At 62.9% G+C, this 230,686-nt stretch carries 203 protein-coding genes and 1 tRNA gene (2 of these 204 only partly in view); 124 read left to right on the forward strand and 80 right to left on the reverse strand.

The window, feature by feature from the left end:
• Positions 1 to 880: the 5' portion of a substrate-binding domain-containing protein gene (locus tag FDP28_RS00595; RefSeq protein WP_144658678.1), read on the reverse strand. 275 nt of this gene lie to the left of the window's left edge; only the first 880 of its 1,155 coding nucleotides appear in the window; the start codon lies at positions 878 to 880; its stop codon lies beyond the left edge, outside the window.
• A 92-nt stretch (positions 881 to 972) separates the two neighbouring features.
• Positions 973 to 3,657 carry a polysaccharide lyase 8 family protein gene (locus tag FDP28_RS00600; protein ID WP_144658679.1) on the reverse strand — a complete coding sequence of 895 codons (2,685 nt, stop codon included), beginning with the start codon at positions 3,655 to 3,657 and terminating at the stop codon, positions 973 to 975.
• Positions 3,658 to 3,953: 296 nt separating this feature from the next.
• Here FDP28_RS00600 and FDP28_RS00605 point away from each other — a divergent pair, with 296 nt between their 5' ends.
• The 4 genes from FDP28_RS00605 to FDP28_RS00620 all read left to right on the forward strand — a co-directional run bounded on the left by FDP28_RS00605 (position 3,954) and on the right by FDP28_RS00620 (position 6,909).
• Positions 3,954 to 4,577, forward strand: coding sequence for a DedA family protein (locus tag FDP28_RS00605; protein ID WP_144658680.1), 624 nt, complete (start codon positions 3,954 to 3,956; stop codon positions 4,575 to 4,577).
• 2 nt (positions 4,578 to 4,579) lie between these two features.
• Entirely contained in the window at positions 4,580 to 5,350 is a 771-nt protein-coding gene (locus FDP28_RS00610; RefSeq protein ID WP_144658681.1) for a phosphatase PAP2 family protein, read from the forward strand.
• A 91-nt stretch (positions 5,351 to 5,441) separates the two neighbouring features.
• Entirely contained in the window at positions 5,442 to 5,867 is a 426-nt protein-coding gene (locus FDP28_RS00615) for a hypothetical protein (protein WP_144658682.1), read from the forward strand.
• Position 5,868: 1 nt separating this feature from the next.
• A complete protein-coding gene (locus FDP28_RS00620) occupies positions 5,869 to 6,909 on the forward strand; it encodes an AAA family ATPase (protein WP_144658683.1) in 1,041 nt (346 codons plus the stop codon).
• Positions 6,910 to 6,915: 6 nt separating this feature from the next.
• Here the strand turns inward: FDP28_RS00620 and FDP28_RS00625 are convergent, their stop codons facing one another.
• The 4 genes from FDP28_RS00625 to pdxA form a co-directional block, all read right to left on the reverse strand.
• Positions 6,916 to 7,539: a nucleoside/nucleotide kinase family protein gene (locus tag FDP28_RS00625; protein WP_260842298.1), complete on the reverse strand. Its 624-nt coding sequence runs from the start codon at positions 7,537 to 7,539 to the stop codon at positions 6,916 to 6,918.
• A 13-nt stretch (positions 7,540 to 7,552) separates the two neighbouring features.
• On the reverse strand, positions 7,553 to 8,299 hold the full coding sequence (locus FDP28_RS00630; protein ID WP_144658685.1) for a dienelactone hydrolase family protein: 747 nt from the start codon (positions 8,297 to 8,299) through the stop codon (positions 7,553 to 7,555).
• 29 nt (positions 8,300 to 8,328) lie between these two features.
• Positions 8,329 to 9,120 (reverse strand): DeoR/GlpR family DNA-binding transcription regulator, encoded by a 792-nt coding sequence (locus tag FDP28_RS00635; RefSeq protein WP_144658686.1) that lies wholly within the window; start codon positions 9,118 to 9,120, stop codon positions 8,329 to 8,331.
• A gap of 62 nt (positions 9,121 to 9,182) precedes the next feature.
• Positions 9,183 to 11,540 carry a 4-hydroxythreonine-4-phosphate dehydrogenase PdxA gene (gene pdxA / locus FDP28_RS00640; protein ID WP_144658687.1) on the reverse strand — a complete coding sequence of 786 codons (2,358 nt, stop codon included), beginning with the start codon at positions 11,538 to 11,540 and terminating at the stop codon, positions 9,183 to 9,185.
• 281 nt (positions 11,541 to 11,821) lie between these two features.
• On the opposite strand from pdxA, the gene ppsA reads away from it, so the two are divergent.
• From ppsA to FDP28_RS00665, 5 genes are all read left to right on the forward strand, one after another.
• On the forward strand, positions 11,822 to 14,221 hold the full coding sequence (ppsA, locus tag FDP28_RS00645; RefSeq protein ID WP_144658688.1) for a phosphoenolpyruvate synthase: 2,400 nt from the start codon (positions 11,822 to 11,824) through the stop codon (positions 14,219 to 14,221).
• The gene (locus tag FDP28_RS00650) at positions 14,222 to 15,064 is read left to right on the forward strand and encodes a pyruvate, water dikinase regulatory protein (protein ID WP_144658689.1); all 843 of its coding nucleotides are present in this window, start codon (positions 14,222 to 14,224) and stop codon (positions 15,062 to 15,064) included.
• Positions 15,065 to 15,197: 133 nt separating this feature from the next.
• A complete protein-coding gene (locus FDP28_RS00655; RefSeq protein ID WP_144658690.1) occupies positions 15,198 to 15,623 on the forward strand; it encodes a ChaB family protein in 426 nt (141 codons plus the stop codon).
• Positions 15,624 to 15,683: 60 nt separating this feature from the next.
• The gene (locus FDP28_RS00660) at positions 15,684 to 18,074 is read left to right on the forward strand and encodes a molybdopterin oxidoreductase family protein (protein ID WP_144658691.1); all 2,391 of its coding nucleotides are present in this window, start codon (positions 15,684 to 15,686) and stop codon (positions 18,072 to 18,074) included.
• On the forward strand, positions 18,071 to 18,532 hold the full coding sequence (locus FDP28_RS00665) for a hypothetical protein (protein ID WP_144658692.1): 462 nt from the start codon (positions 18,071 to 18,073) through the stop codon (positions 18,530 to 18,532). Before FDP28_RS00660 ends, FDP28_RS00665 begins: the two co-directional genes overlap by 4 nt.
• A 198-nt stretch (positions 18,533 to 18,730) precedes the next feature.
• Here FDP28_RS00665 and FDP28_RS00670 read toward each other — a convergent pair whose 3' ends face one another.
• The gene (locus FDP28_RS00670; protein ID WP_144658693.1) at positions 18,731 to 20,179 is read right to left on the reverse strand and encodes an SLC13 family permease; all 1,449 of its coding nucleotides are present in this window, start codon (positions 20,177 to 20,179) and stop codon (positions 18,731 to 18,733) included.
• Between the two features lie 12 nt (positions 20,180 to 20,191).
• Positions 20,192 to 21,310: a PrpF domain-containing protein gene (locus tag FDP28_RS00675; RefSeq protein WP_144658694.1), complete on the reverse strand. Its 1,119-nt coding sequence runs from the start codon at positions 21,308 to 21,310 to the stop codon at positions 20,192 to 20,194.
• A 233-nt stretch (positions 21,311 to 21,543) separates the two neighbouring features.
• Here FDP28_RS00675 and FDP28_RS00680 point away from each other — a divergent pair, with 233 nt between their 5' ends.
• Entirely contained in the window at positions 21,544 to 22,482 is a 939-nt protein-coding gene (locus tag FDP28_RS00680) for a LysR family transcriptional regulator (RefSeq protein WP_144659092.1), read from the forward strand.
• 36 nt (positions 22,483 to 22,518) lie between these two features.
• Here FDP28_RS00680 and FDP28_RS00685 read toward each other — a convergent pair whose 3' ends face one another.
• Positions 22,519 to 23,331: an MBL fold metallo-hydrolase gene (locus FDP28_RS00685; protein WP_144658695.1), complete on the reverse strand. Its 813-nt coding sequence runs from the start codon at positions 23,329 to 23,331 to the stop codon at positions 22,519 to 22,521.
• Positions 23,332 to 23,531: 200 nt separating this feature from the next.
• On the opposite strand from FDP28_RS00685, the gene FDP28_RS00690 reads away from it, so the two are divergent.
• The 4 genes from FDP28_RS00690 to FDP28_RS00705 are packed head-to-tail and all read left to right on the forward strand — an operon-like array spanning position 23,532 to position 28,411.
• Positions 23,532 to 24,554 carry a 3-oxoacyl-ACP synthase III gene (locus FDP28_RS00690; protein WP_144658696.1) on the forward strand — a complete coding sequence of 341 codons (1,023 nt, stop codon included), beginning with the start codon at positions 23,532 to 23,534 and terminating at the stop codon, positions 24,552 to 24,554.
• Positions 24,548 to 27,214, forward strand: coding sequence for an alpha/beta fold hydrolase (locus FDP28_RS00695; RefSeq protein ID WP_144658697.1), 2,667 nt, complete (start codon positions 24,548 to 24,550; stop codon positions 27,212 to 27,214). Before FDP28_RS00690 ends, FDP28_RS00695 begins: the two co-directional genes overlap by 7 nt.
• The gene (locus FDP28_RS00700; RefSeq protein WP_144658698.1) at positions 27,211 to 28,206 is read left to right on the forward strand and encodes an NAD-dependent epimerase/dehydratase family protein; all 996 of its coding nucleotides are present in this window, start codon (positions 27,211 to 27,213) and stop codon (positions 28,204 to 28,206) included. The genes FDP28_RS00695 and FDP28_RS00700 overlap by 4 nt, the downstream gene beginning before the upstream one ends.
• 1 nt (position 28,207) lies before the next feature.
• Complete coding sequence (locus tag FDP28_RS00705; RefSeq protein ID WP_144658699.1) at positions 28,208 to 28,411, forward strand: hypervirulence associated TUDOR domain-containing protein; 204 nt, start codon at positions 28,208 to 28,210, stop codon at positions 28,409 to 28,411.
• Here the strand turns inward: FDP28_RS00705 and FDP28_RS00710 are convergent.
• Together FDP28_RS00710 and ligD (FDP28_RS00715) are read right to left on the reverse strand one after the other, a co-directional pair.
• Positions 28,398 to 29,576, reverse strand: a complete 1,179-nt coding sequence (locus FDP28_RS00710) for a cation:proton antiporter (protein WP_144658700.1) — start codon at positions 29,574 to 29,576, stop codon at positions 28,398 to 28,400. The genes FDP28_RS00705 and FDP28_RS00710 overlap by 14 nt on opposite strands.
• A 46-nt stretch (positions 29,577 to 29,622) precedes the next feature.
• Positions 29,623 to 30,861, reverse strand: coding sequence for a non-homologous end-joining DNA ligase (ligD, locus tag FDP28_RS00715; protein ID WP_144658701.1), 1,239 nt, complete (start codon positions 30,859 to 30,861; stop codon positions 29,623 to 29,625).
• A 97-nt stretch (positions 30,862 to 30,958) separates the two neighbouring features.
• Between ligD (FDP28_RS00715) and FDP28_RS00720 the strand changes: the two genes are divergently transcribed.
• Positions 30,959 to 32,707: a pyruvate dehydrogenase gene (locus FDP28_RS00720; RefSeq protein ID WP_144658702.1), complete on the forward strand. Its 1,749-nt coding sequence runs from the start codon at positions 30,959 to 30,961 to the stop codon at positions 32,705 to 32,707.
• Position 32,708: 1 nt separating this feature from the next.
• On the opposite strand, the gene uvrA (FDP28_RS00725) is transcribed toward FDP28_RS00720, so the two are convergent.
• The gene (gene uvrA, locus FDP28_RS00725; protein WP_186313460.1) at positions 32,709 to 35,231 is read right to left on the reverse strand and encodes an excinuclease ABC subunit UvrA; all 2,523 of its coding nucleotides are present in this window, start codon (positions 35,229 to 35,231) and stop codon (positions 32,709 to 32,711) included.
• A gap of 159 nt (positions 35,232 to 35,390) precedes the next feature.
• On the opposite strand from uvrA (FDP28_RS00725), the gene FDP28_RS00730 reads away from it, so the two are divergent.
• Entirely contained in the window at positions 35,391 to 36,749 is a 1,359-nt protein-coding gene (locus FDP28_RS00730; RefSeq protein WP_144658704.1) for a hypothetical protein, read from the forward strand.
• Positions 36,750 to 36,799: 50 nt separating this feature from the next.
• On the opposite strand, the gene arfB is transcribed toward FDP28_RS00730, so the two are convergent.
• A complete protein-coding gene (arfB, locus tag FDP28_RS00735; RefSeq protein WP_144658705.1) occupies positions 36,800 to 37,219 on the reverse strand; it encodes an alternative ribosome rescue aminoacyl-tRNA hydrolase ArfB in 420 nt (139 codons plus the stop codon).
• 84 nt (positions 37,220 to 37,303) lie between these two features.
• On the opposite strand from arfB, the gene FDP28_RS00740 reads away from it, so the two are divergent.
• Positions 37,304 to 37,699 (forward strand): hypothetical protein, encoded by a 396-nt coding sequence (locus FDP28_RS00740; protein ID WP_144658706.1) that lies wholly within the window; start codon positions 37,304 to 37,306, stop codon positions 37,697 to 37,699.
• A 76-nt stretch (positions 37,700 to 37,775) separates the two neighbouring features.
• On the forward strand, positions 37,776 to 38,390 hold the full coding sequence (locus FDP28_RS00745) for a dihydrofolate reductase family protein (protein ID WP_144658707.1): 615 nt from the start codon (positions 37,776 to 37,778) through the stop codon (positions 38,388 to 38,390).
• On the opposite strand, the gene FDP28_RS00750 is transcribed toward FDP28_RS00745, so the two are convergent.
• On the reverse strand, positions 38,387 to 38,827 hold the full coding sequence (locus FDP28_RS00750) for an ATP-grasp domain-containing protein (RefSeq protein ID WP_260842275.1): 441 nt from the start codon (positions 38,825 to 38,827) through the stop codon (positions 38,387 to 38,389). The two genes, FDP28_RS00745 and FDP28_RS00750, sit on opposite strands and share 4 nt — an antisense overlap.
• A 202-nt stretch (positions 38,828 to 39,029) precedes the next feature.
• Here FDP28_RS00750 and FDP28_RS00755 point away from each other — a divergent pair, with 202 nt between their 5' ends.
• Both FDP28_RS00755 and FDP28_RS00760 read left to right on the forward strand, forming a co-directional pair.
• Positions 39,030 to 39,512: a pyridoxamine 5'-phosphate oxidase family protein gene (locus FDP28_RS00755; RefSeq protein ID WP_144658709.1), complete on the forward strand. Its 483-nt coding sequence runs from the start codon at positions 39,030 to 39,032 to the stop codon at positions 39,510 to 39,512.
• Positions 39,513 to 39,518: 6 nt separating this feature from the next.
• The gene (locus tag FDP28_RS00760; protein ID WP_144658710.1) at positions 39,519 to 39,872 is read left to right on the forward strand and encodes a TraR/DksA family transcriptional regulator; all 354 of its coding nucleotides are present in this window, start codon (positions 39,519 to 39,521) and stop codon (positions 39,870 to 39,872) included.
• A 7-nt stretch (positions 39,873 to 39,879) separates the two neighbouring features.
• Here the strand turns inward: FDP28_RS00760 and FDP28_RS00765 are convergent, their stop codons facing one another.
• The 7 genes from FDP28_RS00765 to FDP28_RS00795 all read right to left on the reverse strand — a co-directional run bounded on the left by FDP28_RS00765 (position 39,880) and on the right by FDP28_RS00795 (position 50,526).
• The gene (locus tag FDP28_RS00765) at positions 39,880 to 41,139 is read right to left on the reverse strand and encodes an MFS transporter (protein ID WP_186313482.1); all 1,260 of its coding nucleotides are present in this window, start codon (positions 41,137 to 41,139) and stop codon (positions 39,880 to 39,882) included.
• Positions 41,140 to 41,226: 87 nt separating this feature from the next.
• Complete coding sequence (locus FDP28_RS00770; RefSeq protein ID WP_260842276.1) at positions 41,227 to 42,423, reverse strand: VWA domain-containing protein; 1,197 nt, start codon at positions 42,421 to 42,423, stop codon at positions 41,227 to 41,229.
• On the reverse strand, positions 42,420 to 44,666 hold the full coding sequence (locus FDP28_RS00775; protein WP_144658713.1) for a DUF5682 family protein: 2,247 nt from the start codon (positions 44,664 to 44,666) through the stop codon (positions 42,420 to 42,422). The genes FDP28_RS00770 and FDP28_RS00775 overlap by 4 nt, the downstream gene beginning before the upstream one ends.
• Entirely contained in the window at positions 44,663 to 45,775 is a 1,113-nt protein-coding gene (locus FDP28_RS00780) for an ATP-binding protein (RefSeq protein ID WP_144658714.1), read from the reverse strand. The genes FDP28_RS00775 and FDP28_RS00780 overlap by 4 nt, the downstream gene beginning before the upstream one ends.
• The gene (locus tag FDP28_RS00785; RefSeq protein WP_144658715.1) at positions 45,772 to 47,211 is read right to left on the reverse strand and encodes a DUF5691 domain-containing protein; all 1,440 of its coding nucleotides are present in this window, start codon (positions 47,209 to 47,211) and stop codon (positions 45,772 to 45,774) included. Before FDP28_RS00785 ends, FDP28_RS00780 begins: the two co-directional genes overlap by 4 nt.
• Positions 47,208 to 48,506 carry an SWIM zinc finger family protein gene (locus FDP28_RS00790; RefSeq protein ID WP_144658716.1) on the reverse strand — a complete coding sequence of 433 codons (1,299 nt, stop codon included), beginning with the start codon at positions 48,504 to 48,506 and terminating at the stop codon, positions 47,208 to 47,210. The genes FDP28_RS00785 and FDP28_RS00790 overlap by 4 nt, the downstream gene beginning before the upstream one ends.
• Positions 48,507 to 48,591: 85 nt before the next feature.
• On the reverse strand, positions 48,592 to 50,526 hold the full coding sequence (locus FDP28_RS00795) for an FAD-binding monooxygenase (protein ID WP_144658717.1): 1,935 nt from the start codon (positions 50,524 to 50,526) through the stop codon (positions 48,592 to 48,594).
• 183 nt (positions 50,527 to 50,709) lie between these two features.
• On the opposite strand from FDP28_RS00795, the gene FDP28_RS00800 reads away from it, so the two are divergent.
• The 6 genes from FDP28_RS00800 (at position 50,710) to hrpB (ending at position 58,075) form a co-directional block, all read left to right on the forward strand.
• Positions 50,710 to 51,645: a 5'-3' exonuclease gene (locus tag FDP28_RS00800; RefSeq protein WP_186313461.1), complete on the forward strand. Its 936-nt coding sequence runs from the start codon at positions 50,710 to 50,712 to the stop codon at positions 51,643 to 51,645.
• A gap of 152 nt (positions 51,646 to 51,797) precedes the next feature.
• Positions 51,798 to 52,355: a hypothetical protein gene (locus tag FDP28_RS00805; protein WP_144658719.1), complete on the forward strand. Its 558-nt coding sequence runs from the start codon at positions 51,798 to 51,800 to the stop codon at positions 52,353 to 52,355.
• Between the two features lie 174 nt (positions 52,356 to 52,529).
• Positions 52,530 to 52,949 (forward strand): YciI family protein, encoded by a 420-nt coding sequence (locus FDP28_RS00810; protein WP_144658720.1) that lies wholly within the window; start codon positions 52,530 to 52,532, stop codon positions 52,947 to 52,949.
• A 36-nt stretch (positions 52,950 to 52,985) separates the two neighbouring features.
• Positions 52,986 to 54,317, forward strand: coding sequence for an RNA polymerase sigma factor (locus FDP28_RS00815; protein ID WP_144658721.1), 1,332 nt, complete (start codon positions 52,986 to 52,988; stop codon positions 54,315 to 54,317).
• 19 nt (positions 54,318 to 54,336) lie between these two features.
• A complete protein-coding gene (locus FDP28_RS00820; RefSeq protein WP_144658722.1) occupies positions 54,337 to 55,380 on the forward strand; it encodes an NAD(P)-dependent alcohol dehydrogenase in 1,044 nt (347 codons plus the stop codon).
• Complete coding sequence (gene hrpB / locus FDP28_RS00825; RefSeq protein ID WP_144658723.1) at positions 55,310 to 58,075, forward strand: ATP-dependent helicase HrpB; 2,766 nt, start codon at positions 55,310 to 55,312, stop codon at positions 58,073 to 58,075. Before FDP28_RS00820 ends, hrpB begins: the two co-directional genes overlap by 71 nt.
• A gap of 4 nt (positions 58,076 to 58,079) precedes the next feature.
• On the opposite strand, the gene FDP28_RS00830 is transcribed toward hrpB, so the two are convergent.
• Positions 58,080 to 59,714: an amidohydrolase gene (locus tag FDP28_RS00830; protein WP_144658724.1), complete on the reverse strand. Its 1,635-nt coding sequence runs from the start codon at positions 59,712 to 59,714 to the stop codon at positions 58,080 to 58,082.
• On the reverse strand, positions 59,704 to 61,161 hold the full coding sequence (locus FDP28_RS00835) for an APC family permease (protein WP_144658725.1): 1,458 nt from the start codon (positions 61,159 to 61,161) through the stop codon (positions 59,704 to 59,706). The genes FDP28_RS00830 and FDP28_RS00835 overlap by 11 nt, the downstream gene beginning before the upstream one ends.
• A gap of 157 nt (positions 61,162 to 61,318) precedes the next feature.
• Here FDP28_RS00835 and FDP28_RS00840 point away from each other — a divergent pair, with 157 nt between their 5' ends.
• From FDP28_RS00840 to FDP28_RS00850, 3 genes are all read left to right on the forward strand, one after another.
• Positions 61,319 to 61,936: a TetR/AcrR family transcriptional regulator C-terminal domain-containing protein gene (locus tag FDP28_RS00840; RefSeq protein ID WP_144658726.1), complete on the forward strand. Its 618-nt coding sequence runs from the start codon at positions 61,319 to 61,321 to the stop codon at positions 61,934 to 61,936.
• Positions 61,933 to 62,667 (forward strand): M50 family metallopeptidase, encoded by a 735-nt coding sequence (locus FDP28_RS00845; protein WP_144658727.1) that lies wholly within the window; start codon positions 61,933 to 61,935, stop codon positions 62,665 to 62,667. The genes FDP28_RS00840 and FDP28_RS00845 overlap by 4 nt, the downstream gene beginning before the upstream one ends.
• A gap of 120 nt (positions 62,668 to 62,787) precedes the next feature.
• Complete coding sequence (locus FDP28_RS00850; RefSeq protein WP_144658728.1) at positions 62,788 to 64,887, forward strand: elongation factor G-like protein EF-G2; 2,100 nt, start codon at positions 62,788 to 62,790, stop codon at positions 64,885 to 64,887.
• Between the two features lie 2 nt (positions 64,888 to 64,889).
• Here the strand turns inward: FDP28_RS00850 and FDP28_RS00855 are convergent, their stop codons facing one another.
• A complete protein-coding gene (locus FDP28_RS00855; protein WP_144658729.1) occupies positions 64,890 to 65,555 on the reverse strand; it encodes an alpha/beta hydrolase family protein in 666 nt (221 codons plus the stop codon).
• 109 nt (positions 65,556 to 65,664) lie between these two features.
• On the opposite strand from FDP28_RS00855, the gene ligD (FDP28_RS00860) reads away from it, so the two are divergent.
• Positions 65,665 to 66,690, forward strand: coding sequence for a non-homologous end-joining DNA ligase (ligD, locus tag FDP28_RS00860; RefSeq protein WP_144658730.1), 1,026 nt, complete (start codon positions 65,665 to 65,667; stop codon positions 66,688 to 66,690).
• A 24-nt stretch (positions 66,691 to 66,714) separates the two neighbouring features.
• On the opposite strand, the gene FDP28_RS00865 is transcribed toward ligD (FDP28_RS00860), so the two are convergent.
• The 5 genes from FDP28_RS00865 to FDP28_RS00885 all read right to left on the reverse strand — a co-directional run bounded on the left by FDP28_RS00865 (position 66,715) and on the right by FDP28_RS00885 (position 71,404).
• The gene (locus tag FDP28_RS00865; protein WP_144658731.1) at positions 66,715 to 67,335 is read right to left on the reverse strand and encodes an L-threonylcarbamoyladenylate synthase; all 621 of its coding nucleotides are present in this window, start codon (positions 67,333 to 67,335) and stop codon (positions 66,715 to 66,717) included.
• Positions 67,336 to 67,355: 20 nt separating this feature from the next.
• The gene (locus FDP28_RS00870; RefSeq protein ID WP_260842277.1) at positions 67,356 to 68,222 is read right to left on the reverse strand and encodes an ABC transporter permease; all 867 of its coding nucleotides are present in this window, start codon (positions 68,220 to 68,222) and stop codon (positions 67,356 to 67,358) included.
• A complete protein-coding gene (locus FDP28_RS00875) occupies positions 68,212 to 69,237 on the reverse strand; it encodes an ABC transporter ATP-binding protein (protein WP_144658732.1) in 1,026 nt (341 codons plus the stop codon). Before FDP28_RS00875 ends, FDP28_RS00870 begins: the two co-directional genes overlap by 11 nt.
• Positions 69,238 to 69,284: 47 nt before the next feature.
• Positions 69,285 to 70,391, reverse strand: a complete 1,107-nt coding sequence (locus FDP28_RS00880) for a LolA family protein (protein WP_144658733.1) — start codon at positions 70,389 to 70,391, stop codon at positions 69,285 to 69,287.
• Between the two features lie 74 nt (positions 70,392 to 70,465).
• Positions 70,466 to 71,404, reverse strand: a complete 939-nt coding sequence (locus FDP28_RS00885; RefSeq protein ID WP_144658734.1) for an N-acetylglucosamine kinase — start codon at positions 71,402 to 71,404, stop codon at positions 70,466 to 70,468.
• A 128-nt stretch (positions 71,405 to 71,532) separates the two neighbouring features.
• Between FDP28_RS00885 and FDP28_RS00890 the strand changes: the two genes are divergently transcribed.
• On the forward strand, positions 71,533 to 72,255 hold the full coding sequence (locus tag FDP28_RS00890) for a GntR family transcriptional regulator (RefSeq protein ID WP_144658735.1): 723 nt from the start codon (positions 71,533 to 71,535) through the stop codon (positions 72,253 to 72,255).
• Between the two features lie 8 nt (positions 72,256 to 72,263).
• Here the strand turns inward: FDP28_RS00890 and FDP28_RS00895 are convergent, their stop codons facing one another.
• Genes FDP28_RS00895 through kynA form a run of 3 tightly spaced genes read right to left on the reverse strand, consistent with a single transcriptional unit; the run spans position 72,264 to position 75,271 of the window.
• Entirely contained in the window at positions 72,264 to 73,124 is an 861-nt protein-coding gene (locus FDP28_RS00895) for a PaaX family transcriptional regulator (protein WP_144658736.1), read from the reverse strand.
• Between the two features lie 7 nt (positions 73,125 to 73,131).
• Positions 73,132 to 74,370 (reverse strand): kynureninase, encoded by a 1,239-nt coding sequence (locus tag FDP28_RS00900; protein WP_144658737.1) that lies wholly within the window; start codon positions 74,368 to 74,370, stop codon positions 73,132 to 73,134.
• A 31-nt stretch (positions 74,371 to 74,401) separates the two neighbouring features.
• The gene (gene kynA, locus FDP28_RS00905; protein WP_144658738.1) at positions 74,402 to 75,271 is read right to left on the reverse strand and encodes a tryptophan 2,3-dioxygenase; all 870 of its coding nucleotides are present in this window, start codon (positions 75,269 to 75,271) and stop codon (positions 74,402 to 74,404) included.
• 124 nt (positions 75,272 to 75,395) lie between these two features.
• On the opposite strand from kynA, the gene FDP28_RS00910 reads away from it, so the two are divergent.
• The 6 genes from FDP28_RS00910 (at position 75,396) to FDP28_RS00935 (ending at position 80,027) form a co-directional block, all read left to right on the forward strand.
• A complete protein-coding gene (locus tag FDP28_RS00910; protein WP_144658739.1) occupies positions 75,396 to 75,905 on the forward strand; it encodes an HAD domain-containing protein in 510 nt (169 codons plus the stop codon).
• A gap of 178 nt (positions 75,906 to 76,083) precedes the next feature.
• Positions 76,084 to 77,289 (forward strand): inorganic phosphate transporter, encoded by a 1,206-nt coding sequence (locus tag FDP28_RS00915; RefSeq protein WP_144658740.1) that lies wholly within the window; start codon positions 76,084 to 76,086, stop codon positions 77,287 to 77,289.
• On the forward strand, positions 77,286 to 77,507 hold the full coding sequence (locus FDP28_RS00920) for a hypothetical protein (RefSeq protein ID WP_144658741.1): 222 nt from the start codon (positions 77,286 to 77,288) through the stop codon (positions 77,505 to 77,507). The genes FDP28_RS00915 and FDP28_RS00920 overlap by 4 nt, the downstream gene beginning before the upstream one ends.
• A gap of 96 nt (positions 77,508 to 77,603) precedes the next feature.
• Positions 77,604 to 78,581: a hypothetical protein gene (locus tag FDP28_RS00925; RefSeq protein WP_144658742.1), complete on the forward strand. Its 978-nt coding sequence runs from the start codon at positions 77,604 to 77,606 to the stop codon at positions 78,579 to 78,581.
• Positions 78,578 to 79,462 carry a hypothetical protein gene (locus FDP28_RS00930; RefSeq protein WP_260842278.1) on the forward strand — a complete coding sequence of 295 codons (885 nt, stop codon included), beginning with the start codon at positions 78,578 to 78,580 and terminating at the stop codon, positions 79,460 to 79,462. Before FDP28_RS00925 ends, FDP28_RS00930 begins: the two co-directional genes overlap by 4 nt.
• 13 nt (positions 79,463 to 79,475) lie before the next feature.
• On the forward strand, positions 79,476 to 80,027 hold the full coding sequence (locus FDP28_RS00935; RefSeq protein WP_144658743.1) for a dihydrofolate reductase family protein: 552 nt from the start codon (positions 79,476 to 79,478) through the stop codon (positions 80,025 to 80,027).
• 28 nt (positions 80,028 to 80,055) lie between these two features.
• Here the strand turns inward: FDP28_RS00935 and FDP28_RS00940 are convergent, their stop codons facing one another.
• Complete coding sequence (locus FDP28_RS00940; RefSeq protein ID WP_144658744.1) at positions 80,056 to 80,520, reverse strand: hotdog fold thioesterase; 465 nt, start codon at positions 80,518 to 80,520, stop codon at positions 80,056 to 80,058.
• 160 nt (positions 80,521 to 80,680) lie between these two features.
• Here FDP28_RS00940 and polA point away from each other — a divergent pair, with 160 nt between their 5' ends.
• The 4 genes from polA to rpsA all read left to right on the forward strand — a co-directional run bounded on the left by polA (position 80,681) and on the right by rpsA (position 87,407).
• Positions 80,681 to 83,323, forward strand: a complete 2,643-nt coding sequence (gene polA / locus FDP28_RS00945) for a DNA polymerase I (protein WP_260842299.1) — start codon at positions 80,681 to 80,683, stop codon at positions 83,321 to 83,323.
• 85 nt (positions 83,324 to 83,408) lie between these two features.
• The gene (locus FDP28_RS00950) at positions 83,409 to 84,722 is read left to right on the forward strand and encodes a GNAT family N-acetyltransferase (RefSeq protein WP_144658746.1); all 1,314 of its coding nucleotides are present in this window, start codon (positions 83,409 to 83,411) and stop codon (positions 84,720 to 84,722) included.
• Positions 84,723 to 84,790: 68 nt separating this feature from the next.
• Entirely contained in the window at positions 84,791 to 85,741 is a 951-nt protein-coding gene (locus tag FDP28_RS00955) for a polysaccharide deacetylase family protein (protein ID WP_144658747.1), read from the forward strand.
• Between the two features lie 190 nt (positions 85,742 to 85,931).
• Positions 85,932 to 87,407, forward strand: coding sequence for a 30S ribosomal protein S1 (gene rpsA, locus FDP28_RS00960; RefSeq protein WP_144658748.1), 1,476 nt, complete (start codon positions 85,932 to 85,934; stop codon positions 87,405 to 87,407).
• 109 nt (positions 87,408 to 87,516) lie between these two features.
• Here the strand turns inward: rpsA and FDP28_RS00965 are convergent, their stop codons facing one another.
• Entirely contained in the window at positions 87,517 to 88,206 is a 690-nt protein-coding gene (locus FDP28_RS00965; RefSeq protein ID WP_144658749.1) for an IMPACT family protein, read from the reverse strand.
• Between the two features lie 22 nt (positions 88,207 to 88,228).
• Between FDP28_RS00965 and coaE the strand changes: the two genes are divergently transcribed.
• From coaE to FDP28_RS00985, 4 genes are all read left to right on the forward strand, one after another.
• Positions 88,229 to 89,464: a dephospho-CoA kinase gene (gene coaE, locus FDP28_RS00970; protein WP_144658750.1), complete on the forward strand. Its 1,236-nt coding sequence runs from the start codon at positions 88,229 to 88,231 to the stop codon at positions 89,462 to 89,464.
• Positions 89,465 to 89,493: 29 nt separating this feature from the next.
• Positions 89,494 to 91,593: an excinuclease ABC subunit UvrB gene (gene uvrB / locus FDP28_RS00975; protein WP_144658751.1), complete on the forward strand. Its 2,100-nt coding sequence runs from the start codon at positions 89,494 to 89,496 to the stop codon at positions 91,591 to 91,593.
• Positions 91,594 to 91,760: 167 nt separating this feature from the next.
• Entirely contained in the window at positions 91,761 to 92,789 is a 1,029-nt protein-coding gene (locus FDP28_RS00980; RefSeq protein ID WP_144658752.1) for a TerC family protein, read from the forward strand.
• A 27-nt stretch (positions 92,790 to 92,816) separates the two neighbouring features.
• Entirely contained in the window at positions 92,817 to 94,145 is a 1,329-nt protein-coding gene (locus FDP28_RS00985) for an MFS transporter (RefSeq protein ID WP_144658753.1), read from the forward strand.
• Positions 94,146 to 94,161: 16 nt separating this feature from the next.
• On the opposite strand, the gene FDP28_RS00990 is transcribed toward FDP28_RS00985, so the two are convergent.
• Genes FDP28_RS00990 through FDP28_RS01005 form a run of 4 tightly spaced genes read right to left on the reverse strand, consistent with a single transcriptional unit; the run spans position 94,162 to position 99,953 of the window.
• On the reverse strand, positions 94,162 to 95,499 hold the full coding sequence (locus FDP28_RS00990; protein WP_144658754.1) for an alpha/beta fold hydrolase: 1,338 nt from the start codon (positions 95,497 to 95,499) through the stop codon (positions 94,162 to 94,164).
• Entirely contained in the window at positions 95,492 to 96,004 is a 513-nt protein-coding gene (locus FDP28_RS00995; protein WP_144658755.1) for a GNAT family N-acetyltransferase, read from the reverse strand. The genes FDP28_RS00990 and FDP28_RS00995 overlap by 8 nt, the downstream gene beginning before the upstream one ends.
• A gap of 32 nt (positions 96,005 to 96,036) precedes the next feature.
• On the reverse strand, positions 96,037 to 97,407 hold the full coding sequence (locus tag FDP28_RS01000) for a CoA transferase (RefSeq protein WP_144658756.1): 1,371 nt from the start codon (positions 97,405 to 97,407) through the stop codon (positions 96,037 to 96,039).
• A gap of 11 nt (positions 97,408 to 97,418) precedes the next feature.
• Complete coding sequence (locus FDP28_RS01005; RefSeq protein ID WP_144658757.1) at positions 97,419 to 99,953, reverse strand: DEAD/DEAH box helicase; 2,535 nt, start codon at positions 99,951 to 99,953, stop codon at positions 97,419 to 97,421.
• A gap of 70 nt (positions 99,954 to 100,023) precedes the next feature.
• Between FDP28_RS01005 and FDP28_RS01010 the strand changes: the two genes are divergently transcribed.
• The 15 genes from FDP28_RS01010 to FDP28_RS01080 all read left to right on the forward strand — a co-directional run bounded on the left by FDP28_RS01010 (position 100,024) and on the right by FDP28_RS01080 (position 115,947).
• Complete coding sequence (locus tag FDP28_RS01010; RefSeq protein WP_144658758.1) at positions 100,024 to 100,803, forward strand: trans-aconitate 2-methyltransferase; 780 nt, start codon at positions 100,024 to 100,026, stop codon at positions 100,801 to 100,803.
• 148 nt (positions 100,804 to 100,951) lie between these two features.
• Entirely contained in the window at positions 100,952 to 101,332 is a 381-nt protein-coding gene (locus FDP28_RS01015) for a GntR family transcriptional regulator (RefSeq protein WP_144658759.1), read from the forward strand.
• A gap of 65 nt (positions 101,333 to 101,397) precedes the next feature.
• A complete protein-coding gene (gene uvrA, locus FDP28_RS01020) occupies positions 101,398 to 104,325 on the forward strand; it encodes an excinuclease ABC subunit UvrA (protein ID WP_144658760.1) in 2,928 nt (975 codons plus the stop codon).
• 62 nt (positions 104,326 to 104,387) lie between these two features.
• On the forward strand, positions 104,388 to 105,104 hold the full coding sequence (locus FDP28_RS01025) for an HAD hydrolase-like protein (protein WP_144658761.1): 717 nt from the start codon (positions 104,388 to 104,390) through the stop codon (positions 105,102 to 105,104).
• On the forward strand, positions 105,091 to 105,759 hold the full coding sequence (locus FDP28_RS01030; protein WP_144658762.1) for a lysophospholipid acyltransferase family protein: 669 nt from the start codon (positions 105,091 to 105,093) through the stop codon (positions 105,757 to 105,759). Before FDP28_RS01025 ends, FDP28_RS01030 begins: the two co-directional genes overlap by 14 nt.
• A 59-nt stretch (positions 105,760 to 105,818) precedes the next feature.
• Positions 105,819 to 107,834 (forward strand): excinuclease ABC subunit UvrC, encoded by a 2,016-nt coding sequence (gene uvrC / locus FDP28_RS01035; protein WP_144658763.1) that lies wholly within the window; start codon positions 105,819 to 105,821, stop codon positions 107,832 to 107,834.
• A gap of 116 nt (positions 107,835 to 107,950) precedes the next feature.
• The gene (gene rapZ / locus FDP28_RS01040) at positions 107,951 to 108,874 is read left to right on the forward strand and encodes an RNase adapter RapZ (protein ID WP_144658764.1); all 924 of its coding nucleotides are present in this window, start codon (positions 107,951 to 107,953) and stop codon (positions 108,872 to 108,874) included.
• Complete coding sequence (locus tag FDP28_RS01045; protein ID WP_144658765.1) at positions 108,874 to 109,890, forward strand: gluconeogenesis factor YvcK family protein; 1,017 nt, start codon at positions 108,874 to 108,876, stop codon at positions 109,888 to 109,890. Before rapZ ends, FDP28_RS01045 begins: the two co-directional genes overlap by 1 nt.
• A 9-nt stretch (positions 109,891 to 109,899) precedes the next feature.
• Positions 109,900 to 110,880, forward strand: a complete 981-nt coding sequence (gene whiA, locus FDP28_RS01050; protein ID WP_018777554.1) for a DNA-binding protein WhiA — start codon at positions 109,900 to 109,902, stop codon at positions 110,878 to 110,880.
• A 174-nt stretch (positions 110,881 to 111,054) separates the two neighbouring features.
• Positions 111,055 to 111,678 (forward strand): superoxide dismutase, encoded by a 624-nt coding sequence (locus tag FDP28_RS01055; RefSeq protein WP_144658766.1) that lies wholly within the window; start codon positions 111,055 to 111,057, stop codon positions 111,676 to 111,678.
• Positions 111,679 to 111,949: 271 nt separating this feature from the next.
• Positions 111,950 to 112,960, forward strand: a complete 1,011-nt coding sequence (gap, locus tag FDP28_RS01060) for a type I glyceraldehyde-3-phosphate dehydrogenase (protein WP_144658767.1) — start codon at positions 111,950 to 111,952, stop codon at positions 112,958 to 112,960.
• A gap of 9 nt (positions 112,961 to 112,969) precedes the next feature.
• A complete protein-coding gene (locus tag FDP28_RS01065) occupies positions 112,970 to 114,196 on the forward strand; it encodes a phosphoglycerate kinase (RefSeq protein ID WP_144658768.1) in 1,227 nt (408 codons plus the stop codon).
• Positions 114,197 to 114,273: 77 nt separating this feature from the next.
• Entirely contained in the window at positions 114,274 to 115,089 is an 816-nt protein-coding gene (gene tpiA / locus FDP28_RS01070) for a triose-phosphate isomerase (protein ID WP_144658769.1), read from the forward strand.
• Between the two features lie 36 nt (positions 115,090 to 115,125).
• Positions 115,126 to 115,383 carry a preprotein translocase subunit SecG gene (gene secG / locus FDP28_RS01075; RefSeq protein WP_144658770.1) on the forward strand — a complete coding sequence of 86 codons (258 nt, stop codon included), beginning with the start codon at positions 115,126 to 115,128 and terminating at the stop codon, positions 115,381 to 115,383.
• Between the two features lie 168 nt (positions 115,384 to 115,551).
• Entirely contained in the window at positions 115,552 to 115,947 is a 396-nt protein-coding gene (locus FDP28_RS01080) for an RNA polymerase-binding protein RbpA (protein WP_144658771.1), read from the forward strand.
• On the opposite strand, the gene pgl is transcribed toward FDP28_RS01080, so the two are convergent.
• Genes pgl through tkt form a run of 6 tightly spaced genes read right to left on the reverse strand, consistent with a single transcriptional unit; the run spans position 115,900 to position 124,132 of the window.
• Positions 115,900 to 116,718, reverse strand: coding sequence for a 6-phosphogluconolactonase (pgl, locus tag FDP28_RS01085; RefSeq protein ID WP_144658772.1), 819 nt, complete (start codon positions 116,716 to 116,718; stop codon positions 115,900 to 115,902). The two genes, FDP28_RS01080 and pgl, sit on opposite strands and share 48 nt — an antisense overlap.
• Complete coding sequence (locus FDP28_RS01090) at positions 116,708 to 117,649, reverse strand: glucose-6-phosphate dehydrogenase assembly protein OpcA (RefSeq protein ID WP_144658773.1); 942 nt, start codon at positions 117,647 to 117,649, stop codon at positions 116,708 to 116,710. Before FDP28_RS01090 ends, pgl begins: the two co-directional genes overlap by 11 nt.
• Entirely contained in the window at positions 117,646 to 119,202 is a 1,557-nt protein-coding gene (zwf, locus tag FDP28_RS01095) for a glucose-6-phosphate dehydrogenase (RefSeq protein WP_144658774.1), read from the reverse strand. Before zwf ends, FDP28_RS01090 begins: the two co-directional genes overlap by 4 nt.
• Before the next feature lie 15 nt (positions 119,203 to 119,217).
• On the reverse strand, positions 119,218 to 120,849 hold the full coding sequence (locus FDP28_RS01100; RefSeq protein ID WP_144658775.1) for a glucose-6-phosphate isomerase: 1,632 nt from the start codon (positions 120,847 to 120,849) through the stop codon (positions 119,218 to 119,220).
• Between the two features lie 6 nt (positions 120,850 to 120,855).
• A complete protein-coding gene (tal, locus tag FDP28_RS01105) occupies positions 120,856 to 121,974 on the reverse strand; it encodes a transaldolase (protein ID WP_144658776.1) in 1,119 nt (372 codons plus the stop codon).
• A 31-nt stretch (positions 121,975 to 122,005) separates the two neighbouring features.
• A complete protein-coding gene (gene tkt / locus FDP28_RS01110; RefSeq protein ID WP_260842279.1) occupies positions 122,006 to 124,132 on the reverse strand; it encodes a transketolase in 2,127 nt (708 codons plus the stop codon).
• A gap of 428 nt (positions 124,133 to 124,560) precedes the next feature.
• On the opposite strand from tkt, the gene FDP28_RS01115 reads away from it, so the two are divergent.
• Positions 124,561 to 125,523, forward strand: coding sequence for a heme o synthase (locus FDP28_RS01115; protein WP_144658777.1), 963 nt, complete (start codon positions 124,561 to 124,563; stop codon positions 125,521 to 125,523).
• 437 nt (positions 125,524 to 125,960) lie between these two features.
• Here the strand turns inward: FDP28_RS01115 and FDP28_RS01120 are convergent, their stop codons facing one another.
• Genes FDP28_RS01120 through FDP28_RS01130 form a run of 3 tightly spaced genes read right to left on the reverse strand, consistent with a single transcriptional unit; the run spans position 125,961 to position 128,666 of the window.
• Complete coding sequence (locus FDP28_RS01120; protein WP_144658778.1) at positions 125,961 to 126,905, reverse strand: COX15/CtaA family protein; 945 nt, start codon at positions 126,903 to 126,905, stop codon at positions 125,961 to 125,963.
• Positions 126,906 to 126,939: 34 nt separating this feature from the next.
• Positions 126,940 to 127,704: an ABC transporter permease gene (locus tag FDP28_RS01125; protein ID WP_144658779.1), complete on the reverse strand. Its 765-nt coding sequence runs from the start codon at positions 127,702 to 127,704 to the stop codon at positions 126,940 to 126,942.
• Positions 127,701 to 128,666 carry an ABC transporter ATP-binding protein gene (locus FDP28_RS01130; RefSeq protein WP_144658780.1) on the reverse strand — a complete coding sequence of 322 codons (966 nt, stop codon included), beginning with the start codon at positions 128,664 to 128,666 and terminating at the stop codon, positions 127,701 to 127,703. Before FDP28_RS01130 ends, FDP28_RS01125 begins: the two co-directional genes overlap by 4 nt.
• A gap of 110 nt (positions 128,667 to 128,776) precedes the next feature.
• On the opposite strand from FDP28_RS01130, the gene FDP28_RS01135 reads away from it, so the two are divergent.
• The 6 genes from FDP28_RS01135 to FDP28_RS01160 are packed head-to-tail and all read left to right on the forward strand — an operon-like array spanning position 128,777 to position 133,946.
• A complete protein-coding gene (locus FDP28_RS01135; protein ID WP_144658781.1) occupies positions 128,777 to 129,595 on the forward strand; it encodes a helix-turn-helix transcriptional regulator in 819 nt (272 codons plus the stop codon).
• Positions 129,595 to 131,070 (forward strand): Fe-S cluster assembly protein SufB, encoded by a 1,476-nt coding sequence (gene sufB / locus FDP28_RS01140; RefSeq protein ID WP_144658782.1) that lies wholly within the window; start codon positions 129,595 to 129,597, stop codon positions 131,068 to 131,070. Before FDP28_RS01135 ends, sufB begins: the two co-directional genes overlap by 1 nt.
• 2 nt (positions 131,071 to 131,072) lie before the next feature.
• On the forward strand, positions 131,073 to 132,377 hold the full coding sequence (sufD, locus tag FDP28_RS01145) for a Fe-S cluster assembly protein SufD (RefSeq protein ID WP_144658783.1): 1,305 nt from the start codon (positions 131,073 to 131,075) through the stop codon (positions 132,375 to 132,377).
• Positions 132,378 to 132,414: 37 nt separating this feature from the next.
• The gene (locus tag FDP28_RS01150) at positions 132,415 to 132,771 is read left to right on the forward strand and encodes a non-heme iron oxygenase ferredoxin subunit (protein WP_144658784.1); all 357 of its coding nucleotides are present in this window, start codon (positions 132,415 to 132,417) and stop codon (positions 132,769 to 132,771) included.
• A 43-nt stretch (positions 132,772 to 132,814) separates the two neighbouring features.
• A complete protein-coding gene (gene sufC / locus FDP28_RS01155; RefSeq protein WP_144658785.1) occupies positions 132,815 to 133,600 on the forward strand; it encodes a Fe-S cluster assembly ATPase SufC in 786 nt (261 codons plus the stop codon).
• 13 nt (positions 133,601 to 133,613) lie between these two features.
• Positions 133,614 to 133,946 carry a metal-sulfur cluster assembly factor gene (locus tag FDP28_RS01160; RefSeq protein ID WP_144658786.1) on the forward strand — a complete coding sequence of 111 codons (333 nt, stop codon included), beginning with the start codon at positions 133,614 to 133,616 and terminating at the stop codon, positions 133,944 to 133,946.
• Between the two features lie 96 nt (positions 133,947 to 134,042).
• Here the strand turns inward: FDP28_RS01160 and ypfJ are convergent, their stop codons facing one another.
• The gene (gene ypfJ, locus FDP28_RS01165) at positions 134,043 to 134,948 is read right to left on the reverse strand and encodes a KPN_02809 family neutral zinc metallopeptidase (protein WP_144658787.1); all 906 of its coding nucleotides are present in this window, start codon (positions 134,946 to 134,948) and stop codon (positions 134,043 to 134,045) included.
• A gap of 61 nt (positions 134,949 to 135,009) precedes the next feature.
• Here ypfJ and FDP28_RS01170 point away from each other — a divergent pair, with 61 nt between their 5' ends.
• Together FDP28_RS01170 and FDP28_RS01175 are read left to right on the forward strand one after the other, a co-directional pair.
• Positions 135,010 to 136,401: a class I adenylate-forming enzyme family protein gene (locus tag FDP28_RS01170; RefSeq protein WP_144658788.1), complete on the forward strand. Its 1,392-nt coding sequence runs from the start codon at positions 135,010 to 135,012 to the stop codon at positions 136,399 to 136,401.
• Complete coding sequence (locus FDP28_RS01175) at positions 136,373 to 137,587, forward strand: thiolase family protein (RefSeq protein ID WP_144658789.1); 1,215 nt, start codon at positions 136,373 to 136,375, stop codon at positions 137,585 to 137,587. Before FDP28_RS01170 ends, FDP28_RS01175 begins: the two co-directional genes overlap by 29 nt.
• A gap of 4 nt (positions 137,588 to 137,591) precedes the next feature.
• Here FDP28_RS01175 and FDP28_RS01180 read toward each other — a convergent pair whose 3' ends face one another.
• Genes FDP28_RS01180 through FDP28_RS01190 form a run of 3 tightly spaced genes read right to left on the reverse strand, consistent with a single transcriptional unit; the run spans position 137,592 to position 139,605 of the window.
• Positions 137,592 to 138,221, reverse strand: a complete 630-nt coding sequence (locus FDP28_RS01180) for an energy-coupling factor transporter transmembrane component T family protein (RefSeq protein WP_144658790.1) — start codon at positions 138,219 to 138,221, stop codon at positions 137,592 to 137,594.
• Complete coding sequence (locus tag FDP28_RS01185) at positions 138,218 to 138,955, reverse strand: energy-coupling factor ABC transporter ATP-binding protein (protein ID WP_144658791.1); 738 nt, start codon at positions 138,953 to 138,955, stop codon at positions 138,218 to 138,220. The genes FDP28_RS01180 and FDP28_RS01185 overlap by 4 nt, the downstream gene beginning before the upstream one ends.
• Entirely contained in the window at positions 138,952 to 139,605 is a 654-nt protein-coding gene (locus FDP28_RS01190) for a biotin transporter BioY (protein ID WP_144658792.1), read from the reverse strand. Before FDP28_RS01190 ends, FDP28_RS01185 begins: the two co-directional genes overlap by 4 nt.
• 276 nt (positions 139,606 to 139,881) lie before the next feature.
• Here FDP28_RS01190 and FDP28_RS01195 point away from each other — a divergent pair, with 276 nt between their 5' ends.
• Positions 139,882 to 141,480 carry an ABC-F family ATP-binding cassette domain-containing protein gene (locus FDP28_RS01195; RefSeq protein ID WP_144658793.1) on the forward strand — a complete coding sequence of 533 codons (1,599 nt, stop codon included), beginning with the start codon at positions 139,882 to 139,884 and terminating at the stop codon, positions 141,478 to 141,480.
• Positions 141,481 to 141,493: 13 nt separating this feature from the next.
• Here the strand turns inward: FDP28_RS01195 and FDP28_RS01200 are convergent, their stop codons facing one another.
• Genes FDP28_RS01200 through FDP28_RS01215 form a run of 4 tightly spaced genes read right to left on the reverse strand, consistent with a single transcriptional unit; the run spans position 141,494 to position 143,602 of the window.
• On the reverse strand, positions 141,494 to 141,979 hold the full coding sequence (locus FDP28_RS01200; protein WP_144658794.1) for a YbaK/EbsC family protein: 486 nt from the start codon (positions 141,977 to 141,979) through the stop codon (positions 141,494 to 141,496).
• On the reverse strand, positions 141,963 to 142,829 hold the full coding sequence (locus FDP28_RS01205) for an SURF1 family cytochrome oxidase biogenesis protein (protein ID WP_144658795.1): 867 nt from the start codon (positions 142,827 to 142,829) through the stop codon (positions 141,963 to 141,965). Before FDP28_RS01205 ends, FDP28_RS01200 begins: the two co-directional genes overlap by 17 nt.
• Positions 142,830 to 143,102 (reverse strand): hypothetical protein, encoded by a 273-nt coding sequence (locus tag FDP28_RS01210; protein WP_144658796.1) that lies wholly within the window; start codon positions 143,100 to 143,102, stop codon positions 142,830 to 142,832.
• On the reverse strand, positions 143,099 to 143,602 hold the full coding sequence (locus FDP28_RS01215; RefSeq protein WP_144658797.1) for a DUF3099 domain-containing protein: 504 nt from the start codon (positions 143,600 to 143,602) through the stop codon (positions 143,099 to 143,101). Before FDP28_RS01215 ends, FDP28_RS01210 begins: the two co-directional genes overlap by 4 nt.
• Positions 143,603 to 143,756: 154 nt before the next feature.
• Between FDP28_RS01215 and FDP28_RS01220 the strand changes: the two genes are divergently transcribed.
• The 3 genes from FDP28_RS01220 to FDP28_RS01230 all read left to right on the forward strand — a co-directional run bounded on the left by FDP28_RS01220 (position 143,757) and on the right by FDP28_RS01230 (position 147,056).
• The gene (locus FDP28_RS01220; RefSeq protein WP_144658798.1) at positions 143,757 to 144,482 is read left to right on the forward strand and encodes a beta-ketoacyl-ACP reductase; all 726 of its coding nucleotides are present in this window, start codon (positions 143,757 to 143,759) and stop codon (positions 144,480 to 144,482) included.
• Between the two features lie 116 nt (positions 144,483 to 144,598).
• Positions 144,599 to 145,351 (forward strand): SDR family oxidoreductase, encoded by a 753-nt coding sequence (locus tag FDP28_RS01225; RefSeq protein ID WP_144658799.1) that lies wholly within the window; start codon positions 144,599 to 144,601, stop codon positions 145,349 to 145,351.
• A 220-nt stretch (positions 145,352 to 145,571) separates the two neighbouring features.
• Positions 145,572 to 147,056, forward strand: coding sequence for an ATP-binding cassette domain-containing protein (locus FDP28_RS01230; RefSeq protein WP_260842300.1), 1,485 nt, complete (start codon positions 145,572 to 145,574; stop codon positions 147,054 to 147,056).
• A gap of 70 nt (positions 147,057 to 147,126) precedes the next feature.
• Here the strand turns inward: FDP28_RS01230 and FDP28_RS01235 are convergent, their stop codons facing one another.
• Positions 147,127 to 147,495: a hypothetical protein gene (locus FDP28_RS01235; protein WP_144658801.1), complete on the reverse strand. Its 369-nt coding sequence runs from the start codon at positions 147,493 to 147,495 to the stop codon at positions 147,127 to 147,129.
• Positions 147,496 to 147,900: 405 nt separating this feature from the next.
• Positions 147,901 to 148,794, reverse strand: a complete 894-nt coding sequence (gene serB, locus FDP28_RS01240) for a phosphoserine phosphatase SerB (protein WP_144658802.1) — start codon at positions 148,792 to 148,794, stop codon at positions 147,901 to 147,903.
• 111 nt (positions 148,795 to 148,905) lie between these two features.
• Between serB and FDP28_RS01245 the strand changes: the two genes are divergently transcribed.
• The 5 genes from FDP28_RS01245 (at position 148,906) to FDP28_RS01265 (ending at position 152,897) form a co-directional block, all read left to right on the forward strand.
• Positions 148,906 to 149,691, forward strand: a complete 786-nt coding sequence (locus FDP28_RS01245) for an ABC transporter ATP-binding protein (protein WP_144658803.1) — start codon at positions 148,906 to 148,908, stop codon at positions 149,689 to 149,691.
• 17 nt (positions 149,692 to 149,708) lie between these two features.
• Positions 149,709 to 150,494, forward strand: a complete 786-nt coding sequence (locus FDP28_RS01250) for a sulfite exporter TauE/SafE family protein (protein ID WP_144658804.1) — start codon at positions 149,709 to 149,711, stop codon at positions 150,492 to 150,494.
• 7 nt (positions 150,495 to 150,501) lie between these two features.
• Entirely contained in the window at positions 150,502 to 151,311 is an 810-nt protein-coding gene (locus FDP28_RS01255; protein ID WP_144658805.1) for a TrmH family RNA methyltransferase, read from the forward strand.
• Between the two features lie 141 nt (positions 151,312 to 151,452).
• Positions 151,453 to 151,710 (forward strand): type B 50S ribosomal protein L31, encoded by a 258-nt coding sequence (locus FDP28_RS01260; protein ID WP_066275740.1) that lies wholly within the window; start codon positions 151,453 to 151,455, stop codon positions 151,708 to 151,710.
• 86 nt (positions 151,711 to 151,796) lie between these two features.
• Positions 151,797 to 152,897: a lipoate--protein ligase family protein gene (locus FDP28_RS01265; RefSeq protein WP_186313463.1), complete on the forward strand. Its 1,101-nt coding sequence runs from the start codon at positions 151,797 to 151,799 to the stop codon at positions 152,895 to 152,897.
• Here FDP28_RS01265 and pepN read toward each other — a convergent pair.
• The gene (gene pepN, locus FDP28_RS01270; RefSeq protein WP_144658807.1) at positions 152,894 to 155,500 is read right to left on the reverse strand and encodes an aminopeptidase N; all 2,607 of its coding nucleotides are present in this window, start codon (positions 155,498 to 155,500) and stop codon (positions 152,894 to 152,896) included. The genes FDP28_RS01265 and pepN overlap by 4 nt on opposite strands.
• 4 nt (positions 155,501 to 155,504) lie before the next feature.
• Positions 155,505 to 156,551, reverse strand: coding sequence for a YeiH family protein (locus FDP28_RS01275; RefSeq protein WP_144658808.1), 1,047 nt, complete (start codon positions 156,549 to 156,551; stop codon positions 155,505 to 155,507).
• 111 nt (positions 156,552 to 156,662) lie between these two features.
• Between FDP28_RS01275 and FDP28_RS01280 the strand changes: the two genes are divergently transcribed.
• From FDP28_RS01280 to FDP28_RS01290, 3 genes are read left to right on the forward strand one after another with little or no spacing between them, the layout of a single operon-like run.
• On the forward strand, positions 156,663 to 158,219 hold the full coding sequence (locus FDP28_RS01280) for a circularly permuted type 2 ATP-grasp protein (protein WP_144658809.1): 1,557 nt from the start codon (positions 156,663 to 156,665) through the stop codon (positions 158,217 to 158,219).
• Positions 158,220 to 158,277: 58 nt separating this feature from the next.
• Positions 158,278 to 159,204, forward strand: coding sequence for an alpha-E domain-containing protein (locus FDP28_RS01285; RefSeq protein WP_144658810.1), 927 nt, complete (start codon positions 158,278 to 158,280; stop codon positions 159,202 to 159,204).
• Complete coding sequence (locus FDP28_RS01290; RefSeq protein ID WP_144658811.1) at positions 159,201 to 160,052, forward strand: transglutaminase family protein; 852 nt, start codon at positions 159,201 to 159,203, stop codon at positions 160,050 to 160,052. Before FDP28_RS01285 ends, FDP28_RS01290 begins: the two co-directional genes overlap by 4 nt.
• A gap of 73 nt (positions 160,053 to 160,125) precedes the next feature.
• Here the strand turns inward: FDP28_RS01290 and FDP28_RS01295 are convergent, their stop codons facing one another.
• A complete protein-coding gene (locus FDP28_RS01295) occupies positions 160,126 to 161,577 on the reverse strand; it encodes an SDR family NAD(P)-dependent oxidoreductase (protein WP_144658812.1) in 1,452 nt (483 codons plus the stop codon).
• 68 nt (positions 161,578 to 161,645) lie between these two features.
• Complete coding sequence (glgC, locus tag FDP28_RS01300; protein ID WP_186313464.1) at positions 161,646 to 163,058, reverse strand: glucose-1-phosphate adenylyltransferase; 1,413 nt, start codon at positions 163,056 to 163,058, stop codon at positions 161,646 to 161,648.
• A gap of 93 nt (positions 163,059 to 163,151) precedes the next feature.
• Here glgC and glgA point away from each other — a divergent pair, with 93 nt between their 5' ends.
• Positions 163,152 to 164,348: a glycogen synthase gene (gene glgA, locus FDP28_RS01305; RefSeq protein ID WP_144658814.1), complete on the forward strand. Its 1,197-nt coding sequence runs from the start codon at positions 163,152 to 163,154 to the stop codon at positions 164,346 to 164,348.
• 126 nt (positions 164,349 to 164,474) lie between these two features.
• On the opposite strand, the gene FDP28_RS01310 is transcribed toward glgA, so the two are convergent.
• A complete protein-coding gene (locus tag FDP28_RS01310) occupies positions 164,475 to 166,574 on the reverse strand; it encodes an acyl-CoA dehydrogenase family protein (protein ID WP_144659096.1) in 2,100 nt (699 codons plus the stop codon).
• Positions 166,575 to 166,621: 47 nt separating this feature from the next.
• On the reverse strand, positions 166,622 to 167,386 hold the full coding sequence (locus FDP28_RS01315; RefSeq protein WP_186313466.1) for a TetR/AcrR family transcriptional regulator: 765 nt from the start codon (positions 167,384 to 167,386) through the stop codon (positions 166,622 to 166,624).
• On the opposite strand from FDP28_RS01315, the gene FDP28_RS01320 reads away from it, so the two are divergent.
• Genes FDP28_RS01320 through FDP28_RS01330 form a run of 3 tightly spaced genes read left to right on the forward strand, consistent with a single transcriptional unit; the run spans position 167,385 to position 171,007 of the window.
• The gene (locus FDP28_RS01320) at positions 167,385 to 168,737 is read left to right on the forward strand and encodes an acetyl-CoA C-acetyltransferase (protein ID WP_144658815.1); all 1,353 of its coding nucleotides are present in this window, start codon (positions 167,385 to 167,387) and stop codon (positions 168,735 to 168,737) included. The genes FDP28_RS01315 and FDP28_RS01320 overlap by 2 nt on opposite strands.
• 9 nt (positions 168,738 to 168,746) lie before the next feature.
• Positions 168,747 to 170,087 (forward strand): 3-oxoacyl-ACP reductase, encoded by a 1,341-nt coding sequence (locus FDP28_RS01325; protein ID WP_144658816.1) that lies wholly within the window; start codon positions 168,747 to 168,749, stop codon positions 170,085 to 170,087.
• Positions 170,084 to 171,007: a MaoC/PaaZ C-terminal domain-containing protein gene (locus FDP28_RS01330; RefSeq protein ID WP_144658817.1), complete on the forward strand. Its 924-nt coding sequence runs from the start codon at positions 170,084 to 170,086 to the stop codon at positions 171,005 to 171,007. Before FDP28_RS01325 ends, FDP28_RS01330 begins: the two co-directional genes overlap by 4 nt.
• Positions 171,008 to 171,124: 117 nt before the next feature.
• Here the strand turns inward: FDP28_RS01330 and FDP28_RS01335 are convergent.
• Positions 171,125 to 171,207 (reverse strand) — tRNA-Leu (locus FDP28_RS01335).
• A gap of 263 nt (positions 171,208 to 171,470) precedes the next feature.
• On the opposite strand from FDP28_RS01335, the gene FDP28_RS01340 reads away from it, so the two are divergent.
• The gene (locus tag FDP28_RS01340; RefSeq protein WP_144658818.1) at positions 171,471 to 172,775 is read left to right on the forward strand and encodes a M20/M25/M40 family metallo-hydrolase; all 1,305 of its coding nucleotides are present in this window, start codon (positions 171,471 to 171,473) and stop codon (positions 172,773 to 172,775) included.
• A 27-nt stretch (positions 172,776 to 172,802) separates the two neighbouring features.
• Positions 172,803 to 173,963, forward strand: coding sequence for an acyl-CoA dehydrogenase family protein (locus FDP28_RS01345; protein WP_144658819.1), 1,161 nt, complete (start codon positions 172,803 to 172,805; stop codon positions 173,961 to 173,963).
• A gap of 10 nt (positions 173,964 to 173,973) precedes the next feature.
• On the opposite strand, the gene FDP28_RS01350 is transcribed toward FDP28_RS01345, so the two are convergent.
• Positions 173,974 to 174,207 (reverse strand): DUF5703 family protein, encoded by a 234-nt coding sequence (locus FDP28_RS01350; RefSeq protein WP_144658820.1) that lies wholly within the window; start codon positions 174,205 to 174,207, stop codon positions 173,974 to 173,976.
• A 39-nt stretch (positions 174,208 to 174,246) separates the two neighbouring features.
• On the opposite strand from FDP28_RS01350, the gene FDP28_RS01355 reads away from it, so the two are divergent.
• The 13 genes from FDP28_RS01355 (at position 174,247) to FDP28_RS01415 (ending at position 188,140) form a co-directional block, all read left to right on the forward strand.
• On the forward strand, positions 174,247 to 174,492 hold the full coding sequence (locus FDP28_RS01355) for a hypothetical protein (RefSeq protein ID WP_144658821.1): 246 nt from the start codon (positions 174,247 to 174,249) through the stop codon (positions 174,490 to 174,492).
• 286 nt (positions 174,493 to 174,778) lie between these two features.
• Positions 174,779 to 176,452: a sugar transferase gene (locus FDP28_RS01360; protein ID WP_144658822.1), complete on the forward strand. Its 1,674-nt coding sequence runs from the start codon at positions 174,779 to 174,781 to the stop codon at positions 176,450 to 176,452.
• A 61-nt stretch (positions 176,453 to 176,513) separates the two neighbouring features.
• Positions 176,514 to 177,623: a Gfo/Idh/MocA family protein gene (locus tag FDP28_RS01365; protein ID WP_144658823.1), complete on the forward strand. Its 1,110-nt coding sequence runs from the start codon at positions 176,514 to 176,516 to the stop codon at positions 177,621 to 177,623.
• Positions 177,620 to 178,639 (forward strand): NAD-dependent epimerase/dehydratase family protein, encoded by a 1,020-nt coding sequence (locus FDP28_RS01370; protein WP_144658824.1) that lies wholly within the window; start codon positions 177,620 to 177,622, stop codon positions 178,637 to 178,639. The genes FDP28_RS01365 and FDP28_RS01370 overlap by 4 nt, the downstream gene beginning before the upstream one ends.
• Positions 178,636 to 179,802, forward strand: coding sequence for a DegT/DnrJ/EryC1/StrS family aminotransferase (locus FDP28_RS01375; protein ID WP_144658825.1), 1,167 nt, complete (start codon positions 178,636 to 178,638; stop codon positions 179,800 to 179,802). Before FDP28_RS01370 ends, FDP28_RS01375 begins: the two co-directional genes overlap by 4 nt.
• A complete protein-coding gene (locus FDP28_RS01380) occupies positions 179,799 to 180,461 on the forward strand; it encodes an acetyltransferase (protein WP_144658826.1) in 663 nt (220 codons plus the stop codon). Before FDP28_RS01375 ends, FDP28_RS01380 begins: the two co-directional genes overlap by 4 nt.
• The gene (locus FDP28_RS01385; protein ID WP_144658827.1) at positions 180,458 to 181,924 is read left to right on the forward strand and encodes an oligosaccharide flippase family protein; all 1,467 of its coding nucleotides are present in this window, start codon (positions 180,458 to 180,460) and stop codon (positions 181,922 to 181,924) included. The genes FDP28_RS01380 and FDP28_RS01385 overlap by 4 nt, the downstream gene beginning before the upstream one ends.
• On the forward strand, positions 181,921 to 183,195 hold the full coding sequence (locus FDP28_RS01390) for a glycosyltransferase (protein ID WP_144658828.1): 1,275 nt from the start codon (positions 181,921 to 181,923) through the stop codon (positions 183,193 to 183,195). Before FDP28_RS01385 ends, FDP28_RS01390 begins: the two co-directional genes overlap by 4 nt.
• Positions 183,195 to 184,382 (forward strand): glycosyltransferase, encoded by a 1,188-nt coding sequence (locus tag FDP28_RS01395; protein ID WP_144658829.1) that lies wholly within the window; start codon positions 183,195 to 183,197, stop codon positions 184,380 to 184,382. Before FDP28_RS01390 ends, FDP28_RS01395 begins: the two co-directional genes overlap by 1 nt.
• Positions 184,372 to 185,274, forward strand: coding sequence for a glycosyltransferase (locus tag FDP28_RS01400; RefSeq protein ID WP_144658830.1), 903 nt, complete (start codon positions 184,372 to 184,374; stop codon positions 185,272 to 185,274). The genes FDP28_RS01395 and FDP28_RS01400 overlap by 11 nt, the downstream gene beginning before the upstream one ends.
• A gap of 52 nt (positions 185,275 to 185,326) precedes the next feature.
• A complete protein-coding gene (locus FDP28_RS01405; RefSeq protein ID WP_144658831.1) occupies positions 185,327 to 186,109 on the forward strand; it encodes a YveK family protein in 783 nt (260 codons plus the stop codon).
• Between the two features lie 2 nt (positions 186,110 to 186,111).
• Positions 186,112 to 186,804 carry a hypothetical protein gene (locus FDP28_RS01410; RefSeq protein ID WP_144658832.1) on the forward strand — a complete coding sequence of 231 codons (693 nt, stop codon included), beginning with the start codon at positions 186,112 to 186,114 and terminating at the stop codon, positions 186,802 to 186,804.
• Positions 186,791 to 188,140, forward strand: a complete 1,350-nt coding sequence (locus tag FDP28_RS01415; protein ID WP_144658833.1) for an O-antigen ligase family protein — start codon at positions 186,791 to 186,793, stop codon at positions 188,138 to 188,140. The genes FDP28_RS01410 and FDP28_RS01415 overlap by 14 nt, the downstream gene beginning before the upstream one ends.
• Positions 188,141 to 188,183: 43 nt before the next feature.
• Here FDP28_RS01415 and FDP28_RS01420 read toward each other — a convergent pair whose 3' ends face one another.
• The 5 genes from FDP28_RS01420 to rfbB all read right to left on the reverse strand — a co-directional run bounded on the left by FDP28_RS01420 (position 188,184) and on the right by rfbB (position 195,025).
• On the reverse strand, positions 188,184 to 188,960 hold the full coding sequence (locus FDP28_RS01420; protein WP_397320615.1) for a glycosyltransferase: 777 nt from the start codon (positions 188,958 to 188,960) through the stop codon (positions 188,184 to 188,186).
• A 56-nt stretch (positions 188,961 to 189,016) separates the two neighbouring features.
• A complete protein-coding gene (locus FDP28_RS01425) occupies positions 189,017 to 191,050 on the reverse strand; it encodes a WecB/TagA/CpsF family glycosyltransferase (protein ID WP_260842281.1) in 2,034 nt (677 codons plus the stop codon).
• A gap of 130 nt (positions 191,051 to 191,180) precedes the next feature.
• A complete protein-coding gene (locus FDP28_RS01430) occupies positions 191,181 to 192,425 on the reverse strand; it encodes a hypothetical protein (RefSeq protein WP_260842282.1) in 1,245 nt (414 codons plus the stop codon).
• A 200-nt stretch (positions 192,426 to 192,625) separates the two neighbouring features.
• Positions 192,626 to 194,023, reverse strand: coding sequence for a sugar nucleotide-binding protein (locus FDP28_RS01435; protein ID WP_144658836.1), 1,398 nt, complete (start codon positions 194,021 to 194,023; stop codon positions 192,626 to 192,628).
• A 3-nt stretch (positions 194,024 to 194,026) separates the two neighbouring features.
• A complete protein-coding gene (gene rfbB / locus FDP28_RS01440; protein ID WP_144658837.1) occupies positions 194,027 to 195,025 on the reverse strand; it encodes a dTDP-glucose 4,6-dehydratase in 999 nt (332 codons plus the stop codon).
• Between the two features lie 53 nt (positions 195,026 to 195,078).
• Between rfbB and rfbA the strand changes: the two genes are divergently transcribed.
• Complete coding sequence (gene rfbA / locus FDP28_RS01445) at positions 195,079 to 195,945, forward strand: glucose-1-phosphate thymidylyltransferase RfbA (protein ID WP_144658838.1); 867 nt, start codon at positions 195,079 to 195,081, stop codon at positions 195,943 to 195,945.
• Positions 195,946 to 195,948: 3 nt separating this feature from the next.
• On the opposite strand, the gene FDP28_RS01450 is transcribed toward rfbA, so the two are convergent.
• Positions 195,949 to 196,881 (reverse strand): aldo/keto reductase, encoded by a 933-nt coding sequence (locus FDP28_RS01450; protein ID WP_144658839.1) that lies wholly within the window; start codon positions 196,879 to 196,881, stop codon positions 195,949 to 195,951.
• A gap of 52 nt (positions 196,882 to 196,933) precedes the next feature.
• On the opposite strand from FDP28_RS01450, the gene FDP28_RS01455 reads away from it, so the two are divergent.
• Together FDP28_RS01455 and mshC are read left to right on the forward strand one after the other, a co-directional pair.
• The gene (locus tag FDP28_RS01455; RefSeq protein WP_144658840.1) at positions 196,934 to 197,767 is read left to right on the forward strand and encodes an undecaprenyl-diphosphate phosphatase; all 834 of its coding nucleotides are present in this window, start codon (positions 196,934 to 196,936) and stop codon (positions 197,765 to 197,767) included.
• 15 nt (positions 197,768 to 197,782) lie between these two features.
• Positions 197,783 to 199,060 carry a cysteine--1-D-myo-inosityl 2-amino-2-deoxy-alpha-D-glucopyranoside ligase gene (gene mshC, locus FDP28_RS01460; protein ID WP_144658841.1) on the forward strand — a complete coding sequence of 426 codons (1,278 nt, stop codon included), beginning with the start codon at positions 197,783 to 197,785 and terminating at the stop codon, positions 199,058 to 199,060.
• 70 nt (positions 199,061 to 199,130) lie between these two features.
• On the opposite strand, the gene FDP28_RS01465 is transcribed toward mshC, so the two are convergent.
• Positions 199,131 to 200,036: a PAC2 family protein gene (locus FDP28_RS01465; RefSeq protein ID WP_144658842.1), complete on the reverse strand. Its 906-nt coding sequence runs from the start codon at positions 200,034 to 200,036 to the stop codon at positions 199,131 to 199,133.
• Between the two features lie 30 nt (positions 200,037 to 200,066).
• Here FDP28_RS01465 and FDP28_RS01470 point away from each other — a divergent pair, with 30 nt between their 5' ends.
• The 18 genes from FDP28_RS01470 (at position 200,067) to FDP28_RS01555 (ending at position 220,852) form a co-directional block, all read left to right on the forward strand.
• Positions 200,067 to 200,879, forward strand: coding sequence for an HAD family hydrolase (locus FDP28_RS01470; protein WP_144658843.1), 813 nt, complete (start codon positions 200,067 to 200,069; stop codon positions 200,877 to 200,879).
• Positions 200,880 to 202,043 carry a site-2 protease family protein gene (locus FDP28_RS01475; RefSeq protein ID WP_144658844.1) on the forward strand — a complete coding sequence of 388 codons (1,164 nt, stop codon included), beginning with the start codon at positions 200,880 to 200,882 and terminating at the stop codon, positions 202,041 to 202,043.
• A gap of 113 nt (positions 202,044 to 202,156) precedes the next feature.
• The gene (locus tag FDP28_RS01480) at positions 202,157 to 203,221 is read left to right on the forward strand and encodes a tRNA (adenine-N1)-methyltransferase (protein WP_144658845.1); all 1,065 of its coding nucleotides are present in this window, start codon (positions 202,157 to 202,159) and stop codon (positions 203,219 to 203,221) included.
• A gap of 96 nt (positions 203,222 to 203,317) precedes the next feature.
• A complete protein-coding gene (arc, locus tag FDP28_RS01485) occupies positions 203,318 to 205,126 on the forward strand; it encodes a proteasome ATPase (RefSeq protein ID WP_144658846.1) in 1,809 nt (602 codons plus the stop codon).
• Positions 205,127 to 205,176: 50 nt separating this feature from the next.
• Entirely contained in the window at positions 205,177 to 206,796 is a 1,620-nt protein-coding gene (gene dop / locus FDP28_RS01490) for a depupylase/deamidase Dop (protein WP_144659098.1), read from the forward strand.
• A 120-nt stretch (positions 206,797 to 206,916) separates the two neighbouring features.
• Entirely contained in the window at positions 206,917 to 207,120 is a 204-nt protein-coding gene (locus tag FDP28_RS01495) for a ubiquitin-like protein Pup (protein ID WP_018777646.1), read from the forward strand.
• 79 nt (positions 207,121 to 207,199) lie between these two features.
• Entirely contained in the window at positions 207,200 to 208,009 is an 810-nt protein-coding gene (prcB, locus tag FDP28_RS01500) for a proteasome subunit beta (protein WP_144658847.1), read from the forward strand.
• 1 nt (position 208,010) lies between these two features.
• The gene (gene prcA / locus FDP28_RS01505) at positions 208,011 to 208,718 is read left to right on the forward strand and encodes a proteasome subunit alpha (RefSeq protein ID WP_144658848.1); all 708 of its coding nucleotides are present in this window, start codon (positions 208,011 to 208,013) and stop codon (positions 208,716 to 208,718) included.
• Between the two features lies 1 nt (position 208,719).
• Positions 208,720 to 210,084 (forward strand): Pup--protein ligase, encoded by a 1,365-nt coding sequence (gene pafA, locus FDP28_RS01510; RefSeq protein ID WP_144658849.1) that lies wholly within the window; start codon positions 208,720 to 208,722, stop codon positions 210,082 to 210,084.
• A gap of 128 nt (positions 210,085 to 210,212) precedes the next feature.
• The gene (locus FDP28_RS01515) at positions 210,213 to 211,136 is read left to right on the forward strand and encodes an FKBP-type peptidyl-prolyl cis-trans isomerase (RefSeq protein WP_144658850.1); all 924 of its coding nucleotides are present in this window, start codon (positions 210,213 to 210,215) and stop codon (positions 211,134 to 211,136) included.
• A gap of 75 nt (positions 211,137 to 211,211) precedes the next feature.
• Complete coding sequence (locus FDP28_RS01520) at positions 211,212 to 211,607, forward strand: FKBP-type peptidyl-prolyl cis-trans isomerase (protein WP_144658851.1); 396 nt, start codon at positions 211,212 to 211,214, stop codon at positions 211,605 to 211,607.
• A gap of 96 nt (positions 211,608 to 211,703) precedes the next feature.
• Complete coding sequence (locus FDP28_RS01525; RefSeq protein ID WP_186313467.1) at positions 211,704 to 213,722, forward strand: helix-turn-helix transcriptional regulator; 2,019 nt, start codon at positions 211,704 to 211,706, stop codon at positions 213,720 to 213,722.
• A 9-nt stretch (positions 213,723 to 213,731) separates the two neighbouring features.
• Positions 213,732 to 214,082 carry a hypothetical protein gene (locus FDP28_RS01530; protein ID WP_144658853.1) on the forward strand — a complete coding sequence of 117 codons (351 nt, stop codon included), beginning with the start codon at positions 213,732 to 213,734 and terminating at the stop codon, positions 214,080 to 214,082.
• Positions 214,083 to 214,118: 36 nt separating this feature from the next.
• Positions 214,119 to 214,403, forward strand: coding sequence for a Sec-independent protein translocase subunit TatA (gene tatA, locus FDP28_RS01535; RefSeq protein ID WP_144658854.1), 285 nt, complete (start codon positions 214,119 to 214,121; stop codon positions 214,401 to 214,403).
• A 6-nt stretch (positions 214,404 to 214,409) separates the two neighbouring features.
• Positions 214,410 to 215,246: a twin-arginine translocase subunit TatC gene (gene tatC, locus FDP28_RS01540; RefSeq protein WP_144658855.1), complete on the forward strand. Its 837-nt coding sequence runs from the start codon at positions 214,410 to 214,412 to the stop codon at positions 215,244 to 215,246.
• Positions 215,247 to 215,270: 24 nt separating this feature from the next.
• Entirely contained in the window at positions 215,271 to 218,237 is a 2,967-nt protein-coding gene (locus FDP28_RS01545; RefSeq protein WP_144658856.1) for a DEAD/DEAH box helicase, read from the forward strand.
• 57 nt (positions 218,238 to 218,294) lie between these two features.
• Entirely contained in the window at positions 218,295 to 219,953 is a 1,659-nt protein-coding gene (locus FDP28_RS01550) for an amidohydrolase (protein ID WP_144658857.1), read from the forward strand.
• Between the two features lie 155 nt (positions 219,954 to 220,108).
• On the forward strand, positions 220,109 to 220,852 hold the full coding sequence (locus FDP28_RS01555; protein ID WP_144658858.1) for a polyprenol monophosphomannose synthase: 744 nt from the start codon (positions 220,109 to 220,111) through the stop codon (positions 220,850 to 220,852).
• A gap of 71 nt (positions 220,853 to 220,923) precedes the next feature.
• Here FDP28_RS01555 and FDP28_RS01560 read toward each other — a convergent pair whose 3' ends face one another.
• The 4 genes from FDP28_RS01560 to FDP28_RS01575 form a co-directional block, all read right to left on the reverse strand.
• The gene (locus tag FDP28_RS01560) at positions 220,924 to 221,271 is read right to left on the reverse strand and encodes an RNA polymerase-binding protein RbpA (protein WP_011774875.1); all 348 of its coding nucleotides are present in this window, start codon (positions 221,269 to 221,271) and stop codon (positions 220,924 to 220,926) included.
• 258 nt (positions 221,272 to 221,529) lie between these two features.
• Positions 221,530 to 222,504, reverse strand: a complete 975-nt coding sequence (locus FDP28_RS01565) for an SPFH domain-containing protein (protein WP_144658859.1) — start codon at positions 222,502 to 222,504, stop codon at positions 221,530 to 221,532.
• A 98-nt stretch (positions 222,505 to 222,602) separates the two neighbouring features.
• On the reverse strand, positions 222,603 to 223,064 hold the full coding sequence (locus FDP28_RS01570; protein ID WP_144658860.1) for an NfeD family protein: 462 nt from the start codon (positions 223,062 to 223,064) through the stop codon (positions 222,603 to 222,605).
• A gap of 79 nt (positions 223,065 to 223,143) precedes the next feature.
• Positions 223,144 to 223,986 (reverse strand): methyltransferase domain-containing protein, encoded by an 843-nt coding sequence (locus FDP28_RS01575; RefSeq protein WP_144658861.1) that lies wholly within the window; start codon positions 223,984 to 223,986, stop codon positions 223,144 to 223,146.
• 68 nt (positions 223,987 to 224,054) lie between these two features.
• Between FDP28_RS01575 and FDP28_RS01580 the strand changes: the two genes are divergently transcribed.
• Positions 224,055 to 226,070, forward strand: coding sequence for a S9 family peptidase (locus FDP28_RS01580; RefSeq protein ID WP_144658862.1), 2,016 nt, complete (start codon positions 224,055 to 224,057; stop codon positions 226,068 to 226,070).
• 22 nt (positions 226,071 to 226,092) lie between these two features.
• Here the strand turns inward: FDP28_RS01580 and FDP28_RS01585 are convergent, their stop codons facing one another.
• Positions 226,093 to 226,767, reverse strand: a complete 675-nt coding sequence (locus FDP28_RS01585; RefSeq protein WP_144658863.1) for a peptide deformylase — start codon at positions 226,765 to 226,767, stop codon at positions 226,093 to 226,095.
• A 51-nt stretch (positions 226,768 to 226,818) separates the two neighbouring features.
• On the opposite strand from FDP28_RS01585, the gene FDP28_RS01590 reads away from it, so the two are divergent.
• Positions 226,819 to 227,226 carry a nuclear transport factor 2 family protein gene (locus FDP28_RS01590; RefSeq protein WP_144658864.1) on the forward strand — a complete coding sequence of 136 codons (408 nt, stop codon included), beginning with the start codon at positions 226,819 to 226,821 and terminating at the stop codon, positions 227,224 to 227,226.
• On the opposite strand, the gene FDP28_RS01595 is transcribed toward FDP28_RS01590, so the two are convergent.
• From FDP28_RS01595 to FDP28_RS01605, 3 genes are read right to left on the reverse strand one after another with little or no spacing between them, the layout of a single operon-like run.
• A complete protein-coding gene (locus FDP28_RS01595; protein ID WP_144658865.1) occupies positions 227,227 to 228,357 on the reverse strand; it encodes an FAD-dependent oxidoreductase in 1,131 nt (376 codons plus the stop codon).
• Positions 228,350 to 229,075 (reverse strand): class I SAM-dependent methyltransferase, encoded by a 726-nt coding sequence (locus FDP28_RS01600; protein WP_144658866.1) that lies wholly within the window; start codon positions 229,073 to 229,075, stop codon positions 228,350 to 228,352. Before FDP28_RS01600 ends, FDP28_RS01595 begins: the two co-directional genes overlap by 8 nt.
• Positions 229,072 to 230,208 (reverse strand): type III polyketide synthase, encoded by a 1,137-nt coding sequence (locus FDP28_RS01605; RefSeq protein ID WP_144658867.1) that lies wholly within the window; start codon positions 230,206 to 230,208, stop codon positions 229,072 to 229,074. The genes FDP28_RS01600 and FDP28_RS01605 overlap by 4 nt, the downstream gene beginning before the upstream one ends.
• Positions 230,209 to 230,339: 131 nt before the next feature.
• Between FDP28_RS01605 and FDP28_RS01610 the strand changes: the two genes are divergently transcribed.
• Positions 230,340 to 230,686, forward strand: partial view of an ATP-binding cassette domain-containing protein gene (locus FDP28_RS01610; protein ID WP_144658868.1) — the beginning only. Its footprint extends 2,047 nt past the window's final position; only the first 347 of its 2,394 coding nucleotides appear in the window; it begins with the start codon at positions 230,340 to 230,342; the stop codon falls past the right edge of the window.

The raw sequence follows: 230,686 nt of genomic DNA on the forward strand, positions 1-230,686 counted from the left end.
GCTCTTGACACACGCTGGCGAACTGCAGGGCGTCCTCGTCCGTGTGCACGATAGCGGCGGTAACTTTCTCCCGTATGCACCGATCGAGGATGTCGGCAACCAGCTCATGGTGGGCCTGGGGATCGTTCCGGGCGCGGGACATGGTGCGGACCATGGTGTTTGCGGGATTGGCGCGCAGTCCGGCTTTTTCCATCGCCTGAGCAAATCCCTCGATCAACGGCGGCGCTGTAGGGCTGTTCTCCCTCAGGCACAGAGCGATCCGTTGGTGTCCCAGCTCCTGGAGATGGGCGACGGCGATGCGGGCGCCCTGGGCATGGTCGCTGCGTACGCACTCGAAATCGCCGCGATCGAGTGCGTCTTCGATGGATCGCTCCACGACGACGATCGGAACGGCCGCTGCTGCCAGCAGATCGAGCGTTTCTGTGTCCGAGAGCGATGCCTCGCTTGGCGTCACCAGTATCCCGTCGACGCCGAGATCGTACATTCTCTGAAGCTGCCGTTGTTCTTCGGTGCTCGAGTAGTTCGAGACGCCAAGAATCAAACGAACGCCCGCTTCCCTTGCTGCGGTCTCAGCACCACGGATGACGCCGCTGAAGTAGTAGGAAGCCGAGGGGACGATCATTCCGATGGTAGCGACCGCCCCGCGTTGCGGGCCCCGGCCGGCAGGCACCTGCAGCGGCTGCTGCGGACCGGCGGCGTCGGAAACCGCGATCGCGCCGCCATGCACCCGTTCCACCAGTCCCCGTTTCTCCAGGATGGCAAGGTCGCGGCGGACCGTCATGCCTGAGGTCCCGATCTGGGCTGCGAACTCGGAGGCGTTGAGCGAACCTTTGAGCGCCAGTTCCCTGAGTATGAGGTGTTTGCGGTTTTCCGACAGCATCCGGACCGGCCTCTCGAGGTGTGCACTAGATCGTGTTCATTATGTTCCTTTGTGTTCAAGTGTAAGCATTGGTTCCCAGGACCGTCTGGAACTCAGGACAACCGTGCGAGCAGGCGCGAACCCAGATCTTCCAGTTCCGTGTACGTTGCGGTGTCAATTACAGCCTTGAGGCCCTCCAAAGTTGTCAGGAACGATGCCCCGCTGCTGGTCCGTGTTGGAGTGATGATCCGCGCAAGGACCTCATCCAACTGCTTGTACGGCTCCTTGCCCAGCAAGCCTGCCTTGTTCATGTCCTTGAGTCGTTCCGACACCAGCTCTGGTGTGAGGACATAACGCAGCCTGACCGATTTGCTGCTTCCCAGAGTTCCGTTCACGTCCGCCGTGATCCGTGTCCTGCCGTTCTGGCGGGACACCTCAACGCCCGCGTCTGCGGATACAACCGCACTTGGCCGGATGTCCAGTTCCAGGACGATGGAGGAGGACAACTGGGTGGGGTCGCTGAGGGTCAGCACCAGTTGGTCGGCCAATTCCTCCACGGCAACGGCACAGGGTTGGGAAGCCGTCACGAAGGATGCGGCTCCGGCTTCGAAGAAAGCCGCAGCCCATCGCCCGGCAGACTCATACCGGGCTGCGTGCACCACCCCGGTACGGGCGATGACACGAACCGGAGATTGTTCAGCTACGTGGGCTGTTGCACTTGCGCTTGCTCCCGGCAGGACGATGTAGGCGTACGAATCGGTTCCGGATGCGGTGTGGTCCAGCCAAAGGGTGGAGAAAGTGTTGCTTGCGGCAGGGGATGAACGGTTGGGGCTGATGTCGGCCAGCTTTCCGGTACGGCTCTGGCGCAGTGCGCGGACGTCGGTAGGGGTTGGAAAAACATAGCCGGCAACACCCTCCAGATGCGCCCAACGGGCGCCCGGTACTGCGTCGGTTGTTCCTTCGACGCCGGCCACGGCGCGCCCGTCAACGGTGACGCCGGCCGATGCCACCGACGTCGAACGCCTGTTCTCCAGAACTGTTTCGACGGTTCGACCCGCCGCGGCACTGATGCCGTCGCCGAGGCACAGAACCTGCTCGCCGAAGAAGAACCAGGACTTACGGCACCTCAGGGATGAGGGCTGTTCCGCCTTCAAACGGAGCGCCGCCGCTCCCCAGGTGCCGGCAGTCACTCCACCTGCCCAATAGTCGGGGTTGTGGTATTCGGCCCGCCAGGGGACGTTGGCATAGGTCCTTTCCACCCGGTCCACGGTCGTGCCGGGAATCCGGTAGGGGTCCACGGTGTACCAGTACCCGTTGTCGAACTGGGCGAGGTCATTCGTGTACAAGTACAAGGCCCCGTCGGCGGTGTACCAACCGGCGAGGTTTTCGTTGTTGCCCGTCTCGTAGTTCGAGATCCGCAGCGAGTGCATGGCCACAGCTGCCGCATAGCTTTCCGTGCGGTGAAGTACGCGGTCCATGGCGCCGAAAACCTGCGTCTTCACCAGCGGGCCCCTGGTCGAAACGGAAGTGTCGGCCAGCAGCGTCCTTGCGCCGACCAGCGAGGCCAGGGAAAACGCAGAAGTGGGATCGTGGGCCGTATCCGCAGTGAGCTCCTGCTTCAGCATGGAAGCCAAACGTTGTCGTTCGGCCCCGGAGGCGCTGGCAAGAAGGGGCAGGCAGGCGGCAAGGATGCCATGGCCGCTGTCGTGGTTGCCGCTGGCCGAGAAGGCAACATTGCGTCCCCGGACTGTGTCCATGACCAGGCCGTTCCAGAGGAATGGTTCGAAAGCCTCGTGGATCCAGGTGTAAACAATCGAGGTGTCGATGGGTGTCCCCAGCGCTGCCGTGCGGGTAATGGTGGCCACCAGCGAACTGAGGAAGCTGGAACCGTAGCCGCCGACGTACGGGAATTGACCGTGTTGTATGAAAGAACCGTCAGGATAGAAGCCATCGTGACTGAAGAAGGCTGCCTCGTCGGGACCACCGTTGATGGCGCCCACGTTACCGCCATTCAGCAGACCCACCGTCCCCCCGACAGGTTGGGCATAGGACAAGATGGATGCCAGGCTGGCCAATGCGGCTTTCACGGTGTCCAGTTCCCCAGCCAGGACTCCGCGCCCGCTGAAGCCATCGGCTATGAGCGCCAGGTTGGCGGCAGCGGCTTTGGTGCCCGTGGTCGGCATCTCCGGCACCTGCTTTTCCTGGGCGGCGACGCACGCGGTGATCTGCGCGGGCGCGAGCTGCTCAAACATGAGGACAGCGGTGTCGTTCAACGCTTGGGGAGTGGCAATCATCCACTCATACCAGTTGTCATAGGGCGCAGAGTTGGCAGTGTAGGCGTGGGAGGTGAACCAGTCGAGGCCATCGATAATGGCAGCACGCAGTCCGCTGCTGCGGTAAGCCGGGGACCCCTCGGCGGCCCACCCGATGGCCATGTCGCGGAGTCGGCGGGCGTGGGAAGTGACATTGGCGGATTTGGCGCCCAACGGCAGATCTGCCCACAAGGAAGTCCGTGGCGTCCCGGTGATCATCGATGACTGCCATTTCGTGGCCGTTGAGGCGACAGAGGTCAGCCGCGATGCTATCGGAGGATCTGACGGGTTGTATCCAGAGCCGACGATCCCTGCTTTCCACGCTTGCCTGGCCACGGCGAACGGATCGTCGTTGGCGGCGGCCTTGGACGGTGCGGCCTGAAGACTCGTGAGCAAAGCGGCTGCAGCCGATCCCGCGAGGAGCAAGGACCTCCGGCTGAAGGATTTGTCGGTTAGTGCCGGGCCTGTTGAGGGAGTTGCATCCATGGTTCACCTTTGATTCCGGACGCAGCGAAGTGCGGCGGGGGAGTTGTAGGGGGTGTGATCCGGACGGCTTGGGGCAGCCCCGGGATCAGGTTGGTTCCATGAAAGGCCACGGGAGTCAGCGGGTCAAGCAAATGATGTTGAGCTGAACAGTAATGAACAATCGGGGTGACTTTGATTTATGCCTGCTTGGCGTGAAGTCCGATCTTTGATGTTTTCTTTCGATCCCTGGCACACACTGGAGACAGGCCCGGTGAGGAAGCCGGGGTGCTCGGTAAACGTGGAAGGTGGTGGGGCCTGTGGGTGGATTCATTGATGGCATTCTGAGCGTCAGCCCGGCGCTCGCTTACACCTTGGTTGCGCTGCTCGTGTTCGCTGAAGACGCCTTCTTCCTCGGTTTCGTCATCCCGGGAGAAACGGCGGCAGTTCTTGGCGGTGTGATTGCCAGTCGCGGGGAGGTGCAGCTCGGGTGGATGATGGCTCTGGTGGTGCTGGCCGCGATCATCGGCGACACCGTCGGCTACGAGGTCGGAAGGCATGCAGGGACCCGCCTGCTGGAAAGCCGTGCCCTCAAACGTCATCGGGAGAAACTCGGCAAGGCGCAGGAGTTCCTGCGGCGGCGCGGGGGAGCCGCTGTTTTCCTTGGCCGTTTCGTCGCTTTCTTCAGAGCCGTGATGCCGGCTTTGGCCGGCACGTCCCATATGCACTATCCCCGCTTCCTCGCTTTCAATGCGGCCGGGGGACTCGTCTGGGGCGCCGGCTTTGTACTGCTCGGCTACCTGGCCGGGAATTCCTACGAAGTCGTCGCCAAGGTCGTGGGCAGGGACATCACCGCAGTCGCCGTTGCCCTGGCGTTGGTAGCAGTGGTGATCTGGCGGGTCCGGTCCGCCCGCAGGAAGCGACGCGATGCACTGGGGAGCTGAACATGCCAGGAAAAACTGAGCGGACAAAGGGTTGGGGGCGCGTATTCCATGAGAAGTTCGTTGTGGAGGAGCGCTTCATGGAACCCCGAGCCAGGAAGGCTCTTTATGTGACCTCGGCCGTCTTGGCCGCAGCTGGCTTGGCTGCTTTCCTCTTTACGCTCGCGGGAGTCCTGCAGCATGGTGGCCTGGCCCTGGACGATGCCGTGGCTGAGCGTGCGCTGTTGGGGATGCGCACCGAACAGCTGACGCTGGTCATGATCGTGGTTGCTGTCATCTTCGGGCCGATAGCGCTGCCCATCATCGTCCTGGTTTTCACGCTCCTGTGGGGCCTGCTTGCCAAGCACGCTTGGCGTCCGATGCTGCTGGCCGCTGCGATGCTGACGGGTGTGGCCCTGGCGCAGATCATCGGACGGTCGGTCGAACGGCAGCGCCCGCCGGTCAGCCAAATGCTCTTCGGCGTGGACACGACTTTCTCTTTTCCCTCCGGGCATGTCCTCGGCGCCTCGGACTTCCTGCTCGTGACGACCTTCCTGGTGTTTTCCCGCTACCGCAACCCGAGGGCCGCCGTCGTCAGCTTTGCTGTCGCCATAGCCGGTGTATTGCTCGCCGCCGTCAACCGCATTTACCTCGGTTACCACTGGTTTACTGACGCTGTCGCGTCGGTGTCCCTGTCCCTGGTGGTGCTGGGGGCGGTGATTGCCGTGGACACCTGGCGCACCGCCCGGATCTTTGGCGAAGAGGTAACGAATAATGACTACGGTATTGCTAAGTAGCCTTAGTAGTGGTGTCCTTATATCGGGATGAAACCTTCGTTCCGCTGACCGGACGCTGACCGGCCAGCCCCGCCGACTCCTCGGAGATGCCATGCAAGGAATTGGTGGCCCAAGCCTTCCGCGACTGACGCAGGACATGCGCCCCCTCGGGTGCCTGCACTGCGGAACCAATGAGAACGTCGCCATCGAATCCATCGAGTCACTGCCGCCGCATCCGGGCGAGCTGCAGGTCCAGGTAGGTTACGTGTGCCGGAAGTGCCAAGGCAATTACCTGCACGCGGCCCGGTTCCGTGATGTCGCAGCGGTTCTGAACAGGACGCGTTCCTTGGATGGTCTGCTCCGTTTCGCCGGCGAATACTTCCACTGCGGAGAGCCGATGTCACTGATGGGCTCGAACATCAAGAGCATCTACGCGCCTCTGTCCACCGATGAGCCCAATGAAGACGCCTCGGTGGTCAACGTAGGAACCAAGGTACTTCGGTGCCAGTGCGGCTTTCAGTTGGAGCTGCCGAGCTAACATGGCTGCCAGCCGTAACCCACTTGATGACCTGCGCGAGACAATTGGTCATCTGGCCAACCAGCTCAAGCTGCCAGGTTCCGAGCGGGTGGACGACCTTGTAGGTGACCTGGTAGGTCCCCGCCCGGGTCCGGCCCGCCCACTGTCCGAGGTGCAAGCTGAACTGGACGCGCTCGTCGGACTCGAAACCGTCAAGGAACAGGTGCGCGCCCTGGTTGCTCTGCTGCAGGTTCAGGCACGGCGTAAGTCGCACGGCCTGCCTGAAGTGGCCACGTCCCAGCATTTGGTGTTCCTCGGGAATCCCGGTACTGGTAAAACGACGGTAGCCCGGCTACTGGCAGAGATGTACCGTGCCGTTGGTTTGCTGCAGAAGGGTCACTTGGTGGAGGTGGACCGCTCCGGTTTGGTGGGCCAATATGTGGGGGCCACCGCCATCAAAACCGATCGGGTGATTCGGCGTGCGTTGGACGGGGTTCTCTTTATCGATGAGGCCTACGCCCTTGCCCCGGAAGAGGGCCGGATGGACTTTGGCCCTGAGGCGATCGAGGTGCTGCTCAAGCGGATGGAGGATCACCGGCACCGCTTGGTGGTGATCGTGGCAGGTTATCCGCGCCTCATGGAAGCCTTTTTGCTCTCCAACCCCGGTCTGCGCTCCCGGTTTGCCCGTGAGATCACGTTCCCGGACTATTCCGTGGACGAACTCGACACGATCTTCCACCAGATGCTCTCCCAGCACGAGTACCTGTTGGAGCCGGATGCGGACCAGATGCTCCGCCGGATCCTTACCGGCCTGCATGCAGGAGAAGACTCGGGCAACGCGCGTTTCGCACGCACATTGTTCGAGCAGGCACTCAACCGTCAGGCGCTGCGGTTGTCCCGTGACGAAAAGCAAAGCCTGGACATGCTTGACCGTGAAGCGGTGATGACCCTCACTGCGGAGGACATCGCGGAGGCCGCACTGGCCTTGGGCGAGGAGCCGGAGCCGGAACCTGACCCGACGCCGGAACCGGACCAGCCGCGCTGGTGGCGCTGGCTGGCCTGACCCCGTTTACGGACAGGTGATGATCAGGTCAGCGGAGGCCTTCGTTGCCTCGACGTAGCGTGCGTTGGCTTCGTCAGGACCCTGCGCCCAGGCCTCGGCCGCGGCAGGATCCATCCCGGAATCCACATGCCGTTGGATGAGCCGCGAAATGCGGGTTTCCGCTGCTAGTTCTACGAACCAGGCCTCGTCCAGGTAACTGCGGACCCGACCCCACGGTCCTTCGTCTGCGAGCAGGTAGTTGCCTTCCGTGATGACAATCCCTGTCGACCGTGGCACCGCTATGGACGCCGCAATGGGTTCCTCGAGTCCGCGGCGATACGTCGGCGCGTAAATGACATCTTCCTCGTTGAGCCGAAGTCTTGCCAGGAGCGAGAGGTAACCGCCGACGTCGAACGTATCGATGGCGCCTTTCCGTGCCCTGAGTTCAGTACCTTCGATAAGGGTGTTTGCCAAGTGGAAGCCGTCCATGGGCACGATGGCGCATTCGTGCCCAAGATGCCGTCTGAGGCCTTCGGCAATGGTCGACTTTCCGGCGCCCGGGGGACCGGCAAGCCCAACGATCAAGCGGTTCCCCGATGTGGCCCTGCGGTGCAGGTCCTCCGCCAGTCGTGCGGTATCGCCAGCGTGCACAGGCTGCAATGACTTAGCCCTTGAGGGTATCGTCGAGCAGGACCCGCAGTTCTTCGAAGTGCCGCTCTGTGGCCTGGGGATGGTAGGCGGACGTGTCGGCCATCGAGTAGCCATGCGGCGCCCCTGCGTAAATTTCATTGGAAGCCTCGAGCCCGGCATCGTCCAAAGCGGCACCGGGCCGCGCGACTGCCTCGGGAGCCATGCTGGGATCATGGTCGGCGTGTCCAAAGACGAATCGGGCACGGGCATCGGACAGGCCCAGGTGGGGACTGTCCGCAGCGTCGGTCGCGAGGCCGCCTCCATGGAAGCCGCCGCACGCTGCCACCTGAGGGTGCGAAGTGGCGGTGCGGACGGCCAAACGGGCGCCCATGCAATAGCCAGTGGTCCCGATGGGCCCGGGCGCCACACCATCCATCCCGGTGATTGCGGTGACCCATGCTTTGATATCGGGCAGCGCCTTGTCCGATGTCAGGCGACCTACCCGTGGAAAGGCGTCCCTGCCCGCGGCTTCCCTGCCTTCGGTGGTGGTCATGTCGCCCGCCGGGGCGAGCTCGGCTATGGCGCCTTCCCGGTAGAAGACGTTTGGGACCAGCACCACGTACCCCCAATCCGCAATGCGTTGGGCCATCTCTTCAATGCGGGGACGCACACCGAAGGCGTCCATGTAGAAGACAACTCCCGGGAATGTGCCCTTCGCTGTGGACGGGCGGACAAGCAGGCCCTCGGCGATGCCGTCAGCGGCAGGTATTTCGATGAGCATCTGCTTACAGTACCGAAAGTATCCGAGACTCAGGCGCCAACTACGGCATCGTTGGACACAGCTACCACTTGTACTTTCACACCTGCGCTGACGAACTTACCGAGCTCCTTCGGGTCGGCGCCGTCGTCGGTCACCAGCGTCCACGGTGCGGCGAGCCGGGCCCAGGCATGGAAAGGACGGAGCCCAAGCTTGGACGAATCGGCCAATACGTAGACACTGCTGCCCCGCCGTGCCATGAGTTCCTTGAGCCGGGTCTGGGAATGGTCTGCCTCGCAGATTCCGTCCTCGGCGGTGACGGCATCAGCGCCAAGGAAGACTCTGTCAAAGCTCATTCGTTCCAAGGCCACTTCCGCCAAGGGGCCAACGAAGCTTTGGCTGAGAGTGCGGAGCCGGCCACCCAGGCAGTCCACCTCGATGCCTTCGGAATCGGCCAGTTCCTGCAAGGTGTTGATGCCCGGAGTCGTTACGGACAACGGGCCGAACCCCCGCAGTTCGTGAGCCAGCGCGCCCACTGTAGAGCCGGCGTCGAGAAGGATGTTCTCACCAGCGCGGACTTCAGCCGCCGCCCAGCGTGCAATGGCGTGCTTCTGCTCAAACGCTTCGCCGGTGCGCTGCCGTAGTGAGGCTTCGGGATGCGCCCCGAGCGCCATGGCCCCACCGTAGGTTCGTGCAAGGCGACCCTGCGAGTTCAGCAACGCCAGGTCCCGGCGGATGGTTGAGGCGGTGACGTCGAACCGGGCCGATAGTTCTTCCACCGACGCCAGGCCGGTGGTTACGGCAAGGTGGTAGATCTCCTCGCGCCTTGCACTTGCCGAGAGCATTCTTAGGTCTCCTTACCGTGACGGTGCTACCCATGCTAACCGCCTCAACGGGCCCCGGGCGGTTACACGGCCATGCTGGGGCGGGTTGCCATCTCGGCGGCCTGATGCAGTGCTTCGACCATGCTGCGGGAATCCGCAATTGCCTTTCCGGCTATGTCAAAAGCGGTACCGTGGTCCACTGAGGTACGGATGACAGGCAGGCCCACCGTGATGTTGACGCCGGCCTCGATTCCGAGAACTTTGACGGGCCCGTGACCCTGGTCGTGATACATCGCCACCACGAGGTCGTAGTCTCCACGTCCGGCCAGGAAAAAAAGTGTGTCGGCGGGCAAGGGTCCGACAGCATTGATTCCGTCAGCCTGCGCGGCCTTGACACCGGGCTCGATCTTTTCAGCTTCCTCGCCCTGGCCGAAGAGACCATTCTCCCCGGCGTGGGGATTGATGGCGCAAACCCCGATTTTGGGTTCGGGCACTCCGGCCCGGACCAGGGCTTCGTGTCCGCGGCGTATGGTGCGCTCCACCAGTCCGGGCTCGATCTTGCGAATGGCATCGGCCAGTCCGATGTGGGTAGTGACGTGGATGACGCGGATCTTGGGCGTGGAGAGCATCATGGACACTTCCTCTGTGCCCGTCAGCTGGGCCAGCAACTCCGTATGGCCGGGGAAGATGTGCCCTGCGGCGTGCAGCGCCTCCTTGTTCAGCGGTGCGGTGCAGATGGCCTGGACGCGTCCGGCCATCGCGAATTCGCTGGCTACCCTGATGTATTCATATGCGGCGTGTCCGGCGACCGCTGAGAGCTGTCCCCAGGGAAGGTCCTCCGGCAGCAACGCCAAATCGATCACGTTCACCCTGCCAGGTGTGAAGACGGCGTCCTCGACGTTCTCGATCGCCTGGATGTCGGCGTCGACTCCCAGGATGTCGGCTGCCTGCCGGAGCCGCAGCGCGTCGCCGATGACCACCGGGCGGCACTCGGCGTTGCTTTGCCGATCAAGCGCGGCAGCCACCACCACCTCGGGTCCTACGCCGGCGCCGTCGCCCATGGTGACGGCGACGACAGGGAGGGAATTCTGTTCGGAGGGGGCAATTGTGGGTGATGTCATGGTGGCTCCAGGTTGGTTGTAAGCAGTTGGGTCAGAGGATGCAGCGGGCAAACCCAAGGGCTGGCCGCGGCGATGCTGTATTTGGTGGTGAAGCTGGCTGAGTGCGTAGCGGTCACCGAAGCTGCCGGGCTTGGTTCCCACCAGCGTTCCTTGGTCTGTACGGCTGAGGACTGCTCCGTGTTGAACTGCGGCGAGTGGAACCATGGACTGGATTCCCACTGCCTCCAGGACTTCCCGGGCGGTCTCACCGCCGGTGAGGATGAAGTCAGTGCGGATTCCGTTGGCCGCTTCGGCTGTGAAGCGGGCAAGGGACTTGACGATGACGGCGGCCTTGCCAGGGTTCACGCCCGTTTGCTGAAGGCTTACGGCGACGTTGGTTGAGGTGGCAAGGGCCGCCTTGGCCGCCTCAAGCTCTGTCCGGTGCGGGCCCTTGTGATCGGGATCAAGCCTGATCACCCTGTATCCCTCGGCCTCGAGCTCGGTCAGCTGTGCTTGGGCCGTACCGGAAGCGGAACCGACGACGGCGAGGACGGGTAAGGGGGCTTGGTGCGGTTCTCCTCTTTCTGAGTCAGGCGCCGGAGTGAACTGCGCGTTTCGCGCAGGCGTGGTGACCAAGCGTTGGGCCAGCACCTCAGCTGCACCGCCGGTTCCAGCCAGGACTATGCGTCGACCGCGGTCCCTGAATTCCGTGCGAATCAGGGCGTCGACTACGAGTTCAAGATCTGCAGCGGTTTCACCATCACACAGGACGACTGCGGGGCTGTCGGTGTCCAGGGCCTCTGACAAGGCGGCATGCAGGTCCGCATTCCGCACTTGGCGGAGATTCATAGGCTTTACGGACTCCGGAGCCTCAGGGCGGATAAGCTCCGCGATGGTGGACGGCGGTGAGACATGCTCTGCCTGCCACAGGTCGGTATGGTCCAGAGGTACACTGCCCACAAAAGCTTGTCCCTGCCTCACGGTGCGCTGAAGCTGGGGGAGTGCACCAGCGATGACGACGCTGTAACCGAGCTGGTTCAAAGCCCTGAGTTCAGCGCTGATATTGCCGCGCCAGATCGAATCGATCTTCTTGAAAAGGATCCCCGCCTCTGCTGCAGCATGGCTTGAGAAGGCTGCAGCAGCTGCCTTGCCTGCCGCTGACGGCGACAGTCCGCGGGAGTGGGTGTCGGTGACCACGACATCGGTGGCGTGTCGCGGTGAGGCGGTTTCGGCGTCGGACGTTCCCAAAAGAACCTGCACGATGTGCCCGTGCTGGACAAAGCAGGAGCCGACTTCGGCAGCGCCGGAGAAATCGTCAGCTTGGACAAATACGGAAGCCACGTCGCTCCTCTCGTGTCATTGCTCGGCCTGCGTCCCAACATCTTGTCGGACGCTTTCCAACATCATGACACGATTGCGCGAAACGCGCTCAAAGACGTGCGCACATGATGCACATTTCTTCTGCGAGCATATTCTCCGACCTTGCCAGCCCCAGACCGCGCGGCGTGTCCATCTGTTGAACGGGTCACATTTGTTTGCATCCTGGCTCTGTGCCCTTGATCCTTGCAAGACCTAGTTTTTTTCAGCGCTTGTCAGAGCGTGCCCAATGGAGGACACAATTTATGACTAACGTTCTTTGGTTTTCGGAGCTTGGCCTGTCCGACCTTGACCAGGTCGGAGGCAAAAACGCTTCACTCGGTGAGATGGTGCGAAATCTCGCCTCGGCGGGGGTGAAGGTTCCAGGTGGTTTTGCGACGACGGCGGACGCCTACCGGCGCTTCCTGGCCGAGTCGGGCCTTGACGCCCGGATTGAAAGTATCTTGGAGGGCTTGGACAGCGGCGATGTGGCCGCCTTGGCCAAGGTTGGCGGGGAAATCCGGTCCCTGATCCGCGAGACACCCTTCCCTGCCGGTTTCGAAGAGGAAATCCGCTCGGCGTACCGGCGCCTCACCGAGGAACACGGCGCAGACGTGTCCTGGGCGGTTCGGTCCAGCGCAACGGCCGAAGACCTTCCCGATGCTTCCTTTGCCGGACAGCAAGAGACCTTCCTGAACATCCGGGGGATTGACAACATCCTGCTCGCGATCAAGGACGTCTTCGCCTCGTTGTACAACGACCGGGCCATCGCCTACCGCGTCCACCACGGTTTCACGCACTCCGAGGTCGCGCTTTCGGCGGGTGTGCAGCGCATGGTGCGCTCTGACGTCGGCGCTTCGGGGGTGATGTTCACCATGGACACCGAGACCGGTTTTACGGACGCGGTGTTCATCACGTCCTCCTATGGCCTTGGCGAAGCCGTGGTCCAGGGTGCTGTGAACCCCGACGAGTTCTACGTCTACAAGCCTGCGCTGGCAGCCGGGCGCCCGGCGGTGCTCAAGCGTGGTCTGGGCGGGAAGGCCGTGCAGATGGTGTACACGGAGACCGAAGAAGTCGGCAAGACTGTTGACTTCATCCCGGTGCCGCAGGAGTCGCGGAGCCGCTTCAGCCTCAGTGACGCCGAGGTGGAGCAGCTTGCGCGTCACGCCGTTGCCATCGAGCGCCACTACGGACGGCCCATGGACATTGAATGGGGCAAGGACGGAGTGGATGGGGAACTGTACATCCTCCAGGCACGCCCGGAAACCGTGGAATCCCGCAAAGCCGCGGGCGTAACCTCCCGGTACACGCTCACCGAGCGTTCAACGGTGTTGGTGGAAGGCCGTGCGATCGGTCAGCGCATCGGCGCCGGCCAGGTCCGGGTCCTGTCCTCGATCGAGCAGATGGCCTCGTTCCAGGAAGGCGATGTCCTGGTGGCCAACATGACCGACCCCGACTGGGAACCGATCATGAAGAAGGCCGCCGCGATCGTCACAGACCGCGGCGGACGGACCTGCCATGCGGCGATCATCGCCCGCGAACTGGGCATCCCCGCCGTCGTGGGAACCGGCTACGCGTCCCAGATCCTCAAGGACGGCATCCCGGTGACCGTCTCCTGCGCCGAGGGCGAAGCGGGACTGGTGTACGAAGGGCTGCTGGAGTACTCCCTTCAGGAGACAAGCCTCGACACCATGCCTGAAGCTCCCGTGAAGATCATGATGAACGTCGGGACCCCGGAGCAGGCGTTCAGTTTCGCCAAGCTCCCCAACCACGGCGTGGGCCTGGCCCGCCTCGAATTCATCATCAACCGGCAGATCGGTGTCCACCCCAACGCCTTGTTGGCTGTCGCCGGTGAGATTGAGCGCCCGGCAACTCTGGATGATTACACGGTCCGGCAAATCCAGGAGAAAACCGCTGCTTACGATGGCCCGCGCGACTACTACGTGAGGCGTTTGGCCGAGGGTATTTCGACCATCGCGGCAGCGTTCGCCCCTGAACCGGTGATCATCCGGCTTTCGGACTTCAAGTCCAACGAGTACGCGAACCTGATCGGCGGCCCGGCCTTCGAGCCTGAGGAAGAGAACCCGATGATCGGGTACCGCGGAGCGTCCCGGTACCTCTCCGAGTCCTTCCGGCAGGCGTTCGAACTTGAGTGCGAGGCCCTGAAGTACGTCCGCAACGAGATGGGCCTGACCAACATCAAGCTCATGGTCCCGTTCGTGCGCACCCTGGAGGAAGCAAGCGGCGTCATTGACCTGCTCGCAGCCAACGGGCTGCGTCGCGGCGAGAACGGCCTGGAGATCGTGATGATGTGCGAACTGCCGGCCAACGCCCTCCTGGCTGATGAATTCCTGGAGTACTTTGACGGGTTCTCCATTGGATCCAACGACCTCACTCAGCTCACCTTGGGCCTTGACCGCGACTCCGCCCTGGTTGCTGATGGTTTTGACGAGCGGAACCCGGCGGTGACCAAGCTTCTGGAGTTGGCCATCACCGCGTGCCGGGCCAAGGGCCGGTACGTGGGAATCTGCGGCCAGGGGCCCAGCGACCACCCGGACTTCGCCGAGTGGCTGTTGGCACAGGGCATCAGCTCGATTTCGCTGAACCCGGACGCCGTCACGGAGACCTGGTTGCGACTGGCCCGCACCACCAGCACTCCGGTCTAAATGACGGATCACGCAACCGTGGGGGCGGGCTCGGCGCCCGCCCCCACGGTGTTCTTTCTTTCCGACAGCACCGGGATTACTGCTGAAACCCTTGGCAACACCCTGCTGACCCAGTTTCCCGGGCAGCGGCTGGAGCGCCGGACGATCCCGTTCATCACCACCATTGAGCAAGCGCGCGAGGTGGTGGCGGTGATCGACAAAGTGGCGGCGTCAGGTCCCGTGCCGATCATCTTCTCTACGGCTGTCGGGCAGGACATCCGTGCCGTGCTCTCCCAAAGCCGCGGGCAGTTCTTCGATTTGTTCGGTACCCACATCGGGCAACTCGAACAAACCCTTGGCTCTGCGGCCAACGGTAAGCCCGGCCAGGCCCACGGAGTGGGGGATGCAGTCCGCTACCAGTCGCGCATGGCCGCCGTCGAATACGCCATCGAACACGACGACGGCCAGTCCCTGCGCGCACTGGAGCGCGCCGAGCTGATCCTCATCGCCCCCTCCCGCTGCGGCAAGACGCCCACCACCATGTACCTTGCCCTGCAGCATGGCATCCTGGCCGCCAACTTCCCCCTGGTCGAAGAGGATTTCGAGGTCCTGGCGCTCCCGAAGCCCTTGTTGCCTTTCGCCGACAAGTGCTTTGGCCTGACGTCGCAACCTGTCAGGTTGAGCCAGATCCGCCAAGAACGCCGGCCAGGCAGCAGCTATGCGTCGTTGAACCAATGCACCTTCGAACTCCGAAACGCCGAGGATATGTATCGGGCCAACAACATCCCGTACGTGAACTCTGCGTCCATGTCCGTTGAGGAAATCTCGGCCACAGTTCTCCAGCGGATGCAACTGCACCACTGACCAGGGGTTTGTCTTGTCCTGCCCCTCAAGGCTCCGGCAGCGTCACTTCCTGATGCACCTTGTTCCTATGTAGTAAGCATGCTTAGCTAATTGAAACGGCCCGGTTTGCTGGGGCCCGACAATTGGAGGCGTCATGCCTAAGACCGGGAAGAATGATCACGCCCGCAAAGACGAACTGCCGTCGACATTGCAGCGTTCCGAACAGAAGGCCCAGGACACATTCGCCAAGACCTACGACTCGGCCATGGAATCCTACGACAACGATTCCAGCCGCGCGGCGCGCACTGCGTTTGCTTCGCTGAAGCACAGCTACGAGAAAGTCGGGGACCACTGGGAGCCCAAGGAGGAGCGCGGTCCTTCCGATGCGCGCGCCGAAGAAGGTGCGGACTCAACCTCGCCGACAGCCGGGGGAGTGGACGCCAATGCTTCCAAGGAACATCTCTACGGGAAAGCCCAGCAGCTTGGCATCAAAGGCCGCTCGAAAATGAACAAGGACGAGCTCGTAGAGGCGCTGCAAAAGGCCAATGACGCAGCCACCCGGAGGGCACGGAAAGGCTGATTCCTCCGCGACCCGGGGTTGAGCAGTGCATGCACTTTGGATTCGAGGAGGCGCACGAGGATGAATCGCATCACCGACATCTGGGGACCACGGACGCCGTTTCAGGCAGGGCAGGAATGGCCGGTCCGCGTGGATCTCGCCCTCAAAGAGGGACTCCCTGAAGGCGAGGTGGACCGCTGGGTCCAATCCGCCTGTGTTCTCTGCAGCAACGGCTGCGGTTGCGACATCGCTGTCAAAGATGGCGTCATGGTTGGTGTCCGCGGCCGCTCCCAAGACCGGATCAACAAAGGCCGACTCGGGCCGAAGGGCCTCTTTGCCAGCTGGCAGGGTGTAGCCAATCGGGATCGCCTGACCCGGCCCATGATCCGAGAGGGTGGGCGATTGGTGGAGACCGACTGGGACACGGCAATGGGCCGCATCGTCAACCGGAGCAAGGAGCTCCTGGACACGAAAGGTCCGTTGAGCCATGGCTTCTATACCAGCGGGCAGCTCTTCTTGGAGGAGTACTACGCACTGGCAGTGATCGGGAAAGCGGGGATTGGAACTCCGCACATGGATGGCAATACCCGGCTGTGTACGGCTACCGCGGCGACTGCGCTCAAAGAGACCTTCGGGGCCGATGGCCAGCCCGGAGCCTATGAGGACATCGACAGCTGCGATGCCATCTTCCTCTACGGCCACAACATGCCCGAGACCCAGACCGTCCTGTGGTCCCGTGTCCTGGACAGGCTGACGGGACCGACGCCACCCAAACTCGTGTGCATCGACCCCCGGAACACCGAAGCAGCGCGTTATGCGGATGTGCACCTGGCGCTCCGCCCGGGAACAAACCTCGCCCTGATGCATGCATTGGTCCGCGAGGTCATTCACCAAGGCTGGTTCGACGACCAGTACGTCAATGAGCACACTCTTGGCTTCGAAGAACTGAAGCAGACCGTTGAACCATGGACCCCGGCGGCTGCTGCCGAGGTCTGTGGTGTCAGTGCGGACGACATCATGATGGCCGCCCGGATCTTCGGAACGACGCCGAACGTGCTTTCGACCGTCTTGCAGGGTTTCTATCAGTCATCGCAGGCCACGGCCTCGGCATGCCAGGTGAATAATCTGCACCTTTTGCGGGGCATGCTGGGCAGGCCAGGCGCGGGCCTGCTTCAGATGAACGGGCAGCCCACCGCCCAAAACAACAGGGAATGCGGGGCCGACGGCGACCTGCCGGGCTTCCGTAACTGGAGCAACAAGGATCACGTCGAGGAATTGGCCAAGCTGTGGAATGTGGACCCGGGTGTTATCCCGCATTGGGCACCGCCCACCCACGCGATGCAGATTTTCCGCTACGCCGAGCAGGGTTCCATCAACTTTCTCTGGGTATCGGCTACGAACCCTGCAGTATCGCTGCCTGAACTGGCGAGGATTCGGCGGATCCTGGCCAAGCCGGAGCTCTTCCTCGTGGTTCAGGATCTCTACCTGACCGAAACGGCGGCGCTGGCCGACGTCGTCCTTCCTGCTGCCGCCTGGGGGGAAAAGGTGGGGACCTTCACCAACGCATCGCGCGTGGTTCACCTTTCGGAAAAGGCCGTGGAGCCGCCGGGCGGCGCCCGCGCGGACTTGGATATTTTCCTCGATTACTCCCACCGGATGGGCTTCTCCACTATTGACGGTGGGCCCCTGCTCGAATGGAAAGGGCCCGAAGAGGCTTTTGAAGCGTGGAAGGAATGCTCGCGTGGACGGCCATGCGATTACACCGGCCTCAGCTACGGCAAGCTACGCGGCGGCAGCGGAATTCCCTGGCCCTGCACAGAGGATCACCCGGAGGGAACCACCCGGCTCTACAGTGACGGTGTCTTTCCCAGCCGTCCTGACTACTGCGAGAACTATGGCCACGACCTCTTGACCGGGGCTGAGGTGGGGTCCGAGGCCTATCGGGCGATGGCACCCAACGGGCGTGCCTTGCTTAAGGCAACCGCTTACCACCCCCCTCATGAGGAACCCGACGATGAGTATCCTTTGCGGTACAGCACGGGCCGCACGGCCTACCACTTCCATACCCGTACCAAGACGGCGCGCTCCCGGGAGCTTAATGCTGCGGCTCCCCGAATGTGGGTCGAATTGTCCGCCGAAGATGCCTCGGGTCTGGGGATCAGCGAAGGCGACCTGGTGCGGGTGTCATCGCGGAGGGGGCGTATCGAGGCTCCGGCGCGGATCAGCGGCGTCCGGCCCGGTACCGTGTTCGCACCCTTCCACTACGGCTACTGGGACACGCCGCGCAGCGGTGAGACCCTTGAGTCCCATGCAACCGCAGCCAATGAGCTGACACTCACCGAATGGGATCCTGTGTCCAAGCAACCCGTCTTCAAGAATGCCGCTGTGAAGGTTGAGAAGATCGGCGACGGTACGGGACCGGCACCCGCGCCGAACACCACGGCCTCCCGGCCGGAGGGGAGGCGGCCATGAATCTGGATGTCTATCTGGGACTCTTGGCCCACAGCGAGAAAACCCTTGCCGAGTCTCTGAGGCAGGTTTCCGCCGGCCACGGTGCGGAACCGGATGTTCACTTCATCTGCCAAAGCCTGGCCACGCAGTCGGATCACCACGGGGAACTCCTGGATCCGGTTATCCAGCGTTACGGTGGGTCCGGCAACGAACGGGAGCCGGAGCGGCTGCACGCCCAAGGGCTTTCGACGACGCGAAGCGGTCCCGTAGGACTGTTGCGCGACCTTCAGGACGTGTTTGTTCTGGCCAGTCTTGTGGACATCACCTGGACCGTCGTGGAGCAAGCCGGCCAGGCGCTCCGGGACGAGGAGCTGCTGTCTGTCGTCGAACAGTCCCGGGTAGAGACCCAAGGACAGTTGCGGTGGTTGAGGACCCGCATCAAGCAGGCCTCGCCCCAGGCCTTGCTGGTGGCCGAATAGCCTGTCTTGCGTATTTCCGTCGACACCCGTCCGGACATCACGTGGGCAGGGCCACCATGTGGTGACCCTGCCCAAGCTGCGCTGGCATCCCTTCCTGCGCCCGGCTTTCGGGCTACCTGTTGCGATGGTGTGCAGAATGCGATTCCCAAGCGCCCGCCGGAAAGACTGCTCCCGGCGACTTTTCGAAGCGCTGCGCCCTTACATGATTCCGGTGGGGACCAGCAGCGCCCACGCCAGGGCCGGCGCCACCAGGACAACACCGCCCGCGTATGCCATGAGCTGCTTGTACACGCGCTGGCGGTCCTCGTCGCGGGCGTTGGCCACTACCAGGGCTCCATCGGTGGAGAAGGGCGATACGTCCACTACGGTTGCCGCGATGGCCAGCGCCGCTACGGTACCTGAGGCACTGAGGGAACTGGTCGCCAGAAGGGGGCCGGCCAACGGAATGAAAGCGGTGAGGAGGGCGGTGGAGGACGCGAAGGCCGAGCCGACACCGATCACGTAGCAGAGGACCAGTGCGATCAGCAGCGGCGCACCAAGTGCCAATGCCATCTCCGCGAGGGTGTCAATCACGCCGACGTGCTGGAGCAAGGAAACGTAGGTGATCATGCCGGCAACCAGCAGGACAGTGGACCAGTAGATGCCGCCAATGAAGGTCTTGTGCTCCTTGATGTTGACCAGGGCCAACAACAGTCCTGCCGACAGGGCCACGAAGCCAATCGGCATGCGGAAGCCGAGGGTGCAGACGAGGATCGCCAGGATGAGTGCCAAGGTGAGGATCTGCTGGCCGCTGGGACGTCCGATTCGGGCTGTGTCGAGTCCGGCGTACTCGTTGGAGTGCTTGTCGCGCAGCTTGCCCATGAGGGCGAATAGGACGATCGTCAGGGCCGACAGAATGAAGTTGAGGGCGAAGCTGGCCAGGAACAACGCGCCCTGGTCGATGGGAAAGTCGTTCTTGTGTGCGATGTCGTGGACGAGGACGCCCGCCACGGACAGGGGCGAGAAGCCGCCGGCGTGGGCTCCGTTGATGACGAAGGCGCCCATGAGGACGGGGTGGATGCGCGACTCGTAGGCAAGGCCCAGTGCAGCCGGTGCCAGCAGCGCAACAGCGGCAGGGCTGAAGGTCCCCAGCGAGGTGAGGGCGGCGGCCATGAGGAAAAAGACCCACGGCAGGAGCATGGTCTTGCCCCTGACCATCCTGACGCAGCTTTGGACGATGATGTCGATGGAACCGTTTCGCTGCGCCATGCTGAAGAAGTAGGTGACGCCGATGATCGTCAGGACGATGCTGGCGGGGAATTCTTCGAGAATCTGCTTGTCGGTCATGCCGAGGACGAAGTAGCCGACGCCGAAGGAGGCCACCAGCCCCATCACACCGATGTTGAGCGGCCACTTGGTGGCGACGACGAACATCACCACCAGGATGACCAGCGGGATGATCTGCGTGGCGGTCATGGTCGGCTCCGATTCCGGGGTGGCCGCCGGGTTGAAGATGGCACCCCCGAACAGGATGGCGACCAGGCCCAGGATGACGGAAGCGGCAACCGTTACCAGCAGGATACGGCGGCGTGTGGTGGGACGCTTGGAACGCTCGTCCCGAATGTCGCGCTCTGCCTCGGGCGCTGGTTGGTAAATAGTCTTAGCCATGGTGTTCTCTCCTCATCGAGTGGCTGTTTCCAGTGAGGCTTCGACGACGTTGCCGAGAGTCTCCGGTAGGTGGATGATGCTGGTGGCGATGGTGCGGGCCGTGCGGTCAACGCCTACAAGGACCGAACCGAGGTGTTCCTCGCTCCATGTTTCGATGACACCGGCGGGTGTCTTCAGTTTCAGCGCCGCGCCGGCGGCTCCGCCCGTGATGGCGTTGATCACGGTGCCCGGCGTCCGCGCCGCAAGCGTCAGGGCGATGCTTCCAGTGATGGCCAGGGCCGGGTGCGGCTTGCCCATGGAAAGCATCATGACGTTGACGTCGGAGCCGGGGTTCGCGCCGTGGGGCGGACCGACGATGGCCAACTTCGGCACGGCCCGTGCCGCCTGTCCGGGAGTCGGGGCCATCCCCATCCGGACTGCTCCCTGGCGTCGGATGGCGTCCAGGGTGTCCAGGTGCTGTTCCACACCTTCCTTCCACGAGTCGTAGTGTGCTGTGTCCAATCCAAGATCTTCGGCGCGGACAATAACCACTGGAGCCCCGGCATCCACCATGGATACTGTCCAGGACTTTCCCCCGGCCAACACGGTGTCGCTTGGAGCGCCCGTTGGCAGCAGCTGTCCGGTCGTTTTGCCGGCAGGATCCTTGAAGCCGAGGCCCACTTTGAATCCGGGAAAGGCGACGCCCGGCATCTGCGCGTCCGGGACGATCGGCAGGGCACCGGAGGGCGTTGCAACCTGTTGGATGATGAGCTGGTCGGTATTGGTATTGCGGGTGACAATACGCGTGGTATCACCTTGTGGGGTGACCCACCCCTTTTCGATGGCGTAGAGACCTACTACGGCTGAGCAGTTTCCGCAGTTGCTGCCCCAGTCGACGGTTGCTTCCTCGATGCCGACTTGGGCAAAGGTGAACTCCACGTCAACGGAGGGATCCGATGGGCGGCGGAGGATCATCGCTTTGCTGGTGGTTGAGGTCGCCCCTCCCACACCGTCGATTTGCCGGGAATCGGGACTTCCGAAGAGACGTGGCAGCAGTTGGTCCAGGTCAATGCTGGTTTCGTTGAGGTTTTCGGTTTCGAAGACCCAGCACTTGCTGGTTCCTCCGCGCATCCATTCCGCTTCAATCTTCATCAGTCCTGCACTCCTTCTGCCGTTCCCGGCGGGCTCTTCATTCAGCATGAGCCGGATCACACATGAAGACAATGTGCGATAATTGAGGGAGGGTGTAGCAATGCTTCATTCACTGACGCGGGAGGGATGGATGACGCCCTTTCCAGCTGTTGAAGGGGCTAAGTGAGCTAATGGATGATTGATATCCCGGTATCCCTGTATAGAATTAACCAAATTTGCAGAAGGGTACAGAATTGCTTAACGATGAAGCCCAAAATTTATACGACATCCGCAGGCTTGCTCTCTTGGTCGAGGTGGTGGAGCAAGGTTCGATCACCGCAGCAGCTGACACCATGATGTACACCCCTTCCGCCGTGTCCCAGCAGTTACGCAAACTCGAGCAGGAGGTAGGCCAGCCGCTGCTGAACAGACGCTCGCGGGGAGTAGTGCCCACGGAGGCTGGCCAGGTACTGGCGGGCCACGCGCGTAAGATCCTCGGACAGATCCGTGCAGCCCAATCGGATATAGACCAAATCGCGGGCCTCCGGCGGGGCTCGCTGACCATCGGCACCTTTCCCACCTTGGCGGGCTCTTTTCTCCCGGTTGTAATCCGGGCCTTCAAAAAGCGCTACCCCGCCATCGGACTGTCCGTTCGAAGTGCCCGGTTCGATGAGTTGGTGTCGGACCTGGAGTCGGGAGTTACTGGCCTATGCCTCCTGTGGGACTACCCGTGGAATCGCTTCGAAGACGAGTCGATCAGGACCACTGAGGTTTTCCAGGAGAGTACCGTCATCCTGGTGGCGAAGGGACATCCTCTGGCAGATCGCGACGAAGTGTCCATGAACGAACTGCGCAAGGAGTCGTGGATCGTCCGCGCGGAAGCCCACCCCGTAGTGGAGGTTCTCCAGCGCTCTGCGCACGACGCCGGTTTTGAACCGACCATCGGATTCCTGGCCAATGACTACCAGGAAGCGCAGGCCATGGTGAGTGTTGGCATGGGCGTGGCCATGGTGCCAAAGACAGCCGTGGCGTTGCAACACCCCGATGTCAGGGTCCTGGGCCTTGGCTCCGCGGCCCCGCTTCGCCGCGTGCTGCTGGCCCAACGCCAAGACAAGGTCTATGCACCGGCCGAGGTGGCTTTTCACACCACCCTTCTGGAAATCGCGCGCGAACGCGGAGGCGATTACCTCTGACTTCGGATGGCGGGCCGGCCAAACCGCAGGCCCGCCTCAGGTCAGATGGTCGAAATCACCACGCGCCCACGCAGCGTGCCGGGCCGCCGACAGGCGCAGAATCTCCCGGGCGTCAGTACTGATGACGTTATTGAAGTTGCCATAGATCCGGTCGAAGGTGAGTTGTCCCAGTTGCGCGGCGATCCGCAACGCTACATCACCGGAGAGCGGAAGATGGTTCGGGTAGCTGCGCATGAACGCTATGGAGCGACGGTCCGGATTGGGAAAGACGCTGTCGCCGGTGAGCAGGACACCTCGCCCCTGTGCTCCCGCTGCCCAGTGGGCCACGGCGCTGCCCGGGAAATGGCCCCCGGTTTGGTGCAGGACCAGTCCTTCCGCAAGCTGCAAGCTCTGCGACCAGTAGGTAATCATGGGATCCTCGCGCCCAAGCCAGCCGCGGTCGGCGTCGGCAACGAACACGGGGACGCCCCCAAGCCGACGCGACCACTCCACTTGGACTCCGAACATGTGTGGATGGCTCGAAGCGATGGCCAGCACAGGACCATGCTCCAACACGGAGCGCACGAGGTTGTCATCGACGTAGCCGATTGGATCCCAAAGCAATGAACCTTGAGGCGTCACCACCAGCTGCGTGGTCTGTCCGATCCCTACCTTCGGGGCGGTGCTGATGCCGAAGAGCCCCGGCTCGTTCTCCTTCAATGGAGCCTGTTGGCCTGCCTGCTCCAGCGCCTCCAATGTGAGCCAGGCTTGCCCTTCCAAGGGAACGTATTGTCGTTCATCAGTGCAGATGGGACACGAAGCGGGTACGGGATCCTCGCGTTCGACGGCGCAGGTTGCACAGATCAGCATTCGTTGTTCCTCCCAGGCATTTTGCCCAGACTATGACAAAAGAAATTCTCCCGGAAGCGAAATCGGGGCGTTCCTTCCCCTGGCGGGGCGGGCCAAATATGCGTGACGGGGATTTCCCCTGCATAGTTAATGTCTTGGGCTTGCATTGATGGGTACAGTCACCGCAAGAATGCAGCACGGAAATGAACAGGGGCTCGACTTTGGCAGGGAATGCAACCTTCCGGCACAGCAACACCGCACTGCTCTCGGTGAGCAGCGTCGAAGCTCCGAGAATTGTGAGTTCGACAGACTTTGACCACAGGCTCGCATCCACCTTGAAGCGTCTGAAGTTTCCGCCCCGTTTGCTGGAGCGGGTAGCCGGCATCACCCACCGCAGATGGTGGGCAGCGGGAACATCCTTCGATGACGCCGCTGTTGACGCGGGGGCCAAGGCCATGGCGGAAGCTGGCGTGGAAGCTTCCGAAATCGGTCTGCTGATCAATACCTCCGTGACCAGGCGAAACCTGGAACCTTCAGTGGCGGTCAAAATCCACCATGAACTCGGCCTGCCATCGTCGGCCCTGAATTTCGATCTGGCCAACGCCTGCCTGGGCTTCGTCAACGGCATGATCCTGGCGGCCAACATGATTGACTCCGGCCAAATCAAGTATGCGGTGATTGTGAACGGCGAAGATGCCCAAAGCACCCAGGAAGCTACGTTGGAAAGACTGCAGCGGCCCGACACCACACGGGAAGATTTCAACCGGGAATTCGCCACGCTGACGTTGGGATCGGGCGCTGCCGCGGCCGTCCTGGGGCCCGCGGACGAGCACCCTGGCGGCCACAGGCTCGTCGGGGGCGTGATGCGGGCAGGTACCGAGCACCACCAATTGTGCGTAGGCGGTATCGACGGCATGACGACAGACACCAAAGGCCTGCTGGATGGCGGCCTTCAGCTGGTGGTGGATGCCTGGCATGAGGCCCAGCCGGAGTGGGACTGGGCAGCGATGGACCGTTATGTCACCCACCAAGTCAGCAACGCCTATACGCAAGCAATCATCAATGCCATCGACCTGGACCCGGACAAGGTGCCCATCACCTTCCCGCACTGGGGGAACGTTGGCCCTGCTTCGCTGCCCATGACCCTCGCTGCCGAGGCCCAATCGTTGACTTCCGGAGACCGGGTCTTGTGCATGGGAGTCGGTTCGGGCCTGAACGCAGGGATGGTGGAGATCGTTTGGTAGCCACAAGCTGGCCTGGCGTCGACCCTGAATGGTCGCGGATAGTTCGAGTCAGGTCGACGTCGGCAGTTGACGCGCCCGGCACAACGCACCGCTGGCACATCCTGGATAACGGCCCCCAACTGGCCCGGCGTGGCCTGACTCCTGCCGGCACTCTGCTGTGTGTCCATGGGAATCCCACGTGGTCCTATCTTTGGAGGACACTGCTGGCTGCGGGATCCGATGCCGCCCATCCATGGCGCGTCGTCGCCGTTGACCAACTGGACATGGGCTTTTCGGAGCGAACAGGCACTTTCCGTCGCCTGCACGATCGGGTCAACGACCTTGGCGATCTCAGCGATGCCTTGGGCCTGGACGGCCCGGTCACCACGGTAGGCCATGACTGGGGAGGAGTCATCAGCCTCGGCTGGGCTCTGGCTCATCGGGACAATCTAGCAGGCGTGGTCCTCACCAACACGGCCGTCCACCAGCCCTCGGGTACGAGTATCCCTCCGGCGTTGCAGCTCGCCCTGCACCCTGCGGTGCACAGCTGGGGCACCACCACTACAGATGCCTTTCTCAGGGTGACCCATTCCTTGGCCCATCCGCCGCTGCACACCGATGTCCGCAAAGCCTATATGGCTCCCTATCGAGGCGCGCACCGCCGCTTGGGTGTGGGGAACTTCGTGGCCGATATTCCGGTGGATGAAACCCACCCCAGCTTCACTGCCCTCCACGATATCGCGGAGGGTCTGCGCGGACTTGACGTGCCGACCCTAATGCTGTGGGGCCCCAAGGATCCCATCTTTTCCGACAGGTACCTCAAGGACCTGATGGAGCGGCTTCCGCAGGCGGACGTCCATCGCTTCGAAGGCGCCGGTCACTTGGTGGCAGAGGACAGGGACATCGCCACGCCACTCTTCCAGTGGCTCGCTGGCCGCGGTGTAGCCGTCGGCGGCCGTGGGCCTGACAGTCGCCCGCCCGAGCAAACCCGGGATGAGGCCTTCCGCCCGTTCTGGGATTCCGTGGAGAGGCTGGCCAGCGGAACTGACGGCACGGAGACGGCTGTCGCCGAAATGGGCAGCGACGGCAAGATCAGCCGCTCGCTGAGCTGGCGGCAGCTGCATCAGAACATCCTGGATCTCCAGGAAGGACTCCACGGGGCCGGCGTGGGCAGCGGAACGCGAGTGAGCCTGATGGTTCCCCCCGGCGTGGACCTCACCGTGACGCTCTACGCCTGCTTGCGGTTGGGCGCCATCGTGGTGGTAGCCGACGCCGGGCTGGGAGCCAAAGGACTCAGCCGGGCAGTCAAGGGCGCAACCCCCGATGTCATCATTGGCATCGACAAGGCCTTGGTCGCGGCCTCACTGTTCGGCTGGCCGGGGCGTCGGTTCAGCGTGCGCGACCTTCCTGCGGGCCGCCGTCGAATGCTTGGAGCCGAAACCTCGCTCGATGCCTTGGCGAGGCAAGGCGCAGCAGCTGCGCACCGATCACAAGCGGACTACGTCGAACCTGACGCGCCCGCGGCAGTTCTCTTCACCTCTGGCTCTACCGGCCCCGCGAAAGGTGTCCTCTACACGCACCGGCAACTGACCGCGATGCGCGATACCGTCGGTGGAACCTTCGGCATCCAAGCCGGTTCCAAGCTGGTGGCAGGCTTTGCTCCGTTCGCTCTGCTGGGGCCGGCGCTCGGTGCGGTCTCCGTCACCCCTGATATGGACGTTACAGCGCCAGGCACTTTGACTGCAGGGGCCCTGGCGGACGCAGTGGCAGCTATCGATGCGACGGTGGTTTTCGCCGCGCCTGCTGCGTTGCGGAATGTGGTGGCTACCGGTGACGCCCTGACTGGACCGGGTCGCGAGGCCTTGGGCAAAGTAGGACTGCTGTTGTCCGCCGGCGCGCCGGTGCCGGAGCCACTGCTGTCCCGTGTCCAGAAACTGTTGCCCCACGCGTCGTTGAGGACCCCTTATGGCATGACCGAAGCGCTCCCGGTCACCGACATCAGCCTTCAGCAGATCCAGGCCGCTGCAACTGACGCGGCAACCGGCAACTGTCTCGGTGCGGGTAACGGTGTTTGCGTGGGGACGCCCGTGCAGGGGGCACGCCTGGCGGTCATCCCCTTGGATGGGCACGGCAAGGCCTCCGGTTCGTCTCCGGTAACCGAAGCCGCCGTCACAGGGGAAATCCTGGTGGGTGCACCGCACGTCAAGCAGGCCTACGACAGGCTGTGGCTGACCCAACAGGAAAGCGTCAATCCATCGGGATGGCACCGTACCGGCGACGTCGGCCATTTCGACGCCGAGGGTCGGCTGTGGGTGGAAGGCCGCCTTGTCCATGTCGTCACCGCGCCTAACGCCGTGGTGACGCCGGTAGGTGCGGAACAAGCCATCGAACAACTGGAAAGCGTCCGTCTTGCGGCCATTGTCGGGGTGGGGCCCAGTGGCACCCAAGCCGTTGCCGCCGTCGTCGAGACCGTACCGCCCGCCCCCAAAGCTGGTCCGGCGGCGCCACAGCTTGCCGCCAGTGTCCGGCGCGCTGCGTTGGAGGCCGGCGTCGAGGTGTCGGCCGTGCTGCAGGTGCCGGCGCAGCCGACGGATATCCGACACAACGCCAAGATCGACAGGACCCGCCTGGCCCGTTGGGCCAACCGTGTACTGGCCGGCGGCCGCCCGGGGAAGCCATGAGGGTCCTCGTTACGGGAGCCAGCGGGCTTCTGGGGGGTGAGGTGGCGCGCGTCCTGGTGCGCCAGGGCCACGAGGTCACCACCTTTCAGCGGAGACGCTCGGGAGTTGACGGAGCTAGGGACGTTTGCGGTTCGGTGACCGACGACGCCGATGTGCTCCGGGCGGTGGACGGGATGGAAGCAATCGTCCATCTGGCAGCGAAGGTTTCCTTTGCGGGCCGTGCTTCGGACTTTCACAATGTCAATGTCGAGGGGACACGGCGCCTGCTCGAGGCAGCCCGCACAGCGGGAGTGCGGGACACGGTGTTCGTCTCCTCTCCGTCGGTTGCGAACTCCGGTCAGGCCATTGCCGGCCTTGGGGCAGAACCTGCAGACCCGTTGCGGGCGCACGGCCACTATTCGCGAACCAAGGCTGAAGCGGAACTATTGGCCCTGGCCTTCGATGCCCCGGAGTTCAGGGTCGCCGCGGTACGGCCACACATTGTCTGGGGCCCCGGCGATACCCAATTGGTGGAAAGGGTCCTGGCGCGGGCCGCACAGCACCGCCTGCCGCTAATCGACGCCGGGGCGGCACTGATCGACACCACCTATGTGGACAATGCTGCATCGGCAATAGTTGCAGCCCTTCATCGGATGGACCATGTTCGGGGTAAAGCGCTGGTGGTGACCAATGGCGAGCCACGCCCCATTGGCGAGCTGCTGGCTGACATTTGTGCGGCCGGGGGAGTTCAAGCGCCCACCTGGGCGGTGCCGGGCGTCGTTGCGAGGTCCGTCGGCTCCGTGGTGGAAAAAGTTTGGACATGGTCGCGGCGCAGCGACGAGCCCCCAATGACGAGGTTCCTCGCCGAACAGCTCTCCACTGCGCACTGGTTTGATCAACGCCAGACCCGGCGGCTTCTTGACTGGTCGCCGGTGGTGACCCTTGATGAAGGATTGGCCCGGCTGGCAGAGTACAACAAAGGCAGAAGAAGCGACCTGACACCGAAGGACTGACATGGCATTGAAACCTGGAGCCCATGTGGAGTGGAACACCCCGCAGGGCAAAACCCACGGCAAGGTCGTCGAGAAGAAAACCAGCGACTTCGAACTCGACGGCAATACCCACCGTGCCAGCGAGGACGAGCCGCAATACGTGGTGGAATCCGGGAAAACGGGAGCCCGTGCCGCACATAAGGAGTCGGCGCTCACCGAGAAGTAGCAGCCCCCTGCAGTTGGCGAAGAGCGAGCAGGGGGAACAGCAGGACTGAGAGCATTCCCGCACCGACAAGCGCGGATGCAATGCCGCTGGAAATCAGGTCCTGGTCCCGACCGATGCCCGTCACGGCCACGATCACCGGCAGTCCTGTTGCCCCAAAGAGCACAATGGCGCGCTTGCCGGAGACTGGGGAGCCGGCCGGAGCTGCGAGCAGCGACGGCAAGCCGCGGACAACCAGGAGCAGGACGAGGAACAAGGGAACCATGGCCAGGGCCAGTGGGCTTGAGGTCAAAGCGGCGAGTTCGAAATCTATGCCCGTGTCGATGAAGAACACCGGAACCAGGAAGCCGAAGGCGATGGCGTCGATTTTCCTGTCGATGACGATCCGGTCCGCTTCAGGTGCCCTGGCAATCGCTACTTTCCACAAGACGCCGGCGGCGAACGCACCCAGCAGCATGTCCAGTCCCAGAAGCATGCTCAGGACGACGAGCGAGCTGAGGATCAACATAATGGACCGGACCGCGAACTGGCCGCTGGTGTGGAGGGTCCGGGTCACCTGCTGATGAAACAGGATGTGCCGGGAACGTGATGCGAGCAAAATCGCCACAACCGTCAGCAAAACGAAGCCGAGAAGGACCCCCGACGCCGTGCCCAGTTGCTTGCCACTGAAAAACAGGGAGATGGCAATGAGCGGGCCGAATTCGCCCACCGCGCCCAAAGCGGCCACCCCAATGCCGATGGGGCTCTTGGCCTGGCCCGCGTCCCGGAGGATGGGCAACAGTGTTCCCAGGGCAGTGGAGGACAGCGCGACGCCGATGATCACCGCTGCTTCCACTGCAGACACCAGCGCGAATCCGGCTGCTATTCCGGCGGCCAGCGAGATGACCCAGCCAATAGAGGCCCGGATGATGGGCCGGCCACGGATGGCCCCGAAATCGATTTCGTTGCCCGCGACGAAGAACAGCATGGCAAGCCCAAAATCCGCCAGAGTATCGGTGAACTGCGTGGACTGGACCCACCCCAGGACGCTGGGACCGAGCAGCATCCCAAGGACGATCTCGAACACCACGATGGGGATCTTCGCTATCGGCTCCACAACGCGGGCAGCAAGGGGAGCCGCAACGGCCATGGCGGCAATGAGGACCAGCGACACGGACAAGCTTTCCATCACCGAAACCTCCGCCTACCGGCTTGCTGCCGGGGAGAACCGCCCGTCAGGGACGCCCGGGCCATTCCCTGCCGGCCCAAGGATCGTAGTCCGCAATCAGCGCCTCCTGCTGTGGACGCCCCTGCTCGGGGACATGCTGGAGGTTGACCCTGACGCGGTACCAGAGGGAACTCGATCCGCGCATCCCATCGATCAGAATGTCGGCCGGGTGCAGTTTCGAAACGACATCAGGATGCTGGCTCTTCCATTCCTCCAACGCAGCCAGTGCCTCTGGCTTGGTCTTGGTACGCGCCACTTCAATGAGCGGCATTGAGGATGTCCGCCGACCCGAGCCATCTCCTGGCCGTGGGGCCTTCTCAGCGGGGCCAAGTTCGGTGGCCAAAGCGAGCAACCCCTCCAGCGAGCCGGCCTCGTCGTCGATCCCGGAATGGGGATCACCACCGGAAGCGAACCGCTCAGGAACCGTCAGAACCGTGAACTGCTCAGGCCGGGCGGAGCGTACCTCGTCCCACGTGAGCGGCATGGAGACCCGGGCATCGGGTCGCGACCGTACGGAGTAGGCGGAAGCTACTGTCCGGTCCTTGGCGTTCTGGTTGAAGTCCACGAAGACACTCTCACCCCGTTCTTCCTTCCACCATCGGGCTGTGGCAAGTCCGGGTGCCCGGTTCTCCACTTCACGGGCGAGGGTCTCTGCAGCCAGGCGCACGTCACGGTATGACCATCGCGGCGCGATCCGCACCAGGATGTGGAGTCCCCGGGAGCCGCTGGTCTTGGGCCATCCCACAAGACCGACGTCCCCCAGCACTTCCCGCGCGACATAGGCGGTGTCCACGATCTGGGACCAGTCGACGCCGGGCATAGGGTCCAGGTCTACACGGAGTTCGTCGGGATGGTCCAGGTCTTCGGCCCTCACAGGATGCGGGTTGAGGTCAAGGCACCCCAGATTCACAACCCACGCCAAGCCGGCGGCATCCCGGATGACCGTCTCCTCTGCCGAGGTGCCCGATGAATAGTGCAGTGTCGCTGTGTCAATGAATGCGGGGTGGTTCTCCGGAACCCGCTTCTGGAAGAAGGGTTCGGCGTCGATGCCCTTGGGGAAACGCTTGAGCACCATAGGCCTGCCGCCCGCCCCACGCAGGGCGCCGTCGGCTACTGAGAGGTAGTAGTTGACCAGATCGAGCTTGCTGACACCCGGTTCCGGAAATACCACTTTGTCCGGGTTGGAGATCCGGACTTCTTCGCCGCCGACGTCGAGTACTTCCGCCGGTGTCTTGGAGGGGCTCATGCGGTCACGCTAGCAATGAACATCGGATCCAACCAGAGGTTGGCCGACTATATTGGCCATGTCAGCCCACCACCACAACTGAGGGAGCCTGCACGCAATGGCCAAGGAACTTGCCACCCAACTCATCGAACAACTCCAGGCTGCCGGTGTGCAGCGGATTTACGGGATTGTGGGCGACAGCCTCAATCCCATCGTTGACGCCGTCCGCCAGACGGGAGGCTCGAAAAACGGGGGCATTGACTGGATTCACGTCCGCCATGAAGAGGCGGCCGCGTTTGCGGCAGCAGCTGATGCGCAACTGACCGGAAAGCTGGCAGTCTGCGCGGGATCGTGCGGCCCCGGAAATCTGCATCTGATCAACGGACTCTATGACGCCAACCGCACCGGCGCCCCCGTACTGGCCATCGCTTCCCATATTCCCAGCAGGCAGATTGGCAGCGGCTTCTTCCAGGAAACCCATCCGGACCGGCTTTTCAACGAGTGCTCCGTCTATTCGGAACTTGTCAGTACCGCCGAACAGGCACCCCGGGTCATGCACAACGCCATCCAAAATGCCATTGGCCTCGGTGGGGTCGCGGTGGTTACCCTTCCCGGCGATATCGCCGGTCTCGAGGCTGCCGCCCCGACGCCTTTGCCGGCGACGTTCCGTCCAGCGAGCCTGGTGCCGGACACTGCAAGCGTCCGCGAACTGGCAGATGCCATCAACGACGCCGGTAAGGTCGCCATTTTTGCCGGTGCCGGCGTGGAGGGCGCCCATGACGAGTTGATGTCGCTGGCAGGCCTGATCAACGCTCCGATCGGCCACTCGTTGCGGGGCAAGGACTTTGTCCAGTACGACAACCCCTTCGACATCGGCATGACGGGCCTGCTCGGCTACGGGGCAGCGGCTGAGGGTATCGAGGACGCGGACCTGCTGATCCTCCTGGGCACCGACTTTCCCTACGACCAATTCCTTCCTGAAACCCGCACCGCCCAAGTTGACCGGGCTGCAGAGCGGCTGGGGCGACGCACCGACGTCGACATTGCCGTCCATGGCGACGTGCTGCCTACGCTTACTGCCCTGCTGCCGCTGGTGAAGCCCAAGAAGAGCCGTCGTTTCCTTGACCAGATGCTGAAGAAGCATGACCGCCTCATGAACAAAGCGGTGGGTGCCTACACCCGCAAGGTGGAGAAGAAGCAGCCCATCCACCCCGAATACGCGGCCTCGTTGCTGGACCAGCTTGCCGCCGAGGATGCGATCTTCACCGCGGACACCGGAATGTGCAACGTCTGGACGGCACGCTACATCAATCCTTTGGGAACCCGGCGCCTGATTGGGTCCTTCCTCCACGGGTCCATGGCGAATGCCCTCCCGCACGCCATCGGTGCCCAGGTGGCGTATCCAGGGCGCCAAGTGGTGTCCGTGTCCGGCGACGGTGGCCTCTCGATGCTCCTGGGTGAACTCATCACAGTGGCAGCGCACCAGTTGCCGGTCAAGGTAGTGGTGTTCAACAACTCCACCTTGGGCATGGTCAAGCTGGAAATGCTGGTGGACGGACTTCCCGACTTTGGCGTGGACGTGCCTGACGCCAACTATGCGGAGGTCGCGAAGGCGTTGGGCTTCCATGCCATTCGGGTCACCGATCCCGCTGACATCGAGGGTGCCTACCGGGCGGCCTTCGCCCACCCGGGTCCGGCGTTGGTGGAACTCATTACGGACCCCAACGCATTGTCCATCCCGCCGAAGATTTCCGGGTCGCAGGTCATCGGTTTCGCCACGGCCATGTCCAAAGTGGTCCTGAACAGGGGAGCCGGAGAAGCTGTAAGCATGGCACGCAGCAATCTCCGGAACATTCCCCGGCGGTAGGCTACCGCGCCAGGGCGGCGGCAAGGTAAGGAGCGGTCCGGCTGTCGTTGGAATGCGCGACGACGGCCGGCGGCCCAGCCGCCATGACCGTACCGCCGGCGTCGCCGCCTCCGGGGCCCAGATCGATCACCCAGTCCGCTCCCGCGACCACGTCCATGTCGTGTTCGACCACTACAACCGTGTTCCCCGCCTCCACCAGCCTGCGCAGTTGGGCCATCAAAAGCTGCACGTCGGCGGGGTGCAATCCGGTGGTGGGTTCGTCCAACAAATACAGAGTGTGGCCCCGTTGGATCCGTTGCAATTCGGTGGCCAGTTTGATGCGCTGGGCTTCACCACCGGAGAGTTCGGTCGCAGGCTGGCCCAGCCTCAGGTAGCCAAGGCCAACCTCTTGCAGGGTCTGAAGGCTGCGGGAGACAGACGGCAGATCCTTGAGGAACCCCGACGCGGCCTTCACGGTCATCCCCAGGACGTCAGCGATGTTCTTTCCCCGGTACGTGACCTCAAGGGTTTCGGGGTTGAAACGTGAACCGTGGCACTCCGGACAGGGCCCGTAGCTTCCAGGCAGGAACAGCAGTTCCACAGCCACGAAGCCTTCACCCTGGCAGGTCTCACAACGACCTCCGGGAACGTTGAAGGAAAACCGGCCCGCCCCAAATCCGCGGGCCCGGGCACCGTCGGTAGCGGCGAATTCCTTCCGGACTCCATCGAAGAGCCCGGTGTACGTGGCCAGATTGGAACGTGGCGTGCGGCCGATGGGTTTCTGGTCCACCTGTACGAGACGGTCGAGACCGCCGAGTCCGGATACCGGCAGCGCCTGGCCCTCGGTGGAAGGATCCCGATGCAGCCCGGCCTCCACCACACCGGCCAGTACCCGGCTGACCAGGGTCGATTTGCCCGAGCCGGACACTCCCGTCACTGCCGTGAACACGCCCAGCGGGAAATCCACGTCAAGGTTGCGCAGATTGTGCTGGCTGACGCTGCGAATGTTCAGCCAGCCTGTGGGTTCCCGCGGGCCTTCGGTCGTTCCGCGCTTTCGAGCTGCATGGCTCTTGTCCGCGACCAGGAATGGTCTGGTGATTGAGTCCCGCACCGACGCCAAACCTTCCACAGGGCCGCTGTAGAGCACTCTGCCGCCGCCCTCTCCGGCATGCGGTCCAACATCCACGAGCCAGTCGGCGGCACGAACGACATCCATGTTGTGTTCGACCACAAAGACGGAGTTGCCGGAGCGCTTCAAGGTCTCCAACACCGCCAGGAGAGGTTCGGCATCGGCTGGGTGAAGGCCCGCGGAAGGCTCATCCAACACGTAGATCACACCAAAAAGGCCGGAGCGCAGCTGGGTGGCGATCCGGAGGCGCTGCATTTCGCCGGGGGACAGGGTTGGCGTTGGCCGACCCAGCGCGAGGTAGCCCAGTCCGAGATCCAGCAGGACGGTGATCCGGCGCAGGAGATCACGCGTGATGGCGATGGCAACTTCATTGGTTTCGCCGGATGTCTGCGTACGGGAGGCAGTGTTGGCGCTCTTCAACCCGGCGGTTGGACGCAGAAGTGTGGCGAGGTCTGTCATGGGCAGCGCATTGAGCTCGGCGATTGTTTTGCCCTCAAAGGTAACGGCGAGTGCCTCGGGCCTGAGTCCACTGCCACCGCAGACCGGGCATAGTCCCGTTTCCATGAAGCGCAGCACGCGCTCCCGCATGGCGTTGCTCTTGGAATCCGCCAAGGTATGCAGGACGTACCGTTTCGCGCTCCAGAACCGTCCCTTGTATGGCTTGGCCACCCGGTCCCTCTGTGGTGTCACTTCCACCACTGGTTGTTCGTCGGTGAAGAGGATCCAGTCGCGGTCCTTTTTGGAAAGCTTCTTCCAAGGAGTATCGACGTCGTATCCCAGGTGAGTGAGGATGTCACGGAGATTCTTCCCTTGCCATGCGCCGGGCCATGCCGCAATGGCACCCTCGCGGATGCTCAGCGAGGTGTCGGGAACCAGGGATCCCTCTGTCACTGTGTGAGCCACTCCCAAGCCATGGCATTGGGGGCATGCGCCGGCAGCAGTGTTCGGGGAGAAGGCATCGGAATCGAGTTGGCTGGCCCCTTCCGGATATTTGCCCGCGCGGGAATAGAGCATCCGGAGGGAGTTGGAAAGCGTCGTGAGAGTGCCGACGCTGGATCGGGCAGTGGCGGTTCCGCGCCGTTGTTGAAGTGCGACGGCGGGCGGCAGGCCGGCGATTGACTCCACTTTGGGGTTGTGGCCCTGCTGGATGAGGCGCCTGGCGTACGGTGCGACGGACTCGAAGTAGCGACGCTGTGCTTCGGCAAAAATGGTGCCGAACGCCAGGGAGGACTTTCCCGAGCCGGAGACACCTGTGAAAGCGACGATGGCGTCCCGTGGAACGTCCACGTCCACGTTGCGCAGGTTGTTTTCCTCGGCACCGCGCACTTTGACCATGCCGTCGTCGAGGTCTTCGTCGGAGGCCCGCCCCGCGTTGCCGCGCCCGGGGCCGTTGGCGATTATCAGGTCACTGTCCATTTGAACGACTCTATCGGGCGTAGCGCTCATGGTTGTTCCGGCAGGCCTTGCCGTTAACGTCTCGCACGTCACCTAACCTACTAGGGGAAGGCGACTGTGCCTTTCCTGGGTGTCTCGGGCAGTTCGTTCCGTGGGGGAAGACTTGTGATTAGAAGAATAGTGTCAGTTGGGGTACTTGCAGTGACGGTGGCGCTGGCAGCCGTTTCGGTCCCGACGGCAGCCGAAGCGGCTGCGCAGGTCTACAACCCGTGCCAGCGTCTAAGCGCCGGGCAGGTGAAGTATCCGTCGTATGGGGCCAACAGGGTCACGTTTGCGACAGCGGTGGACCGCTCCCAGTCGGCTGTGGTCATCACAGGTTGTGTCAGGTCCGGAAGCGGGTATGCGCAGGAATGGCAGACGACAGGATTTGCCGGGTCCAAGGGGTTTTCGGCCCAGAACATGGCGTGGGAAGACACCTGGAAGTCGCCAACAGGCAGCTTCAGTTTCACCGAAGCCTTGGGAAGGTCCAACCCGGGAACCACGCTGAAGTACTACACCGTGAACCCCTACTCCCGCTGGGGAGGTGAACGCGGCCCCAATTACAACCAATACTTCGAAGGGATTGGCGGCGAATCGGACGAGAACCTCTGGACGTACATGAACCAAGGGTTTTATGAGCAAGCAGCCGTCATTAATTGGAACCGGTACCCGGACATGCCCACTGTGCAAGGTGCCTCCTTCGCCATCTTTTTCCACGCCGGGAACGTTCCCAGCGCCGGGTGCATTTCCACGAACCTTGGCACGGTGGTCCAGCTCCTTAAGACCAACCGGCCTGGCGATCGCATCATCATGGGCGCGGTGGACGACATTTTCACCCCCTACAGCAGCTCGCCTTTTGGAGCGATCACCAACAAATATGCAGCGCTGGGTGGGCCGGCCTATGCCGGTAACCCTGTGAGCAACGAGATGTATGGACTCAAGAACGGCGGTGCGGGCCAAGCCTTCCAGCTTGGCTCCATTTACCATTCTCCTGTGTCCGGGACGTTCTTCAGCACGGGCGTTATCCGGGGGAAGTGGGGATCAACAGGCTACGAGAACGGGATCCTTGGCTACCCGGCTTCCGATGAGATGCCAATGACCCGCGGTGCCCGTGGGCAGGCCTACCAGAACGGGTCCATCTATTGGGGCGGAAGTACAGGTGCCGACGTAAGCATGGGCGCCATCCGCGCTGCCTGGGGTTCGACGGGATACGAGAAAGGCTTCCTGGGTTATCCGACTACTGACGAGATATGGGGCATGGCCAAAGGCGGCATTGGCCAAGCGTACGAGGGCGGGTCGATCTATTTCACGCCCGCGACAGGAGCCCATATCAGCATGGGTGCCATCCGCTCAATGTGGGGCCAACAAGGATTCGAGAAGGGCGCCCTCGGCTACCCTACGACGGATGAGTATCGAACAAACGGCGCTGTAGTTCAAGATTTCCAAGGCGGAAGCATTGCGTGGTTCGGCGCAAGTGGCAAGGTGACGTTCAAAGGCTGAACCCCGACCCAGGCCCAGCGACAGCACGCCGCGCCTGAGGCAAGGGCTTTTTACTCGGCGGCGGGCCGGCGTCGTTGTTGCTTGGTGAGCGAGCGTCGCTCCTTGGCGACGCGGTGACGGCGTGCTGAACCGCGGGTCGGCTTGGACGCACGGCGAACGGTTTCCGGTACAAGCGCGGCGGTTATTAGGCCGGCAAGCTTGGCCAGGGCGAGCTCCCGGTTCCTTAGCTGGGAACGCTCCTCGGAGGCTGTCACTGTCAGGGCACCGGCGACCAGGCGCCGTCCGAGACGTTGCAGCAACAATTGCCGCTGCTCATCGCTCAGTGCGGCTGAATTGACGATATTCCAGCTCAGTTCTGCCCGGGAGTCGGTGGTGTTGACGTGCTGGCCACCGGGTCCAGAGGAGCGCGAGAACCTCCAGCTGAGTTCCGACGCCGGAATCTTCAGCGAAGGTGGGATATCCAAGTCCATGGAACAAGCCTTGCACGTCATGTGCCGCCATCCGGGCAGAGCCCGGGTGTCCAATGTTCGCCTGGCGCCTTTAGGATCAAAGCTATGGCCGGATTCGTGGATATTCTGGGCCCTATCCTGGAAATGATGACCTGGGTGGGGTTCGTCCCCGGCGTCCCCCTCTTGGTGTGGGCGTGGGTCATCGCCCGCCGGAGGTGCCAATGGGTCACTGCCGACGGAGAGCAGTTCGCGGCGGGCGGCTTCCTGGGACTTCGCTGGGTGGACCTGGACCACGAGGAACGAAAGGTCCTGCTCGATATCGCCGCAACGGAGGGCGGCGCCGCGAGCGGCAGCGTTGTGGTCCATTACGATGTTTGCCACCCGTCGCGGTGCTCCCTTGAGCCTCCACGCTACGATCACACGGTGTTGATACTTGGTTGGATTCTCACCGGCCTCGGCATCGTCAGCGCGCTGGGCGGACTGGTGCTCGTAGCGCTGTAGCCCCCTTGAAAGCCAAATATGGCCGGGGCTACCATGTGCGCGCGGGCTGATGCGACGCCCGAGGCGGAGGATTTCAATGAATGGGACGACTGCACCCCTGATGGTGGATCTGATCATTTCGCTGGACGGCTATGCCTCAGCCGAAGGGTGGCCGGGCTGGTGGGGATTGGAGGGTCCGGAATACCTCGCGTGGCTGGCTGAAGAAGCCACGAAGGACGTCACCCTGCTGATGGGGGCAAACACTTACAGGCTCATGTCCGGCATGTCAGGACAGGCGAGTGAGGAAGATTCCGGTTTCTCCAAGGAAGAAGGGGACTCTTTGGCAGGCCTGGCCGCGGTGCCCAAGATTATCTTCTCTTCGACGCTGCAAGAGCCCCTGGCATGGCCCAACTCCGAGTTGATTTCCGGGGATGCCGTCGAAGCCGTCAAGGAGCTGAAACAAACCCGCACCGGGACCCTGAGCACGCTGGGAAGCTTGAGTCTGAGCAGGTCTCTGCTGTCGGCAGGACTGGTGGACCGCTACCGTCTGGTCATCTTCCCGGTCATCACGGGGAAAACCGGCAGCGAAAGGATCTATGACGGCTACCCGGATGTCGCCTTGGACATGGTGGACAGCCGTATCTTCGACAGCCGACTCCAACTGTTGGAGTACATTCCGCGGGTTATCGATGCCCCGTTAGGGCGGCCCTAGCTGGCAGTACGTGGCTTCCAGGTGTCCTGTGTGGTGAAGAATGGCGCCAGCGATTGCGCATAGTGGTCCATTGTTTCCGGGAAGGTCAACAGGCGTCGGCCCTCCAGGGGAGAGGCTCCTTGGTTCTCGAAACCACCTGCCGCCGGAAGGCAAAGAAGCGGCTCTGCGGTTATCCCGCGCGAGGTCAGGACTGCAATTCCCCAGGGGTCCGTTGCATCGGCGACGGTGATCCCGGCGTTGTCGAAGGTGTCACGCAGAACATAGCGCGTGACGGTCCGCCAAGACTGAAGATACTGGGGCAACAGCTGCTCTACGAGGTCGTCGTCGTTTGCACTGTAGGCCTCGGCCAGAGCCGCCGACAGCGCGTCCCATTCTTCGGCATCCCGGACCATCAAGTGGGCGGCCCGGAGGTGGGCAAGGGTTTCATTCAACATCATGGCAGTCCCCAAACTTCCTCGTGCGATGCTTGCCCGACGTGGGCAGGCCCGCCCTCGGCGGGCCACGCATCAGTAGAACGGTTGGCGCGCCCTCATGATTCCCTTCGGCGCAGGTTCGCTTGACCGTCTAGTAAATAAGGAAACTTACTATTAGGCTGTCGGGGTGGGAACGTCCCAGCGTAGAAAGGAAGTGGTGCAGAACATGACTGAAGAGCAGGGCATCAGCAAGGTCACGGACATCATCAACGATTCCAAAATCGGGATGCTGACCACCATCAACGAAGAAGGGGCCTTGGTCAGCCGGCCGCTTGCCGTCCAGGAAGTTAAGGACGACGGCGACATGTGGTTCTTTACGGGACTGGGAACCTCCCAGGTTGCACACATCCGGCAGGATCCCCGCATCAATGTCTCGTTTGGCAAGAACACGGAATGGGTTTCCGTTGCCGGCACAGCCGAAGTGGTGACAGACCGTGCGAAGATCCACGACATGTGGAACCAGGTGGTGGAAGCCTGGTTCCCCGATGGTCCGGATACCCCGGAGGTTTGCCTGATCCACGTGGATTCCGACTCCGCTGAATATTGGACAAGCCCGGGCGGCACGGCAGCCACGGTGCTGCAATGGGTCAAATCCAAAGTCACCAACTCCCGGTTCAGTGTCGGCGAAAGCGGTACCGTGGAATTGTGAGCTTCCATGGTTGACACAGAGCGGTTCCGGGACCTCCTGGAGAAGGAGCGTGACCGGAGGCTGGTGCTGCTCTCGGCGCTTCGAAACGACATCACTTCGGTGAGCCAGGCACGGCTGGACTCCAATGTCGACGACGAGCACGATCCCGAGGGCAGCACCATAGCTTTTGAGCTTTCCCAGGCCTCCGCCCTTCTTGGCCAAAGCAGGGAAGGTCTCGAACAGATCGATGCCGCACTGGTCAGGATCGAAGCGGGCACCTATGGTCATTGCGAAATCTGTGGGATAGACATTCCGGAAGGCCGGCTGGAAGCCAGGCCCTGGACGCCGTACTGTGTGGTCCATGCCTCGGGGCGTCGGTAGCGTGCGTTCAGTTGTTTTGCCCGGCCTCGGCAGTGGTGGCGCGATCGGCCGCTGCGCCGTGTTTGCGGCTCGCCAACAGGAAGGGCACCGCGAGGAGCTCGACGACGCCGGCCATGGCGAGCGACGCCGGATAACCGTAGAGATCCGCGCCACGGCCCAGGAGCGGTTGAATCACCACCCCGCCGCTTGAACCCATCAACGAATCAAAGCTCAGCACAGTGGCCCGCTGCTTGGACGGGATCATGTCATTCACATAGGCCTGCCTGACGGGCGTGACCGCGGACCCCACTACGCCCCACAGTGCCAACAGCAGCAGGGCTATCCAGAAACTATGGGTGAAACCGAGGACAAGCAGGATCACTGACCCACCGACTCCGCCAAGAATCAGTACGGACGTGCGTTTGTGGAAAAGACTCCGGGCGTGCGGTGCCAGCCAACCGCCCAAAATTTGTGAACCGGCAACAATGGCTGCCGCCAGTCCGGCGATCGAATAGGCCTGCGGGTCGCCGAAGAGGTCCAGAAGGTAGGGCTGCAGGGCATAGAAGACATAGATTCCGACGCCGGCGCTGAAGGGGGCGGCCAGCATCACGAACCGCACGGGCGGGTTTTTCAAGCCGCTCTCAATCGAAGCGGTGAGTACCGTGCGGGTCGCCCGCAGTGGATGCGTCGAGCGCTCTGGTGAGAAGCCGACGTCGTGCATGAGTCCGAAGGCGACGGCGAACATGGCCAGCAGCACCAGGACCCGCAGGAGGAAAGGCACGCCCAGGTTGGTGGCTTGGGCTATGACACCGCCGGCCACGGACCCCAGCAGCATGGCGACTCCCTGGACCATTTGTCCGCGGCCAAGAACGGATTCGAGCCCGCCTTCGTAACCGGAGAACCGCAAGGCATCGACGAGCCACGCCTCCACCGCCCCGGAAAAGAACGTGAATCCAAGGCCAAGGAGAACGGAGACCACCGCCCACATCCAGAACGGCGCCGACGTCTGCCACAACAGGTAGTACAGGTACGTCGATGCCGCGAGCGTCACTGTGCCCAGAAGGAAGGAAGCGCGCCGTCCCCAACCATCGGCCACCACGCCAGTAGGGATTTCGAAGAGGACCATGCCTGCGGTGAAGAAGGCGTTGGCGGCAAATGCCTCGAGGTTGCTCAGGCCCGCGTCCAAGAGAAACAAGGTGTTGATGCCCCAGATGAACGACGCCGCAACGGTATTGCCCAGCGTCAACGTCAGGTAGACGCGTTGGATCTTAAGGGCGGCCGGGTTCATGGTGTCGCCGGTCCCGCGGGCGCGTGGAAGGACCACGTGCCCATTCTCGCGCCGATTGCCTGCCGCCGCCAGATCCGTGGCTGCAGTTTATGGTTCGTGGCTTGTCGGGATGTCCTGGGAGGCGGCCCACTCGCCGATATCCCTGCGTTCGATGGCGGCTGCCATCATTTCGGGAAACAGGTCCGGCGTGCAGGCGAAAGCCGGGACTCCGATACCGGCCAGCGCCGCGGCGTGTTGGGAGTCGAATGACGGGTGACCGCTGTCGCTCAAGGCCAGCAGGGCGATCATGGTGGTTCCACCGCCGACAATTGATGCCGCTCGACGCAGCATCTCCTCGGCAATGCCGCCTTCGTAAAGATCACTGATCAGCACGAGAATGGTTTCTGTGGGCTTCGTGATCTGCCCCTGACAGTACGCCAGGGCCCTGTTGATGTCCGTGCCGCCACCCAACTGCACGCCGAAAAGAACATCCACGGGATCGTCGAGATCGTCTGTCAGGTCAACAACCTCGGTATCGAAGACAACCAGCCGTGTGTTCACCGCGGGAAGCGAACTGAGCACCGCGCCGAAAACACTTGAATACACCACCGATTCGGCCATGGAGCCGGATTGGTCGATGCAAAGGATGATCTCCCGCTGGATCTCAGTGCTGCGCCTGGCATGACCGAGCAGCCGTTCCGGCACTACTGTCCGGTATTCGGCTTGGTAATGCTTGAGGTTGGCTGCGATGGTCCTGTTCCAGTCGATGTCCCGGTGCCGTGGCCTGCGGGTCCGGGCCGAGCGGTTCAACGCTCCCGAAACTGCTTGAACGGTCTTGGCGCGGAGCCGGTCCTCCAGTTCCTTGGTGACCTGGCGGACCACTGACCGCGCAGTTTCCTTTGACGCTTCCGGGATGACCTTGCCAAGGCCTACCAAGGTACTGACAAGATTGATGTCCGGTTGCACGGTACGGAGCATTTCCGGTTCCAGGAGCAACTGCCGGAGTCCAAGACGGTCCATGGCGTCAGCCTGCATCACCTGGACTACCGAAGATGGGAAATAGCCACGGATATCCCCGAGCCAGCGGGCTACCCGCGGACTCGAAGATGCCATGCCGCCCCGTCGGCCGGAGCCATCGCCGTAGAGAGCCTCCAAGGCTTGGTCGCGTCGGGCGTCATCGTCCGATAACTGGACCTGTCCGCCGTCGTCCGTTGATATCCCGTCCGCGTCATCACCGCCCAGCACCAACCGCCACCGGCTCAGCCGATCACGGGACTCAACACTGTGGTCCGAAACTTCGTTCACGCTACGGCCTCCCAACCCAGGATTCGCGCCATCGTCTCCAGTGCCGGCCGTGCCGCGGCCAAGTCCATGACGGCATCGCGGACGTTGTTCCCCGAGGAAGTACCGCGGCTTATTTGCTCGCCAATTTCCCGGCGTTCTGGACGGCTGAAAGCTGAAAATGTCCTGCGCAGCAGCGGCAGGACGTCCTCGAAGACGTCGTCACGGACTCCTTCCACCCATTGATCCACCAGCTTCAGGAGCTTCGGGTCGTGGATCAGCAACGTGGCGTCGCCGGACAGCAGCCCGTCCAGCCACGCGGCAGCCTCCGGTGCAGGCGTCGCGACGGACAGACGCCGGCTCAGGCCCGCCGCGACATCCTCCCCGCCCAGCAACCCGGCATCCATCAGCAGGCGGGTGGCGCGACCGGCTACGGAACCGTGGATTTTGTCCGAGTGCGCTACGGCGCCCAAGGCGGCATGCCAATCAACCATCGACAGTTCAGGTACCAGTGTCATGCCGTCCTGGGCCGAATCGATGGCTTTGCGCATTGTGGCAGCGGCGTCGTCGTCGAGCCCGGCGCATGCAGTGGGCAGTCCCACGCAGGCCCGTACCACGGTGGCCTCGAGGATCTTCCGGACATCCCTGATATCGACACCACGCACATTTCCGTATCTGCAGGTGCGGGCCAGGGGAGCGATGGTCTCCAGCAGGGGTGGGACGTCCTGTTGGAGTGCCGTGCGGGCGGCCAAGGCGGTGACGACCCCGGCTATGCCATCGGGGAGATCGGCCAGGAGGCACGCTTCCAGCAAGGCACCCATTGCAGGCAGGCCTTCCGCGGCCTGGGCTTGTTCGGAGACGAAGGCTGCCGCGGCGGTGGCAACGGTGGTGCCGTATCTGCTCGCTTCAACCAGCGAAACGGCCAGCTCGGGCCTCCACTGCAATTTCCACGCCTCTTTGAAAGTACCTGTGGTCCTGCCAGTCTCCGTCGGCACGCCCCACGCCACTCCCACGAGCGCCAGGCGATGCAGCAGCACCGAACGGGCCAGTTGGTTCGGTTTGCGGAGGTCGAGGACCATGACCTCTTCCATTGCGCTTGGCTTCATGCGCAGCTTCCGCTGGTTGGCGGTGAGGTCGGCGAACAGAGGAAGCGTGGGAACGGAGTCAGGAACGCTTCCCAGCTCGGATCCAACGGTGAGGTCCCGATGGACCAGGGCCAAAGGAAGAGCAGAGCCGTCGCAGAGGACTGCCTGCGCGGCGTCGTCCAGTTCGGGGAGTCCTGCGCTCGGTCTGCCACGGACTGCCGCCAATGCTGTGGCCATGCGGCTGGCCTCCACCACCGAGGCGGTGGAGGCATCCAGGTTTTGCTCCCGCAAGGCGTGGGCTACCCGGACGAGCCAGGTGGTGGCGACATCGCCGGCAGGATCCTTGGACATCCAATGGGAGAACAGGTGCTGGTACCACCCTGGTGCTGCAACACCTGCTCCGTATCCGCTGTCCAGGCTGAGCCGGTCCGAGGTCCATGGAACCCATGTGACAGACACCTTGATTTTGGGGAGGCCGGACAGGACCTTGTTGTCTGCTGCGGAGGACGGAAAGTCCGCCGGTATCAGGGCTGGGGCATGGTAGGCGCCGCAGATGACGGCGATCCGTTCATGGCCGTCCCGCATGGCGGCCCGCAGAATACGCCGCATGGCCGCTTCCCGACGGTTGTTTTCGACGACGTCCGGATGGTCTTCCGGGCGCTCATCCCGTGCCCGGATCTCTTTGATCGCCTCGATGAGCGCCTCAAAGCGTTCGGCAGGGTCCGAACTGCGGTGCTCCACAGCGTCTTCCCACCAACGCTCCGCATCGCTGTAGCCGGCAGCGTTTGCCAGAATGCCGATGGCGTCGGGGCGGTACCCCTGCTCAGCCGCGCTGAAGGCTTCGGCTTCGGAAGCGACCCTCAAGGCCAGGGAATTCGCGGCAGGGAGGTCCAGCGCGCGGACAGACGTGCCTGTGGACAGGGCCCAACGGATGGCCACCCATTCCGGCGAAAAAGCTGCCATGGGGTAAAACGAAGCCAACCGGGGCTCGTCCACCGCATAGATGAGCCCGGCAACAGGGGGAATCATGTCGGGGTTGTTGATAAGGGGAATGACTTGGTCGAGTTCCGGCGGCCCTTCCACCAGAACCAGGTCTGGACGCAGCGTTGCCAAAGCTTCGGACACCGAGTGGGCCGAACCTGGTCCGTGGTGCCGGATACCCAGGATGTGGACCTCTGTCATGTCTGGCTGGCGGATTCGAGATCGCGGCAGGCCCGGTAGAGGTCCTTCCACTCGGGCCGGTTGCGGACGACGGTTTCCAGGTACTCCTGCCAGATCACACGGTCTTGGACGGGATCCTTGATGACGGCGCCCACAAGGCTTGCCGCCACGTCGTCAGCCCTGACCGTGCCGTCACCGAAGTGTGCCGCCAGGGAAAGCCCGTTGGTCATCACGGAGATCGCTTCGGCCGTGGACAGCGTGGCTGATGGCGACTTTATGGTGGTCCGTTGGTCCTGTGTAACGCCGGCGCGCAGTTCCCGCATCACAGTGACAACCCGCCGGATCTCTGACAATGCAGCCAGATCCGCGGGCAGTTCCAGTGCCTCGCCCAGGCTGCGGACCCGTGTGGTGACGATTTCCACTTCCTGGTCGATGCTGTCCGGCAGCGGCAACACCACGGTATTGAACCGGCGTCGAAGTGCCGATGAGAGGTCGTTGACGCCTTTGTCCCGGTTATTCGCTGTGGCGATGACGTTGAAACCCTTCCGGGCCTGTACCTCCTCATTCAGTTCCGGGATGGGCAGGGTCTTTTCGCTGAGGATGGTGATCAGGGAGTCCTGTACATCGGAGGGAATGCGCGTCAATTCCTCCACCCGCACCAGGCTTCCCGTCTCCATGGCCCTCATGACCGGTCCCGCTACCATCGCGGCCCTGGATGGACCTTCGGCCAGCAAACGTGCATAGTTCCATCCATACCGCAGTGCTTCTTCCGGTGTTCCAGCGGTGCCCTGAACCACCAGCGTGGAGGAACCGGAGATGGCTGCCGCCAGATGCTCCCCGAGCCAGGTCTTGGCCGTTCCCGGAACGCCGAGCAGCAGGAGTGCCCGGTCGGTTGCCAGGGACGCCACGGCGACTTCCACGAGTCGCTCCGAACCGAGGTACTTCGGGGTGATCTGCGTCCCATTGGCCAGCGTTCCACCCAGGATGTACTTGGTGACAGCCCATGGCGAGAGCTGCCAGCTTGGCGGCCGGGGGCGGTCGTCAACAGCGGACAATGCGCTGAGTTCATCAGCGAACGCGTTCTCCGCGTGGGCGCGAAGAACATCGGTTCCATTTTGTGGATCTGTCATCGGAAGGCCTCCGTCAAGGATTGTCTGAATGATTGGTATTGGACGGCGTCGCGGAGAACCCGACGCCGGCCGGCGTCGTCGTCAGTCCGCTCCAACAAGCGTCGGCACGTCGCGGTGGACTCTGAAGGCAGTGCTGTCGGAAGGACGTCGGACAGCATTGATGCCAAACGGCCGCCCTCCTTGCCGGAGACAACGGTGAGTACAGCCTCTGCCAACGAAGTACCCCATGGCTGGGGGAGGGCGCGCAGTAAAGAGGCCAATGCGACGGGCTCTTCTCCGCCTGCTTGGATATGCCGTTCCAACCAGCGTTCCCGCTCCCCGGCAGGCAGGCAATGCAGCAACCGGGTATCGGTCCTGACAGTGAGCAGGGCCCGGACCCATTCGAGGTCGTTGCGGGCGGCGGCCGCTGAGGTCAGTGCTTCCAGAAGCCGCGGCTCGTCTTTGAGGAAAGCTGCCGTCGCTTCCGGACCGCGGCCAGAAACCGAAGTCCATACATCCAATGGGGCACCCATGATGATGGTCTCCAGCCTTCCCAAACGGTCCGGTTCACCATTGCGTGGATTTGGCGCGATTCCGTCCCGCAACGCTGATGCATCCGGATCCGGTGGAAGGTCGAGGTCGAAGCGCTTGTTGAGCAATCCCTTGAGGTGCAGCAACGACCGGAGCCTGGTAGCCATCCGGTGGGCACGGGCACTGTGTGGCAGCCGGTCCAACAGCTCTGCGGCAACTTCCCGCACGCTTTTGGCTTTGTCGTCCAAGCCCTTCTCCAACAGTGCCTCGTCGTCATCGCGGAGGTCGACGGCAAGGAGTTTCATATGGTTCGCGCGCGTCCGGGCACTGAGCGCATTCCATTGAGTGGACAGTTGCTCGCGGACTGTGGCCACGGGGTCCGCTGGGGTATCCGTCGCGGGGTCCGCAAGGGAGTCAGTATGCGGGGCTTGTCGTGGTTCCGGCCGTGCGGTCCACGATGGGCTGACGTCTTGGAGCCAACGCCCCCGTGTCCCAATGGCAGGCTCCAATACCCTGAACACGGAGGACGTGTTTCCGGCTATCGTGAACAACGCCGGAAGCAGTCGGTGGGGGACCCGACGTCGTGTTTGTGCTGCGAGGCGCAGCCAGTCCACCAGCAGCTGGTTCCTGAGCTCCAGTCCCACCGGGGGCTGATTGAGCAGCAGTTCCAAGAGTCGTGCCGCTTCGCCTGTTGCTTGCGGCTCGTCGTCCGGTGGGGCCGGAACCACCTGAAGCCCGGACGCCAAGGGGGCGGGCGTCCGCGCCGCCCGGCTCGCCATGTCCGCCAACGCGGCCTGGCCAAGAAGGGCCTCTTCCCGTGACAAGCCCTCAGGGGCACCGACACCAAGTTCAGAGGGCAGGGCGGGAGCCTCATGGCGGCCGGTTCCCAACAGTGCAGTTGTTCGAAGCTCGTCAGTCCAGTTCACGGTGTCACCACCGTCTCATTCACGACGACGGTCAACGGACGGATCCGTCCGTCCTCCAGCTCGCCAAAAAGGTCCACTTCTTGGCCCCCCGTAAGAGCCAGGAGCGCATCAAGTGGGGCGTCAACCAACGGAAGGGCATGGCCAGGGGAGTCGTAGATCCAGCCGCTGCCTTCCGGACTGACCTTCACGCCGGCCAACAGCACCGGGTGACGGAGCCGCCAAGGCGACGCTGCCACCGCGGTGGACTCGTTCTCAAGGGCTTGGGCGATGCTGCAGCCATCGCCTAGCGTTGTTGCCACGCCCTGGGGGTTGATGGGGCCCGTGAACATGGCGCGTTGAGGTGCCGAACCAGGGTAGCGGGCCACTGTCGCCTCGAGAAGAGCGCCGGAGAGTTGCGGGGTGGCAAGGCCTTGGCCCTGCGCTGCAAAATCAAGAACGACGACGACAGTTCCCTCGGGTGACCTCAGCCAGGTCCGCTGCTGCTGGAGGCGGCCGTCGTCGCTTCGGTGCGCACCCAGGACGAGCCACGGTCCCGGCAAGGACTCCGACTCCTGGATTTCGGACGATGGGGTGGCCCAGCCGACTGCTGCCCTGAGATCGGCGAACTCATCGGGGGCAAGACTGTCCTTCTTCGCCCATGCCTTGGTCAGGGCCCACCAGCGCCCGAGGGTCGTCAGCAGATGATCAGCCCAATCAGTTCTCCCATGAACATCCGAAGCCATCTGCCGCACTTGTTCGGCCACTCCGGGGAGCTGGGCATCCACCAGGCGTGCCGCCACGCCGTCCCACCACGAATACGGTTGCTTCCGTGCTGCCGCAAGTCCGGTTCTCACGACATCGGTCAGCCAAAGGGCAAAGTCGGCCATCCCGGCATCCATCAGCTCCAGCCGTGCTGCAAGGCGTTGGGCTTGTGCCTCGGGATCCGTAGATTGACCGGTCTGTCGCCGCTCCTTGGCCGATGCCCTGTCGGCCCGTTGCGCTGCCCATTCCTGGGCAAAATCGGCGGTGTCGGTTGCGGACCCGGCTGCCTCGCCGCGGGCCCACAGCAGAAGCAGCGCCAAGGCGTGCTTGCAGGGGAATTTACGGCTCGGGCATGAACACCGGTAGGCAGGGGCAACAACGTCAACGCTCACCTGATAGGGCGTTTTGCCGCTGCCCTGGCATTTGCCCCACACCAAAACATCGCTGCTGCCCGACTCCGACCACGGCCCGGGGTGCGCGAGCTTGCGCGCAGCAGCCAGTGATGATGCGTCAGGAGCGGCACTGATGACTCTCTCTTCGCTCCAACGCCCCATGAGGTTCATTCTGCCTGACGGCTCCGACACTTTAACGCCACATGCCGGGGAACCCTCAACGGGTTCCCCGGCATGTATCAGGCACTCACGCTTGGTTACTCACCAGGCTTGCCTGCGCTGGTGCGGCTTCGGGCCGCGCCGTTGAGTGCAGCCCCGCGAAAAATTCGCCGAGTTCAGCCGTCGCTGTCAGGGGCAGGACGTTGGCGACGTACTGGTCCGGGCGGACCACGACGATGACGCCATCGCGGCTGAGGCCGCGGGCCTCGAAGATGTCGTTGCCGGGGTCGGTGGCGAAGACTTTTTCGAGGTAGGTGAGCTTGAACGGTCCGACGGTGGGTTTGAAGACCGCGGGGACGGCAGTGATGTCCACGCCGGTGTGGTCTTGCTGGTAGATCACCTTGATGTCGAACCATGCGTCACGGTCAAGGCCCGACGGCGTGGCCGCCAGTGGGGAGGCGGGTGCGGTTTCGAGCCACTGGGCCAGGTCCGCGACGGCGCCGGGGGCACCTGCGGGTGCACTGTCGGCGAAGACGTAGATGCGCCAGCGGCCATCGGCTTTGGCGTGATGGCCCAGGTGCATGGGGTTGGTGTCACAGACCCGCTGCACAGGCGCGGATTTGAAGCGTTTGCCCACGGGGAACCCTGTGGCGAGCTCCTGATGTGCAGCTTCGGCGACGACCATGGAGGGTGCGTACTGGGTCATGAACCCGGCGGGGAACTCCGCGGTGCTGGTGTAGAAGGTTTCCAGCTCGGTGGGGTCCTTGAATTCCTCGGGCTTCTTGGCCATGAGGGTGGACCATTCCTTGTCGAAGTCGATCAGGTTTTTCGCCACGACCTGGCGTTCGGCAGAGTAGGTGTCCAGCAGGGCTTCCGGGGAACGGCCTTCAAGGACGTGGCCGAGCTTCCAGCCGATGTTGAATCCGTCCTGCATGGAGACGTTCATGCCCTGCCCCGCCTTCGCGGAGTGGGTGTGGCAGGCATCGCCGGTGATGAACACCCGCGGGGTGCGCGTGCCGCGCTCGTCCGGCAGGACGTCGTCGAACCTGTCCGTGAGCCGGTGCCCGACCTCGTACACGCTGTGCCATGCCACGTTGCGGACATCCAGGGTGTAAGGGTGGAGGATGTCGTTGGCCTTGGCGATGATCTGCTCAATGGTGGTTTTCCGAACCGCGCCGTGGTCATCGGCGGCGACCTCACCCAGGTCAACGTACATCCGGAACAGGTGCCCGCCCTCACGGGGGATCAGCAGGATGCTGCCGCCGGAGCCTGACTGGATGGCGCACTTGGTGCGGATGTCCGGGAAATCGGTCACCGCCAGCACGTCCATCACGCCCCAGGCATGGTTCGCCTGGTCTCCGGCCAAGTGGCAGCCGATGGATTCACGGACCTTGCTGCGGGCGCCATCGGCGCCGACGACGTACTTGGCGCGGATCACGCGCTGCTGCCCTTCAAGGGGTCCGGCCGTGTGAAGGAGGGTCACCTCCACGGGGTATTCGCTCTCGCCGGTGACCTTCAGGCCCACGAACTCATACCCGTAGTCCGGCTTGATCCGGGCCGGGGAGTTCGCCGCGAACTCGGCGAAGTAATCCAGCACGCGGGCCTGGTTCACGATCAAGTGCGGGAACTCGCTGATGCCCGCAGGGTCATCCACTGCCCGGGCGCTGCGCACGATCTTTGAGTGGTCCGCCGGGTCCGGCTTCCAGAAGGCCATCTCCGTGATCCGGTATGCCTCCGCAATAATCCGCTCAGCGAAACCGAAGGCCTGGAACGTCTCCACGCTCCTGGCCTGGATCCCGTCTGCCTGCCCGATGGCCAACCGGCCGGGCCGACGCTCAATGATCCGGGTTGTGATGTCCGGGAACTGGGCCAGCTGCGCGGCCGTCAGCATCCCCGCAGGACCGGTGCCCACGATGAGGACATCGACTACGTCCGGGAGCTCGGCCGGTCGGTTGATCCCAACGCCGGCGGCGGGCTCGACCCGCGGGTCACCTGAAACATAACCGTGGTGGTGGAACTGCACGGGCTTTCCTCACTTCTTTGTGGGCTGGTCGCTATCGAATGTGTTCGATAATAGAACTGACTGTTCTATTATCGCTCGTAACATCGTAATGCGGCTCACACCACGGTTCAAGCCGTCCCGCGGGTGGAGAGCAAAAAGCCTTCGGTTCCAGCGGATTCGTTCCGAAGCGTGTCAGGATCAGGTATGCCTCGACTGATGCTCCTGGATACTGCCTCCCTGTACTTCCGTGCCTTCTACGGTGTGCCCGATTCCATCAAGCGCGCCGATGGGACTCCCGTCAACGCCGTACGTGGCTTGATGGACATGATCGCCCGCCTCGTGACCGACTATGAGGCCACGCACCTTGTGGCCTGCTGGGACAACGACTGGCGCCCGCAGTGGCGTGTCGACCTGATCCCCGGCTACAAGGCGCACCGCGTTGCGGAGATCGTGCCGGACGGTCCCGACGTCGAAGAAGTCCCCGACCCGCTCGAGGCGCAAATCCCCCTGATCCGCAAAGTCCTGGATCTGGCAGGGATAGCCGTGGTGGGCGCGGACGAACATGAAGCTGACGACGTGGTGGGCACCTACGCCAGTCTCGCCACTTTCCCCACCGATGTCGTGACGGGCGATCGTGATCTCTTCCAGCTCGTGGATGACCAGCGTGATGTCAGGGTGATCTACACGGCGCGGGGCATGAAGAATCTCGAAGTGGTCACCGACGTCGTCGTGGTTGGCAAATACAGGGTCCTGCCCCAGCAGTACGCGGACTTCGCCACCCTCCGCGGAGACGCCTCCGATGGGCTTCCCGGGGTGGCCGGTATCGGGGAAAAGACGGCGGCCGCCCTGCTCGGCGAGCACGGCTCGCTGGAAGGGCTGCTCGAGGCGGCAGAAGATCCCGACGGCGGGTTGTCGGCTTCGATCCGCGCCAAACTCTCAGGGGCTGCCGACTACCTGAAGGTGGCACCCGCCGTCGTCAATGTCGTCCGTGACCTGGAGGTGCCGAGCCTCAAGGAGGCAGGGGCTGAATTGGGGCCTATTGAGGGCGACGCGCGCTCCGAACTGGAACGGCTCGCAAGCGAATGGAACCTGGGCGGCTCCGTCGCCAGGCTTCTTGAAGCCTTCGACCGCTTCCGCTGAGGTCAATGCCTTTCTTTGGCCATGATGGATTCACAGCCTCGTCATAGCTTTCGGACAGCCAAGACTGGGGTTGGGCCCTCAACGTGTTAAGAGGACGGTGCACTGGGCCGTCCCGCAGACAACACCCGTAGCAACGGATCGAGGAGAGGTACATGTCGAGAACCAAGAGAATCACCCTGGGCGTCGCAGCCGGAGCGCTGGCCTTGGGCGCCGGACTGGGTGTGACCAGCATGGCTACAGCGGCCACAACGCCAACACCGAGCGCCACATCCTCTGCCGATGCCACCACGCCCTCAGACCACGCCGGAAAGCCGGGCGGTCACGGGCACGGGCGCGACGGCGGAAAGATCGCTCAGGAACTCGCGACCAAGCTCGGCGTCGACGAGACCAAGGTCTCTGACGCCCTGAAGGCATTCCGTGAAGCCAACAAGCCGACCACGCCGCCGACCGAGGGAACCGACGGCACCAAGCCGGACCCATCGGCGCACGAGGCTGCATTGGCCAAGTCGCTCGCATCAGCACTGGGTGTTGACGAAGCCAAGGTCACCACCGCTTTGCAGGAAATCCGCTCCGAGGGTCAGGCGGAACGTGCCGCCGCCCTTAAGACCCGGCTCGACAAGGCCGTAACGGACGGAAAACTCACCCAGGCAGAGGCTGATGCCGTGACCAAGGCCGTTGAAGCCGGCGTTATCGGAGGAGGCGGCCGCTAGCCGACTCCGACCCCTCTGTGGGGGGCAAAAAGGATCCCTTGGAAGCATCCAAGGGATCCTTTTGCGTTGCCGTGAAAAGTTTTTCGAAAACGTAGTCGATTTGTCCTCGCCCTGTTCGACCTATGGGTGAGAAGGTCGAAGGGCGGCTTTCCACGACACAGGAGATTGATCCAGATGGCAAAGTACATGTTGATCATGCGGGCAGATGACGATTCCTACGCCAAGTTCGAGAACATCGACTTCAACGACGTCCTTGAAGCGATGGGCAAATTCAACGACGAACTGATCCGGGCAGGGGTGCTGCTCGCCGCCGAGGGCCTGGACGACGCCAAAGAAACCGTGGTGGTGGACTTCACGGGCGAAACTCCGGTTGTCACGGACGGGCCCTATGGGGAGACGAAGGAACTCTTCGGCGGCTTCTACATCCTCGACGTCGCCTCCAAGCAGGAAGCCGTGGAATGGGCCAAACGGGCACCCATGACGGCCGGCACCAAGACCGAGATCCGTCGCGTCACCAGCATCGATGAGTTCCCGCAGGACAACGAGTGGATTCAGAAGGAACGCGCCTGGCGTGAGCAGACCGGACAACTCTGAAGGTCTGGCCGCTTGGCGTAGGCAACGGCAACGGACGTGAGCAGCAACGAGGCGAGGGCCGCCGTCGAAGCGGTATGGCGCAGTGAATCTGCCCGCGTGGTCGGCGCCCTTGCCCGCTACACCGGTGACTTCGCCCTTGCTGAGGACCTTGCCCAGGAGGCACTCGCGGAAGCGATTGTGTCATGGTCCGTCAATGGCATTCCCCGCGAGCCTGCAGGCTGGCTGATGACGGCCGGTAAGCGCCGAGCCATCGATACGTTCCGGAGGAAGTCGGTCCAGGACGAAAAGTACGCGCTGCTGGCCCACGGTCTTTCCGAGGAGGTACCGGGCACGGACACACTGTTCAACCCTGACGCGATCGATGACGACGTCCTGGCGCTGATGTTCATTTCGTGCCATCCGGTGCTGTCCAAGGAAGCACGCATTGCCCTGACGTTGAAGGTTGTAGGGGGCATGGGCACCGACGAAATAGCCAAGGCCTTCCTGGTTCCTGTTCCCACCATCCAGGCCCGCATCACGCGTGCCAAGAAGACCCTCGCAGCAGCCCACATACCTTTCGCCGTTCCGGAGCGCCATGAAATTCCCCAGCGGCTGGGATCCGTGCTCCACGTGCTCTACCTCATCTTTACTGAGGGGTCATTTGCCTCAGCGGGGGATTCCTGGATGAGGACGGAGCTTGCTGCCGAAGCCCGGCGACTTGTGCGCGTCCTTGTGCGGCTGAGTCCTGAACCCGAAGTCTTCGGCCTGCTGGGCTTGATGGAATTGACGGCCGCCCGGTTCCCCGCCAGGGTCGACGCTGCCGGGAATCCCGTCCTCCTTGAAGACCAGGATCGACGGCGGTGGGACCAGGCCGCGATACGGCGCGGCCGCGCGGCACTTTCGACGGCGGTCGCGGCTGGGCGGGGACTGGGTGCCTATGGCTTGCAGGCCGCCATTGCAGAATGCCATGCGGTGGCAAGGACGGCAGCGGAGACGGATTGGGAGCGGATCGCCATTCTGTATGAAGCATTGGGCTCCCTGGCGCCGTCGCCGGTCGTCGAGCTCAACCGTGCAGTGGCTCTGGCCATGGCTTCCGGGCCAGCTGCCGGCCTGGAGCTCGTGGATTCGCTGGCGGGCAAGGGAGAGCTGGCGGGATCGCATCTTCTGCCAACGGTACGGGGCGAATTGCTTGCCAGGCTGGGTCGTCGCGCGGAGGCCGTGGAGGCATTAAAGGCAGCACTCGACCTTTGTTCGAACACCGCCGAACGGACTGCTCTGGAGCGGAAAATCGCACTTTTGGGAGTGCCAAAGGGGTCCCTGCCAGTACCCCTAACAGCGTTAACTCCTAACGCCCAGCCAGAGAGTGTTAGATGTAAATATCAGATTTAGTCCAACACGCAGGAGAAACATGCCTACCGCTTCCGCTTTTGCTTCACCCTCGGCCACGGGCGACCTGACCCTGACCACCATTGAACGCCGCGAGGTTGGCCCGAACGACGTCCACATCGATATCAAGTTCGCCGGGATTTGCCACTCAGATATCCACACTGTTCGCGGTGACTGGGGTCCCCAGCAGTACCCTCTGGTCCCGGGCCACGAGATTGCAGGCATCGTCACGGAGGTTGGCTCCGAGGTCACCAAGCACAAGGTCGGCGACCGCGTCGGCGTCGGGTGCATGGTGAACTCCTGCAAGGAGTGCAAGAACTGCCTGGCCGGCGAGGAACAGTACTGCCTCAAGGGCAATGTCGGTACGTACGGTGCGGTGGACCGCGATGGCACCATCACGCAGGGCGGCTACTCCAGCGATGTCGTGGTGAACGAAGACTTCGTGGTGACCATCCCGGAAGGGTTGGACCTCGACGTTGCCGCTCCTCTGCTCTGCGCCGGCATCACGACGTTTTCCCCTCTGCACCACTGGGGTGCGGGCCCGGGCAAGAAGGTGGCCATCGTCGGTTTGGGCGGCCTGGGGCACATGGGCGTCAAGATCGCCCACGCCATGGGTGCGGAGGTGACGGTCCTCTCGCAGTCGCTGAAGAAGATGGAGGATGGCCTCAAACTTGGTGCGGACCACTACTACGCGACCAGCGATCCTGCCACCTTTGAACAGCTGGCCGGTACCTTTGACCTGATCATCAACACCGTCAGCGCATCCATCGACATCAGCGCCTACCTTCAGTTGCTGACGCTCGACGGAACGCTGGTCAATGTCGGCGCTCCTGCAGAACCGCTGCCAGTGAACGCCTTCGCCTTGATCGGAGGCCGCCGTCGCTTTGCTGGTTCCATGATCGGCGGTATCCGCGAAACCCAGGAAATGCTCAACTTCTGCGCCGAGCACGGCCTGGGTGCCGAGATCGAGCTCATTCCGGCCAGCAAGATCAACGATGCCTACGAGCGTGTTCTTGCCTCGGACGTCCGCTACCGTTTCGTCATCGACGCCTCAACCATCGGCTAAGGCTCAACAGCCCGAATGGCCGCGCCCTTCACGGGGCGCGGCCTTTTCGTTCCCCGGACCTCGTGCTTTACGGAACAGGGACAATGGTGTGGTGACTTTCAGACTGGACACCATCGGCCGGGGCTTGGTCTTCGCCGACTCCATCGAAGACTTCGCGGCGCAACTGACCAAGCAGGGCGACGGCGGTGCGGTGGTCGTGCAGGCCCCTCCCGGTACGGGCAAGACCACGTTGGTGCCCCCGCTGCTGGTTAATCTCCTCGAACAACGGCATCCCGGCCAGCCACGCGTGCTCGTCACCCAACCGCGCCGGGTGGCTGCCCGTTCTGCCGCGCGCCGCCTCGCGTCCTTGGACGGAACCCGCCTCGGGGACAGGGTCGGGTACACGGTCCGGGGCGAGAACAAGGCCGGTGCCCAGACGATGGTCGAGTTTGTCACTCCGGGGATTCTCCTTCGCCGGCTGCTCAATGACCCAGGCCTGGAGGGCGTCCACGCAGTGATCATCGACGAAGTCCACGAGAGGGGCCTCGAGTCCGATCTTCTCGTGGGTATGCTCGCGGAGGTGCGTGAGCTTCGCGGAGACCTGACGCTTGTTGCCATGTCCGCGACGCTCGACGCCCAGCGGTTCGCCGCTTTGCTGGGTGACACGCTCGACGGCGCGCCGGCCCCCGTCGTCGACTGCCCTTCCGCCCTCCACCCCCTGGATGTCCGGTGGCAGCCCGCCCGCGAACAACGCTTGGACGACCGGGGTGTGTCGCGTTCTTTTTTGGATCACGTCGCCCGGACCGCTGCGGCGGCCCACGAAACGGCCTTGTCTGCCAACCCTGACGTGGATGCCCTGGTCTTCCTACCCGGTGTCCGTGAAGTGTCCGACGTCGCCTCCCGCCTGCGTGCAGTGGTTCCAGGGAACGTTGAGGTTCTTGAGCTGCATGGCCAGGTGGGCCCGGCGGCGCAGGACCGGGCAGTTTCCGGACGCGAGCCTGGAGGGGCACCTCGTATCATCGTCTCCACGTCCCTGGCCGAGTCCTCGCTGACCGTCCCGGGGGTTCGTTTGGTCATCGACTCGGGGTTGTCCCGCGAACCGCGACGCGACGCCGCCCGTGGGATGTCCGGCCTGGTGACTGTATCGTGCTCCCAAGCTTCAGCGGCCCAGCGTGCCGGCCGTGCGGCCCGCCAAGGACCAGGTGTGGTGGTCCGGTGCTATGACCAACGGTCCCTCGCCGCGGCTCCTGCGCACCAGACCCCGGAGATCCTGGCCACCGACCTGACGGGCGCTGCGTTGGCACTTGCTTGTTGGGGTGCGCCCGGAGGCAGCGGTCTTGCCTTGCCGGACGCCCCGCCAGCTGGCGCCATGACGGACGCCATGGAAGTGCTGAGGGAATTGGGTGCCGTCGCGGACGATGGCAGCGCCACCGCCATGGGCAAAGTGTTGGCCCGCGTCCCCGCAGACCCCCGACTGGCCAGGGCCCTGCTGGATGGCTCCGCTGCTGTCGGCAGACGCGCCGCGGCTGAAACGGTGGCGCTGGTCGCCGGCGACCAGCGCGCACCGGGAGCGGATATTACCAAGCTCCTGGCGATCCTGCGTTCCGGAACCGATCCGGCCGCCCGGCGCTTCGCCGAGGACGTGAAGCGGATGGATTCCATCGCCCGGCAGGAGGCAGCCGCCGTCGTGCCTTTTGATGAAGGCCACCGGATCACGGCAGGCGAAGCGCCTGGTTTCGTGGTTGCACTGGCGTACCCGGACCGTATCGCCAAGCGTGTTCCCGGCGACGGCCCGGTCAGTTACCTGCTGACCTCGGGTACGCGGGCGGGACTGCCGGCCGGAAGTCCCCTGTCCGGCCATGAATGGTTGGCAGTTGCTGAAGTGTCTCGTGCCCAGGGCCGCGACACTGCAGGCACGGGAGCGGTGATACGCGCTGCTGCGCCGCTGGCGGCAGAACTGGCCGAAGCCGCGGCTTCCCATCTGTTGACCGGCGAGGTCCACGCAACTTTTGACCACGGCCGGGTGACTGCCCGCAGAGAGCGGAGATTGGGCGCCATCGTGCTGTCCTCCACTCCGGTGCGCGCCGACGCCACCTCCGCACGCAAGGCTGTCGCAGATGCTTTGGCGACCAAAGGACTCTCCACGCTCGGCTGGTCGCCCGCCGCCGATGCGCTGCGCCGGCGCATGGCGTTGCTGCACCGGGAGCTTGGTGCTCCCTGGCCTGATGTCAGGGAGGCTGCTCTGCTGGGCAGGTTGGAGGAGTGGCTGGCGCCGGAGCTGGAGGCAATGGCCAGCGGAACCGCTGCGTCGGCCGTCAGCCTTGCCGAACCGCTGCGCCGTCTGCTTCCCTGGCCGGAAGCCGGCCGCCTGGAAGCGCTTGTGCCCGAACGCCTCGAGGTACCGAGCGGTTCGCTGATACGCCTTGACTATCCGGACGTGGATGACGACGGCGGCCGTCCCGTTGTGGCGGTAAAACTCCAGGAATGTTTCGGCTGGGACAGCACACCACGGCTGGTCGATGGCAGGGTGCCCGTCCTTTTCCACTTGTTGTCCCCGGCCGGACGGCCGCTGGCCGTCACCGACGACCTCACGTCATTTTGGTCGGGGCCTTATTCCCAGGTCCGGGCAGAGATGCGTGGACGCTACCCCAAGCATCCCTGGCCCGAAGACCCATGGACCGCACCTGCCACGGCCAGGACCAAGAACCGGATGTGAGCAGCTACGCCGCCCGGTCCAGAAGGAACTGGATTTCCCCGTCTACGAACGTTGCCAGCACGCTGCTCGCAGCGAACTCATCCGGCGCTGTACTGAGCGGGTCCAGTTCAAAGGCCGTGAAGTCAGCCCTCTTGCCTACAGTGATGGAGCCTGAGACATCCCACAATCCCGCGGCTTTCGCTGCGTGGGAGGTGTAACCCTCCAACGCCTGGAGCGCCGTCAGGGCCTGGGCGGGAGCAATGGGGTCCTGCTCGGGGTGTCCCGAACGGCGACGCAGGCGGGCATCTGCCATGATCGGCAAGGGCTGGAACGGGGCGATCGGCCAATCCGAGCCAATGCCAAGTACCACGCCTTGCTCTCGAAGGTCCCTGCACCTCCACGCGCGGTCAGCGCGGGCTGGACCAAGCCGGGTGGACCAGTTGTCGCTGTGGTCTGCCAGTGAGTAGTGGGTGCAATGGGTCGGTTGCATGCTCGCTACGATTCCCGAATCCTTGAAGCGCGCTACAAGCTCGTCGGGGACGGTTTCGATGTGCTCGATCCTGTGGACGGTCCGGTTCAGGGCATCGGCCGGAACAGTTGCCCGAAGGCTTTCCAGAGCATCGAGTACATGGCTTACCCCGGCGTCGCCGATTGCGTGGGTCGCCGTCGGGATTCCCCGGGCCGCGAAGTAATGGACGGCGGCCGAGTATTCCTCGGGCCGCGGCCAGAACGGCGCGGTGGATTCGCCATAGAGGTCAGGTTCATGGAGCCAGGCGGTTCCGTTGTCCACCGTTCCGTCAACGAAGAGCTTGATGGCCTCAACGGACCAGCGGCGTCCGCCGGTGCCGATGCTCCGTGCGAGCTCCTTCCAATCGTCGTCGTTGGTGCCCGGCATGCACCACGGCGCAGACCGCAATCTCAGGGGCAACTCGCCCTCGGCCTCCAACGCCCGGAACAGTTCTGAGGATTCCTCGCTGTGGTCCATGATGTGGCCTCCGGTGAGTCCTGACCTCGCGAAGTCCCGGAATAGTTCACTCAGCCTGGCTTTGCGCCGCTCGAAGGACTCCTGGGGAATGTGGCGTTGCACCAGTTCCATGGCAGCGGCTTCGAGCAGCAAGCCGGTGGGAACTCCGTCAGCGTCACACACCACTTCCGAAGCCTGCTCGAATTCGTGCCTGCCGTGCACGTCTGCAAGCTCCAACGCCCGGCTGTTGGCGATCGCGGAATGGCCGTCGAACAAGCGGACCAGCGCCGGTTTGCCGCCGCTGACGTCATCGAGCACGTTGCGGTGCATGGGCACCGTTCCGAAAGCGTTCGGGTTCAGACCCCACCCACGCAACCAGTCGTCGTCGTTCCCTGACTGTGTGCGGAGAAGCGAGCGGACGTCATCAAGCGTTGAGGCGCCGGAGAGGTCGACGCCAACGGTGAGGTCCAGGCCGAACACCGGGTGGATGTGGCAATCCACCAAACCCGGGGTCAACGTCGCGCTGCCGAGGTCCACCACGCGGGTTCCCGAACCGCGCCAGCCTTGCGCGTCCTCACGGCTCCCGACGGCGGTGATGGTTCCGTCAGTGACTGCGACGGCTTGGACGGGCTCACGCCGGTGCTGGTCATCGAGTGTGTGGATGGTTTCGGCGAGGACGATGAGGTCAGGAGTCATGGGTTTCAAAGCTTCCAATCCGGGCAAAGTCGTTGGGGCGGGCAATCCTAAGGCGGCGGGCGACCAGCAGGCCCGCAAGGAAAACGGTTGGGGTAACGGTCAGGAGGATCGTGTTGGTAAGGGCGTCTGCAAAGGTGAGGAGTTCGATGTTGATGGCGATCAACGCCATCACCCCGAACAGCAGGACGGCCGAGGCGATGCTGACGGGAACAAGCAAGCGGTTGGTCACGGCGGCGGGATTCCGGCGAAGGTACATGAAGGCGGCTACCGACACCAGCCCCTGCAGGGCCACGATGCCGACGATTCCAGGCGTGTTGACCCAGATCAACAGGTGCTTGTACGGGTCGGCGTTGGCGATGGCACAGATGAGGATGACGACGGCGGCCAGGACGGTCTGGATCTGTCCTGCGCGGTGCGGGGACTTGTACTTCGGGTGGGTCCTGCCCAGGAACGAGGGAAGGATACCGTCCTTGGCGAGCATGTAGACGTAACGGTTGATGGCGTTATGGAAGGCCAGTTGCGAGGCGTACACGCTGGTAACGATCAGCAGGTACATGACCACTTCTGCCCAAGGGCCCACGTACTGGTTGATGGTGGCGAAGAACATTCCGTCGGCAAGTTCGCCGGCGGCAGTTACGACATTTCCGTTGCCGTACGCCTGGATGACTGTCCACACAATGAAGGCGTAGAAAACAGACATGAATCCCACTGCGATGTAGGTGGCCCGGGGGACTGATGTGTCCGGGTTGCGGGCTTCCCGCCGGTAGAGCACCGTTGATTCGAAGCCCATGAACGCTGCGAAGCAGATGGCGAGGATGGCCAGTACGCCCGGCGTGAACGCGTGCTCGGGGGAGAAGGAGTCGAAGCTGATGCCCTCGGCGCCACCACGGGCGAGGATGCCCACGCCCATGATGGCGAGGATTGCCGTTTCAGCGATGAGCAGGACGCCCAGGACCTTGGCTCCGACGTCAATTCCGCGGTACCCAAGGAACCAGACGGCAGCAATGGCAGCCAGTGCTACCACGGGCCAGGGAACGTCCAAGCCAAAAAGAGTCTGGAGCATGGCTTGGGTCTGGACAGCGAAGAGCCCGTACACGCCGATCTGCAGGCAGTTGTACGAGACGATCGCGAGGATTGCCGAGGCAAGACCAACTGTCTTGCCCATGGCCAGCGTGATGTAGGTGTAGAAGCCGCCTGCGGCTTTGACGTGCTTGGTCATCGCCATGAAGGCACTTGCAAAAACCAGCAGCACTGCACCGGCGATGACATAGCCCATGGGGGCGCCGATGCCCCCGATACCAATGGCTACCGGGGCCACGCCGGCCATCACGGTCAAAGGGGCTGCTGCGGAAATCACCAGGAAGGCGATGCCGCCGGTGCCGATGGCGTTCCGTTTCAGCCCATTTCCGGCCTCGGCTGCCGGAGGTCGGGTTTCCAGATCAGACATGGGGATCCTATGGGGGTGTGGGGGAGGTTTTCAGGGGGAGACGGAGGGATAAGCGAAAGGCTTTCGTTTATCGTAGGGCCTTGTGATCGGCGGCACAATACCTTGGCTCCAACTTCTGGCTAGAGTCGTAACATCAACCGTGAATGGAGTACCCCGTATGGCACGCCCGCTGGTCCCGCTGATTTCCGTCGACGCCCTCGTCACTGCCGCCCTGGAACTGGTAGACGAGGCAGGGGACTTCAGCCTGCCCAAACTGGCCAAGCGGATCGGCGTCAGCCAATCGTCCATCTACAACCACGTCAGTGGACGCGAAGAGATCCTTGAGCTCATGCGTGGCCGCATCATCTCCGAGAGCCCCTACACGCTCAATGACGACCAGGACTGGGAAGCTGCCCTCCGGACCATTGTGCGCAGCTACCGGGACGCCTTTGCGCGGCATCCGAGGCTTGCGCCCCTGCTGGTACTCCAGACGGTGCAGGACCATCAGGTCCTCGCCCTTTATGAAAGCCTTGCGGTGGCCCTCCAAGCTGCCGGCTTCCGCGGCCGGGATGTCCTGTCCGCGATCTCCACCATCGACAGTTTCGCGCTGGGCTTCGCCTTGGACCTGGCCGCTCCCGACGTCGTCTGGGCGCCACCCGCTCAGGGATTCCCGGCGCTTAGCAGCGCGTTGGACAATTCGGCGCCTGCCGAAGAACGTGGCGAGGCTGCCTTCGAACTCGGGTTGGAGATTCTCGTCGCCGGCCTGCATTCCCGGCTCCGGACAACAGCGCGGTGAACCTGCTGGAAACATGGTGGGACGCGGTTGTGCGCGGCTTCACCGAGGGCTACACGACGGCGGTCCCGCTGCCCGCCTTGCTGGGCATCCTCGCCTGTGCAGTGGTCCTCAGCATCCCTCGGGCCACTTGGCGCTGGTTCGGCTTGTACGTCACGTTTGTCCACGAACTCGGGCACGCCTATGCAGCCCTGATGACGGGAAGATTCGTTCACGGACTCCGGATCGGACTTGACCACTCCGGACGGCTGGTCAGCAGCGGGCGGAGCGCCTCTGGTGCCGCGTGGTCAGGTTTTTGGGGCTATCCCGCTCCGGCCGTTGTTGGTCTGAGCCTGATTGCCGCAGTCCATGCGGGTCGCTCGGGGGCCGCCATGTCGATTGGTGCACTGGTTCTTCTGCTGTCCTTGGTTTTCCTGCGAAACTTCACCGGGATAGTGGTTGCTGTTGCCAGCGCCGTCATCGCACAGGCACTGCTCCTCTTCGCCACGCCAGCAGCCATCAATTACGTGGTGTTGGCCCTTGGAGTAGCCCTGTCCGTGGTAGGAGTCCGTGACCTCCTCAAACTCGCAGGCGTCCACACGAAGCGTCGCAATCGCTTGGCGGCCTCCGACGCCTACATCCTCGCCCGCACCACTGGAGTCCCCGCATCTGTGTGGCTCTCGGGATTCACCGTTGTCATCGCCCCGTGCGCCGTGGCATCACTGTGGTTGCTGTGGGGGATGCTCAGCGTTTAGCGGGTCCAAGCCCTTGCCCAGTGGTCGCCCCAGGGTGTCCAATCTGGTTAACGATTCGGATGTCCGGGTCCGAAACCCCGAGCTTTCGGACTCCATGCCGGAAGACACCAGGAGGCGCCCATGTCTGCCAAGGGCACGCGCGAAGCGGCAAAAGGATCTGGCCCCGCCAACGAGACCAGGCGCGGGGAGAACGGCGCGGCCTTGATGGCCCAGGACCCCGCCAAGATACGCAATATCGCTCTGGTCGGGCATTCGGGATCCGGCAAATCGATGCTGGTGGAAGCACTGCTCGCCGCCACGGGTGCCATCAGCCGAATGGGATCCATCAGCGAGGGAACCACGGTCAGTGATTCCGATCCCTCCGCCGTCCATCAACAACGGTCGGTGACACTGTCAGTGGCCCCCATCCTCGTGGGCGATACCAAGGTCAATCTGATCGACACCCCGGGTTACACCGACTTCACCGGCGAATTGCGAGCTGGATTGAGGGCCGCCGACGCGGCCCTTTTTGTTGTCTCCGCTGTGGACGGGATCGACGGCACCACAGTGGCCCTTTGGGGCGAGTGCGAAAAGATCCGCCTTCCCCGCGTCGTGGTTGTCAACAAACTGGACCATCCCCGCGCCGAGTTCGGCGCCGCCGTCGAGCGTTGCCAGCAAGCCTTCGGGGCATCGGTACTGCCGCTCTATCTGCCTGCGCCGGGAAACGCCGGACTCGTCGGCGTGCTCCACGGTCCTGCGGACGGGCTCATCCCGGATTCCGACGTTGAAGGGGCGAGGGAGCCCCTGTTGGAGGGCATCATCGCCGAAAGTGAAGATGAAACCCTGATGGACCGGTACCTCGGCGGCGAAGAACTGCCGTTGGCCGACCTCGTGGCGGACCTCGAAAAGGCCGTGGCGCGGGGCAGTTTCTTTCCGGTGATGCCAACAGCTGCCGAGACAGGCCTGGGCCTGGCGGAACTGATGGCCCTGCTGACCGATGCCCTGCCCTCGCCCCTTGAACGGATCCCGCCTGCGGCCATGACCCTTGATGGTTCTTCCTTGAAGCGCCTGGAGTGTGATCCGGCCGGGCGCTTGGCCGGCGAAGTCGTGCGGACCACGGTGGATCCTTTCCTTGGCAGAGTGTGCCTCGTCCGGGTATTCTCCGGAACCCTGCGGGAGGACTCATCAATCCATATCGGCGGCCGCGGGCTGGCTGACCGGGGTCACGAAGACCACGACGCCGATGAACGCATCACGCATCTCTATTCGCCCGTGGGTTCGGGCCTCAAGGCCGTTCCACAATGCATCGCCGGCGACATCTGCGCGATCAGCAAGCTGGCAAGTGCCGAGACAGGCGATACCGTCTCGGACCGCGAGGCTCCGCTCCTGATCGAGACGTGGAACATGCCTGAACCGTTGATGCCCATCGCCGTCGAGGGTGTCTCCCGCAGCGATGAGGACGCCCTGGCCAAGAGCATAGGTAAAGTCGCAGCCGCGGATCCAACGCTCCGGCTCGAACGCAACCCGGACACCCATCAGCTCATCTTGTGGTGCATGGGGGAGGCGCATGCCGAGGTGATCCTGGACCGCTTGCGGAACCAGGGCGTCAAACTGAAGACGGTGGACATCATCACTCCTCTGCGCGAGACGTTTGCCAGCAAGGCCACAGGCCACGGGCGGCACGTCAAGCAATCCGGTGGCCATGGCCAATTCGCTATTTGCGACATTGAGGTGGAGCCGCTGGCGCGGGGCGAAGGCTTCGAGTTCACGGACAGGATCGTCGGCGGTGCCATTCCGGCTACATTTGTCACGTCCGTGGAAAAGGGGGTGCGGGCGCAAATGCTCAAAGGCGTCTCTGCAGGGTTCCCTGTGGTGGACATCAAGGTCACCTTGGTTGGAGGCAAGACCCACAGCGTGGATTCCTCGGATGCTGCCTTCCAGGCTGCCGGTGCCCTGGCGCTACGGGAGGCCGCAGCTGCCGCGAAGATCCAGCTCCTTGAACCGGTGTCATCAGTGGTCATCAGTGTTCCGGAGGAATACGTAGGGGCCGTCATGAGCGACCTCTCCGGCCGAAGGGGCCGGGTAAACGGCACCAACGCCGCTGAAGGCGAAGGAACGGAGATCCTGGCCGAGGTGCCCGACCAGGAGCTGCTTCGCTACGCCGTCGAACTACGGGCCCTCACAGCAGGCACCGGACATTTCAGGAGGTCGTACCTTAGGCACGAGCCCCTGCCGAAGTAGCCTCAGCCGCTGGCCTTCATAAACGCCGCCACCTCAGGTGCCAGGGACGCCCCGGTTTCCGCCGCGCTTCGCTTCACTCCCTTGACGGCGAACGAATGGTCGCCGCCTTCGCACCAGTGGAGAGTCGCCGTCGGACCAATTCCAGCCACTACCTTCTCCAGGATCCCGGGGGTGGCAAAGGTATCCCGGCTGCCCTGCAGGAACAGCATCGGCTCTGTGATTCCATACAGGTGCTCATCACGGAGCTTCTCGGGTTTGCCCGGGGCGTGCAGCGGATAGCCCAGATAAACCAGCCCCTGCGCCGGCATGCCTTCGGCCACAGCCATGGACGCCATGCGGCCACCGAAGGATTTGCCTGACGCCCACAGCGGCCCGCCGTCCGACAGTCCGGCTGCCGCCTCCATCACGGCCCGCCACGTAGCGATGGCAAGCGGCGGCCGGTCCGGGAACCGACGCCCGGCTTCACGGTAGGGAAAGTTGAAGCGAAGGGTGGCTACGCCTTCATCGGCCATGGCTGAAGCAAAACCCTGCAGAAACGGATGTTCCATCCCGGCGCCCGCGCCGTGGGCCACCACCAGCGTGGCCCACGGGTTTTCGGGACGGAGTAACAGGGCAGAAACCGTGGTCTCCCCAACAGCGATGGTCAGTGGTTCTTCGTTAGCGGGCATGTACCCATCATTGCCTACAGGGAGGACAACGCAGGAGCCCTCGGTGAAACACCCCGCGATTTCGGCCGGGATGCTGACGCGCGGGTCAATTCCGGGGTAGCTTGTGCCCATGGCGAGTGAAGCAACCACTGTTACCGTGCCCGGTCCCCACGGACCCCGCGAGGTCCGCATTTCCAGCCCCAGCAGAGTGATGTGGCCGGATGCCGGACTGACCAAGCTCGATCTCGCCAACTACCTGATCGACGTTGGCGAAGCGTTTGTCACGGCCAACGGAAACCGCCCTGTCAGTCTCCAGAGGTATTCGGGAAACATCGACGGCGACATGTTCTTTTCCAAGAATCCGCCCAAGGGAGCGCCGGACTACGTCCGTGCCGTCACGGTGACCTACCCCAGCGCGCGGGCGCACCCACAGCTTGTCATTGACGAACCGGCGGCCGCGGTGTGGGCTGCGCAAATGAACACGGTGGTGTTCCACCCCTGGGCTTCGCGGGCCAACGATCCCGACAACCCCGACCAACTGCGGATCGACCTGGATCCCCAGCCTGGAACGGACTTCGACGACGCCATTCCTGCCGCACTGGAGCTTCGTTCCGTCCTGGAAGAGGCCGGACTGAACTCGTTCATCAAGACCTCCGGCAACCGGGGGCTCCACGTCTATGCCCCGATTAATCCCAAGCACGAGTTCCTCGAGGTCCGCCACGCCGTGATCGCGGCAGGGAGGGAACTTGAGCGCCGTATGCCGGACAAGGTCACCACTGCCTGGTGGAAAGAGGAACGCGGAACGAGGATTTTCGTCGATTTCAACCAGGCCAACAGGGACCGGACCATCGCCGGGGCGTACAGTCCACGGGCTGTGCCCACAGCCCAAGTGTCGTGCCCGTTGTCCTGGGAGGAGTTGGAGAACGCCGATCCCGCCAAGTACACCATCACCACGGTCCCTGACCGTTTGAAAAAGATCGGGGACCCTTGGGCAGCCATGCACGAGCACCCCGGTGACATCGACGTCCTGCTCGCGTGGTGGGAACGTGACGTCAAGAATGGCCAGGGCGAGATGCCGTTCCCGCCGGAGTTCCCCAAGATGCCCGGCGAGCCCATGCGCGTTCAGCCAAGCCGGGCCCGCAAGCCCGAGGAATAGGCCCTAAGGGCCTGTAGATCGTGCCTATTCGAAGCGGGAGGGATCGCCCGTCCCGCGACGCACCACTTCTGCCACTCCACTGGAGAAGTCGACGACCGTCGTGGGTTCGGAACCCGTGTCACCGGCATCAATGACCGCGTCCACTTGATTGTCCAGGCGCTCCTTGATTTCCCAGCCCTGGGTCAGCGGCTCCTCCTCATCCGGAAGCAGGAGGGTGCTGGACAGCAGGGGTTCCCCCAGCTCCGCTAGAAGGGCTTGAACCACCCTGTGGTCCGGGATGCGGACCCCGACCGTCTTCTTCTTGGGGTGCAGCAGCCGCTTGGGTACCTCACGCGTGGCAGGAAGAATGAACGTGTAGCTGCCCGGAGTGACAGCTTTGATGCTCCTGAAGATGTCGTTGTCCAACATGACGAACTGCCCCATCTGGGCGAAGTCCTTGCAGACGAGCGTGAAATGGTGTTTGTCGTCCAGGTGGCGGATGGTCCGGATGCGGTCCAGCGCTTCCCTGTTCCCGATCTGCGCGCCCAGGGCGTAGCACGAGTCGGTGGGGTAGGCGATCAACCCGCCGTCCCGCAGCATATTGACCACCTGGCCGATGGCACGTGGTTGGGGGTCCTCCGGATGCACATCAAAGAATCTGGCCATGGGAAGAGCCTACGACATCGCTACGACAACACGTCTTTGTTGGAGAATTTCGCATAAGCCAGTGCGCCGCAGACCGCCATATATCCGCATTGGAGCAGTGCGTTGTCGGCGAACGAGGTCCAGTCGACCGGCTGCCTGAGCAGGTCGGCGAATCCCAACCAATGGTGGCTGAACAGCCACGGGTGCAGCCACTCCAATTGCGGAAGGTTATCCAGCACCTGGGAGACGACTGACAGGACAATGGTTGCCGCCATGGCCCCGACCGGCACATCCGTGAAGGTGGAGATCAGAAGCCCGATGGCGGAGAGTCCCAACAGGGAGACTGTGATGTAGGCGGCGATCAGAAGCGATCTTACGGCTGATTCGCCCACGCTGATGGTGTCGCCGGACAGGAGCGTCACGGGACCGACGGGAAAAAGTACGACGCCGGCCAAGGCGCCGGACGCTGCCACCGTCGCAGTCGCGGTGCAACAGAAAGCGACGGCACCGGCGTATTTGACCAGGAGAAGCCGGATGCGGCCGGCTGGGGCCAGCAGCAGGTACCTCAAGGTGCCCAGGTTGGCTTCCCCCGCGATCGTATCTCCGGCCACCACCCCGACGGTCAGGGGCAGGAACAACGGCACGCAGACCACCAACGCGGTGACCGCCACGAAAAGCCCGTTCTGGGTGATGCGGTCCAGGAACAGCGGACCCCGGCCCGGTGCTGCGGGCCGGGACGACAACTTCACCGCCACCGCGATCAAGACCGGCACTGCCGCCAACGCGATCAGCATGGCCCATGTGCGGAGCCTGCGGAAAAGCACCGACAGTTCGGAGGCGAGAAGTGCCCACCCGGCCCCTCGGCGGGCAATGCGGGCTGCAGAGGCCCCAATGGTTTCAGCCGGCAACGTCGAACCCCTCTCCGGTCAAGGAGACAAAGCGTTCTTCCAGGCTTGGGTTCTCAACGGCGAAGCCGCGGACCCGGACGTCCTCGGCTACCAGGGCGGCAACGATGGCCTCCGGGACCACGCCGTTGAGCCCCGTGGCTGCTACCGTCCAAGCATCGTGTGTCTGTTCCCGCAGCGGCTGGGCCTCAAGCGGACCACCATGCTCCTTCGCCTCTCCAGTGACCAGGCCCAGGCGTGAGAAAACACCCAAGGCTTTGCCGACGTCGGGCGTTTGCAGGAGGATACGCGGCTCACCGGCCGAGCGCAGTTCCTCGAGCGGACCCTGCGCCACGAGTCGTCCGGCACTCATGATGCCGGCGTGGGTGCACATCTGTTCCACCTCGGCCAGGAGATGGCTGGAAACGAAAACAGTGGTCCCCCCGGCAGCGAGGGAACGAACCAGATTGCGGACTTCCCGCGTGCCTTGGGGATCCAGGCCGTTGGTGGGCTCGTCCAGGACCAGGAGTTCCCGGGGGCGCAGGAGCGCGTTGGCCAAGCCGAGGCGTTGCTTCATGCCCAAGGAGTAGGCACGGACCTTCTTGCCGGTAGCGTGGCCCAGGCCCACTCGATCCAGGGCCTCATGGACCCGTTGCCTCCTGGTTGACCTCGCCGCATGGCGGTCGGCCGAGTCCAAGCGTATAAGGTTTGCCGCGCCGGTCAGAAACGGATAAAAGCCTGGCCCCTCCACCAAGGCGCCAACTTCGGGCAGCACCAAAGCCAGAGACTCAGGCATTGGTTTGCCCAGGACACTGACGGTTCCGCCATTGGATGTGGCCAGGCCAAGCAGTACGCGGATGGTGGTGGTTTTTCCCGAACCGTTCGGTCCGAGGAAGCCAAAGACTGCTCCCCGGGGTACTGCCAGGTCAATTCCGTTAACTGCTGCCCTGTGGCCAAAACGCTTCACGAGGCCGCGTGTTTCAATGGCAAGCCCCGTCCCGGCCCCTGGGTGGCTTTCCTCGACGGCGGCCTTCGTCACAGGGCGGTATCCGTCATCGGGCTGTGTCCGTCACTGGGCTGTGTCCGTCACTGGGTTGGTGCCGGCGGCTGAAGGGCAGCTGACTGTAGCCGCTCCAACGGAACCATGCCCGCGAAGACGCGGCCGTCGTCGAGAATCAGCACACTGACCAAGGACGTCGTCAAGGCGTGGCCACCAGGAACCGCCTGGAGCGCCCGGGAAAGGAGTGGGTCGGCCGTGCGGCCGGCAGGAGCGGTTCCCGCGGGCAGAGAGAGCACGGCGTCCCATCCCTTGCCGGTGGCCGACACGCCATGTTGTTCGTGGGTGGCCAGCGGAGAGGGCAGCGGCGTCGACTTCGCCGGTGCTGCAGGAAGCGCCTTCTCACTGACCGTAGCCCCGGCCGGTGGGGTGAACTCGAACATCGCGGCATCCGGTGCGCTCAAGTCCACCTGTGTGAAAGCCAAGGAGTAGGCAGGCTCGGCCTGTCCATTGGCCCTGACCTCGACGCCCAGCGGCACGCCGGTTTCAGAATCGACGTCGATCGCCACTGAATCCACCAACGTATCTGAACTGCGGGGGTTCAAGAGGAGGCGGTAGGCGCTGCGGCCGGCGACTGTGGAGGAATTGTCCACGCTTACTTCGGTGCCGGCGTCAATGGCTGCGAGGAAATGCGATGCCATGGACGCCGGTGTTGGCACCTCCGGGTGCGGAGCAGCAGGGGGCAAGGATCCGTTGGATGTTCCCGTCGACGGCGAGGGAGCGCGCAGGTGCGTCGCGCTGTTGTCCGCGGAGTTGTAGAACCACGCATCGTTTCCGTTCACCACGAGGTCACGCTCAGCCATCGGGTCCAGGATCTGCAGGCGCGCTTTGGCGGGTGCACTGAGGTAGACGCGGGCTGTGTGCGAACCCGTCAGGAATTCCAGGGTGGACGCGGCACCGGGAGCGACGCCCGGACCTGTTGTGGGAATATCCGGAAGTCCCAGCTCAGCGTTTTGTTCCACCGTGCCGCTGAGTTCGCGGACCTGGGTGTTTGCAACCATCGCGAGGACCTCGTCCGCGGTCTTGGGCGGCAGGGAACTGCTTGCACCCGCTTGCACGGCACCAAACAATACCGCCATGCCCATGGCAAGGCAGATCAAGAACGCGGGCAGCCACCGCTGCCTGGCCCTGGACATTTTTACCCGCCGCCGCGGATGGAAGGCATGGATCCAGACTACTCCCGTTGCCGGCGCGGATCACCTGTGGCCCGTCACTGCCCGATCAGTTGACGTGCGAGCTTGACCGCCCCGAAGACGGGGGACTGGGAGAGGATCCGAACCAACGAGGGATCTTCCAACGACATTTTCCTGGCTACTGCGGCAGCAAGCTGGCTCTGGTTGACCAGGAGCGCGCCAGCCATCACGAGCGGGAGGTCCAAGCCGAGTTCGCCCAGCACTTGCCGGGCCAGGGAGGCCAGGGAATGCGCTGCTTCGGCCTGGATCCGCAAGGCCGCCGGATCGCCGTCATTGGCCATGTCGAGGACGAGCGGGGCCAATCCCGCCCAATGGTCCGGCTCGGGCTTGGCGTAGAAGAAGTCCATGAGCTGCAAAGCGTCGACGCTGGCGGTGGCTGCCATCAGGGATTGGACCAGCGGACCCGGTTCAAGGCCGGCATAGTATTCGCGCAGTGCTTCGCGAACGGCGTCGCGAACCACCGAGTAGCCGCCGCCTTCGTCGCCGAGCAAATAGCCGTACCCACCGCTGCGGGCTTCCCGGCCTTCCCGGTTCCTGCCCCAGGCGACCGAGCCGGTTCCCGCTACCAGGACCACGCCCGCCTCGAGCCCCGCCGCGGCAAGGATGATCCGGGTGTCATGGACGACGTCGATCCTTGCGCCGGGAAAATGTTCGGCGAGAAGCGCCGACAAAACGGCGCGGCTCGCAGGGGTGTCCGCGCCGGCCGCCCCGGCACACACCGCTTGAACACCGCCCCCGACGCGTGCGGCAATCCGCCGCAGCACAGCATCGGCTCCCTGGTGCCCAACGGAGGACAGATTCGCGCGTGCTTCGGTGATCTCCAGGCCGGCCTCGTTGTCGGCCCCGGACTGTCCTGCGCCGCTGGAAAGGACGGCGTGGGTTTTGGATCCACCGATGTGGAGGCCCAGAACGACGGGAGCGGCTGCTGGGCCCCCGTTTTCGCCGGACTGCTGCATGTGACGTCCCTTCGTCCCGGATCGGCTCGCTGGGGTCAGCGTCCGCCTGCAAGTTTGGCCCCTTGCGACTGTGACCCCTTGCAAGATTGGCATAGACCAATCGCCTTGTCTACAGGTAGGTTGTCCCTATGCCTGCTGACATCAAGCGTGCAACGCCCAAATACTATGTCGTTAAGACCGGAATACTGGCCCTCATGGCCGGTCTCCGGCCAGGCACCCTCATCCCGACGGAACGGGCCCTGGCGCAGAGCTTTGCGACCTCCCGAACTACTGTCCGCATGGCCATCAGTGAACTTGTCGCGGAGGGAAAGCTCGGCAGGATCCAGGGCCACGGAACGTTTGTGGCTCCTCCCAAGGTGACCCATGTCAGGCAACTGACGTCGTTTTCCGACGATGCAAGGACCCAGGGCCTCAGCCCGGGCTCCACGCTGTTGGCGCTGGAAGTCGTCAAAGCTGACCAGGATGTCGCAGCCCACCTGGCGTTGGCTGAGGGAGACTCCGTGACCCGGCTCGAACGCATCCGGTTGATCGAGGGGGCGCCGCTGGCCCACGAAGTTGCCTGGCTCCCGGGGAAGCTTCCCCGGTTCAAGGCCAACCTCGCCAAGTCCGGCTCCCTGTATGCCGCGCTCAAGGACGTGTATGGGATACGTATCGCCGAGGTTGAGGATACTGTCGAAACCGCTTTGGCCGGTCCAGGTGATGTTGAGCTGCTGGGCATCGAAATGGGGGCGCCGCTGCTGGTGGTGCATCGGCTGGCCAAGGACGGTGGTGGTGTTCCGGTTGAATGGACGCACAGCACCTTCCGTGGGGATAGGTTCCGCTTCGTTTCAAGGGTGAAAGCGGAAAACTGACCCGCCTTTCATAGGGCCGTGGCGACGCGGATACCTTGGACCGTGTGCCGCACGAATTCGGCGCTGGGCTCCTTGTAGGCGGCGACAATCCTGCCAAACAGCCGGGTGCCTTCAGCGCCTGGCCAGTCATCAGGGAGGAAGGTCGAGGGCAGCCCGGGATCCAGGTAGGGAATGATGCGCCACCGGTCGATGCACTGGACGTAGCCGGCAAAGGCCGGTGCGCCCGGTTCCACTGCCTGTCCGGCATCGGGGACCGCGTGGGCGTGCTCGCGGATGAAGTCCCTGTGGAGTTCGGCTACGGCGTCCAGATCCCACCAAGCCGACGCTGCCTCCTGGAGGCTCCCACCCACCAGCGGCGTACCGGTAACAAAGATCGTCGCCATGTCCCGCAGCTCGAGGTCGGCAAGGATTTCCTCCACTTCCACCCGAAGGGAGTCCGGGCAGATCCACAAGCCGGCGGCGACCGTTCCACAGCCAATCCAGTGGAGCCTGCGCCGCAGTTGGTGTCGCTTCTCCCGCTCCGTCTCCGGGATGGAGAACGAGATCAAACACCAAGGGTCGGAGGGGGACATGCTCCTGGGGTTGTAGATGCGTCGGTCACCGCGGGCCAGCATGGCCGCAGCACCTTGCGTCAGGGTGAAGCCCGGAGTTCCTTCGCGGTTCTCCTGGCTCAGGACGTCTTTCTTCCGCAGCCGGCCCAGGGCTGTCCGCGTCACGGTTGCCGATGTCCCCAGGGCATCCATCAGCGCCACGATGTCCTTGGTGGACATCCAGCCACCAACATCGCGCAAGTACAGCCCGATGACTGTTCGCAGCAAGGACGGCGTACTCCCGGGCCGGGAGTCCATGTCGTCGAGGACGGCACTCACTTCCGGCTCACAGCAGTTCGGTGAGGACGTCCCGGATGGCTGAAACCCCCAGCTCGACCTCGGCGAAGCTCGTGCTCAGCGGTGAAAGCCCGATGCGGAGGCCATGCGGAGGCCTGAAGTCGGGAATGACGCCCTTCTCCCAGAGCCTGGCCGTGACGTCGGCGAAGAGCGGGTGGTCAACAGTGATGTGGGAACCACGCTCGGAGGCCTCACGCGGGCTCACGATCCGGGCACCCAGAGGGACCAGGAGTTCCTCGGAGAGGGCAATGGCGTACTCCGTGAGCTTGACCGACTTGTCCCTGACGGCCTCCATCCCCACGGAGGCGATCAGTTCCACCATGTCCTTCAACGGCTGCATGGCCAGGACGGGCGGCGTGCCTGTGATGAAGCGTCGGATGCCCTGCGCCGGGCGGTACGCATCCGTCATCCCGAACGGATTGTCCGCGCCCATCCAGCCCCAGATGGGCTGCTGCAAATGTTCCTGCCGGGACGCATTGACGTAGGCGAAGGCGGGGGAGCCCGGGCCACCGTTGAGGTACTTGTAGGTGCAGCCGACGGCAAGGTCCACGCCCCAGGCGTCCAGCTCCATGGGCACCGATCCCACCGAATGGCACAGGTCCCACAGCATCAGTGCACCGGCCTCGTGCACCTTGGCCGTGATCCCCTCGGCGTCGGCAAGGAAGCCCGAGCGGTAGGCAACGTGGCTGAGGACCACGACGGCGGTCCGCTCGCCCAGGAGGCCGTCCAGGTCAGCGGCGCGGACGCCGCTGGTGGGGTTGGCCGCGATCCACTTGATCGTGGCCCCGCGTTCCTGTGCAATGCCTTCGATGATGAAACGGTCTGTCGGGAAGTTGTCGCGATCGATGATGATCTCGTCCCGGCCAGGCTGGGCATCCACTGCCGCGCGGATCATTTTGTACAGCATGACGGACGTGGAGTCACCTACGGTGACCTGTCCGGGGGCCGCGCCGAGCGTGACCTCACCGATGCGGTCTCCGACGAGGGTCGGTTCGTCCATCCACTGTTCGTCCCATCCACGGATGAGGCGGCTGCCCCAGGCGTCATGAACGAATGAGGCGAGGTTCTCCGCCGTCGCCTTGAGTGGCCTGCCCAGCGAGTTGCCGTCCAGGTACGAGGTGAGCTGTTCGGCGTCGGGCGCGTAAAAGGCTTCACGCTGGGCGGCGAGGGGATCCGCCGCGTCCAGTTCTGCCGCCGTCGGCCATTGGGTCTGCTGTTCGGTGGTCATCATTTCTCCTGCGGGAATGTGTGGCACGCTGCTAATTGCCGATCTCGGTACGGACGGCGTAGAGCTCGGGGAAGAACGTCAGGTCCAAAGCACGTTTGAGGAAGTCCACGCCGGAGGACCCGCCCGTGCCCACTTTGAATCCGATGGTGCGTTGAACGGTCCGTAGGTGGCGGAAACGCCAGGCCTGGAAGTTGTCCTCGATGTCCACAAGGTCCTCGCAGGCCTCATAGAGCCCCCACGGAGTGTCATCGGACTCGTAGATTTTCTGGAAGACGGGGACCAGGCCCTCGTGGAAGGTCCACGGTTCGCTCGTGTCTCTCTCGAGAATGTCGGCGGGGATGTCATAGCCTGCCCGGGACAACACAGCCAGGAAAGCGTCGTACAGCGTAGGTTCTTCCAGGAGCGTGCTGAGTAAGGCATGGGCTTCCGGTTCACTTTCGAAGACCCGCAGCATCCCCCGGTTCTTGTTGCCCAGCAGGAATTCCACTCCGCGGTACTGATACGACTGGAAACCCGATGAACTGCCCAGGAATCCACGGAACTGGGCATATTCGCGCGGGGTCAGGGTGCCCAGGACCGACCATTGCTCGGTCATGGTGCGTTGGATGGCCTTGACGCGCGCAATGCATTTGAGCGCCTTGCCCAGGTTGTCGGCGTCGAAAAGCCGCCGCGCCTCCAGCAGCTCATGGAGCACCAGTTTGAGCCAGAGTTCACTGGTCTGGTGCTGGATGATGAAGAGCAATTCGTCGTGGTGTTCCGGCTCGCTCAAGGGGTGCTGCGAGGTGAGCAGGCGGTCAAGGTCCAAGTATCCGCCATAGGACATGGCGTGCCGGAAATCGGTGCGGACGGAGTCCTCGATGTCGCGGACATTGCGTGGGGGATGGACTGGGGGCTTTTCCATGCAACGAGAATATCATTTGCATGACGAACGTCAAGGGATTGATTTTTCCGGTAGGAGCGTCCGGTCAGGCAGCGTTCCCGTAGGCTGGCTTCAACCGTTGGGGAAGGGGACGCATGAGGATTCCATGGAGGGCACCGTGACACCGGTATCCATCTATCTGGACGTCGACGGCGTGGTGAACCCCTTTAGTCCGATGGGCGCCACAGACTGGGGCAGCGAATGGAGCACCGCCGACGCCGGCATCCTGGAGGTGGCCTTTGCGCCAGAGGCCGTCGCGGAGCTCAACGCCCTCGCCGAACATCCGGCCGCCCGCTTTGTGTGGCTGACGACATGGGAACATTTGGCCCCGGAGTTTCTGTGCCCGGCCATAGGTCTCAACGGCCGCGATTGGCCTGTGTTGTCCAGCCAGGGCTGGGACCAGGGGCCGGAATGGTGGAAGCTGGTGGCCCTGCAAAAGGATCTGGCAGCCAGCGGGAGCCAGCGCTTCGCCTGGGTCGACGACCAGCTCAGCCAGGAGTCCGACGCACGCTCGTGGGCGGAATACCAACAGGACCGTGTGCTGTGCATCTCACCCGATCCCCGCAAGGGGTTGAGCCGCGCCGAACTTGCGGCTGTCCGCAGCTACCTCGGTTGAATCCCGGACCGCAGTCGTTTGGCCCCTCGGTGTATGGCACGTAGGATTCTTAAGGTTTCAAGCCCGCCAGAGTGAATCCCGCAAGCAGGGTCAGTTGAACACTTGCTGAACTATGCTGTGGATGGCAGGTATGGGGAAGTGGAACTGCTGAACGTCGACTCTGCAGATTGGGCAACAGGTGGATATCACCTTCATGGTCGCGCTGGTAATAGCGTTGGCCCTATTCTTTGACTTCACCAACGGCTTTCACGACACAGCCAATGCGATGGCCACGCCTATCGCTACGGGGGCGATCAAGCCCAAAACGGCCGTTGCCTTGGCCGCGGTCCTCAACCTCGTGGGTGCCTTCCTCTCAACGGAAGTGGCCAAGACCATTTCAGGCGGGCTGATCCGGGAAGGTTCCGACGGAATCCACATAACCCCGGACATTATCTTTGCCGGCCTTATGGGCGCAGTCCTGTGGAACATGATCACTTGGCTCAAGGGCCTGCCGTCGAGTTCCTCGCACGCACTCTTCGGCGGGCTTATCGGCGCCGCGGTAGTGGGCATCGGTTTCCACTCCATCAACTTTGAAACAGTTCTGCAGAAGGTCATCCTTCCCGCAGTCTTTGCACCGCTCATTGCCGGTGGCGTGGCGTACATCTGTACCCGGCTGGCCTATGCGCTTACCTCCAGGCACGATCCTGAAACCGGCGACAAGCTCACCCAGAAGCGCGGCGGTTTCCGGACCGGACAGATCTTCACCTCCAGCCTCGTGGCCTTGGCCCACGGTACCAACGACGCCCAGAAGACCATGGGCATCATTACTTTGGTCCTCATCGCGGGCGGAACGCAGGCCCCGGGCAGCGGACCGCAGTTCTGGGTCATCGCAGCATGTGCCTTCGCCATCGCCATCGGTACCTACGCGGGCGGCTGGCGCATCATACGCACCATGGGATCCGGCCTGACGGAGGTCAAGCCTGCCCAGGGGTTCTCCGCAGAAACAAGCACCGCCTCCGCGATCCTCGCCTCTTCGCACCTCGGCTTTGCTCTCTCCACTACCCAGGTTGCCTCGGGTTCAGTGATCGGCTCCGGGCTTGGCCGAAAGGGTACCTCCGTCCGCTGGGGCACAGCCGGCAAGATCGCGTTGGGCTGGCTCTTTACCCTTCCGGCATCCGCCATCGTTGGTGCGCTGACCGCCCTGCTCGTGGGAGCCGGGACCGTGGGCGTCATCATCGCCGCCGTGGTCGGGACGGCAGCAATCCTGTTCATGTTCGTCGTTTCCCGCAAATCGCACGTCGGACACCACAACGCCGTCGAGGTTGAAGAAGCCGGCCACGCCGTCAGGTTCCGCAAGAAGAAGAAGTCACGAAAGACCACCCCGAGCAAGGACGTGCAGCGATGAAATGGTTGGAACTGCTGCAGGTGGCCGGCGTGACGCTGGTAGCCGCCGTGACGCTCGTCGTGCTCTATTCGTTGGGCGTCCGGCTCACTGCGATAGCCGGTGACATCCAGCACAAGTCACCTGTCCTGGTGCGCTCCCTGGCCTACGTTTGCTTTGGCCTCTGCGGCGTCGCCGTGTTGTTCGGCATCTACCTGATTGTTCCGTACTTCGGAAAGTAGCACTGTCTCTGGCAGCAAGGTCCATTCGGGAGAATAATCAGCTGTGTAGCCATGCGTATGGCTGCGTGGTTGTGGTCCGGCAGATATGGGGCTGTCATGATGTGCCCTTCCCGAAGCAGCGTTTTCGGACTGGCGCTGGTGCTGGTGCTGGCCCTTGCAGCGTGCTTGCCGCCCTCTTCCGAGGGGCTGTCACCGCAGCAGGGTTCCAGTGCCCCGGCGGCCAGCACCCCGGGCCCGAACAGTTCCACCATTGGCGCCCCGACGGCGGTCCAGCCAGCCGGTCCGGCCGGCCCCGGAGCCCCGCAGGAAAACGCGCCGGTTGTTCGATGGATTCCCGTAGGCCCGATCGGGCCCAACGACCCCACAGCCGGCCAGCGCTACCTCCTGCTCCAGCAGTTCCAGTGTGACGCCTTGGCCCGAAGCGTGGAGGGCGCCGGGGACGACGCTGTCTGGCTGGCGGGGGCCGCCGTCTGCCGTGCTGTTCTCAGCGGCAAGGCCGAGGATTGGGAAAGGGCATCGAATGCTGTTTCTGCCACCCCACGGATCCCGGAAAACCAGTGCCTCGAGTTCAGGGTCGCGGCCATGTCGGCCATGATGGTGGCCCAACACCGCAGCAGCGCGAACGGCGTTCTCACGGTGGAACCCGGTGTGGGGGAAGCATGTCCCCGCCAACTGCGCGGTTTGACCGTGGTGGACGAGCAGTTCAGGCCCGTGCCGGGAACACCCCGCGCGTCCGGTCCCAGTACCGGGGGCACGATAGTCCGCCTTGACGGCTACTACGTCCGCATTGGCGAGGTCCTGTTCGACGGTGTGCCCGCAGACGCCGAGTTCGTGGGCGACAGGGAAGATTACGGGACAGTGTATTTGCGCATGCCTCCTGCGAATGGACGCGCCTCCATTCGGATTTCAGTGACGGACACTGTGGACATTGCAGGGGCAGCCACTTTCTTCTATGACAACACCGCATCGCCTTCCGGTACGGCGGGAACCGGTACCCCGGCGACAGGTATACCGGGCCCCTCAAGCCAGCCATCGACGTCGGCTGGTGAATCTTCCTCCACGGCATCACCGTGAGCGACGTCCCCGCGGCCACCGATGGCAGCAGTACCCGCTGGAAGCGGACCCTCGAGGTGCTCTCGGTGGTGGGTCCGCCGCTGACGGTGGTCACGGCCTTGCTGGTCTACTTCGGGTGGGCGCGCACCGATGCCCAAGCCAAGTCCATGGGATTGGACGTCAGCCTGTTTGGCTATACGGTCCAGGACTTCATCTTGAGGAGCATCCAGTCCCTGTTCCAGCCGCTGGCCTGGCTGGCAGTGATCGGCCTGCTCTGGCTCATGCTCGACCGTGCCGTGGCCCACGTCCTTGAATCACCCCGGCACAGGAAGCCGGTGATGGTCTCCGCTACTGTGCTTCTCCTTCTGGGCTTCATCTTTGCCGCCGTCATGTGGATCGTTGTGACGGCCCGCCCTGGACAAAGTGTGCTTTATGCGCCGTTTCTGATCGCGGCCGGACTGGTGGTGGGCTCGTGGGGCCTTGGCGTTCGACGCCGGGCAGCCGGGTTGGCCGTCCAGGGCGGCCAACCCGGTCGGCGGGGAATCGAAGGGTGGCTGGTGTTTGTCCTGGTCACGCTGCTTCTGTTCTGGGGCACGTCCGACTACGCGCAGGCGCTGGGCAGGGGAGCGGCCATCGACTACCAGGAACGTGCCCACCTGCTGCCCACCGCCGTCGTGTACAGCAAAGAGCGGTTGGCCGTCACGGTGCCGAACGTCAAGGAAGAGGCGGCCGGGACGGAAGCAGCTCCGTTGTACCGTTACACCGGTCTTCGCCTGCTGGTAGTCAGCGGTGGACGGATCTTCCTGCTGAATGACGGATGGTCGTTGGAACGGGGACGGGTAGTGGTTCTGCCGGACAACGGCAGCGTCCGCGTGGAGTATGGGAACCCTGCTTCGGACTGACTAGTCTGGGGCCATGTCGACCTTCCAGTACTACGTAGCTTCCACCATCGACGGTTTCATCGCATCACCGGATGACGACCTTGGCTGGCTCATGCAGTTCGAAAGCGTTGACGGCGTGAACGAGGGCATCGAGTCGTTCATGGCCGGCGTTGGCTGCATCGCCATGGGCGGGGACACCTACCGATGGCTCATGGAGCACCAGCCGGACACCTGGCCCTACCCGAACATCCCGTGCTGGGTCTTTACGCACCACGAGTACTCCGCCCCCGCCGGTGCTGACATTGCTTTTGTCCGGGGCGACGTCAGGGAGTTCGCCCCGGACCTGCTCAAGGATGCCGGCCCGAAGAATGTCTGGTTGCTCGGTGGCGGGGAACTCGTGGCACAGTTTGCGGACGCCGGCCTGCTCGAGGAGATCATCGTCACTGTCGTGCCGGTCGTTTTGGGCGCGGGGAAGCCGCTCTTGCCGCTCAAGGGCCCGACGCCGCCCCTTGAGTTGGTCTCGTCCAGGATCCTTGGCGGGGCCGCGGCAGAGTTGCATTACAGGCTGCCGCGACGCCCACGTTGACCGCCGGGTCCACTGCCGGCAGAGCGATTCAGCGGCGGTTGTCCCGGATCATGTTGGTGATGCGGGCAGTAGAGAGCCTGCGGCCCAACTCGTCAGCGATGACAATCTCATGCGTGGCCAACGTGCCGCCGAGGTGGATGGCGGTGCAGGTTCCCGTCACAATGCCCGTTGCCACGGAACGGTGGTGGGTAGCGCCCACTTCGATACCCACAGCGTGGCGCCCCCTGCCCGCGTGCAATGAGGCTGCGAAAGACCCCAGGGTTTCTGCCAGCACAACGTGCGCCCCGCCGTGGAGGATGCCCGCCACCTGCGTGTTGCCCTCAACCGGCATGGTTGCCACCATGCGTTCTGCGCTCATCTCGGTGAAGCGGATTCCCATTTTCACCACGAGCGACCCCACTCCGTGCGCGGAAAGCCAATCGTGGAACTCTTCGGGCACACCGGCCTCGTTCAGTTGGTCCACAAAGCTGTTCGGCGTGAAATTGTCCATCATGCCAACTAGGCTGGCACCTGTGAGTGAAACAACCAAACCGGACCAGATTCCAACGGCCCAGGCTGCTGCAGTTGCCACAGCACCCGCCCCCTCTGCCACAACATCCAGCAGTACCACGGGGGAGGGTCGGCCCAGGTTGCTGGTCCTGGACGGCCACTCCATGGCTTTCCGGGCTTTCTACGCCCTTCCTGCCGAGAATTTCTCGACCGCCCGTGGTCAGCACACCAACGCCGTGCACGGTTTTACGTCCATGCTGATCAACCTGATCAAGGACCAGAAGCCCACCCACGTCGCCGTCGCCTTTGACGTCTCGGACGACACGACCTTCCGGAAGGCGGAGTACAGCGAATACAAGGGCGGCCGCAACGCCACGCCCGCGGAGTTCGCCGGGCAGATCGGCCTCATCGCCCGGGTGATGGAGGCATGGGGCATCAAGACCATCGCCATGCCCGGATACGAAGCTGACGATGTCCTCGCGACCCTTGCTTCGCAGGCCGACGCTGCCGGTTTCGAAGTACTTCTGGTTTCCGGCGACCGGGATGCCTTCCAGCTGATCAACGACAACGTTTTTGTGCTCTACCCCAAGCAAGGTGTCAGCAACATTCCCAAGATGGACGCAGCAGCCATCGAAGAAAAGTACTTCGTCAAGCCCGGCCTGTACTCAGACCTCGCCGCGCTGGTCGGGGAGTCCGCTGACAACCTTCCGGGCGTGCCCGGTGTCGGCCCCAAGACGGCGGCCAAATGGATCAACCTCTACGGAGGCCTTGAAGGAATCCTGGAAAACCTTGATTCCATCGGGGGCAAGGTGGGCGGGGCGCTCAAAGAGAACCTGGAAAACGTCAAGCGCAACCGCCGGCTGAACCAATTGCTCACCGACTTGGACCTTCCGATCACTTTGGAAGACCTCCACGAGCCGCGCCCGGACCGGCAGGCCATCGAGGAACTCTTTGAGGAGCTTGAGTTCCGGACCCTTCGTACGAGGCTGTTCGATCTGTACGGGGATGACACAGCAGGGGCTGCACCCGACACCATCGATGCCCCTGAGTTTGACACGCTCACGGGTTCCCAGGAACTGGAGGCGTTTTTCGCCGCCGGTTCCGGGGTGCGGTCCGCCCTTGCCGTCCAGCTTGTCCCGGGCCGCATCGGCGACGATGCCAGCGCCCTGGCAGTCGTTCGTGCCAACGGGGCAGCCTACATTGAGCTGACCGGCCTGGATGCAGCGGCTGAGGACATACTGGCCCGCTGGCTGCGCGATCCCGAAGAAGCCAAGGTGCTCCACGAGTTCAAATCGGCACTCAAGGCCCTGCACAACCGCGGTCTGGGCCTCGAGGGGGTTGTGGATGACACGTCCATCTCCGGCTACCTGATCCAGCCCGACCGCCGCAGCTACGATCTCGCCGAACTCGCACAAGTACACCTCAAGATCGCCTTGGGCCCTGCGGCCGCCCAGTCCGGACAGCTGGAACTTGACCTGTCCGGTGAAACGGACCAGGCCGCGGCTGCAGCGTTGGTGCAGCATGCCGCCGTCGTGCTGGCCCTCAGCAAACACTTCGAAAAGGAACTGGCGGACCGCAACGCCGATGCCCTCCTGACCACTCTGGAGCTTCCGGTGGCGCGCGTCCTCGCGCAGATGGAACTGACAGGCATCTTCGTCTCCCAGGAGCGGATGGATGAGCAGCTGGCAGATCTGACGAAGGTGATCGAAACTGCCCAGGAGCAGGCTTACGCCGCCATCGGCCATGAGGTCAACCTGGGCTCGCCCAAGCAGCTGCAGACTGTGCTCTTTGAGGAACTGGGACTGCCCAAGACCAAGAAGATCAAGTCCGGTTACACCACCGATGCCGCCTCTCTTAAGGCGTTGCTGGAGAAGACCGGCCACGAATTCCTGGTCCAGCTCATGGCGCACCGGGAGTCCTCCAAGCTGGCCCAGATGGTGGAAACCTTGAAAAAGTCAGTTGCCGACGATGGGCGGATCCACACCACCTACGCGCAGAACATCGCCGCCACGGGCCGTATCTCGTCCAACAACCCAAACCTGCAAAACATCCCCGTCCGCAGCGAAGAAGGCCGACGCGTCCGGGGCATCTTTGTGGTCAGCGAAGGCTATGAGTGCTTGTTGTCCGCTGACTATTCCCAGATCGAAATGCGCATCATGGCGCACCTTTCCGGGGACGAGGCCCTGATCCAGGCGTACCGTGACGGTGAAGACCTGCACCGCTTCGTGGGATCGCGGATCTTCAATGTGGAGCCCGCAGAAGTCACCAGTGCCATGCGTTCCAAGGTGAAGGCGATGTCCTACGGCTTGGCCTATGGGCTCACGTCCTTCGGGCTGTCCAAACAGCTGGAAATCTCCGTGGATGAGGCCCGGACGCTTATGAAGGACTACTTCGACCGCTTCGGTGGCGTACGGGATTACCTGCGGGGCGTCGTGGACCAAGCCAGGACCGATGGCTACACCGCCACCATTGAAGGCCGCCGGCGCTACCTCCCGGACCTGACCAGCACCAACCGCCAGGCCCGCGAAGCAGCCGAGCGGATCGCCTTGAACTCGCCGATCCAGGGCTCCGCCGCGGACCTCATCAAGCGCGCCATGCTGGGCGTTTCAGCCGAGCTCGCCAGCCAGGGACTTCAGTCACGCATGCTGCTGCAGGTCCATGACGAACTCGTCCTGGAAGTGGCTCCTGGAGAGCGGGAGGCGGTGGAGAAGCTGGTCGTCGAGCAGATGGGTTCGGCAGCGGACCTGTCGGTTCCGCTCGATGTCCAGATCGGCGTCGGTTCCAGCTGGTACGAGGCCGGGCACTAGCCTGCGTCACGCAATTCCTTGATCGCTTCGGGGCGCGCCGCCGTGATGGTGGCGCGCCCCCAGGCGTCTGGCTAGGCTCGAAGGCGTGGCTGATTCCAAGGAACACAACACCGCAAAATATTCCGTCCAAAGATTCCCCGTTGTTGCTGATCGCAATGATGCGGCGTATGACCGTTCAACCCGTTGGGTGCAGGCAGTGTCCCACGGGTTCCACCAGCAGCGGCGGGACGACGAGTACCTCGCCAAGACCTTGGCGGCTTACCAAACAGACAAGCGTGAGCTGACCGGGGTCTACGTCACAGGCCAGGTGCCAGAGCATTCGCTCGCTGCCGACGTCCCCGTGGCAACCTACGCCACTATGCGCAAGACGCTGAACATTGGCTTTGGGCGCACGCTCGAGTCCAACCTGATTACGTCCGTGACGGTCCGCGGTACCCACCGACGCAACGGAATCCTGCGGGGAATGATCACCGCGGACTTGGAAGGTGCCAAGGAGGACGGCCTTGCCATGGCGGCACTGACCGCTTCCGAAGGTTCCATTTATGGACGGTTCGGCTTCGGTGTCGCCACCTTTGAACGCAGCATCACGGTGGACATCGGACCGCGCTTCCGGCTCAAGGGGCAGGCTTCGGGGACTGTTGAAGTCGCAGACCCGTCTGTCCTCCTGGACGTGGCGCCGCAGGTCTTTGCCAAGGTCCACCACCTTTCACCCGGATCCGTGGACCGGCAGGAGTATTACAGGCTTGTTGCATCAGGGTCGATCGGCCACGACGGCAAGGCCGATCCCTCAGTCCGCGCGGCACTGCACTACGACCCGTCCGGTACTTTGGACGGCTACGTCTCCTACCGTTTCAAAGGCTGGGACCACAAGCCGTACACCATGGAAATTGTGGATCTCGTGGCGGCAAGCAACGCGGCGTACCTGGACCTCTGGCGCTTCCTGGGAAGCATCGACCTGATCGAGCAAGTGACCTGGCTGGAAGCTCCCGTGGACGATCCTTTGGCGTGGGCGCTCGACGATCCCCGGTGCATCGGGTCCTCTGACGTCCGTGACATGCTGTGGCTCAGGATCCTCGATGCCAAGGCAGCGTTGGAGGCCAGAAGCTTCCCCGTCTCCGACCGCTTGGTAATGCAGGTTACGGACTCCCTGGCTTTGGCGGAGGGCACCTGGGTTCTGGAGTCCGACGGCGGTGCTGCCGCCGTCGTCAATGACGCCACGGGACTGACGCCTGACCTCAGCCTGGACGTGGCCGACCTCGCTTCCATCTACCTGGGCGCGGTATCGCCCGTCACGCTCGCCGCCGCCGGCCGTATCCGCGAGCACACACCAGGATCGGCCTTCCGGGCGCAGCAATTGTTCACAGTGGAACGCCCGGCCCACTGTCTGACACACTTCTAACGGCGGCACGTGTAGTCGGTGCTGCAACACATCAAAATCACATAGCAACAACGTCAGTAAGGACATCCATGGGGGATTCCAAGCGGCGGCCATTGGCCGGCCGGCGATCAGTGCTGCTTGGAATGGCAGGCTTGGCGACAGCTGTTTTGGCCGGATGCGCCGAAGCGGGAAGCGGAAACGTCCCACCGGCACCGGAGCAAGACGTGGCAGCGGAGCACCGGCGGCCTTCAGGACCTGCCACGCCGCCGCCCTCCATCGCCGCCAAGTCCAGCGAGCAGGCCGCAGCCGCACGGGCCCAGCCGACGCCAAGGCCCCTGGTGCTGCCCAGCAAAGGGACAGTCGTGGCGGAGTTCGCGGGCAGGAAACCCCAGGAATGGGGCCTGCATGTCACAGGCGTCGTCAATGACGCTCCTTCCAAGCAGGCCGCGCTGACGTTCGATGCCTGCGGCGGACCGGGTGGTTCGGACTGCGACCACGAACTGCTGCGGACCCTGCGTCGGCTCAACGTTCCAGCGACCCTCTTCGTCAACAGCCGCTGGATCCGTGCCAATCAAGCACTTGCCGCCGAGTTGGCGGCCGATCCGTTGTTCGAACTTGCCAACCACGGCACCTCGCACCTGCCCTTATCCGTGAACGGGAGGTCCGCTTACGGCATCGTCGGAACAGCCAATGTTCCGGCGGCGTATGACGAACTCGCCGGCAACCAGCAATCCATGTTCGACACTTTCGGGAAGACGCCACGGTTCTTCCGACCCGGGACGGCGTTTTACGACGACGTTACGGCAGCCATGACACGCAGGCTCGGAATGTTGCCGGTGAATTTCACGATCAATGGCGACGGCGGAGCAACGTTTCCGGCGGCCACCGTCGCCGCCGAGGTGGGCCGGGTCGGCCCCGGGGATATCGTCATTTCACACTTCAACAAACCGGCGGGTGCGACTGCGGAAGGCTACGCCCGCATCCTCCCACGGCTGCTGGACAAGGGTATTTCCTTTGGCCGTCTCGGGGACATCTTGTAGCCATAGCACTGCTTTTGACCCTTCTTTGCCCTTGCGACTAGAATAAACGGGCGTGTACTACGTGCATGCATCCATTTTGTACTAATCCACAAATCAGGATGACCCGGCTATGTGCCGTGTTCTGCCGTCCGGACCCGGACGGCAGCGGTTTGCCTGACCGACTTACTATCCACAACGGAGCCCCTACTACATGACCATCACCTCCACCGAGAAGCCCGGTACCCCCGTAGTCGCCATTAACGACATCGGTACCGCTGAGGACTTCCTCGCAGCTGTCGACGCCACCATCAAGTACTTCAACGACGGAGACCTCGTCGAAGGTACCGTCGTCAAGGTCGACCGCGACGAAGTTCTGCTCGACATCGGTTACAAGACCGAAGGTGTCATCCCTTCCCGTGAGCTTTCCATCAAGCACGACGTCGACCCCGGCGAAGTTGTTGCTGTTGGCGACCAGGTCGAAGCCCTGGTTCTCACCAAGGAAGACAAAGAAGGCCGTCTGATCCTCTCCAAGAAGCGTGCTCAGTACGAGCGTGCCTGGGGCGACATCGAGAAGGTCAAGGAAGAAGACGGCGTCGTTACCGGTACCGTCATCGAGGTTGTCAAGGGTGGCCTCATCCTGGACATCGGCCTGCGCGGCTTCCTGCCCGCATCCCTCGTCGAGATGCGTCGCGTCCGCGACCTCGCTCCGTACATCGGTCAGCAGATCGAAGCCAAGATCATCGAGCTCGACAAGAACCGCAACAACGTTGTTCTGTCCCGCCGTGCATGGCTCGAGCAGACCCAGTCCGAGGTCCGCTCCACGTTCCTCAACAAGCTGGAAAAGGGCCAGGTCCGCCCCGGTGTTGTTTCCTCCATCGTCAACTTCGGTGCATTCGTGGACCTTGGCGGCGTAGACGGCCTCGTCCACGTTTCCGAGCTCTCCTGGAAGCACATCGACCACCCGTCCGAGGTTGTCGAGGTTGGCCAGGAAGTCACCGTCGAGGTCCTCGAAGTGGATCTGGACCGCGAGCGTGTCTCCCTGTCGCTCAAGGCTACGCAGGAAGACCCGTGGCAGACCTTCGCCCGCACCCACGCCCTCGGTCAGGTTGTTCCGGGTAAGGTCACCAAGCTGGTTCCGTTCGGTGCATTCGTTCGCGTCGAAGACGGCATCGAAGGCCTCGTTCACATCTCCGAGCTGGCTGTCCGCCACGTTGAGCTCGCCGAGCAGGTTGTCTCCGTTGGCGACGAACTGTTCGTCAAGGTCATCGACATCGACCTCGAGCGTCGCCGCATCTCCCTCTCCCTCAAGCAGGCCAACGAGGGCGTTGACGCAGACAGCACCGAGTTCGATCCCGCTCTGTACGGCATGGCCGCTGAGTACGACGAAGAGGGCAACTACAAGTACCCTGAGGGCTTCGACCCCGAGTCGAACGAATGGCTCGAAGGCTACGAAGCACAGCGTGCCGCTTGGGAGCAGCAGTACGCTGACGCCCAGACCCGCTGGGAAGCCCACAAGAAGCAGGTTGCCCAGCACGCTGCCGATGACGCTGCAGCTGCAACGTCCGGTGAAAGCGACTCCGGCGCTACCAGCTACTCCTCGGAGCCTGCTGCTGCTGAGTCGAACGCCGGCACCCTGGCATCCGACGAAGCCCTCGCCGCACTGCGCGAGAAGCTGACCGGCAACTAATTCCGCCTCCCTCACGGGATGTGCTGAATAGCCAACAAAGGACCCCTGCCTTCGGGCAGGGGTCCTTTGTGTTTTTAGCTTTGGGGTCTTTAACTCTTTGGCCTGCTCTTCAGGCAGGAAGGTCAATCCATTCGGTACCTTCAGGCCTGAGGAGCGAGTTCCCTGCCGTCAGTGCCGCCACCCGCGCGTGGGCCTCCGCGACAACCCCCGGTTCATCCGCAACCGCTATCCGAAGGACGGCGTGCCGGGCCTCGTACCGAGTCTCTGCCATAACGTAGCCCGCGTTGCGGAGCTCGTTGTCCAAACGCCCTGCATCCGCGTGGGAAACCTCGATGCCGCACAAACGCAGCCTTTGGCGCTGGACCAGGGGAGCGAGGTCCAGCGCCGCTGAAACCGATTCGGAGTAGGCCCGAACCAGGCCGCCCGCACCCAGCAGGATCCCGCCGAAATAGCGGACGACGACGACGGCGACGTCGCTGAGGTCCGTCACCCCTGGCGTTGATTCGCGTTTGATCAGTGCTTCAAGCATCGGTATGCCCGCAGTCCCGGAAGGTTCACCGTCGTCACTGGATCGTTGGATCATCCGGTCCGGGCCGATCACGAACGCCGAGCAATGGTGCCGCGCGTCATGGAACTCGCGCCTTAGGCCGGCCACAAGATCGCGAGCGGTGTGCTCGTCGCCCGACCGGCGCAGGACGGTGATGAAGCGCGAGCGTCGGATCTCCAGTTCATGCCGGAAATCCGGGCCTGCGGCCAGAGTGGTGTACCTGGTCGCACGGGTCTCATCCTCAATTTCCACCGCTTCAGTCTAGTGTTGAGGGGTGCTGGAAATCGGACTGACGGGCGGCATCGCCTCGGGGAAATCGTTGGTGGCCTCAAGGCTGCAGGAGCTGGGGGCTGTCCTCATCGACGCGGACATCCTCGCCCGGCAAGTGGTGGAACCTGGGACGCCTGGCTTGGAGCAGCTCGTCGAAGCATTCGGCCCTGACGTCCTGGACCAGGATGGCCGGCTCGACAGGCCAAAGCTGGGCTCAATAGTATTTCGGGATCCGGCGCAACGCGAGGTCCTCAACGGCATCGTTCACCCGCTGGTGCGCCGGGAGGCGGCAGCCATCATGGAAAACGCAGGCGCCGGAGATATCGTCGTGCAGGACATCCCCCTCCTGGTGGAGACCGGACAGGGCCACAACTTCCACTTGGTGGTGGTAGTGGACGCGCCCGAACACGTGCGTGTCCAGCGCATGGTGGAGTTCCGGGGAATGGACCCTGAAGACGCCCGTTCCCGCATGGCGGCACAGGCTGGTCAGGCAGAACGGAACGCCGCAGCTGATGTCATTCTTGAGAACGCGGGAAGCCCGGACGAGCTGCTGGCCTCGGTCGATGCGCTGTGGGAGCTCCGCCTGGTGCCTTTCGCGGACAACATCAGGCGCGGTGCCAGGGCAACCCGGACGGTGGGCCCGGTCATGGTGACGCCGGTGGGGGATTGGGCCGCGCAAGCCCAGCGTCTGGCCGGGCGCATCTTGGCGGCTGTTCCTGAAGCTTTGGCTGTGGACCACATCGGGTCGACCTCCGTGCCGGGACTGTCCGCGAAAGACGTTCTGGACCTCCAGCTGGCTGTGCCGGATCTGGCAACCGCGGACCGGATCTCACCCTTGCTGGCTGCGGCGGGCTTTCCGGCGGTTCCCGGGGTCAGGGAAGACACTCCAAAGCCCTCGCACCCTGATCCGGCAATGTGGCAGAAGCGGTTACATGCCAATGCTGATCCAGGCAGGCCCGTTAACCTGCATGTCCGTGCAGCCGGGTCAGCCGGTTGGCACTACGCGTTGCTGTTTCGCGATTGGTTGCGCGCAGATCCTTCAGCCCTGGCGCAGTACGAAGCCCTTAAGCGCCAGTTGGCGGCCGCCCACTCCGGCGACAACGGGACAGCTGCGTACGCCGAGGCCAAGGAACCGTGGTTTACCACGGTTGCCTGGCCCGCAATGGAAGAGTGGGCCAACCGCACGGGCTGGACACCGCCGTCGTACGCATCTTCTGCTGTGCGCAAACGCGGACAGTAACTGTCCTGGGGCGGGGGTAGATTTGATGCATGAGCCTTGCCCAGGAAATCAACCGTGTTGTCGCGCCCTTTGAAGTTGTCAGTGACTATAAGCCTGCAGGTGACCAGCCAACGGCCATCGCGGAGCTGACCGAACGCATCAAGAACGGCGAAAAGGATGTTGTCCTCCTGGGCGCCACCGGTACGGGTAAGAGCGCCACCACGGCCTGGCTCATCGAGCAGGTTCAGCGGCCAACGCTGGTGATGGTCCAAAACAAGACCCTTGCCGCGCAGCTGGCCAACGAATTCCGGGAGCTGCTGCCAAACAATGCGGTTGAGTACTTCGTGTCGTACTACGACTACTACCAGCCGGAAGCCTACGTCGCGCAGACTGACACGTTCATCGAAAAGGACTCCTCCATCAACGAGGAAGTCGAACGCTTGCGCCACTCCGCAACCAACGCCTTGTTGACCCGCCGCGACGTCGTGGTGGTGGCCACGGTCTCCTGCATCTACGGTCTGGGTACGCCGGAAGAGTACATTGCCGGCATGGTCACGCTGCGCAAGGGTGCGGAGATGAACCGCGACCATCTGCTGCGGAAGTTCGTGTCCATGCAGTATGCGCGCAACGATATGGACTTTCACCGGGGGACCTTCCGGGTCCGTGGCGACACCGTAGAAATCATTCCGATGTACGAAGAGCTGGCCATCAGGATCGAGTTCTTCGGCGATGAGATCGAGAACATCCAAACCCTTCATCCCTTGACCGGCGAGGTCATCCGGGACGAGGAAGAGATGTACGTGTTTCCGGCGTCGCACTATGTCGCTGGTCCCGAGCGAATGGCCAGGGCCATCAAGCGGATCGAGGACGAACTCGCCGACCGCTTGAAAGTCCTTGAAGCCCAGAACAAGCTGGTGGAAGCACAGCGCCTGCGGATGCGAACCACCTATGACCTCGAAATGATGCAGCAGATGGGCTTCTGCAACGGCATTGAAAACTACTCGGTGCATATTGACGGCCGCGATCCCGGCACGGCACCGCACTGCCTCCTCGATTACTTCCCGGATGACTTCCTGCTGGTGGTAGACGAATCGCATGTCACCATTCCCCAGATCGGTGCAATGTACGAAGGCGACATGTCCCGCAAGCGCAACCTTGTGGACTTCGGTTTCCGCCTGCCCTCGGCCATGGATAACCGTCCGCTGAAATGGGATGAATTCCTGGAGCGCATCGGCCAGACGGTCTACCTTTCGGCCACGCCCGGCAAGTACGAGCTCGGCAAGGCCGATGGCTACGTCCAGCAGATCATCCGTCCCACCGGACTTATCGACCCGGAGGTCGTGGTTAAACCCACCAAGGGCCAGATCGACGATCTTCTCGGCGAGATCCGGATCCGTACGGAGAAGAACGAGCGTGTCCTTGTGACCACGCTGACCAAGCGGATGGCGGAAGACCTTACCGATTACCTGGTGGGCCATGGCATCAAGGTTGAGTACCTGCACTCAGACGTCGACACGTTGAGGCGCGTGGAGCTCCTCCGTGAGCTCCGGATGGGCGTCTTTGATGTCCTGGTGGGCATCAACCTGTTGAGGGAAGGCTTGGACCTTCCCGAAGTCTCCTTGGTGAGCATCCTCGACGCCGACAAGGAGGGCTTCCTGCGTTCCTCCACCTCCCTGATCCAGACCATCGGCCGTGCCGCCCGTAACGTTTCCGGCCAGGTCCGTATGTACGCCGACAAAATCACCGACTCGATGGCGCACGCCATTGATGAGACGAACCGTCGCCGTGCCATCCAGGTCAAATACAACACTGAACACGGTATCGACCCCCAGCCACTGCGCAAGAAGATCGCCGACATTACAGACCAGTTGGCCAAGGAAGACGCCGATACCCAAGAGCTGCTCAACAACAACAGGCTGGCCAAGGGCGGCAAACGTGGCAAGTCCGCTGCCAAGGGTGCCGCCACTGTCCGTCAGGACGGCCTCGCCGCTGCTCCTGCCGAGGACCTGGTGGGCCTTATCGAACAGCTCACGGAACAAATGCATGGTGCCGCGGCCGAATTGCAATTCGAAGTAGCTGCAAGGATCCGTGACGAAGTCAAGGAGTTGAAGCGCGAATTACGCCAGATGCAAACCGCTGGCCACGCCTAGGGTATGGTTTAAGCCACGTAGGGGAGTATCCCAAGCGCTAGATTCGTCAGCACGCAAGGCATGGTTGCCTCGCCGGGCCTAGCGGGTCACCATGTCAGAGCATCAAACGCTCCGCGGTGGCCGGAGAGACTTACACCGTTTTCCCGTACCCTGCGAAAGGCCCTTTAATGGAGCTCCCTGTCTGGTTCGAGGTCGGCTCGTTCGTCGTCCTCGGAATTATCCTGCTGATCGACCTGCTTTTGGTGGTCAAGCGCCCTCACGAACCCTCAATGAAGGAAGCCGGCCTCTGGGTCGCCTTCTACGTGGCCCTGGCCATGGTGTTCGCCGGAGCCATGTTCTACTTCACGGGTCCCGAGTACGGCAGCCAGTTCATTGCGGGCTGGGTCACTGAGTACAGTCTCAGCATCGACAACCTGTTTGTCTTCATCATCATCATGGCCCGCTTCGCTGTGCCCCGAAAGTACCAGCAGGAAGTGCTGATGGTGGGCATCATCATCGCGTTGGTCCTCCGCGGTATTTTCATCGCCCTCGGTGCCGTGGTCATCGAGCAGTTCAGCTGGGTGTTCTACATCTTCGGGGCCTTCCTGTTGTGGACCGCTTGGAAGCAGGCCAAGGATTCCGGTGAGGATGAAGAAGAGGGTGCCGAGAACCCCTTGATCGGACGCCTCCGCAAGGTTCTTCCGATGTCGGAAAAGTTCGACGGCGGCAAGTTGCGTACCACTGTTGACGGCAAGAAGGTCTTCACCCCCATGCTGATCGTCTTCGTGACCATTGGCCTGACCGACCTCCTGTTCGCCGTCGATTCGATCCCCGCGATCTTCGGCCTCACGCAGAGCGCCTTCATCGTCTTTACGGCCAACATCTTCGCCCTGATGGGCCTCCGCCAGCTGTACTTCCTGCTCGGCGGTCTCATGACCCGTCTTGTGTACTTGAAGCACGCGTTGTCGGTCATTTTGGCGTTCATCGGCGTCAAGCTGGTCCTGCACGCAATGCACGTCAACGAACTTCCCTTCATCAACGGCGGACACCACATCGAATGGGCGCCGGAGATTCCCACCTACGTGTCGCTCGCGGTCATCGTCGGAACGATCGTCGTGGCAGTCGTGGCAAGCCTGCTCAGCCCGGCGGCCCGCCAGGCCAAGCTGGACGCCCGGCTGGAAGAAGACGCACGAAAGAGCATGAGCGAAGCAGAGTAACTTCAGCGGAAGTTGTAGTCTCATCACGTGACTACCTCCTCAACTACGGCGCTGGACCCACACCGGGTCCAGCGCCGTACGGTTTTCCTGCTCAGTGCGTCCCAACTGCTCAGCGGTGTCGGAAACGGCGCCACCTTGTCCATCGGCTCTTTGCTCGCCGTCGACCTCTCCGGATCTGAAGCGTGGGCAGGTTCCATTACGACGGTGCTGACGCTGGCGGCAGCCATTGCTGCCCTTCCCCTGGCACGGCTGGCGGAGGCCCGCGGGCGACGCGTGGGTCTGGTCACTGGCCTTGTTGCGGCAATGATGGGAGCACTTCTCTTCATCGTCGCCGTGATGACCAGGTCATTCCCCGTCCTGGTCCTGGGCGCCGCATTGCTGGGTTTGGGCACAGCAGCGAACCTCCAGGCACGCTTTGCCGCTGTCGACCTCGCGGAGCCGGAACGTCGGGGCAGGTCGCTGTCCACGGTGGTCTGGGCCATAACGATCGGGGCCGTTGCCGGGCCAAACCTCATTCAGCCGGGGGCCGTCGTGGGCCAGGCGCTGGGCCTGCCTCCCATCGCCGGTCCCTTCGTCTTCTCGGCTGCCGGCCTGCTGTTGGCCTCGGTCCTTCTGTTCCTGGGTTTGAGGCCGGACCCTTTGTTGCTTGCCCGAAGGCTGGCCTCCAGTGCAAAGGGCGGTGATGATTCCAATGGTCTGCCTCGCAGGGGAACTGTGGCGTCCGGATTGCGCGCGGTTCGTGCGTCCCGGCAGGCTGTGTTGTCACTTGCTGCGGTGGTCGCCGCCCACGGAGTGATGGTGGCCGTCATGTCGATGACGCCGCTTCACCTTCAGCAGCTGGTGGCAGGATCGCACGCCAGCCACCATGGGGGAAACACCGACGACACGGATGCCCTTGTGGTTATCGGGATTACCATCTCGCTTCACATAGCCGGCATGTTCGCGCTGTCCCCGCTGTGGGGGTGGCTGACGGACAGGGCAGGACGGCTTCAGACGATTGCCATGGGCCACGGCATGCTTTTACTGGCAGTCTTTATCGCGGGCTTGGGGCAGGACCAACCCGCGCTGGTGACTGCGGGGTTGGTCCTGCTGGGGCTGGGTTGGTCGGCGGCAACCATTGCGGGCTCCACACTGCTTGCCGAGAGCGTGAGTCCCGATGCCCGGGTCACAGTCCAAGGAGTTTCGGACACCTTGATGGGTGCCGCGGGAGCGCTCGGCGGCGCAACCTCCGGTCTTCTTCTGGCCTGGATCGGCTACCAGGGACTCAACGTGGCGTCCAGCGTCGTGGTCGCGGCAGTTTTTGTCCTGGCACTCGTTGTGGCCCTCCGCGGGCGTGCCAGCGTCATCAGCAACTGAGGAACACTGGCCTCGGTCAGTGCGCGTTGCGGACCATGCCAAGGAGGCGCTTGAAAATCCCTTCGCCGTCCTCCGCGATACCGTCGTGGTGGAACTCCGAGGTGACCCATGCTTGGAGTCCGCGGACGGCCGCCGCGGTTTCAAGCGAGAGATCGTGGTCCACGTAAATGTCGTCCTGGTATACGGCGGCTGCAACAGGAACAGTGTTTGTGGCCAATACCGCTGTGTCGTACAGAGGCTCCCAGTCTTTGCGGGCTGCGAGAAGCTCTGCAACGTCACGCAGGGGCACGAGGGCCGGATCCTGCTCGAAGTACCAGGGATAGACCATCTCTCCCGTGAGCAGGGGCTGGTCGGCTCCCGGCTCGAATTCCGGGTATTCGTCCAAAACCCGCCATGCTGCCCAGTTGGTGGCTTCGCCTTGGCCGTAGATGGATTCGTGCAGCACGGCGTACAGGGGGTTGCCGGCCCGGCTGACGAGGCTGCGCACCTGCTCAAGGAACGTTTCTGAGAGCCGTTGACCGTCGAGGGTCTCGATGAAGGCATCTTCCAGGAGGTAATGCAGCGAATCCACCCTGGTGTTGCCACCCAGGAACGAACCCACCATTTGGAACCTTTCCGGAGTCAACCTTTCACCGCTGGCGAGGAACTCAGGTGTCTGTTCCAAGTGCCGGACGATCTTTGTGACCTTTTCACGGTCTTCCGGGTACCACTGGAAATACTCGGCATTACGGGCGGCAACGCGTTTGAATGTGGCCTGGTAAACGCGGTCTGCAGGTCCCTCCAGCGGGGCCAGGCCACCGGTGATGAGGACTTCGCGCAAGCCGGCAGGGGCGAAGGACAGATACGTCAATGCACAGAACCCGCCAAAGCTCTGGCCCATGACGCTCCAGGGACCTGAGCCGAGGACACCGCGGATGAATTCGGCATCGGCAACAATGGAATCGGCGCGGAAGTGGGCCAAATACTCCGCCTGGGCTGAGGCATCTCCGCGAAGCTCAAGCGACCGCTGCTCAACAGGCGTCGAAAGACCTGTGCCTCGTTGATCGAGCATCAGGATGCGGAATTCCCTTGCCGCGGCTTTCATCCAGCCGGCCAGGGACGTGATCCGGTTCCCCCTGCCGCCAGGACCACCTTGCAGGAACAACAACCAGGGAAGCTTTGCCGCTTCCTCCGCCGTGTGTGCGGTGGAGGAGTATTCCCGGGCGAAGACTGTGATCGTTTCGCCAATTTCCCCGTTGTTTGCGGGTGAATGCACCAAGGGCACCGTGAAATAGTGCTCGGCCGTGCGCACACCGCGGAATTCGTGGCGCGCCCGGATGGTGTGCTCCGGGGTGGGTGAGTGCGTCTCAGCCACGGGCAAACGACTCCTGAGCCTGGATGGTTGTTGCCCCAAACGATTCCAGGGCCTCTCCGGTGAGGCGGAACGTGGACCATTCCTCCATGGGAAAAGCGCCAAGCTTCTTGTAGAAGTTGATGGAGGGCTCGTTCCAGTTCAGGACGCTCCATTCAACGCGGGCGTAGCCACGCTCGACGGCGGTCGCGGCCAGGTGCTGCAGGAGTGCCTTGCCATGTCCTTCGCCACGGGCGTCGGGCTCGACGTAGAGGTCCTCAAGGTAGATCCCGTGGACACCTTCCCACGTGGAGTAGTTCAGGAACCACAGGGCAAATCCCTGCACGGTTCCGGCTGCGTTTTCCGCGATCGTGGCGTAGACCCGCGGGTTCTCGCCAAAGAGCACTTCAGTGAGCTTCTCCGGTGTGTTCTTGACGGCATCCGGCTCCTTTTCGTAGATCGCAAGATCGTGGATCATACGCAGGATCGTGGGGACGTCTTCAACGGTAGCGTGGCGGATTACACTCATGCATTCGAGCTTACTAGCAGCAGCGAGGTGTCTTAGCGCCACGCAAGGACGGAGGATCCGTAGAGCACGGGAGGCCGCCGATAGTGCAGTTGAGCGCCATCCACCACCAAGGGCGGCTCCACGAAGCGGAGCGGGCCATAAGGGCTCGCGCACTCCCGTTCATCCGGTGGCTGCAGGACGCCAGTTGCATCTGCTCCATCAGCAGCAGGCAAGCTGAAGAGTTCCTCTGCAGTCCGCGCCAACGAGAGCGCGGCGATCCCTCCGGTACCCGTCCCGAGCCTTTGGGCCAAAAGTGCCAGGACGGCGGCGGCCACTCCGTAGCCCGTGGCGTGGTCAAGGGCCTGGACCGGCAGCGCTCCAGGCTTCCACCCGCCGTCGTCCTCTTGACCGTAAACCTCAGCGATACCGCAAGCCGCCTGCACCAGGCTGTCAAAGCCCCGCCGCCGTTGCCAGGGACCCTCTCTTCCCCAGGCGGACAATGTTGCGACCACCAGGTCTGGCTTATCGGCCAACAGGGCCTCAGCTCCGAGACCGAACCGGTCCAGGCTTCCGTTGCGGTAGCCCGACACCACGACATCTGCAGCGCCTGTCAGGCCACGGATGACCTCCAGCTGATCTGGATCGTCCACATCAGCCACGGCGGAACGTTTGTCGAAACCGCCGTCGACAAACGCCTCCTCCAATTCCGGAAGCTGCGGTGGGTCGATCCGCAGGACGTCGGCACCGAGGGCTCCCAGGAGCCTCGTGGCCGTGGGGCCAGCGATGACGCGCGTCAGGTCCAGGACCCTCAGTCCGGCGAGGGGCTGGAACGGCTCCCTGGACGGTCGCCACGTACTGGAGCGGCCCGGGGCGGGCGAACCTGACGAGGGCTCGAAGGTGATCCATGGACCGTTGCTGATTGCTGCATGCATGGGCGACGCGAGCCAGTCCGCGCGGGTCCGGACAGCGGCCGCGACGCCGCGGTTGCCGTTGATGGCATTCTCCGCGGCCACGGACGTCATGGAGAGCAGCGCCTCGTCCACATCCTGCGGTGTGGTGGCGTTCAGCGCTTCCATGAGCCGCGCTGCGTGGTGCGGATAGTTGGCATGCAGGCGGATCCAGCCGTCAGCGGTGCGCCGGAAGCCCGACGCCGGCGCGAACCCTTGGGGTTTGGCCCCGTTGATCCTCAGGCGCCCCAGTGAATCGAAGGAGGCAGCAACAGCCCCGGATGACACTGAATAGCGTCCGACGGAGCCGGTCAGGGCTTCAAGGGCGGTAGCTGCGGCCTGCACCGATCCCAGGGCAAGGCCCTCCACATCCAGGCCACCGTGCCACCACTTTCGCAGTCCTGTGGTCGCGGCCGGGGTTACCGCCCGCAACGCCTCAAGGCTCCGCAGGCTGCTGGCCAGGTCCGGGACGTCCATTGCCCGACCGGTCAGAGCCTGTTGACGTCGGTCACGCGCACCACAGCTGTACCGTTGTCATCGGACGCCGCGAGGTCCACCTCGGCCGAGATGCCCCAGTCATGGTTTCCGGCCGGGTCGTCGAAGATCTGCCGGACCTTCCACAGCCCTGGTTCCTCGGTAATGATGAGCAATCCGGGCCCACGGGCGTCCGGTCCTGTGCCGATGTCGTCATGTTCGTCGAAGTAATCATCCAGCACGTCCTCCCACCGCTCCGCATCCCAGCCGGCCTCGGCATCAAGTTCGCCCAGGGCGGCTGAATCCTCGTCAGCGAACAGTTCCACCCTGCGGAACATCTCGTTCCGGACCATCACCCGGAAGGCCCGGATGTTGGACGTCAGCAGTGGTGGCGGGGGAGGCGGTGCGTCATGGGGGGTGGGCGCCAGCCCGGAGGTCAGTTCCTCCCATTCATCGAGGAGGCTGGAGTCAACCTGGCGCACCAGCTCTCCCAGCCACGCAATCAGGTCTTCAAGATCGTCCCGCAACAAGTCCTGGGGAACGGTCTGCCGGAGTGCGCGGAATCCGTCGGCGAGGTACCGCAGGACGATACCTTCCGAGCGTGCCAGTCCATAGAACTGGACGAACTCGCCAAAATTCATGGCACGCTCATACATGTCCCGGATGATGGATTTGGGGGCAAGCTCGAAGTCCCCAACCCATGGGGCAGCCTTCCGGTAGACCTCGAAGGCCTCGCCAAGAATCCCGGCCAACGGCATGGGGTAGGTCACTTCGTCCAGCATGGCCATGCGCTGTTCGTATTCGATCCCGTCAGCCTTCATGGCGGCGACAGCTTCCCCGCGGGCCTTCTTCTGCTGCGCGGAGAGAATCTGCCGTGGCTTCTCGAGGGTCGACTCAATCACCGACACCACGTCCAAGGCGTAGGAGGGCGACTCCGGATCCAGCAGTTCCAAGGCAGCAAGGGCGAAGGGAGACAACGGCTGGTTGAGGGCGAAGTTGGGTTGCAAATGGACTGTCAGCCGAACCGAGCGTCCTTCAGCTTCCTGCTCTTCCTCCGGAATGCGTTCAACCACCCCGGCCGCCAGCAGCTCCCGGTAGATCCCCAAGGCCTTCTTCATAAGCCTGAGCTGGGAAGGCCGGCTTTCATGGTTTTCGCTGAGCAACCGCCGTGTTGCCTGGAAGGGGTCGCCTGGACGTTCCATGAGGTTCAGCAGCATGGCATGTGTCACCGTGAAACTGGATGTCAACGGCTCGGGAATGGATTCCACAAGTTTCTTGAACGTCGGCTCGCCCCAGGAAACGAATCCTTCAGGCGGCTTCTTCTTCACCACTTGGCGGAGTTTTTTCTGGTCATCGCCGAACTTGGCTGTTGCCTTCGCCATGGCCTTGGTGTTCTCCACCACGTGCTCGGGTGCCTGGACTACAACGGTGCCGGCGGTGTCGTATCCGGCACGTCCGGCGCGGCCGGCAATCTGGTGGAACTCACGGGAGTTAAGCGACCTGGTGCGTACGCCGTCGTATTTGCTCAACGCGGTCAAAAGCACTGTCCTGATCGGAACATTGATGCCCACGCCCAAGGTGTCCGTACCGCAAATGACTTTCAGCAGGCCTGCTTGGGCCAGTTGCTCCACCAACCGCCGGTATTTGGGGAGCATTCCGGCGTGGTGGACGCCAATACCGTGCCGGACGAGCCTGTTCAGTGTCTTTCCGAACCCAGCGGCGAAACGGAATCCTGCGATCAACTCGGCGATGCGGTCCTTTTCGTCCCGGCTGCACATGTTGATGCTCATGAGATTCTGGGCACGCTCGATGGCCTCGGCCTGGCTGAAGTGCACCACGTAGACGGGAACCTGATTGGTGGCGAGCAACTCTTCCAGGCTCTCGTGAACCGGGGTGAGGTGGTAGTAGTAGTGGAGCGGAATGGGCCGCTCCGCCGAGCTCACCGTCGTCGTGGGACGGCCGGTCAGCTCAGTCAGGCCGGTTTCGAAGCGGGTGACATCGCCCAGGGTTGCCGACATCAGGAGGAACTGGGCCTGGGGGAGTTCCAGGAGCGGCACCTGCCACGCCCAGCCGCGCTGCGGATCGGAGTAGAAGTGGAACTCGTCCATGATCACTGAGCCGAGTTCGGCAGTTGAGCCTTCCCGCAAAGCGATGTTGGCGAGAATCTCAGCCGTGCAGCAGATGATCGGGGCATCCTGGTTCACACCCGAGTCACCGGTGATCATGCCTACGTTCTCGGCACCGAAGATCTCGCATAAAGCGAAGAACTTCTCCGACACCAGTGCCTTGATCGGCGCCGTGTAGTAACTGCGTTGCCCGCGGGCCATGGCCTCGAAATGCGCGGCAATGGCCACCAGTGACTTACCGGATCCGGTAGGGGTGGCAAGGATGACGTTGGCGCCGGAGGCGAGCTCCATGATCGCCTCGTCCTGGGCGGGGTACAGCTGCAGCCCGCGGCTCTCTGTCCACTCCACGAAACGTGTGTAGATATCGTCCGGGTCCAAGGGACCTGTGGCGGTGGAACCGGGAAGCTGCTCAAGAAGTTTCATTGGTTTCCAGCTTAGTGCCCGGACGGTTTAGGCTCAGCCCAGCAGCGATGCCCGGCTCGAGGAGGCTTTTGTGAAGTGGGATCCGTCCAAGTACGCGGAGTTCGGCAACCATCGGGACCGGCCGTTCCAGGACCTGATAGGAAGAATCCAGGCAACGGATCCCCACCAGGTGGTGGATCTTGGGTGCGGTCCCGGGAACCTGACAGCAACCTTGGCAGAACGTTGGCCCGAGGCGCGCGTCGTGGGCCTCGATTCATCCGGCGAAATGCTCGCCAAGGCCGCCCCGCTGGCAGAAAAGTTTGGCGGGCTGGAGTTCAGGCAGGGTGATATCGCCGACTGGAGCCCGGACGGCAGAACCGACGTCGTGGTCACCAACGCGGCCCTTCAATGGGTTCCCGGACACCGGAAGATGCTTGGCGGTTGGCTTTCGGCGTTGAAGCCTGGGGCCTGGTTCGCCATGCAGGTTCCGGGGAATTTCAGCTCAGCCTCCCACTCGCTGATGCGCGAATTGGCCGAAAGCCCCCGTTGGAGGCAGCAACTGGCAGGAGTCCTCCGGCACGACGGCGTTGTCGGCACTCCTGCGGACTACTTGGGCATCATGCTCGACGCCGGCTGCTCGGCTGACGCTTGGGAGACCACCTACCTGCAGGTACTGCAAGGCGAGGACCCGGTGCTGGAATGGGTGAGGGGGACAGGACTTCGCCCAGTCCTGGCTGTCTTGACGGCTCCCGAGGCGGCCGCCTTCGAAAAGGAGTACGCGGCGTTGCTTCGCGAGGCGTACCCGCCAACAGGCCACGGAACGGTGTACCCCTTCCGTCGAATTTTCGCGGTTGCGAGGAAAAACGCGTGAGTGGTCAATCATTTGTGCGCGGAACGGGGTTCGTACGCCGGCATGGCTTGTTCGGCGGGGATGGCGCTGGTCTAATTCTCGGCATGGACCAAGGACGTAATCCAGATCGACCACCATTGGTGGCTCCAGCGCCTTCCGGGAGCTCGTTGTGACTCCCGCAGGGGAGTTCCCGGGAAATTGGCGGCCCAATGCCGGAAGCGCTGTGGCGCTTTTTGAGCAGTTAAGGCTCCGGATCATCGAACTCGCTGACTCAGGGTCCCTTGCGGTGGGATCGAAGCTTCCGCCGGTTCGGAACCTGGCAGGGATACTCGACGTGGCCCCGCACACGGTGGCGCGCGCCTACAAGGAACTTGAAGCTGCCGGGGTTGTTGCGACGCACGGCCGCAACGGAACTGTGGTCTGCGCCAGGGACGACCGTTGGGGTGCTCTGGCCGAGGTCGCTGCGCAGTACGCGGCCGCCGCCAAGGCCCAGGGCGCTTCCTTCGCGGAAGCCGTACAGCTTTTTGCCGCTGCGTACGACGCCGATTGATACCGATCGGTAGCATGTGAGGCACGACATGGAAATTCGAAGAAGTTTTCGATTAGCATTGGTGGGTGCCCAAAGCCTTAGCTGAAGATGCAGCCATCGATTCCCTGAACAGCGCTTCCGTCGTTTCTGATAACAAGCCAGCCAAGCCGGATCTCTCACGGCTGGTAGTCAAGGGCGCCCGGGAGCACAATCTGCGCAACGTGGATCTGGACCTCCCGCGCGACGCCATGATCGTCTTTACAGGACTTTCCGGCTCGGGCAAGTCGTCCCTTGCGTTCGACACCATTTTTGCCGAAGGCCAGCGCAGGTACGTCGAGTCATTGTCCGCGTACGCCCGCCAATTCCTGGGCCAGGTGGACAAGCCCGATGTCGACTTCATCGAAGGCCTCTCGCCCGCAGTGTCGATCGACCAGAAGTCCACCAGCAAGAACCCACGATCCACAGTGGGCACCATCACCGAAATCTACGACTACATGCGGTTGCTGTGGGCGCGCGTTGGACGCCCGCATTGCCCAGTTTGTGGCGAGCCCATTACGCGGCAGACGCCCCAGCAGATCGTAGACCAGTTGCTGGAACTTGAAGCCGGTACCCGCTTCCAGGTTCTTGCCCCGGTGGTTCGTGGCCGCAAGGGTGAATTTGTCGACCTCTTCAAGGAGCTGACAGCCAAGGGCTACTCCCGTGCCCGGGTGGACGGCGAGCTTGTCCAGCTGAGCGATCCCCCCAAATTGGGCAAGCAGTTCAAGCACACCATCGAGGTCGTAGTTGACCGCCTGGTGGTAAAGGATGAGATCAGCCAACGCCTCACCGACTCTGTAGAGACCGCCCTTGGACTGGCCGAAGGCCGCGTCCTGGTGGAATTCGTTGATCTCGACGCCGAGGACCCGGCACGAATCAGGGCCTTCTCGGAAAATCTGGCCTGCCCGAACGAACACCCCTTGGCCATCGATGAAATCGAGCCCCGGTCCTTCTCCTTCAACAACCCCTTCGGTGCCTGCTCCGCCTGCAGCGGCATTGGAACCAAGCTTGAGGTTGATGAAGAACTGATCGTCCCCAACCCTGAGCTTTCCTTGGGTGAAGGTGCCATTGCACCGTGGTCACTGGGCACAGCCACCACTGAGTACTGGAACCGTCTGCTGGAAGGTCTCGCGCAGGAACTCGGTTTCTCCATGAAGACGCCATGGGAAAAGCTTCCCAAGGACGTCAGGAACACAGTGCTGCATGGCAAGGACCACAAGGTTGTTGTCCAGTACCGCAACCGATTTGGACGCGAGCGGAAGTACAGCACCGGTTTCGAAGGCGCCATCCAGTACGTTCACCGCAAGCACGGTGAAACGGACTCGGATTGGGCCCGCGACCGGTACGAAGAATACATGCGCCAAATTCCGTGCCCGGAGTGCAACGGTGCCCGCCTGAACCCGGCATCGCTGTCCGTGTTGATCAACGGAAAGTCGATTGCCGAAGTTGCTGCCCTTCCCATGCGGGAATGCGCGGAATTCCTGGGCAGCCTGACCCTGACAAACCGGGAAGCGCAGATCGCCAACCAGGTCTTGAAGGAAATCCAGGCCCGCCTGACGTTCCTTCTTGACGTCGGCCTGGAGTACCTCAACCTCGAACGGCCATCCGGTACGCTCTCCGGTGGCGAGGCACAGCGTATCCGTCTTGCCACCCAGATCGGGTCAGGATTGGTGGGCGTCCTTTACGTCCTGGATGAACCCTCCATCGGGCTGCACCAGCGCGACAACCGCCGGCTTATTGAGACACTGACCCGGCTTCGGGATCTTGGCAACACCCTCATCGTGGTCGAACACGACGAAGACACCATTCATGAGGCCGACTGGGTGGTCGACATCGGACCGGGTGCCGGCGAGCACGGAGGCCAGGTGGTTCACTCCGGCACCTACAAGGAACTCCTCGACAACACGAAGTCCCTGACCGGTGACTACCTCGCCGGCCGTCGGAAGATCGATGTTCCTGCCAAACGCCGCAAGTATGACAAGAAGCGCGAGCTGAAGGTTGTTGGCGCCCGCGAGAACAATCTCAACAACGTCGACGCGACTTTCCCCCTGGGGCTCTTCACGGCTGTGACAGGGGTCAGCGGCTCGGGCAAATCCACTCTCGTCAACGAGATTCTCTACAAGGTCCTTGCCAATAAGCTCAACGGCGCAAAGCAGGTGGCGGGCCGCCACCGCTCAGTAGCGGGCCTTGAGCATCTGGACAAGGTTGTGCACGTCGACCAGAGTCCCATTGGGCGCACACCGCGTTCCAACCCGGCAACCTACACCGGCGTCTTTGACAACATTCGCAAGCTTTTCGCGGAGACCACCGAGGCAAAGGTACGTGGTTACCAGCCAGGCCGGTTCTCGTTCAACGTCAAGGGTGGCCGCTGCGAAGCATGTTCAGGCGACGGCACGCTGAAGATTGAAATGAACTTCCTGCCGGATGTCTACGTTCCATGCGAGGTCTGCCACGGTGCGCGCTACAACCGTGAGACGTTGGAGGTGCACTACAAGGGCAAGACCATCGCGGACGTCCTCAATATGCCCATCGAAGAGGGGGCGGAATTCTTTGCTGCCTTCACTCCGATCGCCCGGCACTTGAACACCCTGGTGGATGTGGGACTTGGCTATGTCCGGCTCGGCCAGCCTGCCACCACGCTTTCCGGTGGCGAGGCACAGCGCGTGAAGCTCGCAGCAGAGCTCCAGAAGCGTTCCAACGGCCGCAGCATCTACGTACTGGACGAGCCCACCACCGGTTTGCACTTCGAAGACATCAGGAAGTTGCTCATGGTCCTTCAGGGCTTGGTGGACAAGGGCAACACCGTCATCACCATCGAGCACAACCTGGATGTCATCAAATCGGCCGACTGGATCGTGGACCTCGGTCCCAACGGCGGTTCCGGCGGCGGACGAATCGTCGCGACCGGAACGCCGGAGCAAGTCGCCAAATCCACCGAGAGCCACACTGCGACTTTCCTCGCGGAAATTCTGGGGTAGAAGTATTCCGGTAGCGGCATGCGAGTTTCAGGCATGCCGCTACTCGTGAGAAACTAACCCTCGTGACTCAAACAAAGGTGCCCGTAATATTCGATCTGGACGGCACCCTTGTCGATCCTGCCGGCGGTATCACCGGAGGCATTTCGGCCGCCCTCCGCGAAATGGGCCTTCCCGTGCCCGAACAAGCCGTCCTGAATTCGATGGTGGGTCCCAAGCTCAGCGATTCCCTTCTGAACCTGGCAGGCGTTCCCGCCGCCGTCGTGGATGAAACCATTGAGCGCTACCGACGCCACTACAAAGAAACCGGTATAGGGCAAAGCAAGCTGTACCCGGGAATCTTCGAACTCCTCGAGTACTTTGCAGAAGCTGGGCGCCCGGTGGCCGTAGCGACGCAGAAACCGCAGTCCATTGCGCGCCTGGTCCTGGAGCACCATCGGATTGCTGATTTCTATGTTTCGATCAGAGGCGCGGCCGATGACGAGTCAATTGGAGCCAATACAGCTCCGGGCAAGGTCGAGATAGTTGGCGCTGCACTCGCCGACCTGCGGTCGCAGCCGGCAGTCATGGTGGGGGACCGGTACCAGGATGTTGCAGGCGCCATGGCCAATGGCTTGGACTGCATAGGTGTCAGCTGGGGCTTCGCGCCAGAGGGTGAACTCGAAGATGCCGGCGCTGTGGCGGTAGTAAAGACTGCCTCGGAACTGCGTACGCGAATTGAAGAACTTGATGCTGTCCGCGCGACGGCCCTTAGCGAGGTACAAAACGATGGCAGTCTTTGATGCGATCCGGTGGACAACCCGTGGACTGATTTCCTCCACCTGCCGGCCAACGGTCATCGGCTTGGAGAACGTCCCCAAAAGCGGCCCTTTTATCGTGGCTCCGAACCATCTTTCCTTTCTTGACAGCGTGATCGTGCAAGCGCTCATGCCTCGGCCTGTTGCGTTTTTTGCCAAGGCCGAGTACTTCACCACCAAGGGCGTCAAAGGCGCCGTGATGAAGTCGTTCTTTGAGGCAGTAGGGTCCATTCCCGTGGAGCGCGGCGAGCAGGCAGCCAGTGTGCAGGCCCTCAAGACACTTCTGGATATTCTTGAATCCGGAAAAGGCATCGGAATTTATCCTGAAGGCACCAGGTCCCGGGATGGAATTCTCTACCGGGGCCGGACGGGGGTCGGCTGGCTGGCATTGACCACGGGAGCGCCTGTTATTCCTGTCGGTCTCATCGGCACGGAGAAACTGCAGCCGGCGGACAAGAACGCCGTGCGGCCCCAGCACTTCACCATGAAGGTCGGCGAGCCTCTGTACTTTGAAAAGACAGGACCGGACCATTCCCTCCCGGCACGCCGGGAAGTCACGGACAAGATCATGGACGCCATTGCCTTGCTCACCGGGCAGGAACGTTCCGGGAGCTACAACCAGAGCAAGTCGGTGGACTAGGGCCTCGTCGCCTGCTGTCCGCGCACGTGGGAGCCGGTGCGGTTCACTAGACTGGATCTGTGGCAGATCCATCAAGTTACCGGCCCCGCACGGGTGAAATTCCCACCACCCCGGGCGTCTATCGTTTCCGTGACCCGCATGGCCGGGTCATCTATGTGGGCAAGGCAAAGAACCTCCGTTCCAGGCTGAACTCCTACTTCGCCAACCCCGCCGGGCTGCTCCCGAAGACCCATGCCATGGTCCATGCAGCCAGCAGCGTTGAGTGGACGGTGGTTGGGAGCGAGCTGGAGTCTTTGCAGCTCGAGTACACGTGGATCAAGGAGTTCAAGCCGCGCTTCAACGTAGTCTTCCGTGACGATAAGACCTATCCGTACCTGGCCGTGACCATGGGCGAGAAATTTCCCCGGGTGCAGGTCATGCGCGGGGAACGCCGGAAAGGCACTCGGTACTTCGGACCGTATACCGCCGGTGCCATCAGGGAAACCATGGACACGCTCCTCAGGGTCTTCCCGGTCCGCAGCTGCAGTGCTGGGGTGTTCAAGCGGGCCCAGGCCAGTGGCCGTCCTTGCCTGCTGGGCTACATCGACAAGTGCTCGGCACCCTGCGTGGGTCGGGTTACTCCCGATGAGCACAGGGTCCTGGCCGAAGACTTCTGTTCCTTCATGGGCGGAGAAGCCAAGCGCTTCATCAGCAGGCTGGAGAAGGACATGGCAGCGGCGGTGGCTGAGCTTGACTACGAGAAAGCTGCGGGGCTGAGGGACGACATCATCGCCCTGCGCAAGGTGTTTGAGCGCAACGCCGTGGTCCTTGCCGAGGACACCGATGCCGACGTCTTCGCCCTGCACGATGACGAACTGGAAGCCTCCGTCCAGGTCTTCCACGTCCGTGGAGGCCGGGTCCGTGGGCAACGTGGCTGGGTTGTTGAGAAGGTCGAGGACGCCACCACTCCGGAACTCATCGAGCACCTGCTGCAACAGGTTTATGGGGAAGACAGCGAGGTACAGGGCAGGATCCCCCGCGAAGTCCTGGTGCCGGAGAACCCCAGCAACCATGACGAACTCACACAATGGCTTGGGGGATTGCGTGGCGCCAAGGTGGACATCCGGGTTCCCCAACGCGGCGACAAGGCAGCGTTGATGTCCACCGTGCGCGAGAATGCCGAGCAAGCCCTCAAGCTTCACAAGACCCGCCGGGCGGGGGATATCACCGTCCGTTCGCTGGCACTCCAGGAGCTCCAGGAGGCCCTGGATATCCCGGTCCCCTTGCTGCGCATCGAATGTTTCGATATTTCCCACGTGCAGGGAACGAACGTGGTTGCCTCCATGGTGGTGGTCGAGGACGGACTCCCGAAAAAAGCCGACTACCGCAAGTTCTCCATTACGGGGGCAGCCGCTGCCGACGACACCGCAGCGATGCATGACGTCCTGACGCGGAGGTTCAGGCACTATCTGACGGACAAAGCTGCCCAGGTACCTGTCGTGTCCGGCGAGATCGTCAACCCCACGCGGTCCGCCTCCAGCGGCGTCACGGAAGCACCGCCGTCGGACGGTACCTCACCGGCACCGAAGGCCAAGTTCGCGTACCCGCCCAACCTCGTGGTGGTCGACGGCGGCCAGCCGCAGGTCAACGCCGCTGCGCGCGCCCTTGCAGACCTCGGGATCGACGACGTCTACGTCGTAGGGTTGGCCAAACGCCTGGAAGAGGTGTGGCTTCCGGACAGCGACTTCCCGGTGATCCTGCCCAGAACCTCCCAGGGTCTGTACCTCCTGCAACGCATCCGTGACGAAGCCCACCGTTTCGCCATCACCTTCCACCGCCAAAAGCGGGGCAAGGCCATGACGGTCTCGGTCCTGGACGGCGTTCCGGGGCTGGGCGAGGCCAAACGCAAAGCACTGGTTGCGCATTTTGGCTCGCTCAAGAAGATCAAGGCTGCCTCAGTGGAGGAACTGACGTCAGCAAAGGGCATCGGTCCCGCGCTGGCCGCCGCCGTGGTACAGCACTTGGGTTCAACAGCCGACGACGGCGAAACTGCGCCTGCCGTGAACATGACCACCGGCGAAATCATCGAATCTTAGCTAGGGTAAGAACTTGGCCGCTGCCGCATTCCGGAGCCGGAGACCACGCGTACTTGGTCGTGTCCGGTGGGGGACGCACGCAGCTATGAACTTTTGCGAGGAAACGGGGACAACTGATGGATGAGGCAACGGCTGGGTCCGGCACGGAGCAGGACGGCCTGACGCCCGTTAAGCCGCCCGAGGCGGAGCTTTTGGTCGTTACGGGCATGTCCGGGGCAGGCCGCAGCACTGCTTCCGATGCCCTTGAGGACCACGGCTGGTACGTCGTGGACAACCTGCCGCCGCAGATGCTGGGGACCTTGGCTGAGATCGTTTCCCATGCCCCCAAGTCCATTCCCAAGCTTGCGGTGGTGGTGGACGTTCGCAGCAAGGACCTGTTCACGGACATCCAGACGGCGTTGGGTGCCCTGAGCGCCAGCGGTATTACGTTCCGGGTGCTCTTCCTTGATGCGAAGGACGACGTCCTGGTCCGCCGTTTCGAGCAGGGCCGCCGGCCGCACCCGCTGCAGGGCGGCGGCCGGATCCTGGATGGCATCGGCATCGAGCGTGAGGTCCTGCGGGAACTGCGCGAGCACGCCGACGTTGTTTTGGACACTTCCGAGTTCAACGTCCACGGCCTTGCCACCGCCATCACCGAGCTCTTCAGTGACACGGGACCGGTGACCCTGCGACTGAACGTCATGAGTTTCGGCTTCAAGTACGGCCTGCCCGTTGACGCCAACTTCGTCGCCGACGCCCGTTTCATTCCCAATCCGCACTGGGTCCCGCAGCTTCGTCCGCATACGGGCCTTGACGAAGACGTCAGCGACTACGTACTGGGGGCCAACGGCGTCCAGGAGTTCGTGGACCGGTACGTCAAGGCGCTGGAACCGGTCCTTGACGGCTACCGCCAGGAGAACAAGCACTACGCCACCTTGGCTGTTGGCTGCACCGGCGGCAAACACCGTTCGGTGGCTGTCGCCGTCGAGCTTTCCAAACGACTTGCCCAGTATCCGCGGGTGACCGTTACCACCGCCCACCGCGACCTGGGACGCGAGTAGTGGGGGTCCTTACGGGCCCGCTGCCCCTCATCCCGCCCAAAGGCGTGCCCGGAAGCCAACAGAAGAAGAGTCCGTCCGTTGTCGCCTTGGGCGGCGGACACGGCCTGGCGGCTTCACTCTCGGCATTGCGGCTGCTCACCTCTGAGCTGACCGCCATTGTCACGGTAGCGGACGACGGCGGATCCTCCGGGCGTCTGCGGGAGGAGTACGGCGTCCTCCCGCCCGGAGATCTGCGCATGGCCCTGAGCGCGCTGTGCGACGACACCGACTGGGGCCGGACCTGGCGCGACGTCATGCAGCACCGCTTCAAGCCGGGATCGGCCAAAGGCGGATCCCTGGACAACCACGCCATGGGCAACCTGTTGATCGTCACGCTCTGGGAGCTGCTGGGGGACACCGTAGCGGGCCTGAAGTGGGCGGGGGCACTGCTGGGCGCGCGTGGCCAGGTGCTGCCGATGTCCAGTATCCCGCTGACCATCGAGGGCAAGGCCCGCAGGGAGCTGCCGGATGGCGGGTACGAGCTTCATACCGTGCGCGGGCAGGCCAAGTGTGCGGTTGCGGGCAAGCTTGAAGAAGTCAAGCTGTATCCCGAGGACGCTCCCGCCTGCACGGAAGCCCTGACCGCAATAGAACTTGCTGACTGGGTCATCCTTGGTCCGGGCTCCTGGTACACCTCCGTGCTGCCGCATTTGCTGCTTCCCGAGCTGCGGCAGGCTCTTGGTGACACGGCAGCCAAGCGCTGCCTGACCATGAACCTGGACGTTGAAACCAAAGAGACCTCCGGCATGACTGCTGCCGATCACCTTGACGTACTGCGGCGCTACGCACCGGAATTCAGCGTGGACGTGGTCCTCGCCGATCCCGCGGCAGTCCAGGACATCAAGGCCTTTGAAAAGGCTGCCGGGATGATCGGGGCTGAAGTGGTGTTGGGTAGAGTAGGGGCGTCGAGGCGCCGCCCAGTCCATGACCCATTGCTGCTGGCAGCGGCTTACCACGATATTTTCGGGAACAGTTAGGAATACGCGATGGCACTTACTGCGTCGGTCAAGGACGAACTGTCCCGGCTGGACATCAAGAAATCTTCGGTCCGCAAAGCGGAGGTTTCTGCAATGCTGCGCTTCGCCGGCGGACTGCACATCATCTCCGGCCGGATCGTCATTGAGGCTGAAGTCGATCTCGCCTCCACGGCACGGCGCTTGCGGGCCGCGATTGCCGAAGTCTACGGCCACCAAAGCGAAATCATCGTCGTTTCAGGTGGCGGCTTGCGGCGCGGAAGCCGCTACGTGGTCCGCGTTGTGCGCGACGGGGAAGCCCTGGCACGCCAGACAGGCCTGTTGGATGGCCGTGGGCGACCGGTTCGCGGTCTACCGTCAGTGGTAGTCAACGGTTCGGCCGCTGACGCCGAAGCAGTGTGGCGGGGCGCCTTCCTCGCCCACGGCTCCCTCACCGAACCGGGGCGTTCCTCCTCCCTCGAGGTAACCTGCCCGGGGCCGGAATCGGCCCTGGCGTTGGTGGGCGCCGCCCGACGTCTTGGCATCCAGGCCAAGGCTCGTGAAGTGCGCGGTGTGGACCGCGTGGTGATCCGGGACGGAGACACCATCGCCGCCCTCCTGACGCGGATGGGCGCCCATGACGCCCTCATGGTGTGGGAGGAACGGCGGATGCGGAAGGAAGTCAGGGCCACCGCCAACAGGCTGGCCAATTTTGACGATGCCAACCTTCGCCGCTCGGCCCAGGCCGCAGTGGCTGCCGGCGCCAGGGTGGACAGAGCCTTGGAGATTCTGGGCGACGACGTTCCGGACCACCTCAAATACGCCGGCGAACTCCGCGTGGCACACAAGCAGGCGAGCCTTGACGAACTCGGCCGGCTTGCCGACCCGCCCATGACCAAAGACGCGATTGCGGGCCGTATCCGGCGGCTCCTGGCCATGGCTGACAAGCGCGCCCTGGACCTCGGAATTCCCGGGACTGAGGCAAATGTGACTCCCGAAATGATGGACGAGTAGTAAGCACCCATAGAATCGGGACAGCAGGGAGGAAATACTGTGAGGCACCCACGGGTTGTTCCCGGGGGAGGCAAGAGCAGCTTCTTCCCCAAGGATTTCCGGTTGGCCCGCCGGCCGGATGAACATAACGAGAGTTACCAAACCGGACGCTAGTCCATTACATTGGAGGATTTCGTGACAGAGTACGTTCTGCCCGAGCTCGGCTACGACTACGCAGCACTCGAGCCGCACATTTCGGCGAAGATCATGGAGCTGCACCACAGCAAGCACCACGCTGCCTACGTTGCAGGCGCCAACAACGCCCTCGCCCAGCTCGCCGAAGCCCGCGACAAGGGTGACTTCGCCAACATCAACCGCCTCTCCAAGGACCTCGCGTTCCACACCGGCGGCCACATCAACCACTCCGTGTTCTGGAACAACATCTCCCCGGATGGCGGCGACAAGCCCGAAGGCGAACTCGCTGCCGCCATCGACGACGCTTTCGGCTCGTTCGATGCTTTCCGTGCACAGTTCACCGCAGCAGCCCTCGGTCTCCAGGGCTCCGGCTGGGCCTTCCTGGCCTACGAGCCCATCGGTGGAAACCTGGTCATCGAGCAGCTCTACGATCAGCAGGGCAACGTAGCAGTCGGCACCACCCCGCTGCTCATGCTCGACATGTGGGAGCACGCCTTCTACCTGGACTACGTCAACGTCAAGGCTGACTACGTCAAGGCGTTCTGGAACATCGCCAACTGGGCCGACGTCGCCAAGCGTTTTGAAGCAGCCCGCACCAACGCAACGGGCCTTATCGTCCTGTAGTTGGTGAGTTCCGGTTCACGCGGATGTAACAAAAGTCACTTTTTGCGTGAATTGGGCCGAAATGCTGAAAAGCCTGCCTCCGCAGTTGCGGGGGCAGGCTTAGTTAAACGTAAGATGGATCACGGAAGGCGGTTAGCCTTCAGCAACGTGGCTGGTCGCCCTCCGATCTGATAATCACCTCTGCCCAACGACGTGCGGGGTCTGTTAGTTGGAAATATCTGATCCGACTCACTAGGCGTGCTTGCAAGAGCACCAAGGAGATTGACACATAGTGACCACCCGTATTGGTATCAACGGCTTCGGCCGCATCGGCCGTAACTACTTCCGCGCAGCACTGGCCCAGGGCGCTGACCTCGAGATCGTTGCGGTCAACGACCTCACCAGCCCTGAGACCCTCGCCCACCTCCTGAAGTACGACTCCGTCGGTGGACGCCTCACCCAGACCGTGGAAGTTGTCGATGGAAACCTGGTAGTCGACGGCAAGTCCATCAAGGTCCTTGCAGAGCGTGATCCCGCCAACCTCCCCTGGGGCGACCTCGGCGTGGACATCGTGATCGAATCCACCGGTTTCTTCACCAAGGCCGCAGCAGCCCAGAAGCACATCGACGCCGGCGCCAAGAAGGTCCTCATCTCCGCTCCTGCCAGCGATGAAGACATCACCATCGTCATGGGTGTCAACCAGGATCTCTACGATCCCGCAGCGCACAACATCATCTCCAACGCCTCCTGCACCACCAACTGCCTCGGCCCGCTGGCCAAGGTAGTCAACGACGCCTTCGGCATCGAGCGTGGCCTCATGACCACGGTCCACGCCTACACGGCTGACCAGAACCTGCAGGACGGCCCGCACGGCGACCTCCGCCGTGCACGTGCCGCAGCCATCAACATGGTTCCCACCTCCACCGGTGCAGCCAAGGCCATCGGCCTCGTCCTTCCGGAGCTCAAGGGCAAGCTCGACGGTTACGCCATCCGCGTTCCCGTCCCCACCGGCTCCGCAACGGACCTTACGGTTACCGTTTCCCGCGAGGTCACGGTTGAGGAAGTCAACGCAGCCGTCAAGGCCGCAGCCGAGTCCGAGCAGTGGGCCGGCATCCTCACGTACACCGACGCACCGATCGTCTCCTCCGACATCGTTGGGGACCCCGCGTCGTCCATCTTTGACTCGGGCCTGACCAAGGTCATCGGCAACCAGGTCAAGGTTGTTTCCTGGTATGACAACGAGTGGGGTTACTCCAACCGCCTCGTAGACCTCACGGAGCTCGTTGCATCCAAGCTGGGCTAGGGTAGACACATGACATCTCACACCCTCAACGAACTCATCGCTGAAGGTGTCCGCGGGCGGTACATTCTGGTCAGAAGTGACCTGAATGTGCCGCTCGACGGCTCTACAGTGACCGACGACGGCCGTATCAAGGCCTCCCTTCCGGTCCTCAAGAAGCTCTCGGACGCCGGTGCCCGTGTGCTCGTAACCGCCCACCTTGGACGCCCCAAGGGCGCACCCGAAGAAAAGTACTCATTGAAGCCCGCTGTCGAGCGCCTCGCGGAACTCGCGGACTTCAAGGTCCAGCTTGCTGCGGATACTGTTGGCGCGTCCGCCAAGGAACACGCTGCTGCTCTGCAGGACGGTGAAGTCCTCGTCCTGGAGAATGTCCGCTTTGACGCCAGGGAGACCAGCAAGGACGACGCCGAGCGCGGCACCTTCGCTGACGAGCTGGTTGCCCTCACGGGCAGCAACGGAGCGTACGTGGACGATGCCTTCGGAGCGGTCCACCGCAAGCATGCGAGCGTCTTCGACGTCGCGAAACGGCTGCCCTCCTACCTTGGTGACCTTGTGCACACTGAGGTTGAGGTCCTGCGGAAGCTCACCACGGACACCCAGCGTCCCTACGTGGTGGTTCTCGGCGGCTCCAAGGTCTCCGACAAATTGGCTGTCATCGACAACCTCCTGGGCAAGGCTGACACCATTCTCGTAGGTGGCGGCATGCTGTTTACCTTCCTTGCAGCTGCAGGGCACAAGGTGGCTGGCAGCCTGCTCGAAGAGGACCAGATTCCGGTCGTCCAGGACTACCTGAAGCGTGCCGCCGACGCAGGCACATCCTTCGTCATTCCCACCGACGTCGTGGTCGCCAGCCGCTTCGCCGCGGATGCCGAGCATGAGGTAGTCAAGGCAGATGCCATCGAGGACAGTGCTTTCGGCGCTTCCGGCATCGGCCTGGACATCGGACCGGAATCAGCATCCGCTTTTGCCGCGCAAATCGAAGGCGCCAAGACGGTCTTCTGGAACGGTCCCATGGGCGTCTTCGAGTTCGAAGCGTTCGCCAATGGCACCCGTGCCATCGCGCAGGCGTTGACCGACACGGTGGCCTTTACTGTGGTCGGCGGTGGCGACTCCGCCGCAGCCGTCCGGACCCTCGGGTTCGACGATTCGCAGTTCGGCCACATCTCCACCGGTGGCGGCGCCAGCCTGGAATACCTTGAAGGCAAGGACCTTCCCGGACTGAGCGTCCTGGACCGCTAAAGCACCAACTCGGCCGGCAGGACGCCACAGCGTCCTGCCGGCCGTTCAACATCCCGACGCATTCCCTTGGAGTACATGTGACTACCTCCGCCAACGGCAACTTTGTCCGCAGGCCGTTCATCGCCGGTAACTGGAAGATGAACATGGACCACGTGCAAGGCATCACCTTGCTGCAGAAGCTCGCTTGGACCTTGTCCGACGCGAACCACGACTACACCCGTGTCGAGGTTGCCGTGTTCCCGCCGTTCACCGACCTCCGTGGTGTCCAGACGCTGGTCCAGGGTGACGAGCTCGACGTCGTTTATGGTGGACAGGATCTGTCCCAGTTCGACTCCGGAGCCTACACCGGTGACATCTCCGGCCAGTTCCTTAACAAGCTCGGCTGCTCCTACGTCCTGGTGGGCCACAGCGAACGCCGCACCCTCCATAACGAATCAGACGAGGTCCTCAACGCCAAGGTGAAGGCCGCCTTCCGTCATGAAGTCACCCCGGTCCTTTGCGTTGGAGAAGGCCTCGACATCCGCCAGGCGGGAACCCACGTGGAGCACACTCTCGCCCAGCTGCGTGCCGGAGTCGAGGGACTGACTGACGAACAAGCCGCTGAACTCGTGGTGGCTTATGAGCCCGTCTGGGCCATCGGTACCGGTGAAGTCGCCGGCCCGGGGGACGCACAGGAAATGTGTGCGGCCATCCGCGCGGAACTGGCAGTTCTGTTCAATGATGCCGTCGCCGCCAAGACGCGCTTGCTTTACGGAGGATCCGTCAAAGCCAACAACGCGGCCGCTATCATGGCTGAAACAGACGTAGATGGACTTCTTGTGGGTGGCGCCAGCCTCGACCCCGCTGAATTTGCTAACATTGTCAGGTTCGAGAGCCACCTCGTCACGGACTAGTCCGGCTCCCGTTTTCCGCTTCTTCGAAAGGCCGTCGTGGACGTTCTTCAAATCATCCTGCAGATTCTGCTGGCCATCACCAGCCTTCTGCTGACGCTGCTCATACTCCTGCACAAGGGACGTGGCGGCGGTTTGTCCGACATGTTCGGTGGCGGAATGAGCTCCGGATTGAGTTCCTCCGGCGTGGCCGAGCGTAACCTGAACCGCTTCACCATCATTCTTGGTATTACGTGGGGCGTTGTCATCATCGGGTTGGGACTCATCATGCGCTTCAGCTCCGGCGGCGACTCCTAGTCTCCGCAGGGCGGGGAGGTTCCCTTACGGGAGCCTCCCCATTTTTATGTTCCGATCGGCACCCAACTACCAGTGCCGCCGTCGGGCCCCCAGCATTAGACTGACCCTGATGGCTGCAAAGCCTCCAGGGCCGTGACGGCCGACCACTGAGTCGTTAGGGGTTCAAAGATGGTTCATGGCACGCCTGGTTATCGGGGCACTCGTGTAGGAGTCGCCCAAGGATCCGAGGCAAGAAATCACAGTGACCACGGCCAGGGCGATCAACTGCCGCGTATTCGCGTTCCCTATTGGTGTTCAAAGGGCCACGAAACGCGGCTTGTTTTTCTTAAGCTTCCCGACGAACAGATTCCGCAGACCTGGGACTGCCCCAAATGCGGGATGCCGGCATCGCGGGATCCCGGTCGCCCTGCTGCTCCCCGGGCCGACGAGGAGCTCTTCAAGTCCCATCTGGACTACGTTAAAGAAAGACGCTCCAGCCAAGACGCCGAAGCTGTCCTGGCCGGAGCGTTGGAGCGGTTACGCGCCCGCGGGATCCTTTCGGACCAGTTGCTGGGGGACACGTGAGGCCGCATTTTCGTCGATGAGCCACAAAGTCCTGGAGCGGCCCACAGGGCCAGCTGCCGGAACCTGAACGGGATTCGCGCCGGCCAAGGCCAGGCCTACGGCACCGGCCTTATCCTCGCCTGCCACCACCATCCAGATTTCCTGGGCTGTGTTGATGGCCGGCAGCGTCAAGGAAATGCGCGACGGCGGCGGCTTGGGCGAGTTTTCAACGCCAACCACATTGCGGCTCTTCTCGCGGATCCCCGCCTGCTCCGGGAAGAGCGAAGCAATGTGCGCATCCGGCCCGACTCCGAGCAACAGAACGTCGAATCGCGGAAGCTTTCCAGGGGTTTCAGGCCTGTCGTCCGACATGTCCGCGGCGTGTTCGGCCTCCGCGGCTGCCCGGAGCTCTTCCTCGTAGGCCTCAGCAGCTTCAGCCGCGGTGGCGAACTGATCAGCTGACCCGGGTTCGTGGACCCGGGCAGGGTCCACCTGCAGGTGGGACAGCAGCGCCTGGTGGGCTTGGCGGGTGTTCCTGTCGTCGCTGTCTGCGGCTACGAACCGTTCGTCACCCCACCAGAAGTTGACCCTGGACCAGTCCACGGCTGGAGCTGCGGCAGAGTCGGCCACGGCTTTGAGTGTGCCGATGCCCACCGTTCCACCTGTGAGGACCACCGTGGCCTCGCCGTGCTTGTCCTGGACATCCACCAGTTTGGTGATGAGCCTGGCCGCAATGGCGGCCATCAACACCTTTGAGTCGGGGTGGATGCTTACTCTTGGGTCAGCGTGCACTGGTTTGGACTCTCCTCTGGCTGGTAAGTGGCAGTCCCATAGTAATCACTTCTCCGAAGACTTCGTCCGGATCGAGCCGGCGGAGTTCCTCGGCGAGGCAATCCTTGAGGCTGCGGCGGGGGAGGGTAATGCGCTGTGCCGGCTGGCCAGGCTGGGTCAGCTCCGCCACGGACAAACCCGGACGGAACAGCTGGACATCACCACTGGCCCTCGTGAGCCTCACCCGGCGGATGCCTGTGCCTGCGGGGTCAGCAACGATCGTAACCGGTGCCTGCAAAGCCATGCTCAACCATGCCGCCAGGAGCAGCGTGCTGGGGGAGTCGGAGGCGCCCTCCACTGCGATGGCGGATACGGGATCGCCATCCATCTGGTCGAAGACAGCGGCGAGCTGCATGCGCCAGTTGGTCAGACGGGTCCACGCGAGGTCGGTATCGCCTGCCTTGTAGGTGGCGCGGATGTTCTCCAGCGCCAGGCGGGGATCGGGTTCGTTGGCGGAGTCCGTGATCCGTCGATGGGCGATGCGTCCGATCGAGGTTTCGCAGGCACTCTCCGGGGCTCCATGCGGCCACCAGGCCACGATCGGGGCATCCGGCAGGAGCAGGGCCGCTACCAACGATTCGCTTTCATGGGCCATATGGCCATGGCCGCGGAGCACGATGACCTCGGAGGCGCCCGCGTCACCACCGACCCGGATTTGCGCGTCAAGGCGGTCCGGTCCCTCAACGCCGGCGTCCGCGAGGACGATGATCCGGCAGGGGTGCTCACGGCTGGCCTCGTTGGCCGCCTCGATGGCTTCTTCTTCCAGCCCGGACTTGGTCACCACCACGAGGGTCAGGACCCGGCCCAAAGCGATCACGCCGCCCTGCTCGCGCAGGGACATGATCTTCTTGGAGATCTTGGAAGTAGTGGTGTTGGGAAGATCTACGATCATGGCCTTCTCCAGGTTCGTCCGTCACGGGCCAGCAAAGCATCGGCCGCGGCCGGACCCCAGCTGCCGGGTGCATACGGTTGCGGTTGTTCATCAAGTCCGGCCCAGTAGTCCTCGAACGGGTCCAGGATCTTCCAGGACAGCTCGACTTCCTGGTGCCGGGGGAACAGCGGCGGCTCGCCCAAAAGCACGTCAAGGATAAGACGCTCATACGCTTCGGGGCTGGACTCCGTGAAGGAGTGACCGTAACCGAAGTCCATGGTCACATCACGGACTTCCATCTGGGTACCGGGGACCTTGGAGCCGAAACGGATCGTGGCACCCTCATCGGGCTGGACACGGATGACCACGGCGTTCTGGCCGAAGTCGTCCTCGCCGTGGTCACGGAAAAGCAGGTTCGGTGCACGCTTGAACACAACGGCAATCTCGGTGACGCGGCGGCCCAATCGCTTCCCGGCACGCAGATAGAACGGAACCCCGTTCCAACGGCGGGTATTGATGTCCACGCGGATGGCAGCATACGTCTCTGTCTTCGAATCCGCCGGGATGCCTTCTTCGTCCAGGTAGCCCAGGACTTCTTCGCCGCCTTGCCAGCCACCGGTGAACTGACCACGTGCCGAGTGCGTGGACAGGTCATCGGGCAGCTTGACCGCTGCCAGGACCTTTTCCTTCTCAGCGCGCAGGTCATCGGCGTTGAACGAGATCGGCTCCTCCATTGCCGTCAAGGCAAGAAGCTGCAACAGGTGGTTCTGGATGACATCGCGAGCCGCACCCACGCCGTCGTAATAGCCCGCCCGACCACCGGTGCCAATGTCCTCGGCCATGGTGATCTGCACATGGTCCACATAGTTGGCGTTCCACAGAGGCTCGAACAACTGGTTCGCGAAGCGAAGCGCCAGGATGTTCTGGACCGTCTCCTTGCCCAGGTAGTGGTCAATCCGGAACACAGCATCCGGCGGGAACACCGACTCCACAATGTCGTTGAGTTGGCGCGCGGACTCGAGGTCATGCCCGAACGGCTTCTCGATCACCACACGCCGCCACTGACCGGGCTGGGCCTGCGCCAGACCATGCTTGGACAGCTGCCGGCAGACCTGCTCGAAGGCCTTCGGCGGGATGGACAAGTAGAAGCCGTGATTGCCGCGCGTGCCACGGGTTTCATCGAGCTCGTCCAGAACGTCGCCCAGACGCTCGAAAGCGTCGTCGTCGTCGAACTCGCCCTGGACGAAACGGATGCCGGAAGCGAGCTGCTCCCAGACCGCTTCATCAAACTTGGTCCTCGCGTGCGCCTTGACGTTTTCCTTGACCTCGGCCGCGAAGTCCGCGTTGTCCCAATCGCGCCGCCCGAAACCGACCAAGGCAAAGCTCGGCGGCAACAAACCACGGTTGGCCAGGTCATAGACCGCAGGCATGAGTTTCTTACGGGCAAGGTCGCCGGTGACTCCGAAGAACACCAACGAGGACGGCCCGGCAATGCGGTTCAGGCGGCGGTCCCGCGGATCCCTCAAAGGATTCCGCAGGGCCCCGTTCTTCCTGCCGTTTTCAGTTTCTGGCATGTTTGTCTGAGTGCCTTAGCTTTCGAGTGTGCTGGCCTTGCCGGCCAACGCAGCGACGACTTCCTGAAGCTGAGCTACGCCTGCAGCGCGCTCGGTGAGGTGAAGGCGCAGCACCGGGCGTCCGTGGCCTTCGAGGACCTGAGCGTCACCGGATGCCTGGGCAGCGATGAGCTCCCCGAAGGTGAACGGACGCTCGGGAATCTCAAGGTCGGTCGACGACGCCGCGGTGATCTGCAGGAACACGCCAATGGCGGGACCACCCTTGTGGAACTGCCCGGTGGAGTGCAGGAACCTCGGACCCCAGCCAAAGGTGACCGGACGCCCGCTGACTGCTGCGAGTTCTTCGCGGATCCCTTCAAGGGGGGCGTGGGAGATACGGTCAAGGTATGCCTGGACGCTGAGGTAGCCGTCGGTGCCAAGCTGTCCCAGCAGAGCCTGGACGGCGTCAGTCACCGAGGCAGCGGAACCGAGCCAGTCGCCGCCACGAACCTCTACGGCACCGTCGGTGAACGCAGCAGGAGTGGGTTCCGGGCGGGCGTCCAGCAAGCCTCTGGCTGCAACCTTGGCAGCTTCGACGTCGGGCTGGTCGAAGGGGTTGATGCCCAGGAGCCGCCCCGCAACTGCGGTAGCGAACTCCCAGAGGAACATCTGCGAAGGCAGGCCACCGGCAACGGCAACTTCATTTTCGCGCAGTTCGACGTCGGAATCCGCGCCAACCAGCCGGACGACCAGGACATCGTCAGCGCCGCCGAGGGCTTCGGGGGAGTCCGGACCTGCGACGACCGGAAGGACGCCGGTGCCGAGCTTGCCCGTCGACTCGGCGATGAGCTGCTCGGCCCAGTCCGCGAAACCAACGATTCCGGAGCCGTCCTCCGCGATGACGATTTTGTTCCGGAGCGGGCTCGTACCGCCGAGGGCGATGCCCAAGGCCAGACCGATGTTGTCCGTAGAATCGTCGTTCAGGATTTCTGCTGCTTCTTCGGCCTCATCAAGGAAGGCCTGAATGTCCACGCCGGCAAGCCCGCTGGGGACAAGGCCGAAGGCGGTCAGGGCCGAAAAGCGGCCGCCAACGTTGGGATCCGCGTTGAAAACGGCGCGGTAGCCGGCCTCGCGGGAGGCCTTGTCCAGCGGCGAACCGGGGTCGGTGACGATGATGATGCGGCTCTTGGCATCGATGCCGGCGTCGTTGAACGCCTTTTCGAATACGCGTCGCTGCGAGTCTGTCTCCACCGTGGAACCGGATTTGGAGGAAACAACGATGGCCGTTTCAGCCAAGCGGTCCGCCAAGGCGGCGCTGACTTGCTCGGGGTCCGTACTGTCCAGCACAGTCAGCTCGACGCCAGCAGTCCCGGCTATGACCTCGGGGGCCAAGGAGGACCCACCCATGCCGCAGAGGACAATGCGTGAGACGCCTTCGGATCGGAGGGCATCACGAAGTTCCAGGATGTCCGCAGCCAACGGTTGGGAAACCGTAGCGGCTTCTACCCAGCCGAGGCGGATTGCCGACTCGGATTCGGCATCGGGACCCCACAAGGTGTGGTCCTTTGCAAAGATGCGGGTAGCGATCCTGTCTTCGACCAGGTTGTCGATGTGCTTGGCGATGGCCTGCTGGGCAGCACCGCTGGCGTCGTAGCTGAGTGTGCTCATGGTGGGTTAGGAAGCCTTCCGTGCGGTGGCCAGGGCGCCTTCGACGTCGGCGAGGAGTTCCTTCCAGGAAGCAACGAACTTCTCAAGGCCTTCGGTCTCAAGGAGCTTCACGACATCGTTGTAGGAGACGCCGAGTGCCTCAAGGGCGTTGAGGGTCTCGTTTGCTTCGTCGTAGGTACCGGTAATGGTGTCACCGGTGACCACGCCGTGGTCGAAGGTGGCGTCAAGGGTCTTCTCCGGCATGGTGTTGACCACGCCGGCGGCAACGAGCTCGGTGACGTAGAGCGTGTCGGGGTAAGCGGGATCCTTGACGCCGGTGGAGGCCCAGAGCGGACGCTGGGGGAGTGCGCCGGCCTCGGCCAGCACTGCCCAGCGCTCGGTGGAGAAGAGCTCTTCGTAGACCTGGTAGGCCAACCGGGCGTTGGCGACGCCCGCCTTGCCCTTGAGAGCCTTGGCCTCTTCGCTTCCAATGGCGTCCAGGCGCTTGTCAATCTCGGTGTCGACGCGGGAGACGAAGAACGAAGCTACCGAGTGGATCTTGGAGAGGTCATGGCCGTTCTCCTTGGCCTGCTCCAGGCCTGACTGGAAGGCGTTGATGACCGCACGGTAGCGCTCCAGGGAGAAGATCAGCGTGACGTTGACGCTGATGCCCTCGGCCAGGGTGGCCGTAATGGCTTCGAGGCCCTCGAGGGTTGCCGGGATCTTGATGTGGACGTTGTCCTTGTTGACCTTCGCGTAGAGGTTCTTGGCCTCGGCGATGGTGCCCTCGGTGTCCCAGGCGAGGCGGGGGTCCACCTCGATGGAAACGCGGCCATCCACGCCGTTGGTGGCTGCTGCGACGGGTGCGAAGAGGTCACAGGCGTCGGCAACGTCAGTGGTGGTGATTTCGAAGATCGTCTCTTCGACACTGGCACCGGCTGCGGCCTTGGCTGCGATGGTTGCGTCGTAGTCCGTGCCGGCCGTAATGGCGGCGTGGAAGATGGACGGGTTGGTGGTAACGCCAACGACGTTCTTCTCGTCGATGAGCTTCTGCAGGGTGCCCGTTTCCAGGCGCGTGCGGGAGAGGTCGTCGAGCCAGATCGAAACGCCGGCGTCGGAGAGTTGCTGCGTGGGAGTTGTAGACATGTGATTTCTCCTGTTGTGAGGTATCAGGCTGTTACGCGGAGGCGTCTGCGAGGGAGTCCTTGGCGGCGGCCGCAACGGCTTCGGCGGTGATGCCGAATTCGTTGAAGAGCCGCTTGTAGTCAGCCGAGGCGCCGAAGTGCTCGAGGGAGATGGAACGGCCGGCGTCGCCGACGAATTCACGCCAGCCCAGTGCCAGGCCGGCTTCCACGGAAACGCGGGCCTTCACTGCTGCGGGCAGGACGGATTCGCGGTAGGCCTCGTCCTGCTTCTTGAACCATTCAACGCACGGCATGGAGACAACGCGTGCAGCGATGCCTTCGGCTTGCAGTGCTTCACGGGCTGCGACAGCGAGCTGGACTTCCGAACCGGTGCCGATCAGGATGACCTGCGCGTCAACGGTTTCGCCATCCTTGGAGGCTTCGGCCAGGACGTAGCCGCCCTTGGCCACACCGGCGGTGGATGCGAACGTGTCGCCGGTGGCGTCGCCTTCACCGCGGGCGTAGGTGGGAATGTTCTGACGGGTCAGCACGATACCGGCGGGGTTCTCGTGGTTCTCCAGCATGGTCTTCCATGCTGCAGCGACCTCGTTGGCGTCGCCCGGGCGGACGACGTCCAGGCCCGGAATGGCGCGCAACGAAGCGAGCTGCTCCACGGGCTGGTGGGTAGGACCGTCTTCACCAAGGCCGATGGAGTCGTGCGTCCAGACGTACAGGGACGGAACGCCCATCAGTGCACCGAGGCGGATGGCGGGGCGCTGGTAGTCGCTGAAGATCAGGAACGTGCCGGAGAACGCACGGGTACGGCCGTGAAGGGAAATTCCATTGACGATCGAGGCTGCTGCGTGCTCACGGATACCGAAGTGCAGGACACGACCGTAGGGGTTGCCCTTCCAGGCATCCGTCGAACGTGAGGCCGGAATGAACGACGGCGAGTCCTCGATGGTGGTGTTGTTCGACTCGGCGAGGTCGGCGGAGCCGCCCCACAGTTCGGGAAGGACGGGGCCGATGGCGTTCAGGACCTTGCCGGAGGCTGCGCGGGTGGAGACGTCCTTGCCTGCCTCGAAGACCGGAAGTGCGGCGTCAAGCTCGGCCGGCAACTTCTTCGCTTCTACGCGCTCCAGCAGGGCTGCTGCCTCCGGGTTGGCGGACTGCCAGGCCTCGAAGGACTCCTGCCACGCCGCGCGCGACTCGGCTCCACGGTCAAGGACCTTGCGGGCGTGGGCCAGAACTTCTTCGTCCACGTCGAAGGACTTCGCGGGGTCGAAGCCGAGCACGGTCTTCAGTGCGGCAACTTCCTCGGCGCCCAGGGCCGAGCCGTGGATCTTGCCGGTGTTCTGCTTCTTCGGGGCCGGGTAGCCGATAATGGTGCGCAGGGAAATGATCGACGGCTTGTTGGTCTCAGCCTTGGCTGCGAGCAGGGCCGAGTACAGTTCCTGGACGTCCTCGACGTAGTCGCCGGTCTTGGTCCAGTCGACGCGCTGCGTGTGCCAGCCGTAAGCCTCGTACCGCTTCAGGACGTCCTCGGTGAACGCGATGTCGGTGTCGTCTTCGATGGAAATGTGGTTCTCGTCGTAGATCACTACGAGGTTGCCCAGTTCCTGGTGCCCGGCCAGCGAGGACGCCTCGGACGTCACGCCTTCCTGGAGGTCGCCGTCGGAGGCGATGACCCAGATGGTGTGGTCGAACGGCGACTCGCCGGCGGGAGCATCGGCGTCGAACAGGCCACGCTGGCGGCGCTGCGAGTAGGCAAAGCCGACGGCGGATGCCAGGCCCTGGCCCAAGGGGCCTGTAGTGATTTCCACACCTGCAGTGTGCTTGTACTCCGGGTGGCCCGGAGTCAGCGAACCCCACGTACGCAGCGCTTCGAGGTCCTTCAGCTCCAGGCCGTAGCCGGAGAGGAACAGCTGGATGTACAGCGTCAGCGAGGTGTGACCGGGGGACAGGATGAACCGGTCGCGGCCAAGCCAGTCCGGGTTCTTGGGATCGTGGCGCATCAGCTTCTGGAACAGCAAGTATGCTGCCGGAGCCAAGCTCATTGCCGTACCGGGGTGGCCGTTGCCGACCTTCTCCACGGCGTCGGCAGCCAACACGCGAACCGTGTCAACAGCCTTCTTGTCCAGATCGGTCCATGACAGTTCTTGCTCTTCCAAATGTGGCACGAAAACCGAGCCCCTCTCTGTGCTGACGGCAGGCGTATGGACACGGCACGCAGGAAGCACAGGATGGCGCCCGCTGCAATGTGTCTACCAGCCGTTCACCATTGAAACGTTGATCTCTCATCCAGACCCACGGATATCCGAGAATACGGTTTCCCGGATGATCAACGTGTGCTGTTCTGCTCAACAGCTTAGCCCCAAACGTGTCGCGGAACTCAGGGAATCCCACTAACTGGACAGAAATTCCCTAATATGAATCACGATTGCCTCCGCCGGCAGTGAAGATTCGGAAACATTGACGTTTTTTGCGGACATCGGGCCACTTCCGTCCACGGTATGATATTTGGAGGCCACCAGCGGTTCATGCGCCCACGTTTGCTTCAACGACCGGGACGAACAACCGCTGTGAGAACCCCAGAGCATAGAACAGAGTGACTGCCGCCGTGAGCACAACTGATACGCCCGTGAACGCTTCCCCGGCCCGGGGGAGCATCGGAACTTCCCGTAAGCTAAAGGCGTATCTGGCACTGACCAAACCCCGCGTGATTGAACTGCTCCTGGTCAGCACTCTCCCCACGATGATTTTCGCCCAGCGCGGTTTCCCCTCCATCGGACTCATCCTGGCGACCCTCGTGGGCGGCGCCTTCGCAGCGGGCAGCGCCGGCGTCTTTAACTGTTACATCGACCGTGACATCGACAAACTGATGCACCGCACGGAAAAGCGCCCCTTGGTGACAGGCGAAGTATCACCTCGCGAAGCCCTGGTGTTCGCTTGGATCCTGGGCGCCGCGTCCATCGCCATCCTGTGGTTCGGCGCCAATCCGCTGTCGGCATGGCTCGGCTTGGGTGCCATTGTGTTCTACGTGGTCATCTACACCATGATCCTCAAGCGCCGCACAGCCCAGAACATCGTCTGGGGCGGCGCCGCCGGCTGCTTCCCCGTCCTCATTGCATGGGCTGCGGTGACCAACACCGTCGAGTGGCCCGCGATCGTCTTGTTCATGGTGATCTTCCTTTGGACGCCCCCGCACTATTGGCCGCTGTCCATGCGCTACGGCGAGGACTACCGCAACGCCAACGTTCCCATGCTCGGAGCCATCGCCGGTGCCAAGGTTGTTTCGGTGCAGGTGGTCCTGTACGCCTGGGCCATGGTCGCCTGCTCACTGCTGATGATTCCCGTCGGCGGGGCCGGTTGGGTCTACACCATCAGCGCCGTAGCTGCCGGTGCTTGGTTCCTCTACGAAAGCCACGCCCTTTACAAGCGCGCACAGGGCGGCGACGTCTCCAACAAGGGCGCCATGAAGGTCTTCCACGGCTCCATCAGCTACCTGACACTGCTCTTCATCGCCTTGGCCGTGGACCCGTTCATCGGCTCGCCGCTCATCGGCGGCTGACCCCGGCGCTCACAAGCGCAGCAATATCCGACGACGTCGGCACTCACCCGGGTGCCGGCGTCGTTCCGTTTCCCCACCCTCGCTCACATCCCTACGGCTTCGGCCCGACGCTCGCTCACATCCCTCCCGCTTGAGCCCGACGCTCGCTCACATCCCTACGGCATCCCGCCCACGCTCGCTCACATAGAACACGAGGCGGGCCCCTGACGCCGTGTGGGCGTAAGAACTCCCCAGCGTAGAGCGAACAATGTATCTGGTAGCCGAATCCGGCATTCCGGCCAACACGGCTGCGGCATGGACGTCTGTGAGGACGTCAGTGGTGGACTCGGCGCCTTAAGAAACGCTGTCAGAACGCAGCGTGGTTCGGTTGGCCACCCTTATGGCGGCCAACCGAACCACGGCAATCAGACAAACTCCGCCTACACGAACGTGCGCGGCTAGCCGACCGGACTGTGCTTGGCCACATCCGCGGCGTTCGTAGCTGCGCTCATCAGGAGTGCAGCACCGAGCATGTGGGCACCCACCAGAAGAGCGGGAATGCCGTTGTAGTACTGGGTGAATCCAATGGCCGCCTGAAGCAACGTGACGCCCAACAAAAGGTAGGCGGCAGTGCGGAACGGGCCGCTGATCCTGCGCCGGACAACCAGGACAACGGCGAACAACGTCCCGGCTGTGATGAGGTACGCAGGAATCGCGTGGATGTGGGAGAAGAGGTCCCAGTCGAGGTCGTTCCTCGGAGCATCGGCGTCACCTGCGTGCGGGCCGGCGCCTGTAACCACGACGCCGAGCATCACCGAGAGCGCTGAGAATACGGCAACCGCCATCATCACGGGACGCGTCACAGCAGGCAGTGCGGGCAGTGTCCGGTTCATGAAATGGCCTGTGCGCCCGTAAGCCCGGTTGACCAGCAGGGTCGCGAAGACCACCAAGGCCATGGAAACCAGGAAGTGGAGTCCAACGACCCAGGGGTTGAGGTTGGAGAGAACTGTGATGCCGCCAATGACGGCCTGCGCCGGGATGCTGGCAAGAAGGCCGAGGGCCAGCAGGAAGAGGTCACGGCGCTGCTTGCGGAGGTTCCACAGGTACACCAGCATCAACGCGGCGACGGCGGCCAGGGCGAACGTCAGAAGGCGGTTGCCGAACTCGATGAAACCGTGGATTCCCATTTCGGGCGTATTCACCAAGGAGTCGCTGGTGCAGCGGGGCCAGGTGGGGCAGCCCAGCCCTGACGCCGTGAGCCGCACAGCCCCTCCGGTCACCACCAGGATGGTCTGCCCGATAAGGGACAACATCGCCAGCCGGCGTACGGCGGCATTGACTTCGGTCGGAAGCTTGGACGTCCATTGCTGGACGGTTTTCGGGAGGCGCGATGCCGTGCTCACAGTTTTCTCGCTTCTTAGTTCTGCTCGGATGTGCTTAGTTCCACTTGAACCAGCGGATGGCTGCTGCGCCGGCCACGACAGTCCACAGCAGGAGGACAAGGACAGCAGGGAGGGATACCGTGCCAAGCAAAAACGCATCGCGCAAGCCTTGGCCGAGGGCGCCCGAAGGCAGGAAATGCACAATGCCCTGCAGCGCGGCCGGGAGGCGGTCCGCCGGTACAACGATTCCGCCCAGCGCGCCAAGCAGGATCCAGAGCAAGTTGGTGATGGCAAGCGTAGCCTCGGGCCGAACGGTGCCTGCTACCAGCAATCCCAAAGCAGTGAAGGCTGCTGCGCCGAGGACCAGCAGGCCCAACCCTGGAAGCCAGGCTTCCGCCCGGGGCTGCCATCCAAGCAATCCGGCCACCGCCCCCACTACCAGGACCTGAAGGCAGAGGACCACCAGCACGGCAAGGATCTTTCCTGCGATAAGCCCGCCCTTGCCAAGCGGCGTGGTGGACAGGAACCGTAGAACTCCATAGCGGCGATCAAACCCTGTGGCAATGCCCTGTCCAGTGAAGGCGGTTGACATCGCACAAAGGGCCAGGATGCCCGGCGTCGCGGTATCAACGCGTGAGGCGCCGAGGCCATCCAGCAGGGGAGTGACGACCAACCCCACCAGTGCCATCAGCGGAAGGACAACGGCCAGAATCAGTTGTTCACCGTTGCGAAGCATGGTGATTGTTTCGTAACGACCCTGCTGCATGATGCGGCGCGGCAAGGATGCCGGCCCTGCATTGGGAGTCAGAAGCCCGCTCATCGCAGATCCCTTCCGGAGATATCGAGGAAGACGTCTTCCAGGCTCCGCGCTTCGAGTCGGAGCGAGGCCGGCATAATGTTCCGTTCCGCCCACCAGGCCGTCAGGCGTGCGAGGTCGGTGGGAGTAATGGCGCCCGTTATGGAGTAGCTTCCGGAACGCGATTCGGTGATGCGGAGCGCGCCGTCAACGACGCCGGTGAAGTCCAGTCCGGCAGGGGCATCAAAATACAGGGTCCGGTCCGACGACGCCGGGTCGGCTGAGTGGTCGTGCCTGAGGAGCTCGGCCACGGTCCCTTCGGCCACGTTATGGCCGCCGTCGATGATGTAGACGTAGTCCGCCAGCCGTTCGGCGTCGTCCATCAGGTGCGTGGTCAGCACAATGCCCATGCCGGCATCGCGCAGTTCGGCGATAAGGTCGAAAACCATTTGCCTTGACTGCGGATCCAGACCGGCGCTGGGCTCATCGAGGAACAGGATCTCGGGGTTTCCCACCAGTGCCGCCGCCAACGCCAGGCGCTGTTTCTGGCCGCCCGACAGCCGCCGTACACCTGTCCTGCTGAATTGGTTGATGCCCAGCCGTTCGACCAAGGAGTCGACATTCATGGGGTTGCTGTACATGCCGGCGACGTGCCGCAGCAGCGGGATGGGACGGGCCGACGGCGGCAGGCCACCGTCCTGGAGCATCACACCTACCCGGGCGCGCAACTGGGCACCTGCGGTATCGGGATCCGATCCGAGGAGGGAGATCTTGCCGCCCGTCCGCTTTTGCAGGCCTTGGGCGCATTCGAGGGTGGTGGTCTTTCCGGCTCCGTTCGCACCAAGAAGGGCGGTGATCTGGCCACGCTCAGCCACCAGGGAAAGTCCACTGACCACCCGAAGCATTTTGCCGTCGAGGGAAGCCAGGGGGCCTACGTCCTTGATGAGTCCATCTATGATGAGGACGGGAGATTCGGGTGATCGCACCAAAGTATTCTACGTGAAGTAGTACGGTCACACTTTGCGGCCAAGCCAAGGTCAGTCTTGCCTTACTGGATGCATGAAACAAATTACGACATGATTGTGTTGTGTATTCCATGAGCAGTCCTATATCCATGCCTCCAAAGCGGCATGCTGCAACGGCAGAGGCCTTGAGTGCCCCGTCGTTGCCGGACGCGGATGACCGCACGAGGGACCGCGTCCTGAGCGCTGTCCTCGAGAATGGTCCGGTCAGCGCTGCCGAGCTGGGGGATCTTCTAGGGTTCACACCTGCCGCTGTCCGCAGGCACCTGGACCACTTGGAGCGCAGTGGCGTGATCGAGGTCAAAAGGGTCGCCAAGGCCGGTTCAGGCGCCGGACGTCCTGCCCGCCGCTACGTGCTCAGCTCCCAGGGGCAGTCCAAGTTGGGCGATGATTACCTGAACATTGCGAGCTCTGCCCTCAAGCGCCTGCAGGAGCTTGCAGGCGAAGACGCAGTCCGGGAATACGCCGAAGAGCGTTTCGCGGAGATGGAACGCCGTTACGCACCTGAGGTCCAGGCGGCCGGCGATGACATCACGGCGCGTGCCATGGCGTTGTCCAAAGCCTTGAGCCGCGACCGCTTCGTAGCCTCCGCCCATTCGATCGAAGCCAAAGCTCCTTTGCCCGCGGCTTTGTCCAGTGTCCAGCTTTGCCAAGGACATTGCCCCATCCAGCAGCTCGCTGCCCAATTTCCGGTGTTCTGCGATACCGAAACCGCAGTGTTTTCCCGGCTGGTCGGCGTCGATGTCCGCCGGCTGTCCACCTTGGCGCAAGGCGGTCACGTCTGCACCACCCACATACCTACCGGGCGACCGGCTGCCACAGTGCTCCCAGGCACTGAAGCGCAGACCGGAAACCTGTCCCAGGAATCAAACAACCAGCAAGAAAGGCCGTGATGACGGGTCAATTAGCTGAAGGAACAGCAGAGAAGGCGGTAGCTGACGGCACTGTGATCTCGGAGATTCTGGAAAAGAATCCCGAGCTGCACGGTATCGGCAACTACGAGTACGGCTGGGCCGACAAGAACGACGTTGGCGCCAATGCCCGTCGTGGCCTCGACGAGGAGGTTGTCCGTGACATCTCCGACAAGAAGAGCGAGCCCGAATGGATGCTCGATCTGCGCCTCAAGGGTCTGAAGTACTTCGACCGCAAGCCCATGCCCACCTGGGGTGCAGACCTCTCGGGCATCGACTTCGACAACATCAAGTACTTCGTGCGCTCCACCGAGAAGCAGGCAGCCACGTGGGAAGACCTTCCCGAGGACATCCGGAACACCTACGAAAAGCTGGGTATCCCGGAAGCTGAGCGCAGCCGCCTGGTATCCGGTGTCGCGGCCCAGTACGAGTCCGAGGTTGTCTACCACCAGATCCGCGAAGACCTGGAGGCCCAGGGTGTAATCTTCCTGGACACCGACACCGCTTTGAAGGAACACCCGGAAATCTTCCAGGAGTACTTCGGCACCGTCATCCCCGTGGGCGATAACAAGTTTGCTTCGCTGAACACGGCCGTTTGGTCCGGTGGCTCGTTCGTGTACGTTCCCAAGGGTGTCCACGTGGATATCCCGCTGCAGGCCTACTTCCGCATCAACACGGAAAACATGGGCCAGTTCGAGCGCACGCTGATCATCGCTGACGAAGACTCCTACGTGCACTACATCGAAGGCTGCACGGCTCCGATCTACACCTCGGACTCGCTGCACTCGGCAGTTGTGGAAATCATCGTGAAGAAGGGCGCCCGCGTCCGCTACACCACCATCCAGAACTGGTCCAACAACGTGTACAACCTGGTCACCAAGCGTGCCATCTGCGAAGAGGGCGCCACCATGGAGTGGGTCGATGGCAACATCGGTTCCAAGGTGACCATGAAGTACCCGGCTGTCTACCTCGTTGGTGAGCACGCCAAGGGCGAGACGCTGTCCATCGCGTTTGCCGGCGAAGGCCAGCACCAGGACACCGGTTCCAAGATGGTGCACATCGCACCGAACACCAAGAGCTCCATCATCTCCAAGTCGGTTGCACGTGGTGGTGGCCGTGCAGCATACCGTGGCCTGGTCCAGGTCCGCGAAGGTGCCAAGCACTCTGCCAACACGGTCCGTTGTGACGCGCTCCTGGTGGACACCATCTCGCGTTCGGACACCTACCCGTACATCGACATCCGCGAGGACGACGTCGTACTGGGCCACGAGGCAACCGTTTCCCGCGTCAGCGAAGAACAGCTCTTCTATCTGATGTCCCGCGGCATGCCGGAGGACGAGGCAATGGCCATGATCGTGCGCGGCTTCATCGAGCCGATCGCCCGTGAACTGCCCATGGAATACGCCCTCGAGCTCAACCGCTTGATTGAACTTCAGATGGAAGGATCCGTCGGTTAACAATGACTGATATCACTACTGAAAAGGCACGCATCGGCGCGCCCTCAGCACAGCCCTTTATCGACGGCTTCACCGAAGAAGGCGAGAACCTCTCGCCCATCAACGCGGACAGCCCGACGGCGGCACAGCCCTCCAGCGGTCCTCTCGCCGGTGCTTCGGCGAAGGGTCACTCGCACGGTGGCGGCGTTGGCGTCCCGGACAGCTCCCGCGCGGGCCGCCTCACCTCATACAACGTTGAGGACTTCAAGTCACTGACCGGCTTGGAAGAGGACTGGCGGTTCACCCCGCTGCGCCGCCTTCGCGGGCTGCACAGCGAAGCCCTGACCGGCGCTGCTCCCGCTGTGTCCGTCAACGCTCCCGAGGGCGTGACGGTTGAGACCGTCGGCCGCGATGACCAGCGCATCGGCCAGGCAGGTATTCCCGAGGACCGCGTCTCCGCGAACGCCTGGGCGAACTTCAAGGAAGCCACCGTCATCACGGTTCCCTCGGAGACGTCCCTTGAGTCGGAGATCACCGTAACCCTTTCGGGCGTCGGTACGGATGCCGCTGCCCAGCACGTTGTGGTTGTGGCTGAGAAGTTCTCCAAGGCCGTCCTGGTCCTGGGCCATGAAGGTTCTGCGGTTGTTTCCGAGAATGTGGAGATCGTCCTTGAGGACGGCGCCGAGCTGACGGTTGTCTCGCTGCAGGAGTGGAATGACGATTCCGTCCACGCTTCATCCCAGCAGGCGAAGATCGGCCGTGACGCCAAGTTCAAGCACATTGTGGTCAGCCTCGGTGGCGACCTCGTCCGCGTCACGCCGACGGCCCGCTTTGCAGCTCCCGGCGGCGAAGTGGAGCTCTTCGGCCTGTACTTCGCCGACGCCGGCCAGCACCTTGAGCACCGCACCTACGTTGACCACGCGCAGCCCAACTGCGTCTCCAACGTGCTCTACAAGGGCGCACTCCAGGGCAAAGGCGCGCACACCGTGTGGGTTGGTGACGTCCTCATCCAGAAGAACGCCGAAGGCACCGACAGCTACGAGAAGAACCAGAACCTGGTGCTGACCGATGGCTGCCGCGCGGACTCCGTTCCCAACCTGGAAATCGAAACGGGCCTTATCGAGGGAGCTGGCCACGCCAGCGCCACGGGCCGCTTCGACGACGAGCACTTGTTCTACCTGATGGCTCGCGGCATCCCGGAAGATGTCGCCCGTCGCTTGGTAGTCCGCGGCTTCCTCAACGAGATCATCCAGAAGATCAAGGTACCGGCCATCGAAGAACGACTGACCGACGCCGTTGAGCGCGAGCTCGCCGAAACCGACAACTAACGTCCACCAACAACCAGGACAGGCCAACAGGACAAGCATGAGTGATCACATCAAGGGCGAATTGGTGTGCAACGCCAATGACATCAAGGTCAAGCAGGCGTTGCGCGTCCTGATCGATGACTACCCGGTAGCCATCGTCAAGGACTCGATGGGCGAAATCCACGCCGTCGGAGACACCTGCTCGCACGCTGACATCTCCTTGTCCGAGGGAGAGGTCGAGGGCTGCGCAATCGAATGCTGGGGGCATGGTTCCCAATTCGATCTGCGCAGTGGCCAGCCGCTCCAGTTGCCTGCCTACGATCCGGTCCCTGTTTTCGCCGTCACCATCGATGGCGAAGACGTGTACGTGGACGTGACCAACGTTGTGAACGGCGCTCCTGTCAACAATTACTGAGCGCCCAGTACCGCCAGACTTACGAACGGAAAGAAAGAAGAGCATGTCTACTCTTGAGATCAAGGACCTGCACGTCAGCATCGAGACGGAGCAGGGCACCAAGGAGATCCTGAAGGGCGTCAGCCTGACCATCAGGACCGGCGAGACCCACGCGATCATGGGCCCCAACGGTTCCGGCAAGTCCACCCTTGCTTCCACCATCGCCGGCCACCCGCGCTACACGGTCACCAGCGGCAGCATCACCCTGGACGGTGAAGACGTCCTGGAGATGAGCGTCGACGAGCGTGCCCGCGCCGGCGTCTTCCTGGCCATGCAGTACCCGGTAGAGGTTCCGGGTGTCACCATGACCAACTTCCTGCGTACGGCCAAGACCGCGATCGACGGCGAAGCACCCGCCCTGCGCACGTGGACCAAGGACGTCAAGGCAGCCATGCAGCAGCTGCGCATCGATGCCGACTTCGCCCAGCGCAACGTCAACGAAGGCTTCTCCGGCGGCGAGAAGAAGCGCGTCGAGATCCTTCAGCTCGAGCTCTTCAAGCCCAAGTTTGCTGTGCTTGACGAGACCGACTCCGGCCTCGACGTCGACGCGCTCAAGATTGTCTCCGAAGGTGTCAACCGCGCACACGCCGAAGGCAACATGGGTACCCTGCTCATCACGCACTACACCCGCATCCTCCGCTACATCAAGCCGGACTTCGTCCACGTCTTCGTCGACGGCAAGGTTGTTGAAGAGGGCGGCCCCGAGCTCGCAGACCGCCTCGAAGAAGAAGGCTACGACCGCTACGCCGCAGGTGCCGGCGTCGCTGTTGCTCCTGCCGCACAGGCCTAGTTAGGATCACCTTATGACCGAAATCAACGCTGCGCGCACCAGCCTCGAGGACGTCGAGGAAGCGCTTAAGGACGTCATCGACCCCGAGCTTGGGGTGAACGTCGTGGACTTGGGCCTTTTGTACGGCCTGAAGTACTCCGACGACGACGGCGCCCTCCTGATCGACATGACCCTCACCACTGCGGCCTGCCCGCTGACGGACGTGTTGGAAGAACAGGTTGGCAAGTCCTTGGACGGCATCGTCGATGACTGGCGCCTGAACTGGGTATGGATGCCGCCATGGGGTCCGGAACGGATCACCGACGACGGCAAGGACCAGATGCGGGCCCTCGGCTTCAACATCTGATCAACGGCTTAGCCTGCTGAAAGGCATAAAGGAAGGGTTCCGGGTATTGCACCCGGAACCCTTCCTTGTTTGTTAAGCAACATCCCGCGGGACAAGCTATGGCGTGGCAACCCCGAAGGTGTCGCACTTGTTGATGTCACCGGTGCTGTAACCCTGTGAGAACCACTTCTGACGCTGCGCACTGGAGCCATGGGTCCATGATTCGGGCGAAACCCGCCCGGTTGCGGCCTGCTGGATCCTGTCGTCGCCCACCGCGGAAGCAGCAGACAACGCGTCCTGCAGATCCTGCTGCGTGATGGGATCCAGGAAGGGCTTGCCGGTTGCGGGGTCGGCCTGCGTGGAGGCGTAGCGCACCCAGAGGCCGGCGTAGCAATCGGCCTGCAGCTCCACTCGCACTCCACCGGACTGGGGACCCTGAGGATCCTGCTGAGCGCGGTCGAGATTGCCAAGAATGTTTTGAATGTGGTGTCCGAATTCATGGGCCACAACGTACTCCTGGGCCAACGGTCCGCCCGAGGATCCGAAGCGCGTTACCAGTTCGTCAAAGAAGCCCGGATCAAAGTACGCCTTGACATCGGCAGGGCAGTAGAAGGGGCCGACAGCCGTTGTGGCCTGGCCGCATCCGGTGCTGGTTACTTGGTCGAAGATGACAGTTCCGGGCTTGGAGTATTTCACGTTGTACTGGGCGAGGTAATCGGGCCAGAAGGCGTTCAGGCTGTTGACCGTGCCGGTGATCCGGCAGTCGAGACGTTTGTCGGCGTCGGCCCCGGTCTTGCATTCCTGCACACCTCCGGAACCACTGCCGCTGTCGATGGCAGGAGGCGCTGTTCCGCCGCCGCCAAGGTCCCCCAGGATATTGGGGTTGATACCGAAGAGGGCCAGGAGCAGAACCACGATGCCTCCGCCGATGCCACCACCGATCTTGGTGCCCCTCCCCATACCACTGCCACGTCTGTCCTCCACTTGGGACGGGTCAAGCTGCGCGCCATCATTGAAACTCATACAGCCAGAATAGACGTCACTTTTGCTGCCGGGCGCCGGACACTGCCGTAAAATTGGCTGGATGCCTTTCCTGGACAAACTCAACCTCTGGGCTGATGAGCGCCCGCACGACACCGCCGTCGTCGTGGGCACCAGCCGGATTACCTGGGCCGGACTTCGAGACGCAGCAACGCAGCTCTTGAGTGCCACCGGAGCCACGACAGTACTTGCCGAGCCCAACTCGGTTCGCTTCGTTGAGCGGTATGCCGCCGCAGTCGCGGGGGAGCGGCGCTGCGCTGTCCTTGACCCTCATTGGCCCGCACCCATGATCGAGGAAGTTGCCTCCCGTATCGTCGACTCCGGGCCTGCTGCGGGGGACAGTCTTGTCGACGGAGATCCTTCGAGCACCTTCCTGGTTGGCCTGACGTCAGGCACCACCTCCGTGCCGAAAGCCTTTACCCGGTCCCGGCGCTCGTGGCAGGTCTCGTTCGAAGCTTCCATTGAGTTCTTCGGACTCTCTCCAGATGACCACACCTTGGCGCCGGGGCCTCTCTCGGCAAGCCTTAATCTTTATGCCTTGTCCGAGTGCCTCTATGCCGGCGCCGCCTTCCACACCCTTGACTCATTCGATGTGGGGGACGCGCACGCCGCCATCAGCCATGACGGCATCACCCGCTTGGTACTGGCACCCACCATGCTCCGCCTGCTGAGCGAAAGGGGCTTGGCCGGAGACGTGGATGCCTCGGGAATCCGCAGCATCATCTGTGCCGGATCGAAGCTGGACGCACGCACCTTGGGGGCCGCCCGTCGATGGGCTCCCCATGCCGCCATCTATGAGTACTACGGCGCGTCGGAGCTAAGTTTCGTGTCCGGGACGCGCCTGTCCGCCGGTGAGCCGCTCGATGCCGGGGGCACAGGTATCGGAAGCCCGTTTCCCGGCGTGGAACTGCGCATCCTTGACGATGCCGGTCACGCCTTGCCTGACGGATCGCACGGCAACATCAGCGTACGCAGCGGCATGGTCAGCAACGGCTACCTTTGGGGCGACGACGGGCAGGCTTTGCGATGCCTCGACGGTTGGTACACCGTAGGGGACCAGGGCTACCTGCAGGATGGAGTGCTCCACATACTTGGCCGCCGATCGGACATGATCGTCACGTCCGGGAAGAACGTGTATCCCCATGAGGTCGAACTGGCCCTGGCCTCTGTTCCGGGCATCGAGGTTGCGGTCGCCGCCGGCGCACTTGACGATGTCCGCGGGCAAAAGGTGATCGCCGGCGTCGTTCCTGCCTATGGTGCTGTGACGGCCACGCAGCTCCGCACGGGTCTTGACGGCCTCTTGGCGCGGGACAAATGGCCGCTGCAGTATTACCTGCTGTCCGAGCTGCCGATGACCGACCGCGGAAAAGTCAGCCGCAAGGTGCTCTTGGACTGGATCAAGAACCATGACCCGCGGGCCCAAATCCTTGGCTAACGCAGCGTCGGTAACCGACCCGTCCCGCCTACCCGTCATCATCGCTGCCCTCCGGACGCCGATTTGCCGGGCCAACGGGCAACTCAAACACCTCGCCGCACCTGAACTGCTGGCGCCTGTGCTGGGGGCGCTGCTGGAAAAAACAAGTTTGGACCCCGCGGACATTGACGACGTCATCATCGGCAATGCTGTGGGCGGAGGCGGCAACCTCGCCAGGTATGCCGCGCTTGAGGCGGGTCTGCCCGTCACCGTACCTGGAATCACCGTCGACCGTCAGTGCGGTTCTGGCCTGGACGCCATCGCCTTGGCATCAAGGCTTGTGGCTGCCGGCGGTGATCCGGTGTTCCTTGCCGGCGGCGTCGAAAGCATCAGTACGGCCCCGGTCCGGGCCAACAGGAACGACGACGGCGGCCTGGACTTCTATTCACGGGCCACCTTTGTGCCGCAACAGTTCGGCGACCCGGACATGGGTGTCGCTGCGGAAAATGTCGCCAGGACCTTTGCCGTCACCCGCGAACAGCAGGATGAGTATGCCCTGCGCAGCCATCGCCGCGCCGTCGAGGCTGCGGCAACGGGCAAGTTCTCCGGCGAGATCGTCCCGCTGGCTGGCACGGGTGCGCCGGTAACTGCCGACGACGGCCCCAAGGCGTCGCTGCGGCCCGCCCTCATGGGCCGGTTCCCGGCGGCGTTCGTTCCCGGGGGAACCGTCACGGCAGCAAACTCCTGCTTCGACGCCGACGCGGCCTCCGCCGTCGTCATCACGTCCCTGGCCCGGGCACGCACCCTGGGTGCGGTGGACGGCTTGGAAGTGCTCGGCAACGATACCGCCGGAGTTAATCCGGAACTGCTTGGGATCGGGGCAGCCTACGCCGCCGAACGGCTGCTCGCCGGCCACGGGATGTCAGCCGAAGCCCTGGACCTGGTGGAGTTCAATGAGGCGTTCGCCTCGCAGACCATCGCGTGCTTGGAACATGTTGGTGTTGATCCTGTAAAGGCCAATCTGGAGGGCGGTGCGTTGGCACTGGGGCATGGTTACGGTGCGTCCGGCGCGGTATTGGTAACCCGCCTATTGGCGCAGGCCCGCGCACGGTACCAGGAGACAGGAACAGCTGCCCTCGCATTGGCGATGATCAGTATCGCCGGTGGCATGGGCACCGCCAGCCTCCTTCGCTACACCCGGTTGTAGTCCCTCACGGCCTTTCCTCTGCCTCTCCCAATCCACGGGCGGCCAAGGCGTCGCCGGTTTGCCTGGCGTATGCCACAGTGGTGATGAACACCGGCAGGACCAAAGCCCGCGGGTTCCTCTCCAGGCCGCGGGCGCGGGCCGAGTCCCGCACGTCGGCAAAAGCACCGGCGATGAACGGAATGCTCCTGAGCATCACCGCGATGGTCAGGGCGAAGCGCTCCGGGTCCGCGCCGAACCGGCGGAACGGGGTGGCAAGGGAAACCACCCCGTCCAACAGTTCCTGCACGGGTGTGGTGACTGTCAGCAAGGATGCAGCCACCACACAGACGAGCACGTTGAGCACGATGCGGGCCGCCGTGGGACCGCCCAGCTGCCACCACTGGAATAGGCCTATGGCCAGCAGTATGGGCGCCACTGTCCAAAGGGTACGCAGCAATCGCTTGATGCCTGCGCCGCTGAGAAGGAACAGCAAGGACATCAGCACAAAGGCGGCAAGGGAGACCGCCCAGTCCACAATCAGGAATGAGGCCGTCCCGCAGGCCACTACCACCAGGAACTTCAGCCAGAGGGGAGCGCGGTGGAGAAGGGAGTTTCCAGGAACATGGTTCGCCAACAGGAAGCCATGGCCCCTCACGGCAGCGTCCCTTTCGTTGGCAGCCCATCGACGGAAGCTGCGCATAACGCACGGTAACGGTCGACGCCTTCGGCCGCTCCGCCGTCGAACACTATGCGGCCCTCTTCCACCACCAAGACCCGGTCCATGTCCAAGGCCAAGTCGAGGTCATGTGTTGACATGATGACCTGCTGCTCCAGTCCGGCTATGGTCCGGCGCAAAAGCTCCCGATTACGCAGATCCAGAAGTGTAGAGGGCTCATCGAGAACCAGAACCCCCGGATCGACTGCCAGTACCGCAGCCAGCGCCAACAGCTGGCGCTCCCCGCCCGAGAGCTCGTAGATACTCTGGTCTGCCACTGGGAGAAGGCCAAAGCGGTCCAGCACCTCTTCGGCGCGGGTGGCCCGTTCTGTGGAGTTCTTGATGGAGCGGCGCAGGGACAGCTCAACGTCTTCCCTGCCCGTCGGCATCACCAGTTGCGACAAAGGATCCGTGAAGACAAAACCAACGTTCGCCCGGACCCGCCGCACGTCTGAGCGCGTGTCGCGACCATGCACCACGACGTTTCCCTCCGAAGGCTCCACCAGGCCGTTCAAGAGCCGCAGAAAAGTGGACTTGCCCGACCCGTTGGCACCAATGACACCAATCCGACGCTCCGTGAGCTCCAGGGAAACATCCTGCAGGAGCGTTTTGGGCATATCGCTGGAATCTACGGCGACCCGCACCGAGACTCCGCGGAAATTGATGGTTCTCATGACCCCTTCTTGACCCGGCGCACCAGGACATCGGGGAAAGCCTTGTGGATGGCCAACGCGATGACCACCGCCAAGACGTTCTTGAGGGTATCTCCCGGAAGGAAGGGCAGATCGGCCAGGAGTGCCTTGCCGAAGTCGAGTTTCGCGTTGACCATCATGCCCACGATGCCCAGGCCGTGGACGATTACGATGCTGCTGGCCATGGCTGCGGCAAAGAGCCACAGTCCCCGGTACTTGACCGTCCTGCGGATCACGACCCCGGCAAGGTAGCCGACGGCCGCTGCCGCCAGCGGGAAAGCGATGATGTATCCCGCCGAGGGCCCGGCGAGGATCCCCAACCCGCTGCGGCCACCGCTGAAGATGGGCAAACCTGCCAGGCCCAAGAGGACATAAAGCCCGACGGCGGCAAAACCGCGACCGGCGCCAAGAACCAGACCGCTCAGCATGACGGTCAGGGTCGCCAAGGTGATTGGCACCCCAAGAGCCCCCACCGGAATGCCTGGAACGATCGACGACGCCGCCACGAGGGCGGCGAAAACGGCGATAAGGCCAAGGTCGGTTGCGTTCCAGCGCTTGCGTGTGGCGGCGGGCCGCTGCACGGTGACGTTCGCGGAAGTGGCGGAGGCGGCGGCCGGGTCGGTCTTGCTCATGACAGGTCCTAACGGATCAAAGTGGTGCGATGACGAGTGGTTGTTTCCCCTGGGATCGAGAATACGGACGGAGAGCGATGCGGATTTTGGAGCCTCCCTACAACGGTGTTCGGTCGAACTTTGGACGTTGGCACAATTTCCGCTGCTTGAGGAGGATGTCTACCCGCGTCCTGGGTGCCGGTAGACTTGGACAGGCTGTTCTCACAGCCGTACCCCGCCGCAGTCACTGGGCCCACCGGCCCCGCAGGCGTTCCCCATTGAAAGGCATCACCCGAATTGATTACCGTCCAGGATCTCGAACTCCGCGCCGGCGCACGCCTGCTCATGGACCAAGTCAACTTCAGGGTGGACAAGGGCGACAAGATCGGCCTTGTCGGTCGCAATGGTGCCGGCAAGACAACCCTCACCCGCGTTCTGGCCGGAGAGGGTTTGCCTGCTGGCGGAAAAGTGACCCGAAGTGGCGAAATTGGCTACCTGCCACAGGATCCGAGGACCCCGGACATGGAGCAGCTCGCCCGGGACCGTATCCTCTCGGCACGGGGCCTGGATGTGGTTGTTGGCAAACTCAAGAAGGCACAGCAGGAAATGGCCAGCGAGGACGCGGCAGTCCAACGCAAAGCCATGAGCCGCTACGATCGCCTCGAAGCCGAATTCCTGGCCGGCGGCGGGTACGCCGCCGAGGCCGAAGCAGCCGCGATCTCCTCCAACCTCGCACTGCCTGAGCGCATCCTCAATCAGCCGCTGAAGACCCTCTCCGGAGGTCAACGCCGTCGTGTCGAGCTTGCCCGTATCCTGTATTCCTCAGCTGAGACCCTGCTGCTCGATGAACCCACCAACCACCTGGACGCGGACTCCATCACCTGGCTTCGCGACTTCCTGAAAGACCACCAGGGCGGCCTCATCGTGATCAGCCACGACGTTGAACTGCTCGAGGCTACCGTCAACAAGGTCTACCACCTGGACGCCAACCGGGCCCAGATCGACTACTACAACATGGGCTGGAAGCGTTACCTCCAGCAGCGCGAAACCGACGAACGCGCCCGCAAGCGTGAACGGGCCAACGCCGAGAAGAAGGCACAGGTCCTGATCGACCAGGCCAACAAGATGCGAGCCAAAGCCACCAAGGCTGTTGCGGCACAAAACATGGCCAAACGCGCCGAGCGGCTGCTTGGCGGACTCGAGGCAGTTCGTGAGAACGATCGCGTGGCGGCCCTGCGCTTCCCGGATCCTTCGCCTTGCGGCAAGACGCCGCTCACCGCCGAGGGCCTGAGCAAATCCTACGGCTCCCTAGAAATCTTCACGGACGTGGACCTTGCCATCGACCGTGGTTCCAAGGTGGTCATCCTGGGACTCAACGGTGCGGGCAAGACCACCCTGCTGCGCATGCTGGCCGGGGTAGACAAACCCGATACCGGTGACATCATCCCAGGTCACGGTCTCAAAGTGGGCTACTACGCCCAGGAGCATGAAACGCTGGACCACGAACGCACCGTGCTGGAAAACATGCGGTCCTCGGCACCGGACATGAAGGACGCCGAAGTGCGGGGCATCCTGGGGTCGTTCCTGTTCTCGGGAGACGACGTCGACAAGCCCGCAGGAGTGCTCTCCGGCGGTGAAAAGACGCGTTTGGCGCTTGCCACCATCGTGGCATCCAGCGCCAACGTGCTGCTCCTGGACGAGCCAACCAACAACCTTGACCCGGCCAGCCGCGCAGAAATTCTTGGCGCGCTCAAGAACTACACCGGCGCCGTCGTCATGGTCAGCCACGACGAGGGTGCTGTGTCAGCGTTGAACCCGGAGCGCGTCGTGCTCCTTCCGGATGGCGTCGAGGACCACTGGAACGAGGATTACCTGGACCTCATCACGCTGGCCTAAGCCCAGCTACGGGTTACCGGACGCGGAGTTCTTCCGCGCCGGTAATCCGGGCCAAATCCCGGTAGGTGATCGAGAACATCGAGTGGTGGTCTCCGGCGCCTGCCCAGAGCACTGGGTGTTCCCGAAGCGAGGCGTCCAGGACAGTCCTTATCGGCGCTGGATGGCCAAGGGGCGCAACTCCGCCCACTTCCTGGCCTGTATGCTGCAAGACGAAATCCGGCGTGGCCCGGCGGATCTTTGCCGTCCCCAACTGGGCCGCCACGAGGGCCGTGTCCACTTTGGCCGCGCCGCTGGCGAGGATGAGCAGCGGCCCGCCGTCGAGTTCGAAGATCAGGCTGTTGGTAATAGCGGCGACGTCGCATCCCAGGACCGTCGCAGCTGCTGCCGCGGTGGGCACTTGCGTCTCAAAAATCCGGACAGTGTCCTTAACGCCTGCCATGGTCAACGCCGACTTGACGTTCAGGACAGGGGCCGGAATGTTCTCAGTAGCCTTGGGCATCAAGGATGGCGTCTTCCTCTTCCTCGGATGTTGGCCGTTTGCCCTTCCGGGGTGCTGGAGCACGCTTGCGCACTACCGCTCCGGCGGCCACGATCTGCTCGTCTTCTTCGTCCTCCGCATCGATGGCAGCGTTGCGCGCCTGCTGACGCGCGGCGTAGCCGAACCCGATAAACATCAACACCCCGAATGCGAACCACTGCAGGGAGTACGACAGGTGGGTTCCCTCTTCGGTGGCCGGTTTGGGGAAGGGGGTGGGCATGGGCTGCACGGCGGGGTCTTCACTGGCGAGCTGCCCATAGGCGCCGGTGGCGATGGGATACGGGAGTTCCGTGGCAAAGCTTGCCAGGTCGATGGAGGCGAGCTGGCCCTCCACCGCTCCGCGGTCCAACTTTGGTTCGGCCGGTTTCAGGCGGGCAATCACGGTGACCTCACCTGCGGGAGGCGCGGGGACGACGTCGGGACGGCCAGGAGTGTTGTTGCCGATCGGCAGCCAGCCGCGATCGATGACTACTGCTTCGCCGGTAGTCAGGCGGAAGGGAACCACGACGTCGTAACCTGGCTGGCCGTTCAACGGACGGTTACGGACTACCCGCTGCCCTTCGGTGTCGTAGGAGCCCCGCAGCTGGACCTGCGTCCATTCCCGCTCGGGATCGAGCGAATCGAACTGGTCCTTGATCTCGGCATAGGGGACCGGTGTTGCCGAATAGTTGGTGACAACCCGGTTGATTTCGGCCAGTGTTTCCGCCCGCCGGTCCATCTGCCAGCGGCCAAGGAACACGCACGCTGTTGCGAAGATCACGGCCAAAACGAAGTACCCCAGCCATTTGCTGGAGAAAAGGAACCGATACATTCAGTGAGCCTCGTTCACTGTTGAACCGTCCGCGAAAGGGACAGTCTCTTTCCAAAGCCCACGGGTCTGCAGATACTCTTCAAGCCATTCCCGGTGGTCCCCGCAGGAAAGCCACACCTTGCGCCGCTCAGGGGTGTGGATGCGCGGATTGTTCCACAGGAGTTGCCACTGGGCATCCTGGCGGCACCCTTTCCGGGAGCACATGGCCGTTCCCGTGGCGCGCGCCGATTCCTGGTCGGCCAAGCCTGCGCCGCCAAGGTTGAAGATATTCATGAAGCCGCCCGTTCGTCGCCGGGTTGCCCGGCCTGTCCTGCATGTTTTTCCGTGTTTGGTTCCGCTCCGCCGTCGGCAGGCGCGTCATCGACCAGCTCGCCCTGAAGCACCGTTGGCGCCCCATTCTCCGGGTCATCCGCGGGCTCATCCGAACGTTCGATTTCGGGAACCGCAACGTAATCGAGGAGGGAGTCGCTGGGGGCCTCGGCTTTGTCGTTGCCGTTGGCAATGACCACGGCGAACCATGGCAGGAAGACAGCGCCTGCGATGGCGATGATTTTGAACCAGCCATCCACCACGAAAATCAGGATGATGCAGACCATGCGGATTCCCATGGCGACGGCGTACTTGATCATCCGCTCGCGCATATCCTCGGAGTGGGCAGCAGCTGCGTCGGTGATGCTGTGGACTTCGGGGTCGCTGGAAACAGCGTCCGGTTCCCCGGGCACCCGCTGCAGGGGACTGTTCTCTCGTGTCACAGCTGAATCATCACGCTCCAAAGGCCTCTTCCAATTCTCTCACCAACGTCCTGACCGCCCAAACCCGCGCAGCTGGCTGGTTACCCGCGCGTCGCTTCAGCCGACGGATAAGATCGGAACAGGAAAATCCCACTTCACAGCGGCCTTCGATGACCGCAGAACCTGGAGCGAAAGTATGTCTGAAGCAGTATCCACCGGTCGCAGCGTCCTGATTACTGGCGGCAACCGCGGCATCGGACTGGCCATTGCCGAGTCCTTCCTTGCCAACGGCGACAAGGTAGCTGTTACCTATCGCAGTGAAACAGAGCTGCCTGAAGGAATCCTGGGGGTCAAGGCAGACGTCACGGACGAGGCTTCGATTGATGCAGCCTTCAAGACAGTTGAAGAGGCACACGGCCCGGTCGAGGTACTCGTGGCCAATGCAGGCATCACCAAAGACACGCTGCTGTTGCGGATGAGCGAGGACGATTTCACCTCAGTACTGGACACCAACCTGACCGGGGCGTTCCGTGTGATCAAGCGCGCTTCCAAGGGAATGATCAGGCTTCGCAAGGGTCGCGTGGTCCTCATCTCTTCCGTCTCCGGCCTTTATGGGGCACCAGGCCAAATCAACTACTCCGCGTCAAAGGCCGGCATGGTGGGCATCGCACGGTCGCTGACGCGTGAGCTGGGCAGCCGGGGAATCACCGCCAATGTGGTGGCGCCCGGGTTCATCAACACCGACATGACCGCCGAACTGCCCGAAGAGACCCAGAAGTCCTACCTCGCCAACGTTCCCGCGGGGCGTTTTGCTGAGGCCTCGGAGGTAGCCGACGTGGTCCGCTGGGTAGCCAGTGACGAAGCCGCCTACATCTCCGGTGCGGTCATTCCTGTCGATGGCGGCCTCGGCATGGGCCACTGACCCACTACCCGGGACCGTAGTAATTGTCCGGGGTCAACAAAGGATTTCGTGGCTGCCGCTGGCATGATGGAATCCGATCCCTCGGAATTTGGATGAACTGAACAAAAGGAGCACGAATGGGAACGCTGGATAACAAGACCGCAATCGTCACTGGGTCTTCCCGCGGAATCGGCGCTGAAGTTGCCAAGATCCTCGCTGGCGAGGGTGCCGCCGTCGTCGTCAATTACCGCCAGAAGGCGCCGCGCGCCAACAAGGTTGTGGCTGAAATCCAGGCCGCCGGCGGCCGCGCCGCAGCTGTCGGCGCCGACCTCACCACTGACGAAGGCGTACACGCCTTGGCCAGCACGGCCATGGAGCAGTTCGGTTCCCTCGATGTCCTGGTGCTCAATGCCTCCGGTGGCATGGAAACCGGCATGGAGGAGGGGTACGCGCTCAAGTTGAACCGCGATGCCCAGATCAACATGCTCAACGCTGCGGTGCCCTTGATGCCTGAAGGTTCGCGCGTGGTCTTTGTGACCAGCCACCAAGCACATTTCGTGGAGACAGTCCCCACGATGCCTGAGTACGAGCCCGTAGCCAAGAGCAAGCGCGCGGGGGAGGACGCCCTGCGTGCACTGCTGCCCAGCCTTGCGGAAAAGGGCATTTCGCTGGTGGTCGTTTCCGGCGACATGATCGAAGGGACCGTGACGGCCACCCTTCTTGACCGATCGAACCCGGGCGCCATCGAGGCGCGCCGCGCCGAAGCCGGCAAGTTGTACTCGGTGGAAGAATTTGCCGCCGAGGTTGCCAAAATGGTGACCGCAGACGTCGAGACGGGCCATACAGAGTATGTCGGTGGCTCTGATTACTTCACGAAGAGCGCTGAGTAGCTTCCACCGCAGTGGCCGAGGGCCCGGGACGTTGTCCCGGGCCTTCGGTGTTTAAACACCAGCCAGCTACTTCAAGATCACGATGTGATAAATACTTGGAATTTTCGCGTCACGAATTGCCCATATGGGTTTTATTCTTTCTTTTTGCAATACGCCAATTGATCTGGTTGACTCGGCACAGAATCCGAAAAGTCACCTAGGAGCTTCCTTGGACCTGCTGTTGCATGCTGATGATATTCACGCTTCGTATGATCATCGACGCATCCTCAAAGGCGTCGATCTCTCGATACATAGGGGCGAGATTCTTGGATTGATAGGCACTAATGGTGCCGGAAAGTCCACCCTGATGGACGTTTTATCGGGGTCCCTCCGTCACGACACCGGGCTGCTCACCTTGGCGGGAGAGAAATACGGACCCGATTCCCGGGACGAAGCACAAGCGTGTGGCGTGGGGATCATTCCCCAGAACTTCCGCCTCGACCCGCAAATGACGGTGGCCAAGGCAATGTACCGGGGTACGTTTCAGGCCGATAAGTCCCATGCGGATCTTCGGGGTCCGGCATTGAAACTCATCAACGACGTCAAGATAGCCCTTGACCCGGACGCGCTGGTTGGCTCGCTCATCCGGGCAGAGCAGGCCCTGGTCGAAGTCCTCAGGATGGTGGCCGAAGAAGCCCAGCTGGTCATCATGGATGAAGTGGCAGCGTCCCTTCCCGATCATGACGTCGCTACCTTGCACCAGGTATTGAGGATGCTCATCGACCAGGGACGGGCGATCATCTATATCACCCACCGCCTGGATGAAGTCCGATCCATTGCACACCGTATTGCCGTACTGCGGGACGGTAAAGTCCACACCATCGTCGAAGCCAGCGAAACCAACCCTGAGGAGCTGGCCTTCCTGCTTCTCCAGCAGAAGCCCGCAGGCAGCAGCCGCCCGACAGAGCTCGCCGGCAGCGACGAGGCCCTGCGGGTTGTGGACCTCAGCGTCGGTGACGCTGTCCGGAACGTCTCGTTCAACGTCGCCAAAGGTGAAATTTTCGGACTGCTCGGGACTCACCAATCGGGCGTCCACCAGGTGCTGGAATCCATCGTCGGAATACGGCAGGGTACCTCGGGGCAGCTTTTTCTGCACGGCCGGCCGGTGCGCATCCAAGGCCCGGAGGATGCACTGCGGCTGAGGATTGGTTACCTTTCCGAGGATGCCGGCAATGTCGGTGAAGACACCAGTATCGCTCAAGGTCTGCGGGTCCACGCTGACGACGAGGACCTCAAGGACGAGATCTCAGGACTCCGGGGCGTCATTGATTTGGTACGACGAATGCGGATCAATACAACGAATATCCATGGCACGCTCACCACCCTGTCCGGGGGAGACCGGCAGAAGGTCTCGCTGGCCAAATGGATGACTTCCGGCTGTGACGTGCTGATCATGAGCCACCCCAGCCGCGGCATCGATGTCGGGGCGAAAGATGTCGTCTACCGGATGCTGGATGAACTGAGGCAAACCGGGGTCGCGATCATTCTGCTGTCCTCGGACCTCACAGAACTGGTCAGTTGGTGTCATCGGATCGGCGTGGTCCGCGATGGTGAACTTGTGACCATCGAGGCCAATGCCAACACCAACGAGGACGTTCTGGTTTATCACATGTTGGGCAGCGCGGCGGTGAAGGGGAACAGTGCGGCCCGCAGGGCAAAGGGCTGACAACCTCGAAGGTTCCGCAAAAAAGGGACGGCCACCTGGTCAGCGGCCGTCCCTGGTCATCCAAGGGGAATCAGATAGTGATTCCCTTTGCAAGGTTGTTGAGCTTGTGACGGGCCAGTGCCAGGTTCGCGTAGGTACGGTCCAGCACCAAGTACACGAACAGCCCCTTGGATCCGCCCGAGTTCAGGACGTTGATCAGGTGGTATTGCCCGTCCAAGGTGATGAGGATGTCCTCTATATTGCTGTCCAGTCCGAGGTCAGCCATAGTGCGCAGCTTTGCACTGACTACATTTGAGTTGCCGGCAGCGGCCACACCGAGATCAAAGCCAGGACTTCCACCTTGCGCGAGGGCCATGCCACTGGAGTAATCGACCACTGCGGCCCCAGTGGCACCTTCAATGGACAGCAGTTGCTTTACAGCTTCATCAAGCGTGCTCATGTTGCTTTCTTCCTGTTCAGTAATGTCTTCGAAGAAAAACCCGGAGTGGCTGGAAAAGAGTTCGGGGAAGGTCGTGAGACCTTCGTCCTTCGAGTAAATACGTGGCTCCGCGGACTTCATGGCCTCGCGGACTCTCCACCATTTCCACGTTCGCTGTGAATGCTTCACTTTCGAACTCTGCACTTCCCTTATGCCTGGTCGCAGGCTACCTCGCCGTACAACCCCAAGAATATGTGCAGATCAGGATTAAACACCATTCCAGTTCCGAAATACCGGAATTGTTGTGGGCAACGGTCCACGCTGATAACAATCAAATAAATTGATTCAATTTTCGCGTCACGAATTCACAATAAGTGTTTCGCAGTGCGCGGCCGGCGTGGACCTCAGCCTAATGAGGCTCTGGAATCAGACGTTGGCTATGTGCCGCACTGCATCGAGGTAGGGCATGTTGATCGCAGCATCAGCCACTGCGCGAACTGCTGGTTTGGCGTTGAACGCCACGCCGATGCCGGCGGCCCCCAGCATGTCGAGGTCATTCGCACCGTCACCGACCGCGATGGTATGCCCCAACTCGATGCCCTCGGCAGCAGCCCATTGGCGCAGGTACTTCTCCTTGGCCGCCCGGTCGATCACAGCCCCCAGGACTTTGCCTGTCAGAGCGCCGTCGATGATTTCAAGCTCATTGGCAATCCAGTAGTCCAAACCGAGCTCCTCGGCAATAGGGCCCAGGATCTGGTTGAATCCGCCGGAAACGACAGCCACTACGTGACCGGCCTTCTTGAATGCGGCCACGAGTTCTGCCGCGCCCAGGCTGAGGCGCACTTCCTCGCGCACCGAATCCACGACGTCGGCCGGCAGGCCCGCCAGTACGGCGACTCGGGCATGCAGGCTCTGCGCAAAATCGAGCTCCCCACGCATGGCAGCTTCGGTGACTGCTGCAACCTCTTCCCGTTTACCTGCATAGGCGGCCAACAACTCGATGACTTCCTGCTGGATGAGTGTTGAGTCCACGTCCATGATGAGAAGCTTCCGCTTCGCCTGCCGGAGCTCTGCAGGGACCAGGGCAGTATCGGTGCCGGTCAATGCTGACCCAGCCACCCGGCGTCGAAGGTCGGACAAAGTCTCCACTGAAGCGAGCGGTACGTGCACAACAGCGGTGTGTACGCCGAAACGCCCGTCGCCGGCGTGTGATTCCGCTGACACTTCCGCTCCTGCGTCGGCCAGTACCTTCCGCACGCTTTCCAGCGATTCAGGGGACAAATTCACGCCATAGCTGACCGCAGCCAAGTTCGAAGTCATGGCCTCAATCCTATCGATCGGGCCCCTTCCCCCCGAATCTGTTTCGCCTGATAAACCAGCGGAAAGTGCCGGTTATCAGTCATGTTCACTTTTGTCCTAGTGTCTACTGCTATGAGTGATGTTCTGGATTTGGCTTCCGTCAGCGTTGTCCGAGGCAAAAAGACCCTGCTGGACAAGGTTGACTGGCAGGTCAACGAAGGAGAACGATGGGTCATCCTGGGCCCGAACGGCGCGGGCAAGACAACCCTTCTCCAGATCGCGGCCGCACGCCTGCACCCCAGCAGCGGCAAGGCCGGCATTCTCGACGAGACGCTGGGGCGGGTCGACGTTTTTGAACTCCGGCCCCGGATCGGCCTCTCCTCGGCCGCATTGGCCACGCAGATCCCTGAGCACGAGAACGTCCTGAACGTAGTGGTCACGGCAGCCTACGGCGTCACCGGCCGTTGGCGGGAAGGGTACGAACGCGACGACGAGCGCCGCGCCTTTGGCCTCCTGAACGACTGGGGGATGGGCCCCCTCCTCAATAGGACTTTCGCCACCCTCTCAGAGGGGGAGCGCAAGCGCGTTCAGATCGCACGTGCCCTCATGACCGACCCCGAGCTGCTGCTGCTGGATGAGCCGGCCGCAGGCCTGGACCTGGGAGGACGTGAGGAATTGGTCCACAAACTGGGCGAACTCGCCAGCGACCCCGACGCGCCGGCCATGGTCCTGGTGACCCACCACCTTGAAGAGGTGCCCCCGGGATTCACCCACGCAATGCTGTTGCGCGAAGGAAGCGTGGTTGCTGCCGGGCCCATCAAGGAAGTCCTGACCGACGAGCACCTGGGCAACACCTTCGGCCTGGCCCTGGACGTTTCCGAAAATGCCGGGCGCTACACCGCCACGGCGCGCCGCTAGGGCGGTCCCTGTACAAAATGGAGATTCTTAGCAGCATCCTGGTCTTTTTTGCCGGCCTGTGGGCCGGCACCATCAATGCGGTAGTCGGCTCCGGCACTTTGGTGACCTTCCCCGTATTGATCGCCTTGGGCGTCGTGCCTGTCGTTGCTTCCATGAGCAACGCCATGGGCCTTGTTGCCGGTACGGCCGCTGGCGCCTGGGGCTACCGCCGCGAACTGGCCGGCCGCGGCAGGCAACTGCTCAAGCTGATGCCGGCGTCGCTGTTGGGCGGCATCACGGGCGCATGGCTGCTGCTCCACCTCCCGGAAAAAGTCTTTGGCTACGTAGCACCTGTCCTGCTGGTCGCCGCGCTGCTCATGGTGCTGTTCCAGCCCAAGCTCCAGGCATGGATCCGCGACAGGGAACAGAACCCCGAGCATGCCATCAAGGACAAGAGCCATGGCATCCTCTTGGTGGTCCTGATCTACCTTGCCGGGGTGTACGGCGGATACTTTGTCGCCGCCCAAGGAATCCTCCTGGTGGGAATCCTCGGCGTGTTCCTCTCAGGCACCATGCAAAATGCCAACGCCATGAAGAACATCCTCACCCTGACGGTGAACATGGTGGCGGCTGTGTCCTATCTCATCTTCGCCTTCGACAGAATCAACTGGTGGGTTGTTCTGCTCATCGCCGTCAGCTCCACCATCGGTGGGCTGGTCGGTTCAAAGGTGGGCCGGAAGCTGTCACCCAAGGTGCTGCGCGGCGTTATCTTCACGCTCGGCATCGTGGCTCTTGGCTTCATGATCGCCAACCTCCTGAAATAGTCTCCCGGTGACCTTCCACTACCTCGAATCCGCTGATGATCCGCGGGTGAGCGACTACACCACGCTCACTGATGTGCACCTGCGAAAGCTTCGCGAACCCCGGGAAGGCATGTACATCGCAGAGTCCTCCAGGGTGCTGCGCCGGGCCTTGGCCGCGGGGCACCAGCCACGCTCGTTCTTTCTGGCCGAGAAGTGGCTGGAGGACCTCGACGATGTCTTCAAGGCCTACCCGGACGTGCCAGTCTTCATTGGCAAGGCCTCATTGCTGGAGGAGATCACAGGCTTTCACCTTCACCGCGGTGCCATGGCCGCAATGCACCGGCCGGCCCCGGTGCCGCTGGAGGAACTCCTGGTCTCAGCACAGCGGGTCGCCGTCCTTGAAGACATCGTGGACCACACCAATGTCGGAGCCATTTTCCGTTCAGCCGCTGCCCTGGGGGTGGATGCCGTCCTGGTCTCGCCGCGCTGCGGCGACCCTTTGTACCGGAGAAGTGTCCGTGTCAGCATGGGCACTGTTTTCCAGGTACCGTGGGCGCGTCTGGAGAGCTGGCCCGGTGACTTGGCGCGGCTGAGGGACCAGGGTTTCACCGTGGCAGCCATGGAACTGACCGATGATGCGGTGGACCTGGACGATCTTGCGGCCAGGCAGCTTCCAAAACTGGCACTGGTGCTGGGAACAGAAGGTGCCGGGATGAGTCCCGAGACGCTGGCCGCCGTCGACGTCGCTGTCAAAATCCCCATGAGGGCAGGCGTCGATTCGCTCAATGTGGCCGCTGCCTCCGCCGTCGCCTTCTGGGAACTTCGTCCGCGGGATTGATCCGGTTCGTAGGCCGTGCCCGTTTCGGCTATGATTGGTTGTTGGCCCGGAAGCTGGAATGTTCGCATTACAGATTACGGTCCACCTCCATTCATACCTGGCAGCTGGCAAAATCCAGTTGCGCGAACAAAAGGTCCCATTATGAAGTCTGATATCCACCCGAAGTACGAAGCTGTTGTCTTCAACGACCTCGCTTCCGGTACGAAGTTCCTGACCAAGTCCACCGTGTCTTCCTCGAAGACCATCGAGTGGGAAGACGGAAACACCTACCCGGTTATCGACGTCGAAATCTCCTCGGAGTCCCACCCGTTCTACACGGGCAAGCAGCGCATCATGGACTCCGCTGGCCGCGTCGAGCGCTTCAACGCCCGCTTCAAGGGCTTCGGCGGCAAGAAGTAACCACTTCACCCCAAGGCTTTCAACGGCCCGCATTGCTGGATTTTCCGGCAATGCGGGCCTTTGCGTTTTCCGGCAAGATGGGAAGCATGACTTCCCTTCCCGGACCCGCAGAAGACAATAACGACGCCGGCGCCCGCCTTCATGGTGAATACAAGGTACCCGGCGGAAAACTCGTGGTGGTGGACCTGGGGGTCCGTGAGGGACGGTTCACTGACGTCTCACTGAGCGGGGACTTCTTCCTGGAGCCGGATGAAGCGCTCCAGGGCATCAACAATGCCCTGACCGGGCTTCCCGAGGCGTCCACGGCAGCCGAAATTGCCGCGGCCGTCACTGCCGGCCTGCCGGAGGGAGCCACGCTGTTCGGCTTCTCCGCGGAAGCAGTAGCCATCACCGTTCGACGTGCACTGTCCAAAGCCACCAGCTGGGCCGACCACCAGTGGGACGTTATTCCGCCGTCAATCCTTCCAACGCAGGTGAACGTCGCACTGGACGAAGTCCTGACAGAGGAGGTGGGTGCGGGACTTCGCAATCCCACCCTGCGGTTCTGGGACTGGGAAGAGCCTTCCGTGGTCATCGGCAGTTTCCAGTCGGTGAAGAATGAAGTGGATCCTGCGGGCGTCGCCCGCCACGGCATCACGGTAGTCCGACGGATCAGTGGCGGGGGGGCCATGTTCATGGAGGCCGGCAACTGCATCACGTACTCCCTGTATGTACCGCAGACGCTTGTGGACGGCATCAGCTTCGCAGACTCCTATGCCTTCCTTGATGCATGGGTCATGGCCGCCTTGGAAAAGCTGGGAATCACGGCCTTCTACGTGCCCCTCAACGACATCGCCACGGACCAGGGAAAGATCGGCGGAGCCGCCCAGAAGCGGCTTGCCAACGGGGGCATGCTCCACCACGTAACCATGAGCTATGACATCGACGCCGACAAAATGGTGGAGGTGCTGCGCATCGGCAAGGAGAAGCTGTCGGACAAGGGCACGCGCAGTGCCAAGAAGCGCGTGGATCCGCTGCGACGCCAAACCGGCATGGCCCGGGCGGCGATCATCGAAGCCATGCAGGCAGTATTTACCGAGCGCTACGGTGCGGTGGAATCCAAGCTCACCGAAGCAGAACTCGGGGAAGCCAGGAAACGCGTGGACTCCAAGTTCGGCACCGATGAGTGGTTGAACCGCGTGCCCTAGTCCGTGGCAGCCTGGGCCGTCAGCGACCGTAAGAGGTGGCTCCGCTGCTCGATGATGATCCGCCGCAAAGCACGTGGCGCGTCGGCATGGGTCCGCAGCCACTCGTCTGTCCTGAGCAGCACCGGATGATCCGCCGGGTCCATGCCCTTTGCGAGATCCTGGGCTGCCGGGAAGAGGCCCCTGACGATCCGGCCGGCAATTTCAATGCTGCGCCCGGCCCATACACCTTCCAGGCACTCGAAGTACGGTTCAACGTACGGTGCCGTCATGTAGGCGGGGGCAATGGAGAAGCCCGCAATCGTAGCGCTCAGGATTTCATTGGATAGGCCACTGCCATTGACGGCCGCATCCCAGGCGGCCGCCTTCACTGCGGGGTCCGGGCGTGCAGCCGAGGCCAGGGCGTGCCCTTCCTTTCCGGAAGCCGTCCTGTCCGTTTCGAGTTCATGATCCAATTCCGCCTGTGTCGCCTGTCCGTGCGCAGCCAAGGCCTGCCAGAGGCTCCACCGGAGTTCAGCATCGACAACCAGACCCTCGACAACAGTGGAGCCGTCCAGGATCTGCCGCAGCAGCTGGAGCTCACTGTCGCCATGACGGGACACGTCCGCGAGGGCCCGCGCCCAGGCCAGCTGGTGGTCCGAGCCAGGTACCGATGCACGCAGCTGGTGGGCTGCGACGGCTAGGAAATCCTCCCTTGCAGCAGCCCGCACCGCCGGGGGTACGAAGCGCTCGATGGCGCTCGAGGCGTTTCCAAGGACATTGAGGAGGACACCAATGCCCGATTCTGCCGGTGCGAACTGTTCGACGGCGTTCACGTACCGTGCCGCAGGTGTTACGGCATCCCGGGCCGAGTCCCAGAGGGCAGTCCAGCACAGGGCCCGGGCCATGGGATCCTGGAGCTTATCAAGAGAGGTTCTGACGGTGTGCTCGGAGGCCGGATCGAGCCGCACTTTGGCGTAGCTCAGATCATCGTCATTGACCAGCAACAGGGCCGGCCTTTTCTTGCCCGCAAGCTCAGCTACCAGGGTGCTGGGTCCGGAGATGTCCACTTCTACGCTTTCCGTCCGGACAAGGGCTCCGGTCTGGTCGGCGTCGTACAGGCCAAGGCGGAGGCGATGTGGCCGGAGTTCCTGATGGCCGGTAATGGGGTCGATGGCATCCTGCCGCAGCAGCACTGCGCCCATCACTCCGTCGTCGTCCGCGATGTCCACGGCGATCGTGGAGATACCGGAGGTCTGCAACCACTGACGGGCCCAATTACCGAGGTCCCGCCCCGAGGCGGCACTGAGCGCCTTCAAGAGATCCTGCAGCGAGGTATTGCCGAATTCGTGCTCCTTGAAATACTCACGGGAGCCGGCAATGAAGGCGTCGAAACCAACGTAGGCCACCAACTGCTTAAGGACTGACGCGCCCTTGGCATAGGTGATCCCGTCAAAGTTCTGCTTTGCCGCTTCCAGGTCCGGGATGTCTGCCACGATCGGGTGTGTCGTGGGGAGTTGGTCCTGGACATAGGCCCACGCCTTGCGCTTGCTGGCGAAGTTCACCCAGGCGGTGTCCCAGTCGGTGGCCCGGTCCACGCCCAGCGTTCCCATGAAGTCGGCGAAGGATTCCTTGAGCCACAGGTCGTCCCACCACGCCATGGTCACGAGGTCCCCGAACCACATATGCGCCATTTCATGCATGAGGGTGTTGGCCCGCGCCTGGTATTGGGCATCAGTCGCACGCGAGGCATACACATACTTCTCGGTGAAGGTCACCAGTCCGGGGTTCTCCATGGCGCCGAGGTTGTATTCAGGCACGAATGCCTGATCGTACTTGCCCCAGGGGTAGGGGTAATCGAAGAGTTCGTTGAAGAAGGCCAAACCGCTCTTGGTGAGCCGGAACAGTTCGTCAGCGTCGAAAGACGCCGCCAAGGAGGCCCGGCAGAAAAGTGCCAGCGGAATCTCAAGGCGGGTGCCGTCGTCGAGCGTTGCACCCCAGTGGTCGGTCGCCTTGTAGTACGGCCCGGCCAACACAGTCGTGATGTAGGTGGACATGCGCTTGGTGGTGGCAAAGTCCCACCGCGCTACGGCCTCCGCGCCCGGGACCGAAGTACGCGCGGTCTCCGGTCCGTTGGAGGCGACTTCCCAGCCGGCAGGGGCGATGACGTGGAAGGTGAATTCGGCTTTGAGGTCCGGTTGTTCGAAGTTGGCAAAGACGCGGCGGCAGTCTGCGGGTTCGTACTGCGTGTACAGGTAGCACTGGCCGTCGGCGGGATCCACGAAACGGTGCATCCCCTCGCCGGAGCGGCTGTAGAGGGCAGTTCCGGCGACGGTAACGGTGTTCTCGGCGTCGAGGTCTTCCAGGATGATCCTGTCCCGGTCCACCACCTTGCCGGTGTCCAGTGCCCGCCCGTTCAACACCACGGAGTCCACGCCGCCATTGATGAAGTCAAGGAATGTGGCAGAGCCTGGCTGGGCTGAAAAAGTGATGGTGCTCGTGCTCGGATATCCGGCGGCTGCGGGATCTGCCGCGTCGCGGACATCAAGGGTGACGTCGTAGCTGTGGGTTGTGATCAGGGCTGAGCGGGTAGCGGCTTCTTCGCGCGACAAATTGTGATTCGACACACAGCTATCTAATCATGATCCACGCCGCCCCCAGCCCCAGGGAAGCGATGATCAGCCAGGACCCCAGCGCCACCAACGCGGCCCGCCCACCAGTATGGATCAGGGTCCTGACCCGCACGGCAGAGCCCAGACCGAACAACGCGGACGCCAGCACAATGTCCTGGGCGACGGCAGCAGCTTCAAGTAGTTCCGGCGTCGCCCACCCGGTGGAGCGGAAGGCCACCATGGCGATGAAACCGACCACGAAAAGCGGCACGATCGGCGGGAACCTGGCATCGACGTCGTCCGCGTCCGACGACCCGTTGGCGCGTTCGCGCACATGCTGGATGCGCTGGTGCAACCCGGCGGCAGCCACAATCGGCGCCAGGAGGACTACCCGGGTCAACTTGACGACGACGGCGATGGCCAGCGCCGCTGTCCCTGCGGTTTGCGCCGTGGCCACCACTTGGCCGACGTCGTGAACGGAAGCACCCGTCCACGCCCCGAATTGGGCCGGATTAAGGTTCAGCGGATGCATCAGCAGCGGCAGCACGCCAATGGCCAGGGTCCCGCAAAGGGTCACAAGGGCCACCGGCAGCACCGTGTCCTGGTGCCTGATCCGGCGCACGGCGGCCATGGCGCCGATGGCCGAAGCGCCGCAGATGGAGAAGCCCGTGGCAATCAGCAAGGAAGCTTCGCCGGGCAGGCGCAGCAACCGCGCCAAGCCATAGGTACCGGCAAAACTGATCAAGACGACGCCGGCGATCAGCAACAGGGACAACCAGCCAAGGCCGAGGACGTCCCACACACTGACCTTGAGGCCCAACAACACAATGCCCGCGCGCATGAGGTGCTTTCCTGCGAAGTCCAGGCCCGGCCGGGCGCGCCCCGCAACCAGCACTGCAGTCCCCGGTATATTTGCTGAGAGCAACCCCAAAGCAACAGCGAGCGTCATGGCCGGGATCGCGGGCAACACTGTGTGGATGGCGAAGGCAAGTCCGGTCGCGGCGACGCTCAGGACCAGCCCTGGCCCCAGCCGTGACAGCTGGGACGCAAGTCTGTTGAAGGGCATGCATCAACCCTGCCGGATGGGGGCACGGAAGGCGAAACCGGGAGCATCCGGAAACCGCGACACAATCAGTGCGTAATGCGCTCGACTCAAAAAGGTGATTGTCTGATTCCCATGTCTGACCTATTCCAGGATTACTCCGAGGCCGCTGCCCGCAGCGGAGCCTACGACGAGATGTTTGCCCCGGGCCACGTTGCCAGAAAATCCTACGGTCAGGTCTCCGGTGCCCTACGCGAGCTTTCCCTCGCCGATGTCACCGCCCGTGCCGACTCGATGGCACGTACCTTCCTGGACCGTGGGGTCACCTTCGACTATGCGGGGGAAGAGCGGCCCTTTCCGTTGGACATCGTCCCCAGGGTCATTCCCGCCGATGAGTGGGACGTGCTCGAACGCGGAGTCGCCCAGCGGGTCAAAGCGCTCGAGGCGTTCCTCAATGACGTCTACGGGCGTATGGCGGTGGTGGCAGATGGCGTGATACCGCGGCAGTTGGTGACCACGAGCGCGCATTTCCATCGCACTGTGCACGGATTCGAACCATCGGGCGGCGTCCGGGTCCATGTCTCCGGCATCGACGTCGTCCGCGACGCCGCCGGGACGTTCCGCGTCCTGGAAGACAACGTCCGCGTTCCATCCGGCGTCAGCTACGTCCTGGAAAACCGCAGGGCAATGGCGAAAGGCTTGCCCGAGGCGTTCGGGCAGCAGCACATCAGGCCGGTGGAGGAGTACCCCCGGCGGCTTCTGTCCGCCCTGCGCAAAACCGCACCCGCCGGCGTCGATGATCCAACAGTGGTGGTCCTGACCCCGGGTGTCTTCAACAGCGCTTACTTCGAGCACACGCTCCTGGCCGGCCTCATGGGTGTTGAACTCGTCGAAGGCCGGGACCTCATCTGCCGCGGCAACCGCGTCTACATGCGGACCACGGCCGGCGAGCAACGCGTGGATGTCATCTACAAGCGCATCGACGACGACTTCCTGGATCCCCTGCAATTCCGCTCGGATTCGATGCTCGGCTGCCCGGGCCTTGTTAACGCTGCCCGGGCCGGGGGAGTGACCATCGCCAACGCGGTGGGCAACGGGGTTGCCGATGACAAGCTTGTGTACAGTTACGTGCCTGACTTGATCCGCTACTACCTTCACGAAGAGCCCATCATCGCCAACGTGGACACCTTCCGGCTTGAGGAAAAGGAAGCCAGGGAGCACGTGCTGGACCGGCTGGAGGAACTGGTGGTCAAACCTGTTGACGGTTCCGGCGGCAAGGGACTGGTCATCGGGCCGGACGCTTCAAAGGAAGAACTGGATGCCTTGCGCAAACGGGTCATTGCCGATCCCCGGGGTTGGATTGCCCAGCCCGTGTTGCAGCTCTCCACGGTTCCTACGCTCTCGGGGGACAAGTTCGGGCCCCGCCACGTTGACCTGCGGCCCTTTGCGGTCAACGACGGCGACGACGTTTGGGTCCTCCCGGGCGGCCTCACCCGGGTGGCGCTCAAGGAGGGTTCCCTGATTGTGAACTCCAGCCAGGGCGGTGGCTCGAAAGACACCTGGGTCCTGGCGAATTCGCCCCAGATGCCGGCCGAGGTCATTCCGCGGCAGTCCGTCACCTTGCGTGAACAGGTTTCCGTGTGGCCCGTTGAAAGCAACTGGCGCGACCGCCAAACGGAGCAGCAGCAGTGAACCCGTTCCAACCACCACTTGAACTTCCACATGCACCACGCGAAGGAGGCACAGCCGCATGCTGAGCCGCATTGCTGAGTCACTCTTTTGGATCGGCCGTTACGTAGAGCGGGCCGATGGCACTGCCCGGATTCTGGACGTGCACCTGGAGCGCCTGAACCACCTCCCCCTCGACGAGCAGCGCAGCGTAGCCAGGGAACTTCTGGCCGTCATGGGCGCCCGGCCCCAGAGCGAAGACTTCGGCCTGCCCGAACTTCTTCATGCTTTGGCCTACGACAAACAGAGCGCTTCCTCCATTGCCGGCTCCCTCGGGGCCGCCCGTGAGAACGCCAGGCGCGCCAGGGAGACGGTGTCCCAGTCGTTGTGGGAAAGCCTGAACACCACCTACTACGGCTTGAACCAGCACCGCAAGGACGTAGTGGGCACGTACCGCTTCTGCAACTGGGTACTGGAACGGACAGCGATGGTGCGTGGCCTTGCGGACACCACTGTCAGCCACGATGAGAGCTGGCTGTTCATGGTCCTGGGACGCTCGTTGGAGCGTGCTGACATGACCGCCCGGATGCTGTCCACCCGTGATGTCCAGTCCGCTGGAATGTCCTGGGTGAACATGCTGCGGTGCGCTGGCGCCTACGAGTCCTTCATCCGTACCCGGCGTGCAGCTTTCGGTGACCAGCACGCTGCCGAATTCCTGCTGCTGGACCGTCTCTTCCCGCGCTCCATCGTGTACGCCCTGCGCGACGCCGATGAGTGCTTGGCCAAGCTCGATCCCTCGGCCCAGCGCGTTGGGTTCATCAACGATGCCCGCCGGATCGTTGGACAGGCCCGGACGTTCCTCGAGTTCCACCGCACCGATGACCTCATGTCCGAACTGCCTGAGCACATGGAACGTGTGCAGAAGGCGGTAACACAGGCATCGGATGCCATTTCCCGTAAGTACTTCAATCAGGCTGATGAACACGCCTGGGTGGGAGAAGTTTCATGACCCGGCTGAGCATCGTCCACAAGACGGCCTACAAGTACAACCGCCGCGTGACGTTGTCCTACAACGAAGCCCGGATGACCCCGCTCACTGATGGGCAGCAGGTAGTGCTGGAGTCCTCGCTGAAAGTCTCGCCCAACCAGGCTTCCGTCAGCACCTACCGGGATTATTGGGGAACCCGTGTCACTGCTTTCGACATGCAGATGCCCCACGAGAGCCTTGAGGTGCTGGCCACGGCGACCGTGGAAGTGCACCGCACGGAGCGGGTCGCCGTCGAGGACGACATCGTCGGGTGGGATGTCATGTCCTCCGACAAGGTGCAGGACGAATTCAGCGATTGGCTTCCGCAGTCCCGCCTCAGCGGTCCAGGCGAAGAAGTCCTTGGTATTGTTCCCGGCATTGTCGAAGGCAAGAATCCGCATGAGGCCGCCTTGGCGGTTTTCGCGTGGATGGCAGGAGAAATGACCTACATGAAGGGCACCACCGGCGTGACGACCAACGCCGAGCAAGCATGGACGCAACGCCAAGGGGTGTGCCAGGACCTGGCCCACCTCGCCATCGGCGCCTTGCGCTGCAGCGGGATCCCCGCCCGCTACGTTTCCGGGTACATCCACCCCAGGTCCTCGGCCGGCATCGGCGAAACCGTTGCCGGTCAATCCCATGCCTGGCTGGAATGGTGGGACGGCGAATGGCGCAGCTGGGATCCCACCAACCACAAGCCGGCCGGCGACTACCACGTGACGGTAGCCAGGGGCCGTGACTACAGGGATGTGCCTCCGTTGAAGGGAATCCTCTCCGGCGGCGGTGGCTCAGGACTCGCCGTGTCCGTGGAGATCACCCGCCTCGCGTAAAGAGTTTTCGTACAGATAAGGCCCTTAAGAAGCGCTCTTAAGGGCCTTATCTGCACACAAACTCCGAGGGGATTTACCAGGGGGAGGGCTTGTAGTCCTTGAGGAACACGCCGTACTGGTCTTCGCCCTTTTCGCCCATGACGATGGGGTCGTACACGCGGGCAGCACCATCGACCAGGTCCAAGGGAGCGTGGAACCCTTCTTCCATCAGGCGGACCTTCGTATAGTGCGGACGCTCATCAGTAATCCAGCCCGTATCGACGGCGGTCATGAGGATGCCGTCCGAGTCCAGCATCTCCTGGGCACTGGTGCGGGTCATCATGTTCAAGGCAGCCTTGGCCATGTTGGTGTGCGGGTGCCCCGGTCCCTTGTAGGCGCGGGAGAACTGCCCCTCCATGGCCGAGACATTGACGATGTATTTCCGGTGCGCCGTGGACCGCTTCATGGCACCACGCAGGCGGCTGACCAGCAGGAACGGCGCAGTGACGTTGCAGAGCTGTACCTCGAGCATCTCCAGGGGGTCCACCTCGTCAACAACCTGTGTCCAGCTGTTGATGGTGGCGAGGTCGGGGACAAGGCCGCCGGCGTCGATGGCGGTACCTGACTCAATCCGCTCCAAGGAGGCCGAACCGGTGGACAATGCCAGGGAGGTGATGGCATCGCCGGCAAGGACCGGGTGTTCTGTCACGCTGCTGGCCAAGGCCAACGGGTGCTTGTCGTTAGCATGTCCGAAGGTCACAAGCTCCGGACCACCGTTGGCGGCCTCCAGGGCAGCGGGAAGCGGCTCATCCTCGGCATCGACCAAGGGTTTGTAGGCGTTCCCTGAGCGGCGCACGGTTTGGGCGGCATTGTTGATGATGATGTCCAGCGGGCCGGCCTCGTTCAGGGAGTCGGTCAATGCCATGACCTGCGCCGGATCACGAAGATCGATGCCAACGATCCTGAGGCGGTGCAGCCACTCACCGCTGTCCTCCATGGCGGCAAAGCGGCGGGCGGCGTCTTTGGGGAACCGGGTGGTGATGGTGGTGTGGGCTCCGTCCCGCAGCAGGCGCAGGGCGATGTACATGCCGATCTTCGCGCGACCACCGGTCAACAGCGCGCGACGACCCGTGAGATCCGTGCGGGCATCGCGCTTGCTGTGGCTGAAGGCTGCGCATTCAGGGCACAGCTGGTGATAGAAAGCATCCACCTGGGTGTAGTGCTGCTTGCAGATGTAGCAAGGCCGAGACCGGATCAGGTGTCCGGCAATCTCACCCGTTGCGGAGGGAGCGAGCTTGTTGCCGCGGGTCTCGTCGTCGATCCTGTCCGGGGCCGCGGTGGCCGTCAAGGCGATAACGGCACGGTCGGCCTCAGCAATGGAATCGCGCTTGGTGACCCGGCGGTGGCGTTTGACGGCTTTGAACATCTTGCCGGTGGCACGCCGGACTGCAATGTAGTCCGGGTGCTCTTCGTCATAGACGTGGATCGTGGTCAGAACCTTGAGGCAGGCCTGGATCTCTTCAGGCGTCAGATCGGTGGAGCTCATTGACCTGATTTTACAGCCTTGGGAGAGCGCGGCCTGCCTCTGGTTCTGTTCAGTTGAAGGCGTGCGGCCTAGTGCGCGGCACCTTGCGAGGCAGGACCGCCCACGCGGGACTGTATCCCTGCGGCCACCTTTTCCGCAGAGTCGCGGATATCGGGATCATGGTGGGTGGCCGCCTTGACGGCCTCCGGCAACGCGGCCCGATGCTTGGCGGACAGCTCGAGCTCGGCCTCGCCGGGTTCCGGAACCTCCTGGCCCTTGGCAAGAACCGTGATCCCGGACTCTGTGACTTTGTAGCCACGCGCTTTGTCCAAAGCCGGGTCCAGACCGATGGCAGCACCCGCGGGAACCTTGACGTTCTTATCCAGAATCGCCCGCTTGATCACGGCCCCTTCACCGACATAGACCTTGTCCATCAGAACGGAATCCTGGACGCGGCTGCCGGCTGCAACATAGGCGTCATTCGACAGGACAGAGCCCTCTACGATGCCACCGGAAATCACAACACCGCTGGCAACGATGGAATCCAGGGCCGTGCCAACCGTGTTGTTGCCGCCGCGGACGAACTTGGCAGGCGGGGAGATGCTCTGCCGGGTGTAGATGGGCCACTCGGAGTTGTACAGGTTGAACACCGGCACGGGGGAGATGAGGTCCATGTGGGCGTCGTAGAACGAATCGATGGTACCTACGTCGCGCCAGTAGGTGCGGTCACGATCGGTGGCACCGGGGATGTCGTTCAGGGTGAAGTCATACACACCGGCCTCGCCTTGATCCACGAAGTAGGGAATGATGTCGCCGCCCATATCGTGCTTGGTATCCAGGCGTTCAGCATCCACATGCAGCGCTTCGACCAGGGCGTCGGCATTGAAGACGTAATTGCCCATGGAAGCCAGGAACTGGGTGGGATCCGCTGCGAGTCCGGGGGTGCTGGCAGGTTTCTCCACGAACGCTGCGATCTTCTGGGGATCGTTCTGGTCCACTTCGATGACGCCGAACTGGTTGGCCATGTTCAGCGGCTGGCGAACCGCCGCCACGGTGGCCTTGGCTCCGCTTGCGATGTGCTGTTCCACCATCTGGGAGAAGTCCATGCGGTAGACGTGGTCCGCGCCGACCACTACCACGATGTCCGGGGCGTCATCATGGATCAGGTTCAACGATTGGTAGATGGCATTGGCGCTACCGAGGAACCAGCTCTTGCCGACACGCTGCTGTGCCGGGACTGAGGCAACGTACCGGCCCAGTTGCGTGGACATGCGCCACGTTTCGGAGATGTGCCGGTCAAGGCTGTGCGATTTGTACTGCGTCAGTACAACGATTTTCAAATATCCCGAATTAACAAGATTGGACAAGGCAAAGTCGATTAACCGGTAGCCGCCAGCAAACGGAACGGCCGGCTTGGCCCGGTCCGCCGTGAGCGGCATGAGTCGGTTGCCTTCGCCACCGGCCAATACGATTGCCAAAACTTTCTTCAACGCCATGGTCACTGCTCCCCGTACGTCTTCGTATCCCCCAAAAGTCCGATTTTCCGGACCCTTTCACACTAGAACACATACGCCGGAACGACTACGTTGGTTAGCGTGCGAATAGACATTGTGACTAAAGAATTCCCTCCGGAAATTTATGGCGGTGCCGGTGTCCACGTTGCCGAGCTCAGCCGGGTGCTGGCGAAGCACGTCGACCTCCGCGTCAGGGCCTTCGGTGCGCCCCGCGACGCGGACTATCACGGGGCAACCGTGTCCTCGTATGCCACCCCGGAAGACCTCGGCGACGCCAACGCCGCGGTACAGACGCTCGGCGTCGATCTCAGGATCGTTCCGGACATTGCGGGAGCGGACCTGGTCCACTCGCACACCTGGTACGCCAACATGGCCGGACACCTCGCTTCACTGCTTCACGGTATTCCCCACGTGCTCAGCGCTCACAGCCTGGAGCCGCTGAGGCCGTGGAAAGCCGAGCAGCTGGGCGGCGGCTACGCTTTGTCCTCCTGGGTGGAGAAAACGGCCTACGAAGCGGCCGCAGCCATCATCGCCGTCTCCGACGGCATGCGCCAGGACATTCTCCGGAGCTACCCCAACGTTGATCCGGACAAGGTCAAGGTGGTCCATAACGGCATCGATGTCTCACTGTGGGAGCGCGATGAGGAAGACGACGCCATCAAGGGGCTGGGCATCGATCCCACCAAACCCAGCGTGGTATTCGTCGGCCGCAACACCCGCCAGAAGGGGGTTCCGTACCTGCTTCGCGCGGCTTCGAGCCTTCCGGCGGATGTCCAGCTGGTACTGTGCCTTGGCGCGGCCGACACCCCTGAACTGGCTGCGGAGACGGCACGTCTCATTGAAGAGCTGCAGAGCAAACGTGAGGGCGTGGTCCTGATCGAGAGGATGCTTCCGCGCCGCGAGCTCATCCAGGTCCTGAGCCACGCCACCGCTTTCGCTTGCCCCTCCATTTATGAACCCCTGGGCATCGTCAACCTCGAGGCCATGGCCTGCGGAGCGGCCGTCGTCGCCAGCGCCACCGGCGGCATTCCCGAAGTGGTCCAACACGGTGAAACCGGCCTGCTGGTCCCCTTGGAGCAGGTCACCGATGGCACCGGCACTCCGCTGGATCCGGAGAAATTCGTCAGTGATTTTGCCGCTGCCTTGAACGAGGTCGTTTCGGACCCCGCCCGGGCCCGGGAAATGGGCATCGCCGGGCGCCGCCGGGCAGAGGAGCACTTCTCCTGGGAATCCATCACGGAAACAACGCTCGAGGTGTACCGCTCAGTGCTGCCGTGACAAAAGCACGGTGACAAAAAAAGTACGACGGCGCCGCCCCCTTTGGTGGGGACGGCGCCGTCGCGCTTTAACTCCTCGGAATTCGGAGAATTCCCTGACTGTTCACCGAACAGTACGGCAACACTGCTAGCGGGACTTCGCCGCTTTCAGTGCCAGCAGGGCTTTCTCGTCGGCGGGGGCACTGCCGCTGGCGCGCTGCTCGCGGAAGTATTGGCGTGCCTCGTCCTGGCGCTCCGCTTCGGCTCCGGTGGCGATCCGTGCCCGGAGGTGCTCAGGGCCGTACCCGAACGCGTCGACCAGAGCCACTGCATGCGGACGGATCTTGACCAACAGGCGGTTGATGTAGGTCCCCACGGTGCGGCCACGCTGCATGGAAAGCCGGCCATTCATGAGGTACCAGGACAGGTGCTTCTCAATGAGGGACAGTCCAAAGAGGTCGCGCAACCAGGTCAGCACGCGCTTGGTTCCGTCGTCGGGGGCCTGGGCCAGGGCTTCGGTGAAGGCCTCCCACTGGAGCAGCTCCGCGTGCGCCTGGGCAGCTTCGATCAGTTCGTGCTGGTGCTGGTTGAAAAGTGCTGCAGCCTGGTGTTGGGGGAGCTTGTTGGCGCCCTTCAACGCCGCTCCGACCTCGGCAACCATCGACTGGACACGGTCCGCCAGCAGGGTCCGCTGGCCTTCCTCGTCCCGCAAAGCCAAGGCAGCCTTCTGTACCGAACCGTTGTCCGCCACGAACTGCGCAACCTGGCGCAAACCCGTCCGGTGCAAGGCCACACCTGCGGCTTGGTCCACCACGTAGCGGGCCAGCACGCCAAAATCGGCGCTGCGGAATTCCTTGGCGTAATCGGCCAGGAGCCGCTTGGCCACCAATTGCAGCAGAACCGTGTTGTCGCCTTCGAACGTCACGTAGACATCGAGGTCCGCGCGGAGCGAAGCGAAGCGGTTCTCAATCAGGAAGCCAGCGCCGCCGCACGCTTCCCGGCACTCCTGCAAGGTATCCAGGGCGTGCCAGGTGCTCAGGGGCTTGAGGGCAGCCGCCAGCGTTTCCAGGTCTTGGCGGTCGGCGTCGGTATCGTGGGCGCCGGAGAAAACGTCATCGAACTTCTGCAGCAGTTGTTCGTGGGCGAAGCTGGCTGCGTAGGTGGTGGCCAGACGCGTGAAAAGCCGGCGTTGGTGCCGCTGGTAGTCCAAGAGCACCTCTTCATCCGTGGCGGAAGAAGCATTGAACTGCCGGCGCTCGGTGGCGTATTGGATGGCCGTCTTGAGGGCTACTTTGCTTGCGGCTACGGCAGCGCCATCCAAGGACACGCGCCCTTGGACCAAGGTGCCCAGCATGGTGAAGAAGCGGCGTCCCGGGCTCGCGATGGTGGAGGTATAGGTACCGTCGGCAGCGACGTCCCCGTACCGGTTCAAGAGGTTGGTGCGGGAGATCCGGACATCGGTGAAATGAAGGCGCCCGTTGTCGATTCCGTTCAATCCGCCCTTGATGCCGTCGTCTTCGCCACCGATACCCGGCAGGAACTCCTTGGTAGCCGGATCACGCAGTTCCACATAGAAGGCGTGGACGCCGTGGTTGACGTTTTGCGTGATCAACTGGGCGAACACCACTGCAGCCAAGCCATCATTGGCCGCATTGCCGATGTAGTCCTTCCACGCGGCGCGGAAAGGAGTGTTGATGATGAATTCCTGACTACCGGGATCGTAGGTGGCTGTGGTGGCGATGCTTGCGACATCGGAACCATGGCCGGTCTCCGTCATGGCGAAGCAGCCGGGAATGTCCAGGCTCATGATGCCGGGAAGCCACTTGTCGTGGTGTTCAGCAGTCCCGAGGTGCATGACGGCGGAGCCGAACAGTCCCCACTGGACGCCTGCCTTGATCTGGAGGGAAGGGTCTGCCGTGACCAGTTCCTCGAAGCCGGCAATATTTCCGCCGTGGTCATCCGATCCACCCAGACGCTTCGGGAAGGCACGGTGGACCGCGTTGTTGTCCACCAGGAACTTCAGCTGTTCGAACACGCGGGCACGGTGCTCTGTATGCTGGAGTCCCTCAACCTTCTGAACGGCGGGGTTGCCGGCCACCTCTCGGGCCTGGTGCCTGATATCTGCCCATTTTCCGAGGAGCTGCTCACCCAAAGCAGCGACATCGACTTTCGGTTCGGGGGCAGTGGCGGCGTCCTCGCGGCCTGCCGGCTTGTTGGCCGATGAGGCCCGATCCACTACTTCAGTCATATTGATTCCTTCTTTGGTTCCGATAACTGATGAGTCATGCGCTGGTGTCAGGTGGTGGCCTTCAGTTCCGGGGCGATGCCCAGGCACAACCAGTCCGTGATTTGTGCGGCCATCGCTGCCTGGTCCGGCTTCCCGGCGCCCGCGGGGCTTCCCAGCCACATCTCGCCCGCGTTTCTTACCAAGCCGATGGCTGCGGTCGGCCAGTAGACGATCACCGCTTCTTTTTCGCCGCCGAGATGTTCACGCATGGGCGTGGCGATCATCTCGGTGATCTGCTCAAAGAAGTTGCCCAATGCCCCGGATGCTGCGATCGCATCCTGGGCGGAAGCCTCGCCCGGAGTGAGCCTTGTAATGAAGGCGTAGACGTTGGGACTCGACTCGGCCATTTGCAGGTAGGCCGACACCATCGCATAAAGCCCTTCGCGGGGTGTCTGCGCCAGTTGTGCCGCTTCCTTCATCCGGCGCTGCATTTGCCCCAGGACAACTTCGCCCATGGCCTGTTGAAGGCCGGCCTTATCGCCGAAATAGCGATAGAAGACCGACTTGGATGTCCCGGCAGCGCCCGCGATGTCCTCCATGGAGGCGTCACTTCCAAGCCTGTGGACTGCTTTGCGTGCAGCCTTGATCAGCTCGCGGCGCCGTTCCTCACGATGGGACTGCCAGCGGGAGGCCCGACCGTCAACGGCTTCGGAGGCCTCGCCCTGGGGAGCCTCTGCGGCGATGGGGAATTCCTGATGGCGGCTGTTCACGATACCCAGCGTATCAGGTACGCTGGGTATCAGTAACTGGCATTGATCGAAGGAGACAAGCATGGCTGCAGGAGACGCGACCACCGGAGTGAACCCGGAGCGCACCACCACATCTTCGAAAACGCGGCGCGCCTTCATTGTGGGCGGCAACCGCATACCCTTCGCCCGGACCGGCGGAGCCTACGTGAAGTCCTCCAACCAGGACATGCTCACGGCAGCACTGGAGGGGCTGATCGCCAGGTTCGGGCTCCAGGACGAACGCATCGGCGAAGTGGCCGCTGGAGCGGTCCTCAAGCATTCGAGGGATTTCAACCTCACCCGCGAAGCAGTTCTGGGTTCTGCCCTGTCACCCGAGACACCGGCCTACGATCTCCAGCAAGCCTGCGCAACCGGCTTGGAGACCGTGATCGGCTTGTCGAACAAGATCAAGCTGGGCCAGATTGAGTCCGCTATTGCCGGTGGCGTGGATTCGGCATCAGATGCGCCCATCGCCGTCAGCGAGGGACTCAGGGAGATCCTGCTCGATCTCAACCGGGCAAAGACTCCGGTACAGAAGCTGAAGATCATCGGTCGCATCCGGCCAAAGGACCTGGCTCCCGATGCTCCCAACACCGGCGAGCCCCGGACTGGCCTGTCGATGGGTGAACACCAGGCCCTCACCACCGCACAATGGAACATCAGTCGCGAAGCCCAGGACGAGCTTGCGTTCAACAGCCACCGCAACCTTGCCGCCGCGTATGAGCGTGGGTTCTTCGATGACCTCCTCACCCCGTATCGGGGGCTCAGCCGCGACTCCAACCTTCGCCCCGACACAACTTTGGACAAGCTCGCAACGCTGAAACCTGTCTTTGGCAAGAACCTTGGGTCTGAGGCCACAATGACCGCAGGCAACTCCACGCCCCTGACCGATGGTGCTTCGACCGTTCTGCTGGCAACCGAAGTTTGGGCAGACGAGCACAAACTGCCCAAACTCGCCACTGTTTTGGACGGCGAAGCCGCGGCGGTCGATTTTGTCCACGGCAAGGACGGCCTGCTGATGGCTCCCGTCTTCGCTGTTCCCCGGCTCCTGGCGCGCCACGGCCTGACCTTCGAAGACATAGACTTCTTCGAAATCCACGAGGCCTTTGCCGGGACTGTCCTGAGCACCCTGGCCGCCTGGGAGGATGAGGAATTCGGTCGTAACCGCCTTGGACTTGACGGCGCGCTCGGCAAAGTCGACCGGGCCAAGCTGAACGTCAACGGCTCATCGCTGGCTGCGGGACACCCATTTGCGGCGACGGGTGGGCGCATCGTTGCTTCCCTTGCAAAGATGCTCCATGAAAAGGGAACCGTTGACGGGCGCCCGGCGCGCGGCCTGATTTCGGTTTGCGCCGCAGGTGGCCAGGGTGTTGTTGCGCTTCTGGAAGCCGCGTAGGGGGAGTCGATGACCGACAAGTACACGCAACTCGTTAGCCAGGGCATTGGCAGGAACGTCGCAAAAAAGCTGGGTTTGCCTCAGCCGGTGGAGCTGCGCCGCTATGAACCGGGCGCGCCGCTGGTGACAGGGCCTGTGCTGGTCAGCGGTGACAGCGCTGGAAGCGACGACGTCGCCACCACCCTTCTGGGTTGGGGGCTGGATGTTCGAAGGAACGCACTCCCGAAGGAAAAGCTGGGCGCGATCATTCTCGTACTGGACGCCGTGCAGCATCCGGAGGACCTCGCCAAGACCGTCCTTGCGGCGGCAGCCTCCCTTCGTGACCTTGCCCCCAATGCCCGGGTGGTCACCATGTCCCGGACGCCGCAGTCCGCACCCACGCCTGCGTCGGCGGCTGCCCGCCAAGGCATCGATGGACTCCTGCGTTCTTTGGCCAAGGAACTGCGGGCGGGAGCGACGGCCAACGGAATACTCCTTGCCGACGACCTCGCCACCACGAGCCCTTCGGCGCTTGGCGCCTTGCGCTTCTTCCTTTCGGGCCGCTCGGCCTACGTGGACGGACAGTTCCTGACCGTCTCCTCGGCGTCGGGAGTACTGCCTACGGACTCCGATAAACCCTTGGCAGGCAAGGTCGCGGTCGTTACCGGGGCCGCCCGGGGGATCGGGGCGGCCATTGCGCGCACCCTGCACCGCGACGGCGCAACAGTGGTCCTGGTCGACATTCCGGCCGCCGGGGAGCACCTGGCAGCCGTGGCCAACGAGGTCATGGGCACCACGCTGCAGCTGGACATCAGCCGCGCAGACGCCGGGCACCGGATCATCGAACACGCCGTCGAACGCCACGGCCGCCTCGACATCGTGGTCCACAACGCCGGGATTACCAGGGACAGGCTCCTTGCCAACATGGACGAGGGCAGATGGCAGTCGGTCATCGCGGTCAACATTGCCGCCCAACTGCGGATCAACGAGGCACTCCTGGCATCAGAGCACTTCAGGACGTCTCCGCGCATCGTGTCCGTGGCGTCCACCAGCGGCATTGCCGGCAACAGGGGCCAAACCAATTACGGAGCCTCCAAGGGTGGGGTGATCGGAATGGTCAGGTCCACTGCGGCTTTGCTGGAACCGTACGGCGGAACCATCAACGCAGTCGCCCCGGGCTTCATAGAAACAGAGATGACAGCGAAGATGCCGTTTGCCATCAGGGAAGCTGCCCGGAGGCTGAATTCCTTGAAGCAGGGCGGCCAACCGCAGGACGTGGCCGAAGCCATCGCCTTCCTCGCCAGTGATGCCGCCGGTGGCATCTCCGGGGAAGTGCTCAGGGTGTGTGGGCAACAGCTGGTGGGAGCATGAACAGTCCACAACCAGTAGTTCTCGGGGAGCTTCCCTCGCTGTCACGGCTCTACGTCAACGCAGCAACGACGGCGGCGCGTCGCCGCGTCCTTGGCGCCTCCACGGACGGCACCCGCCTGCCTGCGGTCAGTCACGAAGTACATGGCGTCAGGGCCGACGTCGAAAACCTCACCGCCTACCAGCACTTGGTGGGGGAGACGGCCAGCGATACCCTGCCTGCCGGCTACGTCCATGCGCTGGCCTTCCCTGTGGCCATGAGCGTGATGAACCGGGACGACTTCCCCTTGCCGCTCCTGGGCATGATCCACCTCAGGAACCATGTGGAGCAACGCGCTGCCATCCACTTCAGCGAATTCCTGGACATCAGGTCGTGGGCAGAGAACATGACCGGTCATCGTGCGGGGACCCAACTGGACGTGGTGGCGGAAGTCCGTTTACATGGGGGCGGCGAGCTGCTCTGGCGCGGGGTATCAACCTACCTCGCGAAAGGTGTGTTCCTCCCGGGGATCGATAAGTCGGGCGTGCATTCAGCATCCACGCCGGGTGATTTTTCGGCACCGGATCCCACTGCCCTGTGGCAGCTCGGCCTGGAGACCGGGCGCTCCTACGCGGCTGTCTCGGGTGATTTCAATCCCATCCACCTGAGCGTGCTCTCAGCCAAGGCACTGGGGCTGCGCGGCTCCATTGCCCACGGCATGTACCTGGCGTCCCGGGCCCTTGCCGACGTTGGAGCGGTCAAGTCGGAGGCCTTCACCTGGGATGTGGCTTTCGAAGCACCCGTGTTCCTCCCGGCGAAAGTTGCCCTGGACATCGCCACCGTGCAATCTGCCGCAGGTACATGGGAACGCTCCGACTACGTGGCATGGAACCCGCGCAGTGGGAGACGCCATTTCTTCGGCGCGGTGTCAGCACTGACGTAACGCACGCCCCGGGATATCCAACAAGCGACGCCCACCAATGGTGGGCGTCGCTTGTTTGAGACAAACATATATAAACAAACAAGGCCTGGAATCCTTCGATTCCAGGCCTTGGTCTTGTGCGCGGAGGGGGACTTGAACCCCCACCCCCTTTCGAGGACTAGCACCTCAAGCTAGCGCGTCTGCCATTCCGCCACCCGCGCAGGTGGTGTTCGACCGGAGATCCGAGTGCCTTCCAGCACTTCACATTCCGCCGAAGCAGCGAGAAAAACTCTAACACGGTTTCAGGTGCCTGAAAAATCGAGGACCACCATCGGGCGTCGACGTGTCCCCGGAAGACGTAGGGGCCGTTGATTCCCTGCCCGGGGCCCAACTGATGAGTAGGCTGAAGGTACACGGGACGGGTTGCGGGCAAGGCCGGGCACGTCACCGGAACCTGCAGCCCAGCCACGCAAGGAGAGTTTCCATGTCTGCCATCCGCCCCGAAGACGAAGTTGTCAGGATCTGCCAGGAGCTCATCCGGATAGATTCCTCAAACTTTGGAGACGACACCGGGCCCGGCGAACGTGCAGCCGCAGAGTACACGGCCGGCCTGATCACCGAGGTCGGCCTTGAGGCAGAGATCTTCGAGTCCGCCCCGGGCCGGGCCAATGTCGTGACCCGCCTGGCAGGAGAAGATCCCAGCGCTGATGCGTTGGTGGTGCACGGACACCTGGACGTCGTACCGGCCCTGAAGGACCAGTGGAGCGTTGACCCTTTCAGCGGCGAACTGAAGGACGGGCTCGTGTGGGGCCGCGGTGCGGTTGACATGAAGGACATGGACGCGATGATCCTCTCCGTCATGCGCGACTTCGCCAGGACGGGACGCAAACCAAAGCGCGACATCATTTTTGCGTTCTTCGCCGACGAAGAGGCCGGCGGCACGTACGGCGCCCGGTATGCCGTGGAACACCGCCGCGAACTCTTCGACGGCGCTACCGAAGCCATCTCCGAAGTGGGCGGTTTCTCCGCCACCATCGGTGGCCAACGGACCTACCTGCTCCAGACGGCCGAAAAGGGCCTGTCCTGGTTGCGGTTGGTGGCGCACGGCCGGGCAGGCCATGGCTCCCAGATCAACACCGACAACGCTGTCACCCGGCTGGCGGCGGCAGTGACCCGGATCGGCGAATACAAGTGGCCTGTTGAGCTGACGCCCACCACCCGGCAGTTCCTGGACGGCGTCACTGAACTGACCGGCGTCGAATTCGATGCCGACAACCCGGACATCCTCCTCAAGGAGCTGGGGACGGTGGCCCGATTCGTTGGTGCCACCTTGCAGAACACGTCCAACCCCACGTTGCTGCGCTCTGGCTACAAGCACAACGTCATCCCGGAATCCGCCGAGGCTTTCGTGGACTGCCGGACCCTGCCCGGACAGCAGGAGCTGGTCTTCGAGACCATCAAGGAGCTGGCCGGCGAAGGCATTGACATCAGCTACGTGAACAAGGATGTTTCCTTGGAAGTCCCGTTTGCCGGAAACCTGGTGGACTCCATGATTGATGCCCTCCATTCCGAGGACCCCGGAGCCAAGGTCCTTCCCTACACGCTCTCGGGCGGCACGGACAACAAGTCCCTGAGCAAGATCGGCATTACGGGGTACGGCTTCGCGCCGCTCATGCTGCCCGAGGAACTCGATTTCACCGGAATGTTCCACGGCGTCGACGAGCGTGTGCCCGCGGAATCCCTGCAGTTCGGCGCCCGTGTCCTGAACACGCTGCTGACCAACTACTAGCGGCAAGCGCTCCAAGGAGGCCCTGATATGACGCCCGAAGAAATCCTCCCCGATACCCTCCTGGAACGCCTGCGCGGCCGGGCTGCCGGATACGACCAGAACAACCAGTTCTTCCATGAGGACCTGGAAGAACTGGCAGCTGCCGGATACCTCACCTTGTTCGTCCCGGAGCACGACGGCGGCAAGGGACTCGGTCTCGAAGCGGTGGCTGCGCTGCAGCAACGGCTCGCCACGGCTGCCCCGGCCACCGCCTTGGCGGTCAACATGCACTTGGTGTGGACCGGCGTCGCCCGTGTCATGGCGGCCCGGGGTGACAACTCACTGGACTTCGTCCTCAAGGAAGCCGGGAGGGGCGAGATTTTCGCTTTCGGCATTTCCGAGGCCGGCAACGATTCCATGCTTTTCGATTCCGGCACAGTCGCGGAGCCGCTGCCAGATGGTGGATACCGCTTTACGGGGCGGAAGATCTTCACCAGCCTTTCGCGTGGATGGACGCGGCTTGGCACCTTCGGCAAGGACGCGGACGCCAGGGACGGCCAAGGGGAGCTTGTCTTCGGCTTCATCCACCGTGACGAGCCCGGACACGAGACCTTGAGCGACTGGGACACCCTGGGCATGCGTGCCAGTGCTTCGAACACGACGCTGCTGCATGGAGCCGTCATTCCCGCGGAACGCATCTTCCGGAAGCTGCCTGTGGGACCCAACCGGGATCTGCTGATCTTTTCCATCTTCGCGTGCTTTGAGACGTTGCTCGCGGCCGTCTACACGGGCGTTGCGGAGAGGGCTTTCACTTTGGCCGTGGACAACGTGAAGCGTCGTGTTTCAGCGAAGTACGGAGGGCGAAGCTACGCGCAGGACCCGGACATCAGGTGGAAAGTGGCCGAGGCCGCCTTGGCGATGGATGGCATCTACCCACAGATATCGTCAGTTGCCCGCGACGTCGACAATCTCGTGGACCATGGCGCCCAGTGGTTCCCGAAACTTGTGGGCATCAAATCCCGGGCCACGGAGAACGCCCGCCACGTAGTGGATTTGGCCATCCGCGTGACCGGGGGATCGAGCTACTTCCGCGGCTCGGAGATGGAGCGCTTGTACAGGGACGTCCTGGCCGGAATTTTCCATCCTTCCAATGACGAATCGGCGCACAATACGGTTGCCAGCGCCTGGCTGGGACCCCTCGAGAGCTAGTCGTCGGTTCCTATACAGTGCGCTGCACGGAGTACACCTTGCGACGCAACCAGAAACGGCGTCCACCGCCCATGTAGAGAACGCTGCGTTCGAGTTCCCACTTGCCGTACTCCGAATGTTCGGCCAGACGTTGCCTGGCCTCGGGGAGCGAATCGTCAGGTCCCACTGTCAATACGAGGTATTCGTACTGACGGGCGTAGTCTCTTTGGCGCTCCACGGAGCTGCCGGGAAATTGTTCTCTCATCCCTCTCCATTTTCGTCTTTTTCCGGCTAACGTGAAGTCATGAGCATCGATCCGCGTGTCGCGCTTCAATCATTGACCGCCGCCCTGGAAGAACATCTGGCCGCCGCATCGGCACGACGCGGTGAGGGTGATCCTACCGTCGAAGCCGCTTTCTTCGCCGTCGCCGACGCCTTCGAAGTGTATGAAGACGCACTCTACGAGTCATTCTCCGAGGTCACACCACTCCAGGTATTCGACGACGAGGATGAAGATGACGACGAAGAGCTCGAGAACGTGGACGACTGAACAGTCCGTGAACTGAACATCCTCTAAACCGGCCGCCATCCCGCGGCCGGTTTTTTGTGCCCTTTTCGGGTCCGGTTTGTCGCACTGCAGGCCCGGAACAGCGGGCTTTTTGCTGTCCGGGGACGGCCCGGAAACACGTAGTGCCCGAGCCGCCAGCTAGGTACTCGCACGTAGCAGCCATGGGTAAGGCTGCGCAAACTTGAGTACCGACTACTGGTGCGCCCCTCTGCGGCCGAAGCTTCACTGATATGTAGGCAATGGACGGTCTGCGAAGAAGGCTGACAAGGTGAAAGTTCCAGTCGTGCGTTTAGGCAAGGCAGCAGCACCCAAGGGTGCAAGCCATGCCGCCGTGGGGACGGCCTTCCCAACGGAACAGCTCATTGCCCACGTCAATCCGCCGATGTCTCCCTGGATTGACAAGTCCGTTGCTGCACAGCGGACTGAAAAGGCGGGACTGGCGGCGCCCAGGCCGGATGTCACCCTGGACCTCGTGCCGCCAGTCACCCACCGCCGCTCACGCGTCAAGGCTCCACACCGGAACCAGCAGGACTGGACTCATACCCTGGTCACCTGCCTGCGCGTTGCCGATACCCTCTTGGTTTCAGTCGCCGTATCAGCCGGCTATGCACTCAACACCGGAGGGCTGCCATTTGCCACTGGAACCCCCGGTGTGCGCCAGCTGTCCCTGTTGATGATCCTCGGGATAATCTGGCTAGCTGCCTTGGAGGTCTACCGGACCCGGGATCCCAAAGTGCTTGGTGTGGGTGCCGAGGAATACAAGCGGGTCCTGTCGGCCAGCTTCCGGGTGTTCGGTTTCCTGGCGATCGTCGCCGTCGTATTCCGGGTGGAGTCCGTCAGCTCCTACGTGCTGGTTTCCCTGCCGCTGGGCATTGTGGCCTTGACCGGCAGCAGATGGAGCTTCCGCAGGTGGCTGACCCATGAAAAGTCACGGGGACGGTGCCTGTCCCGCGCCATCGTCGTGGGGGAGCCGCAGGATGTCCGCTATGTGATCAAACAGATCAACCGCAAGTCCGGCGCGCCCTACGACATCCTCGGCGCTTGCCTCCCCGGCGCGAGGAAGGGTGCCGTGCTGGTTGTCGACCAGGTCCGTGTCCCGGTTTTGTCATCCCTGTACGGTATAGCGCACACCGTCCGCCAGACCGGGGCAAACGCAGTCATAGTGGCAGGACCTGTACCCGGCGGAAACCAGTTCATCCAGGAACTCGGGTGGCGTTTGGAGGAAGATGCCGCCGAACTGGTCCTGGCAGCCACACTGACCAACGTGGCCGGCCCGCGGATCCACTGGCGGCCAGTGGAAGGCCTGCCACTGATGCACGTGGACATCCCGCACTACTCCGGGGGCAAACACACGCTCAAGCGGCTCATGGATATTGCCGTTTCGGCCCTGGCGCTGATCCTCCTTTCGCCGGTCTTGTTGCTGCTGGCCGTGATCGTCAGCGCTGACAGTCCCGGACCGGTCCTTTTCCGACAGGAGCGGATCGGCAAGCAAGGCACAACATTCCGGATGCTGAAATTCAGGTCCATGGTGGTTGACGCCGAAGCCCGCTTGAACGAGCTCGGCAACCAGGATGAAGGCGCCGGCGTCCTCTTCAAGATCCGCAGCGACCCCCGGATCACGACGTGTGGCTGGTGGATGCGCAAGTACTCACTGGACGAACTGCCACAGTTCTGGAACGTGCTGGTGGGGAACATGAGTTTGGTGGGTCCACGCCCGCCGTTGGCGCGGGAGGTCAATGGCTACGAACGCCATACGCACCGACGGCTCCTCATCAAGCCCGGCATCACCGGACTCTGGCAAATCAATGGACGGTCCGATCTTCCGTGGGATGAAGCGGTCCGGCTCGATCTCTACTACGTGGAGAACTGGTCCATCGCGGGGGACGTGATGATCATGTGGCGCACCTTCCGGGCCATGATCCGGCCCTCGGGTGCCTACTAGTCACGGCAATTAAGGCCAGGTAAACACCAGCCCTGCTACCAACACAGAATCCGAGTGGGAAATGAGCATACGAACTGTTCCATCAGGACACCTCAACGGCAACGGCCTGCGGCCCAGGCTGCGCATAGCAGTGGTCGGCGCCGGCTATTGGGGACCAAACCTCGCAAGGAACCTCAAAGCCAGCCCGGACTGGGACCTGGTGGCCATTTGCGACCTTGATGTCGAGCGCGGGATGAAGCTTGCCGAGTCGGTGGGCGGGGTGGCCGTCGTCGAGTCCTTGGACGAATTGCTGGACACCTACAACCTGGACGCCGTCGCTGTCGCAACTCCGGCCCATACGCATCACGGCGTTGTGATGACCGCCCTGCGCGCAGGCAAGCACGTCCTGGTGGAGAAGCCGCTGGCCGACAGCCGCGCCAAGGGACTGGAGATGGTGGACGAAGCCAACGCCAGGGGACTGGTGCTGATGGCCGACCACACGTACTGCTTCACCCCGGCTGTGCTCAAGATCCAGGAACTCGTAGCAAGCGGTGCACTGGGCGACATCCTGTATGTGGACTCGGTCCGGATCAACCTCGGACTCGTCCAACCGGACGTCAACGTCTTCTGGGACCTGGCACCCCACGACCTCTCCATCCTCGACTTCGTCCTCCCCGGGGGCCTGCATCCCACCGAGATCTCGGCCCACGGCGCCGACCCCCTGGGGACCGGCCGGGACTGCGTGGGACACCTGACCTTCGGCCTGCCCAACGACGCCATGGTCCACATCCACGTGAACTGGCTCAGTCCCACCAAAATCAGGCAAATGATCATAGGAGGGTCAAAGAGGACCCTCGTCTGGGACGACCTGAATCCCCAGCAACGGCTGAGCGTTTACGACCGCGGAGTAAGCCTTGAACAGCAACCCCGATCCGCCGCCGACAAGAAGGCCACTGCCATCTCCTACCGTCTCGGCGACACATGGTCACCGGCGCTCCAGGAGCGTGAACCGCTTGGACAGGTTGTTGCCGAGCTCGCTACCTCCATTCGGAACCACACCAGGCCACGGACCAGCGGCGAATCGGGGCTGAGGGTCCTGTCGGTCCTGGAGGCCGTGACGCAAAGCCTCGGCACCGACGGAAGGTCAACCATCGTGGCCGGCAACGAGACGAACCTGCAGGTTGCGCGATGAAAGAGCTCCTGGGTGCCGACGTCCTGGTCACCGGAGGGGCCGGAACCATCGGTTCGACCCTGGTGGACCAACTGCTCGACGCCGGCGTGGCCCACATTGACGTACTGGACAACCTCGTGCGCGGCAGGCGTGCCAATCTCGACGATGCCCTTGCCAGCGAACGCGTCCAACTCGTCGAAGGGGACCTGCGCGACCGGGACCTCGTCAACGACCTCACCCGCGGCAAGGATCTCGTGTTCCATCAGGCCGCCATCCGCATCACCCAATGCGCCGAGGAACCACGGCTGGCCCTCGAAGTCCTGGTGGACGGCACCTTCAACGTGTACGAAGCGGCCGTTGACCACAAAATCGCAAAACTCATCTCCGCGTCGAGCGCCTCCGTCTACGGGATGGCCGAACACTTTCCCACCAAGGAAAACCACCACCATCACAACAACGACACCTTCTACGGAGCGGCGAAGTCCTTCAACGAGGGGATGGCCAGGAGCTTCCGGGCGATGTCGGGCCTGGACTACGTCCTGCTGCGCTACTTCAACGTTTATGGACCCCGCATGGATGTCCACGGCCTCTACACTGAGGTCCTGGTGCGCTGGATGGAACGCATCGATGACGGGCTGCCTCCCATGATCTTCGGCAGTGGCCGGCAAACCATGGACTTCGTTCACACCCACGATGTGGCCAGGGCGAATGTCCTGGCGGCAGTCAGCGATGTCCGCGAAGGCGTCTACAACGTGGCCAGCGGTACCGAGACCAGCCTGGCCGAACTCGCACAGACCCTGCTCCGGGTCATGGAATCAAGCTTGCACCTCGAACACGGCCCGGAACGTGCCGTCAACGGGGTGGCCCGGCGACTGGCTGACACCACGGCTGCCAGGGAGGACCTTGGATTCGAAGCAGCGATCGGGCTCGAAGACGGGCTGCGGACCCTCGTTTCGTGGTGGCGGCCGCTTCGCGCCGAAATTGCAGCTTCCCGTTTGGTAGCCCGCCCCGACGCTCCGGCAGTAGGTGCGCGGTGACCATTTCGGAGACGCGCATGGCGCGCATCGATGTCATGAAGCCCTGGCTGGGCGAAGAGGAAGCCCAAGCCGTAGCCGAAGTGATCGCCTCCGGCTGGGTAGCCCAGGGGCCCAAGGTGCGCCAGTTCGAAGAAGCGTTCGCAGCAGAACAGTCGGCCGGCTACGCCGTTGCCACGTCCAGTTGCACCTCAGCCCTGCACCTGGCGCTCGCCGTCGCAGGCATCGGAGCCGGTGATGACGTGGTGGTCCCGTCGTTTTCCTTCATTGCCACCGCCAACGCAGCCTGCTACGTGGGCGCACGTCCGGTGTTTGCCGACGTCGACCTCCAGTCCGGTTGCGTGACGGCAGAGACCGTGGAAAGGGCACTGACCCCCCGCACGAAGGCAGTCATCGCCGTAGACCAAGGCGGGGTGCCGGTGGATCTGGACCCCATCCGCGCACTCTGCGACCCCCGCGGGATCATCGTGGTCGAAGACGCGGCATGTGCCATCGGTTCCCGCTACCATGGCCGCCCGGCAGGTGCCGGTGCAGAACTCGCGGCCTGGTCTTTCCATCCACGCAAGATCCTCACCACCGGGGAGGGCGGAATGCTCTCCACTCCCCGGCAGGACTTCGCGGACAGGGCGCGGCACCTCAGGGAACATGCCATGAGCGTCTCGGCCGCAGAGCGTCACGCCAGCATTCTGGCACCGGCCGAGGAGTACCTCGAAGTCGGCTTCAACTACCGCATGACCGACCTTCAGGCCGCCGTCGGCCTTGTCCAGCTGGGCCGCCTAAGGGCGGCCGTCCAAAGGCGGCGCGAACTGGCCGCCAATTACGCCGACGCATTTGCCGGCGTCGAGGGCCTCCGGCTGGTCAGCGATCCCGACCATGGCACCGGCAACTTCCAATCGTGCTGGCTGGAAACGGGCACCACATTTCCCTTGGGCAGGGACGAGTTGATGACGCACCTGGCCCAAGACGGCATCTCCGCGCGGCGGGGCATCATGGCCGCGCACCGCCAGCCCGCTTATGCCGGGAAGGATACCGGTGGTGCGTCGCTGGAGGTCACCAATTGGCTGACTGACCACACACTCATCCTGCCGCTCTACCACCAACTTGAACTCCACGACCAGGTCCGCGTCATCGATTCGGTCCTTCGCGCTGCGGGACGCTCACGATGAGCGAACTTCTCCTCATCGCCGCCAGTGGCCTCGCCAGGGAAGTGCTGGCCATGGTCCGCAGCAGCGGACCGTTCGACGTCGTCGGAATTCTCGACGACGACGAGGACAAACTCGGGCGGGTGGTGGACGGCGCGCATGTCCTCGGGCCGATTCGTGACGCTCTGAAGTTCCCCCACGCCTTGCTCCTGGTCTGCATCGGCACCGGAAGCGGAAGGGAGGGCGTCGTGATGCGGCTGCGAAGCCTCGGGCTCGACGACGATCGGTACGCCACCGCCATCGATCCCTCCGTCAACGTTCCTGAAGGGTGCATTATCGGGCGCGGAAGCATCCTCCTGGCCCACGTGAGCATGACCGCTTCTGTGACCATCGGCAACCACGTGGTCGCCATGCCCGGAGTCACCTTCACCCACGACGACGTCATCAGTGACTACGCCACGTTCGCATCAGGTGTATCCCTGGGTGGAAACGTGCACGTTGGCCGGGCAGCTTACATCGGAATGAATGCCAGCGTCCGCGAGCGCCGTTCCATCGGCGCGAAGGCGACGATCGGCATGGGTGCTGCGGTCCTGACCGACGTGCCCGACGACGAGACCTGGGCCGGTGTGCCGGCACGGGTGATCAGGCGGGGAAATACTCCGGCGCTGGAGGGGGCGCAGTGACACTTCGGAGCGCGGTTACCCCCCGACGGCAAGCAACACCCACCCGGGCGTTCGTGATCAGCGTTGTCAATGCCTTCGTCACCAAGTTGGGTACCATCGGCATCGGCATCGCATTGGCACGCCTGCTGGGTCCTGAGGAGTTTGGGACCTACGCGGTGGCCTTTATTGCGTTGGTGGCGGTCCTGAGTTTCAACGAGTTGGGGGTCAGCCTGGCGATCGTCCGCTGGCCAGGAGACCCGAAGGAAATCGCCGCTACAGTCACCACCATCTCCGTGACTTGCAGCGTCCTCCTGTTCGGCATCTCGTATGCGGTGGCGCCCCTTTTCACCGCTGCCATGGGAAACGAAGCAGCCACCGATGTTGTCAGGGCCTTGGCCTTCTGCATAGTCCTCAATGGCTTGGTGGCGACGCCGGCCGCCCTGCTGCAACGGAACTTCCGCCAAGGGCAGCGGATGGTCATCGACCAGGTCAACGTCTGGCTGGGGGCAGGAGTGTCGTTGCTGCTGGTTATCGCCGGCATGGGAGCGATGAGCCTTGCCGTGGGGAGGGTGCTGGCCAGTTTGGTGGCCGGTGTGCTGTTCTTGGTCTTTTCGCCACTGCCGTACCGCTTTGGTTTCTCAGCAGAGTCCGCACGGGCCCTGCTCTCCTTCGGCCTGCCTTTGGCCGGGGCGAGTGCGGTGGTGTTCGCAGTGGGATACGTTGACCAACTTATTGCCGGAAAGCTGTTTGGTCCCGTTGTCCTGGGTTTCTATGTGATGGCCTTCAACATGGCAGGGTGGCCATCGAGTCTGCTGTCACAGCCCTTGCGAAGTGTGGCACCAGCGACATTTTCCCGCCTGCAGGATCGTCCCGAGGATATGGGCGCGGCGCTGCTGGCCATGATCGGCGCGGTGTCCGTTGTGGTGCTGCCCGTGACCGCTGTGATGGTCGGATGTGCCATCCCGCTTGTCACGGTAGTTTATGGACAGGACTGGGCGCCCGCAGGGCTGGCATTGATGTGCTTGGCGCCCCTCACAGTGTTCCGTATCCTCCATGAGCTTCTCTACGATTACCTCGTCATTCATGGGTCATCCCTTTCCCTATTGAATGTGCAGCTTTTTGCTCTGCTCGCTCTTGTACCTGCACTGCTGGGCGGCGGCGCGCTCGCGGGAATGACGGGACTTGCCGCTGCCCCGACCCTCGTTGCCTTGTTCGTCACGTCACCGCTTTACCTCAGGGCCTTGCGTCGGGCGAAGGTATCTCTTGCGGCTGTGGGTAAGCGGCTGTGGATGCCCTTTGCCTTGGCGGTGCTGACGGCAGCGGGCTGTTTCGTGGTGTCGCGCACCATTGAATCACCGCTGCCGGCCGTTGCGGCGTCCATGGGTCTTGGCATTATTGCGATGGCACTGATGATGCTCGTTCGCCGGAACGACCTGCGGGAGGTCCGGATCTGGGGCCGCGGGCGTGAAGCAGTTGCGCGATGAGAATCCTCGTCTATCCGCACGACCTCCGCATGGGTGGCAGCCAACTGAACGCCATCGAATTGGGGGCCGCCGTAAAGCAACTGGGCCACGAAGTCATTCTCTTCGGACAACCTGGCCCGCTCGTGGAAAAGGCCACGGGACTCGGCTTGGAGTTCATCGCCGCCCCGGCACCCGGGAAACGTCCGTCGCCCTCTGTCATCAGCGCCCTGGTGCGCATTGTCCGCGAGCGCCGGATTAACATCGTGCATGGGTATGAGTGGCCACCGGCGCTGGAGTGCCTGGCGGCTGCAAGGATCGTCCGCGGCACCACTGCCGCTGCAACGGTGATGTCAATGGCCGTCGCTCCCTTTATCCCCACATCGATGCCCTTGATGGTGGGCACGGAACAGATCCGGCATGCTGAGTCGTCCTCCGGGCGATCCAACGTCCACTTGCTGGAACCCCCGGTGGACCTGCGCACGAACAGCCTTGACGCAGACCTGGACCTTGGTCCCTTCCGGGCACGGTGGGGGCTGGATCAGCACCACTTCACCGTTGTCTGTGTTTCCCGTCTGGCCCAGGAACTCAAGCTCGAGGGCATCCTGTCAGCGATTGACGCGGTCAGCCAGCTCGCAGGGGACCGGGCGGTGCGACTCGTCATCACCGGGACTGGACCGGCAGAAGCCACCATCAAGGCCCACGCACGCAGCGTCAACGAAGCACGGGGGGAGGGCACGGTGGTCCTCACCGGTGAACTTGCCGACCCCAGGCCGGCCTATGCCGTGGCAGATGCTGTGCTGGGCATGGGTGGGTCGGCCCTTCGTGGACTGTCGTTCGGAAAGCCCCTCGTAGTCCAAGGCGAACGGGGCTTTTGGGAGCTTCTGACCCCTGATTCCCTGCAGCTCTTTCTGTGGCAGGGGTGGTACGGATCCGGTCCGGGCTCAGCCGGGCCAGGCAACGCCGGGTTGGTGTCGATCCTTGGGAAGCTCGTCCAGGACGAAGCACTACGGATTGCACTGGGCGCTTACGGCCGCTCGGTGGTCGAAAACAGATTCAGCCTCAGTGCCGCAGCCCTGCGCCAAACGGAGCTGTACCAGCAGTTCCTGTCTGACACTGCCGCACAGCGGCCCCACCTATTGGCCGAGGCGTCCGCCGCGAGGCGCTACGGCTCGTACGTCGTTCGACGGCGTTACCTCCGGTTGCGGGGTAAACAACCCTCAGAGGATTTCAACGCCCGTCCTGTCGCGGTCCAAGCGGCTGCGCCAGGACCATTCGCCGCGAAGGAGGCGTAATGGGACCGACCATGTACATCTCCGGCGGACGGTGGGATGACCTGCCGGGAACCGATCGCCTGCTTGCCGAAGCATTGGCAGTGGTGGGGCCTCTCATATGGGTTGACCAGCCTGCGCCCGTCTTCCGTTTCCGGGATGTCAGGAAGCACTTGGTGCCATCCCTGCTCGGAGTCCCTGAGGTTCTCACGCCGCAACTGACGAGGCTTCGCCTTCCCGCGCCGCCGCTGTTCAGCAGCAGTGCTGGACGCCCTGTCACGAAAGCCATCGCCCGGCACTGCATGCAGAAGGCGCTACGTAACTCGGAGCATCCGCCGGCGATCATCGTCAACGCCTCCCCGGTAATTGACTTCCCCGTATGGGGCACCGGGGTTCGTTTGCTTCATCTGACCGACGACTGGTTGGCTGCCGCTGACTTGATTGGGTTCGGTGCCGATTATCTTCGGCGGTCCTTGGAACGCAACATCGAGGCAGCGGACATCATCTCTGCTGTCTCGCCCGACTTGGCAGCCAAAATGTCCGCCTTCTCAGGCCGCACCGTGGAGGTGCTTCCCAACGGTTGCCGGCCACCGACACTACAAACCGCAGACGACCGCCGTCGACCGGTAGCGGTCCTCGTGGGGCAACTCAATGAGCGCTTGGACCTGGATGTTCTGGAGGCGCTGGGCGACGCCGGGTTGGAGATCCTGGTGATCGGCCCGAGGACGGAGTCGAATCCAGTGACCGGGCGCCGGCTTGATGCCTTTTTGAGCCGCGAAAATGTGGATTGGCGCGGAGCGATGGACCCAAGGGACCTGGGTCGGCTGCTCGGGACCGCATCCGTAGGGATCACGCCCTATGCAGACACAGAATTCAACCGATCCAGCTTCCCGCTCAAAACGTTGGAGTACCTGTCGGCGGGACTGCGCGTTGTCGCCTCTGACCTGCCCTCTTTGCGATCGCTGACGTGCAGTACTTTGGCCGTGGCGGTCAGCCCTGAGGAGTTCGTTGAGCTGGTCCGGATTGCCCTGCGGGAACGGCCGGATCAAGGTCAACGCGACGAGATGAGACGGTTGGCCGAAGCGAACACCTGGGATGTGCGGGCGGCCACCCTCATTGGGCTGTGTCAACGGCCCGCAGCGCGGACAGAACCCTCCCAACCCGATCGCACCGTTGCCCAGCCTGTTCGAGGAGTCAGCCATGACCATTGACGCATCAGTGAACCGGCCCTCTACGGTGGATCACATACTGCTGACCAGGTTCAACCTTCCTTCCCGGGGCTTTGAGAGCCTGGTGCGGGCCCAGGAGGGCTGGCTGCGTGACCGGATCATCCTGTTCGAACGCTATTGCCTTCCCTCGGTTAAGGCACAGAACAACCGCAACTTCCGTTGGATCATCTATTTCGACCCGGAAAGCCCAGCCTGGCTGCTGGAACGTGTTCAGGAACTGAGCCGGGACGGAACGTTCGTGCCCCTGTTCAGGGCTGAGGTCAGCCCGTCCGAACTGCTGGAGGACATCAGATCGGTAGGTGCAGGGGGGCGCCCGGTTCTCGTCACAACCAATGTGGACAACGACGACGGCCTTGCCGTCGATTTCGTCCAGCGCGTGCAAAGTGCTGCCGGCGGCCAGCGGGTTACCGCCATCTACCTGGCAACCGGCCTCGTCATGGGCAGAGGTTCCCTTTTCCTGCGGAATGACCCCACCAACGCCTTCTGCTCGGTCAGCGCACCCTGGTCCGCCCCTGTGACCTGCTGGGCCGCGTGGCACAACCATCTGGGCCATTCCATGAGTGTCAGGTCGCTGCGTGGCTCTCCTGCGTGGCTGCAAGTGGTGCACGACCACAATGTCAGCAACAGGATCCGCGGCCGGCGAGTATCCCCCGAACCGTACAAAGGGCTTTTCCCGGACGTACTGCAGGACGTTCCCGTCCCGACCCAAAGGACCATCATCACCGACCGGCTTTATCAGTCTCCCGTCAGGGCGCTGCGGGAACTGGCCCGAACTACAGCCAAGGCCGTGACCGTAGCTTTGCTGGGCACCGAAGGAATCGACCGCATCAAGACAACTTTCGCCGGCAGGAAAAGCACGGCGTCCAGAACCTGAACCACGTGGTTGGCCTGACCGGAAGTCACCTAACGAAAGGCAAGAGTAGGACATGCAGGTACAAAAGATACTGAAAAGCCTGATACGGCGATGGTTCATCGTCGTCCTGGGGCTTGCCTTGACCGTCGGCGCCTGTTTCTTCCTTCAGCAGAGCGCTCCTGATAACTACAAAGCCCAAGCGAGCCTGGTTCTGCTGCCTTCGACCAAGAGCGTTGGAGAAGCCGGCAACCCCTATTTGGGCCTTGGAGGCATGAGCGAGGCGCTGGACATCCTCACCCGCAAGATGTCCTCCGAAGAGTTCAAAGAGAAGATCCGCGACCAAGCAGGGGCATCCACCTTCACGGCTGAAGCCGACAAGGGGACCAGCGGCGCAATCCTCCTGATCACCGCATCTTCCCACGACGCCGACCAGGCACTCCGGCTTCTGGACACTGTCATGAACCAAGCCCCGGTGGCCCTGACGGAGCTGCAGGACGTCCTGAACGTTCCCACCACATCCCGCATTTCCACCATGAAACTGCTGGAAGACAGCAAGGCAGTCCCTGAGGTCAAGGCGCGTACGCAACTTCTGCTCGTTACTGCGGCCGGAGGCGTGGCCTTCAGCGTCGTGATGACAGTGCTTATCGATGGACTCCTTCTGTCCCGGAAGCACCGTAAGGGCGCCGGGGCCAGCCACAAGGTCTCCGGACCGAAACCACCGGCGCCGCAATCGGCGCGCCAAAAGAAGTCCCCGCCTGCCGAACGCCTGCCCGGCGGCCGCCCCCAGGCGGACGATCCAGCCTACCTCTCAGGAGAGACCGCCAGCGTGGTGCCCAGCTCCTATAGGCCGGGATGACCATGACGGCCGCCATCCTTCTACGTATCCTGGTCAGGCGTTGGTACATAGTGGCCTTCGGCCTTGCCATTGGCCTTGTGTCTTTGGGCGCGGTCCGGACATCCGAGCCTGTTTACTGGACCAAGGCCGAAGTCACCTTCGTCGCACCGGACCGCGAACCCGCCTACTGGATCCCCGGCGACGACTATGCGTCCCTGGTGGACTTTGCGGCCATGGTGGAACGACGCGTCAATTACGACTCAGCCTCGGTTGACCTCACCCTGTCCAGCGGGACCCTCTATGGCGCCGGCGTCCGGCATGGTTACTCAGTAACGTTGCTCAACAGTGGCGGGCAGTGGGCCAAGAGCTTCCGGTGGCCTGTCTTGTCCGTTCAGGTGGTTGACTCCAGCGCACAGACAGTGAAGAACGTACTGGGTGACGTCGTGGAGCGTATCAAGGCGGCCTCCACCGAACTCCAACGGGAAGCAGGCGTGCAACAAGCGCTGATCACCACCCTTACATCTCCCTCAAGTCCGGAAATCGTGTTTGGCGGAGGAACGCAAACAAACCGCGTGAAAGGGGCCGTTTTCTGGATGGGCATAGCCGCCACTTTGTCAGTCCTGGCCGCGGTTGCCATCGATTCCCGGCCGCGGCGCCCCAGGGCGGCACAGACAGATCAGCAGCAGGATGAGGTGACATCCCGTGTACCGGGCTAATGGGCTGCTTCATCGCGACAGTGTCCAAGGGGCTACCGGGAAATCGGATGCGCCGATCTTCCTCACCATCTATCTGGTACTCACGTGCGCTCTGCCATCGAATCTTGTCATCGCGTCCCTCGGCTCCATCGGCCGGCCCAACACACTTTTCGCGATCCTGGGTTTGGCATGGTGGGTCCTGCACCAACTTCTGCGCACCACCCCGTCGGTCAGGCGATTCCACCCCTTGCGGGCAGCACTGTCCGCGTTCCTCATCGTTGCAGCATCCAGCTACGCATACGCCATGGTGAGAGGTCTCCCCGAAACCGAGGCCAGCCCCGCCGACGCCGGGCTCATCAGGCTGGCGGGCTGGGCGGGAATCCTGCTCATAGCTACCGATGGCCTGACCACCCGGGAAGGGGTCAGGACACTGCTGCGCAGGATCGCCCTGGCGGGAGGACTGACAGCGGCACTGGGTTTGCTGCAGTTCGCCACCGGCTCTTCCCTCATTGAATGGATCAGGATACCCGGTCTTAGCCTCAGCTCCGAGATTGCAAACATCGATTCCCGTGGCGGCTTCGTCCGTGCGGCTGGCATGTCACTGCATCCCCTCGAATACGGGGTAGTTCTGTCCACCTCGCTTCCCATTGCCATTACCTTGGCCCTGAACGACACCTCCAAGCGCAGGCTCCTCTGGTGGATCCCTGTTGGCCTGATTGCCGTTGCCGCAATGCTTTCCGTCTCCCGCGCCGCCCTGATCTGCATGGCACTGGCTTTTCTCATTCTCCTGCCGGTCTGGCCCAAGCAACTGCGACGACGGGCCGTCGTCGTCTCGGCGCTGCTGGTCGGAGTGATCTATGTGGTGACCCCAGGCATGATCGGGACCCTGTTCGGGCTCTTTACTATCGGCACCGATGACCCCAGTATCAGTTCCCGGACCAACGGCTATGCCACGGCCTTCGGAATGGCCAGCCAACAGTTGTTCCTCGGACGTGGTTTCGGCACCTTTCTCCCGGCCTATGTCATTGTTGACAACCAATACCTGGGACTCCTGGTGGAACTTGGCATAGCCGGTCTGCTTGCCTTCCTGATGCTGGTTCTCGCCGGCATTATCTGTGCCTGGAAGGCCCGCAGGGCAGCAAAGGACAATGAGCTACGTCAAATGAGCCAATCGGTACTTGCCAGCGTGGCCGCAGCTGCCCTTGCTTTTGGATTCTTCGACGCTTTTGCCTTCCCCATGGCGGCCAGCCTCCTGTTCCTCATGCTGGGCATATCAGGTGCACTGTGGAGAATCGCGCACCGGGAAGCCGCTGAGGCACACCTCAAGGAAAAGGCGGTCACTTCAGGGGAGCAATGAACCCATCCCGGAACAACCACAGGCAAGCAACAGTCAACGGCCTCTAGCGACGACTCTCATCCCGCTCCCATACGGGGGACGAGGCCCGGGACCTTGGATGACGGCGCCCCGCCACCGCGAACACTGCATAGACGACGGCGTCACAAGCCGTCCGAGGTCCACGAACCGACCCCAGCAACTGGCGAACCGTCCGCAGCAGGGAGGCCCCGCCTGACACCTGGTCCTGTTCGGCATTACCCCGATAGGTGCGACGCAACACAGCCAACAACGCAGCGGATGTCCGGGGCGTCCGGACTATCACCGGCTCCGTGGGCAGGACAGCCTTCTCCTGCGCATCAAAAAGCCTGTCCACAAAATAGTCGTCCCCTGTCAGTGCGGGGAAGACGCCCATGCGGCTGTGCCCGGAACGACTCAACGCATAAGCACCGGCGCCCCACAGTCCCTCCGCATTGCCCGGGATCCTGCCGCGTGCACGGTAGTAGGCCCGCACCGGCCCCGAAGCTCCGTGCGTGTCGTAACTGAACGCCGGCCGGGCAGCCAACAAAGTTCCATCCTGCAGGGCTGCAAAAACATCCGCAAGAGCTTTGGAGCTGACCTCTATGTCGGCATCCAAATAAAGGCGCGGCCACAAGCCGGTGCACTGGTCGCCGGCATTCAACGCCGCGGTCTTTGACGCCTCTGCAACATGCAGGACGGAGACCCCCTGCCATCGCGACGCGATCACTTCCGTAGCGTCCGTACACCCATTGCAGGCCACTACGACGTCCACAGTTCCCCAGCTGATGACTTCCCTCAGCGACCCCAGGGTTCTGTCGATCACCGCAGCCTCATTATGGGCCGGGATAATGACCGCTCCCGAGGGATACCCCGCACCCACTAGATCTCCCTTTCGACTGGCCGCACGGCATGTGGAAGGCGATCCCACCGCCGTCGGCTGGTCAAAGCCCACGCAGCATCGCGGTGACCGGCTTTCCCCAGCCGCGCCACCTCCGCGGCCAGGACAGCGCCACGAAAGGCCACCAGCCGCGCCGGCCCAAGGTACTTTTCCGCATATCGGACACGGTTCACAGACATCAAGGCGACGAGCTGCGGAGAAGCCCCGGATCCACCCCGCGTATGCCACATCCGGGCGGCCGGTTCGAACCAAATGGAATATCCAGCCTCCCTCATGCGGTGGCAGTAGTCGGTTTCCTCCGAATACAGGAAGAAGCGCTCATCCCAGGCACCCACCAGCTTGGCGGCCGCTGCGTCCACCAATAACGCCGCGCCAGTAGCCCACTCCACCTGATGCCCATGCAAGTAACTCTCCTCATCGACATCCATCTCCGACAACCACGCCGGACGGGATCCAAAACGGCTGCCCAGGGCCGCATCCCCAAGCGCTCGCAGAACTCCCGGTTCCCGCCTTAGTGAGGGGTAGACGGTGCCATCGTCCTCCAGCAGGACCGGCACAACCATTCCCGCCCCGGATTGTTCCAGGCGTCTCCGCATTGCCAGGACAGATCCTTCCGCAACGCGGAGGTCCGGATTGAGGATGAGGTAGGTACGGGCTTCTCCGGCGGCTGAGAGTGCTGCGTTGATTCCGCCGGCGTATCCCAGGTTTCCCCCGGTCCTGATGGCGATGACGTCCGGATGCCGGGACAGTTCACTGATGGTGCGGTGGTTGGGGGAGTTGTCGGCCACCACCACTTTCAAGGACTGCTCCTGTGCTTCCTTGCGCAGGCTCAGGATCAACGGCCCGATGGAGTCCTCGTTGTTGTAGGTGACGACGACGACGGCGACATCCGCGGTGGAGCTCGGTGGCATGAAGGACCCCGGAGCGCGGCTGGGCTCACGCTCCGGGACATCCACGCTGTGGACAGCGGTGGCCTGCTGGGCGGCATCCGGGTTCAGGCGTTGCCCCGGGACGACCGGGGGCAGCGCCAAACCGCTGTTCCTTCGCAGCCGCACGTAGGCTTCCGGTCCGTCCACGAGGTATCGACGGGCAAGCCGTCGGGGTTCCAGTGCCAGCCGCCAGGCCCACTCGAGGCTGTTGGAACTCACCCAGGACGGGGCCCGCTTGATATGCCCTGCCAGAAAGTCCACAACGGCCCCGAAGGCGAGCAAGACTCCCGCACCCGTCATGGCTCCATATTCCGAGATCCAGAGTTCCTGCCGCGGCTTGCCCAAGCCCACGATCAGAAGGTCGGGTGCCGACTCCGAAATCATGCCCGCAAGTCGGCGGGAAGCCTGGGGGTCGCCAAGAATGGTGCGCGCCGGCGCCCACCACCCAACGATCTTCAGCTGTGGCCGTTCCACTTCGAACCTGTCGCGGATCAGACGCTGGGTTTCCACCGACCCACCAAGGAAACCCACCGTAAGCCCCCTCCGCTCTGCCGCCTCCAGCAAGGGGCCGACGAGATCGCTGCCTGCCAGCCGAGGCCAGCTTCTTGACGTCAGGCGCCGGGCCTGCGTCGCCAGCGGGGCGCCGTCGACAAGGGTCAACCACTCCACGGCACCTGACTTTTCAAGGGTGCCCGACCAGCGGCCACCTGAACCAAAGTGGCGGATATGGTCCAGATTGGCAGAGCACACGCCCAACGGCGGGGCATTGACACCGCTGGCCCTGCCAAGGATCTCCTCAATGGCTGGCTGGAATTCCATGAGCTTGACCGCGACGCCGCCCAGGTTCACCCAAGGGTCTTCGGGGGCAGCGCCCAGGGGGCGTGGTGCGGTTCCGGGGCGTGGGGCCACGCGGTGGGGGACTGTCAGGTGGGGGACTACCCGGTGAATTGCTTTCCGGGTCGTCAGGGATTTCGGCAGCAGCATTCTTGGCTCCAGGATCGGGTCAAGCTCAAGGCATAACCATGTGACCCACGACCCCTGGCTGCTGCACTGCCAGGATTCGCGGATGGCGGGCAGGCCCGCCATATCGACATGTTTTCTTGAGTTGTCTCCCGGCCTCCTGCCAGAGGCTGCCGTAGGGCTACTTTAGGACGACTTTCCCGTATTCGCCAGCCTTTTCCACGGGCCTTTACGGCTACGGGAGCGCTTCGGCTCCCTAAAGGGCGATGCGGTACACATGATGCGTGTACTCGTTCGGGAAATCATCAGTAAATTTCCCCCCTTGGACTGGAATGGAACGGTTTTCGTCCAGCACTTCCACGGTGGAACCCGTTATCCCGGCAGGAAGTGTGAACGTTCTGCTGCCGGTGGCCCCATCGTCGGTCATCGCAAAGACATAGGCGCTTCCGTCCTTGGCCTTGAGCATGGTGTCTGTTCCGTCGCCAAAGTCCCAGACATAGGACTGGGTGTTGAGGACCGGCGCCAAGGCGCTGATGGCGTGGTTCACGACCCCCACTGCAGCGACCTGTTCCTTCAGGCAGTCGGCGCTGTGTTTCCGGGCGTCCTGGAAGGCGTCACCGGTGATGCAATCGTTCACTTCCTGTTGGTCCGGCGACTGGCTGAACCACACAATTCCCCTCGCCTCGTGGATAATCGACGCCCACACCTGTGCCTTGACCTGCTCAGGGCCCAACTGCTTGTAGCCGCGTGTTGAGCCGCCGGTGCTGACCACCGTGGGGAGCGCCCAGAGCGGCGCCTGGACACCGCGCGCGGCATTGACTTCCTGCTGTAATTGCATGATTTTCCCATAGCTTGAGGCGGTGCGGCAGTTCGATGCGGTGATGGGATTCTGTCCGTTCGGAGTCCGCCACCTTAGCGTGCCATCACCCCAGTCGCATTGCGGGACGGAGTAGAAGTATTGGTCCACGGAGTTCACGTTCGCGGTGCTGTAGTAGTCCGTTGAGAACTGCATGGGCACGTCATAGGTGACGATTCCCGAGGTCCAGTTCGCATAAGTGAACCTGCCAGTCACTGCAGGATCGTGCTGGGCCGCCAATTGCTTCATATGTGCCAGGCCTGGCACGGGTTCATACCTGCCATCCACTTCATCATCCAGCACGCTGCCCACCTGCCGGTCCCAGTTGGCAGGAGCGTCCGCGGGCGCGAAAAGGGTAAACATACCGTGAGCCGAGATGGCTGCACTGGACGCGTCCGGGTTGCCCTGAACGTAAGTATTGATGCCCAGCGCTTTGTCGTACTTCAGCTGCGCATCGCTGCCGGGGGAGCCGTACCAGATGGCGATGGGGAAAAAGGAGGGGTCATTCCAGCCGGCTGCGGCGGCTTTGGAAAATTGCCGCCAATATGCCGGGCCGCCCTCCCACGGAATCCTCGGGAGCTCATGGAGCGCAGCTGCGGGTTCCATGGACGTCGCTGTGGGTTCCGGCTGGGGAGGGGGAGCCACGCGTGGGACAGTTCCTGGAATCGTACTTGCCCAGAACAGCAAGCCAAGTGTCAAGGCCATCGTCGTGACGTAGCGAGCCCTCATAACGTCATCTTCTTCCGCAACCCAATGATGAGTACCTCAAAGGATGACATCCGCTCCACAATTCCGTAAACCGCCGTCGTGTTTCAGCCGGACGTGCGCAACGTCAGGTGCGTTCGCTACCCCTTGAGGTATTCCGCCAGACGCTGTGACCCATCCGGGGGAGTGAAGCCCGCGGCGGTAATTTTGGCCAAGTCCAGCACGCTGTGGACCGGCCGTGGAGCTGTGCCCGGTTGCGCGTACTCGGCTGCAGTGACGGGACGAACCAGCCCCGGATCCGCGCCGCAAAGCCGATAAACCTCCGCGGCGATTGCCGCCCAACTTCTCGGCACCCCACTGTTACTGATGTTGTAGGTGCCGTACGGTGCCTGTGAATCCACCAGATGCCTGATACCCGCGGCAATATCCACCGCGAAGCTCAGCCGGCCGATTTGGTCATCCACCACGTTCGGTGATGCTGCTTTGGCAGCGAGGCCGGCCATGGTCCGAACAAAGTTCTTCCCGTCACCCACAACCCAGCTCGTCCTGACGATGTAGTGCCTCGGGACGGCTGCCACAGCCATATCGCCTGCGGCCTTGCTCTGCCCGTATACCCCCAACGGAGCGTATGCCTCATCTTCCGTGTGCAGTTCCGCAGTGCCGTCAAAGACGTAGTCGCTCGACACATGGACCAGCGTCAGTGAATGTTCGACGGCGGTACTCGCCAAGCGGGCGACGGCGGCTGCGTTGACGGACCAGGCAGCTGTGCGGCCTTCCGGAGTTTCGGCAGCATCCACCGCGGTAAAAGCTGCAGCATTGATGATCGTGGCGTAGCTGCGCCATGCCAGCGACCGGAAGGAGTCCTCGCTGGTGATGTCAAAATCCCGGCGACCGGCAAAGTCGACCGTTCTGTCGCCGTCGAATGCCTGCCGCAATGCGGCCCCCAATTGGCCGTCGGCTCCGAGGACGAGAGTCCGCCGTTTTTGCATCGGGGCAACGTGGCCAAGGCGCGGATGGTTCTTGTCCTGTTCCGAGACCACAGCGCGGCTGAGGGGGATCGGCCACGGCACGGAGACGTGTTCGTCGGCCAGATTCAAGAAGGTGTAATCCTTCCGGGCATCCGGGCTCCAATGGTCGTTTACCAGGTAGGAGTAGGCGGTGTCGGGTTCCAGTGTCTGAAAGGCGTTCCCTACACCACGTGGCACGAAGACAGCTTGGCCCGGAGTCAGCTCCGCGGTGAACAGGACCCCAAAGGTAGGTCCCTCGCGAAGGTCCACCCACGCCCCGAAGATACGCCCGGAGGCCAAGGAGATGAATTTGTCCCAGGGTTCGGCATGGATGCCCCGGGTAGTGCCGGGAACGGCATTGAAGGAGACGTTGTTCTGGACGGGACCAAAATCGGGCAGCCCGGCGGACAGCATCTTGCTTCGGTGCCAGTTTTCCTTGAACCACCCGCGACCGTCGGCATGCAGAGGAAGCTCGAACAGCAACAACCCAGGAATGGGGGTTGGCGCGGAGATTGGTTCCCTGGCGTCCACGGCTTAGTGCCCTTGGCCGGCGTATTTTGACTCCGTGGCCGCCTTCTGGGGCCGCCACCACTGCTCGTTGGCCTTGTACCACTGGACGGTCTCTGCCAGGCCTGAGTCGAAGTCGGAGAACCGGGGCAACCAACCAAGTTCACCGCGGAGCTTGCTGGAGTCGATGGCGTAGCGCAGATCGTGTCCCGGACGGTCATTGACGAGGTCGTAGGCGTCCGGCTGTTGTCCATTCAGAATCAGTAACTTCTCCACCACCTCACGGTTCGACCGCTCCCCATTGGCCCCGATCAAGTAGGTCTCTCCGATCCGCCCCCGTTGGAGGATCGTCAAGACGGCCGAGGAATGGTCCTCCACGTGGATCCAGTCGCGGACATTCAGTCCCTGGCCGTACAGCCGGGGCCGCAGTCCGTCGAGGATGTTGGTGATCTGCCGCGGGATGAACTTCTCAACGTGCTGGTATGGACCGTAGTTGTTGGAGCAATTGCTGATGGTGGCTTGGAGGCCAAACGAACGCACCCAAGCCCGGACCAACATGTCCGAACCGGCTTTCGTAGCGGAGTAAGGGCTGGTGGGCCGGTACACCGAGTCCTCAGTGAATTTGCAGGGATCATCCAGCGCCAGGTCTCCATACACTTCATCGGTGGAGATGTGGTGGAAGCGTGTTCCGTGCTTGCGGGCGGCTTCGATCAGGGTGAACGTGCCCATCAGGTTGGAGTCCAGGAAAGGACGGGGATCATCCAGCGAGTTGTCGTTATGCGACTCGGCCGCAAAGTGCACCACGGCATCCACTGAGGCCGTCAGTGCGTCCACCAGACCGCCGTCGCAAATGTCCCCTCTATGGAATTCGAAGCGGTTTGAAGGCAGTCCCGAGAGCGACTCCATGCTGCCGGCGTAGGTGAGCTTGTCCAGGACAGTGACATGAAGGCCAGTGTGCTCCATGATGAAGTGAACAAAATTGCATCCGATGAATCCGGCCCCGCCGGTGACAAGGATTCTCTGCATGGCCATAGCGTAACCGTCCCTGACGGTGATGTGCAGCGGGAGAGGACAGTTAGATGCGCGGAATTATTCTTGCCGGTGGCACGGGCTCCAGGCTCCATCCAATTACGCTCGGAATCAGTAAACAATTGGTTCCGGTCTTTGATAAACCAATGATTTACTATCCGCTGTGCACCCTGATGCTCGCTGGAATCCGCGACATCCTTATCATCACGACACCTGCGGATGGTCCCCAATTCGAGAAGCTCCTGGGGGACGGCTCGCAATTCGGAGTCAATGTGAGCTATGCCCGTCAACCCACACCCGACGGACTTGCCCAAGCCTTCATTCTCGGGGAGGAGCACATCGGAAGCGGCAAAGTGGCGCTCATCCTGGGCGATAACATCTTCAATGGTCCCGGCATGGGCAACCAGCTCCGCCATTATGCCGATGTCGACGGCGGCGCAATCTTCGGATACTGGGTCAAGGACCCCTCTGCCTACGGCGTGGTGGAATTCGATGATAAAGGCCTGGCAATTTCGATTGAAGAGAAGCCCTCGGCACCCAAAAGCAACTATGCAGTGCCCGGACTGTACTTTTATGACAACAACGTTGTCGCCATGGCAAAGGAGCTGCAGCCATCACCGCGCGGGGAGCTGGAAATAACCGACATCAACCGCAAATACATGGAGCTTGGGCAGCTGCATGTGCAGAAGTTTCCGCGGGGGACCGCCTGGCTGGACACCGGAACCTTCAGTGATCTCAATGATGCCTCCAACTACGTCCGTACCACCGAAAACCGGCAAGGGTTGAAGATCGGCGCGCCGGAAGAAGTGGCATGGCGAATGGGATACCTGACTGACGACGAGCTCAGGCAACAGGCGGCCAAACTGGCCAAGAGCGGCTACGGCAGCTACCTGCTGGACATCCTGGACCGGCGCTGACCCTTACGCCGCGGAAACATCCTCAAGCGCACGTGCAATCTCTGCCGGGAGAACCGCCAACTGCGCATCCAGCAATTCCTTGAGCTGAACCGCGTTCCTTGGTCCGACAACCGCAGTGGACACCCCCGGCCGGGACAGCAGCCAGCTCAAGGACACGTCCAAGGGAGAACGGCCCAGCCCACGTGCTGCCATCGCTACTGCTTCCACCACCCGCGATGCCCGCGGTTCCAGATAGGGCTCGACGTACGTTGCCAGCCTTCCCTGAGCCGCTCGGGAATCCGCGGGAATTTGTCCCCGGTACTTGCCGCTGAGAACCCCGCGCCCCAAAGGGGCCCAGGCCATCAGGCCGAGGCCGGCGTCCTCGACGGCGGGGATAAGTTCTTCCTCGGCTTTGCGGTTGAGCAGAGAATATTCCGACTGGTTGGCCACCAAAGTAAAACCTGCCACTGCCGCGGCCTTGGCCGTCTGCCAGCCGTTGTAATTGGAAATGCCGACGTAACGGGCACGTCCGCTTCGCTGTGCCAGCTCCAGAGCCGAGAGCGTTTCATCCAACGGCACGTTCGGATCCCACTCCTGGGCGAACCAGATGTCGATGTAATCCGTTCCGAGCCTTGCCAGGCTCGCATCCAGCGCAGAAAGCAGCGCCCCCCGGGAGGCGTTGACACTGCGGCGCGTTTCCGACGACGACACGCCGGCTTTGGTGGAGATGACGATTTCGGACCGGGCGACGACGTCTCCGAGCATGGAGCCCAGCATCGCCTCGGCCCGTCCCTGCGCGTGGGACGCGGCAGTGTCAACCACTGTTCCACCTGCTTCAACAAACGCGTGGAGCAGTTCCGCAGCATCCTGCTCATCGGTTTCCTGCGCCCAGGACATGGTTCCAAGGGACATCGAAGACACGCGGAACCCACTGTTCCCGACATAACGCTGCTGCATAGCAGCTAGCTTACGGGCAGTTACCAGTGTTCATGACGTAGGGTCTATTCACGTGAACTGGATAGAAGCAGCCTTGCTGGGCCTTGTGCAGGGCCTCACCGAATTCCTCCCGATTTCCTCGAGCGCGCATCTGCGGATCGTCGGCTCATTCCTCCCCGATGCAGCCGATCCCGGGGCGGCTTTTACGGCCATCACCCAGCTAGGTACCGAAACCGCCGTCATCGTCTACTTTTGGCGTGACATCGTCCGCATTGTGCGGGCCTGGTTCGGCTCCTTGACGGGCAAAGTGGAACGGAACGACCCCGATGCCCGCATGGGCTGGCTGGTCATCCTGGGCAGCCTTCCCATCGTCATCCTTGGACTGTTGTTCCAGGACCAAATCGAGTCAGTGTTCCGCAGCATGTGGATTGTTGCCACCATGCTGATTGTTTTCGGCATGATTCTCGCCGTCGCCGATGCCATTGGCCGGCAGGAGCGGGATCTCACCCAACTGAGCTACAAACACGGCATCCTGTATGGCTTTGCCCAGGCAATGGCGTTGATTCCCGGCGTTTCGCGCTCCGGCGGCACCATCACGGCCGGACTCCTCATGGGTTACACCCGTGAAGCGGCCGCACGCTACTCCTTCCTTCTCGCCATTCCGGCCGTGTTCGGCAGCGGCCTCTACCAGCTTTACAAAACAGTCACCAAAGAGGGCCTGGCCGGACCTTACGGACTGCCCGAAACCGCACTGGCCACGGTCATCGCCTTCGTTGTGGGTTACGTCATCATCGGCTGGTTCCTGAAGTTCGTGTCCACACGCAGTTACCGGCTCTTTGTCTGGTACCGCATCTTCCTTGGGTTGGCCTTGTATGTCCTGCTCGGTTTCGGTGTGATCAGTGCCTAGCACTAAGGTTGAGTCGTGAAATCGTGGATCTCCCGCCCTGTACCTGAACTGCCCGGCAGCATGCCGCCCGTACGGCTGTACGACACCGCTCTGGGCCGTGTCGTGGAGGTGGAACAACAAGCCGAGCAGTCGATGTACGTCTGCGGCATCACGCCCTATGACGCAACGCATATGGGCCATGCTTCGAGCTATGTAGCGTTCGACCTCCTGAACCGCGCTTGGCGTGATGCAGGGATCCGCGTGTCCTACGTTCAAAACGTCACGGACGTCGATGACCCCCTTCTTGAACGCGCCACCGCTACCGGCGTGGACTGGCGTGAACTGGCTGAAAGCCAAATCGAGCTTTTCCACACGGATATGGACGCCCTGAACGTCCTCGCCCCGGACCATTACGTTGGCGCCGTCGAGGCAATCCCCGACATCGTGCCAGCCATTGAACAGCTCATCGCCGATGGCGTCGCCTACCGCGTCCAAGGTGGCGACGGAGAACCCGACGGCGACGTCTACTATGACGTCGAAGCCGCCGGAAAGAGCTCCAGCGCTACGGATGCCTGGACCCTCGGCGATGTATCAGGCCTTGGTGAGAGCGAGATGCTCGCGCTGTTCGCCGAACGCGGGGGAGACCCCGGGAGGCCGGGCAAACGGAACGCCCTTGATCCACTGCTGTGGCGGGTGGCCCGGGACGGAGAACCCAGCTGGCCGGGAGCCGGCCTCGGTGCCGGGCGGCCAGGCTGGCACATCGAATGTACCGTGATCGCGCAGAAGTATCTTCCGGCGCCGTTCACGGTGCAAGGTGGCGGCTCCGACTTGATCTTCCCGCACCACGAAATGGGGGCCGGCCACGCGTACTCCCTCTCCGGAGTCCCGTTGGCCCGTCACTATGCCCACGCCGGCATGGTGGGTCTGGACGGAGAGAAGATGAGCAAGTCCAAGGGAAACCTGGTACTCGTCTCCAAGCTCCGTGCAGCCGGTGAAGAACCAGCTGCCATCCGCCTGGCGATCCTGGCCAACCACTACCGCTCCGACTGGTCGTGGACTGATGCAGACTTCGCGGCGGCCAAAGACAGGGTCGCTGTTTGGCGGGCAGCCTTGGAGCAGGCTCCAGCCGGTTCTGCGTCCGGGCTGATCGCGGCCATCCGCAAGGAGCTGGCCGAGGACCTCAACGCGCCAGGTGCGCTGGCCGCCGTCGACCATTGGGCCCAGGAGGCAGTACGCAACGGTGCGGAGAAGTCCGCTCATGATGCTGCCCTGGTATCCGATGCCGTCAACGCTTTGCTGGGCGTGGAACTCTAGACCGCGCCGGAAAGAAGCAAAAGGCCCCGACATTCGTCGGGGCCGTTTGCCGTTTTCGGACGTCTGGGTCCTACGGACGCTCCTTGCCGCGCCGCTTCAGGTACCGCTCGAATTCCCGGGCAATGGATTCACCCGAGGCCTCCGGGAGGTCTGCCGTGTCCTTGGCTTCTTCGAGTTGACGCACATAGGCAGCAATTTCCGGGTCCTCCGTGGCGAGCTCATCGACTCCGCGTTCCCAGGCTTCAGACTCTTCAGCGAGGGCATGGCTGTCCAGGGGCACCTGAAGCAGGTCCTCGATCTTGTGCAGGATTGCGAGCTGGGCCTTGGGGGAGGGCGGCTGCGCTACGTAGTGGGGAACGGCGGCCCAGAGTGAGACCGTGGGCAGGCCCGCCAAAAGGGCGAATTCGGCCAGGACCCCGACGATTCCCACGGGCCCTTCGTATTGCGAGGCTTCCAGATTGAGCCGTTCCCGCAAGCCGTTGTCCTCCGTGGTGGTGCTGACCGGAATAGGCCGGCTGTGCGGAACATCGGCCAGCAAAGCGCCAACCAGAATGACGGAATCCACCTTGAGGGCTTCGGCATGGACCAAAAGCTCGGTGGTGTAGGCACGCCAGCGGTAAGACGGTTCCGTGCCGAGGACAAAAACCACATCCACGTTGCTGTCCGGGACTGCGGCCTTGTAGATCCTGGTGGATGGCCACTTCACTTTCCGGGCGCCGGAGGAGGTGCGCCGCACGGTGGGCCTGGTGAACTGGAAATCGTAATATTCCTCGGCATCCACGGTGGCGACTTTCTTGCCGTCCCATAGCTTGTTCAGGTAGTGCAGGGCATCGCTGGCTGCTTCACCGGCGTCGTTCCAGCCCTCAAAGGCGGCGATCATTACGGTGACGCGCTGTCCTTCCGCGGGTTCCTTGAGGAAACGCTCGGGCTCCACGGTGATGTCCTGCCCTTCGGGGGTCCCGTCCACACTGTTCATCCACTCACCCTACGTCCAAGACCCTGATGGATGCATGGCATTTCGCCTCAACGCGTGTCCCATATTCGCCCACAGCACAATGCCGGGACTGTGGGCCATCAGGTTCCACGTAGACTGGAAACCATGCATTCAACACCCAGCCAGCCCCTCCTCAAAGCCGTGCTCTGGGATATGGATGGCACACTCGTGGACACCGAACCCTATTGGATCGCGGCCGAGCGCGCCCTGGTGGAAGCACATGGAGGCAGCTGGAGCCACCAGCAGGCCATGCAGTTGGTGGGCCAGTCCTTGCTTCACTCCGCGGCTGTCCTGCAGCGGGCCGGAGTCAAACTCGAGGCCCGCGAAATCGTGGATACTTTGAGCGCACAGGTCATTGCCCGTGTGCGCCAGGAAGTCCCGTGGCGCCCGGGAGCGCGCGAGCTGCTGGATGAACTCCACGCGGCAGGCATCCGCTGCGCCCTGGTAACCATGTCGGAAGGCCCGCTCGCGGGAGTGGTGGTTGAAAGCCTCCCCAAGCCGTATTTCGAGTTCATGGTCACCGGCGACACCGTCACCCACGGAAAGCCCCACCCGGAGGCTTACCTCACCGCGGTGGAACGGCTGAAGCTGGACGACCCGACCCTGACCATCGACCATTGCGTCGCCCTGGAAGACTCCGTGCCCGGCGCTACGGCCGCCATGGCCGCAGGCGTGGTCACTGTCGGCATTCCGCACCAGGTACCGCTGCCCGAGGACCACCGCATGATCCTGTGGGATACCTTGGTTGGCCGGACGGCTGCCGACGTTGGCCGGTTGGTCGGTGACCGCTTTCCGGCGCTCGACCTCGTTGAAGGGGCCAACTAGGTGAGCAGTTCCCCCGCACCCCATCACGTCGCGTCGAAAAGGGAAGGCATCCCGCTGGGGAAGATAGCGGGCGTGCCCGTCTACCTGGCCTATTCGTGGTTCGTGATCGCCGCGATCACGGTGGTTTTCTACGGCCCCGTTATCATCGACAGGTTTCCTGGCATTGGCAACTGGGGATACTTGGCCGGCCTCGCCGTCGCCTTGCTGCTGGCGGTCTCGGTCCTCCTGCACGAGATCGCCCATGCACTCAGTGCCAGGGCCTTTGGCTGGCCCACTGAGAAAATCGTGCTGAACCTGTGGGGTGGCCACACCCAGTTCGAGAACTTCACCGCCTCGCCCGGCCGCTCGGTCATCGTTGCCCTTGCCGGGCCAGCGTCGAACTTCGTCATCGCCGGGATTATGTGGGCTGTAACGTCTACGGGAATGCTCAGCGGCATTCCGCGGATGCTCGCGGACATCCTGATGCTCGCCAACCTGGTGATCGGTATCTTCAATGTCCTCCCTGGAATGCCTTTGGACGGTGGCCGCCTGGTGGAGTCAGCTGTCTGGAAGGCCACCGGCAGCCAGGACAAGGGAACCATTGCCGCTGGCTGGTCCGGCAGGATCATCGTCGTGGCTTTGGTCATCTGGTTCATCGTTGTGCCGTTCCTCAAGGGCGAATTGCCTGATCCGATGTACACGGTCGTCACCGTTCTGGTCTGCGGCTTCCTCTGGATGAGTGCTTCCAGCTCCATCCACCACGCAAAACTGCGCAGCCGCCTCTACCTGGTGACTGCCGCCGGACTGGCGGACCGCGCCGTCGGTGTGCCGAACTCGGCGACAGTGGCAGATGTCCTGGCCATAGCACCGGCGGGGAGTCCCGCCGTCGTGATCTGCGGACCTGACGGCAAGCCGCAAGGCGTTGTTGACGGCCCTGCGGTTGCCAGCGTCCCCTTTGAGGCGGCCACGACGACGCCGGTCACCGCGGTTGCCCACGCGCTGGCTGCAGGCGCGTACGTCCCCGAATGGTCCAAGGGCCAGGAGTTGATCCAGTACTTGGCGCAGTTGGAAGGCGGCGAATACGCTGTGGTGGACCATAACGGAGTCGTCACCGGACTGCTCCGCCAGGAAGCCGTAGTGACAGCCATAACAGGTAAGGAACCGCGCAGGAGCGGTCGCGCCTGACCACAGGACCGGTAGAGTTACATGCCGGCCGTCTTGGCAGAAACCCCATGCCGCCGGCGCCCAGCAGCCAGCAACACGCAGCGGCCCAGCCGTACAAGAGCGAGGAACACCACATGAACCGCGAAACCGCCGCCCCCGAGGCAAGCGCCAGCCCGGACGAGGCAGCCTCCGGCTCCACTGTGCAGCCAACGGGCGCTGCACGGCGTCGCGGGCCCTTTCGTGTGGGAGAACGGGTCCAGCTCACGGACGAGCGCGGGCGAATGAACACGATCATGCTGGAAGTGGGCGGTGCGTTCCATACGCACCGTGGATTCCTGAACCACGACGAAATCATCGGCAAGGTCGACGGTTCCGTGGTGAGCAACAATGTTGGCCAGCAGTACCAGACGCTGCGCCCCCTGTTGTCCGACTTCGTGTTGTCCATGCCCCGCGGTGCCGCCGTTGTCTACCCCAAAGACGCGGCCCAGATCGTTACCATGGCAGACATCTTCCCCGGCGCCCGCGTTGTGGAAGCAGGCGTCGGTTCAGGCGCACTGTCCATTTCGCTGCTCCGTGCCGTAGGCGACGGCGGTTACCTGCACTCCTTCGAGCGCCGCGAAGAGTTCGCTGACATCGCCCGCGGCAACGTCGAAACCATTTTCGGTGGACCACACCCGGCGTGGCAGATCTCCTTGGGCGACTTCCAGGAAGAAGTCGTCAAGGCCGAGGCCCCCGGCTCTGTGGACCGTGTGGTCCTGGACATGCTCGCTCCTTGGGAATGCCTCGACGCCGTTGCCACGGTCTTGGCGCCGGGGGGCGTCTGGATCAACTATGTCGCCACAGTGACCCAGTTGTCGCGCACGGCAGAAGCAATCCGCGCCGACGGCCGCTTCACGGAGCCGGACGCCTGGGAGTCGATGGTTCGCGGCTGGCACCTGGAGGGCCTCGCCGTCCGGCCCGACCACCGCATGGTTGCCCACACCGGCTTCTTGCTGGTGACCCGGCGTTTGGCCGATGGCGTCACCGGCATTTCCGTGAAACGGCGTCCTTCCAAGACAGAATTCAGCGAAGAGGACCTCAACGCCTGGACCCCCGGTGCAGTGGGGGAACGTTCAGTCTCGGACAAGAAGCTGCGCCGCGCCGCCCGTGACGCCATTGCCGGAACCAACGTCCAGGACGAACCCCCGGTCACAAACTGAAAAGGTCACAATAGGGTCCGCATTCCGGATGTCACCGGGCACCCTGGGCTTTTCGGGACTAAGGTCTTGTTAAGCGCAGGAAGGGGCTGATGAATCGTGGATACGCCAAACAACGACCTTGGACGGCCGACACCGGAGGATGCAAACGCAGCGGCAGAGGAAAGGGCGGGCCGGGGTATCGCCCCAGTTCAGCCGCCTGAACCCTCGACTGACCTGACTGTTGCCGAACGGCAGATCAACATCCTTCGGGACAAGCTCCGCCACATCGACCGCCAGCTGGCAGCCGCTACCCAGAACAACAGCAAGCTGGTGAGCATGCTGGAAACCGCCAAAGCCGAGATCCTTCGCCTGAAGGGGGCTATAGAGCAGGAAGGGCAGCCGCCCTACAGTTTCGGGACTGTGCTCCAGGTCAACCCCCGCAGGCAGCCGGCACCGGGAAGCTCCGGGCAGGCCGCAACAGAAGAGTCAGTGGACATCTTCAACGCTGGTCGCAAGATGCGCGTGGGCGTCAGCCCACTGGTCAACGTCAACCAACTCGCAGTAGGGCAGGAGGTCCTGCTCAATGAGGCCCTCCTCATCGTGGCAGGACTTGGCTACGAGCGGGCCGGCGAACTGGTCACGTTGAAGGAAATGCTCGGCAGGGACCGTGCACTGGTAGTCGGCCGCGCCGATGAAGAACGGGTGGTCCGGCTCTCCGGAGCCCTCCAGGAGCTCCACCTCAAGGTCGGCGACGCGCTGTCCCTGGATTCACGGACCGGGTACGCCCTGGAGAAGGTTCCCCGCGCCGAAGTGGAAAACCTGGTCCTTGAGGAAGTTCCGGACATCACCTACCAGGACATTGGCGGCCTCGGTCCGCAGATCGAACAGATCCGCGATGCCGTGGAGCTGCCGTTCCTGCATCCGGACCTCTACCGCGAACACGGATTGAAGGCTCCCAAAGGCATCCTGTTGTACGGTCCTCCGGGCTGCGGCAAGACGCTGATCGCCAAGGCCGTTGCGAACTCCCTCGCTGCCCGGGCCGCTGAACGCGCCGGCAACACCGATCTCAAGAGCTACTTCCTGAACATCAAGGGTCCCGAGCTCCTGGACAAGTACGTGGGCGAAACCGAGCGGCATATCCGGTTGATCTTCGCGCGGGCCCGTGAAAAGGCGTCGGACGGCAGCCCCGTGGTTGTCTTCTTTGACGAGATGGACTCGCTTTTCCGGACCCGCGGTACAGGTGTCTCGTCCGACGTCGAAACCACCATCGTGCCCCAGCTGCTCAGCGAGATCGACGGCGTGGAGCGCCTGGACAACGTGATTGTCATCGGTGCATCAAACCGGGAAGACATGATTGATCCTGCGATCCTCCGACCAGGGCGCCTCGATGTAAAAGTCAAGATCCAACGGCCCGACGCCGAAGCCGCCGCGGACATTTTCGCCAAATACATCACCACTGACCTGCCGTTCCACGCCCAGGACCTGGCGGAGTACGGCGGAGACGTCCAGGCAACGGTGGATGCCATGGTCCAGCGGACAGTGGAAGCGATGTACTCCACCGAGAAATCCAACGAGTACCTCGAAGTTACCTACGCCAACGGCGACACGGAGATGCTGTACTTCAAGGACTTCAATTCCGGTGCTGTGGTGCAGAACGTCGTGGACCGCGCCAAGAAGTACGCCATCAAGGATCTGTTGACCAACCAGCAAAAGGGCCTCCGGATCGAGCACCTGCTGCGGGCTGTGGTGGATGAGTTCCGGGAGCACGAGGACATGCCGAACACCACCAATCCGGACGATTGGGCACGGATCTCAGGCAAGAAGGGTGAACGGATCACCTACATCCGGACCATCGTCCAAGGCAAGGCCGGGCAGGAACCTGGCAAGTCCATCGAGACCACCGCGAACACGGGCCAGTACCTGTGACAGCAAGACCCGAAGGTACACCCGCAGAGAAACTGCCCGCCGGCGGAGCGATGCGCGTCATGGGCTCGGAAACTGAATACGGTATCCACGCGCCGTCCGCACCGGGTGCCAATGCCACCATGATGTCCGCAAGGATCATCCAGGCATACGCCGCCGTCACGCGGCAGCGTGCCGCCGGCGGCGCCGAGACGCGGTGGGACTACACGGACGAAGAGCCGCTCCACGACGCCCGCGGCTGGACCGTGGACAGGGCGGCGGCGGATCCAAGCCAACTCACGGACCAGCCTCCGGTCCTCGACGCCGAAGCCGTCGCCTTGGCATACGGCCGCCAGGAACTGGAGCTTGATGGCGCGGACGAGTCAGGATCGCTCCTGATGAACATGGTCCTCGGCAACGGCGCCCGCCTGTACGTCGACCACGCCCATCCGGAGTATTCCAGTCCGGAGGTTACCAATCCCCGGGATGCGGTTGCCTGGGACGCCGCGGGTGACCTCGTGGCCCTTGCCACTGTCCGGAAGGTGGCCGCAGACACCAGTTTGCCTGCCATCAACCTGTATAAGAACAACACCGATAACAAGTCGGTGTCTTATGGTTCCCATGAGAACTACCTCATGCCCCGTTCGGTGCCCTTTGGTGACATCATTCGCGGCTTGACCCCTTTCTTCGTGTCCCGTCAGGTGGTCTGCGGTGCGGGCCGGGTGGGGTTGGGACAGGACAGTTCGACGCCCGGATACCAGATCAGCCAGCGGGCGGACTTCTTTGAAGCGGAAGTGGGGCTGGAGACGACCATCCGCCGCCCCATCATCAACACCCGGGACGAACCCCATGCAACGGCGGACAAGTACCGCCGCTTGCACGTGATCATTGGGGACGCCAACCTCAGCCAGGCTTCCAATTACCTCAAATTCGGAACCACGGCCATGGTCCTGAGCCTCATTGAGGCCGGCCAGGCTCCCAAGATCGAGGTCCACGAGCCGGTCCAGGCCCTTCAAGCCGTCAGCCACGACACCACGCTGACGTCAACGGTTCGGCTGCTCGACGGACGGCGGGTGACAGCCCTGGACCTCCAATGGATGTATTACGAGGCCGCAGCGAAACTGGCCCAGGAAACCGGCGTGGCTGATTCACTCTCCGGAGACGGCCACAGCCACGGGGTTCTGGCCCGTTGGGAATCCACCTTGACCGCGTTGGGGTCCGACGTGATGTCCGCGGCTTCGTCCGTGGAATGGGTGGCGAAGAAGTCGATCCTGGAGGGGTACAGGAACAGGGACGGATTGGGCTGGGACGACGCCCGGCTCGGCCTGGTGGACCTTCAATGGTCGGACATCCGCCCCGAGAAGGGCCTCTACTACAGGCTTCTGTCCAACAACCGCATGCAGCGGGTAGTGGACGACGCCGACATCGCCCGGGCGGTGACGGAACCGCCGTCGGACACCCGCGCGTACTTCCGCGGCAAGTGCGTTTCGAGGTTCGGCAAGGACGTGGTGGGCGCCAGCTGGGACTCTGTGATCTTTGACGTGCCGGGACTGGGGAAACTCCAGCGCGTTCCCACCCGCGAACCGTTGCGCGGGACACAGGCGCTGACCGGGGCACTCTTCGAACGACACACTGAAGCGGGTCCCTTCCTTGGCGAATTGTTGGGCCAGAATCCGCCGCCGGCAAGGGGTTGAGCCGGTGTGCGCCACAGGAATATTCGCACCGGCCCAAAGCCGTACGCGGCGGCCCGCAGCGTGGCAATATGGCAGTAGGAAGTCTCCAAGATCCGGGGACTGACAGTAGGGAGAAAGAAAATGGCAGCTCAGGAGCAGCAACAACCACAGTCACGGGAAACCGAAGCTGAAGTGGACGTCCCGGAGGCTCCGCCTGCAGCGCCCGAAGCCCAGGCATCCGAGGCAACGCAGGGCGTGGATGATCTCCTCGACGAAATCGACGGTGTTCTGGAATCGAACGCCGAAGAGTTCGTCAGGGCCTTCGTCCAAAAGGGCGGCCAGTAACCGGCCCACAGCAAGGACCTACCACCCGGACGGCGTGAGGCCGCCGGGCACGTGAACGCAGAGTCGAAGGAGTGCAGCAATGCAGGACCCATCAAACGGCCCCCTGGCCACCCAGGCTACGTCTTCATTCACCGAGCATCTGCAACGCTCTCGTCCTGAACTCCTTCCGTTCAACCAGCCACTGCCCGCCGGCTCCGTACCGGCCTCACCGCATGCCACCACCATCGTGGCGCTGACTTATGCGGGCGGCGTGCTGATGGCGGGCGACCGCCGCGCCACCATGGGCAATGTCATCGCCAGCCGGCACATCGAAAAGGTGTTCCCGGCCGATGAATTCTCGGTGCTGGGCATCGCCGGCACGGCAGGCCTGGCAATCGACATCACGCGCCTTTTCCAAGTTGAGCTCGAACACTACGAAAAGATCGAAGGCACGTTGCTGAGCCTCGTGGGCAAAGCAAACCGCCTGGGTGCCATGATCCGGGGGAACCTGCCCATGGCAATGCAGGGGATGGCAGTCATTCCGCTCTTCGCCGGATTCGACCACGTCAGCGGCGTGGGCCGTTTGTTCTCCTACGACGTCACGGGCGGCCGCTATGAAGAGCAGGAACACCATTCGGTGGGATCGGGTTCGGTCTTCGCCAGGGGCGCGCTGAAAAAGCTGTGGAAACCGAACCTCTCCGAGGAAGACGCCATAGCAGTAGCTGTCGAGGCACTCTACGACGCCGCTGACGACGACTCCGCCACTGGCGGACCGGACCCGGTACGGCAACTCTGGCCGGTGGTCTACACGGTCAACCGCGCAGGAAACCGCAGGGTCCCCGAACGCGACCTTGCAGCCATTGCCGGGGCAATCGTCGAATCGCGGGCCATCGCCGGACGGGAGGCCTGAGATGACACAGCAGTTCTATGTCTCTCCTGAACAACTGATGAAGGACCGCGCCGACTTCGCGCGGAAAGGCATCGCGCGCGGCCGGTCCGTCGTGGTCATCAGCTGCGCTGACGGCATTGCCCTGATCGCAGAGAATCCGTCACCGTCCCTCCACAAAATCGGCGAAATCTACGACAAGATCGCCTTTGCGGCCGTAGGCAAGTATAACGAGTTCGAAAGCCTGCGGCAGGCGGGCGTCCGCTACGCCGATGTCCGGGGTTACTCCTATGACCGCGAAGACGTCACGGCCCGCGGCCTGGCCAGTGTGTACGCCCAAAGCCTGGGGGCAGTCTTCACCGCTGAACAGAAGCCATTTGAGGTTGAACTGGCGGTGGCCGAGGTCGGGGCGACACGGGAGCAGGACCACCTCTACCGCCTGACGTTCGATGGTTCCATCGCTGACGAGAACGGTTTCGTCGTCATGGGCGGACTGGCGGAGCAGATTTCCGACGTCGTCAGCCGGGCTTGGGAGCCGGATCTCACCCTGCCGGGTGCCATGCGTTTGGCCTTGCGGGCCTTGGCTGCCGACAAGGAGCTCGAAGCCCTGCCGGCTACCGCCGTCGAGGCCGCCGTCCTCTACCGTGCTTCGGAGAGCCACCGCGGATCACGCAGGGCGTTCCGGCGACTGCTGCCCGAGGACATGACCCGGTTGCTCACAGAGGAGGCCTGAGATGGACAAACGCATATTTGGCATCGAAACGGAATTCGGGATTTCCTATTCCAGTCCTGATTCGCGTCCTTTGGCACCTGAGGAAGTGGCCCGCTACCTCTTCAGGAAAGTGGTCAGTTGGGGGAGGTCTTCAAACGTCTTCCTGACCAACGGCTCGCGGCTCTACCTGGACGTGGGTTCCCACCCGGAGTACGCCACGGCCGAGTGCGACGACCTTGCCCAACTCATTGCCCACGACAGGGCGGGCGAACTGATTCTCGATGACCTGGTGGACGAGGCCCAAAGCAGGCTGGCCGCCGAGGGCTTCAACGGAACCGTTTACCTTTTCAAGAACAACACGGATTCGGCCGGAAACTCCTACGGGAGCCACGAGAACTACCTGATTCCGCGCCGCGGTGAATTCTCGCGTTTGGCTGAAATCCTGATTCCCTTCCTGGTGACGCGGCAGCTGATCGCAGGGGCCGGCAAGGTGTTGAAGACTCCGCACGGGGCCACCTTCGCTTTCTCCCAACGCGCCGACCACATCTGGGAAGGGGTGTCCTCGGCGACCACGCGTTCGCGGCCCATTATCAATACCAGGGACGAGCCCCACGCTGACGCTGAGTTCTATCGCCGTCTCCACGTCATCGTCGGAGACTCCAACATGTCCGAGACAACGGCCCTGCTCAAAGTCGGTACGGTGGACCTGATTCTGCGGATGATCGAATCGGGCGTGATCATGCGTGACATGCGCATGGAAAACCCCATCCGCAGCATCCGCGAGATCTCGCACGACCTGACGGGCCGGGCCCTGATCCGCCTGGCCAACGGCAGGCAGCTCACGGCCCTCGATATCCAGCGCGAATACCTCACCAAGGTCACTGACTTCGTCGCCACCAACGGAGCACACAATGCCCACGTTCCCTTGATCCTGGATCTGTGGAAGCGCACGCTTGACGCTATTGAAAGCGGCGATACCAGCACCATTGACACCGAGGTTGACTGGGCCATCAAGAAGAAGCTCATGGACGGCTATATGCAACGACACGGGCTCGGCCTCGATTCTCCCCGGATCGCCCAACTGGACCTCACGTACCACGACATCTCGCGGCAACGGGGCCTGTTCTTCCTGCTCCAGGCCAGGGGAGCGGCCCGCCGACTGGTCACTGAAACCGATGTCAAGGACGCCGTGGACGCACCTCCACAGACTACCCGCGCCAAGCTCCGTGGCGACTTCGTTCGCCGCGCGCAGGAACTGGGCCGCGACTACACCGTCGACTGGGTCCACCTGAAATTGAATGACCGCGCGCACCAGACCATCCTCTGCAAGGACCCCTTCCGGAGCGAGGACGAAAGGGTGGATGCGCTCCTGGACTCCATGGGCTGATCTGCGCTTTAAGCTGGTTCCCAGCTTGGCGGGCTATTCTGGATAGTGGTCTCTTTCCAGGAGACAACCTGCTTGGAGGCGTCATCCGCTGTTCCGAGTGTCCTTTGCCCCGACGAAAGTGTCTTTTTGTGCGCCGACTCCTAGCAATTCTTCTTCCTGCCCTGCTGCTCATCACCGCGTGCGGGGGAAGCAACGCGGCACCTGAGCCCACCAGCCAGTCCGCAGGTGACATCTCCAAGCTCGACTCCGTGAAAGTGACGGACAACGGCAACGACAAAGCACCTGGCGTTGAATTTTCCAAGCCGCTCAGCGTGTCCGAACCCACCGTCAAGGTGGTCAAGGAGGGTGACGGAGAGCGTGTGAAGGCCGGGCAGACAGCCGAACTCGTCTACGTTGCCGTCGACGGCAACGACGGCAAAACGGTGGAAGACGCCTACGCCAATGGGCCGCAGCCAATTGAACTGACGGACGAACTGAAGTCCGGCAACCAGCAGATCTACAACGCGATCGTTGGTGCCAAGATTGGCTCGCAGATTGCCTTCGCCGCTCCTGGCAACGCTGGAGCTTCGCCCGCGGCTGCCACCCAGCTTGTCGTCTTCAAGCTGCTCTCCGCCAAGGACCCTGCTCCGGTACTGGACAAGCCTGAAGGCGACCCCGTAACTCCTCCCGCCGGACTTCCTACCGTGAAGGAAGACGACAAGGGTATTCCGCAGATCTCCGTTGACGGCGTGGCCGCACCCAAGGAGCTCATCGCCCAGGACCTCATCAAGGGCAAGGGCGCGGCTGTGAAGGCATCAGACACCCTCACAGTCAACTACGTTGGCGTCAACCTCGTAGGCGGAACCAAGTTCGATTCCAGTTACGACCGCGGAAAGCCCGCAAGCTTCCCGCTCACAGGTGTTATCAAGGGCTGGACGCAAGGCCTCGAAGGCAAAACTGTTGGCTCCCGCGTTTTGTTGGTCATTCCGCAGGACCTCGCCTACGGCGCCGCCGGCCAGGGCGAAGCCAAGGGTGACCTTGTCTTCGTCGTGGACATCCTGGGCGTCAAGTAACCCCCATCGCAATCGGCGGGCACTGGCTTAGGCTGGTTCCTGACACCCATCCATCACCCACACCAAGGAGTAACCATGTCATTTGGTCAGCGTGACTTCGACCGCACCAAGCCGGAGATTGACTTCCCTGAAGGTGACGTCCCCACGGACCTCGTCATCACCGACCTCATCGAGGGCACCGGCCGTGAGGCCAAGGCCGGAGACACCGTCTCCACCCACTATGTTGGGGTCGCCTGGTCCACCGGCGAAGAATTCGACGCTTCCTGGGGCCGCGGAGCACCCCTGGACTTCCGCGTAGGCGTGGGCCAGGTTATCCAGGGGTGGGACCAGGGCCTCCTGGGCATGAAGGTCGGCGGTCGTCGTCGCCTTGAAATCCCCTCGGAGCTTGCCTACGGCTCGCGCGGTGCCGGCGGAGCCATCAAGCCGAACGAAGCCCTGATCTTCGTCGTTGACCTCGTGGCTGTCCGCTAAGGAACAGCTGTCCCACAAGGCGCGTTACTGCCCGGTAAACCCGGGCTGGTGACGCGCCTTGCTGTTTTCCTCCCGGACTTTAGTAACGTAGCAACCGTGTCCGCATCCCGCACTGAACGACTCCTGAACCTTCTCCTTGCCTTGCTCAATACCAGGGTGGGTCTTTCACGCTCTGTCCTGCGCGAAAAGGTCTACCACGATACCGCCGGAAACGATGTCGCTTTCGGGCGCATGTTTGAGCGTGACAAGGCGGACTTGAAGCAGTTCGGCTTCGAGGTGGAAACCTTGATGGACCCGGGCAGTTTCGGCTCGGACGATCCCGCTTCGGCCCGCTACAGGATCGGCAAGGACTCCAACAGGCTTCCGGAAGTTCATCTGACACCCGCGGAGTGCACAGTCCTCCTGCTGGCCGCCCAGCTGTGGGAACGCGCCGCCTTGGGCAACGCCGCAGCCAATGCCGTCCGTAAGCTGCAGGCCGCGGGCGGATTCACCGACGTCGACCTTCCAGCCGGCGTACAGCCGCGTATCAAGCCTGCAGGCCAGGCTTTCGACGACGTCGTTGCAGCCATGCACGGCAGGCATCCTGTCCGCTTCGGCTACCTTGCCGTCAGCACCGGGCGCGAGGAAACACGGGAAGTCGAGCCTTGGGGTCTGGGCAGTCGCTTCGGGCAGTGGTACCTGGTGGGCTTTGACAGGGGGAGGGGAGCCAAGCGGATCTTCAGGCTTTCACGGATGTCCACTGCGCTTACCGTCGTCTCCAGCAGCAGCTTTGAGCCTCCGGAGGGCTTCAACGCCCGTGCCGAGCTCGATTCGCTCAACGAACTGCCGGTCCGAAAGGCAGTCCTGGACGTGGACAAGGACCGTCTGCTGGCACTGCGCAAACGCTCAGTCGACACGGAGCAGTCCCAGGTCGACCCGCAAAGGGACCGGATAGCCGTAGACTTCCGCGACCCCGAACAACTCGCCGAAGAGCTGGCCTCCTACGGTCCCCACGTCAAGGTGGCGGAACCGGCGGAGTTGCGGGCCGCCGTCGTACGCCGCCTTAAAGGCGCCCTGGATTTCAACGCGGCGCCAGAGATCGAGGTGGAGTTTCCCGAGGCCGGACGCGCACCGCGCGCCCGCAAGCGCACGTCGGAGGACCAGCTGGCCAGAATGCTGCAGTTGGTACCGTTCCTGGTCCACCACCAGGGCCTGCACATCCAGGAAGTGGCGGACCGTTTCGGTATCTCGCGCAAGGATCTGGTCGACGACCTGAAAATTCTGATCTGCTCGGGGCTTCCGGAAGGCTATCCGGATGACCTCTTGGATATCCAGTGGGAAAACGACCACGTATACATCTCGGAGCACTTGGACCTGAACCGGCCGGTGCGTTTCAGCGAAGACGAGGCCGCAGCGCTGCTGACCGGTCTTGCCATGCTGGGCGACCTGCCTGCGTTGGCGGGCATGGCAGAGAACGAGTCGGGCAATGCGTTGGAGTCCGTCACGATCAAACTGACCGGTGCAGCCGGCCAGGCAGGCCGATTGGCCGGTTCCGTGGCCGGGCAGTCGGTAGCACCGGAACAATCCGAAGCCTTTGCCACCATCACGCAAGCCATCAGGGACAACCAGCAGTTGCGGCTGCGTTATTTGTCCCTGCAACGCGACGAAGTGACAGAACGGGATGTCGACCCACTGCGGCTCTACTCGATGGACAACATCTGGTACTTCGAGGCGTACTGTCACAGCAAGGCAGGTATCCGGAACTTCCGGCTGGACAGGGTGGAGGCGCTGGAACCGAACGGCCGTGCGTCCTCAGGCCAGGCCGCGACGGACCAGGACTTTCCGGCGCGCTTGTTCACCCCCGGCGACGACGACGTCGTGGTGGTCCTGCAGTTGACCCGCCAGGGCGCCGGGCTTGCGGATGATTACTACGCCGAGCGTACGGCCCAACTGCCCGACGGCGGCATGCTCGCCGAAGTGCGGTTCGGCGATGCCGGCTGGCTGCCCATGTTTGTGTCACAGCACGGTGGTACGGTCCGGATCCTGCAGCCCGGCTCCCTGCGGGACGAGGCTGCGGCTTGGTTGAGGGCTGCGCTGGCACAGTACGACGATGCTTCCGGCGCCCAGGCTGGCTAGACTACTCAGATGCCTTGGTGGTTTTGGATCCTGCTGTGGATCGCACTCGTAGCTCTTGCCCTGCTCCTGCACTTGACCTTGGGTTATCGCTTGTTCAAGAAATTCATGACAACTGTTCATGAACTGGGCGACGCCGGGAAACGTTTCAGCAACCTTTCTCCTGTCGTGGAAACCTCCGATGTGGACGTAGCGGAGGGGCGCCCCGAACCGGGGTCCGCGATTTTTGCCTCACCGGATCAGATGCGTCATGATTACCTGACGGCCAAAGCCTTCCGGCAGGAAGTTCGCCGCCAGAAGCGCGTCCAGCGCAAAGCGGAGCGGGGTCAGCCACAATCCCTGCACGACATTGAATTCAGTTAGACGTAGGATGTATCCAAAAGGAAAGGACCTCCCCACATGAGGCTTGAAGGCTGGCATCTCATCATCATCATCGTTCTGGCTCTGGTGCTTTTTGCAGCACCGAAGCTGCCGTCCATGGCGCGCAGCATTGGACAGTCGATGCGTATTTTCAAGTCTGAGGTCCGGGAAATGAAGAAGGACGGTTCTTCCGAGACGAAGGACTCCCAGAACGGTTCGGACCCCGTTGAAGGCAAGGTTGTTGGCCACCCGGACGCCACGACCCCCGACATGAAGGCCCGGAACACCGGCGAGACTGACGTTCCGCCTTCCAACCGCGTCTAAAGAGAAGTGGTAGAGACGAAGGGGCGAAAGGCCAACCCCGAAGCCCGGATGGCGCTCCTTGACCATCTCAAGGAGCTGAAGAACCGGCTCTTCAAGGCTGCAATCGGCGTCATCCTCGGGACAGTGGTGGGCTTCATCGTCTACCAGCCGCTCCTGGAGGCCCTGATCAAACCGATCAAGGACCTCAATGAAAAAGAGGGTCGCGCCGCCACGCTGAACTTTGACGGCGTGGCAAGTTCGTTCGACCTCATGGTTCAGGTCTCCGTCTTCCTCGGGGTGTTGCTTTCAAGCCCCGTGTGGATTTACCAGCTCTGGGCTTTCATCGTTCCCGGATTGCACAAGAAAGAACGCCGCCTCGCGTTGTCCTTTGTCGCTGCGGCTGTCCCGCTGTTCATCGGAGGCGTCCTTCTCGCCTGGCTTGTCCTGCCGAACGCGGTGCGTGTGCTGACGGACTTCACCCCCGTGGGTGGCTCAAACTTCATCAGCGCCGAAATCTACCTGGCCTTTGTCCTTCGGCTCCTCCTGGCCTTCGGCATTGCCTTCCTGGTACCCGTGGTACTCGTCGGCCTGAACCTCGCCGGCATCGTCAAAGGCAAGCAGCTGGTCAAGAGCTGGCGCATCACCATTTTCCTGGTCTGCTTGTTCGCTGCCATGGCCGCCCCCGGCGCGGACGCGATGAGCATGTTCTATCTTGCGGCCCCCATGCTGCTGCTCTTCTTCGCGGCCATCGGTGTGTGTCTCCTCAACGACCGTCGTCGTGAACGCCGTGCCATCAAGCGCGCTGCCGAGACGGAGGCCACTGCCGATATCGCCACCCCGGCCGCAGATCTGGAGAATCTCTAGACGTTCGGCCACTAGGCTTGATGCATGTCTTCGTTTTCCGGGTCACCTTCACCATCCGAGCGTTACCAAGCGGCAGCCCGGAGGGCAGCGGAGGCGAAAACCTACCTCGGCTCCTTCGCCGGTTCACTTGACTTCGAACTGGACGACTTCCAACGTGAAGCCTGCAAGTCACTGCAGGAGGGGCGGGGCGTGCTGGTGGCAGCCCCCACCGGCGCCGGAAAGACGATCGTCGGCGAGTTCGCCATCTACTTGGCCCTTCAGCGGGGACTCAAGGCTTTCTACACCACCCCCATCAAGGCGCTGAGCAACCAGAAATTCTCGGAACTGGCAGAGAAGTACGGGGCGGCGAACGTTGGTCTGCTGACAGGCGACACCACCATCAACGGCGATGCACCGGTAGTGGTGATGACCACAGAAGTCCTGCGGAACATGCTGTACGCCGATTCGGAGACGCTCAGCGATCTCGGCTACGTCGTCATGGACGAGGTCCATTACCTTGCCGACCGCTTCCGCGGAGCCGTCTGGGAAGAAGTCATCATCCACTTGCCCAGCGAAGTGCAGGTGGCATCCCTAAGCGCAACCGTTTCCAACGCCGAAGAGTTCGGTGCCTGGTTGGACACTGTTCGCGGCGATACCGACGTCATTGTTTCTGAACACCGGCCGGTGCCGTTGTGGCAACACGTCATGGTGGGCAGGGAGATCGTGGATCTCTTTGCCGGCGACACCTCTTTCGACGAAATCGCACCCGTGGCCCCCGGCGCGCAGGAAACCGACGCCCCGGACCTCTCGGAGGCAGCCGAAGTATCCAGCGAGATCAACCCGCGTCGCCGCGTCTCGCCCAAGGGAGCATCCACCCCGAAAGCAAGGCAAGCAGTTACCGGCCCGGAATTCGAAGTCAACCCGGACCTGCTGGCCATGGCACGTTCCGAGAGCCGGATGAACATGGGAGGCAGGTTCGGACATGGCGGCCGGAGCCGCCGTCGTCAGGACCGGCACCGCGACGACCGCCAGCAGTCCGAGCAGCGAAGTCCTGTCCGCAAGGCAAGCCGCCCGCAAGTGATCGAGAGCCTGAGGCGCCAGGATCTGCTTCCGGCCATCACTTTCATTTTCTCGCGTGCCGGATGCGATGCCGCCGTGGCCCAGTGCGCTGCCTCGGGGCTGTGGCTCACCACAGAACGTGAGCAGCAGATCATCGCCCAACGGGTGGATGAGGCCAGCCACGAGATCCCTGCCGATGACCTGGACGTCCTCGGCTTCTGGGGATGGCGTGACGGCCTGGTCCGGGGCTTCGCCGCCCACCACGCCGGAATGCTGCCTACCTTCAAGGAAGTGGTGGAAAAGCTCTTCGCAGACGGACTGGTCAAGGCCGTCTTTGCCACCGAAACGCTGGCTTTGGGCGTCAACATGCCCGCGCGTTGCGTGGTCCTGGAAAAACTTGAGAAGTTCAACGGCGAAGCCCACGTCAACATCACGGCGGGGGAGTACACCCAGCTGACCGGTCGCGCCGGACGACGCGGTATCGACGTCGAGGGCCACGCCGTCGTCCTGTGGCAACCGGGCACGGATCCCGCGGCTGTTGCTGGTCTTGCCTCCAGGCGCACCTACCCCCTGAATTCCAGTTTCAGGCCCACGTACAACATGAGCATCAACCTCATTGCCCAGTTCGGCCGCGTGCGGGCCCGTGAAATCCTGGAGTCGTCCTTCGCCCAGTTCCAGGCGGACCGTTCGGTCGTTGGCCTGGCCAGGCAGGTCCGGGGGCGGGAAGAATCCTTGGCCGGGTACGCGAAGTCCATGCAATGCCACCTGGGGGATTTCACCGAGTACGCCAAGCTGCGGCGCGACCTCAGCGATGCTGAGAACAACGCAGCCCGCGACCACCAGCGCGCGCGAAAGTCACGCGTTGCCGACTCCCTCGCGCGGTTGATCCCCGGTGACGTTATCAGCATCTACAGCGGCCGGTTGGCGGGGCATGCGGTGGTTCTGGATGTCGACCCGCATGCCCGCGAACCACGTCCTTCAGTCCTGACCCAGGACAACCAGCTGCGCAGGATCGGTGTCCACGACCTCGACGGCCCTGTGTCGCCGGTGACCCGGATCAGGATACCGAAGTCGTTCAACGCCAAGGTTCCCAAGTCCCGCCGCGATCTGGCATCATCAATGCGCCACGCGGTCAGCGAAGACGCACCGCAGCGCAGGAACAGCAGGCACGAGGACTTCGGTCTGGGGGCCCGGCTGCCGGACCAGGAGAAGAGGATCGCTGACCTCCGCCGTGCCCTGCGCGCACATCCCTGCCACGGCTGCAGCGAGCGGGAGGACCATGCTCGTTGGTCCGAGCGCTGGTGGAAGCTGCGCAAGGAGACCGACGGACTGGTCCGCCAGATCCAGGGGCGCACCAACACCATCGCAAAGACCTTCGACCGGGTATGCGAGGTTCTTTCCACCTACGGCTACCTGGAAACAAACGACGCCGGTCAGGTCACCATCAGTGCCGACGGACAGCGTCTTCGCCGGATCTACGGCGAGAAGGACTTGTTGATCTCCCAGTCCATCCGCCAGGGAGCCATCAACGACCTTGACGCAGCCGAACTGGCCTCGTTCGCCAGCACACTGGTGTACCAAGCCAAGCGGGAGGACCGTGGGCTTCGCCCGAAGCTGCCGACCATATCCCTGGAAACAGCCGTTGATGTTGTTGTCCGTGAATGGTCCCGGTTGGAGGACACTGAGGAACAACACCGCCTTCCTTTGACCGGCGAGCCTGAGCTTGGCCTGATGTGGCCGATGTACAAGTGGGCCAAGGGCCGCCATCTCCAGGATGTGCTCAGCGGAACCGACTTGGCGGCCGGAGATTTCGTCCGTTGGGCCAAGCAGGTGGTGGACCTGCTGGACCAGCTGGCCAAGATCCCACAGCTTGACCCCCGGTTGGGCCGGATCTGCCGGGAGTCCATCGATCTGGTCCGGCGGGGTGTCGTGGCCTACTCCACAGTGGCCTAGAGCGCTGACCACCTGTCCCACGAATTATTTGTTGCCCATGCTCAAGGAGCTCACCACATGAACCAGCCCGGCACGCCTGTCGGCCAGCAACACCAAGGATCCGGCCGTAAGGTCACCATGTACCGCAACGGATCGATCTATACGGCGGCAGATCCTTTTGCGACCGCCATGGTGGTGGATGGGGACACCGTGGCGTGGGTGGGGTCTGAGCAGGCCGCAACGTCCATTGCGGATTCGTCCATGGAGATCATCGATCTCCATGGCGCCCTCCTGGCTCCGGGATTCGTGGATTCGCACACCCACCTGACGGAAACCGGGTTGGCCCTCGGGGGCCTCCAGCTTGGCACCGTTCGCTCAGCAACAGAACTGCTCGACGCCGTCGCAGCCGCAGGCGGTTCGGGCACCATCCTGGGTCACGGCTGGGATGAAACGACGTGGAACGATCCCACACTGCCCAGCCTTGAAGAGCTCCAGCGCGCAGCAGGGGACCGGCAGGTCTATCTGTCCCGCGTCGATGTCCACTCCGCATTGGTCTCGGCCTCCCTGGTGGCTGCTGCAGGCCTTGACGGCCTCGACGGGTATGCCGGGACGGCCCGAGTGGTGCGGGCGGCGCATACGGCGGCCCGCCTGCACGCACGGCGATTCCCGGAAGCCGAACGTCGCACGTACCAGGAGCTGGCTTTGAAGGAGGCCGCCTCCAACGGTTACGTGGCTTTGGCTGAAATGTCGGCGCCGCACATTTGCGGGCCGGAGGACCTGCGAATGGCCGCGTCCTGGAACGAGCACGGGGACTACCCGGAAATCCTCCCGTACTGGGGCGAACTGGCGTCCTCGGAGGAGCACGCCCAGGAAATTCTGGGTGGTCTGGGCACACCTGTCCTGGGCCTTGCGGGCGATCTCAACATGGACGGTTCCATCGGTTCCAGAACGGCTGCGCTGCTGGAGGATTACTCTGATACCCCCGGACAGCGCGGCAGTCTCTACCTTTCGGTGGACGAGGCCGCCAAACATTTGGCAGCGACGTCGACCTTGGGCCTGCAGGCCGGCTTCCATGTCATAGGCGACGCCGGACTGGCCGCCGTCCTGGACGCCCTGGATTCCGCGGCGGCAGATGTAGGGGAGCAGCGCATCCGCGCGGCCGGCCACAGGCTGGAACACGTGGAGATGGCGGACCAGTCCGCCATTGACAGGCTTGCCAAGTACTCGGTAACCGTCAGCGTCCAGCCCGGCTTTGACGCCGCATGGGGTGCTCCCGGCGGGTTGTATGAACAACGCCTGGGCAATCGCAGCCGCAGCATGAACCCCTTTGCTTCGTTCTATTCCAGTGGTGTGCCCATCGCCTTTGGCAGTGACAGCCCTGTCACCGCACTGCGCCCGTGGTCCAGCGTCCGCGCCTGCCTCGAGCACAGCAACCCCGACCAGCGCATCTCGGCCCGGGCGGCATTCCTGGGCCACACCCGTGCAGGATGGCGGGCCGCCAAGCATCGGAACCCCCTCATGGGGCAGCTGGTTCCCGGGGCTCCGGCCAGTTTCGCCGTCTGGGAAGTCGACGAGTTGATGGTCCAGGTTGCGGACAGCCGGGTCCAGTCGTGGAGCACTGATCCCCGCGCCCGGACACCGCTGCTGCCCGCCCTCGACACGGGGTCGGACCCGCGTTGCCTGCAGACGGTGCACCAGGGCCGTGAGCTCTTTGCCCACGAGTCATTGCGCGTGTAGCCAGGTACCATCCCGGAAGCATCCCGACCACTGTGGCCGGCGCCACAGACGCAAAAGTCCTGGCCGCCGTCGTCCTATAATGGAGAGTTGCGCCAGAACGCCAGCTGCCACGCTGGTCCGGCACACCGACCGCTCCATCAAGGAAAGGCCTCTTCTTGCGTGTCCTGACGATCATTCCCACCTACAACGAGCTGGAATCGCTCCCCGTGACGCTGGGAAGGCTGCGCGCTGCAGTTCCCGACTCCGACGTCCTGGTGGTTGACGACAACAGCCCTGACGGCACGGGAAAGCTTGCCGACGACTTCGCCGCAAAGGACAGCCAGGTTCACGTCCTGCACCGCAAGGGCAAAGAAGGCCTGGGGGCTGCCTACATCGCGGGCTTCAAGTGGGGCCTGGCAGCCGGTTACGACGTTCTCGTCGAGATGGACGCGGATGGTTCACACAAGCCCGAGCAACTGCCACTGCTCCTTGACGCCGTGAAGGACGGAGCGGATCTGGCCATGGGCTCCCGCTGGGTCCCGGGTGGGAGTGTAGTGAACTGGCCGCTCTACCGTCAGGCCATCTCCCGCATCGGCAGCACCTACGCCCGTATCATGCTCGGCGTCAAGATCAAGGACGTGACTGGCGGATACCGCGCCTTCCGCCGCAGTACGCTCGAGGCATTGAAGCTGGACGAGGTGGAGTCGGTCGGCTACGGCTTCCAGGTGGACCTTGCCTGGCGCGTGGCCAAGCTTGGCCTTCGTATCGAGGAGCGTCCCATCACCTTCGTGGAGCGCGAACTCGGGGCATCGAAGATGAGCGGGAACATTGTGGTCGAAGCCATGATCAACGTCACCAAGTGGGGACTGGCAGCACGCTGGGCCAAGCTCACCGGCAAGTCAGCCGAAATGGCAAAGTAGTTCTTAAAGCAAAAGGCCGGCTCTGGTTCCCAAGGGAAACCGGACCCGGCCTTTTTGCGTGTTTGTGGAAACTATGCCGAACGGCGTTCCCCGCGGCGCTCACGAAGAATGTTGAGGCGATCCTCAAGGATCTGCTCCAGCTCGGGAAGGCTGCGGCGTTCCAGCAGCATGTCCCAGTGCGTGCGGACGGCTTTTTCGTTGGCATCCACGGGACGCTCGCCATCGACCAGGAGCGCTTCCTTACCGGTTTTGGAAACCCACACAGGAGGGATCTCCGCTTCGGAAGAGAAGGTTACGAAGACCTGCTCGCCATCCTCGCAACGGTACTCGACCCGCTGGCGCGGTGCCGGTTCAACGCCGGATTCAGTTTCCATGCTTTGGGCGCCAAGACGCATACCCCGCAGGCTGCGATCGCTCATGATTACTCCCTCTGTCTGTTCGCGGAGCAGCAACTCCGCGCTAGCCGTAAGCCGTTTTCACGATCCCTACGGACTACTTCTGCACACCTTGCATCACTACTTGCAACGCCTGGCCAAGCTTTAATGTTCCGTCCACGCTGAACCAGCCGGACAAATATCCCATTATACGCTGATTTTTGCCGACTACTCAAAGCAGGCGGACGCAGCGAGCGGCCAGCCTGAGTGGCTGACCGCTCGTGGCCTTGCTATGGGCTGGAGCTACTCCGCCGGACGGGTAGGTTCCACGGCCCCTGCAGGCTCAGGTTCCTTGGTCCCGCCGTCGAAAAGGCCGGCAACAGGGGAGTCCCCGCCGTTGCCGCCCAGTGCGCCGCCGATACCCTTGAGGGCCTCGCCTACTTCGCTGGGAATGATCCAGAGCTTGTTCGAGGTGCCCTCCGCGATCTTCGGAAGGGTCTGCAGGTACTGGTACGCCAGCAGCTTCTGGTCCGGGTTGCCCTTGTGGATGGCATCGAAGACCTTTTGGATGGCCTGGGCTTCACCATCTGCGCGGAGGATGGCGGCCTTGGCATCACCTTCGGCCGCGAGGATGGCCGCTTGGCGCTGGCCCTCAGCCGTCAGGATCTGGGACTGCTTGGTACCTTCGGCAGTCAGGATGGCCGCACGGCGGTCCCGCTCTGCACGCATCTGCTTTTCCATCGAGTCCTGGATGGAGTGGGGTGGGTCGATCGCCTTGAGCTCTACCCGGGAGACGCGGATTCCCCAGCGTCCCGTTGCCTCGTCCAGCACACCACGCAGCTGACCGTTGATCTGGTCGCGTGAGGTCAGCGCTTCTTCCAGGTTGAGCCCACCCACCACGTTACGCAGCGTGGTGGTGGTCAGCTGTTCCACTGCCTGGATGTAGTTGGCGATCTCGTACGTTGCCGCCCGTGGATCAGTGACCTGGAAGTAGACCACGGTGTCAATGGAAACAACCAGGTTGTCTTCGGTGATGACCGGCTGCGGTGGGAAGGACACGACTTGCTCACGCAGGTCGAGCAGTGGCAGGAGCCTGTCGACAAACGGAATCAGGATGGTCAGTCCCGGGTTAAGCGTGCGCTGGTACTTGCCGAGCCGTTCAACGACGCCGGCGCGTGCCTGCGGAATGATCCTTACCGAGCGGACCAACACGATGATCACAAAAATGACGAGAACAACCAGCACAATTGCCGCTGCTGTTCCTCCTAAGCCGTTCATACATCTCCTTCGTTCCCCAATTGCGTGGTTTGATGCGGCTGTTCGCGGGCAGGCAACCCGGTCCGGGAACAGCCTGAAATCTTGAGTGCGCCGAAGCGTCAGCGGGGGCTGTTGTCGGCGGCCGAGGCGACCACCGCCGTCGCCCCGTCAATTTTGGTGACCTGAACGGTGGCGCCGGCGTCAATGACACCAGCCGCGCTGCGGGCGCTCCAAACGTCGCCACCAATTTTAACCAGCCCGCTGGTGCTGCTCACGGCTTCAATGACGAGGGCAGGCTGGCCTATGAGCCGGTCTATGTTGGACAGCTGTTCCGTGGGGCCCTTGCGCAGGTGGTTCAAGGCTACTGGCCGGACAAAAACGATCATCAGAAGGGACACCACGCAGAAGATGACGATCTGCAGCCAAAGATCGGCGCCGGAGAAGTCCGCAATGAGCCCGGCAAGCGCACCGCCGCCCAGCATGATGAAGAAGAGGTCGAGAGTCAGCATCTCCACCACTGCGAACGCGAGGAAGACTGTAAGCCATAGGGCCCACCAGTTCTCGCCGAGCCATTCAAACATCGTTCCCCCTTGGTCCCGGATCCCGCGAGCGGGATCACAGTCGCTGTTCCTCCATCCTAGCCCGCGGCGCGGTCAAGCGTCAGGACGTGGTGAACACGCTGATCCGGAACTTGGCAGTGGTGTCCATGTGCTCGTCAGACGCCGCCAGTTCGGACAGCTGCTCCTGACGGAGATGGTGGCCAGCGGGGCCCATGTAGGCGAGGTCGGCTACTTCGCTTCCCGATAACACCAGCGGCACATCCAGGGAACGGCTGGTGGGCGAATCGAACCAGCCGCTCATGGACCCGGCCAGCCGTTCTTCCTTCCCCTCTTCGATCCCGAGCATCCCTGTCCTCGCAGCGATCTCCTGGAGGTGGCCGGGCCGCGGCGTCACCACCAGCAACGATCCTCCCGGGCGCAGAACCCGCGCGAACTCCGCAGGATTCCGCGGCGCGAAAACAACCGTCACGACGTCCGCCGAGTTATCCGCCATGGGCAATGGACGCCAAATGTCCCACACCACATTGGCGGCCCCGGGGTTGAGCCGTGCCGCACGCCGAAGGGCGAACTTGGAAATGTCCATCCCAACGGCGCTGGCCCCCGTTGCGTCCATAACAGTACGGAGGTAATGACCGGTTCCGGTTCCGGCGTCGAGAACCAGTGGTTCCGGCCCTCGGATGGCCTCCGCGGCCATCTCTGCCAGTCCCGTGGCCAATTCCGCATAGTGCCCTGCTTCCAGGAACCTGACCCTGGCGGCCACCATCTCGGCTGTGTCCGCTTCGAAAGCCGTTCCTTTGCCGGTAAGGAAGTTGAAATAGCCTTGCTTGGCAGCATCAAACAGGTGTCCCGACAGACACGCGAGGGTTGCCGGACGGGCCTGACGCAACTCGAAAAGTCCTTGGCAAACAGGGCATCGCAGGGCGGAGACGGCGTCGGACAACATGGCTTCAATCCTACGGCGGACGGAGTGTCTGGTGCCGCCGGGCAGGCCACCCCGCTAGGCTCACCATCGTGAAACCAGAGCAGCTGCCCCTGTTGAACTCCGTGTCCGCCCCGGCAATCCACCCTGACGGCACGAAGGCGGTGGTATCAGTCACAAGGCCGGATTTCGACGCCGACAGTTACGTTGGCCAGCTCTGGTCGGTCCCCTTGGACAACACCAAATATCCGCGTCGCATTACCCGGGGTTTCAGGGACACGTCTCCAGCCTTCTCACCTGATGGGCTGGTGCTCGCCTTCCTCAGGAGCGATCCCGGCGGCAAACCCCAAGTGTTCGTCGTGGAGTCGGCGGGCGGCGAACCGCAGAGAATCACGAACCAGCGCGCAGGCGTCGAGAGCTTCGTCTGGGCGCCGGACTCGCACCGCATCGCGTTCCAGGCCAGGGTCCCTGAACAGGGACGTTATGGAACGATCGATGGCGTCGGTCCCGCAGCCGAAGACCCGCGCTACGTTGTTGCCAACCAGTACATGATGAACGGCGTCGGCTATACCGCCGACCAACGGCAGCAACTGTTTGTGGTCGACGTTCCCGAACTGGGTGGCGAGCCCGCAGTAACCCCCCGGGGCCGGTCAGCCCATGAGCAGCCCACGCCGGAAAACCTTGGTTTCCCCATCCCGCGGCAGCTCACCTTCGGCGATTCCGACCACACTTCGCCCGCCTTTTCGGCTGACGGGGCCCACCTCTATTTCGTCGCCGCGCTGCATGAAGGTCACGACGACGATCTCGTCACCTCGGTCTACAGGGTGGATGCCGCGGGAGGCGAGCCGGTCGCCGTCGAACCTTCCAACCGGACACCGCAGACCGTCAGCGCCGTGAGGGCTTCGACGGATGGCCGGTGGTTGTTCTTCACCGCCCAGGACATCGGTGCGAGCGGCAGGGACTTCGTGGCACGGAATTCAGCCTTGCACGTGATGCCGGTGGATGGGGGAGAGGCCCTGGCACTGACCGACGTGGAACACCTGGATGTCTCGGGACCACTTGAACCCAGCGGGCCGGGTAGCGTCCTGGTGCTGAATACGGCGCTGGGCGGTGTCGAACTCCTTGATGTCACCGCTGATGGCACCATCACTCCGCTGGTTTACGGTGCACGGGTGGTCATAGGGGCATCTGTTGCAGCCAACGGCGAAACCGCGGTGACCCTTTGCGATGCCTCGACGGTCGGGGACGTCGCGTCATTGGAACGTGGAGAACTTCGCCTCCTGACCGACTTCTCAGGGAACCTGCGAAACAACTCCACAGCCATTGAGCCGATGGATTTCGAGGCCGAATCCAGCGACGGTCACCCTGTTCACGGCTGGTTGGTCGTGCCGGAAGGCCCAGGGCCCCACCCGGTCCTCCTGACCATCCACGGCGGCCCATTCTCGCAATACACGGGAGCCTTCTTTGACGAGGCCCAGGTGTACGCAGCGGCGGGGTATGCGGTGGTGATGTGCAACCCCCGTGGTTCCTCAGGCTACGGACAGGAACATGGACGCGCCATCAAGGGGCAGATGGGCACCTTGGACATGCAGGATGTGCTTGCTTTCCTGGACGCAGCATTGGCCTCCCATTCTGCCCTTGACCCGGAGCAAGTGGGCATCATGGGCGGTTCCTATGGCGGCTACTTGACGGCGTGGATCATCGCCCACCACCACAGGTTTAAAGCAGCGATCGTGGAACGTGGATTCCTTGATCCCGTCAGCTTTGCCGGTTCCTCGGACATTGGCTGGTTCTTCGGCAGCGAGTACACAGGACCCACCCGGGAGGATATGGACGCCCAAAGTCCGATGGCCGTCGTCGGGGATGTCCGGACGCCAACGCTGGTAGTCCACAGTGAAAATGATCTGCGCTGCCCCATTGAACAAGGCCAGCGCTACTACGCGCACTTGAAGGCCCAGGGAGTGGATACGGCCCTGCTGGTTTTTCCGGGCGAGGACCACGAGTTGTCCCGTTCCGGAACACCGCATCATCGCTGTCAGCGCTTCGAGCACATCCTTCGATGGTGGTCCACGTATCTTCCAAGCACTTTGAACCAGCCCGAGGCCTAAGGAGGCAGGTCACTCAACGGCTTCAGCCGGGGAAACCGAGTGACCTGCGCGCCTCGTCGATGTCCGGAGAAGCCCAACGTGCTGTGTGCTCGGCATTGCTCGCCAAGGACCGGATCTCAGCCCTGTCCAGGTACAAGACACCGTGGAGATGGTCGGTTTCATGCTGGACGATACGGGCCTGCCACCCCGAGAACCATTCCTCTACCGGCTCACCGGAAGGCGTGGCATAGGACAACTCAACATTCCGGTGCCGTTCCACCACAGCCTGATACCCCTGCACTGAGAGGCATCCTTCATAGAACGACGCTGTTTCCACACCCAAGGGCCGGTACGTCGGATTAACGATGGCGAAAAAGTCCAGTGGTTCCCTGTGCCGCACCTCAGCGGAGACAGGATCGATCTCGTACTTGTCCTCAAGGACAGCCAGCTGCAGGGGAATGCCGAGTTGTGGAGCCGCCAGGCCGACACCCGGCGCTGCATGCATGGCCTCGCGCATCCGGTCGATCAGTGCCAGCAGTTCGACGTCGTCGAGCTGGCCGTCATACGGCGCGGCGAGCTGGCGCAGCACCGGGTGCCCCGCCTGGACGATGACGGGCAGTTCTTCGGAGTCCAACAGCCTTCGGACGGCGTCCCGGATTTGGAGGGAATTGAAGTCCGTAGCGGGACTCTTGGCTCCGGGATGAGTTTGATGCGTCATGCATCGAGCCTATCGCTACGAGCGTCTTGGGCAGTGGGCTAGGCTCATGGGATGACCACTCCCACCCCTCTGGAGCACGTACTCTCGTTCGTGCGGGCAGTTGAAGCCGGCGGCGGCTCAGCCGAACTGCGGCCTTTCCTGGCTGAGGACTTCCAGCTCACTGAATGGCCCCATGCCCTGTCCAAGACCGGCTCCACCCGGAATCTTGCCGAAACCCTGTCGGGCGCTGACGACAGCCAGGACATCGTGGCCGACCAACGCTTTGAGGTCGTCCGCACCACCAGCCAGGATGACCGTGTGGTGCTGGAGATGAACTGGTCGGCCACGCTGCTTCTGGACCTTCCGCATTGGGACCGTGGTGACACCATCCGCGCACGGAGCACAGCAGTCTTCCAGCTGCGGGATGGCCTGATCATCAGCCAGGACACCTACGACTGCTACTACACCGTGCCCGAATAGCTACCGCATGGTGAAGCGCCGCTCCACGAGCTGCGTAACACCAGGCATCCCCAGCAGGCCGGCGAAGAGTCTGTTCCTCACTGTCATGGCCGCCGGCGGAAGTGGTCTGCCCAAGGCCATGTTCAGGCCGGCCTGCCGCGACGCGCGGACCGCAGCCTTCCTCCGGGTCTTCTCAAAGTCCTGCAGCAGCGCCCCAACGTCTGTTCCTGCCAAGGAGGCGTCGATGATCGGCGACAGGGCCGCTGCGTCCAGCCACCCCAGGTTCATGCCCTGCCCACCGATGGGGCTGATCTCGTGGGCGGCGTCTCCGAGCATCACCACCCGCCCGTGCACCATCCGTGGAAGCAGCCGCGACTGCACCTCAAAGGCACTGAGCATCGTATTGCCGGCCGGCTCCAGCACCTCACCCGTTCGTGACTCGACCAACCCAGCCAAGGTGTCCGCCGTCGCGCCCGTGGCCGGTGCGCCGAGCCGTACCACCCACCTCCGGACGCCTCCCGGCAGCGGAAAGGACTCGACGATTCCAGCGGGCTCCAGATACAGCACCGCATCCGCACCGTGTCCGGTGCTGTCGGGGAAGTCGCCCATGAGGTAGGCGTCCGGATAGCTGTTTGAAGGAACGTTCGGGGCGAACCGGCATCGAAGCGAAGAATGGGCGCCATCGGCAACGATCACCAGGTGGGCGGTGAACTCCTGGCTTCCCGCCGACGACGCGGCCCGGACGCGCACGTTTGGGCCGTCGTCGCATACTTCCAGGACGTTCACACCACGGGCGATCGCGGCCTCATCCACCTCCAGCACCGCGTCCTCCAACACCTTCTCGGTGACCGTCTGGGGGACCGCAAGGATGAAGGGGAACGCGGGATCGCTGGAGAACGGCAATTCGGCAACCTTGCGTCGCTGGCTGTAGGCGACGCCCCTCCTAATCTGGACTCCGGCGCGGACGAGCTCCTGGGCAACACCGGCACGTTCCAGCTCAGCCAGCGCCGGTGGGTGGATTCCGATCGCACGGGAGCGGGTGCCTCTGCCGGTCCGGCGTTCGAGGATACGCACCTTATGACCGCCCTGAAGGAGGAGAAGGCCCATGAAGAGGCCCACCGGCCCCGCTCCGACAACGACGACGTCAAGCACGTTCCCGCTTCCCCAATCCGCGGTTCTCGTGGACCAGCATGTTGTGCCAGGGTCCGTTGCGCTCAACCCGCCAATCAGACGAAATTGCCGATCTCAGTTCCGGCAAGGTGTAACTGCGCCTGATGGACAGCAGGCCGTCTTTCACAATGTAGGAACCCCATCCCAAGGGCCAGAAGCCGGCCATGAACAGAAGGTAGGAGACGTTGCTCCGTGCCAAGTCATTGTGAAGGGCTACACGCCCGGCGAGCAGTTCGGAATCGCGCAGGACTCCAGCGAACTGCCGTGCGTCCAGGTGGTGAAGGATGTGGTTGGAAATGACGACGTCGAAAACCGCTCCTTCCGCAACCAGCTCCGAACTGTGGGCCTGTCGGTACGACACTCCCTCCACGGCGCGCAGGCCAGTGGCAAAAGCGTTGGCCCGTGGATCCGGGTCAATCGCAGTCACGTCGAGCACGAAACCGTCCTGCCGGGCCCACCGGGCCAGGCTGCGCGCCACGTCCCCACCACCGCTTCCGATGTCCAGCAATGTCGCGCGCCCTGTTTCGGACAAGAGCGGGCGAAGGCGGCGTCTGTACGTACTCCGCCACCGTGAAAGGAGCCTGTTGACCACGGGAAAGCGCGCATACGTCCTGTTGAGCAACAGCGGGTCGCAGTCGGGGCCGTCCATGTCCTCGATGCTGTAAAGGTCCCTCTCCCTGAGGGACCCCCAAGGACTCACAGAGCGGGGGAGACCAGTGTGAAGAGGCCGGTCTCCACCGTGAGCCCGGGACCGAACGCCATGGAGCAGATCCGCTCCTCCCGTTCGCTGGCCGCCTGCCCCAGCATGTACTTCAGGACGAACAGGACCGTTGCACTGCTCATGTTGCCGAATTCCCGCAACGTTTCCCTGGCCGGTACCAGCTGCTCCTGGGTCAGCTCCAGCTTTGACTCAACCTTGTCCAGGATGCTCCGTCCGCCGGGATGGATGGCCCAGTGTGTGATGTCTTTGTACGGCACCCCGGCGAGCTCCGGTTCCTTGGCCAGCAACGGTTCCAGCGCGCCCGTGATGTGCTCTTCGATAATGTGCGGCACGTAGGAGCCGAGGACCATTTCAAATCCTTCGTCGCCGATGTTCCATGCCATGGCTTCCTCGCCAACCGGTGTCAGGACTGTTTCGAAGTGATCCAGGCGTATCACCGGTTCGTCGCCTTCCGGTTCCCTTGCCGAGATGACTGCCGCGGCCGCGCCGTCTCCGAAGATCGCCGAGCCCATGATGGTGTCCGGATCATTGGACGTCCTGACGTGGAGGGAACAGAGTTCCACACAGATCACCAGGACCACCGCTTCAGGATCCGCCACGCAGAACTGCTTTGCAGCTTTCATGGCCGGGAACGCCGCATAGCAGCCCATGAACCCAAGATGGTAGCGCTGGACCGCCGGGTTGAGGCCCAAGGCCCTGACCACCTTGTAGTCGGGACCGGGATTGAAGAATCCCGTACAGGACACCGTGATCACATGCGTGATGTCGTCAAGGTCAACGCCTTGGGCCCGGGCCACTGCCGTCTTGCCGGCCTCGATGAACAGTTTGGTGGCTTCGGTGGCAAAAATTTCATTGCGGACTTTGGTGCTGGGGCTCAAGACCATATTGGTCCGGGGGTCGAAGAACTTCGGGCTTTCGGGATGTGCGTCAAGGCTAAGCTCTTCCACTGCCGTGAAGCGTGTGTCGATGGCAGCCGAATCGAAACACGTGGTGACGAGCCGGGTACCCAGCCGCGTCAGGCCAGGTTGGGAAGCGAAAACCTCACGGGCTTGCTGCTGGACAAGGATGGTTGGGGGAACGGCGGTTTCGAGAGACCTCATGTATACCGGCATGCTTCATTCTTAGTGAGTAAAGCCGGGAAGACAATGGCAGAATCAATCGTATTGACCGAGGGTGGTCAACCAGAGCCAGGCGACGCCGACGGGGGACTGTTGGGCAGCGCCGCCCAATGGACGGAGAAACCATGACTATTGCTGCGGGTTCGGATACACAATCTCCTGAGCTGCACGTTGCCGATACCCATGACCTCATCCGGGTGCAGGGCGCACGCGAAAACAACCTGAAGGACGTCAGCATCGAGATCCCGAAGCGACGACTCACCGTGTTCACGGGGGTGTCCGGGTCCGGCAAGAGTTCGCTGGTTTTTGCCACCATTGCCGCCGAATCGCAGCGGATGATCAATGAGACTTACAGCGCTTTCGTCCAAGGTTTCATGCCCTCCCTGGCACGACCTGATGTGGATGTGCTGGAAGGGCTGACGACGGCGATCATCGTCGACCAGGAGCGAATGGGCTCGAACCCCCGCTCGAC

Source organism: Paenarthrobacter nicotinovorans, from assembly GCF_007670255.1.
Classification (GTDB): Bacteria; Actinomycetota; Actinomycetes; order Actinomycetales; family Micrococcaceae; genus Arthrobacter; species Arthrobacter nicotinovorans_B.

Bases quoted from the DNA above. Each gene is read 5' to 3' on its own strand.
- FDP28_RS00600 (WP_144658679.1), bottom strand. From the start codon at position 3,657: ATGGATGCAACTCCCTCAACAGGCCCGGCACTAACCGACAAATCCTTC.
- FDP28_RS00610 (WP_144658681.1), top strand. From the start codon at position 4,580: ATGCCAGGAAAAACTGAGCGGACAAAGGGTTGGGGGCGCGTATTCCAT.
- FDP28_RS00615 (WP_144658682.1), top strand. From the start codon at position 5,442: ATGCAAGGAATTGGTGGCCCAAGCCTTCCGCGACTGACGCAGGACATG.
- FDP28_RS00620 (WP_144658683.1), top strand. From the start codon at position 5,869: ATGGCTGCCAGCCGTAACCCACTTGATGACCTGCGCGAGACAATTGGT.
- FDP28_RS00630 (WP_144658685.1), bottom strand. From the start codon at position 8,299: ATGCTCATCGAAATACCTGCCGCTGACGGCATCGCCGAGGGCCTGCTT.
- FDP28_RS00635 (WP_144658686.1), bottom strand. From the start codon at position 9,120: ATGCTCTCGGCAAGTGCAAGGCGCGAGGAGATCTACCACCTTGCCGTA.
- ppsA (WP_144658688.1), top strand. From the start codon at position 11,822: ATGACTAACGTTCTTTGGTTTTCGGAGCTTGGCCTGTCCGACCTTGAC.
- FDP28_RS00650 (WP_144658689.1), top strand. From the start codon at position 14,222: ATGACGGATCACGCAACCGTGGGGGCGGGCTCGGCGCCCGCCCCCACG.
- FDP28_RS00655 (WP_144658690.1), top strand. From the start codon at position 15,198: ATGCCTAAGACCGGGAAGAATGATCACGCCCGCAAAGACGAACTGCCG.
- FDP28_RS00660 (WP_144658691.1), top strand. From the start codon at position 15,684: ATGAATCGCATCACCGACATCTGGGGACCACGGACGCCGTTTCAGGCA.
- FDP28_RS00665 (WP_144658692.1), top strand. From the start codon at position 18,071: ATGAATCTGGATGTCTATCTGGGACTCTTGGCCCACAGCGAGAAAACC.
- FDP28_RS00670 (WP_144658693.1), bottom strand. From the start codon at position 20,179: ATGGCTAAGACTATTTACCAACCAGCGCCCGAGGCAGAGCGCGACATT.
- FDP28_RS00675 (WP_144658694.1), bottom strand. From the start codon at position 21,310: ATGAAGATTGAAGCGGAATGGATGCGCGGAGGAACCAGCAAGTGCTGG.
- FDP28_RS00685 (WP_144658695.1), bottom strand. From the start codon at position 23,331: ATGCTGATCTGTGCAACCTGCGCCGTCGAACGCGAGGATCCCGTACCC.
- FDP28_RS00700 (WP_144658698.1), top strand. From the start codon at position 27,211: ATGAGGGTCCTCGTTACGGGAGCCAGCGGGCTTCTGGGGGGTGAGGTG.
- FDP28_RS00705 (WP_144658699.1), top strand. From the start codon at position 28,208: ATGGCATTGAAACCTGGAGCCCATGTGGAGTGGAACACCCCGCAGGGC.
- FDP28_RS00710 (WP_144658700.1), bottom strand. From the start codon at position 29,576: ATGGAAAGCTTGTCCGTGTCGCTGGTCCTCATTGCCGCCATGGCCGTT.
- ligD (WP_144658701.1), bottom strand. From the start codon at position 30,861: ATGAGCCCCTCCAAGACACCGGCGGAAGTACTCGACGTCGGCGGCGAA.
- FDP28_RS00720 (WP_144658702.1), top strand. From the start codon at position 30,959: ATGGCCAAGGAACTTGCCACCCAACTCATCGAACAACTCCAGGCTGCC.
- uvrA (WP_186313460.1), bottom strand. From the start codon at position 35,231: ATGGACAGTGACCTGATAATCGCCAACGGCCCCGGGCGCGGCAACGCG.
- arfB (WP_144658705.1), bottom strand. From the start codon at position 37,219: ATGGACTTGGATATCCCACCTTCGCTGAAGATTCCGGCGTCGGAACTC.
- FDP28_RS00740 (WP_144658706.1), top strand. From the start codon at position 37,304: ATGGCCGGATTCGTGGATATTCTGGGCCCTATCCTGGAAATGATGACC.
- FDP28_RS00745 (WP_144658707.1), top strand. From the start codon at position 37,776: ATGAATGGGACGACTGCACCCCTGATGGTGGATCTGATCATTTCGCTG.
- FDP28_RS00750 (WP_260842275.1), bottom strand. From the start codon at position 38,827: ATGATGTTGAATGAAACCCTTGCCCACCTCCGGGCCGCCCACTTGATG.
- FDP28_RS00755 (WP_144658709.1), top strand. From the start codon at position 39,030: ATGACTGAAGAGCAGGGCATCAGCAAGGTCACGGACATCATCAACGAT.
- FDP28_RS00760 (WP_144658710.1), top strand. From the start codon at position 39,519: ATGGTTGACACAGAGCGGTTCCGGGACCTCCTGGAGAAGGAGCGTGAC.
- FDP28_RS00765 (WP_186313482.1), bottom strand. From the start codon at position 41,139: ATGAACCCGGCCGCCCTTAAGATCCAACGCGTCTACCTGACGTTGACG.
- FDP28_RS00775 (WP_144658713.1), bottom strand. From the start codon at position 44,666: ATGACAGAGGTCCACATCCTGGGTATCCGGCACCACGGACCAGGTTCG.
- FDP28_RS00780 (WP_144658714.1), bottom strand. From the start codon at position 45,775: ATGACAGATCCACAAAATGGAACCGATGTTCTTCGCGCCCACGCGGAG.
- FDP28_RS00790 (WP_144658716.1), bottom strand. From the start codon at position 48,506: ATGGGGCGTTGGAGCGAAGAGAGAGTCATCAGTGCCGCTCCTGACGCA.
- FDP28_RS00800 (WP_186313461.1), top strand. From the start codon at position 50,710: ATGCCTCGACTGATGCTCCTGGATACTGCCTCCCTGTACTTCCGTGCC.
- FDP28_RS00805 (WP_144658719.1), top strand. From the start codon at position 51,798: ATGTCGAGAACCAAGAGAATCACCCTGGGCGTCGCAGCCGGAGCGCTG.
- FDP28_RS00810 (WP_144658720.1), top strand. From the start codon at position 52,530: ATGGCAAAGTACATGTTGATCATGCGGGCAGATGACGATTCCTACGCC.
- FDP28_RS00820 (WP_144658722.1), top strand. From the start codon at position 54,337: ATGCCTACCGCTTCCGCTTTTGCTTCACCCTCGGCCACGGGCGACCTG.
- hrpB (WP_144658723.1), top strand. From the start codon at position 55,310: ATGCCTACGAGCGTGTTCTTGCCTCGGACGTCCGCTACCGTTTCGTCA.
- FDP28_RS00830 (WP_144658724.1), bottom strand. From the start codon at position 59,714: ATGACTCCTGACCTCATCGTCCTCGCCGAAACCATCCACACACTCGAT.
- FDP28_RS00835 (WP_144658725.1), bottom strand. From the start codon at position 61,161: ATGTCTGATCTGGAAACCCGACCTCCGGCAGCCGAGGCCGGAAATGGG.
- FDP28_RS00840 (WP_144658726.1), top strand. From the start codon at position 61,319: ATGGCACGCCCGCTGGTCCCGCTGATTTCCGTCGACGCCCTCGTCACT.
- FDP28_RS00850 (WP_144658728.1), top strand. From the start codon at position 62,788: ATGTCTGCCAAGGGCACGCGCGAAGCGGCAAAAGGATCTGGCCCCGCC.
- FDP28_RS00855 (WP_144658729.1), bottom strand. From the start codon at position 65,555: ATGCCCGCTAACGAAGAACCACTGACCATCGCTGTTGGGGAGACCACG.
- ligD (WP_144658730.1), top strand. From the start codon at position 65,665: ATGGCGAGTGAAGCAACCACTGTTACCGTGCCCGGTCCCCACGGACCC.
- FDP28_RS00865 (WP_144658731.1), bottom strand. From the start codon at position 67,335: ATGGCCAGATTCTTTGATGTGCATCCGGAGGACCCCCAACCACGTGCC.
- FDP28_RS00880 (WP_144658733.1), bottom strand. From the start codon at position 70,391: ATGTCCAGGGCCAGGCAGCGGTGGCTGCCCGCGTTCTTGATCTGCCTT.
- FDP28_RS00885 (WP_144658734.1), bottom strand. From the start codon at position 71,404: ATGCAGCAGTCCGGCGAAAACGGGGGCCCAGCAGCCGCTCCCGTCGTT.
- FDP28_RS00890 (WP_144658735.1), top strand. From the start codon at position 71,533: ATGCCTGCTGACATCAAGCGTGCAACGCCCAAATACTATGTCGTTAAG.
- FDP28_RS00900 (WP_144658737.1), bottom strand. From the start codon at position 74,370: ATGACCACCGAACAGCAGACCCAATGGCCGACGGCGGCAGAACTGGAC.
- kynA (WP_144658738.1), bottom strand. From the start codon at position 75,271: ATGGAAAAGCCCCCAGTCCATCCCCCACGCAATGTCCGCGACATCGAG.
- FDP28_RS00910 (WP_144658739.1), top strand. From the start codon at position 75,396: ATGGAGGGCACCGTGACACCGGTATCCATCTATCTGGACGTCGACGGC.
- FDP28_RS00920 (WP_144658741.1), top strand. From the start codon at position 77,286: ATGAAATGGTTGGAACTGCTGCAGGTGGCCGGCGTGACGCTGGTAGCC.
- FDP28_RS00925 (WP_144658742.1), top strand. From the start codon at position 77,604: ATGATGTGCCCTTCCCGAAGCAGCGTTTTCGGACTGGCGCTGGTGCTG.
- FDP28_RS00935 (WP_144658743.1), top strand. From the start codon at position 79,476: ATGTCGACCTTCCAGTACTACGTAGCTTCCACCATCGACGGTTTCATC.
- FDP28_RS00940 (WP_144658744.1), bottom strand. From the start codon at position 80,520: ATGATGGACAATTTCACGCCGAACAGCTTTGTGGACCAACTGAACGAG.
- polA (WP_260842299.1), top strand. From the start codon at position 80,681: ATGGCTTTCCGGGCTTTCTACGCCCTTCCTGCCGAGAATTTCTCGACC.
- FDP28_RS00955 (WP_144658747.1), top strand. From the start codon at position 84,791: ATGGGGGATTCCAAGCGGCGGCCATTGGCCGGCCGGCGATCAGTGCTG.
- rpsA (WP_144658748.1), top strand. From the start codon at position 85,932: ATGACCATCACCTCCACCGAGAAGCCCGGTACCCCCGTAGTCGCCATT.
- uvrB (WP_144658751.1), top strand. From the start codon at position 89,494: ATGAGCCTTGCCCAGGAAATCAACCGTGTTGTCGCGCCCTTTGAAGTT.
- FDP28_RS00980 (WP_144658752.1), top strand. From the start codon at position 91,761: ATGGAGCTCCCTGTCTGGTTCGAGGTCGGCTCGTTCGTCGTCCTCGGA.
- FDP28_RS00995 (WP_144658755.1), bottom strand. From the start codon at position 96,004: ATGAGTGTAATCCGCCACGCTACCGTTGAAGACGTCCCCACGATCCTG.
- FDP28_RS01000 (WP_144658756.1), bottom strand. From the start codon at position 97,407: ATGGACGTCCCGGACCTGGCCAGCAGCCTGCGGAGCCTTGAGGCGTTG.
- FDP28_RS01005 (WP_144658757.1), bottom strand. From the start codon at position 99,953: ATGAAACTTCTTGAGCAGCTTCCCGGTTCCACCGCCACAGGTCCCTTG.
- FDP28_RS01030 (WP_144658762.1), top strand. From the start codon at position 105,091: ATGGCAGTCTTTGATGCGATCCGGTGGACAACCCGTGGACTGATTTCC.
- rapZ (WP_144658764.1), top strand. From the start codon at position 107,951: ATGGATGAGGCAACGGCTGGGTCCGGCACGGAGCAGGACGGCCTGACG.
- whiA (WP_018777554.1), top strand. From the start codon at position 109,900: ATGGCACTTACTGCGTCGGTCAAGGACGAACTGTCCCGGCTGGACATC.
- FDP28_RS01065 (WP_144658768.1), top strand. From the start codon at position 112,970: ATGACATCTCACACCCTCAACGAACTCATCGCTGAAGGTGTCCGCGGG.
- FDP28_RS01080 (WP_144658771.1), top strand. From the start codon at position 115,552: ATGGTTCATGGCACGCCTGGTTATCGGGGCACTCGTGTAGGAGTCGCC.
- FDP28_RS01090 (WP_144658773.1), bottom strand. From the start codon at position 117,649: ATGATCGTAGATCTTCCCAACACCACTACTTCCAAGATCTCCAAGAAG.
- zwf (WP_144658774.1), bottom strand. From the start codon at position 119,202: ATGCCAGAAACTGAAAACGGCAGGAAGAACGGGGCCCTGCGGAATCCT.
- FDP28_RS01100 (WP_144658775.1), bottom strand. From the start codon at position 120,849: ATGAGCACACTCAGCTACGACGCCAGCGGTGCTGCCCAGCAGGCCATC.
- tal (WP_144658776.1), bottom strand. From the start codon at position 121,974: ATGTCTACAACTCCCACGCAGCAACTCTCCGACGCCGGCGTTTCGATC.
- FDP28_RS01125 (WP_144658779.1), bottom strand. From the start codon at position 127,704: ATGAGCGGGCTTCTGACTCCCAATGCAGGGCCGGCATCCTTGCCGCGC.
- FDP28_RS01135 (WP_144658781.1), top strand. From the start codon at position 128,777: ATGAGCAGTCCTATATCCATGCCTCCAAAGCGGCATGCTGCAACGGCA.
- sufB (WP_144658782.1), top strand. From the start codon at position 129,595: ATGACGGGTCAATTAGCTGAAGGAACAGCAGAGAAGGCGGTAGCTGAC.
- sufD (WP_144658783.1), top strand. From the start codon at position 131,073: ATGACTGATATCACTACTGAAAAGGCACGCATCGGCGCGCCCTCAGCA.
- FDP28_RS01150 (WP_144658784.1), top strand. From the start codon at position 132,415: ATGAGTGATCACATCAAGGGCGAATTGGTGTGCAACGCCAATGACATC.
- sufC (WP_144658785.1), top strand. From the start codon at position 132,815: ATGTCTACTCTTGAGATCAAGGACCTGCACGTCAGCATCGAGACGGAG.
- FDP28_RS01160 (WP_144658786.1), top strand. From the start codon at position 133,614: ATGACCGAAATCAACGCTGCGCGCACCAGCCTCGAGGACGTCGAGGAA.
- ypfJ (WP_144658787.1), bottom strand. From the start codon at position 134,948: ATGAGTTTCAATGATGGCGCGCAGCTTGACCCGTCCCAAGTGGAGGAC.
- FDP28_RS01170 (WP_144658788.1), top strand. From the start codon at position 135,010: ATGCCTTTCCTGGACAAACTCAACCTCTGGGCTGATGAGCGCCCGCAC.
- FDP28_RS01175 (WP_144658789.1), top strand. From the start codon at position 136,373: ATGACCCGCGGGCCCAAATCCTTGGCTAACGCAGCGTCGGTAACCGAC.
- FDP28_RS01185 (WP_144658791.1), bottom strand. From the start codon at position 138,955: ATGAGAACCATCAATTTCCGCGGAGTCTCGGTGCGGGTCGCCGTAGAT.
- FDP28_RS01190 (WP_144658792.1), bottom strand. From the start codon at position 139,605: ATGAGCAAGACCGACCCGGCCGCCGCCTCCGCCACTTCCGCGAACGTC.
- FDP28_RS01200 (WP_144658794.1), bottom strand. From the start codon at position 141,979: ATGCCCAAGGCTACTGAGAACATTCCGGCCCCTGTCCTGAACGTCAAG.
- FDP28_RS01205 (WP_144658795.1), bottom strand. From the start codon at position 142,829: ATGTATCGGTTCCTTTTCTCCAGCAAATGGCTGGGGTACTTCGTTTTG.
- FDP28_RS01210 (WP_144658796.1), bottom strand. From the start codon at position 143,102: ATGAATATCTTCAACCTTGGCGGCGCAGGCTTGGCCGACCAGGAATCG.
- FDP28_RS01220 (WP_144658798.1), top strand. From the start codon at position 143,757: ATGTCTGAAGCAGTATCCACCGGTCGCAGCGTCCTGATTACTGGCGGC.
- FDP28_RS01225 (WP_144658799.1), top strand. From the start codon at position 144,599: ATGGGAACGCTGGATAACAAGACCGCAATCGTCACTGGGTCTTCCCGC.
- FDP28_RS01235 (WP_144658801.1), bottom strand. From the start codon at position 147,495: ATGAGCACGCTTGATGAAGCTGTAAAGCAACTGCTGTCCATTGAAGGT.
- serB (WP_144658802.1), bottom strand. From the start codon at position 148,794: ATGACTTCGAACTTGGCTGCGGTCAGCTATGGCGTGAATTTGTCCCCT.
- FDP28_RS01245 (WP_144658803.1), top strand. From the start codon at position 148,906: ATGAGTGATGTTCTGGATTTGGCTTCCGTCAGCGTTGTCCGAGGCAAA.
- FDP28_RS01250 (WP_144658804.1), top strand. From the start codon at position 149,709: ATGGAGATTCTTAGCAGCATCCTGGTCTTTTTTGCCGGCCTGTGGGCC.
- FDP28_RS01260 (WP_066275740.1), top strand. From the start codon at position 151,453: ATGAAGTCTGATATCCACCCGAAGTACGAAGCTGTTGTCTTCAACGAC.
- FDP28_RS01265 (WP_186313463.1), top strand. From the start codon at position 151,797: ATGACTTCCCTTCCCGGACCCGCAGAAGACAATAACGACGCCGGCGCC.
- FDP28_RS01275 (WP_144658808.1), bottom strand. From the start codon at position 156,551: ATGCCCTTCAACAGACTTGCGTCCCAGCTGTCACGGCTGGGGCCAGGG.
- FDP28_RS01280 (WP_144658809.1), top strand. From the start codon at position 156,663: ATGTCTGACCTATTCCAGGATTACTCCGAGGCCGCTGCCCGCAGCGGA.
- FDP28_RS01285 (WP_144658810.1), top strand. From the start codon at position 158,278: ATGCTGAGCCGCATTGCTGAGTCACTCTTTTGGATCGGCCGTTACGTA.
- FDP28_RS01290 (WP_144658811.1), top strand. From the start codon at position 159,201: ATGACCCGGCTGAGCATCGTCCACAAGACGGCCTACAAGTACAACCGC.
- FDP28_RS01295 (WP_144658812.1), bottom strand. From the start codon at position 161,577: ATGAGCTCCACCGATCTGACGCCTGAAGAGATCCAGGCCTGCCTCAAG.
- FDP28_RS01310 (WP_144659096.1), bottom strand. From the start codon at position 166,574: ATGACTGAAGTAGTGGATCGGGCCTCATCGGCCAACAAGCCGGCAGGC.
- FDP28_RS01320 (WP_144658815.1), top strand. From the start codon at position 167,385: ATGGCTGCAGGAGACGCGACCACCGGAGTGAACCCGGAGCGCACCACC.
- FDP28_RS01315 (WP_186313466.1), bottom strand. From the start codon at position 167,386: ATGCTTGTCTCCTTCGATCAATGCCAGTTACTGATACCCAGCGTACCT.
- FDP28_RS01325 (WP_144658816.1), top strand. From the start codon at position 168,747: ATGACCGACAAGTACACGCAACTCGTTAGCCAGGGCATTGGCAGGAAC.
- FDP28_RS01330 (WP_144658817.1), top strand. From the start codon at position 170,084: ATGAACAGTCCACAACCAGTAGTTCTCGGGGAGCTTCCCTCGCTGTCA.
- FDP28_RS01340 (WP_144658818.1), top strand. From the start codon at position 171,471: ATGTCTGCCATCCGCCCCGAAGACGAAGTTGTCAGGATCTGCCAGGAG.
- FDP28_RS01345 (WP_144658819.1), top strand. From the start codon at position 172,803: ATGACGCCCGAAGAAATCCTCCCCGATACCCTCCTGGAACGCCTGCGC.
- FDP28_RS01350 (WP_144658820.1), bottom strand. From the start codon at position 174,207: ATGAGAGAACAATTTCCCGGCAGCTCCGTGGAGCGCCAAAGAGACTAC.
- FDP28_RS01355 (WP_144658821.1), top strand. From the start codon at position 174,247: ATGAGCATCGATCCGCGTGTCGCGCTTCAATCATTGACCGCCGCCCTG.
- FDP28_RS01365 (WP_144658823.1), top strand. From the start codon at position 176,514: ATGAGCATACGAACTGTTCCATCAGGACACCTCAACGGCAACGGCCTG.
- FDP28_RS01370 (WP_144658824.1), top strand. From the start codon at position 177,620: ATGAAAGAGCTCCTGGGTGCCGACGTCCTGGTCACCGGAGGGGCCGGA.
- FDP28_RS01380 (WP_144658826.1), top strand. From the start codon at position 179,799: ATGAGCGAACTTCTCCTCATCGCCGCCAGTGGCCTCGCCAGGGAAGTG.
- FDP28_RS01390 (WP_144658828.1), top strand. From the start codon at position 181,921: ATGAGAATCCTCGTCTATCCGCACGACCTCCGCATGGGTGGCAGCCAA.
- FDP28_RS01395 (WP_144658829.1), top strand. From the start codon at position 183,195: ATGGGACCGACCATGTACATCTCCGGCGGACGGTGGGATGACCTGCCG.
- FDP28_RS01400 (WP_144658830.1), top strand. From the start codon at position 184,372: ATGACCATTGACGCATCAGTGAACCGGCCCTCTACGGTGGATCACATA.
- FDP28_RS01405 (WP_144658831.1), top strand. From the start codon at position 185,327: ATGCAGGTACAAAAGATACTGAAAAGCCTGATACGGCGATGGTTCATC.
- FDP28_RS01410 (WP_144658832.1), top strand. From the start codon at position 186,112: ATGACGGCCGCCATCCTTCTACGTATCCTGGTCAGGCGTTGGTACATA.
- FDP28_RS01425 (WP_260842281.1), bottom strand. From the start codon at position 191,050: ATGGCGGGCCTGCCCGCCATCCGCGAATCCTGGCAGTGCAGCAGCCAG.
- rfbB (WP_144658837.1), bottom strand. From the start codon at position 195,025: ATGCAGAGAATCCTTGTCACCGGCGGGGCCGGATTCATCGGATGCAAT.
- rfbA (WP_144658838.1), top strand. From the start codon at position 195,079: ATGCGCGGAATTATTCTTGCCGGTGGCACGGGCTCCAGGCTCCATCCA.
- FDP28_RS01450 (WP_144658839.1), bottom strand. From the start codon at position 196,881: ATGCAGCAGCGTTATGTCGGGAACAGTGGGTTCCGCGTGTCTTCGATG.
- FDP28_RS01465 (WP_144658842.1), bottom strand. From the start codon at position 200,036: ATGAACAGTGTGGACGGGACCCCCGAAGGGCAGGACATCACCGTGGAG.
- FDP28_RS01470 (WP_144658843.1), top strand. From the start codon at position 200,067: ATGCATGGCATTTCGCCTCAACGCGTGTCCCATATTCGCCCACAGCAC.
- FDP28_RS01480 (WP_144658845.1), top strand. From the start codon at position 202,157: ATGAACCGCGAAACCGCCGCCCCCGAGGCAAGCGCCAGCCCGGACGAG.
- dop (WP_144659098.1), top strand. From the start codon at position 205,177: ATGCGCGTCATGGGCTCGGAAACTGAATACGGTATCCACGCGCCGTCC.
- FDP28_RS01495 (WP_018777646.1), top strand. From the start codon at position 206,917: ATGGCAGCTCAGGAGCAGCAACAACCACAGTCACGGGAAACCGAAGCT.
- prcB (WP_144658847.1), top strand. From the start codon at position 207,200: ATGCAGGACCCATCAAACGGCCCCCTGGCCACCCAGGCTACGTCTTCA.
- prcA (WP_144658848.1), top strand. From the start codon at position 208,011: ATGACACAGCAGTTCTATGTCTCTCCTGAACAACTGATGAAGGACCGC.
- pafA (WP_144658849.1), top strand. From the start codon at position 208,720: ATGGACAAACGCATATTTGGCATCGAAACGGAATTCGGGATTTCCTAT.
- FDP28_RS01520 (WP_144658851.1), top strand. From the start codon at position 211,212: ATGTCATTTGGTCAGCGTGACTTCGACCGCACCAAGCCGGAGATTGAC.
- FDP28_RS01530 (WP_144658853.1), top strand. From the start codon at position 213,732: ATGCCTTGGTGGTTTTGGATCCTGCTGTGGATCGCACTCGTAGCTCTT.
- tatA (WP_144658854.1), top strand. From the start codon at position 214,119: ATGAGGCTTGAAGGCTGGCATCTCATCATCATCATCGTTCTGGCTCTG.
- FDP28_RS01545 (WP_144658856.1), top strand. From the start codon at position 215,271: ATGTCTTCGTTTTCCGGGTCACCTTCACCATCCGAGCGTTACCAAGCG.
- FDP28_RS01550 (WP_144658857.1), top strand. From the start codon at position 218,295: ATGAACCAGCCCGGCACGCCTGTCGGCCAGCAACACCAAGGATCCGGC.
- FDP28_RS01560 (WP_011774875.1), bottom strand. From the start codon at position 221,271: ATGAGCGATCGCAGCCTGCGGGGTATGCGTCTTGGCGCCCAAAGCATG.
- FDP28_RS01565 (WP_144658859.1), bottom strand. From the start codon at position 222,504: ATGAACGGCTTAGGAGGAACAGCAGCGGCAATTGTGCTGGTTGTTCTC.
- FDP28_RS01570 (WP_144658860.1), bottom strand. From the start codon at position 223,064: ATGTTTGAATGGCTCGGCGAGAACTGGTGGGCCCTATGGCTTACAGTC.
- FDP28_RS01575 (WP_144658861.1), bottom strand. From the start codon at position 223,986: ATGTTGTCCGACGCCGTCTCCGCCCTGCGATGCCCTGTTTGCCAAGGA.
- FDP28_RS01585 (WP_144658863.1), bottom strand. From the start codon at position 226,767: ATGACGCATCAAACTCATCCCGGAGCCAAGAGTCCCGCTACGGACTTC.
- FDP28_RS01590 (WP_144658864.1), top strand. From the start codon at position 226,819: ATGACCACTCCCACCCCTCTGGAGCACGTACTCTCGTTCGTGCGGGCA.
- FDP28_RS01605 (WP_144658867.1), bottom strand. From the start codon at position 230,208: ATGCCGGTATACATGAGGTCTCTCGAAACCGCCGTTCCCCCAACCATC.